This is a genomic window from Terriglobia bacterium (assembly GCA_035712365.1).
GTDB lineage: Bacteria > Acidobacteriota > Terriglobia > UBA7540 > UBA7540 > SCRD01.
The window spans coordinates 57672-225559 of the sequence record DASTAW010000015.1 but is presented as its reverse complement, the minus strand read 5'-3'; the positions used below and the strand labels follow the sequence as shown (position 1 = coordinate 225559).

General features: G+C 58.6%; 136 protein-coding genes and 1 tRNA gene (1 of these 137 only partly in view). 56 read left to right on the top strand and 81 right to left on the bottom strand.

Annotation, left to right across the window (positions count from 1 at the left end):
* The 3 genes from VFQ24_04650 to VFQ24_04640 all read right to left on the bottom strand — a co-directional run.
* A partial coding sequence (locus tag VFQ24_04650; GenBank protein HET9177630.1) for an AMP-binding protein occupies positions 1–1885 on the bottom strand: 1885 nt, incomplete at its 3' end.
* A 28-nt stretch (positions 1886–1913) separates the two neighbouring features.
* Positions 1914–3491 (bottom strand): SDR family oxidoreductase, encoded by a 1578-nt coding sequence (locus VFQ24_04645; protein HET9177629.1) that lies wholly within the window; start codon positions 3489–3491, stop codon positions 1914–1916.
* Between the two features lie 78 nt (positions 3492–3569).
* Positions 3570–4223, bottom strand: a complete 654-nt coding sequence (locus tag VFQ24_04640) for a CDP-alcohol phosphatidyltransferase family protein (protein ID HET9177628.1) — start codon at positions 4221–4223, stop codon at positions 3570–3572.
* A 429-nt stretch (positions 4224–4652) separates the two neighbouring features.
* Between VFQ24_04640 and VFQ24_04635 the strand changes: the two genes are divergently transcribed.
* Positions 4653–6095 (top strand): aldehyde dehydrogenase family protein, encoded by a 1443-nt coding sequence (locus tag VFQ24_04635; GenBank protein ID HET9177627.1) that lies wholly within the window; start codon positions 4653–4655, stop codon positions 6093–6095.
* A 26-nt stretch (positions 6096–6121) separates the two neighbouring features.
* Here VFQ24_04635 and VFQ24_04630 read toward each other — a convergent pair whose 3' ends face one another.
* Positions 6122–7918, bottom strand: a complete 1797-nt coding sequence (locus VFQ24_04630) for a PQQ-binding-like beta-propeller repeat protein (protein HET9177626.1) — start codon at positions 7916–7918, stop codon at positions 6122–6124.
* Between the two features lie 185 nt (positions 7919–8103).
* On the opposite strand from VFQ24_04630, the gene VFQ24_04625 reads away from it, so the two are divergent.
* Positions 8104–8352, top strand: a complete 249-nt coding sequence (locus VFQ24_04625) for a hypothetical protein (GenBank protein ID HET9177625.1) — start codon at positions 8104–8106, stop codon at positions 8350–8352.
* A gap of 54 nt (positions 8353–8406) precedes the next feature.
* On the opposite strand, the gene VFQ24_04620 is transcribed toward VFQ24_04625, so the two are convergent.
* Positions 8407–8910, bottom strand: coding sequence for a DinB family protein (locus tag VFQ24_04620; GenBank protein ID HET9177624.1), 504 nt, complete (start codon positions 8908–8910; stop codon positions 8407–8409).
* Between the two features lie 951 nt (positions 8911–9861).
* Here VFQ24_04620 and VFQ24_04615 point away from each other — a divergent pair.
* Positions 9862–14829: an Ig-like domain repeat protein gene (locus tag VFQ24_04615; GenBank protein ID HET9177623.1), complete on the top strand. Its 4968-nt coding sequence runs from the start codon at positions 9862–9864 to the stop codon at positions 14827–14829.
* 300 nt (positions 14830–15129) lie between these two features.
* Here the strand turns inward: VFQ24_04615 and VFQ24_04610 are convergent, their stop codons facing one another.
* From VFQ24_04610 to VFQ24_04545, 14 genes are all read right to left on the bottom strand, one after another.
* Positions 15130–16233, bottom strand: a complete 1104-nt coding sequence (locus tag VFQ24_04610) for an aminomethyltransferase family protein (protein HET9177622.1) — start codon at positions 16231–16233, stop codon at positions 15130–15132.
* A gap of 76 nt (positions 16234–16309) precedes the next feature.
* Entirely contained in the window at positions 16310–16807 is a 498-nt protein-coding gene (locus VFQ24_04605) for an Rrf2 family transcriptional regulator (protein HET9177621.1), read from the bottom strand.
* A 52-nt stretch (positions 16808–16859) separates the two neighbouring features.
* Complete coding sequence (locus VFQ24_04600) at positions 16860–17282, bottom strand: DUF59 domain-containing protein (protein ID HET9177620.1); 423 nt, start codon at positions 17280–17282, stop codon at positions 16860–16862.
* Positions 17283–17295: 13 nt separating this feature from the next.
* The gene (locus VFQ24_04595) at positions 17296–17751 is read right to left on the bottom strand and encodes an SUF system NifU family Fe-S cluster assembly protein (GenBank protein ID HET9177619.1); all 456 of its coding nucleotides are present in this window, start codon (positions 17749–17751) and stop codon (positions 17296–17298) included.
* The gene (locus VFQ24_04590) at positions 17751–19022 is read right to left on the bottom strand and encodes a cysteine desulfurase (GenBank protein HET9177618.1); all 1272 of its coding nucleotides are present in this window, start codon (positions 19020–19022) and stop codon (positions 17751–17753) included. Before VFQ24_04590 ends, VFQ24_04595 begins: the two co-directional genes overlap by 1 nt.
* Before the next feature lie 33 nt (positions 19023–19055).
* On the bottom strand, positions 19056–20375 hold the full coding sequence (gene sufD / locus VFQ24_04585; GenBank protein ID HET9177617.1) for a Fe-S cluster assembly protein SufD: 1320 nt from the start codon (positions 20373–20375) through the stop codon (positions 19056–19058).
* 29 nt (positions 20376–20404) lie between these two features.
* Positions 20405–21172 carry a Fe-S cluster assembly ATPase SufC gene (gene sufC / locus VFQ24_04580; protein ID HET9177616.1) on the bottom strand — a complete coding sequence of 256 codons (768 nt, stop codon included), beginning with the start codon at positions 21170–21172 and terminating at the stop codon, positions 20405–20407.
* Between the two features lie 72 nt (positions 21173–21244).
* A complete protein-coding gene (locus VFQ24_04575) occupies positions 21245–21457 on the bottom strand; it encodes a DUF2283 domain-containing protein (GenBank protein HET9177615.1) in 213 nt (70 codons plus the stop codon).
* Complete coding sequence (locus VFQ24_04570) at positions 21454–21699, bottom strand: hypothetical protein (protein ID HET9177614.1); 246 nt, start codon at positions 21697–21699, stop codon at positions 21454–21456. Before VFQ24_04570 ends, VFQ24_04575 begins: the two co-directional genes overlap by 4 nt.
* Positions 21700–21786: 87 nt before the next feature.
* Positions 21787–23235 (bottom strand): Fe-S cluster assembly protein SufB, encoded by a 1449-nt coding sequence (gene sufB, locus VFQ24_04565; GenBank protein ID HET9177613.1) that lies wholly within the window; start codon positions 23233–23235, stop codon positions 21787–21789.
* Between the two features lie 293 nt (positions 23236–23528).
* Positions 23529–25472: a TonB-dependent receptor gene (locus VFQ24_04560; protein ID HET9177612.1), complete on the bottom strand. Its 1944-nt coding sequence runs from the start codon at positions 25470–25472 to the stop codon at positions 23529–23531.
* A 143-nt stretch (positions 25473–25615) separates the two neighbouring features.
* On the bottom strand, positions 25616–25738 hold the full coding sequence (locus VFQ24_04555; protein HET9177611.1) for a hypothetical protein: 123 nt from the start codon (positions 25736–25738) through the stop codon (positions 25616–25618).
* Between the two features lie 334 nt (positions 25739–26072).
* The gene (egtD, locus tag VFQ24_04550; protein ID HET9177610.1) at positions 26073–27050 is read right to left on the bottom strand and encodes an L-histidine N(alpha)-methyltransferase; all 978 of its coding nucleotides are present in this window, start codon (positions 27048–27050) and stop codon (positions 26073–26075) included.
* 20 nt (positions 27051–27070) lie between these two features.
* The gene (locus VFQ24_04545) at positions 27071–28399 is read right to left on the bottom strand and encodes an SUMF1/EgtB/PvdO family nonheme iron enzyme (protein HET9177609.1); all 1329 of its coding nucleotides are present in this window, start codon (positions 28397–28399) and stop codon (positions 27071–27073) included.
* A gap of 174 nt (positions 28400–28573) precedes the next feature.
* On the opposite strand from VFQ24_04545, the gene VFQ24_04540 reads away from it, so the two are divergent.
* The 3 genes from VFQ24_04540 to VFQ24_04530 are packed head-to-tail and all read left to right on the top strand — an operon-like array spanning position 28574 to position 30894.
* Positions 28574–29341 (top strand): ATP-binding cassette domain-containing protein, encoded by a 768-nt coding sequence (locus VFQ24_04540; GenBank protein HET9177608.1) that lies wholly within the window; start codon positions 28574–28576, stop codon positions 29339–29341.
* Positions 29342–29374: 33 nt separating this feature from the next.
* Complete coding sequence (locus VFQ24_04535) at positions 29375–30016, top strand: ABC transporter permease (protein ID HET9177607.1); 642 nt, start codon at positions 29375–29377, stop codon at positions 30014–30016.
* Entirely contained in the window at positions 30013–30894 is an 882-nt protein-coding gene (locus tag VFQ24_04530; GenBank protein HET9177606.1) for a glycine betaine ABC transporter substrate-binding protein, read from the top strand. The genes VFQ24_04535 and VFQ24_04530 overlap by 4 nt, the downstream gene beginning before the upstream one ends.
* Positions 30895–30947: 53 nt before the next feature.
* Here VFQ24_04530 and VFQ24_04525 read toward each other — a convergent pair whose 3' ends face one another.
* The 3 genes from VFQ24_04525 to VFQ24_04515 form a co-directional block, all read right to left on the bottom strand.
* Positions 30948–32300 carry an NAD(P)/FAD-dependent oxidoreductase gene (locus VFQ24_04525; protein HET9177605.1) on the bottom strand — a complete coding sequence of 451 codons (1353 nt, stop codon included), beginning with the start codon at positions 32298–32300 and terminating at the stop codon, positions 30948–30950.
* A 125-nt stretch (positions 32301–32425) separates the two neighbouring features.
* Positions 32426–33733, bottom strand: coding sequence for a 2-oxoglutarate dehydrogenase complex dihydrolipoyllysine-residue succinyltransferase (odhB, locus tag VFQ24_04520; protein ID HET9177604.1), 1308 nt, complete (start codon positions 33731–33733; stop codon positions 32426–32428).
* Positions 33699–36560, bottom strand: a complete 2862-nt coding sequence (locus VFQ24_04515) for a 2-oxoglutarate dehydrogenase E1 component (protein ID HET9177603.1) — start codon at positions 36558–36560, stop codon at positions 33699–33701. Before VFQ24_04515 ends, odhB begins: the two co-directional genes overlap by 35 nt.
* 290 nt (positions 36561–36850) lie before the next feature.
* Between VFQ24_04515 and VFQ24_04510 the strand changes: the two genes are divergently transcribed.
* Positions 36851–38170 (top strand): L-fuconate dehydratase, encoded by a 1320-nt coding sequence (locus tag VFQ24_04510; GenBank protein ID HET9177602.1) that lies wholly within the window; start codon positions 36851–36853, stop codon positions 38168–38170.
* 856 nt (positions 38171–39026) lie between these two features.
* Here VFQ24_04510 and VFQ24_04505 read toward each other — a convergent pair.
* The 5 genes from VFQ24_04505 to VFQ24_04485 all read right to left on the bottom strand — a co-directional run bounded on the left by VFQ24_04505 (position 39027) and on the right by VFQ24_04485 (position 50011).
* Positions 39027–41786, bottom strand: coding sequence for an ABC transporter permease (locus tag VFQ24_04505; protein ID HET9177601.1), 2760 nt, complete (start codon positions 41784–41786; stop codon positions 39027–39029).
* Positions 41787–42007: 221 nt separating this feature from the next.
* Positions 42008–44806, bottom strand: a complete 2799-nt coding sequence (locus VFQ24_04500; protein ID HET9177600.1) for an ABC transporter permease — start codon at positions 44804–44806, stop codon at positions 42008–42010.
* 558 nt (positions 44807–45364) lie between these two features.
* Positions 45365–48040, bottom strand: a complete 2676-nt coding sequence (locus VFQ24_04495) for an ABC transporter permease (protein HET9177599.1) — start codon at positions 48038–48040, stop codon at positions 45365–45367.
* 359 nt (positions 48041–48399) lie between these two features.
* Positions 48400–48756 (bottom strand): PadR family transcriptional regulator, encoded by a 357-nt coding sequence (locus VFQ24_04490; GenBank protein ID HET9177598.1) that lies wholly within the window; start codon positions 48754–48756, stop codon positions 48400–48402.
* Positions 48757–48955: 199 nt separating this feature from the next.
* Positions 48956–50011: a PDZ domain-containing protein gene (locus VFQ24_04485; GenBank protein ID HET9177597.1), complete on the bottom strand. Its 1056-nt coding sequence runs from the start codon at positions 50009–50011 to the stop codon at positions 48956–48958.
* A gap of 291 nt (positions 50012–50302) precedes the next feature.
* Between VFQ24_04485 and VFQ24_04480 the strand changes: the two genes are divergently transcribed.
* The 3 genes from VFQ24_04480 to VFQ24_04470 all read left to right on the top strand — a co-directional run bounded on the left by VFQ24_04480 (position 50303) and on the right by VFQ24_04470 (position 51201).
* A complete protein-coding gene (locus VFQ24_04480) occupies positions 50303–50563 on the top strand; it encodes a hypothetical protein (GenBank protein HET9177596.1) in 261 nt (86 codons plus the stop codon).
* Positions 50560–50949, top strand: coding sequence for a type II toxin-antitoxin system VapC family toxin (locus VFQ24_04475; GenBank protein ID HET9177595.1), 390 nt, complete (start codon positions 50560–50562; stop codon positions 50947–50949). The genes VFQ24_04480 and VFQ24_04475 overlap by 4 nt, the downstream gene beginning before the upstream one ends.
* A gap of 90 nt (positions 50950–51039) precedes the next feature.
* Positions 51040–51201, top strand: a complete 162-nt coding sequence (locus VFQ24_04470; GenBank protein HET9177594.1) for a hypothetical protein — start codon at positions 51040–51042, stop codon at positions 51199–51201.
* A gap of 230 nt (positions 51202–51431) precedes the next feature.
* Here the strand turns inward: VFQ24_04470 and VFQ24_04465 are convergent, their stop codons facing one another.
* The 3 genes from VFQ24_04465 to VFQ24_04455 all read right to left on the bottom strand — a co-directional run bounded on the left by VFQ24_04465 (position 51432) and on the right by VFQ24_04455 (position 55243).
* Positions 51432–52388 carry a ferritin family protein gene (locus VFQ24_04465; GenBank protein ID HET9177593.1) on the bottom strand — a complete coding sequence of 319 codons (957 nt, stop codon included), beginning with the start codon at positions 52386–52388 and terminating at the stop codon, positions 51432–51434.
* 196 nt (positions 52389–52584) lie between these two features.
* Complete coding sequence (locus VFQ24_04460) at positions 52585–53850, bottom strand: TIM barrel protein (GenBank protein HET9177592.1); 1266 nt, start codon at positions 53848–53850, stop codon at positions 52585–52587.
* Between the two features lie 358 nt (positions 53851–54208).
* Positions 54209–55243, bottom strand: a complete 1035-nt coding sequence (locus tag VFQ24_04455; protein HET9177591.1) for a methyltransferase — start codon at positions 55241–55243, stop codon at positions 54209–54211.
* Positions 55244–55517: 274 nt separating this feature from the next.
* Here VFQ24_04455 and sdhC point away from each other — a divergent pair, with 274 nt between their 5' ends.
* The 10 genes from sdhC (at position 55518) to tmk (VFQ24_04405) (ending at position 65822) form a co-directional block, all read left to right on the top strand.
* Complete coding sequence (sdhC, locus tag VFQ24_04450) at positions 55518–55964, top strand: succinate dehydrogenase, cytochrome b556 subunit (GenBank protein ID HET9177590.1); 447 nt, start codon at positions 55518–55520, stop codon at positions 55962–55964.
* A 9-nt stretch (positions 55965–55973) separates the two neighbouring features.
* Entirely contained in the window at positions 55974–56354 is a 381-nt protein-coding gene (locus VFQ24_04445; protein ID HET9177589.1) for a succinate dehydrogenase, read from the top strand.
* 126 nt (positions 56355–56480) lie between these two features.
* Positions 56481–58205, top strand: a complete 1725-nt coding sequence (sdhA, locus tag VFQ24_04440) for a succinate dehydrogenase flavoprotein subunit (GenBank protein ID HET9177588.1) — start codon at positions 56481–56483, stop codon at positions 58203–58205.
* 18 nt (positions 58206–58223) lie between these two features.
* Entirely contained in the window at positions 58224–58697 is a 474-nt protein-coding gene (locus tag VFQ24_04435) for a hypothetical protein (GenBank protein ID HET9177587.1), read from the top strand.
* 37 nt (positions 58698–58734) lie between these two features.
* Positions 58735–59433, top strand: coding sequence for a succinate dehydrogenase iron-sulfur subunit (locus VFQ24_04430; protein ID HET9177586.1), 699 nt, complete (start codon positions 58735–58737; stop codon positions 59431–59433).
* A gap of 49 nt (positions 59434–59482) precedes the next feature.
* Positions 59483–60766: an amidohydrolase/deacetylase family metallohydrolase gene (locus VFQ24_04425; protein ID HET9177585.1), complete on the top strand. Its 1284-nt coding sequence runs from the start codon at positions 59483–59485 to the stop codon at positions 60764–60766.
* A 436-nt stretch (positions 60767–61202) separates the two neighbouring features.
* Positions 61203–62987, top strand: a complete 1785-nt coding sequence (locus VFQ24_04420; protein HET9177584.1) for a CRTAC1 family protein — start codon at positions 61203–61205, stop codon at positions 62985–62987.
* A gap of 11 nt (positions 62988–62998) precedes the next feature.
* The gene (locus VFQ24_04415) at positions 62999–64135 is read left to right on the top strand and encodes a hypothetical protein (protein ID HET9177583.1); all 1137 of its coding nucleotides are present in this window, start codon (positions 62999–63001) and stop codon (positions 64133–64135) included.
* Between the two features lie 230 nt (positions 64136–64365).
* Entirely contained in the window at positions 64366–65049 is a 684-nt protein-coding gene (tmk, locus tag VFQ24_04410) for a dTMP kinase (GenBank protein HET9177582.1), read from the top strand.
* Positions 65046–65822 carry a dTMP kinase gene (gene tmk / locus VFQ24_04405; GenBank protein ID HET9177581.1) on the top strand — a complete coding sequence of 259 codons (777 nt, stop codon included), beginning with the start codon at positions 65046–65048 and terminating at the stop codon, positions 65820–65822. The genes tmk (VFQ24_04410) and tmk (VFQ24_04405) overlap by 4 nt, the downstream gene beginning before the upstream one ends.
* A 10-nt stretch (positions 65823–65832) precedes the next feature.
* Here tmk (VFQ24_04405) and VFQ24_04400 read toward each other — a convergent pair whose 3' ends face one another.
* The 5 genes from VFQ24_04400 to VFQ24_04380 form a co-directional block, all read right to left on the bottom strand.
* The gene (locus VFQ24_04400; GenBank protein ID HET9177580.1) at positions 65833–66957 is read right to left on the bottom strand and encodes a CHAD domain-containing protein; all 1125 of its coding nucleotides are present in this window, start codon (positions 66955–66957) and stop codon (positions 65833–65835) included.
* Between the two features lie 193 nt (positions 66958–67150).
* A complete protein-coding gene (gene sixA / locus VFQ24_04395) occupies positions 67151–67693 on the bottom strand; it encodes a phosphohistidine phosphatase SixA (protein HET9177579.1) in 543 nt (180 codons plus the stop codon).
* 134 nt (positions 67694–67827) lie between these two features.
* Positions 67828–68646 (bottom strand): hypothetical protein, encoded by an 819-nt coding sequence (locus VFQ24_04390; protein HET9177578.1) that lies wholly within the window; start codon positions 68644–68646, stop codon positions 67828–67830.
* 657 nt (positions 68647–69303) lie between these two features.
* Positions 69304–70233 carry a sugar phosphate isomerase/epimerase family protein gene (locus tag VFQ24_04385; GenBank protein ID HET9177577.1) on the bottom strand — a complete coding sequence of 310 codons (930 nt, stop codon included), beginning with the start codon at positions 70231–70233 and terminating at the stop codon, positions 69304–69306.
* 22 nt (positions 70234–70255) lie between these two features.
* The gene (locus tag VFQ24_04380) at positions 70256–70915 is read right to left on the bottom strand and encodes a DUF1080 domain-containing protein (GenBank protein ID HET9177576.1); all 660 of its coding nucleotides are present in this window, start codon (positions 70913–70915) and stop codon (positions 70256–70258) included.
* A gap of 515 nt (positions 70916–71430) precedes the next feature.
* Between VFQ24_04380 and VFQ24_04375 the strand changes: the two genes are divergently transcribed.
* Together VFQ24_04375 and VFQ24_04370 are read left to right on the top strand one after the other, a co-directional pair.
* Positions 71431–72756 carry a hypothetical protein gene (locus VFQ24_04375; GenBank protein HET9177575.1) on the top strand — a complete coding sequence of 442 codons (1326 nt, stop codon included), beginning with the start codon at positions 71431–71433 and terminating at the stop codon, positions 72754–72756.
* A gap of 59 nt (positions 72757–72815) precedes the next feature.
* Positions 72816–73577 (top strand): TrmH family RNA methyltransferase, encoded by a 762-nt coding sequence (locus VFQ24_04370; GenBank protein ID HET9177574.1) that lies wholly within the window; start codon positions 72816–72818, stop codon positions 73575–73577.
* Here VFQ24_04370 and VFQ24_04365 read toward each other — a convergent pair.
* The 14 genes from VFQ24_04365 to VFQ24_04300 all read right to left on the bottom strand — a co-directional run bounded on the left by VFQ24_04365 (position 73574) and on the right by VFQ24_04300 (position 88285).
* A complete protein-coding gene (locus VFQ24_04365) occupies positions 73574–74605 on the bottom strand; it encodes a radical SAM protein (GenBank protein ID HET9177573.1) in 1032 nt (343 codons plus the stop codon). The two genes, VFQ24_04370 and VFQ24_04365, sit on opposite strands and share 4 nt — an antisense overlap.
* Positions 74606–74864: 259 nt before the next feature.
* The gene (locus tag VFQ24_04360; GenBank protein ID HET9177572.1) at positions 74865–75473 is read right to left on the bottom strand and encodes an outer membrane lipoprotein carrier protein LolA; all 609 of its coding nucleotides are present in this window, start codon (positions 75471–75473) and stop codon (positions 74865–74867) included.
* 160 nt (positions 75474–75633) lie between these two features.
* The gene (locus VFQ24_04355; GenBank protein ID HET9177571.1) at positions 75634–76095 is read right to left on the bottom strand and encodes a hypothetical protein; all 462 of its coding nucleotides are present in this window, start codon (positions 76093–76095) and stop codon (positions 75634–75636) included.
* Between the two features lie 40 nt (positions 76096–76135).
* Positions 76136–76864: an ABC transporter ATP-binding protein gene (locus VFQ24_04350; GenBank protein HET9177570.1), complete on the bottom strand. Its 729-nt coding sequence runs from the start codon at positions 76862–76864 to the stop codon at positions 76136–76138.
* Positions 76865–76881: 17 nt separating this feature from the next.
* A complete protein-coding gene (locus VFQ24_04345; GenBank protein HET9177569.1) occupies positions 76882–77982 on the bottom strand; it encodes an ABC transporter permease in 1101 nt (366 codons plus the stop codon).
* Positions 77983–77995: 13 nt separating this feature from the next.
* Positions 77996–78688: an outer membrane lipoprotein-sorting protein gene (locus VFQ24_04340; GenBank protein HET9177568.1), complete on the bottom strand. Its 693-nt coding sequence runs from the start codon at positions 78686–78688 to the stop codon at positions 77996–77998.
* A gap of 386 nt (positions 78689–79074) precedes the next feature.
* Positions 79075–80172 (bottom strand): glycosyltransferase family 1 protein, encoded by a 1098-nt coding sequence (locus tag VFQ24_04335; protein ID HET9177567.1) that lies wholly within the window; start codon positions 80170–80172, stop codon positions 79075–79077.
* Positions 80173–80238: 66 nt separating this feature from the next.
* Positions 80239–81261: a glycosyltransferase gene (locus tag VFQ24_04330; GenBank protein HET9177566.1), complete on the bottom strand. Its 1023-nt coding sequence runs from the start codon at positions 81259–81261 to the stop codon at positions 80239–80241.
* Positions 81262–81296: 35 nt separating this feature from the next.
* Positions 81297–82469: a glycosyltransferase gene (locus tag VFQ24_04325; GenBank protein HET9177565.1), complete on the bottom strand. Its 1173-nt coding sequence runs from the start codon at positions 82467–82469 to the stop codon at positions 81297–81299.
* A 42-nt stretch (positions 82470–82511) separates the two neighbouring features.
* On the bottom strand, positions 82512–83924 hold the full coding sequence (locus tag VFQ24_04320; GenBank protein ID HET9177564.1) for an O-antigen polymerase: 1413 nt from the start codon (positions 83922–83924) through the stop codon (positions 82512–82514).
* Between the two features lie 308 nt (positions 83925–84232).
* On the bottom strand, positions 84233–84940 hold the full coding sequence (locus VFQ24_04315; protein HET9177563.1) for a class I SAM-dependent methyltransferase: 708 nt from the start codon (positions 84938–84940) through the stop codon (positions 84233–84235).
* A 101-nt stretch (positions 84941–85041) separates the two neighbouring features.
* Entirely contained in the window at positions 85042–85884 is an 843-nt protein-coding gene (locus VFQ24_04310) for an FkbM family methyltransferase (protein HET9177562.1), read from the bottom strand.
* A gap of 63 nt (positions 85885–85947) precedes the next feature.
* Positions 85948–86898, bottom strand: a complete 951-nt coding sequence (locus VFQ24_04305) for a glycosyltransferase family 2 protein (protein ID HET9177561.1) — start codon at positions 86896–86898, stop codon at positions 85948–85950.
* Complete coding sequence (locus tag VFQ24_04300; protein ID HET9177560.1) at positions 86885–88285, bottom strand: FAD-dependent oxidoreductase; 1401 nt, start codon at positions 88283–88285, stop codon at positions 86885–86887. The genes VFQ24_04305 and VFQ24_04300 overlap by 14 nt, the downstream gene beginning before the upstream one ends.
* Before the next feature lie 299 nt (positions 88286–88584).
* Here VFQ24_04300 and VFQ24_04295 point away from each other — a divergent pair, with 299 nt between their 5' ends.
* Entirely contained in the window at positions 88585–89922 is a 1338-nt protein-coding gene (locus VFQ24_04295; protein ID HET9177559.1) for a flippase, read from the top strand.
* 18 nt (positions 89923–89940) lie between these two features.
* Positions 89941–90750 (top strand): class I SAM-dependent methyltransferase, encoded by an 810-nt coding sequence (locus tag VFQ24_04290; GenBank protein ID HET9177558.1) that lies wholly within the window; start codon positions 89941–89943, stop codon positions 90748–90750.
* A 46-nt stretch (positions 90751–90796) separates the two neighbouring features.
* Here VFQ24_04290 and VFQ24_04285 read toward each other — a convergent pair whose 3' ends face one another.
* The 3 genes from VFQ24_04285 to VFQ24_04275 all read right to left on the bottom strand — a co-directional run bounded on the left by VFQ24_04285 (position 90797) and on the right by VFQ24_04275 (position 94601).
* Entirely contained in the window at positions 90797–91771 is a 975-nt protein-coding gene (locus VFQ24_04285; GenBank protein ID HET9177557.1) for a UDP-glucuronic acid decarboxylase family protein, read from the bottom strand.
* Between the two features lie 230 nt (positions 91772–92001).
* A complete protein-coding gene (locus tag VFQ24_04280) occupies positions 92002–94308 on the bottom strand; it encodes a polysaccharide biosynthesis tyrosine autokinase (protein HET9177556.1) in 2307 nt (768 codons plus the stop codon).
* Positions 94309–94388: 80 nt separating this feature from the next.
* Positions 94389–94601: a hypothetical protein gene (locus VFQ24_04275; GenBank protein HET9177555.1), complete on the bottom strand. Its 213-nt coding sequence runs from the start codon at positions 94599–94601 to the stop codon at positions 94389–94391.
* 705 nt (positions 94602–95306) lie between these two features.
* Here VFQ24_04275 and VFQ24_04270 point away from each other — a divergent pair.
* The 3 genes from VFQ24_04270 (at position 95307) to VFQ24_04260 (ending at position 98797) form a co-directional block, all read left to right on the top strand.
* A complete protein-coding gene (locus tag VFQ24_04270) occupies positions 95307–96317 on the top strand; it encodes a PmoA family protein (protein ID HET9177554.1) in 1011 nt (336 codons plus the stop codon).
* Between the two features lie 108 nt (positions 96318–96425).
* Positions 96426–97241: a 5-deoxy-glucuronate isomerase gene (gene iolB, locus VFQ24_04265; protein ID HET9177553.1), complete on the top strand. Its 816-nt coding sequence runs from the start codon at positions 96426–96428 to the stop codon at positions 97239–97241.
* Between the two features lie 236 nt (positions 97242–97477).
* A complete protein-coding gene (locus VFQ24_04260) occupies positions 97478–98797 on the top strand; it encodes an MFS transporter (protein ID HET9177552.1) in 1320 nt (439 codons plus the stop codon).
* A 151-nt stretch (positions 98798–98948) separates the two neighbouring features.
* On the opposite strand, the gene VFQ24_04255 is transcribed toward VFQ24_04260, so the two are convergent.
* Positions 98949–101468 carry a M1 family aminopeptidase gene (locus VFQ24_04255; protein HET9177551.1) on the bottom strand — a complete coding sequence of 840 codons (2520 nt, stop codon included), beginning with the start codon at positions 101466–101468 and terminating at the stop codon, positions 98949–98951.
* Positions 101469–102026: 558 nt separating this feature from the next.
* Entirely contained in the window at positions 102027–103163 is a 1137-nt protein-coding gene (locus VFQ24_04250) for an ISNCY family transposase (protein HET9177550.1), read from the bottom strand.
* Between the two features lie 501 nt (positions 103164–103664).
* Between VFQ24_04250 and VFQ24_04245 the strand changes: the two genes are divergently transcribed.
* From VFQ24_04245 to VFQ24_04215, 7 genes are all read left to right on the top strand, one after another.
* Positions 103665–104087, top strand: coding sequence for a hypothetical protein (locus VFQ24_04245; GenBank protein ID HET9177549.1), 423 nt, complete (start codon positions 103665–103667; stop codon positions 104085–104087).
* Positions 104088–104104: 17 nt separating this feature from the next.
* Positions 104105–105247 (top strand): AAA family ATPase, encoded by a 1143-nt coding sequence (locus VFQ24_04240; protein ID HET9177548.1) that lies wholly within the window; start codon positions 104105–104107, stop codon positions 105245–105247.
* Between the two features lie 189 nt (positions 105248–105436).
* A tRNA-Phe gene (locus VFQ24_04235) sits at positions 105437–105512 on the top strand.
* Between the two features lie 216 nt (positions 105513–105728).
* Positions 105729–106820: an AI-2E family transporter gene (locus tag VFQ24_04230; GenBank protein HET9177547.1), complete on the top strand. Its 1092-nt coding sequence runs from the start codon at positions 105729–105731 to the stop codon at positions 106818–106820.
* A gap of 159 nt (positions 106821–106979) precedes the next feature.
* On the top strand, positions 106980–107699 hold the full coding sequence (locus VFQ24_04225) for a tetratricopeptide repeat protein (GenBank protein HET9177546.1): 720 nt from the start codon (positions 106980–106982) through the stop codon (positions 107697–107699).
* Between the two features lie 153 nt (positions 107700–107852).
* Complete coding sequence (locus VFQ24_04220; GenBank protein HET9177545.1) at positions 107853–109532, top strand: electron transfer flavoprotein-ubiquinone oxidoreductase; 1680 nt, start codon at positions 107853–107855, stop codon at positions 109530–109532.
* A gap of 69 nt (positions 109533–109601) precedes the next feature.
* Complete coding sequence (locus VFQ24_04215; protein HET9177544.1) at positions 109602–110360, top strand: lysophospholipid acyltransferase family protein; 759 nt, start codon at positions 109602–109604, stop codon at positions 110358–110360.
* A gap of 22 nt (positions 110361–110382) precedes the next feature.
* Here the strand turns inward: VFQ24_04215 and VFQ24_04210 are convergent, their stop codons facing one another.
* The 3 genes from VFQ24_04210 to tcmP form a co-directional block, all read right to left on the bottom strand.
* The gene (locus VFQ24_04210; GenBank protein ID HET9177543.1) at positions 110383–110703 is read right to left on the bottom strand and encodes a hypothetical protein; all 321 of its coding nucleotides are present in this window, start codon (positions 110701–110703) and stop codon (positions 110383–110385) included.
* A gap of 186 nt (positions 110704–110889) precedes the next feature.
* On the bottom strand, positions 110890–111726 hold the full coding sequence (locus tag VFQ24_04205) for a phage Gp37/Gp68 family protein (protein HET9177542.1): 837 nt from the start codon (positions 111724–111726) through the stop codon (positions 110890–110892).
* A gap of 164 nt (positions 111727–111890) precedes the next feature.
* Entirely contained in the window at positions 111891–112712 is an 822-nt protein-coding gene (gene tcmP, locus VFQ24_04200; GenBank protein HET9177541.1) for a three-Cys-motif partner protein TcmP, read from the bottom strand.
* A 266-nt stretch (positions 112713–112978) separates the two neighbouring features.
* Between tcmP and VFQ24_04195 the strand changes: the two genes are divergently transcribed.
* Positions 112979–113800: a carbohydrate-binding family 9-like protein gene (locus tag VFQ24_04195; protein HET9177540.1), complete on the top strand. Its 822-nt coding sequence runs from the start codon at positions 112979–112981 to the stop codon at positions 113798–113800.
* 106 nt (positions 113801–113906) lie between these two features.
* On the opposite strand, the gene VFQ24_04190 is transcribed toward VFQ24_04195, so the two are convergent.
* The 3 genes from VFQ24_04190 to folD all read right to left on the bottom strand — a co-directional run bounded on the left by VFQ24_04190 (position 113907) and on the right by folD (position 116570).
* Positions 113907–114737, bottom strand: a complete 831-nt coding sequence (locus VFQ24_04190) for a DUF1080 domain-containing protein (protein HET9177539.1) — start codon at positions 114735–114737, stop codon at positions 113907–113909.
* A 153-nt stretch (positions 114738–114890) separates the two neighbouring features.
* Positions 114891–115514, bottom strand: a complete 624-nt coding sequence (gene coaE / locus VFQ24_04185) for a dephospho-CoA kinase (GenBank protein ID HET9177538.1) — start codon at positions 115512–115514, stop codon at positions 114891–114893.
* Positions 115515–115631: 117 nt separating this feature from the next.
* Positions 115632–116570, bottom strand: coding sequence for a bifunctional methylenetetrahydrofolate dehydrogenase/methenyltetrahydrofolate cyclohydrolase FolD (folD, locus tag VFQ24_04180; GenBank protein ID HET9177537.1), 939 nt, complete (start codon positions 116568–116570; stop codon positions 115632–115634).
* 206 nt (positions 116571–116776) lie between these two features.
* Here folD and fabZ point away from each other — a divergent pair, with 206 nt between their 5' ends.
* The 12 genes from fabZ (at position 116777) to VFQ24_04120 (ending at position 128040) form a co-directional block, all read left to right on the top strand.
* Positions 116777–117277 carry a 3-hydroxyacyl-ACP dehydratase FabZ gene (gene fabZ / locus VFQ24_04175; protein ID HET9177536.1) on the top strand — a complete coding sequence of 167 codons (501 nt, stop codon included), beginning with the start codon at positions 116777–116779 and terminating at the stop codon, positions 117275–117277.
* The gene (gene lpxA / locus VFQ24_04170; protein ID HET9177535.1) at positions 117274–118050 is read left to right on the top strand and encodes an acyl-ACP--UDP-N-acetylglucosamine O-acyltransferase; all 777 of its coding nucleotides are present in this window, start codon (positions 117274–117276) and stop codon (positions 118048–118050) included. Before fabZ ends, lpxA begins: the two co-directional genes overlap by 4 nt.
* A complete protein-coding gene (lpxI, locus tag VFQ24_04165) occupies positions 118047–118934 on the top strand; it encodes a UDP-2,3-diacylglucosamine diphosphatase LpxI (GenBank protein HET9177534.1) in 888 nt (295 codons plus the stop codon). Before lpxA ends, lpxI begins: the two co-directional genes overlap by 4 nt.
* Positions 118935–119003: 69 nt before the next feature.
* Positions 119004–119978: a Gfo/Idh/MocA family oxidoreductase gene (locus tag VFQ24_04160; protein HET9177533.1), complete on the top strand. Its 975-nt coding sequence runs from the start codon at positions 119004–119006 to the stop codon at positions 119976–119978.
* A 44-nt stretch (positions 119979–120022) separates the two neighbouring features.
* Complete coding sequence (locus VFQ24_04155; GenBank protein HET9177532.1) at positions 120023–121051, top strand: TonB family protein; 1029 nt, start codon at positions 120023–120025, stop codon at positions 121049–121051.
* A 215-nt stretch (positions 121052–121266) separates the two neighbouring features.
* Entirely contained in the window at positions 121267–122259 is a 993-nt protein-coding gene (miaA, locus tag VFQ24_04150) for a tRNA (adenosine(37)-N6)-dimethylallyltransferase MiaA (GenBank protein HET9177531.1), read from the top strand.
* Positions 122260–122301: 42 nt separating this feature from the next.
* Positions 122302–122544, top strand: a complete 243-nt coding sequence (gene hfq / locus VFQ24_04145) for an RNA chaperone Hfq (GenBank protein ID HET9177530.1) — start codon at positions 122302–122304, stop codon at positions 122542–122544.
* On the top strand, positions 122545–123846 hold the full coding sequence (gene hflX / locus VFQ24_04140) for a GTPase HflX (GenBank protein HET9177529.1): 1302 nt from the start codon (positions 122545–122547) through the stop codon (positions 123844–123846). It begins immediately after the preceding gene.
* A 764-nt stretch (positions 123847–124610) separates the two neighbouring features.
* A complete protein-coding gene (gene pgsA / locus VFQ24_04135; GenBank protein HET9177528.1) occupies positions 124611–125225 on the top strand; it encodes a CDP-diacylglycerol--glycerol-3-phosphate 3-phosphatidyltransferase in 615 nt (204 codons plus the stop codon).
* Positions 125209–125811 carry an AmmeMemoRadiSam system protein A gene (gene amrA, locus VFQ24_04130; protein HET9177527.1) on the top strand — a complete coding sequence of 201 codons (603 nt, stop codon included), beginning with the start codon at positions 125209–125211 and terminating at the stop codon, positions 125809–125811. Before pgsA ends, amrA begins: the two co-directional genes overlap by 17 nt.
* A 142-nt stretch (positions 125812–125953) precedes the next feature.
* Complete coding sequence (locus VFQ24_04125; GenBank protein ID HET9177526.1) at positions 125954–126346, top strand: BlaI/MecI/CopY family transcriptional regulator; 393 nt, start codon at positions 125954–125956, stop codon at positions 126344–126346.
* Positions 126343–128040 carry a M56 family metallopeptidase gene (locus VFQ24_04120; GenBank protein ID HET9177525.1) on the top strand — a complete coding sequence of 566 codons (1698 nt, stop codon included), beginning with the start codon at positions 126343–126345 and terminating at the stop codon, positions 128038–128040. Before VFQ24_04125 ends, VFQ24_04120 begins: the two co-directional genes overlap by 4 nt.
* A gap of 92 nt (positions 128041–128132) precedes the next feature.
* Here the strand turns inward: VFQ24_04120 and VFQ24_04115 are convergent, their stop codons facing one another.
* Positions 128133–128495, bottom strand: a complete 363-nt coding sequence (locus tag VFQ24_04115; GenBank protein HET9177524.1) for a hypothetical protein — start codon at positions 128493–128495, stop codon at positions 128133–128135.
* 167 nt (positions 128496–128662) lie between these two features.
* On the opposite strand from VFQ24_04115, the gene VFQ24_04110 reads away from it, so the two are divergent.
* The 3 genes from VFQ24_04110 (at position 128663) to VFQ24_04100 (ending at position 134177) form a co-directional block, all read left to right on the top strand.
* Entirely contained in the window at positions 128663–130888 is a 2226-nt protein-coding gene (locus VFQ24_04110; protein HET9177523.1) for a TonB-dependent receptor, read from the top strand.
* Between the two features lie 506 nt (positions 130889–131394).
* A complete protein-coding gene (locus VFQ24_04105; protein HET9177522.1) occupies positions 131395–133482 on the top strand; it encodes a sulfatase in 2088 nt (695 codons plus the stop codon).
* A gap of 260 nt (positions 133483–133742) precedes the next feature.
* A complete protein-coding gene (locus VFQ24_04100; GenBank protein HET9177521.1) occupies positions 133743–134177 on the top strand; it encodes a GtrA family protein in 435 nt (144 codons plus the stop codon).
* A gap of 92 nt (positions 134178–134269) precedes the next feature.
* On the opposite strand, the gene VFQ24_04095 is transcribed toward VFQ24_04100, so the two are convergent.
* The 5 genes from VFQ24_04095 to VFQ24_04075 are packed head-to-tail and all read right to left on the bottom strand — an operon-like array spanning position 134270 to position 139572.
* Entirely contained in the window at positions 134270–135271 is a 1002-nt protein-coding gene (locus tag VFQ24_04095) for an NAD-dependent epimerase/dehydratase family protein (protein HET9177520.1), read from the bottom strand.
* 29 nt (positions 135272–135300) lie between these two features.
* Positions 135301–136353: a glycosyltransferase family 87 protein gene (locus VFQ24_04090; protein HET9177519.1), complete on the bottom strand. Its 1053-nt coding sequence runs from the start codon at positions 136351–136353 to the stop codon at positions 135301–135303.
* Between the two features lie 50 nt (positions 136354–136403).
* Entirely contained in the window at positions 136404–137534 is a 1131-nt protein-coding gene (locus VFQ24_04085) for a hypothetical protein (GenBank protein ID HET9177518.1), read from the bottom strand.
* Positions 137534–138307, bottom strand: a complete 774-nt coding sequence (locus tag VFQ24_04080) for a glycosyltransferase (protein HET9177517.1) — start codon at positions 138305–138307, stop codon at positions 137534–137536. The genes VFQ24_04085 and VFQ24_04080 overlap by 1 nt, the downstream gene beginning before the upstream one ends.
* Before the next feature lie 5 nt (positions 138308–138312).
* Positions 138313–139572, bottom strand: coding sequence for a glycosyltransferase family 87 protein (locus VFQ24_04075; protein HET9177516.1), 1260 nt, complete (start codon positions 139570–139572; stop codon positions 138313–138315).
* 313 nt (positions 139573–139885) lie between these two features.
* On the opposite strand from VFQ24_04075, the gene VFQ24_04070 reads away from it, so the two are divergent.
* Positions 139886–141361: an NAD(P)/FAD-dependent oxidoreductase gene (locus tag VFQ24_04070; GenBank protein HET9177515.1), complete on the top strand. Its 1476-nt coding sequence runs from the start codon at positions 139886–139888 to the stop codon at positions 141359–141361.
* A gap of 46 nt (positions 141362–141407) precedes the next feature.
* Here the strand turns inward: VFQ24_04070 and VFQ24_04065 are convergent, their stop codons facing one another.
* Complete coding sequence (locus VFQ24_04065; GenBank protein HET9177514.1) at positions 141408–143018, bottom strand: hypothetical protein; 1611 nt, start codon at positions 143016–143018, stop codon at positions 141408–141410.
* 402 nt (positions 143019–143420) lie between these two features.
* Here VFQ24_04065 and VFQ24_04060 point away from each other — a divergent pair, with 402 nt between their 5' ends.
* Together VFQ24_04060 and VFQ24_04055 are read left to right on the top strand one after the other, a co-directional pair.
* The gene (locus VFQ24_04060) at positions 143421–144230 is read left to right on the top strand and encodes a class I SAM-dependent methyltransferase (protein ID HET9177513.1); all 810 of its coding nucleotides are present in this window, start codon (positions 143421–143423) and stop codon (positions 144228–144230) included.
* Between the two features lie 38 nt (positions 144231–144268).
* The gene (locus VFQ24_04055; GenBank protein ID HET9177512.1) at positions 144269–146011 is read left to right on the top strand and encodes a hypothetical protein; all 1743 of its coding nucleotides are present in this window, start codon (positions 144269–144271) and stop codon (positions 146009–146011) included.
* A gap of 124 nt (positions 146012–146135) precedes the next feature.
* On the opposite strand, the gene VFQ24_04050 is transcribed toward VFQ24_04055, so the two are convergent.
* A complete protein-coding gene (locus tag VFQ24_04050; protein ID HET9177511.1) occupies positions 146136–147812 on the bottom strand; it encodes a M48 family metalloprotease in 1677 nt (558 codons plus the stop codon).
* 10 nt (positions 147813–147822) lie between these two features.
* Positions 147823–148878 carry an energy transducer TonB gene (locus tag VFQ24_04045; GenBank protein HET9177510.1) on the bottom strand — a complete coding sequence of 352 codons (1056 nt, stop codon included), beginning with the start codon at positions 148876–148878 and terminating at the stop codon, positions 147823–147825.
* Positions 148879–149724: 846 nt separating this feature from the next.
* Between VFQ24_04045 and VFQ24_04040 the strand changes: the two genes are divergently transcribed.
* The 3 genes from VFQ24_04040 to VFQ24_04030 all read left to right on the top strand — a co-directional run bounded on the left by VFQ24_04040 (position 149725) and on the right by VFQ24_04030 (position 153432).
* A complete protein-coding gene (locus VFQ24_04040) occupies positions 149725–150414 on the top strand; it encodes a response regulator transcription factor (GenBank protein HET9177509.1) in 690 nt (229 codons plus the stop codon).
* Between the two features lie 204 nt (positions 150415–150618).
* Entirely contained in the window at positions 150619–151746 is a 1128-nt protein-coding gene (locus tag VFQ24_04035; protein HET9177508.1) for a sigma 54-interacting transcriptional regulator, read from the top strand.
* A gap of 375 nt (positions 151747–152121) precedes the next feature.
* Positions 152122–153432 carry a hypothetical protein gene (locus tag VFQ24_04030; protein ID HET9177507.1) on the top strand — a complete coding sequence of 437 codons (1311 nt, stop codon included), beginning with the start codon at positions 152122–152124 and terminating at the stop codon, positions 153430–153432.
* A 63-nt stretch (positions 153433–153495) separates the two neighbouring features.
* Here VFQ24_04030 and VFQ24_04025 read toward each other — a convergent pair whose 3' ends face one another.
* The 12 genes from VFQ24_04025 to VFQ24_03970 all read right to left on the bottom strand — a co-directional run.
* Positions 153496–154236 carry a hypothetical protein gene (locus VFQ24_04025; protein HET9177506.1) on the bottom strand — a complete coding sequence of 247 codons (741 nt, stop codon included), beginning with the start codon at positions 154234–154236 and terminating at the stop codon, positions 153496–153498.
* Positions 154237–154254: 18 nt separating this feature from the next.
* Complete coding sequence (locus VFQ24_04020) at positions 154255–155862, bottom strand: hypothetical protein (GenBank protein HET9177505.1); 1608 nt, start codon at positions 155860–155862, stop codon at positions 154255–154257.
* Positions 155863–156004: 142 nt separating this feature from the next.
* Entirely contained in the window at positions 156005–157057 is a 1053-nt protein-coding gene (locus VFQ24_04015; GenBank protein HET9177504.1) for a radical SAM protein, read from the bottom strand.
* Positions 157054–158334 (bottom strand): amidohydrolase family protein, encoded by a 1281-nt coding sequence (locus tag VFQ24_04010; GenBank protein HET9177503.1) that lies wholly within the window; start codon positions 158332–158334, stop codon positions 157054–157056. The genes VFQ24_04015 and VFQ24_04010 overlap by 4 nt, the downstream gene beginning before the upstream one ends.
* Positions 158331–159086: a class I SAM-dependent methyltransferase gene (locus VFQ24_04005; protein ID HET9177502.1), complete on the bottom strand. Its 756-nt coding sequence runs from the start codon at positions 159084–159086 to the stop codon at positions 158331–158333. The genes VFQ24_04010 and VFQ24_04005 overlap by 4 nt, the downstream gene beginning before the upstream one ends.
* Before the next feature lie 8 nt (positions 159087–159094).
* Positions 159095–160558 (bottom strand): radical SAM protein, encoded by a 1464-nt coding sequence (locus VFQ24_04000; GenBank protein HET9177501.1) that lies wholly within the window; start codon positions 160556–160558, stop codon positions 159095–159097.
* On the bottom strand, positions 160555–161574 hold the full coding sequence (locus VFQ24_03995) for a class I SAM-dependent methyltransferase (protein HET9177500.1): 1020 nt from the start codon (positions 161572–161574) through the stop codon (positions 160555–160557). Before VFQ24_03995 ends, VFQ24_04000 begins: the two co-directional genes overlap by 4 nt.
* A complete protein-coding gene (locus VFQ24_03990; GenBank protein ID HET9177499.1) occupies positions 161571–162395 on the bottom strand; it encodes a class I SAM-dependent methyltransferase in 825 nt (274 codons plus the stop codon). The genes VFQ24_03995 and VFQ24_03990 overlap by 4 nt, the downstream gene beginning before the upstream one ends.
* 5 nt (positions 162396–162400) lie before the next feature.
* The gene (locus tag VFQ24_03985) at positions 162401–163798 is read right to left on the bottom strand and encodes a radical SAM protein (GenBank protein HET9177498.1); all 1398 of its coding nucleotides are present in this window, start codon (positions 163796–163798) and stop codon (positions 162401–162403) included.
* An 82-nt stretch (positions 163799–163880) separates the two neighbouring features.
* On the bottom strand, positions 163881–165383 hold the full coding sequence (locus tag VFQ24_03980; protein ID HET9177497.1) for a radical SAM protein: 1503 nt from the start codon (positions 165381–165383) through the stop codon (positions 163881–163883).
* 55 nt (positions 165384–165438) lie between these two features.
* Positions 165439–166935: a radical SAM protein gene (locus VFQ24_03975; protein ID HET9177496.1), complete on the bottom strand. Its 1497-nt coding sequence runs from the start codon at positions 166933–166935 to the stop codon at positions 165439–165441.
* Positions 166932–167888, bottom strand: the 3' portion of a protein-coding gene (locus VFQ24_03970; GenBank protein HET9177495.1) for a radical SAM protein. The gene runs 555 nt beyond the window's last position; only the last 957 of its 1512 coding nucleotides appear in the window; its start codon lies beyond the right edge, outside the window — the gene reads right to left on this strand; it ends in the stop codon at positions 166932–166934. Before VFQ24_03970 ends, VFQ24_03975 begins: the two co-directional genes overlap by 4 nt.

Sequence of the window (167888 nt, the reverse complement as noted above, 5' to 3'; positions counted from 1 at the left end):
CGCGCTCGATAACTTCCGCCTCAATGCGGTCCAGGTCTTCTTTATTGGCCACGCGGGTTTCCGCCACCACCACCAGTTGCTCGGTGCCGAGTTCGGGATCGCGCCTGCCGAATGCCGCTACGCAGCCCCGGCGCACTTCCGGAACTTCCGCCGCCGCAAGCTCCACTTCCTGCGGGACGATGTTGCGCCCGGACTTGATGATGAGGTCCTTGGCGCGGCCCGTGATGTGGATTTCACCGCCGGCCCAGTAGCCGAGATCGCCCGAATCCATCCAGCCGTCTTCGGTGGTGACGGCCGTCGTCGCGTTGGGATTGCGGAAGTATCCTGCGGTTTTTGACGGGCCGCGGAAAAGCACTTTGCCCTGGATGCGTTCGCCGAGCGGGTTGCCTTCGGGACCGATCACTTTGATTTCGTGTCCCGGCAAGGCCCTGCCATTGGCCACAAAGCGCAGAGCGCTGGAATCCTCCGGCTCAGCGGGAACGGCCCTGCCCTCAGACTCAAAAATGTCGCGGCGGATGCAGTCAATCACCGGGCGGCGGTTCATGGGCGGAAAGGCCAGGGCCACAGAGGATTCGGCCAGGCCGTAACAGGGTACAAAACTTTCAGCCCGGAAACCGTAGGGCTTGAAGCGCTTTTCAAAACGGTCCAGCGTATCAGGCAGCACGGCTTCGCCCGCGTTGATGGCCACGCGCCAGGCGCTGAGGTCAAGGCCTTCGATGGCGCTGTCCGGAATCTTGCGCGCGCACAGTTCGTAGGAAAAATTCGGGGCGGGGCAGAGCGTTCCGCCGGAGTCGTGCATCGCCCACAGCCACTTTTCCGGGCGGCTGAGAAAGGCCAGGGGCGAGAGGATGGTGATGGGCAGCGCGTAATAGACGCTGTAGAGCCACGAGCCGATCAGGCCCATGTCATGATAAAGCGGCAGCCAGCTCACCACAATGTCCGAGGGTTGCACGTTCACGGCCCAGCCGATGCCGCGAATGTTGGCCAGCAGATTGAACTGCGTGAGCACCACGCCCTTGGGTTCGCCGGTGCTGCCGGAAGTGTATTGGATAAACGCGGCGTCGGCCGCTTCAATGGCCCCGGGCTGCAAGCGCGCGCCGCTCGCTGCAAGGTCCTCGACGGTGGTCACGCCCAGAATGCCGGGCAGGTTGAGGCGCAGCAATTCGGACACCCGCCGGGCGGGTTCAAAGCTGATCAGAAACCGCACTTCCGCGTTGCGGAGAATGCCGACCTGCCGGCGAACGTATTCCTCAATCTTGTCGGGCCGCGCCGGGGGGTAAATGGGAACGGCGATTCCGCCGGCCAGCATGACACCGAAGAAGGCATAGAAAAATTGCGGGCAGGTGGGCAGCATGATCGCCACGGTTTCATTCCGGCGCAGGCCCGCGGAAACGAGGCCAGCCGCCACGTCGGAGGCTGTGGCCAGCAGTTTGCCATAGCCGATGTCTTCTCCGGAATTGCCTTCCAGCATGTGGGCCTGGACGCGGTCCGGGTCCACCTCGGCATGCTTGCGCAAAACTTCGATCAGCGTGCGGGCGGATTCCGGCGGCGGCGGCGCAACGCGCCCCGGCTGCCGGATGGTGTAGCGCTGCGAGGCGGCAGGAGCTTCTTCCTCGCCGCCTGCCACGGCGCGCACCCAGTCGCCGGGCGTGTCAGCCTCTTCGGCGATGCGGTCGGGCAATCGCACGTTGAAGTGCGCTTCCGTGCGCACCAGCAGTTCCACCATCTCCAGGCTACCCAGGCCCAGGTCGCGCTCCAGCGAAGAACGCAAGGTGACGGATTCCGCCGCGCGAAGCGATCCCAGCTCGGTGAGAAGCTCGCGCACAATCTGGAGCATCTGCTCTTCAAGCTGGGCCGCGTCAATTTGTCGGGGCGTGGTTGGCATTTTCGATGGATGCTTCCAACTCGTTCCTCTAAATTTTAAATGACCAGTCCTTTACGGCCTCGGGCTGGATCCATTTTTCGATCCCTTCGATCTGATGGTGGACCCAGTATTTTTTCCAGTGAATCCGCTCCGGGTCCCACGGCAGAAGCATTCTGTCTTTCTGCGAAAGTTTCTGGTAGGCGGTCCGGATGTTTTCCGATTCGAAGACGTAGTGATTGTGAAGGATGAACGGCAGATACTGGTCAAGGGTCTGCTCGCGGAACCGCGCCTGCAAACCCAGGGTGCGCAGGGCGCTCTGCCAGGCGGCGAGGGACTGCTTCCCCGGCAACCCGGCCCTGTGTACAGCGCTGTGCATGCGGTCGAGTATAACTTGCGCCCGCTGGATGCGCCTCTCGGTCCTTTGCCGGCGCGCCCGAGCCTGTTCAAGGGAAATAAACCGCGCTCGTCCGCGCGAAGCAGCGATGCGCAGCGGCAGCCTTGCCTTGCCGTTCCGGCTGGACCTTTTTCGCGCTTCCTGCCGCAGCAGGTCCACCAGAGCTCCCAGCTTGATGGGATTTACATCCGCAGTGCCTAGTTGATAAACCTTGTCCGCGCGACCTTTCAGCAGCAGCGCGCCCACAGCCAGGACTGCCGCCGCCACCAGGTCTACGGGAACTACTTCCAGCGGAGTGTTGCGGCTCACGGGCCAGTGTTTAAGCCCGCCCATGGCCATCAGCACCAGCGGGGCGGCGGTCCTTCCGCCTTCGATCCAGCCGGGGAAAGGAAACCGCAAGGCGCTTTCCACGATGGCCGGCCGCACGATGGACCATGGCAGGTCTTTCTCGCGAGCGATCAGTTGTTCGCCCAGGCTCTTCGAGTAGGTGTAGGTGTTGACCCAGCCCCAATGTTCAGCGCGCCGCTTGCCCAGGGCCACCAGCTTCTGCGCCGCCTCTTTTGAGGGCGCCTGCGGTTTCTCCGTTTCGTCGGAGACCGCGGATGCAGTGATCAACCGGACCTGCTCACGGCAATAGGCGAGTTCGGTGAGCGCGTCGAAGGCACTATCTTCGGCGCCCTTGCGATGAGGGTAGAAACCGAGGATGGGCTCGGTTTCTTCGATCAGGCCATTGGCTTCGCCAGAAACAAAGCAGGTGGAAACGTGCAGGAGCCGCGCGCCAGCGCTCCTGGCCAGTGCTATGGCGTTCTCCACGCCGTCCACGTTTGCCCGCAGTGATTCATCGACCGGCGGAAAAAACTCCACCTTTCCGGCGCAATTGATGATGAGCTTCACCCGGGACGTAACCGTGCTGAGGGCCTGCTGGTCGAGCCCGCAGGCGGGCTGGCTGAGTTCTCCGGGCCAGATGCTGATCCTTTCCTCGACGAATTTCTCGCCGCGCGTCGCCAGCAGCGCCGCCATGACGGGCGATTCCATGATCTCCCTCTTGAAGCGTTCTTCTGCGGAAAGGCCTTTGCCCGGTCGAAGCAACAAATGGACGTGCTTCACCTGAGGATAACGCTCAAGCAGCATCGCCAGGATCACTTTGCCCAGGAACCCGTTCCCTCCTGTCAGAAGGATTTCGTTTTCCTGGAACGTTGGTCCAGCGTCCGTTAATGGTGATTGCTGTGCCATCTGCAGGCGGGAACCAGGCCCGCATCAAGCCCTCTGTGCCCTGAGTTGTTTCATGTTATCGACCGACGTAAGTTACTGTCAAGGCTGGGCTACCGGAGTGGCGGGATCTCTGGAAAGCTCTTTGTCCTGGGCCGCTCCGTTGGCTCCGGCTCCCATAGGCTGTGCCTCGCGGTAGGTGTGGATCACGCGATGAATCACGGTCATATTTGAAAAGAATACGATCACCCACAGCACGGGCGCCATGCGGTCAAAAAGCGCTCCGATAATGATCAACACCATGCGCTCCGGGCGTTCCAGAAAACCCACCTTGCAGGACCGGATCAGGTTTTCCGCCCGCGCCCTCGAATAACTGGTCATCACCGAGCCGATCATGGCCAGGGCTACAACTACGACGTACACAAAGCGATTCACGCGGCCATAATAGACCAGCAGGCCCGTGAGGAGAAAGAGGTCGGAATAGCGGTCCAGCACCGAGTCGAAAAAGCCCCCAAACGGCGTCACGCGGCGCGTCCGGCGGGCCACCGGACCGTCCGTCAGGTCAAACACCCCACCCACAATGATCGTCACGCCCGCCCAGCGGAAATATCCGTAAGCAAACAAATACGCCGCGACAAGATTGATAGTGAAACCGATAGATGTCAGAAAATTGGGATTAATGCCAATCCTTGAGAACGAGCGTATAATGGCGTCGTAGGCGTACCAGCAAACATCGCCAATTTTTCGGGTAATCATTCCGCTGATTCAGGAATTCATCTGTGCAGGCGGGGTTTTCCGCTCAATAGCTCAGAGAAAAGGCCCGCGCCCCCGCCGCCTTCTCGTGGCTGCGCCTCGCTTCGGCAGTACGTAGCCAGCACTTTTTTCCTCGTGAAACGTATCTTAGCGGAAATACCTTTGTTCTGCAACCGTGGGCCCATGCAATGATCGGGATTCCCAAGCCCTTCCAGGCTGCCGTACACGCGGCCCCGAGGGCTTTGGGCGCAGCGTTTGTGCGATCGTTAATGCGATCGGCGCTGCACAATTTCGTCCTGGAAGTCCTGCCCAGCCTGATGATTTCATTGGGAAAAATTACGAGGGCTCACGCTAAGGATTCGGGCCCGCGGCATCCTTCCTGATACCATAGAAGAAAACGCCGGGCGCCGGAGACAGAAAGGATGCATGCCAATGGGAATATCAATCATTGAAAAACAGACTTTTCCGATGTTGATTGGCGGCGACTGGATCAAAACGCCGCAGGCGCGAACTATATACCTTCCCTACGATGGTACGCCCGTTGCGGAAGTTTACGACGCAGATGCCGCCACAGTCGAGCGGGCCGTTGCGGCAGCGCAGAAGGGCGCCAAAGCGATGGCCGGGCTCACCCAATACGAACGGGCGGAACTACTCCAGCGCATGAGAAACCTGTTGGAACGCGATGCGGAAGAGTTTGCGCGGCTGGTCACTCTGGAAACCGGGAAAACCATTCGCGAAGCGCGTACCGAGGTGGGCAGAGCGCAGCAGACGCTAGCGGCTTCCGCAGATGCGGCGCGCAATCTTCACGGCGAGGTGGTGCCCATGGAAGGGGCCCCGGGCGGCAAGGGCCGCTGGGCAATGACGGTGCGCGAGCCGCTAGGAGTGATCGCCGCCATTACCCCATTCAACTTTCCCCTGAATCTCGCGCTCCACAAGATCGGGCCGGCGCTCGCGGCCGGCAACAGCGTGGTCCACAAACCCTCGGAGAACACGCCGCTCAGCGCGCTGCGCCTGGCGCAGTTGGCCATCGAAGCCGGTGTGCCTGAGGGTGCATACAACGTGGTGACCGGCCTGGGAGAAGAAACGGGTCGCAAGATTGTCAGTGATTCGCGCATCGCCATGATCACTTTTACGGGCAGTCCCGAGGTGGGCCGGGAAATCCGTGCCGCAGCCAGACTCCGGCGGGTGACGCTCGAAATGGGCTCAAACTCGTCCGTGATTCTGGAGCCGGATTGCGATGTGGAAATGCTGGTGCCGCGCTGTGTCGCAGGTGGCTACGCGATCGCGGGCCAGGTCTGCATTTCCGTTCAGAACATCTTCGTACATGAGTCGATCGCCGGAGATTTTACGGAAAGATTTGTGGCCGGAGTGCGGGCGCTGAAGATCGGCCATCCGCTGGAAGAAAGCACCGACATGGCTTCCCTGATCAGCACGGCGGCCGCCGAGCGGGTGGAAAGCTGGATTAAGGCGGCGGTCACCCGGGGAGCGCGGCTGCTGACCGGAGGAACTCGCCATGGTACGGTCATGGAGCCGGCCGTGATAACAGATGTTGCGCCGGACGATGCCGTCTGCTGCAAGGAAGTGTTCGGGCCGCTGGTCGTTCTTCACCGGTATCGCAGGCTTGAAGAAGCCATTGATGCCGTCAACGCAAGCGAATATGGCCTGCAGGCGGGCATCTGCACGCGCGATGTTGGCAGGGCTTTCGATGCGGCCCGGAAGCTTCGCGTGGGCGGAGTGATGGTGAATGACGTCCCCGCCTTCCGGGTTGACCTGATGCCTTACGGCGGCACCAAGCTGAGCGGCGTAGGCCGCGAAGGCCCCCGTTACGCCGTTGAGGAAATGACCGAGTTGAAGCTGATCTGCTGGCGAGGATAATCTGGCGGACTATCGGAGTCGCTGGATCATTTGCCGTCCACGGAGAAGGCTAAAAGCACGTTCCCAGCGATGTTGTTTGTGTAGCCAGCCTGAACATAAAGCATTCCGCCAAAGACGGCGGGGCCGGTTGCGGTCATCGAACCTCCATGCGCGTCAATCCCGTTCACGGTATGGTAGGCTTGCAGAGAGTTGAAGTCCCAAAGGACGCTGCCATCCTTCGTGTCATAGGCGCGAAGGTGCCCGTCTTCGGAGCCGGAGAAGACGACTCCTGGGACCAGGGTTGGCGGCGCGCTCTGCGCTGCGCTGCAACCCACATCTTTCAGGCACGCCGGTGAGGGCGCTGGCGAATGCCAGATTTCCTTCCCAGTGGAAGCTCGCAGAGCAAACATTCCTCCCCCCGCTGCCGGATTGTTCGGGTCCCAGTCCGAGAGGGGAAAGTAAACAGCGTTTCCGCCTGCCGCGCCACCCCACTCGATTCCTCCGAGCGGGCCGCCCTTGCCAATCCGCGACTCCCAGATGATTTCGCCTTTTCGGTCGGGATTGAGCGCGTAAACCACCCCCGATTTCTGGCCAACGATCAGTTCCCGCTGCCCGTTTGGCATCGTCACAAGAATGGGAGGCGATCCAAAATCAAAATCGTTTCCAGGCTGGTCGGGACAGTTCTCCCTGCCAGGGGCTACGCAAGCAATGTTCCAACGATCATCCGGAGTCAGTTGCCGATGCCAGAGCAACTTTCCGTCACTCATGCGAAAGGCGATCACGGCATCCGTATAGGGTGTTGGTGGGTCCGAATAACTGTTTCCCGTTGCGACGTAAATTTCATTCGCCTTGGGGTCGATCGTGGGTGGTGACCACACCGCGGCCCCGGACGGGCCCCACATTGCTGTTCCGGCGGAATTTTTGCGCTCAGTAGGATGAGGAGTATCAGGGATTGTGTAAGACTTCCAAATCTGTTTGCCCGTTTGGGCATCGAGTGCCACAATGCTTCCGCGAAAGGAACAGCACGGGTATTTGGGATCGATCGCCGCGCCCTCTTCGCCGGAAGAAACGGGAACATACAGGCGAGTACCGAAGAACACGGGCGAACCGGTGATTCGGGCTTCGGGATGGGAGTCGGCATGGGCCTTCCACAGCAGTTTCCCGGTTGTGGAATTCACAGCGTATACGTCGCCTTTGACGTCTCCAAAGTAGACGAGTCGCCCGCCAAATCCGGGAGACACGGCCGTCTTTACGGTGGTTGGGGCCCTAAATGTCCAGTAGAGGCAGCCGGTATCCGCATCCACCGAATAGACCGTGCCATCCTCGCTGCCCGCATAAACCCTTCCGCCGAAGATGGTGGGCTGGCCATAGGTCGCGTAAGCGCCGGGGAACCCTAATGCCCACTTCAGCTTCAGCCTGGGAACCTCGGCCCGGGTGAGCCTGGAAATGGCGCCTGGCGCATAGCGGCTGTTTGCAGCATCGTATCCCCAGGAAGTCCAGCCGGGGTCGTCCAGTACGGGCTTCTGCTCTACGGAGCAATAACCCGAATGTGATACCTGCGCTACCGTCTTGGTAGTCGAAAGAAAGGCCGCCACGGCAAGCCGCTGGCTCCGGGTAAGCTCCTTGCCCACGGACTCCATCCTGCCTGTTTCAAGGGAGCGCAGAATGTAGCTGCGCGAGAGCTGGCCGAGGACTTCCTGGGTCGGCGCAATCGAGCCGTTTCGGTGGCAGACTGCGCACTTCTCCTGGAAGACTGCGGTTCCACTGGTTTGGCTGGAGGCCGCCGGGAGTTGAAGGGCAAGAGAGAACAGCAACACTGCAGGAAGGATTGGCAAGGATTTCATGTCGTCCGATCTTCGTAAATCAGCACCGTGATCTAAGAAATGCCGGCCTCCCTGTTTTTCTTAGATGGCCCTGCGCGGTCAGCAGTTGTGTCCGACCGGCCCCTAAGAGAGTTCACAATTCTATGCTACCATCAATGCCAAAATGCCTGGCTAGTTCCGACATCTAAAGCGCGGAGGGAACAAGCATGCGTTCTACTCTTTCTTCCATCCCACGGATCTCATTTTGTGGCGTCTGCCTGGCGCAATCGCCCAATGGCGAGAATCCTATCAGCGACGGCAAGGTGAACGGCGACCACATTTCATTCAAGACGCATTTCGACGTCAACGACCATGAATGCGCCATTCACGGCGATGCCATTGACTTGAAAGTTGCGGGGCCGTGGGGCGAGAATGAGGTCACGCTCAAGCGCGCCGCAGAGCGGAAGTCTCCCTGAGGGGGCATAGCGCGCATCTTGGACTTCTATCACCGCCTGCTCGCCGTCGCTGCTTCACGCCATAAATGGCTCGTCTGCCGATGGGCCGTAGATGCCCGGCACCGCAATGCCGTTCAGGCGCAGGTAGACGCCAAGCTGTGCGCGATGGTGGACCACATGATTCAGAAACATCGCTCGGTAGGCGGCAAACCGGGTCCCTTCGAAAATCGTTTTGCCCTGGAACGACAGTTTCCACTCCTGTTGCCACGCATCGTCCGTGGTGCCCGCCAGAGCTGCTCGGACCTTAGGCGACTCCTCGTCCAGCACTTTGACCAGTTGCTCCGCTGACTCAAACGGCAGCGGTTTGTAACTGCCTGTGGAGAAATCCAAATCCGGTGCGGTCAGCACAGTGAGCCCGAAGCTGGTCAACTGAGCAATGTGCGGGGCCAGCTTGCCCAACGGCATGGATTTCTCGTGCGGCCGGTAGTCAGACTTGTCAGCCGGAACGCGCTCTAACGTCCTGCGTGTATTCGCCATCTCCTGGTCGAACTCGGATAACAGTGCCTTGCTGATTGTCATGGAACTCTCCTGGCAGAAATTGAGTCGCACAGACTGAGTCATTATAGGCGAATAAATGGCGAACATGCAACGGAAAACCGCGAGGGCTCATTAACGTCCTGCTGGCGTGCGGCCAGCTCATTAGCAGCTTCGGCGGCGCGCCGCCACAGCCACGCTTCCCGCTAGTGAAGAGGACCCGGAGTAAGTTGCGAACTTCAGCGATGCGTCATTTTTGACACATAGGACCGACCGCTTGCTGGAGGGAATTTTCGAAAAAGTTTAGCAGCCACTTAATGCTCCTCTTTGTAACGGGAAATTACCTAGTTCAGCGTTCGGGTACGAAACCCCATGGCTTAGAGTTAAGCCCTGATTGAATGCCGCTTGAAACTGTTTAGAATCCGCTTCATGAAGGGGACGGCTTTGGTCATGGATGGTCGGAAACTGAATCTTTCCGCTGGGGACGCGGGCTCACACAGCCCTTTCTCACCTGTCCCGCGGATTCGCCTACCGCTGAGGTATATGACTCTCACTTTTTCACAAACATGCCTATGGCGAGCGCAGTGACGAAACAACGAACGAAGGCCGATACGCACACTTGTTATTCCCCCCGGTGGGTCCTTGCATGCGGCGCAGAAGTGTCCGGGACTCTGGGCACGATGAGGAGGTGGACTGGTGATCCGACGGGGAGAATGCTAGATGGAAACGACGGTGCGGTTATCGATCGTTTGAGCTAAACCTCGCCACATCGGGAGAGTCAAAGAACCAACAAACGCAAGGCTGCGGATCCGGTCGAATCCAGCAAGATCGCCGCAAGGGAAGGCTCCACTTGGCTTGCCTTTCGTCGAATATAGCTCAAGCGCTTTTTATACATACCGGCCTGATTAGGTAAGGCAACTGGACAGCAGTCAGAAAGTGGGTTTGAGGGGATCTGGCTGAGATGCGCCCGGGCAACCAGGCGCCAAGGAGACTCCGATGCAGCGTGCAATAAAGTGGGCCACCGGCCTGTTGTGTGCAATAGCATTTTTTTGCGGCGGGTTTGTAATCCTCCATGGTTTTTTGCCGCCGGCTTCCATTAACGCCTGGCTTCCCGCCGGCGATTTGACAGCAGCCCGTTCAGGCGCCGCCAGCGTCTTGTTGCAGGACGGACGACTTCTCATCACTGGTGGCAACGGCGCATCCGGCGCATTGGCTACCACCGAGATCCTTGACCCTGCGAACGGTTTCACGGCGGGTCCGCCAATGAATCTCGCGCGCAGTAACCACGTCGCCGTGCTTTTGCAGGACGGCAGGGTACTCGTGGCCGGCGGCACGGATGCCTCCGGCCGCGCTTCGCAAAGCGCCGAGCTCTTTGATGCTGCTGCCAATTCCTGGAGCGCCGCCGGTCCACTCATGGTTGGCCGCTCGGGCGCAACCGCTACTCTGCTACCATCGGGCCAGGTGCTCATCGCCGGAGGTGCTGGCAATGGGGCGGCTCTCGCCAGCCTTGAGCTTTTTGATCCGAGCTCGAACACTTTTTCCCTTGTCGCAGGCGCCCTGTCCTCGCCGCGCGAAAATCATGCCGCTGCGATGCTGCCTGACGGTCGCGTGCTCATCACCGGCGGCTGGGACGGCACCACGCTTGCGCCTGTGCCTCCGGCCACCGCCGGGACGGCCAACGTCCTTGCTTCTACCGACATTTTCGATCCCTCGACCGGCGCTGTCGCTCCCGGGCCGGCGCTAACCAGCCCTCGCATGAACTTCACCGCCACCACGGCCCTTGATGGCAGCATCATCGCCATCGGCGGGACTGACGGCCAGAACGATCTTGCTTCGATTGAAGTCCTCGCTCCTGGCGCCGGCGCTTTTGCGCTTTCGGGCGCCAAACTCGCCACCGCCCGTCAGGGACATCAGGCATTCCTGCTTCCGCACAACAGCAACGTTCTGGTTGTTGGTGGGACGTCCAGCGGCGCCGCCATCTCGTCCGCGGAGCTCTACACGCCTTGGACAGGCGCCACCAGCGTCACTAGTGCGATGGCATCGGCGCGTTCGGGCGCTACGGGCAGCCCGCTGTTTCAAAACGTGCTCGGCGCACCTGTCGGGATCGACGGGGCCTTGCTGGTCGCGGGTGGCTTGGACGCATCTTCGCCCCCCAGCACGCTGCAAAGCGCTGAGGTCTACGGCTTCGCAACCATTACCACCGACAAGTCTGACTATCCTCCCGGCGTTCCCGTCACCATCACGGGCAAGGGCTGGCAGCCTGGCGAAGTTGTCCAGATGAGCCTCGTAGAGGTCCCCGACCTCGACGGCGACAGCCCCATACCGCTCTCGGCCACCGCCGACGCCAGCGGGAATATCATTAACAACTCATTTTCAACCAACATCGAAGACGCCAACATCCATTTCACCCTCACTGCCATCGGAGGGGCCTCCCAGGCACAGACAACGTTTACCGACAAGAACGTGTCCGTGAGTTGCAGTCCAAACCCGGTGGCAAACAATACCGGAAGCACTTGCACGGTTTCTGTCCAGGGCGGGGCTGTAGGGGCAACGGTCAACTGGACGACCAGTGGCACCGGCACCTTCACGCCGTCGGCGAGTTGCACCGTCAATAATGCCAATCCTAACCAGTGCTCCGTCACCTACACTCCGACTGCGGTTGGTACGGGGACTCACACGATAACCGCAACCTACACAGGCAGTGGCGGCGGGTCTGGTTCCACTGGCCTCGGTGTCTTTGGCCCAGCGGTGAAGCTGGCATTGAGCGGCGCTACGACTGACTTGCCGGCGGGCAGCACGCGGATGCTGACCGCGACAATTCAGGACGCAAGCGGCAACACCGTTGCTGCGGGAGCGGATAGCACTCTGAGCGTGTCCTTCGCAAAGACAGGGGGCGCCGGTACGGTTTCCGGCCTGGGATCGAGCTCAGCGGTTGCCGGTGTGGCAACCATAACGGTGACAGGTAATCTCGCTGGCTCGGTGACGATCACGGCTTCGGCGACAGGTTCTGGTGGTGCTTTGTTGGCTGGCACAGGGAACCCGATTACCTTCAATGTCGTTCCCGCCGCAACTCCGGACCACTTCGTCTTTGCTGCGATTAGCAGCCCTCAGACTGCGGGGACAGCGTTCAACGTCACCATTACAGCTCAAGACGCGTTCAACAATACGGTAACCAGCTTCAGCGGTGGTGGCAATAAGGTGAGCATCAGCTCAACCGGAACGCTCTCCGGAGGCACGTTCACAAGCAATGCATTCACCAACGGTGTCCTTACCCAAAGCGTGACGATAACCAATACTGGAAACTTCACTATTACCGCGACCGGTACAGGGAGCCCCAAGCCGATTGGTACAAGCAACAGTTTTACGGTTAACCCTGGACCGGTCAGTGCCAGCACGTCAACGGTCGCGGCCAGTCCCGCTTCGGTGCCGGCTGACAACTCCACGACCTCGACCATCACTGTCACCTTGAAGGATGCGAATAACAACCCAGTGAGTGGCAAGACGGTCTCTTTGACCGCAGGCAGCGGCAACTCGACAATCTCTGCGCCCAGCGGAGTCTCCGATGCCAACGGTGTAGTGACCTTCACGGTCAAGGATGGGACGGCCGAAACCGTTACCTATAGTGCAAAGGACACGACAGACAACACTACCATCACGCAGACGGCCACGGTGACGTTCACCAGCGTGACTGTCGGGACCTCGACCACAGTGGTCTCTTCGGTCAACCCTTCGGTCTTTGGCCAAAGCGTCACGTTCACGGCGGACGTGCACGCCGCCTCGGGGTCGACGGCTCCCACCGGGACGGTGCAGTTCGTAATTGACGGTTCGAACTACGGCAGCCCGGTCACCCTGGGTGCGTGCATTCCCTCGAGCATGACCGATGCCTGCGCCAGCACCAGCACGGCGGCTCTCACTGTAAATGGTGGAGTTGCCCACACGGTCACAGCCAACTACACGCATACAGGCAGCTTCAGTGACAGCAGCGGGTCCCTCAGTGGCGGTCAGACCGTCAACAAAGCGGACACGACAACCACGGTGGGAACGATCACTCCTGAGCCTTCACTAGTGGGACAATCCTATACGGTCAATTACACGGTCGTTGCCAAGTCTCCGGGTAGCGGCACGCCAACGGGCAACGTCACGGTAGACGACGGCAACGGCAACCAATGCACCGCAACAGTAGCCGCTGCTTCCTGCTCACTTGCCTCCACTTCAACCGGCACCAAGACCATTACAGCTACCTACGCGGGTGACACGAGCTTTAACGGCAGCAACGGCACCGGCTCCCACGTTGTCAGCAAGCGCCCGACATCCACCACGGTGACCAGCATTTCGCCCGGCTCTGTCGCGCTGGGAGTAGGCGCCACGGTGACCGTCACGGTTGTGGACACCGGGGCAGGGGCCGCTTCTAATCCCACCGGTACCGCGGCCCTCTCAAGCACAGACACGAATGGCAGCTTCAGCACCTGCACGTTGTCACAGGGAGTGAACCCCGCTGGAACTGTCAGTTGCACCGCCACGTATACACCCGGAGGGACGATCACCGGAACCACCCGGACCGACACCATTACGGCCAGCTTTACGGCTAGTGACAATGTCCACCAGGACAGCAGCGACACAACCGGCAAGCCCGTTACGGTGACTAAGCGTTTAACCTCGACCACCGTGACCAGTCTCACGCCCTCATCGGTGGTCGTCGCGCAATCAACCACCGTGAGAGTGACTGTGGTTGACACAGACAGCGGGACGGTGTCAAATCCGTCAGGCACGGTGAGCCTCGGGACCACTGGCGCAGGCGCTTTTGGGAGCTGCACACTGGCACAGGGGGCCAACCCGGCCGGGACGGTCAGTTGCGACGCGACGTACACGCCTTCGAGCGCGGCAGCCAGCCCACAAACCATCACCGCCAGCTTCACGGCCACGGACAATGTCCACCAAAGCAGCGCCGACAACACGGGAAAGAGCTTGACCGTTACCAGGCGCTCAACCAGCACTACAGTTGGGTTAAGCCCGGCGAGTGTCGTGACAGGGCAGTCGAGCAGCGTAACAGTCACCGTTGCGGATACTGAAAGTGCCGGAACCAAGCAGTTCCCAACCGGCACGGTAACCGTGACTTCGTCCGATGCCAATGATGTTTTCACGGGAACCTGCACCCTGGCAAGTACGCTCACAAGCGGACAGTCCACTTGCTCGGTGTCGGTGAAGCCGCCTCACGTTGGGACGGGATCACATACCATCACGGCAACTTTCGCCCAAACAGATGTCCATTTGGGGAGCAACGGGGGCACTGGTTTGACCGTCACAAAGGCCAACACCACAACCACCGTTGCTGCCTCCACCAACCCCATTATCCTTGGTCAATCTGTGTCCTTCACTGCGACCGTGGCGGTTGTCTCTCCTGGCAGCGGCACTCCGACGGGCAATGTCCAGTTCTATATTGATGGTGTTGCTTTCGGATCATCTGTGGCCCTTTCAGGTGGATCGGCCGCCAGCGGTTCGACCACTACTCTGACCGCTGGTCCACACAACATCACGGCCGTCTACAGCGGCGATGACGATTTCTTCGGCAGCAACAATAACTCATCGCCACTCGTCGAAAATGTTAACTACAACTTCCTGGGATTGTTTGATCCATACGCGCCGCCACCGAGGGGATATAAAGTCAAGAGCGCCGTCCCGCTGGTATGGCAATATGCGGATATCAACGGGACAGTGGTGAACAGTTCCAACGCAAATCCCGCAGTGCAAATTTACGTGGCGGGTGCGTGCGGTGGGACTGACACGGGAGATATCCTCAACATCCAGGCGTCGGGGAACAGCGGTTATCAGTACGACTCTACAACCAACACCTGGCAATTCAACTGGAAGACGACAGGGATGAACCCCGGTTGCTACAACGTGTACATCCACAGCAACCTGACGGGCCAGACCAGTCAGGCGTTTCCAATCCAGTTGGTGAGGTAGCGCTGGTCAACGCTCCACGGCAGGGTCCACTCCCGATGGAGTGTCTAGAGTTCGGCAAAGTTACTGAAACATCCGGGCTTGGGAGAGCAAGCTCGGAGGTCTGATAGACGAACTGTTCGGAAATTCCCTTGGGGTTGCTCAAAGCGTGCAACGCCCAGGTCTGCGGGAGGGGTGGGGCGGGTCCGAATCTTTTTCTGACCCGCCCCTGCTGGATTGGGAATCATCCCCATCCTGGGTTCGCAAGAGGGGCAGGACCATCAATGACGGTGAAGCTCCCGGGTGCCCTGGAAGCTTCGGCGTTTATTCTCCCGGGTTTTGAGCCGCCGCGCTGTGATAGAAGGGCAAGGTTGTAATCTCCGCCGCCGCACCGGAAGAAGTCTGGAGCTGCGTGCCTGCCTCCAGATGCTCCCTGCGGATGTATGCAAGGGCGATGGTTTTTTGAAGCGACGGCGAAACGCAGGCGCTCGTGACTTCGCCGACTACATCCCCGTCAAATGTCAGTTTTTCGCCGGGAGCGGGTGGCTGGGCATTTTCGATGATTACTCCCGCCAGCTTCCAGTTCACGTGGCCGCGGCTTCGAGCCCGTTCAACAATTTCCTGGCCAATGTAGCAGCCCTTGTCAAAGCTAAGGGCATTCATCAGGTTTGCTTCGAGCGGCAGCGTGTCTTCACCCAGTTCCGAGCCGTAGCGTGGAATCCCGGCCTCAATCCGCAGCGATTCCAACGCTTCAGTCCCGCAAGACAGCATGTTGTAACTCGGCGCCTGCCCGCAGGCCGCACCCCACAGACCCATTATGGCTTTGGGCGCCGCCCACACTTCGTAGCCTTCCTCGCCTGTGTTGCTGATACGGACCACGCGGACCGGAAAGCCCGCGAAGTTGGTCGCAAAATGATCGAATTCTTTCATTGCCGGGAGGTCTTCGTGCAGCGTTTTTTCCAACAACCCTCGGGCATTCGGTCCCTCAAAGGCCAGAGCAGAGGTGTCCAGCGGGTCCGTCTGGACCTGGTCTCCGATAATGTACCGGCCAAGGGTATCCATCGCTTTGGTGCGCAGGTCTGCGTCTGTATCCATCAGTAGTCGGTCGTGGCCGGCGTATACTCGCAAGTCAGCCAGAATCTGCCCTTGTGGATTCAGCAGGGTGGCATAAGTGCCCTCGCCGGCTGAGAGACGCTTGATGTCATTCGAGACAATGCGGTGCAGGAACTTTGAGGCGTCCCGCCCCGTCAACGCAAACTTTGCCCGAAAGGAAAAATCGAAAAGGCCAGCGGCCGTGCGCACGGCCAGGTGTTCCTGAACGGGACCGGTAAACCGGGAAGGAACAAGACCTCCATGATACTCGGCGAACGTTGCGCCTTGCGAGAGGTGGAAATCGGCCAAAGGACTCCGGATCAGGTCTCGATTCATCGCTTGGTTTCCTCGAAAAATGGAGTCAAAAGAGAGGGAGGCTTTCAGGATTTCCTATGGGCAAGCTCTCAAAAGCCTACTTATCGATAGGGATGGGCGTCGGAGATGGACCGATAGGAGCGGAAGTTACTTTGACCAGGTGTCCGGTCCATGACGTCATCTCCTGTTCGTTCGAGAGCAGGTCCTTCAGCGTGGTCTTGCTCAGGACCTGGTCAATCACCAACTGCACGGCCCTCCACAACGAACGCACCGAGCAGTCCACCGAATTCGCGCAGGAAATCTCGCTGCCGGAATGCTCCTGGCAAAATGTTGGGTCGTAAAGCCGGCCGCCCAGAATCGCCAGCGCCTCTCCCACCACAATCTTGTCCGGTGGGCGCGCCAGTTCGTACCCGCCGGCCTGCCCACGGACGCTTTTCACCAGGTCGCCGCGCCGCAGGATGCGCATCAGCTTGGCAACATAAAAATTGGAGATACCTTCCTTTTGGCTGATCTTGGGAATCGTCAGGCTCTCGCCTTCCCGCGCCAGCCTCAGCAGGCACCGCAGTCCGTATTCTTCCTGGGATGTCAGTTTCATGCTGATTCTCCCGGTCAGGTACTCCGGCGCAACCGGACTCCGTGACTCAATATTACATCATGCCCAGTTGCAGCCTGGCTGCCTCCGACATCATCTCTGGGGTCCACGGGGGATCCCACACCACTTCCACTTTCACATCTTTGGGTTTGGCCATCACGCGAATCTTGTCCTCCACTTCACCGGGCAACGACTGGGCGGCGGGGCACGCGGGGCTGGTCAGCGTCATCTTCACCGTAACCTCTGAGGCGGGGTTGATGCTGATGTCGTAGATCAATCCCAGTTCGTAGATGTTAACAGGAATCTCCGGGTCATAGCAGGTGCTCACCGCTTCCACCACCTTCTCCTTGAGGGCGATGGCCTCATCGCCACCGGAAAGTGCCGGTTTCTGCTCGTCCGGCTGTTCCGTTCTGGTCTCCGGCGTGAAGACGGTCTCTTCCGCAGTCCGTTGTTCGCCGCTCTTGTTGTTATCTTCCATCGTTAATCCGTTCTTATTCGGTGGTCACTGTTTCTTTTTCGCCCTTTAGCGCCGATCTTAAAGTGTGCCAGGCCAGCGTTGCGCATTTCACGCGGATGGGAAATTCCGCCACCCCGGAAAAGACCGCCAGCTTGCCCAGCGAATCGTCGTCCGCCAGCTTGCCGTCAGCTTCGCCGGTCACAAGGGCGTGGAACTTCTCGAACAGCGCATCGGCCTCGTCGATCGTCTTGCCCTTAAGAGTTTCCGTCAGCAGCGAGGCGGATGATGTGGAAATCGCGCATCCCGAACCCTGAAAGCTGAGGTCATTGATCTTGCCGTTCTCGACCTTCAGATAAATGGTGACCCGGTCGCCGCATAGCGGATTGTAACCCTCAGCGCGATGGGCGGACCCTTCCAGAACGCGATAGTTTCGCGGCCTCTTGCTGTGGTCGAGGATTACTTCCTGATATAGCCCGCGCAGATCTGGCATTAACCCAGCAACTCCTTTACCTTGTGAATCCCTGCGACCAGCGCATCAATCTCTCTCTTTGTATTATAAAACGCCAGCGAGGCGCGGGTGGTGGCCGGAATCCCAAAGCGATCCATCAACGGCTGCGCGCAATGGTGGCCGGTGCGCACTGCGATGCCTTCCTGGTCAAGAATAGTCCCTACGTCGTGTGGGTGAATTCCATCCATTACAAACGAAATCACCCCGGCTTTCTTTTCTGCGGTGCCGATAATCTTCAGCCCCGGAATGCCGCTGACGGCCTCCGTGGCATAGGACAGCAATTCGTCTTCATAGGCCGCGACATTTTCCAACCCAAGCCCTTTCACATAATTGATGGCCGCGCCCAGGGCGATGCCAGCCGCGATGTTTGGGGTCCCGGCTTCAAACTTGTAAGGCAGGGAATTGTAAATCGTCTTTTCAAAAGTGACCGAACTAATCATGTCGCCGCCGCCCTGGTAAGGGGGCATGGCGTCCAGCAGATCGGCCTTGCCGTAGAGCACGCCGACGCCTGTGGGGCCGTAAAGCTTGTGTCCTGAGAAGGTGTAAAAATCGCAGTCAAGCTCCTGAACATCCACGGAGAGGTGCGGTGCGGCCTGCGCGCCATCCAACAGCACCGGGATGCTCCTGCTGTGCGCCGCTTCTATCATTTCGCGGACGGGATTGATTGTGCCCAGTACGTTCGAGACATGCACCACAGTCGCCAGCCGCGTCTTGGGCCCCAGCAGCTTTACAAATTCGTCGAAGCGCAGTTCGCCGCGGTCGCTGATGGGGGCCACCCGCAACGTCGCCCCCTTTTCCTCGCACAGCATCTGCCACGGGACGATGTTCGAGTGGTGCTCCATGGCGGTGATCAGGATTTCGTTGCCTGCGGCCACGTTCTTCCGCCCGAAGCTGCTGGCCACCAGATTGATGGCTTCCGTGGCGCCACGAACAAAGATGATTTCCCTGCTGTCGCCGGCGTTGAGGAACCGTTGAGCCGTCACGCGGGCGTCTTCATAGGACCGGGTGGCGCGCTCACTGAGCTCGTGGACCCCGCGATGGATGTTGGAACAGTCATGGCGGTAGAAGCGCTCTTCCGCTTCGATCACCGCCAGCGGTTTCTGGCTTGTGGCGGCGTTGTCCAGATAGATGAGCGGCTTTCCGTGGACCGTCTGGTCGAGAACGGGGAAGTCTTTCCGCACCTGCTCGACATCAAAGGTTGCGGGTGATCTCCGATCGTTGCCTCCGGTGAGGGGATGATGAGTGGTCGCCATAGCCTTTTCAGGATCGGGCGGTTGCCCGTCCTTTCAACCTTTCATCTTGGCCAGCAGGGCCGCCTTGAGCCGTCCTCGGAGAGGCTCGAACTTCACGTGGTGGATGATTTCGGCTGCAAACGCTTCGATCAGAAGGCTGCGAGCTTGTTCCAGCCCGAGGCCGCGCGAACGAAGGTAAAAGATGGATTCGGGATCAATCTGGCCGACCGTTGCGCCGTGTGTGCATTTCACGTCGTCGGCAAAAATTTCAAGCTGCGGTTTGGTGTAAATAACAGCGGACTCTGAGAGCAGCAGGTTCTTGTCGCTTTGCTTCGAGTCTGTTTTCTGCGCGTCTTTCCGCACCAGAATTTTGCCGTTGAAAACCGCCGTCGATTTCCCGTCCAGAATTCCCTTATAGAATTCCCGGCTGGAGCAGTGAGGCTGTGCGTGGTCGATGGCCGTGTGGTTGTCGATCAGTTGCTGGCCGTTGGTAACGTAGAGACCGTAGAGATATGCTTCCGCTCCTTCACCGTCAAGCACCGTGGTCAGTTCCTCGCGGCCCAGGCGCGCGCCAAACTGGATGGAATTGGTTACCACCCCCGAATTGCGCGCCACATAAGCGAGCACCGTGGCCACGTGGAACGCCTCGGCGCTTTCCTCCTGAAGCTTGATGTAATCAACGTGGGCGTTATCTTCCGCCACGATTTCCGTGACCGCGTTGTTGAAATAGGCGCCGTCGCCGGCCGCCACGTAAGTTTCCATTACCGTCAACTGGCTTCCCTGGGCTGCGATCACCAGGTTGCGTGGATGCGCCACCCAGGGCGTCTCGCTGCCCGTCGAGACATAGAGGACCTCGACGGGTTTTTCCAGCACCACGCCTCTGGGAACGTCGATGAACGCGCCGTCCTGCACAAAAGCGGTGTTGAGCGCCACAAAGGGATGCGTCTTATATCCCGCATACCGGCCCATGTGCGCCGAGACGGCTTCCTCCTGTTTGATTGCTTTGGCCAGGCTTGTGACCGTTGCGCCTTTCGGCAGCTCTCCGACCGCGGAAAGCTCTTCCACGTAATGTCCATTCAGAAAAACCAGTCGCGTGCGGTCGGGGCCGGCGACGGAAACCTCGTTCACCTTCCTTCGGATACCATCGCTTAGTTCGTAATCCGCCGGCTGGAAGTGAACGCCCGCGATGGGCGCGACATTGCAGTATTTCCAGTCTTCAAGGCGCGTGGTGGGAAATCCCATTTCGGCAAACGCCTGCATACCTTCACTGCGAAGATCGCTCAGCCACTCCGGAGCAGCCGCAGCCTGTCGCTCTTCAAAATCTCGAAAGTGCTGCAGATAAAGCTCTTCGCTTTCTTTCAGTGCAATAGCCATCAATCTCTGGTTCCTTTTTCGCTTGCCTGCTACGCTCTTTCGCTGGCCGGGACCGTCTCGTCCAGCCAGCTATATCCCTTTTCTTCCAGTTCCAGCGCCAGTTCCTTGCCGCCGGATTTAACTATCCGCCCGTTGGACAGCACGTGGACGAAATCCGGGACGATGTAATTCAGCAGGCGCTGATAGTGGGTCACCACAATAATGGAACGCTGGTTGCTGCGCAAAGAATTCACGCCGTTCGCGACAACCTTCAGCGCGTCAATATCCAGCCCGGAATCCGTCTCGTCCATGATGGCCAGTCTCGGCTCGAGCACCGCCATCTGGAAAATTTCGTTCCGCTTCTTCTCGCCGCCGGAAAAGCCTTCGTTCACCGGGCGGTTCAGCAGCGTGTCGTCCATCTCCAGCAGCTTGATCCTCTGGCGGATGTAGGCGAGAAAGTCCATGGCGTCCAGTTCTTCCTGGCCGCGGTATTTGCGCCCGGCATTCAGCGCCGCCCGCAGAAAGTAGGTGTTGTTAACGCCAGGAATTTCCACCGGATACTGAAAAGCGAGAAAAACGCCCTCCCGAGCGCGTGTCTCAGGGTCCATTTCCAGCAGGTCCTTGCCGTCATAAAGCACTTCGCCCTCAGTCACCTTGTACAAATCGCGGCCGGCAAGCACCTGCGCCAGCGTCGATTTGCCGGACCCGTTCGGCCCCATGATGGCATGCACTTCACCCAGACCGACTTCCAGATGGACCCCTTTCAGAATTTCATTGCCGCCCACGCTGGCGTGAAGGTTCTTGATCTCAAGTAACATTCGCTTTCAGTCCTTTTTCAGTTGTTAATGCACCCGATTCATCGGATTCGCGCAACAAGTCCGAGCCACAAATTAAGCGACCGACCTGACGGCCGACACTTGCTGAAAAGAGAAATTCGCAAGATCGGCCCGCTCTCGCGCATGCTCAATGGTCATGCTGACCAGGTTTCCCTGAGCGTCAAACTCCATCAAGGTGTTTTCGTCCAGGTCTCGGGTTTCAGCGACTGCATCCTTCTTCAGGACAATATAGAGCGTATCCGTGTCCTCGAAATATTGGACAGTCATTTTGTGGCCTCTCGGAACGTCCGGTCAAAAAATGCGTTGTGGACAGTCTCGCCATCCGCTAACAGCACGACCCGAAGAACTCGGTTGTCCATTTCAGGAATGCGACCCCATCGGCGGATTCTGCCATCCTTCTGCACTGTTTGTGAGATGGGATTCGCCATCACTAGTTCAATCCATGCATTCGTAATTATTCTTCGATCGAGCCTGCTTCGGATTGCCTTGAAGTATTCCGTACTTTTCACTTGGCAGCCGGAACCCCTCGACTCGGACGCCGGCACGCGCTGAAAAGCCGCGACTTGAAGAACAAGTTTGCGCTACCCGGCTCAGAATTACCCCACGCTTCCTTCCAGGCTGATGCCGAGCAGTTTCTGGGCCTCGACGGCGAATTCCATGGGCAGCTCGCGGAAGACTTCCTTGCAGAAGCCGTTGACGATCATGCCGATAGCGTCCTCGGTTGAAAGGCCGCGCTGGCGGCAGTAGAACATCTGGTCTTCACCGATCTTGGAGGTCGAGGCTTCGTGCTCCACCTGTGCGGTCGAGTTCTTAACTTCCAGATAAGGGAACGTATGCGCGCCGCACTTATCCCCCATCAGCAACGAGTCGCATTGCGAGTAGTTGCGCGCTCCCGCTGCGTTCTTCAGAATCTTGACCATGCCGCGATAGCTGTTCTGGCCGTGTCCGGCGCTGATACCCTTGGAAACGATGGTGCTGCGGGTGTTCTTGCCCAGATGGATCATCTTGGTGCCGGTGTCAGCCTGCTGATAGTTGTTGGTGACGGCGACGGAATAGAACTCGCCGACGGAGTTGTCGCCCTGCAGGATGCAGCCGGGATACTTCCAGGTGATGGCTGATCCCGTCTCCACCTGCGTCCAGGAAATCTTGGAGTTTACGCCCAGGCACTTGCCGCGCTTGGTCACGAAATTGTAAATCCCGCCCTTACCCTCCTTATCGCCCGGATACCAGTTCTGAACGGTTGAATACTTCACCGTGGCGTTGTCAAGCGCCACGAGTTCCACTACCGCGGCGTGCAACTGGTTTTCATCCCGCATGGGGGCCGTACAGCCTTCCAGATAGCTGACGTAAGCGCCCGCGTCGGCCACAATCAACGTACGCTCAAACTGCCCGGTCTCTTTGGCGTTAATGCGGAAGTAAGTGGAAAGCTCCATCGGGCAGCGCACGCCCTTGGGAATGTAGGCGAATGAACCATCGCTGAATACCGCTGAGTTCAGCGTGGCAAAGAAGTTATCGGTGTAGGGAACCACTGAGCCCAGCCATTTGCGGACCAAATCGGGGTGCTCCTGCACGGCCTCCGAAAACGAACAGAAGATGATGCCCAGTTTGGCCAGCTTTTCCTTGAAAGTCGTGGCCACCGAGACGCTGTCAAAAACCGCGTCCACAGCCACGCCGGAAAGCAGTTCCTGCTCTCGCAGGGGAATACCCAGCTTTTCATAGGTTTTGAGGATCTCAGGGTCAATTTCTTCCAGGCTCTTGGGCTTATTGGTTTTCGCTTTCGGGGCCGCATAGTAATAGGCTGCCTGATAGTCGATCGGACCATACTTGATATTGGCCCACTTCGGCTCCTTCATCGTCAGCCAGTGGCGGTAGGCCTTCAGCCGCCACTCCAGAAGCCATTCCGGCTCGTTTTTCTTGGCGGAAATCAGGCGAACCACGTCTTCGTTCAATCCACGAGGGACGGTCTCCTGCTCCACCTCCGTTACGAAGCCGTACTTGTACTCTTGCGTGGCGAGTTCTTCAACATTGTTCACTGGCGTACCCATAGCACTACTCCTGACTCAATATCCGAATCCTCAATTTTTGAGGGGGGCGCTCCAAACTCTGGCGGCGCCCTCAAGCTGTTCATCGCTCACTCCAATGCTATCGAATCTATACACGGGAGTCAAGATTATTGCCATACAATTTGGTCAAGATTGATGTTTGGCTGCACGGCCAGGGTCGGAACTGATGGAGTAGTTTACTAAGCCTTTTAACTACAATAATTTACTTAAAAAGAGTCGCCCAGAAAATGGCAAAATTGGCGGGAAGGGTCTTCATGGCCTGTGGCCAGGCCGATCTAGCGTTGTCCGAAGTTCATCCGGAAACCGACGCGGAACAGCAAGGGGTAACCGAGCTGTGGAACCGGGGTGCGCTGGACAGCATAACGTTCATCAAAGATGTTCTCGACGGCAACGTAGGCTTCCGTATCATGCCAGATGCGGCGCGAAAGTGAGCCATCCAGCGTGAAGAAGTTGCCTAGCGGAAGCAGATTCTGGTCGTCATCGAACTGGTTCCCCACGTACCGTCCTTGAAGCCCCAGCGTCACGCGCCGCCACTGGCTCGATGCCGTCGGATTGGAATAGAGCGCCTGGAAGGTGAACACGTTGCGCGGGACCTGCGGGATATCAAGCCCCACCAGTGACGGATCGGCCGCGAAGCTCAGCACGGTAGCGTTTACAAACTCGTACCCGCTGGTGATCTGGAAGGTGGGGGTTACGTGCAGGCTTGCATCCAGATCAAAGCCACGCGAGCGGGTCCGGCCCAGGTTCTGCCGTTGACGGGTGATCAGACTGGGAGTGACACTCAACGTGACGTTCGCAATCGGATCGGCCACGTCGCTCCAGAAAAAGGCGCCTCGTCCTGTCAGCCTGCTGCGGAAGGCGTTGAATTCGGCTCCGGCTTCCGCGCCGGTCAGGCGCTCGGCTGTAAGCTCTGAATTGGCGCCGGTGACAACGTTGCCGACGCGAAAACCGCGATAGAGCTCGTTTAGCGTCGGGGCTCGAAAAGCCCGATAGGCGGAACCGACCAGGGAGACATTGCTTGTCAGGCGGTAAAGCATTCCGAGGCGCGGGCTAACTGCGGACTCAGTACGCTCCGGAAAATTCGTGACTGTCGAGGGGCGCGGAGAAGTAAGAGGCTTCAGGGTTGAGAGCGCGTCGTAGTTGCGCCAGCGGTCAAACCTTAATGCGGCGGTCACTTGCCAGCGCGCCGTCAGCCTGATGACGTCTTCGCCGTAGACGCCTGCCGTCCTCTGGCGTCCGCCGGCGCCGAGCGCTGACGTCATGCGCCCGCCGAAGAACCCCAGCTCGTTGCTCGCCCCCCGCACTTCCCGCCCATCAAAGCCAGCCGCGAGGGTCTGTTTCATCCCCACGGGCCGGTACCACTGGATCCCGACGCCTGTCTGCTGCGCGGGCACGCGCTGGGACCTGACCAGCGATTCGCTGTTGCGATCGTCGGCCACCGAGGAGAAGGTTTGATCAAAAACTTCCGGCCCGCCATAGCCGCGGAAGCTGAATGCGCCGGCGCGCGCGGATACCCAGTCTGCGCCAATGGCAAGCTGCCGCGTGTGGGTGCGGTTGTAGGTCAGCGGCGTTCCATTGGCCCGTACCTCCCGGAAATAGGTGGCGGTGGCGAATACTCTTCCGTTTTCACCCAGTTTTCTTTCGAGCGTTGCATCGCCCACTTCATGTTCGGAGTTGGCCGGCGTGTCAACCGCGCCTCGATCCTGCTGGTTGATGAGAATGTAGCCATCGGTGTTAAACGCCTCGCCGTCAAGATCCAGGGCCCAAGGGCCGTGACGAATGCTCGACCAGAATGAGCCGGTTGGAGTGTTTTCGTTTCCGTACGAGGTGTCGAGCGAAAACTCGGACGTGGTTGCTTTGCGTGTCAGAATATTGATGACGCCGCCCATCGCTTGCGAGCCGTAAAGGTCTGAGACGCCTCCCCGCACGACTTCCAGCCGTCCCACTGCCTCGCGGGGAACGCGGTCCCAGTAGACCCAGCCGCCAAAGGGATCGTTCAGCGGTATGCCGTCCTCGAGGACGAGAGCGCGGCTGGCTCCGCTGGCTCCGACGCCACGAAGTGAGACGCCCTGCGCAGTTGGATTGGCCACGCGGCTCCCTGTGCGGCGGAAGAGGGTGAAGCCCGGCACCTGCTGGAGCACGCCGTCCAGGGTGAGGGCAGGCGTGGCGGCGACTTCCTGGCGCGTCAGGACGCGAACGTCGGCGGTGGTTTGGCTCAAGGGGGTCTGCATCCTCGTTGCCGTTACGGTCACCTCCTGGGCCAGGGGAGCCGGGCTGAGAACGATTTCCAGGGAAACAACTTGCTCGCCTCTCCCCGTTTTCCATTCTTTTTCTATTGGGGCAAACCCGTTCGCGCTTACTGTCAGCCGGCCGCCTGGAGCCGGAACGCCAGCGAAATCGAATCGCCCATCGGTCCCAGTTGGTTGGTCTGCCTCGTAACCGCCTGTACGTAGAACAACTTGTGCTCCCGCGACGACCGCTCCACTCGGGTCTCTAACTATACCCTCGACTTGATAGAGACGACCCGCCGTTTGCGGGCGTGGCGCTGCTGCCGTCGGCGCTGCAAATGTGATCAGAGCAAGGCAGGCGATGCAGGAGTATCGGTGTGCAATTTTCATCGTGTTGCCCATTCGTTCGCGAACCTGCATTTAGAAAAGAGGCCTCGGACTTATGGCCTTCGCCCGAAAGCAATCTTCCAACTCACGTCGGCAGAAGTTCAAATTAACTAGACTAATGCGGCTGCGGTCCGGGGGCAAGCTATTATCGTGCGCTCGAAGGAAGGGAACGAGGGAGGGCGCTACAGAGAAGCCTTGCTTTCGTCAGGCGGGTACGAGCAGATTTTCGGCAAATGGCCATTCGCGGTCAAACCACTGCCCGGCGCAGTGGAAACCGGCGCGACGGCCCATCTCGATGACTTCCTCGGCGGCGTATTTGTGTGAGCTTTCGGTCCAGATGGTTTCATCATTTTCAATGACTACGGTAAGCCCGGCTTTTGCAACGGCAGCCGTCTGTCGAGTGGTGGAGCGGAGATGCATCTCAATGCGGCGCTCCTGTTGATTCCACCGCGCAAGGTGGCGGAAATTCGCCAGGTTGAAATCACCGTCAAGCTCTCGATTGATTCGTGCCAGCAGATTGAGATTGAAGGCCGCGGTCACGCCGAGCGGATCGTCATATGCCTCGAGCAACTGCTCCGTAGGTTTTTCCAGATCGGTGCCCAGCAGAAGCGCATCGCCTGTAATCAGGGTTTCGCGGATTTTCTCAAGAAATTCTTCCCCCGGCTTCCGGTCGAAATTGCCGATGGAGCTTCCCAGGAAAAGCACTAGCAGGTGCTGGCCGGGTTCGCGCAGGGCGGCGGCACGACGGAGTCCATCCAGATAGCCGGTTTCAAACCCCAGCACGCTGACCGAATCCAGTTGATTCATTTCCCGTTCGCACATTGCGAGAGCGGTGTGGGAAAGCTCAATGGGGTGGTAGAGAGTGGGCTGGCGGCGGGCGAGAGTTTCCAGAATCAAGCGGGTCTTTCTGCCGCTGCCGCTGCCTAATTCCGCCACAACCACTGGACCGGGGACCTGGGCCGTGATTTCTTCCGCATGCCGGCGCAGGATGCGCTCGCCCGCCCGCGTCAGGCCGTACTCAGGCAGCAGGCTGATGACTTCAAACAGAGCAGAACCGATCGCGTCGTAAAAGTATTTGGAAGGAAGCTCCTTCTGCCCCGCCCTTTCGAGACCCGCGCGGACATCTTCCGCAAACTGGCGCGTAAAGTCGAGTGCGGGCTGATCAATCGCGGCCTGTGGCATGTCGGACCCCTTATCCGATTTCACGAGCTGACGCAGCGGAACCCGGAATAGACGTATTGGTAATGCGGCTGAAACCAGTTGCGGAATGAGCGGCGCAGCATGCAGGCGGCCGTCCGGGACGAGCCGCCCTTCATCACATAATGTTTGCCGTCAAAAAAATTGGCGGAATAACCGCGGTAAAAAGGAAAAGGTTCAAAACCTTCGAACGGTTCAAAGATCGTAGAAGTCCATTCCCAACCGTTGCCGATCAGGCCTGCCACGCCAAAAGAACTGCGGCCGGCGGGATGCGCCTGCACCGGCGTCGGGTCCCAGTTCCAAAAATCAAAATTCCCGCGATTCTTCTCCGGCGTGCTGGATCCCCAGGGGTAGTCTGCTTCGTCTCCGTGCCGGGTGCCATATGCCGCGCGATGGAACTGTGCTTCCGTGGGCAATTGTTTACCTGCCCAGCGCGCATAGGCCCGGGCTTCCTCATGGCTAACGTAGACAGGCCAGTCGAGAGGGAGCGGAACTTCGTAGAACATTGTGCGACAATTCCACGATCGCCTGTAAGGGACCCAGAAGCTGGGATGGGTTATGCCCTCGCGTTGGATCCATTCCCAGCCGGAATCGCTCCACAGGCTTCTGGTTTCGTAACCGCCTTCGCGATGGAACTTCAAAAACTCTCCGTTAGTCACCTTATATTCATCGATCGAGAATGCCGGAACTTTGACCGCATTCAATTCGAACTCATTGTCCCATCCAAAGCCGCTGCCTGATCTGGGCAAGCCTAACGTTGCTGTCCCTGGAGGGATTTCAATCATCCTGCCGGCATTAATCGGCGCCGCGGGAACGTTGGCGGCAGGCCGGCTCACCGTGCGGCGGAGGGGTAACTGGTGAAGCATGTAGGCAAGCGTCTCGGCGTGCATCAAGCGATGCTCGATCGCGACACTGACATAGACACCAAATTGTGAGAGCCCGTTGTGGTTGTCCATCAGGCGTTCATTTTTTAGCCGTGAGTCCAATTCCTGGCGAACGCGGCTGTTGTATTCATGAACTTCTTCAAGCGACGGCCAGTCTGATGGCTGGTCATTGGGCAGGCCGCCACCAACCGGATCAATGCCGAAGGCGAACAACCTATCGAATTCAGGATGAAACGCCTTCAGCCCATAACCATAGCTGCCAAGGAGGTTCCAATCGAAGGCTTCGATATGCCCCACGTAGAAAACGATGCGATGCCGTTCGGGAATCGGACGGTCGTAGATCGCATCTGGCAAAGGTATTTCGAAGAGCTTATCGGTCGCGGACCGGGCTTCAGCAAGCCTGGCAAGAAGCCGCGGGGATGAAGATACGTTCTGTTGAGTTTCGACCAATGTCGCTTGCGCCCCTTGCCTAACGTTAGATGAAACTCTGCCTCTCAGGTTGCAAATTTATTATCTTTGGGAAACCGTCCGGCACTCCTATGATAATAACCGGATGAAACTCAGGAATGAGCATTTTGTAAAATCGCCGGCTCGGCAACTTCCCCCTGAGTGGAGTTTTCTTCCATGCAGCAGCAGGTATCCCCGATGATCGAGTTCCGCAACGTACGCTACCAGAGGGACGGGCAGCGCGATGTGCTCTCCGATTTGAACCTGAAAGTTGAGGCCGGGGAGACGATGGTACTGCTCGGCCGCAGTGGATGCGGCAAGACAACCACGCTGAAGATGATCAACCGCCTGCTGGTCCCTTCCGGCGGCGAGGTCCTGGTCGAGGGAAGGTCCGTATTGGACTGGGACCCCATCCGGCTGCGGCGGGGAATCGGATACGTCATACAGGAAGTCGGCCTGCTTCCCCATTTCACCGTCGAACGCAACATCGGCCTTATACCGCAATTGGAAGGCTGGGCCGAGGAAAAAAGGCTACGGCGTGTAGAAGAGCTTCTCGAAATGGTTGCGCTCGATCCCGGCACATTCCGCGGTCGTTATCCCCGCGAACTTTCCGGGGGCCAGCGGCAGCGCGTGGGAGTTGCAAGGGCTCTAGCTGCGGACCCGCCGATTCTTCTGATGGACGAGCCGTTCGGCGCGCTCGATCCTCTCACTCGGGCCGAGATTCAGAAGGAGTTTCTTGCCTTGCAGGAACGCTTGCGCAAGACCATCGTTTTTGTAACGCACGACATTCATGAGGCGCTGACGGTAGGCACGCGCATCGCTCTGCTTGAGGCCGGCAAACTGGCGGGAATCTACTCACGAACCGACTTCCTCCATTCTGAGGATCCCACGGCCAAGGCCTATCTCAGCGTATTACACGTCGCAGGGGCTGCAGTCCGCACGTGAATCCCAAACAGCCGGAACGAAGGGGAGTTCATCATGAGCCTGTTGGAATTTTTCATTAGGAATCGCGCTGAAATCTGGACGCTGACGCTCGAGCACTGCTGGCTGGTTGGAATTTCGATGCTGCTGGCAGTTGCGATTGGCGTTCCATTGGGAATCCTCATCACCCGACGCGCGTCGTTCAACAAGCCTGTATTGGGAGGCGCCAACATCATTCAGACGATTCCCAGTCTGGCATTGTTCGGCTTTCTGCTGCCGGTGCCGTGGCTGGGCGCGCGAGCTGACCGGCTGGCCATCGCCGCCCTCGCCGGGTACGCGCTGCTGCCGGTCATTCGCAACACTTACACCGGCATCCTGGGAGTCGATCCGAGTGTGCGCGAGGCTGCACGCGGCATGGGCTTGACGGACCGGCAACTGCTGTGGCACGTTGAACTGCCCCTCGCCCTGGGCGTGATCCTTGCCGGAATCCGCGTGGCCACGGTGATCACGGTGGGTATAGCGACCATTGCCGCGGCAATCGGCGCCGGCGGACTGGGCGAGTTCATCTTCCGGGGACTGGCGATGGTGGATAATCGCGTGATTCTGGCTGGGGCCATTCCGGCGGCGCTGATGGCCCTTGCGGCTGATTTCCTGCTGGGCTGGGCTGGGCGTCGCCTGGTTCCGGGGGCGAGCTCGTGAAAAAAGTATTGTGGACAATCCCGCTGGTCGCAATTCTCTGCGCCTGCGGACCCTCGCGCAGCCAGGTGATCGTGGTCGGCTCCAAGAACTTCACCGAGCAGGTTATCCTGGGCGAGATGCTGGCGCAGTACCTCCAAAAGCAAACGGGGCTTCAGGTGGAACGCCGCTTCTACCTGGGCGGGACCTACATCTGCCAGCAGGCCCTGCTCGCCGGGCGTATTGATGTTTATGTTGAGTACACCGGGACCGCGCTGACCGCTATTCTGAAGCAGCCTGTCGAGCACAATGCGGAGAACGTTTACAACACAGTCAGACAGTTGTACGCCTCGCGTTTTAATCTCAGCGTGACGCCCCCTCTGGGATTTGACGACACGTTCGTCCTGGTGGTCAGGGGCGAGACGGCGAGAAACGATCGTATCCGGACCATTTCAGGGGCCGTGCCGTATGCCCGCCATTGGCGGCCGGGATTCGGGTATGAGTTTATGGAAAGAGAGGATGGCTATGCAGGTCTGGTCAAAGCCTATGGCCTGAAGTTTGGAGCGCCGCCCAGAATCATGGACCTGGGATTATTGTACCGCGCTCTTCTCGACCGGCAGGTGGATGTGGTGGCGGGGAACTCCACCGACGCCCAGCTTGAAGCACGCGACTTCGTCGTGCTGCAAGACAACAAGCACTATTTCCCGCCCTATCAGGCTGTCCCGATAGTTCGTACCCAGACGCTGTCCCTGCACCCTGCCGTTTACGGCGCGCTGCAGCAACTGGCCGGCAAAATTTCAGATGCTGATATGCGGCAGTTGAACTACCAAGTCACCGCAGAACATCGCGACGTTGGGCAAGCCGTGCAGGAGTTTCTGCGCGGCAGGCATCTGGATGAATGATGGAATTCGTTCCGGCTTCCGATTTTGTCCTGGACCGAGGGATCCCTTCGTTGCTAAAGCATGTACTGAACGTCTGAAGTTTGGGTAGGGTAGGAGAAAATTGCCTCCTTCAGGGCAGTCGCCTTCATCTGTTCCCTGATTGCCAGGGCAAAAAAATTGATGGTTTCCTCCGCGTGCGGGCCGAGCAGGTGCGCGCCCAGGATGCGGTCGGTCGACTCTTCAACCAGCACCTTGAAGCCGGAACAGGTTTCTGCAATCCGCCGGGAAGAAAACCAGCCACTGGTGTCGGCATGGTGGACCTTGAATTTCAATCCCTGCTCGCGCGCGGCCTTTTCGGAAAGCCCCACGGACGCAATGGGCGGCGTCGTGAACGCGACTGTCGGTATCCCGCGATAGTCCGGCGTAAGATGATTGCCCTCCAGCAGATTCACGGCAACAATGCCGCCCTCGTAGCCAGCCACCGGGGTCAATGGCAGCCCGCCGCTTGCTGCGGCATCGCCCGCCGCGTAGACCTTTGGGTGCGAGACACTCTGCAAATACTCGTTAACCATGACCCCTTTTGCTCCGGTCTCCACGCCGGCCGCCGCAAGATTCAGGTCATCAATTTCCGGTATGCGTCCCGCCCCGTGAACCACCATATCTGTCTCGAAGACCAGCCGTTTCTTCTGCTGCCTGGCCATCACCTTGAGGCCCCCGCCTGAGGTCTCGACCGCCTCCGCAGCGGTTTGGAAATAAAGCTCGACGCCAATGCTGCGCGTTCTCTCAGTCAGTTGAGCGGTGAGCTCCGGATCAAATCCAGGAAGAATCCGTTCACCCTTGTGCAGGATTGTGGTGCGCACCCCGGCGCGCGCCAGCACATGGGCGAATTCCATGGAAATATAGCCACCGCCGATCAGCACAGCGCGCTGGGGAAGCCCGTCGAGGTTGAGAAACTGATCGCTGGTGGTCAGATGTTCTTCGCCTGGAATTCCCAGCGTCATCGGCTTCGAGCCGGCGGCAACCAGAGCATACCTCCCCTCGAGATTTTCGTTTCCCACCTGAACTTTCAAGGGGCCTGTGAATCGAGCGCGGCCGTGGAACGTTTTGATGCCCTCTTTTGAGAAGCCCTTTTCGCGCTCTTCGGGCACCGGGTCCGTAAAGGTCCGTTTGAACCGCATCAGGGCGGGCCAGTCGATCCGGGATTCACCTTGCAGTATCCCTTTGCCTTTCAGCCTCTCGAGCGAATCGATTGCCTCCGCTGCGCCAACAAGGACCTTTTTGGGATTGCAGCCTCGCAAAGCGCAAGTCCCGCCGAAAGGGCGCGAATCGATGACGGCCACCTCCCAGCCTTTCGCACGGCAGGCCGAGGCCACAGTCGAGGCGGCAGTTCCGGTCCCAATCACGATCAGGTCGAAACGTTGAGCCATAGCCCGCCTCCTGCTTGGTTGATTTCTCTGCTTCGTACTGATGCCTGGCAGCCCTAAAGGATTCGAGCCGGGGCGGCAGCACGGCCACCCGGCGATTCGGCCTCGGACGAGAAACCCAGCGTTCCTTACAGGGCAAACAGCAGGCTGGCGGGATCTTCAACCAGCCCCTTCACGCGGACGAGGAACTGCACCGCTTCCATGCCATCGACGATGCGGTGATCGTAACTGAGAGCAATGTACATCATGGGCCGGATTTCAACCTTGCCTTCGACAGGCACGGCCCGGTTTTCGATCTTGTGAAGCCCCAGGATTCCCACCTGCGGCGGGTTCAGGATGGGGGTACTCAGCAGCGAGCCATACACACCGCCGTTTGAGATAGTGAATGTTCCGCCGCGCAGTTCTTCGAGCGTCATCTCGCCGGAAGAGGCTTTGCGGGCGAATTCCTTAATGGCCGTTTCGATTTCGGCGAAACTCAGTTGGTCCGCATCGCGAAGCACGGGAACCACCAACCCCTCAGATGCGCCGACAGCCACGCCGATGTCGTAGTAACGCTTGAGGACCATTTCGGTCCCCTGGACCTCGGCGTTTAGGTGGGGAAACTGACGAAGGGCGCCGATGGAGGCTTTGACGAAGAACGACGCAATCCCCAGGCTGACTCCGTGCTGGCGTTTGAAGTTTTCCTTCCAGCGCCCCCGCAGTTGCATGACTTCCGTCATGTCCACTTCATTGAATGTCGTCAGCATGGCGGCGGAGTGCTGCGCTTCCACCAGGCGGCGCGCAATCGTCTGCCTGCGGCGTGACATTCGGACGCGTTCTTCCAACCGTGGCCGTCCTGCCGGCGCTTCAGGAACAAGCTGGGGTGCGGGCCCGCTGGCCGAGGCAGGCGTTTCCGCCTTCGGCGCCGTCGCGGTCCCGGTGTCGCGGGCCTGAAGGAAACTTTCGACATCGCGCTTTTGGATGCGGCCTGCCGCATCGATGGGGCGCACCCGCGAGAGGTCCACTCCGTGCTCTTCGGCAATGCGCCGGGCCAGAGGTGTCACGACTCTTTTGGGTGCGGCTTGCGCCGCTTCTTCTTGGGCTTCCCGCCTGGAGGCGACGGCTGTGCCGGCTTCTGGCCTGTCTTCCACTGCTTTGGAAGTTACCTTTTCGGAAGGCTGGGCTTCATCAACCTTTGCGGGAGCGGCTTCTTCAGCGGGGGCTTCCTCGATCACTCCCAGCAGGTCGCCGATCTTAACGTCCTCGCCTTCTTTTCTTTCGATACGCGCCAGGACGCCGGCCCGCTCGGCCCCGACTTCCAGGTCAACTTTCTCGGTCTCGAGCTCGACCAGGACATCGCCGACGGCCACGTGGTCTCCCTGCTTCTTTCTCCACTGTCCAACCGTGGCTTCCACAACGGATTCACCCAGTTCGGGCACGACTATTTTGGTCGGCACGATCTCTCCTTCCTGAATCTTCTGCGATGTCTTCCACAAGGACCATGTCTTCTTCCTGTTCGGCCAGTTGAATACTGAAGGCCTTCTGCACGATGGCCTCCTGATTCAGCGCATGCCGGGCCGTGGAGCCTTCCGCCGGGCTGGAACTTCGCGAGCGGCCAATATAGCGCAGCCGCCACCGGTTGCGGACCAGTTCACTGAGCATCGGCCGCACGAACTCCCACGCTCCCATGTTCTCAGGCTCTTCCTGGACCCACACAACCTCCTGAAGTTTCGGGTAGCGGTCGAGCACCTGCCGGACTTCGTTCGCGCGGAATGGGTAGAGCTGTTCAATCCGGCAGATCACGACGTTGGTCCGCCTTTGCCGGTACTCGCTGGTCACCAGATCGACATAAATCTTGCCGCTGCACAGCAGGAGCCGCTGGACCTCGTCCTGCCGCCCGCCAACCTCGGCGTCATCAATCACCGCCTGCCAGCTTCCTTCGGCCAGGTCGCGCGGCGAGGAAGCTACCATCGGATGGCGCAGCAGGCTTTTGGGGGTCAGGATGATGAGGGGCAGGGGATCGACTTTCAGCAGCGAAGCCTGCCGCCGCAGCAGGTGAAAATACTGGGCCGCCGTGGTGCAGTTGGCGACTCGAAGGTTTGTTTCTGCCGCGAGTTGCAGAAAGCGTTCGGGGCGGCCGCTCGAATGGTCGGGCCCCTGGCCTTCAAATCCATGGGGGAGCAGCATGACGAGAGAGGGCGTCAGCCCCCACTTCGCTCTCGCTGTCAGCAGGAATTCGTCGATCATCACCTGTGCGCCATTGATGAAGTCGCCGTATTGCGCTTCCCAGATGACCATGCGGCTGGGTTCCTGCAGGCTGTATCCGTACTCGAACCCCACCACGGCGTTTTCGGTGAGCGGGCTGTTGTGGATTTCAAAGGCAGCCCGCGCCTGCGGCAGGGCCTGCAAAGGAGTATGCTGCCGCCCGGTCTTGACGTCGTGAAGGACGGCGTGCCGCTGGCTGAATGTCCCACGCTCAACGTCTTCGCCGGTCATGCGGATGGCCGTTCCGTCTGCGAGAATGGAGGCCAGCGCCAGTTCCTCTGCCGTCGTCCAGTCAATCGATTTTGCGTCAGGATCGTCGAGGACCTTCGCGCGGCGGCTGTGGGCGCGTTCCAGCTTGCGGTGAAGGTTGAAGCCTTCCGGCAGTTGCAGAAGACTGTCATTGAGTTCCCGCAATTTCTCAATTGATACCGCCGTTTTTGCGCGAAGGGCCGCGCCGGCGGGAGGCGGCTCCGGCGGCTCTTCGGCCAGCTCATCCGCGGGCTTCAGCGACTCCAGGGCCTTCTGGAGGTTTTCCATGCAACATTGGACGAGTTCCTCCGGCCGTCCTTTGCCTACGATTCCGCGTTGGACAAGGGTCGCCGCCCACTTTTCGCGGACCGTAGGCTGCGCGGCAATTTTTTCATACAGGAGCGGCTGAGTGAAGCCCGGCTCATCACCTTCGTTATGCCCGAAGCGCCGGTAGCCGACCAGATCGATCACAATATCCTTGCCGAATTTTGCGCGATAGGCGAAAGCCAGTCGCGCTACCTCAATGCACGCCAAGGGATCGTCAGCGTTCACGTGCACCAGCGGGATCTTGAAGCCGCGAGCCAGGCCGCTGGCATAATACGAGCTGCGATAATCTACCACCGCCGTGGTGTATCCCAACTGGTTGTCCGCAATAACATGGATGGTGCCGCCGGTGCTGTATCCCGGCAACCGATAGAAGTTGAGAGTTTCGGCCACTACACCCTGTCCGGAAAACGCCGCGTCGCCGTGGATCAGGATCGGCAGGGTCCGCGTGGGATCAAATTGAGGCGGACCTTTTCTATCGACCACGGTTCCGGCAGCCCGCGCCATCCCCTCGACGACTGGATTCACCGCCTCCAGGTGGCTGGGATTGGGCGGCATGGTGATGACGAGGCCCACTTCCTGCCCGCCCTTGATTGCGCGCTGTGCGCCCAAATGGTATTTCACGTCGCCGGTCCAGCCGAGGTCTTCACGGAAGTTTCGCGCCTGCACCGGGTCCTTGAAGATGGCCAGGATTTCCGGATAAGGTTTTTTAAGGATGTGAGCCAGCACGTTCAGCCGAGCGCGGTGAGCCATGCCGATCAGGACATTGCGAACGTTGGCCTCAGCCGCGCCCCCTACCAGCTCATCCAGGATCGGAATCAGCATATCCAGGCCTTCCATCGAAAAGCGGGTCTTGCCCGGAAAGGTGCGGTGCAGAAAATGCTCAAAGACTTCCACCTGCGTCAATCGCTCCAGCAGCGATTCGGCGTCCACAGGATCGTTGGGATCACGGAAACGGCGCGACTCGGCGGCCTCATGGAGCCAATGCCTCTCCTCCGGGTCGCGCAGGTGTCCATAGTCGTATCCGGTGGAGGAACTGTACACTTCGCGCAACGCCTGGATCACTTCCAATGCATTGTCTTTCCCCGCGGCGATGGGACCCACAATCAGGCCGGCGGGAAGTCTGCGCAAATCGTCCTCGCTGACTCCGTGCGACTGCGGGAGCAGGGAATAATCGCCACGAGGTCCACTGCCCAGCGGATCGAGGGCCGCGTCCATGTGCCCGAACTTCCTGATGGATTCCGCCAGGTTGACCGTGCCGACGATTTTTTCAATCTGGCTGGCTGGGAGCGCTTCTGGAGCCACCTGGAATTCTTCAGGCGGATGCCAGTTCTCAAAAAATGCTCGCGTGGCTGCATCAACTGAATTGGGATTGGAAAGGTATCTTTCGTATAACTCCAGAACGTATCCGAGATTAACTCCCTGAAAATCAGTTCGACTGTTCATCGCGCCACCCTGGACCAGAACCGCCCCGCCAGGTTGCCCCGCGTTCAGACGTTCTCGGCAAACTTGACCACACGCTGCAGAGACGCCGTGTTGGAGTAGCCAAGCGGCGCTGGCCGGCAACCAATAGATTAACACTGCAAGTCACGGACTGCACAGCAACAGGAGCCGACACTGCACGGTGCAGAATTTCGGGACCGGCGCAGTCTTGCATTGCGCTGCCTGACGCGAAGGTTTACATTCCTTAAACTGGACTCCTGGTTTCGAACCCTTCAGAATGAGGTGATTTTCGAATGACCATTACTGAAGTTGTTGCCCGCGACATCCGCTTTCCGACCTCGCGGAACCTTGACGGATCAGACGCTATGCACAAGGCTCCGGACTATTCCGCCGCCTATGTAGTGCTGAAAACCGACGGTCCCGAAGGACTGGAGGGGCATGGCCTGACCTTCACCTGCGGAAGAGGAACGGAGATCGTGGTGGCAGCGATCAATGCGCTCAAGCCATTTGTCGAGGGCAGGGAACTGGAGTCGATTACTCTTGATATGAAAACGCTGTGGCGACAGATTACCAGCGATGGCCAGTTGCGATGGATTGGGCCTGAGAAGGGCGCCATCCACCTGGCCACGGGTGCCTTGGTCAACGCGGTGTGGGACCTCTACGCCAAAGCGGAACGGAAACCCATCTGGAAACTGCTGCTCGACATGACGCCGGAGCAGCTTATCTCCACCATCGATTTCCGCTACATCACCGACGCGCTCACCCCGGAAGAATCGCTCGACATACTCCGTAGGAACCTGCCCACGCGCGCCGAGCGCGAAGCCGAAATGCTGGCGCGAGGTTTCCCGGCTTACACCACGTCAGTGGCCTGGCTTGGCTATACGGAAGATAAGCTGCGCCGGCTTTGCCGCGAGGCCGTCGCGCAGGGATGGACGCACTTCAAGATGAAAGTAGGCGCCAACCTCGATGATGACGTCCGCCGCGCCACGCTCATCCGCGAGGAAATCGGCTGGGACCGCAAGCTGATGATGGACGCCAACCAGGTTTGGGGCGTGGATGAAGCCATCGCCAACATGAAGGTGCTGGCGCAGTTCAATCCCTGGTGGATTGAAGAGCCCACCAGTCCTGACGACGTGCTGGGCCACGCCAGCATCGCCCGCGCCGTTGCTCCCATCGGCGTGGCAACCGGCGAGCAGTGCCAGAACCGCGTGATCTTCAAGCAGCTTTTCCAGAGCAAGGCGATCAGCTTCTGCCAGATTGACAGTTGCCGCGTTGGCAGCATCAATGAGATCCTGGCCATACTTCTGATGGCGGCAAAATTCGGAGTGCCGGTGTGCCCGCACGCGGGCGGCGTGGGCTTGTGCGAGTACGTGCAACACCTGGCGATCTTCGACTACATCGCCGTCGGAGCGTCGATCGAGAACCGAATCCTGGAATACGTCGATCACCTGCATGACCACTTCCTCGATCCCGTGGTGATCAAGAACGGGCGCTACATGCCGCCGGCCATTCCGGGCTACAGCATCACCATGAAGGCGGAGTCTCTTGACGAATACGAGTTCCCGAGCGGGCCTGCCTGGCGGTCGCAACGACGGGAGAACGGGAGCCGCTAATTATGAGTTCAGATCCGAGGGTGTAGTTATTACCCGCTGTGCGGGAATTGAACACAATTTCGCAAAGCCGCAGTTTTTGGAAGCTGGAATAATATATAAGTTATTGATATTAATATATTTACAAAATTCATTAATTTTTTAACAAAAGTCCCAAACGTCTCATTTTTGTGGTTGGGGCCGGTTAGTAGGCTACTAATTGAGCCTAGATCATGCACTGTCGGTTGCCGGCAGGGCCGGCGCGACCGGCCCGCTGGCGCGATTTGAAATCTCAAATTTCAGATTCCAAAGTTCAGATCTCAAACCCATGACTCATAACCCTGAACTCAGAATCATCAGAACCAGTGGTCAGTGGCCTCGCAATCTGTAACTGCGATTTCCGCCTGCTTTCATCCTTCATCCTTCCCACTTCATACTTCCTTTCGGTCGCTCAATCGAAAATCACAAATGGCGCGGTAAACGCGCCGTTACAGATTCAGGGGCTAAAGAGTCTGTGTGCGAACTCGGTTTTGCGTTGGTGCTTTGCCATTCGCGTAATGTGCGAGATGGATTTATGATTCTGGATTCAGCCCGAGATGGTCACTTGCGACTCTGGGCCGGTTCTCCGCCGGGGCTAGCCCGCTGCCTTCGGGGCCGCTCGCCACATCCGCGTGAGGTTATAAGCTGTGGTGGCCAGCGACCCTTCGGCCTGAACTTTCTCCAAGCCTCGACACCGGAATTGCCGCATCCCCCTTGCAGATGCGGCCCGACTCTGTAGCGGCGGCTTTACGCCGCCAATTCGAGAGGTGGCGAGGTAAACTCGCCGCTACAGCGTGCCCTCGTTCCCGCTCTTGGTTGCCACTAACCACTGATCACTGCCTCACTCATATCTCAGCGCCACCATGGGATCGACTTTGGCGGCGCGGCGGGCGGGGATGTAGCAGCCCGCGAGCGCCACGGCGATCAGGATGAGCGAGACGGCGGCAAACGTGAGCGGGTCGGTGGGCTTGACGCCGTAAAGCAGGCTCGACAAAAAGCGCGTCAGCGCCAGCGCGCCGGCAATGCCGACGGCAACACCGACCAGCGTCAATGCGACGCCCTGGGAGATGATGAGCCTCGTTGCATCGCGCCGCGCGGCTCCGAGCGCCATGCGAATGCCGATTTCATGGGTTCTTCTGTTGACGGAGTGGGCGACCGTGCCGTACAGCCCGATGCATGCCAGCAAGAGGGCGAATGCACCAGCAAAGGAGGAAAGACCGGCAAATAGCCGTTCCTGCAAAACTGACTCATCGATCTGTTCCCTTTCAGTCTTCACGTCCAAGATTGGCAGATGAGAATCAAGCTCACGCACGAGGCCCCGAACCGAGGGAACCAGGGCGGCTGCGCTTATATTTGTGCGTATCTCGAATTGAATGCTGCCGAGCGGTCCGGGCATTTGCGCATAGGGAATGTAAATGGTCCGGGGAGGGCTCTCATGCAGATCTGAGTCTTTGACGTCCTTGGCGATGCCCACGATCTCGAGCGTATCGTTCTGCTGCTGGTTGGCTCCAATTCTGATTCGTCGACCAATCGGATTCGCATCGCCAAAAAAGTACCGCGCCAAGCTTTCATTCACTACTGCCACTTTCGATGATCCCTCCGTATCATGTGAGTTAATGCCCCGCCCGATCAAAAGCGGAATCTCCATCGTCTCAAAGAAGCCAGGACCGACAGCGTTCCAAAAGATTTCGGGAGTCTGGCCTCGGTCCATCTTGTATCCGTCGATCGAGATCTGGTCTGTGTTGACTGCGCCGGAGGCCAAGCCCAATAGCGATAATGTGGCTGCCCTTACGCCCGGAAGCGTCTCAAGCCCTTGCTGCAATTGATCGTATAAATGGAGCAAATGTGGTCGATCGTAATTGAGCGCAGTTGGATCGACGCTGAAGAGGAGCAGGTTGTGCGTGTCAAAGCCAAGATTTTGGCTTTTGAGATTACGCAGCGTGCTCACCAGAAGACCTGCAGCTACCAACAGGACGAGAGAAACAGCAACTTGACCGATCACCATGACATTCCCAAGCCTGAGGGTTCGTTGGCCGCCGCCGATGATGCGGTCCTCAGTTTCCTTCAAACGCGGCGTCACGCTCAACTCCGTCGCACGCAGCGAAGGTGCGAGGCCAAATAGGATGCCGGTCAAAAGAGCCACCGCAACCGTAAACCCCAATACGGTTGGATCGAGCCCAACATTATGAGGAACCTGTTCTCCATTGCCGGAAAGCATCAGCAGAAGAACGCGGAGGATCCAGATCCCGAACAGCAAGCCCATGGTTCCGCCAATGCCCGCCAGCAGAACACTTTCCGTGAGTAGCTGACGGACCAAGCGTGACCGCGATGCTCCGACCGCCAAGCGGATACCGATTTCCCTCCGTCGTGTCACAGCCCGGACCAGTAACAGACTGGCCACATTAGCGCAGGCAATCAGCAGTACGAGGCCCGTCATGATTCCTAACATCAGAAGTGGCACCGAAAGCTGCTGCCTCAGACCTGCCAACCCATTCCTGGCAGGTAAGAGTATTACTTGAGGGAGGCTTTCCACCTTAGGGCTTGACTTTGGGAGAACTGCAAGCCTCTGTCCGAAGAGCAGGTTCAACCGCGCAGTTGCCTGAGGACTTGTAACTGCAGGCCGCAGCCGGCCCATGACGATCAGCCAGTACTGATCTTCGGAAGTAAACAGCGAGCGGCCAGCAGTGGGTGGTTTTCCCCAGGGCGCCAAACCAAGCCGGGGTGCGGCGGGGACCCAAACGTCCGTCAGACTCTCAGAGTCAAGGCCAAAGAAATCAGACGGCATTACGCCGATGATGGTAAAAGGCATTCCATTTAGGGCAATGGTTTTGCCAATGACGCCAGGGTTGCGGTTCAACTCGCCGGCCCAATATCGGTAGCTGATAATTGCCGTTGCTGGGGCATTGGGTTTCTCATCTTCCGCGGTAATTGGCCGGCCGAGAATGGGCGTGACACCGAGGCCTGAAAAATAGCCGCCCGTCACCATCTCCCCCGCAATCGTGCCGACGTGACCTTCAACGCTGACATTTAAATTCGGCTTCCCAGAACCCAGGGGCGCATATCCGAAGACGCTCGAGAAAGTGTCGGTTTGAGTTTGGAATTGCTCAAACAATGGGTACGAAAATGATGAGCACACCTGACCGCCGGCCGAGTCCCGAAACTTGTAGCCAACATTGCTGGCGAGGGGAAGGGTGTTCGAGCCACATGTCCAGGTGAGCACTTGAAGCTGCTCCGGGTTTTTCACTGGCAAGCCTTTCAAGGCCACGGCGTCGATCAAACTGAAAATCGCCGTGTTGGCTCCAATGCCGAGCGCCAGAGTAAGAGCCGCGACGATGGTGAATCCCGGGTTGCGGCGAAGCTGGCGAAGGCCGTAGCGGACGTCCTGGAGCAGGGTTTCGAGCCACTGGAATCCCCAGGCCGTGCGCACGTCTTCCTTGATCTGAGTGGTGTTGCCCAGGGCGCGCCGGGCGGCGTAGGCGGCTTCTTCCGGAGAGACGCCCGCGGCCTGTTGCTCTTCCGATTCCAATTCCAGATGGCTGCGCAACTCGCGCTCGAGCTCTGCCTCGCGTTGCCGCCGCTTACCCCATCGCCAGAATTTCATCTTGCACCTCGTTTGGCAGCTTTCATCTCTCAGCTATCAGCGTTCGGCAGTCAGCTCTCAGCATTCAGCACAAGCAAATCGCGAATGGCGCGGTAAACGCGCCGCTACAGCAAAGGCCGCAGGCCAGGGGCCTGCGCCACCAGAACCAAAGGCAAGAACCGCAGGCCGCAAGGGCCTGCGCTACCCGGCTACTCACTAACCACTAATCCCTAACCGCTGCCTCACTCGTACCTCAGCGCCACCATGGGATCGACTTTGGCGGCGCGGCGGGCGGGAATGTAGCAGGCCGCGAGCGCCACGGCGATCAGAATCATCGAGACGGCGACGAACGTCAGCGGGTCGGTGGGCTTGACGCCGTAGAGCAAGCTCGTCAGGAATCGCGTCAGCGCCAGCGCTCCGGCGATGCCGACGGCAATGCCGATCACCGCCAGCTTGAGTCCATGTCCGATCACCATCCTCAACACTTGACCCTTCTGCGCTCCGAGGGCCATGCGAATGCCGATCTCGTGGGTACGCTGGGTCACCGAGAACGCCATCACACCGTAGATCCCAACCGTTGCCAGCGCAAGGGCAATGAGGGCGAAAATCCCCAGCAGAAGCAGGTTAAAGCGCCGCGGGGCCAGCGACTCCGACAGGACCTGTTGGAGCGCGGCCACGTGATAGAGCGGCTGGTCGGGATCGATGTCCCTGACCTGGGCGCGCACCGCGGAGACGATGCTGTCCGGCTCAGCGGTGGTGCGGACGGCGAGTTGCATGGAGTCGTCCGGCGATTGGAGATAGGGCACGTAAAACTCGGCCTCGGTGTCCTGGCTCAAGCCTTCGTGGCGGGTGTTGCCTACTACGCCGACCACGATCAGATTATCGCCGAAGAGCGGGAACTGTTTGCCGATGGGGTCCTCTGACGGCCAAAGGTGGCGCGCCAAGGTCTCGTTCACCACCGCAACTTTCAGCGCCTGCTCGTTGTCGTGGCCGGTGAAGGTGCGGCCTTTAAGCACCGGAATGCCAAGCGTGTAGAAGTACCCCGGGCTCACCTTGAGCCGCGATATCATCACCCTTGTGGAACTCGAGAGCGCCACCCTCGGCAGAAGACGGTTGAGGGGCATCATCAGGAAGGTTTGATATGGACTGAGCGGCAGAGAATCAGCGAGGGCCGCAGAGCGAACGCCCGGCAAAGACTCGACGCGGCGCAGGACTTGCGAGAAGAACTCCGATTTCTGCCGGGGCGCCGGGTATTGCGCGTCCGTAAGGCTGAGGTCCATGGTCAGAACGTGTTCCGGCACGAAGCCTGGGCTGACCTGGAGGACGCGATAGAAGCTCTTGATGAGCAGGCCGGCGCCGATCAGTAGTACCAGCGCGAGGGAAAGTTCAGCCACGGCCAGTGCTCCTCGAAGCCACCCGCGGCGGCCGCCGGAGCTTGCCACCTGAGCGCTTTCCTTGAGCCCTTCGGCAAGGTCAGAACGCGTGAGGGTAACGGCAGGCGCAAGACCGAAAAGGATTCCAGTGAAAATCGAGGCGGCCAGCGCAAAAAGCAGAACGTTGCCATCCACTTTGGGCGCCGCCACCGCCAGGATGCCGCCTCCGGGGCCCGCCGGGATGAGGCGCGCCATGGCATCGACGCTCCAGGCCGCAAGCAGCAATCCCGCCACGCCACCGGCCACCGCCAGTGTCACACTCTCCACCAGGAGCTGCCGGACCAGGCGCCAGCGCCCCGCGCCGAGGGCGGCCCGCATCGCCACTTCCCGCGTCCGGGCTGAGGCGCGCGTCAGCATCAAGTTGGCGACGTTGGCGCAAGCGATCAGCAAGACCAGGCCGACTGCCCCGAGCAAGGTCAGCATGGCCGGGCGCAGGTTCCCCGCCAGGTGTTCGGCGAGTGGCACCACTTTGAGCTCGCTGGCCGGCGGGGCCGTGCGGCCACTCGCAGCCGCCTCCGGGCGACCTGAAGTGTCGTAGCGCAATCGGCCACCGGGACCGCCGGGCCCTGGATTCCGCATTGCGCGATCCCGCCGAGCGGGACCGCCTTCGCCCCCGGCCAGCATGGGTTCGCCGGACGGCTGCGCTCGTTGCCGGATTTCATCCAGGTCGGCCCGGGCGGCAGCGAGCGAGACGCCGGGCTTCAACCGGCCGATAATCCGAACCAGTCTTTGGGACTGAGTGCGAAGCCGCTCACCGGCCTGATTGAGAGCCAGCGGCAGCAGGATCTGGGCATCCGAATCCCCCGGGAAACGGAAGCTCGCCGGCATCACGCCCACCACGGTGTAGGGTGCGGTGTCGAGGTTGACCGTCTGGCCCAGCACGTGAGCGTCGGAGCCAAAATACTGCTGCCAGAAGGAGTGCATCAGGACCACCACGTGAGGCCCGTTCGGCTGGTCCTCATTCCCGGTGAAGGCCCGCCCGAGTTGTGGCTCCACGCCCAGAGTGGCGAAGAAGCTGGCGCTTACCTCCGCGCCCTGGACCCGTGCTGGCGTGCCACGGCCGGTGAGATTGAAGTCGGCGGACCCGCCGCCCCCGGAGCCCTCCGCCCTGGCTCCCCTGTCGTAGGCGGCGATCCGGTCCAAAGTGTGGCTCTGATCTTTCCAATCGACGAAGTCTCCGCCAGTCGCGATTTCGGCCTTAAACGCCGGAATCGATTCGGCAATCCACACCAGCCGGTCGCTGTGCGGATAGGGCAGCGGCCGCAGCACCACGGCGTTCACAACACTAAATATGGCAGTGTTTGCGCCGATGCCGAGCGCCAGAGTAAGAACCGCGACGATCGTGAAGCCCGGGTTGCGGCGGAGCTGGCGGAGGCCGTAGCGAAGGTCCTGGAGCAGGGTTTCGAGCCACTGGAAGCCCCAGGCCGAGCGCACGTCTTCCTTGATCTGCGTGGTATTGCCCAGGGCGCGGCGGGCGGCGTAGGCGGCTTCTTCGGGAGAGACGCCGGCTTCCTGCTGCTCTTCCGCTTCCAGATCCAGATGGCCGCGCAGCTCGCGCTCAAGCTCCGCCTCGCGCTGCCGCCGCTCGCCCCATCGCCAGAATTTCATGTCGCACCTCGTTTGCTGCCGCTTCCGGTGTAGCGCGGACCTGCGATTTTGAGGTCCGCGGTTCGTTCGTCAGCTATCAGCATTCAGCCTTCAGCAAAACTCGCAGACCGCAACCCCGGCGGTCGCGCTACGGGCTCGCTGGCGCGATTTGAAATCTCAAATTTCAGATTCCAAATTTCAGACCCGAAGCCCATAACTCAGGACCCTGACCTCAGAACCATGAGAACCATGAGAACCATGAGAACCAGTGGTCAGTGGCTAGTGCTTCGTGACCAGCCGGGCCGCGAAATCTCAAATTTCAGATTGCAGATCCCATAACCCAGAACTCAGAACCCAAAAACACAAAAGCCATTCGTAACTCGTAATTTGTAATTGTGGTTTCCGCCTGCTTTCATCCTTTACACTTCATACTTCCTTTCGGTCGCTCAATCACCCAATCGCTCAATCGAAAATCACAAATGGCGCGGTAAACGCGCCGCTACAGCAAAGCCCGCAGGCCAGGGGCCTGCGCCACCGAAACCCAAAGGCAAGAACCGCAGGCCACAAGGGCCTGCGCTACTACTCATATCGCAGCGCCACCATGGGATCGACCTTGGCGGCGCGGCGGGCGGGGATGTAACAGGCCGCGAGCGCAATGGCAATCAGAATCAGCGAGACGGCGATGAACGTGAGGGGGTCGGTGGGCTTGATGCCATAGAGCATGCCCGACAGGAAACGCGTCAATGCGAGCGCGCCTGCAACGCCGAAAACCAAACCGATCAGTATCAGCCTAAGCCCCTGCGCAACGACCATTACGAACACATCTTTTTTCTGGGCGCCCAGTGCCATCCGAACACCGATCTCTCCGGTTCGCCCCGCTACGGTATACGCAAGCAAACCATAAACCCCAAGGGCTGCAAGGAGGAGGGCTACCCCGCCGAAAAATCCCGCGAGTTTCGCCATCAAGATTTCGGTGCGGATGGAGTCTTCCACCTGAGCAGTGAACGGCCGGGCCTTTACCGGAGCTCCCGGCAACAATCTGCGGGCGACACCCTCGACAGCGGCGGAAACCGCGCTGAGAGACCCGCGCGCGTGAATCTCGAAAGTTCCAAACGCCACGCGGCCCGGCGGTTGCTGGAAGAACGGAACAAAGACGCACGGCCTCGTCGGCTGGCTCAACAGGTAGGGTACGAAATTTGCCGTCACGCCGACGATTTCCATATTCTGCCAAAACGGCGACTCGGCCACGGAGACGCGACGGCCAAGAGGTAGCCCGTTCGGCATGAACCGTCGCACAAATTCCTGATTGACGATCGCCACCGGCGGGGCGCCAACGTCGTCGCGAAGCTTGAAGTCGCGGCCGGCGACGAACGGAATTCGTAAAGCTTCAAAAAATCCGGGAGAAACGGCAAAGAATGCGGGGTTCTCGCCACTCTCTGGCCGCCCGTCTACGAGCACGTCTTGCGACCAGTATCCTCCGGAGATGGGCGTGTAGTTCGAGACACTCACTGCCTCCACTCCATTTAATTGGGAAATCTCTTCCAGGCCATCGCGGAGGACAGAGTAGACCGCTTTGTCACCTTGCGGGCCGACGGCCCGAAGAGCATTACGAGCGTTTACATCCAACAACAGTACTCCTTCGTCCTGGAAACCGGGATCGATCGCCTGAAGTTTTTGTAGGGTGCGAATGAAGAGTCCGGCGCCGATGAGGAGCAGAAGGGACCACGCCACCTGGACGGCGACGAGCATGGGAACAAGCCCGGCACCTTTTTGGGGAGACGACTGCCCGCCGCCTTTCAAGGCCAGCGCCGGAGCAATCGAGCCCGCCCGAAGCGCCGGCGCCACCGCAAACAATAACCCCGTGAGAATCGTGACACCCATCATGAAAACCAACACCTGCCCGTCCAGACCCACGGGAAGAAGGATAGGATAGGACGCGTTCGATGCGAGCCGCAACAGGAGCGCGCCGCCGATTCGCGCGACCAGTAATCCAGCGGCCGCGCCCATCACCGCTAAAAGAAGGCCCTCAGAGAGAAACTGGCGAATGATGCGTCCTCGGCCGGCTCCCACGGCGTGTCGCACTGCAATTTCATGGCGGCGCGCCGTCGAGCGAGCCAGCAACAGGTTGGCGACATTGGCGCAGGCCACCAGCAACACCAGGCCGGACAGCGCCATGAGGACGTAGAGTGGCTTCGCATACTGATTTCTGAGGGGCGTCCAACCTGTGCCGCCTGGCTCAACGTCGAGGGATGACGCGAGCATGGCCTGGAGGCGCTTAGGCGGCGTCTTCGGAGTGACAGAGACCGCGGCCATTGGCGGCCAGATAACATGGAGGCGGGCGCGAATCTGATCAGGCGTGAGATCATGCGCGGGCCGTGCCACAACGCGGATGAAGTAGTTGCCCGCTTCAAGCAATCCTGCGTCGTAGGGATTCAGTTGCCTTTTGGCCTCAAAGGCCATCGTCAGATCGGCAACCGCGCCAACATCCGCACCAGTAAATCCTGGCGGCTCTACACCCACGATGGTCACCGGATGGCGTTCCACGATCAATGTCGAACCAACTGCTCGCGGGTCGCGATGAAAATTTCGTTCCCAATAGCCGCTGCTGATGACGGCGACGAGCGGAGCTCCGGGCTGGTCGTCTGCAGGGGCCAGCAACCGCCCCGCGGCAGGCTTCAACTCCAGCGCAGGAAAGAAGCCTCCGCTTACCCATTCGCCGGGAGTCTGGACGGTCATGCCGCGCAGCCCGACGTTAAAGGGGTTGGCGCAGAATCCGCCCAGATTTCGAAAAACGTCCTTCCGTTCCGAAAGCGCCCGAATGATGGGATAAGAGAAGCTATCGCTCTTTATGCCGTTTACCGTAATGTCAACTTGCAACAGTTCCTGTGGATTCGGCACGGGAAGCGAGCGCAGTAGTAGCGCCTGGATGACGCTGAAAATGGCGGCGTTCGCTCCAATGCCGAAGGCAAGAGTGATGACAGCGACGGCCGTAAAGCCCGGATTGCGGCGAAGCTGGCGGAGGCCGTAGCGCAAGTCCTGGAGCAGGGTTTCGAACCACTGGAACCCCCAGGCCGTGCGCACGTCCTCCTTGATCTGCGTGGTGTTGCCCAGGGCGCGGCGAGCGGCGTAGGCGGCTTCTTGGGGAGACACGCCCGCGGACTGCTGCTCTTCGGCTTCGAGCTCCAGATGGCCGCGCAGCTCGCGCTCAAGGTCTGACTCGCGTTGCCGCCGTCCTCCCCGTCGCCAGAATTTCATATTGCACCTCGTTTACCGCGGCTTTCGGAGTTCGTTCGTCAGCCATCAGCATTCAGCCTTCAGTAAAACTACTCGCTCGCTACTCGCTCAGAACCCAGAATTCATAATTGATTTCAATCGCTCAGTCATCAATCGCAAATCACCAATCGCAAATGGCGCGGTAAACGCGCCGCTACAGCAAAGGCCGCAGGCCAGGGGCCTGCGCCGCCAGAACCAAAAGCAAGAACCGCAGGCCGCAAGGGCCTGCGCTACCGCCTCACGAAAGAAAGCAGATTCCTCGGGCCGATCAAAAACATCAGCCCTCGGAAAGACGCTATGCTTTGCGCCCCCATTTCATCCTTATAATTCAGAATTCATAATTATTCTTGCGCCGTTTCCATCACCCGGCCAATGGAGGCCACGAGCCGCCTCCACTTTGAGTGCTCGGTGGCAAGCTGCTTTTTGCCGGCGGGCGTGAGCCGGTAATATTTGAACTCGCGCTTGCGGCCCCGGGGCATTTCCCACCGTGCCGTCACCCAGCCTTTGCGCTCGAGGCGATGGAGCGCGGGATAAAGCGATCCGTGCTCGACCTGCAACACGTCATCGGTGGTGCGCTGGATGTGTTTGGCGATTTCGTGCCCGTGCGCGGGGCCGAGCACCAGCGTGCGCAGGATCAGCATGTCGAGCGTGCCTTGCATCAGCTCAAGCCGGTTGGCAGGTTCTCTCGTCTCTGGCATGGTAGATATCCTACCCTAACGAGGGTAGACATTCAACCATTATTTTTTTATGGGCGGATTTCAGTCGGTGAGTCGGTGAGTAGCGTGGACCTCCGATTCTGAGGTCGGCGGTCCTTCTCCCAGGAAAACCCGCAGACCGCAAACGCGGCGGTCTGCGCTACAGTGGCAATCGCGCCACCGGACACTAACCACTAACCACTTACCACTGCTGTACTCTCCGCGCCATGATGGGTTCGGGCCTGATGCCGTTGTTGCGCGGAGCTAGAAGGATGCTCATTTCATGCTCGTGGTGGTCCCGGACGATCGCGAGCGTCACCTTGTGCTGCTGGTTCGCCTGGGACTGGAGCGCCCATTCGAGTTCCGCCATCGATCCGATCTGTTGCGAGCCCACGCGGACGATCACGTCTCCCGCCTTCAATCCTGCCGCGCTTGCGGGGCTCGACGGGTCCACGCGGCTCACCAGCACTCCCTTGCCCTGCTTCACTCCAAAGAAGCGGGCGAGCTGCGGCGTGAGATCGTCGCCGGAAATCCCCAGGGAGTTTTCGGGCGCCGGGAACGGATTGCTAAAGGGCTTGGATGGCGACGGCATTTCACCCTGCGGCCCCGGCTCGATGAAGGGTTCCACTTCACTCGGCGGTTGCGGGTTGTGGTTGGGCAGCGGGCCCAGATAGAAATGGAATTTGGGTATCACCGGCGGCACCGGAATGATCTTTCCCTTCGGCACAGGCTCCACAAACGGCTCCGGCGTTTGCGGCTCTTGCAATTCCGGCCCTATCCAGGTCTTGAATTCGGGGATCTCCGGCGTTTCGAGCAGCGCGCTCGGCCCGCGCGCGCCGATTTTCACCTCCAGCGTTTGCAGCTTTCCCTGGCGGCTGATCTGGACGCTGACGGTACGGTCGGGCGGCGTTTCTTCGATCAGCCGTTGCAGTTGCGCCGCGCTGCGCACGCGCTGGCCGTCAAATTCCATAATGACGTCATTTTTCTGGAAGCCGGCTTTTTCGGCGGGGCTGCCGGCGATCACTGAAATCACAATCGCTCCGGTGATGTGCGGAAGTTTCAGCTCCTTTGCGGTTGCCTCGTTGGTGTCCGTGACAACGAGTCCCAGCCAGCTTTCGTGGCCGGGGTTGAGTAGGGAGTGGATCGATTGCGACGGCTCGTCGGATTTCCCGCTGGCCGCATAGGCCGCAACGCAAGCCGTCAGCACGCTGAGCGCGATCAAAAAGCCCGCCCAGGGCCAGATTCTATTTTTCGTCATTTCTGCCTCCAGCCGGCGGGACAGGCGTTTGGGGCGAGGGTGAGGAGCGCGAACCTCCGATTTTGAGGTCCGCGGTTTGGTTCGTCGAAGCTCCGGCGCCAGAGTCCGCCGTTGTTCCGGTGATGACTTTCCGGTGTCCTATTATATCGCCGCCCCGCGCCGGCGGCGCGGAAGAATTATGAAGGATGAAGGATGAAGGATGAAGGATGAAGGATGAAACAAACCCCGCCCGCGCCTCGTTTCGGCGCACTTGCCACTTATTGCTAACCGCTACCCACTGTTTTCCTTGACATGCGTTTTGCATGGAAGTATGCTGAGTACATGGAAAGCATGGTCCAGATTCGCAACGTGCCGTCCGAGCTCCACCGCGAGCTGAAGGCGCGTGCGGCGCTTGAAGGGATGTCGCTCTCTGAGTACCTCCTGCGCGAGATCCGCCACCTGCTGGAGCGCCCGAGGCTGGAAGACCTCCAGCGGCGGCTGGCGGCCCGGCGGGCGGTGCGGCCGCGGCCCTCTACCGCAGCCGCCGTGCGGGCCGAGAGGAACAGCCGTTGATCGTCGTTGACGCCTCGGCAGTGCTGGAGGTTTTGCTGCAAACCCCGGCGGCTGCGAGAGTGGGCGGGCGGATCTTTGCAGCGGGCGAGACGCTGCACGCGCCGCACCTGCTCGATCTGGAGGTGGCGCAGGTCCTGCGCCGCTACGCTCGCTCCGGCGTGTTTTCAGCGAAACGGGCCAGCGAGGCGCTCGCCGATCTTGCTGACCTGCCGCTCAATCGCTATCCACATTTGATCCTGCTGCAGCGCATCTGGCAGCTCCGCCATAACGTAACGGCGTACGACGCGGCCTATCTGGCTCTCGCCGAAGCGCTGGACGCCCCGCTGGTAACTCGTGACAGGGCGCTGGCTTCGGCTGGCGCCAGGGTGCGGGTCGAAATTATCTGAAAAGGCTTTGCGCTTGCCGCGAGAGCAATTTCAAATCTGAAATTTCAGATTGCAGAGTCCCGCAAAACGTTTTATTCAGGCAAGGTTTCCTTGAGAATTCTTGAGCGGCGTGATCTCCTGGACGTGGATCGTCTTGCCATTCAGGGCCAGCGTGCCCTTCGCCTGGGCCCGTTGATTGTTGAAACTCGCAGCCCTGGACTGCTTGTCGAGCCTGAGGTGGAACGTTACGGCGGCGGAAATTATGAACGATGAAGGATGAAGGCTGAAACAAACCCCACCCGTGCCTCGTTTCGGCGGGATTGTCACTTATCGCTAACCACTAATCACTAACCACTGCCTTGGCAACAACCGCAGGCCACGAGGTCCTGCACCGCTGACGGCGTAGCGGCGGCTTGATGCCGCCAGTCCGAAAGAACCGCGGCGGTCGGCGCTGCTGGCTTATTACAGAGACTCCCCGGCGGAACGTCCGGGAGATCCAATCCTTACGACTTACCGATCAGGACGCCGGCGACGAAGACGAGCGCGCCGCCCAGCAGCACCTGAACGGCGGCGGAGATTGCCGGGGTATCCATGTAGCGATGGCGGACCCAGGAGATGGTGACGAGTTCCACCAGCACCACCAGGATGGCGACGGTGATCGCCAACTGAAAATTTCCAATCAGGAAGGGCAAGGTGTGGCCGATGCCGCCGAGGGTGGTCATCAGCCCGCACACGCCGCCTCGGAGCCACGGATGGCCGCGCCCGGTGAGGTTGCCGTCGTCTGAAAGCGCTTCGGCGAAACCCATGCTGATGCCCGCGCCCACCGAGGCAGCCAGGCCCACCGCAAAAGCGTCGTGGGTGCTCATGGTGGCAAAGGCGGCTGCAAAGATGGGCGCCAGCGTGGAAACGGAACCATCCATCAACCCGGCAAGTCCCGGCTGGACGATTTGGAGAAGAAACAGCCGCCGCTGCGCTTCTTCCTCCCGCTCCTTTTGCCCGCCGCCCAGAAATTGGCGCTCCAGCGCCTGGGCGCGCTTCGAGTGCGCGCGCTCCACCTGCGCGAGGTCATCGAGCAGTTGCCGGATGCTGACGTCGGTGGCGCGCCGGGCGGCGCACTCGTAGAAGCGGCGCGTTTCCACTTCCATGGCGCTGATCTGGTTTCGAATTTTCTGCAGGTTGAGCGGCTGGACCAGCCAAACGGGCCGCCGCTGCACAAAGCCCTTCACGTCCTGACGGCGAACCAGCGGAATGTGTTCGCCAAATTTCCGCCGATAGAGTTCGAGGAGACGGTGGCGATGGCCGGATTCTTCCAGCCGCATGCCTTCGAACACCTTTGCGGAGGCGGGGAAATTCTCCCGCAATCCTTCGGCGAGGTCGGCGTAGACACGTTCGTCCTCTTCTTCCAGAGAAATGGCCAGCGCCAGGATTTCGCGCTCGGAAAGGCTTTTGAAGTCTCTCATGAGAGATTCTCCTCCAGAACAACGGCAAGAGCCGTAAATCTCGCGATGAATGCGCCTGCGGCACGGCAATTTGCAATCTGAGATCTCAGATTTCAGATCGCAAGAGCCACAGGCCGAGGGCCTGTGCCACCAAAACCAAAGCCGGCCTGTGCCAGCAAATCCAAAGCCGGCCTGTGCCACGCACAACTGCACATCCTCAGATCACCGGGGTGGGCGTCGAAAGCGCGGTCAGCACCTCTTTCATCTCATGCCGGCAGCCCTCCACCTGGTCCCAGGGCCCGGTCTCATACTCGAGCGCAAAAGTGCCCTTGAATCCGTTCGCCAGCATGATTCTGACCGACCGCTGCAAATCATTCTTATCGCCCCAGCGGTCCCAATATTTGGCGTGAACGTTGGTGTGCGAGTAGGGCGCCAGCGCCTTGAGTCCGTTGAACAACATGTATTCCTGCTCCCAGTTGGCGAAGTCGGGAGAAGCCTCGCAATAAGGATGGTTCACTTCATCCACGATCGTGCGAATGTTCATGGGGTCCGCGGCAAGGCCCCAATGGTTTTCGAGCGTCACCCGGACTCCGTAGTTCCCGCCGAAATCGGCCATCTCCTTAAACGACTCGATGGCCGCCGCCATCATCGGCACGATGTCGATATTTCTCGGATAGCCGTCGCCCGGCCCGCGCGGAACGGCGTTGGGCCGAATGCTCGGACCCAGCGCCCTCGGGGAGTTCATCCGCATCGATTTCATGCCCAGGACGGACAATCCCTCGATCCATCGCTTCCCCATCGCCACTCCCGCCTTGCGAAGCGCGTCCTTTTCGGGCGTGCCGTATTCCGCCAGGTTCGTCGGCGCATTGTTGGAAATATGCTGCACCTTTACGCCCGCCTTCGCGCAGACCGTCGCCAGCTTGTCCAGCCATTTTCGCCCGGAAGGACTCAGAGGATCGAATCCGCTATCCGCCGATCCCTCAGGAAAGTACATGCTGTCGTCGGCAACATCGCCGAAGAAGCCCGAAAACAGATCCATATGCGTCACGCCCGGAAAAGTGTCCCTGGTAAACTGGGGGAAATCCAGCAGCGTGATTTCGCCGTACTTCGCTCTTTGCTCTGCCGGCGTCGGGACCTTTGCCCGCGCCGCGGCGGCAGCCTTGGCCACGGCGAGAGGTCCGGCGGCATTGGGATTGTTCGCCAGGTCCTCCTCCGACTCCGCGGCATGGGCGCGCCTCGCCCCACGGGCCGCTCCGCCACGTACGGCTCGTCTATAGGGCCGGGTCTTAAACAAGTTGCGCACTCCAAAAGAGTTGGAGGCAATGCGCTCCAGGTTGAACTTTTCCACATCCACGTTCGCCTGCGCCCTGACAGCTTGCTCCGGACTCAAGATCATGCCGGCCGCGGCCAGGCCCGCCCCAGAAGCTTTAAAAAAATTGCGGCGGTCGAGGGTCAATCGCTCAATTACATTTTTGTCGCCCATAGAGTTGTCCTCTCCTCCCGAAAATGCCCACGGCTTCCGCTCGGACATAAACCGGAAATAACGTTTTGGCCTCAGGCGATTGAGAATATACATCGGCGTGGGCGGAGACCAGCACATTTTTTCTGCCGGCGGTCACATCCACTGCCCGCAGGCCCTCCGCAAGCCCCGAAAAATCGCCGCCGGGGCTTCCAGGCGCCCTATTCGTTTGCGCAACTGTGGTTATTGATGTTGGAAACGGTCAACGGTTTCTGCGGCGCTTGCAAAAAAATGTAGGCTGAATGGAACGCGGCCAAATAGCGATTGGCTGTGCCTGATGACGCAGCTCAGAAACAGGGAGGGAAGATGGTGGTTCGTCGTGCTACTTGTAAGCGATGGCGGCGCTCGAAGGGCCTGCGAGGTGCATCACTTCAAAGCGGCGGAAACCAACTTCCGAGCACCAGCCACGGAAGTCCGCCCCGGAATAGTCAAACGCGTCGCCGAATTCGATGAGCATGTTCAAAGACATCAGCAGACCAAACAGATTCTCGCGACGGGCATCATCGATGAGGGCCTCAATGGCCACCAGCGCACCGCCCGGAGGAAGCGCTTCGTAAGCTGAGCGGATAAGCTGCATCTTCTTATCGAGGTTCCAATCGTGGAGGATCATGCCCATGGTGATGATGTCCGCCTTGGGCAGCGGGTCCTTAAAAAAATCGCCCGCCGCGGTGCCGACACGCCCGCTGAGCCCGGCAGCCGCGATGTGTTTCTGCGCGATCGGCTCGACCACCGGCAAATCGAAAGAAGTGCAGCGGAGGTGCGGGTGCTTTTTCGCAACTTCGATGCTGAGCAGGCCCGTCGCTCCGCCGACGTCGCACAGGGTCCTGAACTTCGAGAAATCGAATTTGGCGGCGAAGGCTTCAAAGTTGATGCGTGAAAGGCCGGTCATGGCGCCCATGAATTGTTCTAGCCGCGGCAGGTCCTGATAGAGTTCCTCGAACATCCCCTTCTGGCTGTGCTTGATTTCATTCTGCGGCAGCCCGGTGCGCAAGGCCTCGGGAAGGTCGTGCCAGAACCTGAAAAGCCGGTTGTTCAGCATCACCAGCCAGCCGCCGACGTATCGGGGGCTGCTGCGGTCGAGAAAAAGTGCGCCCGCAGGAGTGTTGAAGTACATCGCCGATGGGCCATCGCCCTCGCGATGGAGAAACTGCATCGCCACCAGCGCGTCGAAGAAATCACGGATACCCCGTTCGTGCAATCCTATCTCTGCGCCCAGTTTCGCTCCGGTCATGCGGCGATCGCCGAGCGTGGTGAAGACGTCCAACTCGACAGCGGTGAGGAGGACCTTGGAAGTCCAGAAAGCGAATGCCGCCTGGAGAATTGGACCAGGGTCAAGTTGTTGCGTCGAGTCTGCCATGGACCAGCAAGCCTCCGGATTTAGCGATGGGTTACGCCCGTCGGGCAATTCTACTACTTTTCTCAGGGTCTGTTGCAATCACGCAGTGGAACGTGGTGACTCAGTTTGCATCCCCTTTAGTGGTACGGCCATCTTGGCCGTGTTTTTTTGACCGAAGCACGGGCGAGACGCCCGTGCCACATTTCAAATCAAACTGAGTCACTACCATTGGAGCAGCAGAATAAACAATCCACCCCTCTCCGGAACTTACACCCATTTGCCAACCGCTGGACGTTTGCCATACAATGAACAGTCAACCGGAAAGACCCATCACCAACTCGTCTTCCCCAGGGAGCGCCGCACCACCATGGGCAAAATCACAAAGTACATCAGCTATCGCGGGGGCGAAGGCCAATGGTCGTGGCTGCTGCACCGCATCACGGGGATCGGCGTGTTTGTCTTCCTGCTGGCGCACATCATCGACACCGCGATGATCGGTTGGGGTCCCAAGGTTTATAACGAGACGATTGCGATCTACCGGCTCCCGGCGTTCCGGGTGGGGGAAGTGGTCCTGGCCGGGGCCGTGCTTTACCACGCGCTGAACGGCATTCGAATCATCATCATGGACTTCCGGCCGGAAACGATGACGGCGCAGAAGAAAATCTTCTACGCCGTGGTGGCGATTTTTATCGTGATCTTCGTGCCCGCCGCGATTTACATGCTGGCGTGGGTGGTGAAATAGGAGCAAGGGATGAATGGAGCGGGACGGCCAAGGCCGCACGGCGGCGTCGAACTTCTGGCATGGATTTTCATGCGCGTATCGGGCGTCGTTTTATTGTTCATGGTCCTCATACACCTTGCCATCATGCACATCATCAACAACGTTGAAGTGATTAATTACCATTTTGTTGCCATGCGCTATGCCACGCCGTTCTGGCGTACCTACGACGTGGTGATGCTTTGGCTGGCTTTCATCCACGGGCTGAACGGCGTGCGCGTGATGATTGTTGATTACGTGAATCCGGGCGGCTGGCGGGTGTTTTCTCTGGCTTCGCTGTACGTGCTGGGATTCATGTTCCTGGCGCTGGGTTCCCTGGTGATTTTGACTTTCAATCCCGCGAAGCCTTTTTAGGAGGCCCCACGGCAAGTCTGCAAGTCATGAAAAGGCAAAAGCAGATTCCTCTCCCGCTTTGCGGGATCGGAATGACATGATAGGACTAATACTCAGAGGCGGAGAGCAGAGATCTGAGGATTACGGATGGTCCATAGCTATGATGCGCTGATCATCGGAGCAGGCGGCGCCGGCCTGATGGCCGCGCTGCAGCTCTCTTCGCACGGCCGCGTGGCCGTCATCAGCAAGCTCTATCCCACCCGATCGCACACGGGCGCCGCGCAGGGCGGCATTGGGGCCGCGCTGGGGAACCACGAGGAAGACCACTGGGAATGGCACATGTTTGACACCGTGAAAGGCGGCGATTACCTGGCCGACCAGGACGCGGTGGAAATCCTGTGCCGCGAAGCCATCGAAACGGTTTACGACCTGGAACACTGGGGACTGCCCTTCAGCCGCACGCCGGAAGGCAAGATTGCGCAACGGCCGTTTGGCGGCCACACGCGCGAGTTTGGCAAGGCGCCGGTCAGGCGGTCGTGCTACGCGGCGGACCGCACCGGGCACATGATTCTGCAGACGATGTATCAGCAGTGCCTCAAGAACCAGGTGCACTTCTACGACGAATACCACGTGCTGGACCTGCTGGTCGAACAGGGACGGTGCGCGGGCGTGGTGGCGCTGTGCCTGGCCACCGGCGAACTGCACACCTTCCGCGCCAAGGCTGTGGTGTTTGCCACCGGCGGCTGCGGAAGAATGTTCAGCGTAACCTCCAACGCCCACGCGCTCACAGGCGACGGCATGGGAGTGGCGCTGCGCCGCGGAATTCCGCTGGAGGACATGGAATTTTTCCAGTTCCACCCGACCGGCATCTACAGGATGGGCATTCTGCTCAGCGAGGCCGCGCGCGGCGAAGGTTCGGTGCTGCGGAACAAGGACGGCGAGCGATTCATGGAGCGCTACGCGCCCACGCTGCTGGACCTGGCCCCGCGTGATATGGTGTCGCGCGCCATGTACCGTGAAATGCGCGAAGGGCGGGGCATTGGCGGAAAGAATTATTTGCACCTCGACATGACGCACCTGGGACGCGAAGTGCTGGACATGAAGCTGCCCGACATCACCGATTTCGTCCGGACCTATCTCGGCATCGAGCCTGCAAAGGAACTGGTTCCCGTGCAGCCGACCGCGCATTATTCCATGGGCGGCATCCCCACCGACCTGGATGGCCGGGTGGTAGTGGACGAAAAGAACACTCCGCTGCCGGGTCTTTATGCGGCGGGTGAAACGGCCTGCGTCTCCGTACACGGCGCCAACCGGCTGGGCACGAATTCGCTGGTGGACATTCTGGTGTTTGGGCGGCGCAGCGGGCGCCACGCCGCGCGGTTTATCACAGAGAACGATCTGCCGCCGCTCCGTGAGAAGCCGGAAGAACGCTCGCGGGAAATGCTCTCCCGCCTGCTTTCGAGCCAGGGCCAGGAGCGCGGGGCCGACATCCGGGATACGCTCCAGAACGAAATGATGGAGAAGGCTTCGGTTTTCCGCGACGCTGGAACTTTGACCGCCATGCGCGAAAAGCTGAAGGAAATTCGCAGCCGCTACGCCAACGTCAAGATCGAGGACCGGGGCAGGAAATACAATACACAGCTTCTGGAAATTTTCGAACTTGGAATATTGATCGATCTGGCGGACGTGCTGGTGGAAGGGGCGCTGGCCCGGCAGGAGAGCCGCGGGGCGCACTCCCGCGAAGACTTCCCGAAGCGCGACGACGCAAATTTCCTGAAGCACACCCTGGCTTATCTTGGCCCGAAGGGAATCGATCTGGCGTATAAGCCAGTAACGATCACCCGGTTCGAGCCCATGGAAAGAAAATACTAAGGTCTTGTTCGAGGATCGATGAACTGGGAAATCACCAACTTCGCTCGTTGGCAAGTTCAGTGTGATCCTGCGGCGACCAGGGAAGCCTACGCAGGAATTACGATCGGAAGCCCTGAGAAGTGTTCTTGCAGTCCCTGCCGGAACTTTGCCGCGCTTCGGGATCATATTTACCCGCCGCGGGCGCGTGAGATTTTTGAGCAGCTGGGAATTCGATATGATCGTGAGGCTGAAATTTATCACGCTCGAATGAATGCCGGCGTCCATAGCTATGGAGGCTGGTTTCACTTTGTTGGCCAAATTCTGAGTGGAGGGGACCTGATGACGGAAGGCGATCCGCTCTTCCATCCGGAAAGGGTCGATGAGAACTTTGCTATGGGATTCACGGCAAGAATCGCCTTACTTGAGAAGCCTTTCGCGGACTTGCCGGTTGCGCAGCTTGAATTCTTTGCCGAGTCTGTCCCGTGGGTTCTCGAAGAGCCGGAGGCGATGTAAGAGCTTATTGCAGCCGAAGGAAAGGAAGTATTAGTCCATGCAGGTGACGCTGAAAATCCGGCGCTTTAATCCGGAGAAGGACAAGGAACCGTGGTGGGGCGAGTACCAGATTGAGGCCGACCCCACCGACCGCCTGCTCGACGCCCTGAATCACGTGAAGTGGTATCTCGACGGCACTCTCACCTATCGGCGCTCCTGCGCGCACGGCGTTTGCGGGTCCGATGCCATGCTGATCAACGGCCGCAACGCCCTGGCCTGCAAATTACTCCTGAAAAACCTGGGCAGCAGGATTACCGTCGAGCCCATGCGCAGCTTTCGCGTGATCAAGGACCTCCTGGTCGATATGGATGTGTTTTTTGACAAGTACAAGGCCATGAAGCCGTACCTCATGACAGACTTGCCGGAGCCTGACCGGGAACGGTTGCAATCACCGGAAGACCGCGAAAAATTTGACGACACCACCAAATGCATCCTGTGCGCCGCCTGCACAACCTCCTGCCCTTCGTTCTGGGCCAACCCCGATTACGTGGGGCCGGCGGCCATCGTCAACGCGCACCGTTTTATTTTTGACAGCCGCGACGAGGGCAAGGAAGAACGGCTGGACATCTTGAACACTGCGGAAGGCGTGTGGCGCTGCCGCACGATTTTCAACTGCGTTGAGGCCTGCCCGCGCGGCATCAACGTGACCCGCGCCATCGGGGAAGTCAAGAAGGCCTTGCTGTTCCGTAAGGCTTGAGCGCGATTCGATTTTTTCCTGTCTCACAAACTTCACCGGGAGGATTTCGATGCCCTTCGAGAGTTCCAACTCATTTACCCGGCGTGAACTGCTGGCCGGCATGGGCGCTTCTTTTGCGCTGGCCGGCGGACCTCGCAATCCAGGAAGCAAGCCAATGAGCACCAGCGGGATGCAGGAAGGCGCCGCTGGCAAACGCTACGACCTGCTGGTTCGCGGCGGCAGGGTGATTGATCCCTCTCAGGACATCGACGCCGTGCGCGACGTGGCGATTGCGAGCGGGAAGATTGCAAAGGTGGCACCGAACATTCCCTCGGGCCAGGCGCGGGAAGTGATCGAAGCTGGCGGAAAAATTGTGACGCCGGGATTGATTGACATCCATACTCACGTTTTTCCTTACGTGGGTCCCTACGGGATTGAGCCTGACCCAGCCTGCCTCCGCCGCGGCGTCACCACGGTGGTGGACGCGGGAACTTCCGGATCGCTGACCATTCCAGCCTTCCGCAAGTTCATTATCGAGCGGGCCGCCACGCGCATCCGGCCGCTGCTTCACGTGGTTGCGATTGGCCTGGTTGCGGGAGGTACGCCGAATATGGGCGAGCTGGAGGACCTGAGATATTGCGTTCCGAAACTGGCCGTCGAGGCTGCCAACAAGAACCGCGATCTTGTGGTGGGTTTCAAGATCCGTTTTTCCAGGGACTACACCGGCCCGAACGATTATGAGGGCATGAAGCGCGCCCGCGAGGCTGCGGACGAAGCCCATCTTCCCCTGATGATCCACATTGGCGGATCGTATTCGCCTCTGCCCAAACTCCTGGCCCTGATGAAAAAGGGAGACGTGGTGACGCACTCCTTCAACGGACATCCGAATGGCATTGTGGACAGCAGCGGAAAGCTGTTGCCGGAGGTGGTTGAAGCCCGGCGGCGCGGCGTGCTGTTTGACGTGGGACACGGCGCGGGCAGTTTTTCGTTTGATGTAATGGAGGAATGCCTGAAGCAGGAATTCCTGCCGGACACGATTTCGACCGACCTCTATTCCGCCAACATCAACGGTCCGGTGTTTGACATGGTTACTACGCTTTCAAAATTCCTTCTGCTGGGCTTGAGCCTCCGCCAGGTGGTGGAACGCGCCACGGTGAACCCAACCCGGGTGTTCAATTTTGGGGCTGAAATCGGCACTCTGCGTTCGGGCGCCGAGGCTGACGTCAGCGTGCTGGAATTGCGGGAAGGGAATTTTGTTTTCGTCGATTCCGCCAGGAAAACGCGGACCGGCCGGCAGAAGATAGAGCCGGTGGTAACCATCCGCGGCGGGAAAGCCTACTACCCGGCAGCGTAGGCGAGCGTTGAAGGATGAAGTGTGAAGGATGAAGGATCAAGGATGAAACGGAGGTTCTGGGTGTTGGGTTCTGAGGTATGAAATCTGTGATATCAAGTTTGCAATAGCCAGCGGCGGCTCTTGCTGTAGCGGCGCGCCATCTCTGCACTGGCGGTTGTGGGCGAGCTCCTCTCGCCACGCCGTCGCGGGATCGCCATGCAGGGACCCGGATGGCGGCGTAAAGCCGCCGCTACGAGGTTTGCGTTGCGCCAGCGCCCGGTGGGATCCGGGGCGCTGTAGTATAATTGGGTTTTTGTTGCGGGCTGACGGGTGAGCGAAGCTTGGGAAGCTGCGTAGCGGCGAATTTATTTCGCCATGTCGGGGCGCCAATTACGCCGCCGTGGAAGTTCCCTGGCCGAGGCATCGCTTGCCGGAGGGCCGGCATCCAAATTTCCGCATGAAACTTTCTCGCCGCCAGATTCTGGGCTCGGGAGCAGCCCTGCTCGGTTCCACGCTGATGGAAGTTGTGACCACGCCCATCTGGAAGTGGCGAGGGATTCCTGTGCTCGAGGCGGCGCAAATTGCGAATCCCGAGACCTCAATCCCGGTGACTTACGTTAACGTGGCGAAAGAGGCCGGCCTCAACGCGGTGAACGTGTGGGGCGGGGTCGAGCACAAGAACTACATTATTGAAGCCAAGGGAAACGGGATCGCCTTTTTTGACTACGACAATGACGGCTGGATTGACATCTATCTGACCAATGGCAGCCGGCTGGACACAAAGTGGCCCGCCGGCCAGGCCCCCACCACTCATCTTTACAAAAACAACCGCGATGGAACCTTCACCGACGTGACGGAACACTCCGGTCTCGCGCGCACCGGCTGGCAAACGGGAGTTTGCGTCGGCGACTACGACAACGACGGCTGGGACGATCTCTTCCTGACCTTCTGGGGACAGAACGTTCTGTTCCACAACAACGGCGACGGCACGTTTACCGATGTCACCCGGAAGGCCGGCCTGTATCAGGATGGCGTGCGATGGGGCTCCGGCTGCACGTGGATCGATTACGACCGCGATGGCCACCTGGACCTGTTTGTCTGCAATTACATTGTGCTGGACATCGACAAGGTGCCCGTCCCGGGAAAGTCCGGCTCCTGCCAGTGGAAAGGCCTTCCCGTGATGTGCGGGCCGCGCGGGCTGCCGGGCGGGTCAAACCTTCTGTTCCACAACAACGGCGACGGGAGCTTCACGGACGTGTCGGAGAAATCGGGAATCCTGAAGCCGGGTCCGCGATATTCGATCACAGCCGTGGCGTATGATTTTGACAACGACGGCTGGCCGGACATCTACGTGGCTGTCGATTCCGAGCCGAGCATATTTTTCCAAAACAAACACGACGGAACGTTTGAAGATATTGGCGTGATGGCCGGCTGCGCCTACAACGAAGACGGCCAGGAGCAGGCCGGGATGGGCGTGGGCGTTGCCGATTACGATTGCGACGGCTGGTTCGACATCTTCAAAACCAATTTCTCCGATGACACGTCAGACCTTTACCGCAACAACGGCGATGGCACGTTCACCGACGTCACGTTTATGGCCGGGGTAGGCGGAGACACCCAGGACGTGAAGTGGGGATGCGGCTTTGTGGATTATGACAACGACGGCTGGCCGGATATTGTCCAGGTGAATGGCCACGTCTATCCCGAGGTGGACCAGCACCACCTGAGCCAGACGTTCAAGGAGCCCCGGATTGTCTATCGGAACCTGGGGAATGGCCGGTTCAAAAACGTCTCTGCGGACATGGGGCCGGGAATCAACGAACGCTTTTCCAGCCGCGGGGCCGCCTTTGGAGATTACGACAACGACGGCGACATTGACATCGTGATCAACAACATGAATGATGCGCCGTCGCTGCTTCGGAACGACGGTGGGGACAAGAACAACTGGATCAAGATCAAGCTGATCGGGACCGTGTGCAACCGCACGGCAATCGGCGCCCGGGCTTACGTGACAACCGGGAAACACCGCCAGATGAATGAAGTCCACAGCGGAACCAGCGTGATGTCGCAGAGCGATCTCCGGCTGCACTTTGGCGTGGGCAAAGCTGGCAAAATCGATCTGATAGAAGTGAAGTGGCCCACCACCCAGAAAATCGAGAAGTTCACGGACGTTGAGGTCAACCAGATTCTGACCATCCGCGAAGGTCAAGGGATCGTTAAGAAGTCGAAGCTGGGCGCCTGACAGGTGATTGAATGGCAGGTCCATTTCGGATTGCGGTTGTTGCGGGCGCATTCGCGCTGATCAGCGTGGTTGCTGTGGGCGGCCCTCGCCTGACGCATGCCGGGCCACTGGCTCCCGCCGCGGCGGACGCGGTCCCGGCGATTGCCAGCGTCCAGCCCTCCGCCGCGCAGGCAGGCAGCCGGACCACCGTGAAGATCGCGGGTGAAAACTTCCTGGCTGGAGCATACGTCTCGTTTTCGGACCCGGCCATCCATGTGCTCGCAACGCGCCGCACCAGCGAGACGGAGTTGGAAGTGGACATTGCTATCGGCGAGATGGCGAAACAGCAATCAACGGTCCTCTACGTTTCAAACCCCTCGGGCGCCTCGGCCCAAACCGGCTTCGCTATCACAACGGCTGCGCCTGCCACAAGCGCTCCGCAGCAAAGCCAGACCGCCTCCGCAAACGGGCCGGTGGTGACTAAAGTTGATCCATCACGGGCGGCGGCTGGCAGCACACAAAGCGTGAAAGTGACGGGCAAGAACTTCAAGGAGGGCGCCAAGGTCGCGTTTGCCAACCCCGGCATTCGTGTTATGGCGACCGAGTTCAAGAAATCGACGCAACTGGTGGCCCAGATCGAACTCGCGCCCAATGCTCCCGCAGGCAAGACCAGCCTGTTTATTATCAATCCGGACGGCAGCGAAGTTGAGGTGGGCTTTGAGGTCGCCGGAAGCAGTGCGACGAATTCGGGAACACAGGCAAGTTCCGGAACCGCGCAAGGTCCGGGAACCGCGCCGAGTTCAGGAACCACGGCCAGTTCGGGGGGGACCGCGGCGGAAAAACCTTCAACTTCATCGAACGCGGCCGCGCAGCAATTCAGCGTCTACAATCTTGGCGAGGCCACCAGCATTCTCCAAAGTCCGGACAAAGCCAAGGGCGAGCTGGGGATTAAAGGCGGGAAGCTGCAATACGAGCAGGACGGGAAAGTGGTATTTACAGCCAAGGCCGCTGATATACAGGAGATTGCTCCAAACGTGTTTTTTGGGTTGAACACCGGGACTTTCCACATCATCCTGACTTCAGGAAAGAGGTACAATTTTGTAGCCTCGTCACTGGCTCCCGCCGATACTAATTCCATCGTCGAATCCCTGCGCAGCGCATTAAAGTGAGCCTTTGTCCGCATGCCAGGCGGGCTACCGCTGCTTCGTAACCGCCCTGTGCCGGTCCCATCGAAAGAAAGACCGTCCCCGGCAGGTTTGCCGTGCCGGGGTCAGCATAGCCTACAGGCTGCTTCAAGGCAGCCCATCTGTCCATAGGCCACGCGCTTCAACGGACGCGGTTGATATGCTATAGTTAAGTTCTTCAGGACGGTTTTCCACACCCGCGTGGGCTTTTTCCCATGAAACGTTACGGTGAGCATCGCTTTCCGGGGAAGTTGTTTGTCGTCGAGGGCATCGACGGTTCCGGCAAATCAACGCAACTGAACCTTCTCCATCAGTGGCTTCGGGCCGAAGGGTATGGGACGGTGTTCAGTGAATGGAACTCTTCGCCTCTGGTGCGTGACACCACGCGCCGGGGCAAGAAGAAGAAGATGCTAAGCCCCGCCAGTTTCTGCCTGATTCACGCCACGGACTTTGCGGACCGCATGGAGCACAACATCCTCCCGCTGCTGAAGGCGGGCGCGGTTGTGCTTTGCGACCGCTACATCTACACGGCCTTTGCGCGGGACGTGGCGCGCGGGATGGACCCTGGGTGGGTTCGAGAGCTCTATGCGTTTGCCGTAAAGCCAACGCTGGCTTTTTATTTCCGCGTACCTCTGGAGGTGGCCATGAAGCGGTTGCTGAACGGCCGCAGCGGATTCAAATTTTACGAGGCTGGCATGGATATGGAACTGAGCGCCGATCCAGTGGAGAGCTTTGAGATGTTCCAGGGGCAGATCCTTGCAGAGTACGACAAGATGATTCCGGAATTCGACCTGACCATGGTGGACGCCACCCAGCCCATCGAAGAGCAGCAAACCCGCATGCGTCAGCTTGTAAAGGCGAAACTCGCGCAGGCCAAACGACTGAGGGTGGCGCCATGAGATCAACCTACGGCGTGATTTTGCCGGAGATGAGGCTGGAAAACCTGCCCGGCAAGCTGATTGTGATCGAAGGCACCGACGGCGTTGGGCGCTCAACCCAGATCCAGTTGCTGAAGCCGTGGCTCGAGCAACAGGGACGGGCGGTTGTGGATACCGGAATGACGCGGTCCAAGCTGGCCGGGAAGGGAATCAAACAGGCCAAGCAGGGCCATACGATGGGCCGGGTGACGCTCAGCCTGTTTTACGCCACGGACTTTGCCGACCGCCTGGAAAATGAAATCGTTCCGGCATTGCGCGCGGGCTTTGTGGTGCTGACAGACCGCTACATCTACTCGCTCATTGCGCGGGCCTCCATCCGGGGAATAGAACCGTCATGGATTCGGAACGTTTACCGCTTTGCGCTGGTTCCCGACGCCGTGTTTTACCTCAGGATTGGCGTGGATGAACTGATTCCGCGCGTGGTTTTCTCGACGGGATTTGATTACTGGGAATCCGGTATGGACCTGCATCCAAGCGAAGACATGTATGAGAGCTTCCAGAAGTACCAGAGCGCCCTGCTGGCGCAGTTCGAAAATCTCGTGGAAGAATACCAATTCAAGGTGATTGACGCCACTCGGGACGTCCCTGAAGTCTTTGAGGCCCTGCGAGCGGGGATCAGCGATGTGCTGACGCAGGGCGAGCACCTATCCCCCGAGGCAACAGCAGCGGCAGGGGACCATGAAACGCCGGCTGAAACGCCCCTCCCGGCAAACACCAACGGCGCCGGAAACTGAATGGCCCGTTTCAGGACCCGGCAAACAGAGTGGCCGGCGAATCCACCATCTGGCGCACCCACTCCCGAGCTTTCAGGAAGCCCGTCCTGTCGCGGACCAATTCAACGTACTTCTTCTCTAATTTTGATTTCGCAGCACGGTTCGCCATCATCAAGCGTTCAATCTGAATCGCCATTTCCAGATGGTCGCGCAGAAAGTCACGGTCAGCGAGCATTCCGAGAACGTACTCCTCAAACACCACCCGATCGTGCCAGTGGCCCAGTTGGGACTGCAAGCTTCGCAGCCAGATCAGGACTTCTCTGCTTCCGGGCGCCTCGCAAGCTTGGACCGCTTCAATCAGGTACCGCGCTCGCTTGGCGGCAACGCGCGTGTGGTGCAGCACCGAGGCGTCGCGTTCATGACGCGAACGGGCGATTTGCTGTTCAAGCTCGGCCCAGACGGTCTTCAGGGCATCGGCGACGCGCTCGTAGAATTGCTCTGCCTCAAGATGCCGCTCTGCGCCGTTGCCGGAGGAATTGCCCGGCACATCGCCGGAGGTCCCGTTCGAGGGAAGGAATTCTTTCAGGCGCACGTAGATGGAGGAAAGATTGGCCTTTGCCAGTTTGCGCAAAGACTTTTCCATCCGGACCGAACGCAAGCCTCGTAGATATTCCCCAATTGCTTCCCAGGCTTCCCGGCGGGCAGTGCGCTTCCGGCCAAGCGCCGCATCAACCTTTGCAAGCAAAACGTCATAATTCCGGATTTCCGACAGCGAACTTCGGCAGCGCTTGAGGCCACGGTACAGTTTACGGATGTCGCCCGAATGAGGCGAAGGATGTATCAGGTCAATCACCTGCTGAAGACGCCGCGTAGCCACGCGCAAATCATGGATGGCGTCCGGATCATCGCCGTGGAGGACTTTCGGTTCAAGAGCGACGCAGCGGTCGAGGTGCTTGCGGGCCAGCTCGAAGACCTGCGCCCACTCACCCGGCCGGGCGCCGTTGTCTTCCCCGCCTGGAGCTTTCCGCCGGGCGTCCCGGTCCTGTGCCTGGGCGCTTTGCGCGCCGTCTTCCTCCACCGGCGCTTTCGGCAGGAATACGGATGGCGGAGCGTCCGGAAAGGCATTGGATGTGGCGTGTCCGTTTAAGTGAGCCATGCATGCCGCCTGAAGCGGGCGGCTCTGGCGCCGGCGGCGCCGCTGTCGGTCGAAGATGCCGCCAGCAGTTGGCGCACGGTCCAAAACCAACCTGATGTTTCTATATCAACAGTCTACAAGCAAACCAGGGTTGAACACAACACGGTGGTTGTTCGAAGAGTGAATCATGAGGAAAAACAAAGGTGAAGGATCCTTATCCGATCTTCCGCATTACTCGCGGTGTGAGCCACCAGATGAGTTTTCCCGGAGGACGAGGCGGAAACTTGTCGAAATCAATACGGCAACATCCGCCTTTCTTGAACTGAAAACTGGCCCGGGTGTTTCCGATCAATTTTGCCACGCCCTCGCTCAAGTCTGGTTCGTGCCCGACCACCAGAACGCTGCGGTGGTCATTCCGCTTGCCGAGAGAAGTCAGCAATGCCTGCAATGACCCGCCGGGACGGAGGAAATCCGAGGACTCGATTTTGATGCCTCTATCGAGAATCTCTGCCACAACTGCGGCCGTTTCCGAAGCCCGGACCAGCGGGCTGGTGATAATGGAATCCACTCGAAGCCCAAGGCGGAACAGGCCCTTTGCGATGGTCCTCAACTTCTTCTTGCCCTCTGGCGTCAACGGGCGCTGGGCGTCATCAGGGAAATTCGGGTCGCCCCGCGCAACCGCAATTCCATGGCGCATGACATAAAGTTGATAACCCTTTCCGTCCGTGTTTTCGCTCTTATCGTCGATAGAAGCCATTTTTTCCTTTTTGAACCCGGCGCTGAAATTCCGAAGCCATCTCTATTGTATTTTGGGCGCCCGGACGGATTCAAGGACACCCGTCGCAATTCTTCCTCGACCTGCCGGCACCGTGCAAAACGAGTGCCTGAAGCTCATTTGCGGACAAGCAGATAAAAACAACGCGGCCTGACGGTGTTCTGGCCTTCCGTGAGGAAGTTGCGCACCGAATAACCCTTCGAAAGGTATTCCAGGAATATCTCGCGTGTTTGAGTCCGCCAGCGTTTTGCGTGCCCCAGCGCTTTCGCGCGCATAAGGTCCGTATCCGCAGGAATCTCAACCAGCAGTCTGTGCTCGCGAAGGTTAAAATCAACCTTCCGATTCACTAGAAATCCGCTGTTGTTCATGGCGGTCAGATTGATCCTGGGTACGTCCGGAATTGCCGCCGTTTTCCTGCCTTCAGCAAGCAGCCGCCCTATGGGCCTTGAAGCAATCGGCCAATTCACCACAAAGCGATCGCTCGAAAGACCCTGCTCAATTATGCTGTGAAACTGGCCGTAATAATTGACGACATACTCTTCAACGCGGGCGCCCAGCTTGCTCAGGTTCAGGGTGGCGTTGGGGGATTGGAGGGGATCATAGGTCCAGCGGATGGACTTGATGCCCTGCGAGAGTGCGAGCTTCCGGTGCGCCAGTTTCAGTTGAAGGCCGAGCCCCTGGCTGCGGTACTGAGGCAGTATGCCCATCATGTGGGACCAGTGGCTGAGTTGCCCATTGCGCCGGGCGAGGAGGGCATAAATGAAGCCGGCCAGCTTCCCCTTGATAAACGCTCCCAGCACGGCCCCGCCGGCCTTTTGTGTCACCAGCATGACTTCTGACGCTACGCTCAGGCCGCCCCAGATAGCCTTCTGGGCGTTTTCACATTCTTTGAATTCTTCATGCTTCTCAAGGGATCTTATTTCAGGCCTCAGCATCGACCCTCATCATGGCTTCGCGCCGGCAGTGAGCGGACGGGCAGCCGCTATTCCTGCCTTGGGTGAGGACACTCGGCGCACCGCCTCCTGTTGCGAGCTGTGAGTCTCGGCCCTGGCGGGCAGATTCCACGGACGGCTTCGGGGACCGAAACGGCGGAGTAAATCTCCCATCGTTCCCAAGGGTATAACAAAAGATCGGAACTGGAAATCTGCGGGCTTGGGGATCCGTTATTCACCGCACATACCGCGGCGAGGAGCCCCGCACGGGCAGGGGCCGGGTTCGCTCGACACTCCCTGGCGGGAAGCGCCCGCAACGGCAAACACCGACAAAAGCTTCTCGACCTTGGGGCTTGAGCAATGCTTGCACAGGATTTCTGCGCCTGACGCGTACGAAATCTTCTCAAATCTGGAGCCGCAGTTCCGGCATTGATACTCGAAAATAGGCATATCAGCCAATATAGCGAAGACCGCAGCGTTTTTCAATTACCAATGGGCCGCGGTGGTGACTCGATTTGGCCGCCATGTTGTGCCACGGCCATCCTGGCCGTGATTTTTTGACCGAAGCACGGGCGAGGACGCCCGTGCCACCCGCGAGCAAAAGGGGCGAACGGCTCGGAATAACAGGAATGGGAATTGCCTCTTGGCGACCTACCGGGCTTATGCGCTGGAGTACTTTTGGCAGAGTTCCCTGACCCTGCTCATCATTTTGGGAATGCCGGTCATGGGATCTTCTCCCCTGCCTTCGTATTCAAGGGACATGTAGCCTTTGTAGCCGCCTTCCTGGAACATCTTCCACACACGATCCAGATCGATGGGCGTGCCGTCATCGAAATGATCGCGAATGTGGGTTTGGGTGGCGTACGGAATGCAGGCTTTGATCTGGGCATACTGGTCCTCGGAGCCTGTTGGGGTGAAGTGAGTGATATCGAGGTTGATGCCTGCGTAAGGCGAGTCTACCCGGTGCATGATTTCCAGGCAAACGTCAGAATTCTGCGTGACGCCGGAGTGGTCCTCGATGCCGAGCGTGATGCCCTTATTGCCGGCATAATCGCAGGCAGGCTTCATGGTTTCCACCACCCAATCGGTCCCCTGCTTCACAGTTGCGCCGCTGGGAAGCTTGCCTCCGAAAATCCGCAGGTGTGGAACTCCCAGTCCCTGTGAAACGTCCACCCACTTCTTGATATCTGCCAGCACTTCGCGGCGCTTGTCAGCGCTGGCCTGGACCATGCTGGACCTGCAACCCGCCCCGGAAAGCGGCACGCCGTTCTTGAAGGCGAGATGCCGAAGCTCAGCGAGGTAAGCAGGATCAGTGGATTTAAACCAGTAAACCGTCATGTCTGCGCCCACTGAGCCGATCTTTACGATCTCGTGAATGAAGTCCTGCATACTCATCTGCCCGCTCGCCAGATATTTGCGGTAAGAATATGCGCAACACCCCGGGAACATTCTGGCCTTGCCTGCCACGCTGCTGGTATCCGCGCCGCTGTCGGCCGCTTGCGCCTGCCCGGGCATGGCAAGCCCGGCCCCCACGTAGGCTGCTGCCCCCGCCGATTGCAGGAAACGTCTGCGTGTGAACTTGTCGTCCATTTTCGCCTCCGAAAGTTGAAGTTTATTTTTGCAAGGGCCGAACGGCAACTTCCTTGAAGAACACAATGTCGTTGTTGCTGTGGTTCTGGAGTCCGAAGTAGCCTTCATTGGGGCGCGGTCCGCGATAGGGTTCAAAGTTGAACTTGCGAGGCGGCGCCGCCTGGCCTTCGGTGTAATCCGTCACCTTGACGCCGTTCACCGTAACGATCGTGTGCGGACCGTCGAGCGTGATCACCATGGTGTTCCACTGTCCCGATCCCTTCCCAGGATAGGCAAGGGCCTTCGAGATGGAGTAAAGGCATCCGGTGGAATGATACTCCTTGGTCTCCCCTTTCGGGTCATTGTCGATTTGAACTTCATAGCCGTAATAGACGGGCATCCAGGGTTCGCGCGGTTCGATCGGAATTCGGATGAAGACGCCGGAATTGTCATTCTTGTCGCGCATTTTGTAGACGACACGAATCTGGTAATCGCCGAATTTCCGGCCCGTGTACCACAGCAGTCCCATGCCTCCGTATGATTCCAGCAGGCCGTCGGCAATCTTGAAGCCGCCGGGCCCCACGTGCTCCCAGCCCTCCATATTCTTCCCGTTGAAAAGCTGCTTCCAGCCGCCACTCTGGGCCATTCCGGGCGCCGTGACGAATCCAAGAATGGCACAGCACAGCAACAAGTGTTTCACCATTTTGCACCTCGATCAGATAAGAAAGAAGCGTCCTGGGCTCTTGAGCGAATCCGCGATTTCGAGGGACGCCACGCCGCCAGTGGTAGCAACGCCCTACGCAAATTCAGAGGCACTCAGAGAATAACGATGCTCTTGCGACTCGGTAGTGTAGCATATTTGGCATTTCAGGCAAGCAAATGCGCAGGAGTTATTCCCTCTCCGCATATGCCCGCCAGTCCTTTTTCCTGGCTGCAGCTCCTTATTCGACCGGCCAGCTTCCGCAGCCGCGGATTTTGCGAGCGGCCTCCGCCACGGTCTGGTTCGCGGGTTCGTTGGCCACTTCCGACGCGCCGGCGCCCGATGCTATAATTAAAGTAGCCGCAAAAGCGCCGAACCGCCTGGAGGGGGCAGAAGGGAGACCTTGGGGCCCCACCGGGAGCAGGTTCCCGGGGACCGCCGAGCAACCTTTTTATCCCAAGGCGACTTCTACATCATTAGGCCCCAGGGGAGGCGGTTGAGGGCAGTGCATTAATTAAATGGGCATCAAAACAATTCCTCAAACAAGGTCATATCTCAAGTCGCTGGCACTCCTGGTGGCGCTGGCCGGAATTTTTGTGCTTCCGCTGCGCGGCGCTCAACCCTTGAGCCAGGACGACATTACTCTGCTCCTGATTGGCGGCGCTTCCGAGTCGAAGATGATCACGCTGGTGGAGCAGCGGGGCGTGGACTTTCAGTTGACTCCGGAGCTGATTCAAAAATTCCAGAAGCAGGGCGCTACGCAGGCGCTGATTGACGCGATGGTTAGCAGCAATCGCCAAAGCGCGGCGAAAAAGTCGGGCCCTGCCACGGAAGCCTCCCAGAGAGCTCCTGGTTCGAGTTCGGGCATAAACCCTGAACTCCCCGGCTCCGGTCCCCAGGTCACGAATATATCCAATCCGCCCGCATCGACCGCCTCGTCGCAAAGCTCCAGGACTTCGGCGGTCAATCAAAAGATTAACGATGCGATCGCCCGTCCTTCCAGCAGTTCTGCACAGTCTGCCGGGGGCGAGGCTCCGCCTCCCCTGACGGCAGGGTCAAAGCAGGCGACGGAGGCTCCTTCGCCGAACCTGAGCGATCCCAGCCCCGCCCAGATCCAGAACATCATTCACGCCTTTGCAGCTAAAGAACTGACGTTCAAGCAGGCCAGGGATAATTACACCTATCGTCAGATCAACAAAGTTGAAACGCTGGACGCTGACGGCAGGGTCAACGGCATGTGGCAGCAGAATTGGGACATTCTTTTTGACGACCAGGGACACCGGATCGAAAAGGTTACGTATGCGCCTACGAGCTCGCTGACGGAGGTGACGATGACCGAGCAGGACCTGGATGCGATGCGCAGCATCCAGCCTTTCGTTCTCACCACCGACGAGCTTAATGAATATGAGATCAAGTATCTCGGTCACGTGAAAGTGGATTACATTACGGCCTATGTCTTCTCCATCCGCCCAATAGAAATCAAGAAACATAAGCAATACTTTAAGGGTGTGGTTTGGGTGGACGATCGCGATCTGCAGATTGTCAAGGCCCAGGGACGCCAGGTGCCAGAGGTGAACACCAGCAAGGAGCAAAACTTTTTCCCATCCTTCACGACCTGGCGGCAGCAGATCGACGGCAAATTCTGGTTTCCCACTTTTACGCTGGCGGACGACACCCTCTATTTCGCATCGGGCCCGGTGCACATCAAAGAGATCATCCGCTACACGGATTACAAACAGTTCAAGGCAAGTTCCGTGATTAAGGCTGTCGAGTCGATCGACCCGGCCAAGCCGGCCCCGCCGGATGCCAATACTCCTCCTTCCAGTTCCACGCCCAAAAAATAGCCTGGCCCTCCGGGACAGGTGTTTCCGCTGGTAAAATCTTGTGCATGAAAGTGGCTGGAGTGAATTGGCGCATGGTGCTGGTGCGGCCCCGCAATCCCCTCAACATCGGCGCCGCTGCACGCGCCATGGCCAATTTCGGTTTTGATGACCTGGTGATTGTGGCCCCATATGACCCTGTCTGGAGGGAGGCCCGTTCGGCCGTCGGCGCTGGGCATGTCCTGAAATCGGCGCGCATGGCAGACCGGCTTCCCGAAGCAATTGGCGACTGCAACTTCGTGGTGGGGACCACGACGGGCTCGCGACGAAACCTGGATCGTGGTCCCGTTCTGCTCACCGACTTCGCCTCAACCGCAGTGAAGCTTCCCGCCCGGGCGCGCGCTGCGGTCTTGTTTGGTTCTGAAAAGACCGGCTTATTGAATGATCATTTGAGTTACTGCCACATGCTGGTGCGGATTCCTACAACCGGCGAGTGCCCCTCGATGAACCTGGGACAATCCGTAGCGGTTGTCTGCTTTGAGCTGGCGCGAGCCGCTGGATTTCCCCACGCTGCCGCCAGCGGGCGCGCGCATTCGTCATTGCCGGCCAACCTTCAATCGCTCGACCACATCCTCGATCGTGCCGCCAGGCTCCTGGACCACGCCGGCTATTTCAAGCCCAAGGGAAAGCAGGCGCAGGTTTTGAAACTCCGCCGGCTGTTGATCGACCTGCGCTTGAGCAACCACGATGTGCGCGTGCTCGGCGGTGTGCTCGCACAATTGGAATGGAAATTGAATACAGGCCGGGCGTTCGGCAAAGAAGACTGCCCGGATGAGCAGGTTTAGTTGTCGGGAACGGTCGGCTGGAGTTCTCCCACCGGCTCGACGGGCCGCTCAAATCCGGGCTGGGTCTGGGGATCGCGCCAGTTATCAAGCAGCGCGATGTGCTGCACGCACTGGATGGTACAGCGCGAGGCGCACGATTTGATGGTGCGGTACTCGTGGTAAAGGTGCTGCGGTGTGTAGTTTTCCAGAGGGATGCCGGGATAACCCCGCTGCTGCGAGCAGTAATGGACCAGGCCGTCCTCGCAGACATAGAGATAGCGGCTTCCGGCGCGGCATCGCCAATCGCGCGGAATCCCCTGGGCCACATACTTCTGATGGCGATTAAATCGTGAGTATGAGCGCTTGCCCATGCCCATGATGGTGCTGAATATCTTTTGTTGCTGCGCGCTGAGCGGACGAAACTGCCCTTCATGATCGTGGATGACGCCAACCGTGGACGTAAAACCGAGTTCGATGGCGCGGCGTGCAACGGTGAGCGCGTCCTCGGGATCATTGACGGCGCTGCCCAGAACCGAATTGATATTGACCTGAAACACCGCATGCCCGGCAAGCAGTTGCAACTTCTGGTCAAGCACTTTCAGGCTTTTCTTTGAGATGTCGTCGGGCTTGACGTTGTCGATGCTGATCTGGAGATGTTCGAGCCCCGCATCGTTCAGGGAGTTGATTCGCGCCTGCGTCAGCAGATAGCCGTTGGTGATCATGCCGGCCATCATGCCGCGCCACCGAATATGCCTGATGATAGCTTCGAGCTGCGGATGGAGCAACGGCTCGCCCCCGCTGATGGTTATGATGCTCGTCCCCAGATCGGACAGGCGGTCAAGCCGGCGATACATCGTTTCAAGCGGCAACGGCTTGGAAAAATTGTCGTACTCGTTGCAGTAGGCACAGGAAAGGTTGCAGCGGCGAATAGGGATGATGTGGGCAAGGACGGGATGCCGAGAGGAGAGCAAGGCTTTGGAGATCATCCGAAGCTCTCGCACTCTCGTGCGAACAAATCGGGATTTTCGCTTCAGAGCGACTTTGTTCATCAAGATCAAGTCACCACTAAACCCGCGAACGCGGAATGCAATGCTCCCAAACAGCCCCGACGGTGCATGCGAAATATGATCCTGGGAAGCTGGGATTCCTCAAACTTGCCCATTATCGCCTGCTAAATTATAGATATACGACAAGATTGACGCAATCTGCAACCATTTCACTCTCAAATGTGGAAAGGGACGGTCGAAGCGTAAGAACCGGCTCTCAATCGGCGAGACCGTTCACGGCAAGTCGCTTTGCAGGAAGCGCTTACCTCCTGACCCGCTTGGCATCCTTTGCAACGTGGATCTGAAAGGTGGAGGATGGCAGATTGCGATTAACCTTGACAGAACTGTAACGGGCCACTAAGTAATCGCCGCCCGCCTCAAAAAACTTCTGCTGCACCGGAAGCCAGGATTCCTCGCTGATCCAAAGTTGGACCTTTGAAAGCTGAGACGCCACGCTCTCCTCCCGGGGAGTCAGTTCCAGAAGGGCAGTCGTATCCCCGCCCAACCCTTCTTCTCTCAGGTATTTCACCGCATAGACTTTTTGCATGTCGTCCGACTGGGTGCCGAATCCCAGCAGCAGAAACTGCTGGATCAGTTGAGAATGCTTGCTGGGATCAAATTCCTGGATCTGATTGATTTTTGGCTGGTAGATCTCCGCCTTGTTCTTCCTGAAAAGGATGATCTTAGGTACCGGCGCCGTAAACTTGATAAGGATATCGGGTGTTTTCGAATTTCGAAAATACAGCTCGCCGGATTCTGTGGAAAAGTCATTGACCAGGACCGTCACTTTAGTGTACTCGAGGTCCGCGGAGAGCGTCTTGAGGCGTTTGGCAGTCTGGTCCATATGGGAAAGGACTTGAGTGAGGTCCAACCGCTCCTTCCGGGCTTTTGAAAAAACCGGCAGGGCGTTTATCGCCAGCAAAACGCAAGATAGGCAGATGCAAACACCCTTTGATTTGATTCCGGACATGCTCATGTCACGCAATAGCCCTGTTCCATAAGAGTCCCCTCGGCGGCCGAGGGATGCCTTCTCAGCGTTTGAGCTCGACCGTGTAGCCGAGAATTACGTCCCCTGTTCCGAGGATCGGGCTGATGGACCTTATCTCGAAGGGCGGCGTAACGCGTTGCAGGAGCAACTGATGTACAGCGTCGTTGACGGGAACTTTCCCGAGCGATTCCACAAGCCTGGCATCCAGTTGATAGACCCACACCTGGTCTGTGTGACTGACTTCAACAATTCCCTGGACGTGTCGTAAGTCACTCAACTGGAGGCGAGGGCGATCGTGGAACCACTCGGTGGGAGAGAGAAAAATGAAGGCCAGAATCAGCAGGCAGATGACGTCATATTGCCAGCTTCCCCGCTCGTAAGACCAGAAAATCGCCCGCTTGATCACCAGCCTGATCTTGAAGCCGAGAGACGGGCGCCTGGCGCCCGCCGCGTGTACGTTGGGGCGCTGAACGGTTTCTTCGCCGAACTCGGTGCCAGGTGCCATACAAGTGTTATTGGTAAGATATCGAGAAAAGCTTGTGGAATCAATCGGAAACGACTCGGCCGTCACGCATGCGAATAATCCGGTCGCCCACTGAAGCCGCCTCCGGGTTGTGCGTGATCATCAGGATGGTCTGGCGAAAGTCCCGGTTCAGGTTTCGCAGCATGTTCAGCACAACCTGGGAGTTTTCAGTGTCCAGGTTGCCAGTGGGCTCATCGGCCAGCAGGAGCTTAGGCTCGCAGATAACCGCGCGCGCAATCGCCACGCGTTGCTGCTCGCCACCTGAGAGCGCATAAGGTTTACGGTCCAGCTTGTCTCTAATGCCCAGCATCTCCGCCACTGAGCCGAACCGATGCGGATTGAATCCGTCACCCTGAATGTGTTGTGCAATCGCGATGTTGTGCCTGGCAGTCAGGGTGGGCAGCAGATTGTACCGCTGGAATACAAAACCGATCTTGTGGCGGCGAAATTTTGTGCGTTCCCCGTCGTTCATCTCGAGGAAGTTGTTGCCATCCACCAGCACGCGGCCGCCGCTGGGCCGGGTTAAACCTCCCAGGACGTGCAGCAGGGTTGATTTGCCACATCCGGAGGGCCCCACAACAGCGAGAAATTCTCCTTCCTGGACGACAAGGTCCACCCCGCGCAGCGCCGGAACGTCAACTTTCCCGACTCGATAGGTTTTTGTCAGGTTCTCCGTTGAGATAATGGGTTCCATACAACCAAATCTGTTCCGGCTTTCCTCCGCAGCGGTCTCCAGAAATATAGATCCCATCGTGCTCCAACGTTCTCCTACTCGTACGCCAGCGAGTCCACTGGGTCGAGGCGGGCCGCACGTATTGCCGGGTAGAAGGCGCCCATCAATGAACCTCCCAGGGCCAGCAGTCCCGCCCAGAGCGCCCAATGTAAGGTCAATTCAACGGTTAAAGTAGGGAACGCCGCCACAATGCCTTTTCTTGCCAGCCACGTTCCTCCATATCCTGCAAGGATGCCGATGATGCTGAGCAGTCCGGCTTCCTGCAGTATCACACCTATGATATACCTTTTGCCTGCCCCCAGTGACTTTAAAATACCGATTTCGCGCGTTCTTTCAGTAATTGTCGTGTACATCGAAAGAAAAATGACCATAAAGCCGATTCCCACCGCTACCGCAATCATGGCCGTAATAAAGGCGTCCAACGCGGGAAGATCATTCGACGTCATCAGCGAGACATATTCCTTGACGGCGAGGATCTGGTGCGTCGGCAGCAGGTTGCGAATCGCCGTGGAAACAGACGGAATGTATCCGGGGTCGGTGCACTTGATATAAAAGATCGAAGCTTTATCATGCGCCCCGGTAAGGTCCTGGGCGGTCGATAAGGGAATGAAAATCCGCGCTCCCATGCCGTGCTCAACAATACCGGAGACGCGGAAGTTGTTATTCAGCAGATTCAGCGTTTGCCCAACTTTTACGTCATTCGAACGGGCATACCAGTCGTCCACAAGCATGTCATACGGATGCTCGAAGGGACCGCCTTTCAGGTAGACAAATCCGCCGCTCACCCGCTTGAAGCTCGGCATATCAACGCCATAAATCAGATTGATGCCGCCACGCGTGTTGAGAAACAACAGCACGGGGGTTACCGCCAGCACATGCGGGATTTCCGCAAGACGATCACCCACCTGGACCGGCATTGGGGCCTGGGTCAGCCCGAGGAACAACGAGGCGCCGGGAGGCTGCACCATGATGTCCGCTCCCACGCCCTGGACCCTTTTTGCCGTTTCATTCACCATGCCGTGGGTCATTCCGACGACGAGCATCACCATCCCCACCTCAATGGCCACGGCCAGAACGCTCACCAGCGTGCGGATCGGCCGGTGAAGAATATTCTCGAAGATCATCCTGTTGACCACGGTCCTCCCCCGGCTACTTTTCTCCGCCCAATTCGACCAGGGTTGAGTTTGGCGGCTGTTTCAACACAAATTTGTCCGGCGGAATCGGTTGATTGAACGTGGCCTTTTCCACCGTAATGGAAAGCGTGTAGCCTTCTTCCGGACGATTCAAGGTGATCTGGGCAGGATAACGGATCCCCTGGAAGTCGCGATAATCGGTGTATTCAACACCTTCCACGAGCGTTCCTCCGGGCCCGTAAAGCTGAAGGCCGGTAATACTCATATCGGAGCGATCGATCCACACTTTCCGTTTCAGGGCCAACTCACCCGAGCCGTTCGGTTCAACGACATTGATGACGTAATAGTACTTGTCATTGGACGCGTGGACCTCCTCATTGAAGAACTTCTCTTTTGTTTCATCGACGGGAGGAATGAGCAGGGCATCCAGAATATGAGAGGGCCTGAGATTTTCCAGAGGCTGATTGGCCGATCCTCGGTAGTCGACCCTTCCCTCGATGAACTTGTTTTTTGGAGGGATGGAAACTCGAAATTGCCGTCCGTCGGAAACCATGTCAAAAATTTCTGTCTTAACCACCGGCGCCTGGCCAAGAATGCGGATCGTGGCTGGTTTCTTCAGGAGGATAAAGCCGCCGACGGTCTGGTACTCGTTGATGACTCCTGTATAGACCGAGCCGGTGGTCGGCTTAAACTCGACGGTTGCGGTCATGGTGCTAATGCGCTGGCTCCACGCATCAACCTCTCTGGCAAGCTCCGCAACGGTGGCTTGCCTGGGAGGGGCTGAAACTGGCGGTGGGGAAAGACGGATCTTATGCTTAACAGCGCAGCTCCACCCTCCAATCATCACTGCCAGGAGGAGTGGGACAGCGGCCAAACGCCCGGTCAAAATCGGGAACTTGGGGCATGGTTCACACAAGTTCTTAGACTAGCACAGGCGGTATCTGTCGTCAATTCGCGCCTTTTGTTTTGTTGCGGATGCGGGGGATGCTGCCCGACCTGACCGCGTGGCACGGCACCGTTTGGCTCACTAAGCTGTCAGCCCCGGACAGGAGTGGCCAGCGTGCAGCCCGAGCTTGGGTTTCGTGGATCCAGTCATCAGGCATTCAGACAGTACCGGTAGGCATCAATGTGCGTTCGGGCCAGGTTCTTCCAACTGAATTTTTCAGACCGTTGCTTACCGCTCAGGCCCAATCCCCGCCTGACTTCAGAACTGTTTAGAACTTCACTGATCTTGCCAGCCAATGCTTCATGGTCTGGCGGGCTATCATAGTAGACGGCTGCCTCGGCCGCAACTTCCTCTGTGGAAGGGATGCGCGAGGCGACAATCGGCAGCCCGAAACACATTGCCTCCACCAATGGAGTGCCAAATCCTTCATACCAGGAAGGGAATGCAAAAAGTTCAGCGTGCGTATAAAGCCAGGCAAGCTCTTCGTCGGTCACGAACCCGGCCAGGATATACCGTTCGCGACAACTCTGGTGCTCAATTGAACTCCTGATTTCCGGAAACCCGAAGCCGGGTTTGCCCACCATCACGCACTGCAGGTCAAACTCCTCGGCGACGCGGGCAAACGCCTCCACCAGTGTGGTCACATTCTTCCGCCGTTCGAGCGTACCAACGAAAAGGATGTAGGGCTTATGGAGGCGCAACCGACTGGCAAGCTGACGGCGAAGTTCTTCGCACCTTCCGGCCGGTACTTCGGGCAGACGCGAGTCCCCGTTCCAGGCGCTCCGAACCTTTTCTTTGGCCAGGCCGAAGCGTTCGATGACCTCTTTCCTTATTGAGGCCGAAGGGCAAAGAATGAGATCGGCAACATTGACTGCCCGCGAAATAGCTTTGCGGATATAACTTACATAGGTCCGAGGAAGGGATTCAGGCATTTTCCAGGCAGTCAAGTCGTGGACGGACGCCACAAACCTGGCCTTGGATTTGCGATTACGCGGTACAAGGTAGTTTGTAAAATGGACGACGTCGGCATCAAGTCTGAGAATCTGAGCCTGGAAAGCTGTTTCGAGCCATGCTGCGTAGGCGAGGCGCCGGGCGATCGAGGGGCGGATTTTCCGGACCAGGTTCCTCGCTGGCGGAAGAACCTCGATTTCAGGATACTTTCCCAGTTCTCGCGCGAGGTTCACGGTATACCTGCCCACGCCCGTTCCTTTCTCCACCGAGAACCCGTCTTCGAGCAGAAGTTTCACCTGATACCTCGATCTGGTGCGCAGCCGGAGCAGTCCATTTCCCGTAAAGCGAGTCACTCCGTAATTTCAGAAACGATTCGTTTCTCCTTTGCCAGCCCCGCTTCCGACAGCACGCCGGGATAACGCCGCTCCGATGCTGTCCGCCAGCAGTTCGCTCCAGCGCTCGCGAAAAGCACTCACCGAAAAATCACGCTCGACCGTGTCTTGGGCGCACCTTCCCAGGCTTCTGGCGAGTTCGTCATTGCCCAGGAGCTGCTTCGCGCGCTCGACAGCCTGCGACACGTTTTCCACCAGGAAACCGTTTTCGCCGTCCCGGATGGGAGTAAACGGATGCTTCAGCGCAATCGCCGGCATACCGGAGGCCATCGCCTCCAGCAAGGCCAGGTTGTGGCCGGCCTCGGGCTCACGTGTAAGGTTCAGATACGCTCGGTGGCGTGAGTAGAGCGACCTCAAGTCATCCCAGTTTTTCGAAGGGCGGGAACCAGGAACGTGCGGATTCTCGCCGACGACGGTGACAGGAACCTGTTTCCGGATTTCCATCAGCTCATCGAAGGCAAAATGCTCCCTGTGCAGGGTGTTGCCGACAACCAGGAGAGACCGCTCCGTGCCCTGATAGGCCTCCATTTCATCCAGAGGTATGCCCTGGTCGATTGTCGTCCCATCGAATCCCCAATCGGACCGCGCGTAGGGAGAGATGAACACGACCCTCATCAGTCCCAGAACAACCAGAGGGCGCAGCACGGCACTGGAGTAGAGCTGCTTCGCAAATCTGCGAATCCTGCTGCGGCTGAATCCGCTGCGCGCTCTTCGGCCATGGATGACCTGAATGTAAGGCTTATGGTAGCGCAGGCAGTAAGGAAGAAGCCTTCCCAGGTCGTGCCGAACATCGTGCCCGATCACAGCGTCAAACCGTGCGAAATCCCGCCGCGCGGTGTCCCATGTTCCCAGCTTGTAATTTGCCGGCATGGGACGGTTCCACTCCTGCCATTCGCCCATGACGAGCCACTGATGCCCGATTTTCGACAGGTTGTAGAGATAGCCCGTGTGCCAGTTGCAGGTAAGGAGGTTAAGGCTTGGAACTTTTCCCATATCAGGATTATCCCGGCCGATGCCGGATGATTCTATCAACTTGCGGCAGGAACGGGATCTTGAATCCGGTGATCATTGCACAATTCCAGAAATAGCCGCTCATATGAGGCGATCACTTTAGCCGGTTCGAAATCGGTTACCCGTTCCATCGCAGCCGAGATCAGTCGCTCACGGAGGGCCGTATCGGTCAGCAGCGAAACGATCCCTCGCGCCAGGGCCTCCTCATCGGCCACCGGAACCAGGATTCCACATTTGCCGTTCAGAAGGACTTCCGACGGCCCGGCCACGCAGTCCGTCGCTACCACGGGCAGCCCGCACGCCATGGCCTCTACAAGAACCATTCCAAATCCCTCGCTAAGGGACGGAAACGCGAACACGGAGCTCCGGGACATGTAGCGATAGGGGTTGCTCTGAAAACCTGCGAAGCGGACCTTTTCCTGCAGTCCTTTCTGTCTGACCAGTTCACGAATCGCATTCTCCAGTGAGCCTTCACCGACCAGGACCAGCCGGGCATCGATTTCCTTGATCACGCGCTCGAAGGCGCCAACCAGGTATTCCAGTCCCTTCACGGTTGCCATTCTGCCGACCCAAAGTACCACAGGCCTGTCTCTGTCATGCAACCATGGATCGTCGACCTGTTCCCGAGACAGCTTCTGGATTCTTTTGATGTCGACCGGGTTGTGAATAAGAACTATTTCCCCCTCCGCAACCTTCATTTCTCTCACAAGATATTGCCGCACGCCGTCGGAGATTGCGACAATCCGGTCGGCAAGCGGATACAGGAACCAGTTGAGGAGACGCATCATCAGTGACGTCACCCGATCTGCGCGATACTTCAATGCCCCCGCTCCATGCTCCCCAATGATGACGCTCGTGTTCTTCCTCGCCAGCCTAGCCGCCAGAATCAGTCCCCAATTGGTCATTCCACCCATCCCGACGGCGATCTCAGGCTCTTCCAGACGAATTATCCGCCGCAGTCGGAATACCGCTGTCAGGTTGGCTTTCAGCTTCTGAAACAGGCTGCCGCCCCCATGGATGTGGAGAGTGTATTCGGTGGTTCCTTCAGGGACTGGAAAAACTCTCGCTTCCGAATAGGTGACCAAGACCGGATTAAACACATCCCGGTTCAGGTGATTGAGAATGCCCGACGCCACCTGTGGAGATCCGCCGTCTTTCAGGTCATAACAGAAAAATAGAACCTTGCGCATCGGCAGTGTAGCTCCCGATCTAGCTGCTGAGCACGGGTGACGTCACCTTGCTGCTCCGCGGCCAGGCTGGATGGGCAACGCGGGAAGCCTGGGAATTCTTCGGCCGGCGGTATTGCGATACTTCCGGGCCATCGGCAGCAGGAAGAAAATGCAAAAGGGGAGGAGCAGCACCAGAGGGGGAAGTATCGACAATGCAACGCCCTCAAGGCCGACTAAGATGATTCCGGTGCTGCTGAGCTGGATGCCGTAACTGACAATCCCGCCCCACACGACCAGCGAAACAAGGTTCATTGTTTCCTGGCGATAAAGATACCTGTGGACCAGGCCGAATCCCAACCCCTGAAGGAACGAATACAACAACAAGCCCGCCATTCCCCACTCGATGTATCCTGTCCCTTCCGGTGTCAAGGTGACCGACAAATCCACGCTGTCGGGCGGCAAACCCTGCATGAGGTTGTACACATATTCTGATATCACCGGCGTTTTGGGCGCGCCTGTCAATTGCTCGTTGATCCGCTTCATTTCAAGACGGAGCGCACGGCCGTGCATGGGGCCTCCGAAGCGTTCCATGTACTTGAACGTAAAATCGAGGGGATCCGCAGCCATGGTGGTAAGCCGATCCGCGTAGGTTTGATAGATGCCTTCCGCCTGCCAGTACCCTTGATAGGACACCATGCGAACCGCTACGATGATTGCCGATACTGGAACGACGATGATAATCAGGGGCAACACAGTTTTCCAGAATTCCCGTTTCTTGTTCATGTAAAAAAGCAAAATGTTAAACCAGACAAACACCATGATGGCTGCGCTCTTGGTAGCAAGCAACCCGTTGGCAAGGATTGCAAGCCCTAGTCCCAGATACATCATTCCCTTGGCCATGGGGGAACCGGTTTCGCGATAAACGGCCCATGCCATAAGCCCAAGGACCGCATAGCAGCCAGGGCCGAAAACCGTCATCAGCCGATTGACCACGCCGCTGGTCGATTGGACCCAGGCGAGCGCAGGATTACTGGCAAGGATTGGGAATCCCTGATTAGCAAAAAAGATGATCGTCACGAAAGTCGCGGCAAGAAGCGATACAAACAAGCCGACACTCAAAGGCAAAGCTGGAAACAGCAGCTTGATCCGCGTCAGCCCGGGTTGATTGCCGGGCTTTGGATCAGCGCTTGACGAGTTGCGCTTAACCCGCAGATTTCGAGTCTTAATTCTAGATTTACCGCCCCGAAGGGAAAAAAGGAAATCGGCTACGAGAAGGCCCAGAAAAAACATTGCGAAGCCGGCGGCTGCATATTCATAGGAAGGGCCCCCGAACTGGGCATGAATTTGCAGAAGCCCCACGAATATGAACGCGAACAGCGCCGCCCAAAAAACAGGGAGGCAGAAAACGGTTTTATACCGCCAGATGATCGCGGCGATGATTCCGGCAACAGCAAGAGAAACTGCGATTTCAGTCAAGTTTGCTTCCTGGAAACCCGACCATCGTACAACCACCGATTATAGAACACGCACGACCTTCGGGGTAGATGCGCGCGGGTTCCTGAAGGATAAAGTGTCTCCGAAGCGTCTGCCAGGCCCAATGAGGATTGCATAATAGAGTGACGGACTTCCGTAGCGCTGGTCCCGCCAAGCGGGACCGGCCCTGAAATTGCCGCCAGGACGACGGCGCTACAAACTATCTTGTCACCATATTTTGTAATCCTCAGTAGATTGGTCGCCCTGGCATGCCGGGACAGCGAGATTAGATTCTAAAGCCTCTCATCTGTTCAATGGGTCAGATCGCCCACAACTCTGGCTGCATCGACAGAACTTGCGCCGCAGCTCTCCGGCTGCTTCTGCGCGATCACCGTGAAAGTTTCACACAGGTTCCGTTGGTTCAAGCGTGAAGTGAAAATTTGCCAGGCCAGTTCGGAAGCGTGCAAAGGCAAGAGGAAGTTGCAATATTCAGAACGATATGCAGGATAGATTTGCACATCTCTGAATCCCACACCCAACAAGAGAGCTTCCAAACGAGAGGGATAGCAATGGCGGTAATGGGCGGGGAAGCCCGTCTCCCCCTTGCTTTCCCAGTGGAGAAAACTCAACAGAACTTTCGAAAGTTGGTTCGGCAAGGCCGCGTTGAGCAGCGCGTACGGCGCGAACTTGTTGGGGACGTAGCTGATCAGGGAACCGCCTGGGCGGAGGGCGCGCAGTATATGAAGGTACATTGCGCTCGGGTTAGTAACGTGCTCCGTGACGCTGCGAGCGATGGCCAAATCTGCTGCGGGCAGAGCAGTTCCCTCTGTAATGTCACCACAGATCGTCTGATCGTAACAGCCTGGCGGCGCCGCCTCGAGTTCTTCCTGTGAAATATCGACACCGATCACGCGCAGATCTAGCGAGGCCTTCAGGTCAGGGGCGATGGCTGGCCTCTTTCCTCCCCCAACGTCCAGCACCACCATGCCGGGGTGAAGGGCAGACCGTATCGCAGCCATGAAGTCAACGGAGCCATCGCCTCTGCGACCGTGAGGGTCAAGGAGCGCGTCCAGCTTCCGTGACCAACCACGATTCAGCGTTATGAGGCGCCTGGCAATCGCTATTGATGCTGACACAGCGCGCTATTCTCGAAATATAGAATGTGTGAAAGCACCGGCCCGGGATTTTGCAGCAAGCGGAAGCCCTTGCGCTGCAGTGTCTCTGTGACCTCGTTCGCAAGGGTTGGGGAGTGATACTCCAAAACAATTCTCCGAATCGATCCCAGCCGTCCGTCCGCTCCGGAAAGTACCCTGGTTTCGAAACCCTCGACATCGATTTTGAGCAAGTCGATCTTCGGGAGCTGGTAGGCCGTCATCATTTCCTCCAGCGTGATCTGGTCCACTTCCGTAAACCCGGGCCCCTGTTCACTCACATCGACGACGCACCCCGTTCCGCTCGAATCGCCTTTCCTGAAGCAGGCCTTGCCGGTTCGATCCCCGACGCACTTGGGGATTACGGTTGCGTTGGAAATACCGTTCAAGTCCAGATGGGCCTTAAGCCACGTCAGGTTTTCGGCATCTGGTTCAACCGCATACACCCAGCCGTGCGGGACCCGCATCGCAGCATAACACGTGAATATCCCCTGGTTGGCGCCCAGGTCCACCACGATATCGCCCCCCTGAGGAACAAAAGCGGGGAAAAAGCTGTATGCTGCCGCCCCGAAAATTTCGTAGTACATGGACACGGTGTGGTTGTCACAATAAAAAGATATATCAAAATTCACGATGATATGTTTCCGCGCCCCAATTCTTCTCGGCCGTCCCAATCTCTCCACGAGCACTTCATCTTCCAGCTTGACCAGAAGGGCCCGGTAAAGGCTCGTCGCATCTCTGGCGGTCAGCAGGGTCTTCGCATAGAGCAGCGAGCGCTCCGCGAGTATACGGGGGTGGCTACTGGTTCTCATGTCTCACGTCCAGGAAGCCATCCTTTGTACAGGCGGGATGGCCCAAATCCCTGGTGCTTTTTTTCAGGGGCTGATCCGTTTCCCGAGCCGGCCAAGGACACCGTCGATAGCTGCCTGGCAAAGGACCTTGCAACGGGCAATCTTGTGATCGTAGAAGACGAGCGCGGCTCCAAGCGGCCTTGTAACAGCCAGCACAGGAACCAAAGGAGCCAGCCAGGGCTTCACATATCGGGTTCTGATGAAAATCGAGTTGCGAAGATTGTAATAGAACCTCCAGCTTTCACTCAGCGGTGCTGCCGGGCCCCTCGACTTTTTCACCAGGGTACTGCTTCGAGGAGACGGCACCCAAACGTATTTGTGAATGACTTTGCTGGCGGGAACCAGGAAGACCTTAAACCGCCTCGAAATGCGATAGATAAACTCCGTGTCATCCCAGTAAATGAATAGATCTTTGACTGGCAGCCCGACAGCGTCGATGGCCTCTCGCCGAATCATCCCGCCCAGAAAGCCCGCAGCTTCGATGGGGACAAGCGATTGACCGAGAGATCCCTCGCTGATGGCCGGGCAGGCTGCCATCAGCCAATTGAACCGTCTGTAAGGGAAAACCTGGGCTTTCCCGTTGGAGTCAAGCACAAGAGATGCCAGGTACCCCACAGAAAGATCGTTAAAGGCTGGAGATTCGACGAGCGTCATCAATGCGTCAGGCATCGGCTCCACGTCGTCGTCCATCACCCAGATCCAGTCGTGTCCTTTTTCATGCGCCAGGCGAATGCCTTCGTAAAAGCCGCCTGCTCCACCCACATTCTCCTCCAGCCGAACGTGGGTCATCATGCCATCGTATTTTTCGCTTAACATTTCTGCGGTGCCGTCAGTGGATGCGTTGTCGATGACCAGAATTTCATCGAGCGGGCGCTCCTGGGCGATGAGGGCATCAAGACAACCCGCCAGCAGAACACGACGGTTGTAGGTGACCACCACGGCGGCAATACGAGGATGGCTCTTAGCAGTCGTCATGGACCACCTTCTCCCGCTTGCCTTCCAGGATGTGATCAACGGCTTCCACTCCCATCATCACGGAGTGGTCCATGTTCCCCACTTCGTAGCGCCAGGCCCCGAACCTGCCACGCGAATAAATCTTCATCTGCAAAAGTCCGGGCAGGATGATCTCCAGCGCGGCATCACGGTCCAGCGTGGGGATAGGGTAAGAATACGGCACTTCCCGAACATAGCGTGAAACCACCCGCTCACGGTCGCCAGGTTCCAGCAGGCCTTCGCGGATGAGCCCCGCTACGGCGCGTTCCATCAGGTCATTGCGGTCAATCGACGAGCCATCCCGCAAAGAGACCTCACACATCAAAGAGCTGTAATGTTCCACGTCGCCGCGCGGGACGTTAAAGGGTGAGTAATTGGAAAAGTATGTCGCCCGATAAAATGGAATCTCAGGTGACGGGAAATAGACCCAGCACTTCGTTGTATCGAGTTTCTTTTTCAGCCCTACTCCGAGCACGACCAGATTGTTGTGCTTCAACTGGCTCGCAGCTTCGATGAGCCGATTTTCAGCAGGTTTCAGGAGATTGACCAGCCGATCAACCGGGACCGTGCTGATGAGCGAATCGAATCGTTCGCCGGTCCCATCGGCGAACGATACGGTGCGCCGTTGCATATCGACTTCCACCAGGTCCTTTCCATATGTGATGTGGTCGCCAAGATGCGTGCTGACCCGGCGATAGAGTTCACCCGTTCCGCCATGCAAAGGGAACTTGAATTTGCTGTTGGGACCCCAGCCCAGGTCATCCTGGCCGCAAACAACGTTGTGGAGCAGGCGTTTGAAGTCCACCACAGAGACGCGGTCCGCAATCCAGTCCTTTGACATCTCCTCCAGCGGCGTCGTCCAAACCTTGGTATTGTAAGGAAACATGAACTGGGCGGCAATTCCATCCCCGAACGTTGCCACGATCCAATCCCGAAAATTGCAAGCGCGGTTCGCGCTTGAATTTCCCCATGCCCTGGCCGCGCCCAGCAGGCACTCGACCTGAGCTTCTTTGGGAAGATAGCGGAGGTTGTTCTGGAAAGGATACGGTACCCAATTGCGGCCGTTGACAATCCAGCTTTCGCGGATGCGCTCATGGACCTCATCTCCGAGGAACCTGTCGATCAACTGATCGAAGTAGGGGAAATGGGAAAAGATGACATGCCCGCCTTCGTCCCAGGTAAACCCGTGTTCGTCAACAAAAGACGCCGCATGCCCGCCCGGGTAATCTTGACGCTCATACAAGGCCCAGTTTTCGTGACCGAGGTCGGCTAATCTCAAGCCTGCGCCCATGCCCGTCGGTCCTGCCCCAATAATCACAATTCGCTGCATCATTCTCTGTTTGCCATCACCGTATGTTTCTCGGGCCATTCCTGGTGAATCATGGAGGCCTGCCCTGCCAGGCTGGGCCACACTCGGGTCTATAGGAAAGCACGCCCCGTCCCCGGCGGAGCATTCATTGTATATCAGGAACTTTACAGCAAATGATCGAGGTGCTGGTATCCTGAGACGGTATAAGGGTGAAGCGTAGTGTTGAGTAGCGGATCAATCGGGGCAAGTTTCGGTTGACACGGAGAGGGAGGCATGGGAAAGTTCATCGCTCAAAAAAGGGAGCGGCTGCTCAGGTTTGATACACGGAACGTAAGGGCGACAGACGCATACGGACGTTCATGAAAGATTCCCTCGAAGCAACAGGATTGAACTCCCTCGGGAATTTTCGGCTGCTAGTCCGGCGGGTCCTCCAAAGCGCGGTCGCGCGAAACGCTTTTTCCCTCTACTCGTTCCGCTTTTCCAACTATCTCCTCCAATTAATCACTATTCCTTATCTGGTCCGTGTATTGGGCGCTGAATCTTTCGGCCTCCTTGGGTTCGCCCAGGGTCTGGTCAACAGTTTTGCCGTCGTCGTTGATTATGGATTTGACTGGTCCGCCACGCGGGAGATATCGACCCGGAGGGAGAACATTGCGTCGGTCAGCCGTGTCGCAATGAGCATCTGGGGAGCGAAACTTTGCCTTTGCCTGCTTTGCCTCATGGCGTTGCTTCCTGTCACCTTGCTGGTTGCCAAAGTAAGGATGGCCGCATTGCTTGTTTTGGCCCTGACGGGCATCATGTTTGGGAGGGTACTCTTCCCGACCTGGCTCTTTCAGGGCCTCGAAAGAATGGGAGCTATCGCCGCTATCAACGTTTCGATCAGAGCGATCGGATTGCTGGCCTTGATTCTTCTTGTGCGTGGTCCCAATGACCTCCTGGCTTGCGCCATCATTCTGTCCGGGCAAGCGTTTCTTACAGGGGCTTGTGGCGCGGTCTTTGCTTTTTTGAAGTTCCAAATTCGGCTTGTCTCGCCGAGCTGGCGCGACATCATGACGAGTTTGAAGGACGGCTGGGCCCTGTTTCTGTCTTCTGGGGCGTCAATACTTTATCTTTCAGGGAACGCCTTCATATTGGGAATGCTGGTTCCGGACATTTCAGTGGTGGGCTATTATGATGCCGCGGAACGTCTCGTTAGAGTGGCAATGGATCCGCTGGGTCCGATCTACCAGGCGTTCTTTCCCAGGATCAATAAGCTGGCCCACGCTTCGAAGGAGCTTACCCTTCGCGAAGGTAGAAAGGTCCTTGCTCTACTGGTCCCGCTTGGAATCGCAATCTTTGCAGTGATGATGGTTGGCTCGCCCATCATCGTGAGACTGGTGTTTGGAGCGAAGTTCATGGCCTCGGCAGGCATTTTGCGAATCCTTTCTTTCAATGTCCTGAACCTGGCGCTGGCTGCGGTCTGGTCAACGCTGATGATGATGTCCTTCAAGCGGGACTATGCCGTGGTTAAGATACTACTTGGCGCTGGACTGGTGAACGTGGGGCTCGCCTTTCTGCTGGTTCCTGCTTACGGAGCAAAGGGCATGGCCGCATGTGTCGTGGCTGCTGAAACCTTTGTTAACGTAAGCTCTTTCCTTTACACGCTGAAGCACGGTTTGAATCCGCTCCGACTCAAGGTCGGGCAACAGGGGGACTGAAATGAGGCAGGCTTAGCTATGGCAATTGGCGAAGAACAGGCGGCCTTGTGCTGCGATCCAGAGTTGAAGCGCGGTTTGCTAAAGAAGCTTCTGATGCTGGGCTACTGCCGTGCTTACGGACATCCCGATCTTCATACTCATATCCGGTGGCGGGCCTTGAAGCCGATTCTTTCCGGCGGCGCCTTTCGCGGCCGTCCCATCGTACTGGAAATCGGCTGCTCTTCCGGGATCATATCATTTGCAGTAGCGCGGCAGCACCGGAATGTCAGCATCGTCGCAGTCGATGCTGACGGTGCAGCGATCCGAACCGCGGAAAGCGCAAGAAGCCTGAACGAAGTGTCGAACATTGATTTCCGGGTTCTGCGGGTTCCAGGCCTGGAAAGCTTTGCTGATGGAACGTTCGATGTGGTCTTGCTGATTGATGTTATTGAGCATGTGGTTGAGGATGTGATCCTGATGAAGGAGATTGGCCGGATTCTGAAACCGGGAGGGAAAGTGATCATCTCGACGCCAACGCCCAACTATCCCCGGATCTTCGGCCGGCGGTTTCATGAACTAGTTGGCCATGTTCGCGACGGATACTGGAAAGGAAGTCTGCAGGTCGTGCTGGGTGATGCAGGATTCGGTGAGATGCAATGCAAGCCGTACACCTATCCCCCCAGCGCACTGGTCTGTTTTGCCTTCTATCGCTGGCTTATCAATCTGCAACCCTTATCTTCGTGCTTCTCACCTCTGCTCAACCTGTTTTCCTATCTTGACTTCCTCTGGCCGGTTCGAAAAGAAAGGTTGGCGTGTTCACTTGCGATGGTCGCTGTCAAGCAAGGTTGATTGTTGCACTCAGAGCTCGGAGTAATCGGATTTCGTTGCTGTCGGGTCAGTTGGTGTGTTCCCGGAAGTACTCGATTGTGGCTTGCAGTCCCTCTTCCAACGACACTTTTGGTTCCCATCCAAGCAGGCGGCGGGCGCGGGAGATGTCTGGACAGCGCACCTTGGGGTCGTCGGTCGGCAAAGGATGGAAACCTACCGGGCTTGGACTGCCTGTCATTTCCGTGATGATTCGAGCGATAGCAACGATTTTCTCTTCCCTCGGATTGCCAAGGTTAACCGGATAATGAATTCCCCAGTCTTCTGCTTGTGCGCCCGCCGCCCGGGAATCAGAGCCAGCCAGCAAGAGGCGCATCAGGCCGTCGATCAGGTCACTGACGTAGCAGAAACTTCTTGTCTGGCTTCCATCGCCGTAAATTGTCAGTTCCTTTCCCTCGAGGGCCTGAACAATAAAATTGGAAACTACCCGGCCATCGCTGGCGCGCATCCAGGGGCCGTAAGTATTGAATATTCTTGCGATCCGAGTGTCCAGGCCGTGGCGCCGATGATAGGCCATAGTCAGGGCCTCAGAGGCTCGCTTGGCTTCGTCATAGACACTCCGGGGACCGATGGGATTCACGTGGCCCCAGTAGCGTTCGGTTTGAGGGCTCACATTCGGGTCGCCGTAAACTTCCGAAGTGCTGGTGAGCAGAAAGCGCGCTTTCTTGGCCAGGGTCAAGGCGAGCAAGTTGCGGGTTCCGATGGTCCCCACTTCCAGGGTCTCAATCGGGAACCGGAGATAATCAGGTGGGCTTGCCGGACACGCCATGTGAACGACAGCGTCCAGTGGCCCCTCGATTTCAAAGGGTTTCGTGACGTCCTGAATGATGAACCGGAATGACGGGCCTTGCTCAAATTCTCCTATGTTTTCGCGGCGTCCTGTCATGAGATTGTCCATGCAAAGGACTTCATTCCCCTGCGTAAGCATCGCCGCGCAAAAATGCCTGCCGAGAAAGCCTGCTCCCCCACTGATTAAAATTCGCATTTGTCCTCTAAGTGCCCGGGTGAACCGCGCATATCACGTTATCTGCCCCATGCTTCTGGAACATTATAGCCCCGCGACCCCGGTTATGGCGGCGCCCGTCTGCCACACGGGTGCAAGGACCGCGATGCTCAGCCGCAAACCTGCCCAGGATCTCGGCGCCGGTTTTGAAAGGTGTGATTAATGAAGGGTTCGTCTGGCAGAGTCTAATCCCGGATCAGTAATACGTGCCCCTACGTCGCCTGGCCGTCCGCGCGGTAATCGCTGCCATATCCGTAACCGTATTGCTGGTAGGCGCCGTACTTGCCGCCATAATTCGACTTGTGGATCTGAACATCGTTCAGTGCCACCCCGAGAATGCGCGCCCCGGACCCATAGAGCAATGTCCTGGCCCTGCGAACAACGTCGTAGGGAGTTTCATAGGCACGGGTGACCAGGACCACCGCGTCCGTAATCGTGGCAAGGATGCGGCTGTCGGCGACCGTCAGAATAGGTGGAGAATCGACGAGCACGTACTCGAATTCCGCGTGGAGCCTCTTCAGCAGCTCCGCCGTCAGCGAAGACGACAGAACTTCCGCGGGGTTGGGAGGGATGGGTCCGCAGGGGATGATGGAAAGATTGGGAACTCCATTGACCGGCAAAATGGCCTCTGAGAGCTGGACCCGCCTCGTCAGGCATTGGACAAAGCCCGGACTGTTTTTTACTCCTGCTGCCCGATGGCAGGCAGGCCGCCGCATGTCACAATCCACAATCAAGACCTTGCTGCCCAGGCTGGATAGGGTGGCGCCCAGGTTCACCGTGGTGGTGGTCTTGCCTTCACCCGGCAGCGCGCTGGTTACCAGCAATAATTTGGGCACGGGGTTGGCTGAAAGCAGAATCGACGTTCGCAGGGACCTGAAAGCCTCCACAGCCATAGGGTCTTTCTGCAAAGCCAGGCCGTAGGAACCATTCGAGCCATTCCCGATGGTGGTGATTCCCTGTTCCAATAATTTTGAGGAACCATTCAGATGGACCGAGGGAATAAGGCCCAGAGAAGGAAGACGAAGCAGAGACTCCACTTCATCAGGGGTCTTGAGCGTATTGTCCAGATATTCCTGGAAGAATGCCAGTCCCACACCCATGCTCAGGCCCAGAATTAAACCGAAGGCAAGGTTGAGCATCACCCGGGGCTTGGCCGGTCCTTTCGGTACCTGCGCCGGATCAACCACCCTGATATTACTGGCGTTCAATCCAGCGGCTACCTGAGCTTCCTTCATCCGCTGCAGAACGCCGTCATAAAGCGAGCGGTTCGTGTCCACCTCGCGCTTCAGGAGGTTGTACTGAATGGTTTTTTGAGAGACAACGTCCACCAGCCCTTCCTGCTGGCTAATCAGCTTGTTCAGATATGTCTCCCGCACAACGGCGGCGTCATACTGTTGCGCAATGTTTTGAGTCAGGGCCTGCTTCTGGTGGTCGAGATTAGCCTGGAGCGTGTCAATCTGTTTCTTGAGGGCCATCGCTTTCGGATATCCAGGTTTCACGGTAGCCGTCAGTTCGGAATACTGGCGCTTCAGGTCAGAAAGAGTTTGCTCGAGTGTTTGAATGAGCCTGTTGTCAAGAATTCCTGGGAGGTCCTGCACCTTGCCTGCCTGGACCAGGCTGTACTGGGCTTGCTTCTGGGCCCGGTCCCCCTGGGCCCTGGTGTACTCCTCCTCAAGCTGTTCCAGGCGGGCATTGGCCATGCTCTGAGCCTGCGCGTTTACAGCGTTCTGAATAAATAGGATGGAATTCTTAGCCGCATAGGCCTGCAGGGCATCTTCAGAAGATTTGAGCTTTGCCTTCAGCTCAACCAGCCGCCCAGAAAGCCATTCCGACGCCTTCAAGGCTTCATTCCACTTCACCTGGAGATTTTGGTCGATATAGTCTTCGCTTAGCTGATTGGCAATCCGCGACGCCAAGGCCGCATTTTGAGAGTAGAAGGTGACTTCAACAAGATTGCTGCGTTCAATGGGACTGACCGCGACAGCCCTCATGAAATTGCCCACGCTGTTGCCGTACGCTTCCGAGTTGGGGTCCGGAGGGTTCGGGTCTGAGGAGGAAGGGATTTTGTCGGGGTCCTTCGTGACCAGCCCCAAAAAACTGCGGCTTCGATAAAACTCTGGATACTGGTAAAGGCGCAGGTCCCGCACCACCCGTTCTGAAAGCGAGCGGCTCTTTAGAATTTTATACTGCGTTTCACGGTAACTCTGAAGGTCCCATGCAGGCCCCGCCTGGGCAATCTGCTGGAAGCTCAGCACCTGGGGCTCTTCGGGATTGATTTCGATCAGCACCCTGCCGGCGTAAATGGGTTCTTGCTTGAAGGTCCCGATGGCCACGGTGGTGAACACGATCAGGAGGGAAGTCAGCACTGCCCATCGCCGCTTCAGGATCACATGCCAATAATCCAGCAGCCGTGGCGACTCTTCGGGCGAGACATCCAGAATGTCAGCTTCGCGCAAGTAATGCCCGTTGAGGCGCTCGACGCTTTGCGTCCGATTGATCGGCGTTATTTCATTTTCCATACCATTCCTTCACTACCGGGCGAGCCGCCTCGAATTTATTGGGTGTAACTTCTCCATGCCCTGGATCACGAAGGCGTAACTCATCCTCCCAATCCTGTGTGGTCGAGCTGTGCATGAAACTCTGAATTGATGGTGAGAATGGCTGCCAGCTTCAGGTCAGTTGAGGGCACGAATTTGAACCAAGTATCCCCCGCAAGCCTGGCCTTCCAGCAGAGCGCCGGCAAGGTCCTCCCGTGTCCCACTTGATCGTTTCCTATGGCAGGACGACAGGCGACCCCTTCAGCGGCCTCCATTCCTCGCTCCAAGATTTGTTGCAGACGCCGGTCCACCACTCTCATTGCAGGAACGCTCTCAGTTCTGCAGGCCAAAATACCAAATTCACGCTGGGCAGACTTCCCGTGGCCGCTCCCGGCCTTTGTTCGGAATGGGTTGAACTCAATTTGGGCCAACTACTTCCTGAACACTTACGCTCCAGGTCCCGCGTCTCTTCTGCCGCCATCGGCGATCATTAGAAACTACTAATCATCAACGAGACTAACAGAGGCATCCAACTCTGTCAATCTGTGTACCGGATTGAAATTAAAACCCTTGCAAAAATTTTCGAAGACGGCTGTCAGCTCCAGCGAGTCGGCTTGAAGAAGGTGGCTCCTTTGATATTGACCCTGGAATTCGCCTCTGAGCGGCTTCGCCAAAACCCGACGGCAAACTAGAGTTGCATTTCGGCGCGTGGGGCGTTAGGGGGAATCTTACAAGTTAAGCAAATCCAGCGAATTTCCGTTTCTGAAAAACGACGCCAGCGCGCTTGACGGTTCGGCTTAGTCCCTGCAAATTGCGTAAACTGCAAAATTCGCGTGTTTGAACTCGCTCTTTTTTGATGTTAGAATTCGCAGTTTCCAGAAAAGGCGATCGGCGAAAAACCTCGGAAGGTTTCCAAACATCATGCTGAACCCCCAACTTATCGCCAGAAGGATCTTTTCAAAACCAACCAGGACGGATCCATGACAAATAGGAAGTTGGCCCCCTTGGCGGCTGCAACCGGGGCTATGCTCCTGTTGAGCAGCGCGCTGCTTCAGGGGCAGGGACCCGTAGAAATCACTCGGACCGGAGACACGATTTCCGTTAGAATTGCCGGCGCTCCGTTCACCACTTACCACTTCGGCACGGAATCTCCCAAGCCCTATCTCTCGCCGCTGCGGAGCGCGCAGGGGACTATTGTGACGCGCGGTTGGCCCATGGTGACTGACCTGCCTGGCGAGGACCACGATCACCCTCACCAGCGTGCCATGTATTTCGGGCACGGCGACATCAACAAGATCGACTTCTGGGCGGAGAAGAACCTGACACGGGAGGAGCAGACCGTGAACGGCGTCTTCTATCCAAGCCAAGATCTGCCCAAGGGGCGTACGGTGATTCGCCGGATTGAAGAAATGCAGGGAGGCCCTAACTCAGGCGTGCTCCGTGCGGCTTTCGACCTTGTCAAGCCGGCTGGAGAAGTCATGGGCGAAGAAGTTCAGGCCTATACTTTTTCCGGGGACAAGAATAATCGCGTCATCGATTGCGCCTTCACGCTGCGTGCCAATCACGGGCCCCTGAAAATTGCCGACACCAAGGAAGGGACGTTCGCCATCCGCGTAGTCCATGCGCTTGACTCGCCGCCAGGCCGGATGGTCAATTCAAACGGTGGGGCAGGTGAAAAGGAAATCTGGGGGAAGAAGGCGAATTGGGTGGATTACAATGGCAAGGTGGATGGCGAAGAGGTTGGCATTGCCATTTTCGATAGTCCTCGCAATTTCCGGCATCCTACTACCTGGACGGCGAGAGGCTACGGCCTGTTTGGCGTCAATCCTTTCGGCCTGAGCGTGTTCTTCAACAATCCCAAACTCGACGGCAGTTACACGATCGCTGCGGGCGGCAGCCTAACCCTGCGCTATCGCGTGCTGATTCATCATGGCGATGAGAAGCAGGCCGATGTTGCGGCAGCATGGGAGCAGTATGCCGCAGGGCACTAACCATCCAGTGCAACACCAGGAGACCGGTCGCGGTCACATGACGGCCCGTCGGAGTCCCCGGGTTTTCCAGGTCATTGTGTCCCCGACGATCCTGAAAGGAGAGAGTCTATGGAACGCCACATTAAAGCCAAGGCCGATGGAAAGTACCGGCAGATTGTCGCGCCCGGAACCATGAAGTTTCTGGATTTCGCCCGCGTGCAATTGAAAAACGGAGAGACGCACTCCGGCACGTCAGGCAATCGCGAGTACGTGTTGGACATCTTTTCCGGCACCGCATCAGTTTCGATCAAAAGCGGCAAGGGCGAGCGGCAGGTCTATGAAAACGCCGGCGGCCGTGCCGATGTCTTTTCCGGCCCGCCCGTGATGGTTTACATTCCCATGCAATCCACTTTTGACATCAAGGCAACTTCGGACGCCGTGGACATCGGTATTTTCTCCGCCCCTTCGGGCGCCGCCACGGTGCCGCGCCTGCTGCAGGGTTCAGACGTCACCCTCAATCGCGCGGGGCGCGACAACTGGCAGCGGAACGTCTATTCCGCGCTCGACCTGGACACTCAGGCCGAGCGGTTGCTCGCCGGCGAAACTCTGAACCCTTCGGGCAACTGGTCCAGCTATCCTCCGCACAAACACGACCGCAAAAATCCTCCAAACGAGGCGGTGCTGGAGGAAGTCTACTTTTTCCGCGTCAAGCCTTCGCAGGGCTACGGGTTCATCTGGACTTACACCGCGCCGGACGATCCCGATGGTTTTTCAACCGTTTTTGTGGTTCGCGACGGCGATACAGTGCTGTTGCCCAAGGGTTACCATCCGGTGGTGGCTGCGCCGGGCTACGAGTTGCATTACACCTGGGTGCTGGCCGGAGAAGAGCGCCGCTATGGCGCCTGGAGCGACGACCCGCAACACGCCTGGGTGAAACAGCAATAACTGCGGGCGTAAATTGTGCGAACGCCCGCTGGTGCCGGCAGAACCAGGTCCGGGAGCATGCCTGGAAAGAACCTTCCCATTTGTGTCAGGATTGTTTGTCAGGATTGTTTTGACACACACACTCTGCGGTCGTAGAATGCCTTCCGCCACGGGCCAAGGCGTCCCGGCGTAGCTGATCGTCAGTTGCTGCTTTCAAACGCGCGTCCTGCCCCGGCGTTCGGCGCTACGGATTCCCTATGGCCGACACGACTCAAGTGACGAAATCTCAAGTCTCCGGACAGCGGCTCCGCAGCCTTCCGCATCTGCGATGGTGGATTTGCGCTCTGCTTTTCTGTGGTTCCACCGTCAATTATATTGACCGCGGCACCATCGCCATTCTGGCGCCGCACCTTCAGCAGCTTTTCCATATTACTGAAGCTGATTACGGCTGGATCATCGCCGCCTTCATGTGGGCCTATGCCATCTTCATGCTGATCTCGGGCGGCATCGTTGACTGGCTGGGCACCAGAGTGGGTTATGCGATCTCCATGGGATGGTGGGGATTGGCTACCATCGGGCACGCGTTGGCGCGCGGTGTGTTTTCCTTCGGCGCTGCGAGGTTTATGCTGGGCGCGGGCGAAGCGGGCAACTTCCCGGCCTCCATCAAGGCCGTTGCGGAATGGTTCCCGAAGCGAGAGCGTGCGCTGGCCACCGGTATTTTCAATTCCGGAACCAATATCGGCAACGTCATTGCCTATCCGGTGGTGGGCGCCATCCTGCTGCGCTGGGGATGGCAAGCGGCCTTCATTGTCACCGGGATTTTCGCGCTGATCATCATGGTGGTATGGCTGGCGGTTTATCGAACGCCCAGGCTGCATCGCTGGCTGTCGCTGGAGGAACTGAAGAAGATCGAACTGCGGGAGCCGGACGAAGAAGAAGAACCCGAGGCAAAAATCGAGTGGCGCCGGCTGCTGGCGTATCGTGAGGCGTGGGGCTTTACAGTGGCCAAGTTCCTCACCGATCCCATCTGGTGGTTCTACGTTTTCTGGCTGCCCAAGTACCTGGTGCAGGCGCGAGGCTTCAGCATTCAACAGCTTGAGTGGTTCGGCACCATCCCATTTGTTGCCGCGATTATCGGCAGTGTAGGCGGCGGCTGGCTATCCGGCTTCCTTATACGGAGAGGCTGGAGCGTGAATGCCGGCCGCAAGACCGCCATGGCCGTGTGCGCCTTCTCCATGCCCGCCGGCATTGCTGCGGTCTTGACCGGGAACATCTGGCTGGCGCTGGCGCTGATCTCGGTTTCTACTTCCGCCCACCAGGGTTGGTCGGCGAACCTTTTTACGCTGTCTTCCGACATCTTTCCCAAGCGCGACGTTGCCTCGGTGGTGGGAATCGGCGGGGCAGCGGGCGCCGTGGGCGGCATGATCATTGCTCCGCTGGCGGGCTATGTTCTGCAGTTCACCCACTCCTACGTTCCGCTGTTTATCATCTGCGGCACTATGCACCCCATCGCGCTGGGGCTGGTGCACCTGATTATTCCCAAAATCAAGCCCATCACGCATCCTGCTCGAGCCTGAATCCAACACTGCCTGGGGTGTCACGCTCGTGTACGCGCACACGCTTACAACGCCTGCGCATGTTGAGCGGATGGACCAGGACTGAAGATTTGGATCGGGGGTTAGTCGTCGAGATTGATACGGTCTCCGTCTGCTTTCACAGCGTGTTGTTCTATTCATGGACCACGGCCAGCAGGTCCCGTTCCGCATCAATGCTGATGTTGCTGGGGTGAAAAGGCAGTTGAAACTGTGCATTGCGTGTCGAAGGTCCCTTCATCTGTATGAAGCCGATGCGCCCCGTTTTACCCTGATAGGTGACGTAGAGCGGAACTCCCATCTGGAAGGAACCCGAGACACCCGACTGCGTGAGTGTGAATGAGACTGTCGTTTTGCCGCTCCCCCCACCCTGTAGCTGATAACGGAAATCGTAAGAGGGAGTTTCGTTGCCGTAGACCCATTCATTGAAGAACCAGTCCATCGGCTGCCCTACGTGCTTCTCCACGATGTGTTGGAAATCGGCGGTGCTCGCGTTCTTTCCAGCATAAGTGCTCGTGAAGTCGCGCATAATGTTGATGAAAGCAGCATCGGGGCTTTTGGATTTCGCATCAGCCAGGACCATCCGCAACATTTCCAGTACGTAAGCGCCTTTTTCATAAATCAGATGCTGGGAAGCAGAGGGTTCGAGATAAGAATCCAACTGATCATTGAGGACGATAGGGCCGACGTCCACCGGCCGCACGCCCGCGCGGTCTTTACCCAGCAGCCACTTCCGCTTAAGGTCCCAGAAATCGTCCCATTTTTTTGGTTCCGTAGCCTGGAGGTATAGGGCGGAGGAAAATTCCGCAAAACCTTCTGAAAGCCACTGGTCCCGGTAGGTCTTCCATCCGACCAGATGCCCCCACCATTGATGGGACATTTCATGCGCCGCCACCAGATTGTAGAACTCGCGCGCCTCGCCCGTGTCTTGCAAGTGCAGGTTGTTACGCGTGGTGGAGTCCAGCAGGGAGTCGTAAGGCAGAAAGATCAAAGTGGGCCAGCTCTGGCCGTAACCGAGGACCGGTTGCTCGGTGACGGAGATGGTTTTGAACGGCAGCGGCCCGAAATAGTCCTCATAAAGTCGCATGGCTGCAAGGCTGACCTTGGCTGCGTACAGCGTGTTTGACGCCGTGTTAAAGCCGCCAGTCAGGATTCCATACTCGGCGGCGGCATCGCCTCGGGTAACGAGTCCGGCAACGTCGAGTGTGTTCTGGACCTGCTTCAACTCGTTGGGCACCTCCTTGCCGGCATAAGCATTGACGGTCAGATTGGAGTCGGACGCCGACTTGGTGACGAAGTCGCCGTAGTTAAAGCCGGCGACGGGAAAGGGAAGCTGTGATTCCCACTCCGTGGTCAGGGTATCGTGGTCTTTCTGGGTTTTCACCAGCCGCCCGGTGGCAGCCAGTTCGTATCTCTTCGGTGAAGTGATGCGCAGATGGAATTCTGTACGGTCATTGAAGCCACCGAAGTTCGGGTACCAGGATTCGCGCGAGGTTACGTAATAAAGCCCGCTGCCTCTCTGTTGGATGATATGGCTGTCGGATGTGGAGTCTTCGGCATAGATAATCTTGAGAGTGAAAGCTTGCCCGGGTTCGGCAGGCGCCGCTAGGACCACCCAGGGATCGCTGTCGAGCTTGCGACCTTCCTGAATGAACGCAAGCTTGTTGCCGGACCCATCCGTCACGGCTTGAATCCGCAACACCCCGCGAAGGTTGAGGGGGAGCAGCCGCAACCGGGCCGAGGGAACTTCAGCCAGCATTTCGGCTGTGGCGGAAAGCCGGGCGTGATCGTTGATCACCGCTTCAATCGTTTCCTTGCCGCAGTGCGCGAGCTGGGTTAGATGCTCAGGCCAGGGCGCCTTGGCGTACTCCGAGACAAGATGAAATCCGGCCCACCACTCCCAGTAACTGCCTCGATCATAGTGGATCAGAATTTCTTCTTCGTCGTTACCGAGAGAAGGCAGGACGAGCGTCGGACGGTTCCAACTAATCACGAACAGCAGATTCCCTGAATGCCCTCCTTTGAAGTCTGCGAGGAAAAATCCCCGGCTGGTCGGGTCGGTGAGGTCGGCGAGCATGCGTGCCGGGATATTTTGCATCTGGAAATTGCCATTGCGAACATTGTCCGTCCAGTCGTTGAAGCTTTCCGAAAATTTCTTTTGCGCGTCATCCAGGGCCTTGCCTGCCGCTGCGGCGTCGCCGCGAGGCTGGAAAACCATGAGTTTCTGAAGTTCTTGGAGGGAATCATCCGTGAAGAGAAAGATGGCCTGGTGAAAAGTGTCGTTCAGCTTGGGGGCCTTGGCAAACCGCGCAATCTGGTGCTGCTCGGCAGGCGTGGGCGGGTCGAGTTCGAAGTTCCCATTACCGGTAAACACAGCTCCGAGCACCCGGCCTGCCACCGGAGCCGCCAGCGTCATCTGTCCGTTCGTAAGATGGAAAGTGGCGGCGTCCTTTTTCCAGTCTGCGTTTTCGGCGGCAGCCGCCTGATTGCTGCCGGCCAGTTGACGAATTTGTGCGTAAACCTTCATCAACGTGTCGGAGGGTTGGTGCGTCAGGTCGAGAGGTCCAGGAAGCGGGGCCTGTCCTTTCACGCTGCTGACCGCAGTGAAGAACACGAACCCCGCCAGGATTAGAAAACATAGGAAGTGCTTACGCATGGAAATTCCTCCCATGACCCATAACAGCCGGTTGAATTTTGTCGTGCATCGAAATGGCCGCGTCTTGGGCGCCGGTGGCAGTTTCAGCAGGCACGGCGGAAGATCGGCCCGGTTGGCCAATATTCTGGCTTGGTCACCGTCGAACAGTGCTCCAGAAACAAATCCGTCCACGACTTGCGCCTCGCCTCAGACCGGTGGTTCAGCTCGGAGGCAGCCCACAAAAATCGTGGTGCGAGATTACTACGGTTGCACCGCCCGATCAAGCACTTCTTGGCCAGCCTGTCAAGGCAAAGTAAGAAGTTCCTGTTCTTAGCAAAGTAAGTAGTTCCTGTGGGCGCCAACCGAAGGAGCCCGTAGGGCGACTGAGGTTGGCGCCCACGGCGCGGCTCAGGGGGTACTTCTTCCTGCTTTTACCACTCCCTGTTCCTGCCTCATAATTTTCCAGAGCGGGGGACTCTGACGCAGATGGAAGTCTTTCATCCAAGGGCTACCCGGTGTTCCCCGCCGAGGGGTCGAGATGGAGCGGGCCGAGGCGGACCTGGTCCGTTGGGAACCGGCTCACACCGGCTCACCTTCAGGTAGCGATCCCGGAAGCGTGCCCACAGCGTCTGGTCTCGCCGCTCCTCCACCCGCACCGTCGCGCCTCGTAATCCCGGACGGATATCCGCCCGAGGGATCTGGTATTTCTGCGTGTTGTACCGAATCGTGTAATCGTTGGCCACCACGCGCTCCTCGACGTGGCTCAGGATCGCCGCCAGGTTCTGCTTCGCCCGCAGCGGCCGGTGTGCATCGGGGGACTTTCTCCGCCTCCACGGTGAAGCGCCGATTCCACATCGGCAAGTACTCCTGCTCCCAATAAGCGTTGGCTTCTTTCAGGGTCTGCGCCCCCGCCTGGCGCAGTCCCTTCACCAGCCGGTCCTGGGCGGTGCCGAAGAAGCGCTCGATGCGCCCCTTCGCCTGCGGTGAGTGGGCCGCAATCCATCCTATCCCCAACTCCTTCAACGCCCGCCCGATTTGCGTCCAAGCCTCTGGCCAAGCCTCGTCGTCGGCCTCTCGCACCGGACGGTTCACCGTAAACAGGCTGTCCTTGTCGGTGTAAAATTCTCCCGGTCGCCCCCATCGCTTCAGGTAACTCTCCAGCAAGCGGAAATTCTCTTCCGTGGTGTCGTGCTCGGCAAAGCGCGCCTGGGCGCGGCTGGTCGCGTCGTCGAGCATCGCCAGCAGAGAGAGCTTCGGCCCTCGCCCCTCCAGCCAGTCGTGCTCCGATGAATCCCACTGCACCATCTCGCCGCAACAGGGCCGCCGCGCCCGCCACACGTGCACCGGTTCCACCCGTCGCCGCTTCCGCTTCCACACTCCCGCCTCCATCAGGATTTGCCGTACGCTCTCCTTGCTCATCACCACCCCGTGCTTCTCCCCCAGATACTCGGCCGCCAGCGTCGGCCCAAAGCCGGCATACTCTCGTTTCACCAGACGCACCACTTTCGCCCGTACCGCCGCGCTCAGCTTCCGCTTCGACGCCCGCCCCCGCAGCCGGTGCAGGATCCCCCCATCCCCCTCCTTCCTCAGCCGCCCCACCAACTCCCGTACCCATCGCTCGCTCAGCTTCAATTGCACCCCCGCCTGCTTCTGCGTCAGGTGTCCCTTTTCTGCTTCGTGCAACACCTTCAATCGATCCCGCTCTTTTTGATTCATCCACAGCCCCTGTTGTTTTTTCATCCCCACAGTTTGCCGGTTTCCAACAGGAACTTCTTACTTTGCTGGAATAGGATCTTTTCACTTTGCTGCGACAGCACTTCTTGGCCAGCCGAAGCGCCGCGGGGCTCAATCGGCCAGTGACCGTCGCCGTGGACGTTATTCGATGACAGCCGGTCGCCGGGGCTTAACCGGCCAGAGTTTTGTCCAGGTAGAGGAGTGCGTTGCCATCCCCGCGCGTGAGTGAATGTGAACCGACCCAATAGGGCGGAAGTTGTGGAACCAAAGTATCATCGCCACGGCAAAGATGCCCGTGGCACGCGTTGTAGACCGGAGGGCTTAACCGGCTGGCCTACAAGGAATTACGGCCGCTGCGTCAATCCTGCCGACCAAGCCGTTCGACTACAAAAATTTCTTATAGGTGTAACCATAATTTTTTGCTTGCGTCTAAGATAGTGCGTAGTGGTAGAGTGTCCACTACGGCGCGTGTGGAGATACGCCATGGCCTTTATTAGAAAGAGAGGACGCTCGTATTATCTGGTTCATAATGTGCGGGAAGCCGGTCGTGTCCGCCAGATCCATCTCGCCAACCTGGGCCGCCGTCCGCACATCAGTGATGAAGTGATCCGGGGAGTGAATTCCCAGCATCCTTTTGTAGAAATTGATTGGAAGGAGATCAGGAAGAAGGCCTCCCAGGAGTTGGTGCAACCTTTTGAAAACGACTCGCGCCAGTTGCACGAGCTGCTCGCCAGCATTCACAGTCTCCATCTCGATATCGGTGACCTCCATTTGCCAGTTCTGGCTATGACGCATGACCGCGAACTGGTCGGACAATTGACTTCAAGTCTGAAGCTTCTTCGCACCACACTGGACGTTAAGTTGAATCAACTGCGCCGGGGAAAGGTACAGCTCTACCCCATGTAGAGCAGGAGGACAAGGGAATGTCTCAAGTTCAGACGCTTCTGGATCCAACACTTCACAGCCCAGAGGTAAAAGACTTTGAGCGGGCGCTGATCAAGCGCGTTGTCGGCCAGGACCGCGCCATCCGGCGGCTGGCCAGAATCTATCAGGTGTATAAGGCCGGCCTGGCGGTGGCCGGACGGCCGCTGGCGAACCTGCTGTTCCTGGGGCCGACCGGTTCGGGAAAAACGCGGCTGGTGGAGGCCACCGGCGAGGTGTTGTTTGGGACTCAGCAATCGATTCTGAAGATCGACTGCGCTGAATTCCAGCACAGCCACGAGATCGCCAAGCTGATCGGCTCGCCGCCGGGCTATCTGGGGCACCGCGAGACGCAGCCGCTGATCACCCAGGAAGCGCTGGAGGCACACTACACAGATACTCTGAAGCTCTCGTTTGTCCTTTTTGACGAGATTGAAAAGGCCTCGGACGCCCTGTGGCATTTGCTGCTGGGCATCCTGGACAGGGCTACGCTTACACTGGGTGACAATCGCCGCGTTGACTTTTCGCACTCGATCATCTTTCTCACCTCCAACCTGGGCTCGCAGGAGGTATCGAAGCTCATGCGGGGCGGAATGGGATTCTCGGCTGATTCCCGGATTGACGATGAAGAGTTGGACCATAAGATCTATCGCGTGGCAGTAGAAGCCGCCCGGCGAAAGTTTTCTCCTGAGTTCATGAACCGCATTGACAAAGTCATTGTCTTCCGGTCGCTGCGGAAGGAACATCTGGAGGATATCCTCGATATCGAGCTGGCCAAAGTGCAGGAACGGATCATCACCGCTGCCCCGGGCAACCAGTTTGTCTTCAAGTGCACGCGCTCGGCGCGCGACCTCCTGTTGCTCGAGGGTACAGATCCCAAGAGCGGCGCCCGCCACTTGAAGCGGGCCATCGAGCGCCACCTGGTATTCCCGCTTTCGAACCTGATGGCCACCAAGCAGGTATGCCTGGGCGATGTCATAACGGTTGATGCGGACCCCGGCCTGTCAAAGCTGGTTTTTATGCGGGAGGAGCAAGGAGCGCTTGTCGGCACTGCCTCCGCTTCCGTCAAGCAGACGGCGCTTGTTGCGGTCTCCACAGAGCGCGCCGCCAGCCAGGCTCTGGCACTCAAGGTATCTGTGGATTGAAGCCTCTTCGCTGAAACTATGCAAGAGACATTTTGGCGAAAGCACATTACCGCCGGGCGCATGAGAGTCTCCGTCTTTCCGTTACCTTGGGGCTTGGCCATTGTTCACCCATAGCATTGAAGATGCCGCAGCCAGGCCCGCTCCGTTTCTTGACAGAACTCCGAATCCATCTGAAAATGTCTCTTGCTTGCCGCGGTAGCTCAGGTGGTAGAGCGCAGCCCTGAAAAGGCTGGCGTCGGCGGTTCAACTCCGTCCCGCGGCACCATTCTTGTCAACAACTTACCGGATTGAGATATTTCAGAACAACGGACGAGGTGCGCCGAGTGGCCACTATAAAACCTGTTGGAACCTGAATCTTCCCGAACAGCAGATTCGAGCAATGGGACGAGTGTTTCCGCTATCACGGAGATAGGCACGGCCCTCGGGATGCCGAAGGCTGGGGTACAATTTTCACAAGCTCTGGGAGCCGGAGAGTCTGCCCATGGATAAAGGCCTGTGGACCGGGCAAAGTGGTTTCGCGCGAGTCTTCCTCCTGGTTGTTCTTGGCACCGTCCTTTACTTCGTAGGACGCATCCTCCAACCTTTCTTCCCGGCGCTTGCCTGGGCGGCCATTCTGGCAACCGTTTTTTATCCCGTTTACGAACGGGTCCGGCGCTTTCTGCACCGGCGGGAACTGGCCAGCGCGGTATGTTGCGTGCTGCTGACGGTGGCCATTATTCTTCCCGTCCTGTCGCTGCTGTTCCTGATGGCGAGCGAGTCTGTAAAGGCATACAAATCCCTGGAAAGCGTGATCGGCAGCGGCGTTCCGGCAAAGATTGCCGCCATCCACAACTCCTCCGCGTACCAACACCTGGAGGACTATCTCCGGGGATTGGGCCTGCCGGAGCCCGACCTCGGGGCTACCGCGATGCGGGCCGTCCAGGCAGCGAGCAAGTTTCTGGTGGAGCACAGCGCCGCGGTGCTTTCCGGCTTTATGAATTTCCTTGTGCAACTTTTTGTGATGCTCTTCGGCCTCTACTACCTGTTTCTGCGCGGACCGCAGATCCTGCGCGAGTTGCGCGGCCTGGTTCCTTTCCGGCCGGAGTATGAGGAGCGCATCATCCAGAAGTTCACGGGCGTGGTTCATGCGACGTTCACCGGAAGCCTTGCGGTCGCCCTGATCCAGGGAGCGCTGGGCGGGCTGGGATTTCTGGTGTTTGGAATCTCCTCGCCGCTGCTCTGGGGAGCCACCATGGCGCTGATGTCGCTGGTGCCGGTGGTGGGAACAGCGCTGATTTGGGGGCCGGTGGTCATCTTTTATCTGGTGACAGGGTCGTTCGTAAAAGGGCTGCTGATGCTGGTGGTGTTTGGCGTCGCAATCGGCTCGGTAGATAACATTCTGAAGCCCATTCTGATCCAGCGGGGAATGGAAATTCACACGTTTTGGGTTTTCGTCAGCGTCATCGGCGGGCTCAGCGTTTTCGGCTTTCTGGGCCTGGTGTTGGGACCATTCCTTTTCACCATTCTGGTTTCTCTGCTCGAAATTTATAAAGTTGAATTCGGGAGCGTGGCCATCGAGAAATCCCCCTCCTGAGCTCCGCCTCGAGAAAGTCGCAGGACCTGCCGTGGGGCTTGTCCAGCCGCGCCTGCTTGCGCCCAGCGTCCGAACGGCGCTTCGAGAGTCTGCCTCTGATTGACCTTTTCTGAATCCAGTTGATAAGATGACGTTGGTTAGAGCGACGGAGGGACCACCGTGGACCGATATACGCGCCATCAACTGAAGCAGGATGATTTCTCGGAAAAGATGGAGGCGCTCCAGATTTTTGCCGAGGAGCACCTGAAGGAGATCATTGCCGTTACCGTGGCGGTGCTCGTTGTGGCCGGCGCGGTGTGGTTGATCAAGAGTTATTACGCGCGACGGGAGGCTGCTGCAAACACGGAATTGCAGGCCGCCATTGGCACCTTCCATGCGTATGTAGGCAACAGTCAGCAGGGTGCTCTGACGGGCGCCGGAGAGAGTTATCCCACCGCCGATGCGAAATATCAAAAGGCCCTCGCACAGTTTTCTGAAGTCGTCAGAAAATATCCCCGCACCAAAGCGGGAGGATATGCCCTGATCCAGATGGGCGTCTGCCAGTCCCAACTGGGCAATGACGCAACCGCCATCAAGACCCTGCAGAACGCCAGCAAGAACTCCAACAAGGAGATCGCCTCCCAGGCCAGGTTTGCGCTGGCCGGCGTGCTGGGCAAGACCGGCAAGGCGGAAGAGGCCGCCAAAATTTATCAGGACCTTGCGGACCATCCCACAACCATCGTTCCCAGGGCCACCGCGCTGCTCGCCATGGCCGACGTTTACCGGGCTTCGCAGCCGAAGCGCGCTCGCGAGATTTATGAACAGGTCCAGCAGGAATACGGCTCTGACACCGTGGTCGCCGACTCCCTCAAGCAACAGCTCGCTACCTTGCCTCAATAGCCCGTGTGGCCCCCAGGGGCCGCTCCGTCTGGATCTGGCCACACCCTTCCCGACACTTCCAATCGAGGATGGTCATGGTAAATTCTGATTGGGAACCTGAGACGCCGCCCGGCAGGCGCGCCGTGTTTCCACGCGGTTCGAGGACCGCCGCTGATGGCTGAAACCGAAAGGGAAACCCTCGAAACTGACATCGTGATTGTGGGCGCGGGGCCTGCCGGACTCAGTTGCGCCTTGCGCCTGGCGCAGTTGATCGAGCGTCGCAACGCCAATCCTTCTCCCGGCCCGGCCTTGTCGCCGGAGAACATCTATGTCCTGGAAAAAGCGGCCGAGATTGGCGCCCACTGCCTTTCAGGAGCAGTGCTGGATCCGCGCTCACTGCGCGAACTGGTTCCGGGATTCGAAACGAAGGGCGCGCCCATCGAATCGCCGGTGACGGGCGACGCCGTCTATTTCCTGACAGGTTCAGGCCGGTGGAAGCTGCCAGTCAATCCTCCTTTCTTGCGGAACCATGGAAACTATATCGTTTCCCTTAACAGGCTGACCAAATGGCTCGGAAGCCTGGTTGAAGCCGCTGGGATAAGCCTGTTTCCGGGCTTTGCGGGTTCTGAAATCCTCTACGACGGCCGCCGGGTGGCGGGGGTCCGCACCGATGACAAGGGAATCGACAGGAACGGTAATCCTAAATCGAATTTCCAGCCGGGATATGAGTTGCGAGCGAAGGTGACCGTGTTTGCAGAAGGCCCGCGCGGCTCGCTGGCCAAGCAGCTTGTCCGCGAAGCGGGACTCGACCGTGCAGCCAATCCCCAGGCCTACTCGCTGGGCGTCAAGGAACTCTGGCAGGTCCCAGCCGGGCGCGTCCGGCGCGGGCAGGTGATCCACACTGCCGGCTGGCCGCTCCGCGCGCGGCAGTTTGGCGGCGGTTTCATATACGCGCTCGAAGAGACAGTGCTTTCTCTCGGCCTGGTGGCGGGGCTCGATTATGAGGACCCGCGCTTTGACGTTCACAACAGCTTCCAGCAATACAAGACACACCCCTTTGTGAAAAGCTTGCTCGAAGGCGGCGAGTTGCTTCGCTACGGAGCCAAAACCATTCCCGAAGGCGGATATTTTTCGATCCCCATCACCGCCACCGACGGCGCGCTGGTGATCGGGGACGCCGCAGGCTTCATGAATGCCCAGCGGCTGAAGGGAATCCACCTGGCGATCAAGACGGGCATGCTGGCTGCGGAGACCATTTTCGAAGCCCTCGTGCGGCAAGACTGCTCGCAGGCCGCGCTCAGCAAGTTTGAAACAAAGTGGCGCGAAAGCTGGGTGCACGATGAGCTCTGGAAGGTCCGCAATTATCGTCAGGGATTTGAGCACGGATTCTGGCCCGGAGTGCTGCATGCGGGCTTGCAGATGATGATGGGCGGGCGCGGCGTCCAGGCGCGCCACCCGCTTCGAAAAGACCACGAACATATGAAGCGCCTGGACCAGCTTCCGCCCAACGGGCCTGAGAAAATCAGGCCGGACGGCAGGCTCACGTCCGACAAGCTGTCGGACGTCTACCGCAGTGGAACGCAGCACGAGGAAGACCAGCCTTGCCACCTGAAGATTGCCGATTTCAACATCTGCAACAACCGCTGCACGAAGGAATACGGAAATCCCTGTCAGTACTTCTGCCCGGCGGCGGTGTACGAGATGGAAGAGAACGCCGACGGGTCCGGGCGACATCTGAAGATCAACGCCTCGAACTGCGTTCACTGCAAAACCTGCGACATCGCAGATCCCTATGAGATCATTACCTGGGTTGCCCCGGAAGGCGGCGGAGGCCCGCGTTATGATCGAATGTGAGCGAGGTTTGGAGCCTGCGCAGCGGCAAGGGCCCGGCGCGGCAAAATCGGCCGATTCGGTACTGACACTATGGCGGATGCATCGGAGAAATTCGTAACCGCTGTGGACGGCGCGGAAGGGAGCGAAGCCCGCGAGCAGGGAGATCTCGCGGAAAATCCCCGCGAGTTCACCCGCTGGCAACGATTTGAAATCTTTATCGCAAGCTGGGTTGGTTTTCTTGCAGTCCTGCTGATTGGCCGCACGCTGCGCTGGCACGTCGAGGGCTGGGAACACTGGGAAGCGGCGAAGCGCGCAGGGAAGGGCATCATCTACACTTTCTGGCACCGCGAGATATTCTCCGCCTGCTGGTTCTGGCGGCGGCGCGGCATCGTGGTGATGACCAGCCAGAATTTTGACGGTGAATACATCGCGCGCATCATCGGGATGCACGGCTACGGAGCGTCGCGCGGATCGAGCAGCCGGGGCGCCGGTCGCGCGCTGGCGGAGATGGCGCACTGCCTGCGCTCGGGGCGCGATGCGGCGTTCACCATCGACGGGCCGCGCGGTCCAAGGTTTGTGGCCAAGCGAGGCTCGGTGATTTTGTCGCATTCGACCGGCGCATCCATTCTCTGCTTTCATATCGCACTCAAAAGCGCCTACGTGTTCCGCAAGACCTGGGACCAGACCCAGTTCCCGCATCCCTTCAGCCGCGCCGCCATCTTTATCGCTCCGCCCATTGTGGTGGCCGAGGATGCCGGCGAAGCGGAACAGAACCGCAAACAGCAGGAAGTCCAAATTGCGCTGGACGATTTGCGACGGCGCGGAATGGCGTGGTCAGCGGCGGATTAACTAGCCGCGCGCGACCTGCTATTTAGAAGCGGGCCAGGGTAGTAAAAGGCCAGTGGCGAGTTTCCCGATTTCGCGCCAGAGGAGTGACGTTTCCGCGCTCTGGTCCGCCTCTTGATGCGATCACCGGATTTTGAAGGCGATTTGTTTTCAACGAGATCGGTAGCTTTGTTTTCCGGTTTGTTTCCGGTTTGTTTTTTCCGCAGCTACGTGTTTTCAACAACTTCTCCGCTTTGTTTTCCGGTTTGTTCCGCTTTGTTTTTGGGACATTTGCCTTTGTTTTCAGTAACTTCTCCGGTTTGTTTTTCAAAATAACATCTTTTTTGTCCCACAATTTTAATGCCAAACTCTCCCTGCAACCGTTTCCGGCGGTTCGAGAGCAAGTACAAGGCCTGTCCATGGTTGCTTGCGCTGCACACGCTCCTCCGCGTCATCAGTAAGGCTACCATAGTAGCCGACAAAAGTCAAGCAAAATCAGCCGGAATTCGGCCGCTGAAAAGGCAAAGCTGCTGAGGTTCCGGGTGCCGTGTTTTCACATACTCACACGGCGCAGAGTGGGACTGAGCCTGGAGGTGTCCGTATAAGCAGACTCGATCGCCCGGGCAAGGGTGATGCACTCGTGAGTTTCAGGAACCGGACGTACGACTCTCCCAGGAAATTCATCGTAGATTTTTCCTTGCAGCAGACGCCCGGCGGCCGATTTTCTCACTCCGCCCCACTGCTTGAAGAAGAACGGAACACGCGCTGCGTGGCACTGATCTCTGACCGACAAAACCCATTCCTTTTTCATCAGGCGGGCTCCCGGGCCGCTTTCCCCACCCACAATCACCCAGTGGATGTCCAGTAGATTAAGCTGCCCAAGGTCTTCGAGCAGCGGCTCGACCGAGAGAAAGCGAACAGCAGCCGGCGCGGAGCGAAGATGGTCGATTCGCGGGAGTCCGTATTTACGGTTTTCGACGCTGACGCCCCACCAGATGTGAGGTTCGGAGGCGAAAGGCCGGAGCTTTGTCGAGAGAAGTTCGCGGAGGCGGTCGGCGCGCTTGGTGAGGACCTGAAACGTATGCCAATTGGCGTGAGCCATCACCTTGGCAACGGCAACAATGTATTCGTCGCAGACACCATCCTGAAAGAGGTCGCTCATGGAATTCACAAAGACCATCTTCGGAGAGCGCCAGCGCAGCGGTTCGCCCAATTTTTCCGGCACCAGGCGAAGATCAAAGCCTTGCTCGTAAGGATGCCCCTTAACTCCCCGAAACCGCTCCGCGAAGGTCTCGGCATAGCAATGCTTGCAGCCGGGGCTGATCTTGGTGCACCCGCGAACGGGATTCCAGGTCGCGTCCGTCCATTCAATTGAGGATTCAAATGACACTGCTATCCTCCTCGCCTTCGATGCTACTCGAAAATATGCTCGGGCATTAGATGCTCTCCACTCTCACGGAAAGAGCTTACGCTGGCCGTGCAGGTTAATCCGAGTGATTTTGTGCCAGAAGTCGTTGCCCCTTGGATGCTTGCTAGCGTACAGCAGGTAGTAGATCAATGCATTTGGTCTGTTCGTACCGGTATCCAATCACTGTCCAACGAACGATATCCCAACGATTCCAGATTTGCCAAGTATTCCTTTGCTATTTCTGAACAAACCTGGTCGAACGATGTTGTCGATTGTGGGTAGCGGGTTTTCCACCTCTCGCTGCCCACGAAGCGGGTTAAGGCGTTCATCTCCGTGTCTGTGTACTGATGGAGATTCATGCGAATTCCCATGCCTTCGGGGAAATTTATTATCAGGTCGATCTTACGGTCAACGGTTAGCTTCCGGACCGTTTCGAAAGGGATTTGTGAAATCCCAGTGGGGTCTATGAAGGCCACTCCCAAGCCTTCCGAGGGAAGCTTCACCTCTTCAATCTTGTCGTTGCAATCTCCGGGAATTATCCGCCACTTATCCAATTTGTTCGGTGCTCGTGTCTTGGCCCTCGCATCAAGGGCGCCAACGCAAGCCGGCTCGGACTCAAAGAAGTAATAATTCGCGAAATCAAAATCGTTCAGGGCAATGAGTGGGGATCCGTCAAACTCCTTATCTGATCCTCGAACACGGCACCGGCCCGGACCGGCGAACAGGTCGACGTAATACAGCTTGTCGCCCCACTTTTTCTTCATGCCATTTGAAAAGATGTCCATGTATCGGCGAAGATAGTAGAGCTTTTCCTCCGCCCAAACTCCGCTGCTCCGAACCGGCAAGCCGTCAGCGGCCGAAATTTCCTGTCCATTCATTTTGCCCGCCACCCTCCTCGATTTCTTCTCACTTGTCATACTCCTTCCAAAGGATGTATATTCGCTTTTTATTCGCCTTATGTCAAGCATTGAGCGGCACCAGCTTAACTCTGATTGTGGAATCCGCAAAGCTTCAAACCACGGCTGGAAAGAAGAGTTCTTCGGAATTGTAGCGTGCGACGCGCTTTCCTCCGAATTGGGGATCGACCGGCGTTCTGCGGCACTCGCCAAACTGATAGAATCTTCGGTTGCAATGGAGTGCGGGAAGTGAGGCACTTGCGCGTCAGCAAGGCGACGCAAGTGCAGATGGGCTAGGCTGCGAGGGATCGTCAATCAGCCAACGGAGGAAAACGGGAATGGGAAGTGAATCAGGAGAAAAGCTGGCGCATTATACGGCTTATCGGGCGGCGGGGGCGATCACGGTGGATGGCAGGCTTGATGAGCCTTCGTGGGCGATGGCGCCGCGTTCGAGCGCTTTTGTGGACATTGTGACGGGCCAGCCGGCATGGTTTGAGACGCGCGTCTCGATCCTGTGGGATGACGAGAATATCTTTTTCGGTTTCAGGGCCGATGAGCCGAACGTATGGGCCACGCTCACCGAGCGCGACTCAAAGATATACGAAGACAATGATGTGGAAGTCTTCATCGCCGGGCAGGATGCTTACTATGAATTTGAGATCAACGCGCTCAACACGATTTATGAAGTTTTCTGGATCTGGAAAGACCAGTTGAAGCCGGGCGGAAAATTTCATGGCAAGCCGGACTGGGACCCAGCGCGGCACAAAATCATGGAGATTGAGGGGATCGGCGGGCACATTCATCCGCGCGGCTGGCGCTACGGATTTCTCGACTGGGATTATCCCGGCCTCAGGCACGCCGTGCACGTGGACGGCACGCTCAACCGGCGCGATGACGTGGACAAAGGCTGGACGGTGGAACTGGCCTTTCCGTGGAAAGGGCTTGAGCTGCTTGCCGACGGCCGCTCGCTGCCGCCCAAGGACGGTGACATCTGGCGCATTGACTGCTCACGCTTCCAGCAGGTGAACAGAAAAGGCGAGCGGCTGGAAGTGAGCCCCGGCTGGACGTGGAACAAGCACGGCTACTATGATTCGCACATCCCGGAGGTTTTCACCTACGTACACTTTTCAGACCAGGTGGTACAGGAAGGACTGAAGTAGAGTTCTTCCCCGCCGAGAAATGAAGGGGAGCTCTGTGCCGCCCTCAAAGAACGGCAGAGTCTCGTCATGCGAGACCCTGTGCTGCCCCTTCAACTGAACGCACCTTTCATGCCACGGGCTTGATTTCCCGAATCCAGATGTTGCGGTAGCGCACGGGATTGTGGTGGTCCTGGAGGATTAGCGGGCCGGTGCTGCCCACGTCGGGCTTGTAATGCGGGAAGATGCGATGCCCGGTGGAACCCCAGATTTCCGTGTGGTCCTGCACCAGCACGCCGTTCTGGAAGACGGTGACATAAGCGGGCATCGCAACTTCGCCGCCCTGGAAGATGGCTGGCGTGAAGGCTATGTCGTAGGTCTGCCACTCACCGGGCGGCCGGCAGGCATTCGCGAGCGGCGGATGCTGGCCGTAGACGGCGCCGGTCTGGCCATCCGCATAGGTGATGTTGTTGTAGCTGTCGAGCACCTGGATTTCATACTGTCCCTGCAGGTAGACGCCGCTGTTACCTCGAGATTGGCTCTCTCCGTGCGGAGGATTGGGCTCGCTCCACTCGAGGTGGAGTTGAATGGGGCCGAATTTATCTTCGGTTTCAATGTCGCCCTTACCCAGGGCTACTTCGAAATATCCGTTCTCGACCGTCCATTGGGCAGGCCCGCCCTTTGCCGACTGCCACTTGGACAGATCTTTGCCGTCAAACAGAATGATAGCGTCGGAGGGCGGTTGGTCTGGAGTCTGCTGGCTGCTGAAGCTTCCCGGCGTGACGATCGGCGGATGCGGACGGCGGCCGTCATGAACATGCCACTTGCCTCCCGGCAGCATGGGAGTGTCTTCATAACCAATCGGCTCCTTGTGCTGCTGGCCGCTGGCGCGGAGCTCGAAACCAATCAGAACCGCAATGGTGGCAAAAAAAGCAACGAGAACGATGGAACTCTTTTTCATCGCAGAGCGCTCCTTTGGACGGAGATCGTAAAAACTGAGCGAGGTAGTTTTATCACGATTGGGGAAGAAAATCAGGTGGTTTTGACTGCGGGTGGAAGCTGTACTTGATTAGCGTGTTGCCAGCAGGGAAGAATTGCCCGTGTGCCGGTCGCGTCACTCGCTTCGGACGAGTTGTTGCAGCACGGGATACAGATCTTTGACCTGGCGGCGCGTTTCTTCGAGGCCGCCGGAGCAATCGATCACAAAATCGGCGCGGCGGCATTTTTCATCCGCAGGCATCTGGCTGGCGATGCGTTTCTCCGCGTCTTCGGGGCTGAGGCCGGATTTGGCGATCACCCGCTCGACCTGCTGTTCAGGCCGGCACCAGGCGACAATCGTCTTCAAAAACCGCCCGGGGATGCCGGTCTCGTAGATCAGCGCGGCATCAACGACCACCACGGCCCCAGGATGCTGTTGGCAATGCTCCGCGGCCAGCCGGCCGATGCGTTCAATGATGCGCGGATGCACGATGCGGTTCAACTGCTGCAACTGTTCGGGGTCTGCGAAAACGAGCGGGCCGAGCTTCCTGCGGTCGATGCGCCCCGCGGAGTCAAGAATCCCGCGCCCGAACGCCGCTATGAGTTCAGGAAAAGCGGGCGAGGTTGAGAGCAGCATTTCGTGGCCTATCTTGTCAGCATCGATGATGTACGCACCGAGGTCGCGCAGCAGTGCGGCGACGGCGGTTTTCCCGCAGGCAATACCGCCAGTCAATCCAAAATAACGCGCAGAAACGCTCATGGGCTTTCAACGAATAAAACCGCGAACGATGGACTTCGCGGCACCATTCTCCGCTTGTGTGCCAGGGCAAAGCAGATTCCTCTCCCGCTTCGCAGGATCGGAATGACGGGCGCCGCGTTAAGCTTTTGCCGCGGCCCTGACTCCGCGGCGAAGTTTTGCTGCCTTGACGGTGTTGGACATCAGCATGGCGATGGTGAGCGGACCCACGCCTCCCGGCACGGGCGTATACGCTCCTGCCATCTCGCGAGCGTCTTCCGGCTGAACGTCGCCGACCAGCACCGAGCCTTTCTCACGCAGCTTTTCCAGCGGCCCTGCCGGATCGTGATAAATCTTCCGGACTTCTTCCTCGGTTGTCAGGCGGTTGATTCCCACGTCGATGACGGCGGCGCCGGGCCTGATGAAGTCGCCCGTGACGAACGCGGGCCTGCCCATGGCGGCCACCAGGATGTCCGCTTCGCGCGCCACGGCAGGGAGATCGTGCGTTCTGGAATGGCAGATGGTGACGGTGGCGTGATTGTGCAGCAGCAGCATGGCGACAGGCTTCCCCACAATGTCGCTGCGTCCAATCACCACTGCGCGCGCGCCTTTCATGGTGATGCCGCTGCGGCGCAGGATTTCTATGATGCCTGCCGGGGTGCAGGGAACCAGGCCGGGGCGGTTGCGGACGAGGTTGCCCACGCTCACCGGGTGGAAGCCGTCAACGTCCTTGGCCGGATCAACGGATTCCAGCACCCGTTGGGAGTCAACCTGCGGCGGCAGAGGAAGCTGGATGAGAATGCCGTCAATGTCATCGCGGGAGTTGAGATCGTGTACGAGCTTCAGCAGGCGGTCCGTGGTGGTGTCGGCCGGCCACTCGATTTTCTCGCTGTAAAGCCCCAGTGATTCGCAGGTCTTCACCTTGCTGCGCACGTAGATCTGGGAAGCGGGGTCCTCACCCACCAGCACCGCCGCTAGCCCGGGCGTGATGCCGGCCGCTTTCAACTGCCGGATCTCGTCCCCGAGTTCCTGCTTGATTTCGTCACGGATCCTGTTGCCATCGAGAATGCGCGCGGCCACGGTGATTGCCTCCCTGGGTTGGAATAACCTGCCAGTTTAGCATAACCGGAAGGGGCCGCCCGCCGGGCCACGGCGAGCGCGCATTTGGAACGCGTTAACCTTTCGACTATAATGCTCTTACGGTATTCGCCGTCTCCTGCTCGCATGCTTCCGGACCCTGGCGAGTCCGGCGCGAACCTATCAGGATAACTGTCGGATGGTGCATTGTGGACAACCCAACTGTGACTTCAGAAACGGAAAATCGCTCGCCGCAAGGAGCAAGGCCGGTATATGGCATCGCGGAGATCATGAAATTTCTCCCGCACCGGTACCCCTTCCTGCTGGTAGACAAAATCCTTGAGCTCGAACCCGACAAGCGAATTGTCGGGCTGAAGAACGTAACCATCAACGAGCAGTTCTTTCAGGGGCACTTCCCCGGGGCTCCGGTGATGCCAGGCGTGCTGATCATCGAATCGATGGCCCAGGTGGCCGGCGTACTGATTTACCGTGACTTGCCAGACAAGAACAAGAAGCTCATTTATTTCAGCGGGATCGAGAACGCCAAATTTCGCCGCCCTGTCCTGCCGGGCGACCAGCTTCACGTGGAAATGCAGCTTCTCAGCCGCCGCAACAACTTCGGCAAAATGCAGGGACGCGCCACCGTGGATGGCAAGCTGGTGGCGGAGGCCGTGGTCCTGTTCGCCATCGTGGAGAAGCCCGGTTCATGAAAGCCCACCCTACTGCGGTGATTCATCCCAAGGCCCAGCCAGCATGCAGCGTCACGGTCGGCCCCTACACCGTGATCGGCGAGGAGGTGGAGCTGGGCGAAGACTGCGAGGTCATGTCGCACGTGGTCCTCAAGGGGCCCACGAAATTCGGCAAAGGGAATCGGATCTTTCCGTACGCTTCCATCGGGCAGGACCCGCAGGACCTCAAATATCGCGGCGAGCGGACCTTTCTGGAAATCGGCGAGGGTAATGTTTTCAGGGAATTCGTCACCGTCCATCGTGGAACATCGGCGGACGTCGGAGTCACCCGCATCGGAAGCCATAACCTGCTGATGGCTTACGTTCACATCGCCCACGACTGCCAGCTTGGAAACCACATCATCATGTCCAATGGGGCGTCACTGGCGGGGCACGTCGAGATTGGCGACCACGCCATCGTGGGGGCGTTTTGCGGAATTCACCAGTTCTGCCGGATTGGATCCTACAGCTTTCTGGGCAGCTACACGATTGTGAATAAGGACATCCTTCCATACTCAAAGACGTCGGCTGACAGGCCCGCCGAAGTTTACGGGGCCAACCGGCTGGGGCTCGAGCGCGTGGGCCTGCCGGAGGCGGATATCGACGAGTTGCAGGCCGCCTTCCGAATCCTCTGCCGTTCCAAACTGAATACGACTCAGGCGCTAGAAAAGCTCGAGGCCGGCGGGATCAAGTCCTCTCACGTGCGGACGCTGGTTGATTTTGTCAGGACCTCCGCTCGCGGTGTGGTCAAGTGACGGAAGAATCCACAAAGACAGGAATTCACGCAGCGGGTGGTGCTGCGCTCGAACCCTCAACCGCGACGGCCGCCAGCGACCGCTATGCCATCATTGCGGGCAATGGGCGTTTCCCGTTTCTGGTGCTCGATGCTGCGCATGACCGCCGTGTTGAGCCGCTGGTTGTTGCCATCAAGGAAGAAGCCTTTCCGGAACTGGGCAAGAAGGCGCGTGAGATTGAATGGCTGAGCCTGGGCGAAGTCGCCCGACTGCTGGAGCTGCTCACCGAGCGCGGAGTCAACAAGGTGGTGCTGGCGGGGCAGGTGAAACACGTGCAGCTTTTCAGTTCCATCAAGCCCGACGGCGTGGTTGAGCGGACCTTGAACGGGATGGAGCGCAAGAATACTGACGCGCTGATCGGCGCCTTTGTCGGCATGCTGGAGGCGCGAGGTATCCAAGTGGTGGATTCGACTCTGTTTCTGAAGCCCCTGCTGGCTGACGCTGGCGTGATGACCGAGCGGGCACCCGACGAAAGCGAGCTTGCCGACATTGCTTACGGAAGGGAAATCGCCAAAACGATTGCCGGACTCGACATTGGGCAGACGATTGTCGTAGCGGACCGTGCCTGCGTGGCAATTGAGGCCATGGAGGGGACCGACGCGGCCATCGAGCGCGCCGCAAGTTTGGGTAACGGAAAGCGGCTGGTGGTCGTCAAAGTCAGTAAGCCGCAACAGGATATGCGGTTCGATGTTCCGGTGGCAGGCGTCAGGACCATCCGGGTGATGAAGCGCGCAAATGCCCAGGTGCTGGCCGTCGATGCAGGCAGGACGCTGCTGTTTGAGCGGCAGCAGTTGATCCGTGAAGCAAACGAGGCGGGAATCGCCGTGGTTGGAATGAACGATTGACAGAACTTTTGCCGCAGCGTGGGGCCGCTTCTGCGGCGGACCGAGGGGCTTATTTCAGAGTTGCAGAAAGTGCCCGTTGCCGTCATCGGCGTGGGAGAGCACGGTAAGAGGCATGCACATGCCCTCAAACGCGTTCAGGGCGCGGAGCTGGCAGGGGTTTACGACCGGGTGCACGACCGCGCGGGCGACCTGGCCGCCGAACTGGGCGTCAAGGCATTCAAGAGTCTGAGCGGGACTCTGGAAGCCGTGGAAGCCGTCAGCATCGTGATCCCGACCACAGAGCATGCAGCCGTGGCGCGCCTGGCGATGGAAGCCGGCAAGGATGTTTTGCTTGAAAAGCCGATTACGCGTACATTAGAAGAAGCCGATGAACTGATTGAAATCGCAGACCGCACGGGGCGGATCCTTCAGGTAGGTCATCTGGAGCGCTTCAACCCGGGAGCGCTAGCCGCCAAAGCCGTGACGCACCAGCCCCTGTTCTTTGAAATCCATCGGCTGGGAGTCTTCAGTCCCCGCAGCCTCGACGTGGACGTGGTGTTTGATCTCATGATCCATGATCTCGATCTGGTTCTGTGGCTGGCCAGTGCGCAGGTGCGCGACGTGCGCGCCGTCGGCTTGCCCGTGCTCACGGACCGTGTTGATATTGCCAACGCGCGGGTCGAGTTTGAAAATGGGGCGGTGGCAAACTTCACCGCCAGCCGCGTCAGCACCGAAAAAGTCAGGAAATTCCGGTATTTCCAGCCCCACGAATATATTTCCATCGATTTCTCCAGGCGGGACGCCCTGCTTCTCAGCGTGGGGAATGACAGTCAAAATCCGCAGATAGCGTTCCGGAAACTCGAAGTGCAAAACAAGGACCCGCTGGAAGCTGAACTTGAATCATTTGCCGATTGCGTTCGAAGCAGGCGGCCGCCGCTGGTGGGAGGCCGGGAGGGCCGATCTGCATTGGCATTGGCCGAGAAGGTCATGTTTTGCATCGAAGAACATGCGAGCCGCGTGAAGGTCCCCTTGACAAGGCCAGCAGGTCACAGTGGCGAGTTATAGGTCCGGCCGGGTACCTCGCGGACCCGGCAGGGTTTTCACACGTTATGAGCCTTCAACCCGAGTTTCGGCTCCTGGTTGACCTCGAGACTGAGGTCGCCCGCTGGCGCCGCCGGACTTATTTCCTGCTTGCTGTCTTTCTGCAAATTGCGGTTGGCCTGATCGTCATGTTTACCCCGGGACTCTTCAGCCGCCTGATCGGGGTGGCAGCCATTCCGGTTCAGCTAAAACAAGAGAGGCCCCAGCAGCAGACGATGCTCTACTTTCCGCCGGACCTCCTGCGTTCGCTCAAAAAACCTCCTCCTACCAATACCCTGTCTGACAAGAATCGGAGGGCCCAGGGTGAATCACCCAAGGTGGACGACAAAGGCTTGAAAATGCCCTACATGCGGGGCAACACACGCCTGCCCGAGGTAGCAGGAGGCCATCGACCTCCGGCGCCGCCGCCCAAGCCTCCGGCCGAAAAGCCCGCGCCCCAGGAGACCGCCCAGGCGCCCAAGCCAACTCCTCCTGCCCCGACGGCGCCTAAGAAGGAACCGCCGGAGGAGGCCCAGCTTCATCTGAATACCGTCAAGCCCTCTGCAGGCGGAAGCCCGCGCATCAGGATTCCATCGGACACCGCCGGCCAGGCCATTCAGCAGTCGCTCCAGGCCGCCATACAAAACCCGGCCAGTCCTGGGCCGGTCGGCCCGGGGGATTCGCCCGACCAGTTCCAGAATATCCAGCCTAATTTTTCGACCTCCGGACCGATCATTCTATCCGATACGCGGGGAGTAAACTTCGGACCCTACCTGGCGCGGGTAGTGTACATTGTCCGGCGCAACTGGTACGCCGTTATTCCGGAATCGGCACGCCTCGGAGAAAAAGGCCGCGTAGCGCTGGTGTTTGAGATCATTAAGGACGGGTCCGTGCCTCAGCTACGACTCCTGGCGGGTTCAGGATCAACCGCCCTGGACCAGGCTGCGCTCGCATCCATACGCGCGTCCAACCCTTTTCCCCCTTTGCCTCAAGAATTTACGGGCAATCACCTGGTGCTGGAATTCATCTACTTCTACAATATGGGCACGAACTATTGAACGGTTCGGGATGGTCGGCTAGAATCAAAGTCGGCGGACGCTCAGGGACCGGCAAGAGTTCAGTTGTGGCATTACGTCTCTGAATTCCGCGATACTCGAAACCATTGGTCCTTTCATCTCGTCATGGAGCGCCCTTCAAGGTTGCAATTGCTTGGTGCTTTCCTGCTGCTTGCCGTGGTCCTTTGCATCCTTCTTGGCGGTTATCTGCATCTGGTATGGTTGATGAGGTAGCACGGGACTATCCGTTGATCGCCATTGCCGGCCCTACGGCGTCTGGCAAGTCGGAGCTTGCGGTTTTCCTGGCAGCGCGGCTGGGCGGTGAAGTCGTCAGTTATGACTCGGTCCAATTCTACCGAGGATTCGATATCGGAACGGGCAAGCTGACGCCTGAAGAGCGCAGGGGAATACCGCACCACCTCCTGGATTGCCTCGATCCCGCGGAGCCTTTTACGGCGGGTGACTTTCGACGGGAAGCCGCCAAGGTAATCGAGGGAATTCGCAAGCGCGGAAATCTACCCATCCTGGCTGGAGGGACAGGACTTTACCTGCGAGCGCTGCTGATGGGCCTGTTTGAAGGGCCTCCACGGTCAGAAAAGTTGCGGTCTCGGCTGCGCGCCCTGGCCGACCGTCGCGGACGGGAGTTTGTCCATCGGCTGCTGGCGAGACTCGACCCGGTGGCGGCGCGCCGCGTTGATCCGCGCGACCTGCAAAAAGTGGTCCGCGCAGTAGAAGTTTGTGTGGTTGCCCGACGCGCGATGTCTGCGCTGCAGGCGCGTGGCCGGGAGCCGCTGGCCGGTTATCGGTGCTTCAAAATCGGCCTTAATCCGGACAGGGAGGACCTCTACGCGCGCATCAACCAGCGAGTGGAAAGGATGTTTGCTGCGGGGCTGGAAGAAGAAACACGCCGCATGCTACTGCGGCCGGATGCTGAGGCGATCAAATGCCTGGGCTCGATCGGCTACCGCCAGGCTGCCGCGGCTTTGCGCGGGGAAATCTCGCTGGATGACGCCATCCGCCAAACTCAAACCGCAACCCGGCAATATGCCAAGCGCCAGATGACCTGGTTCCGGCGGGAGGCGGAGATCAAGGGATTCTCAGGTTTTGGGGACGATATCGCGCTCCAGCTTCAGGTGATGGATGCGCTGGACCTTTGGTTTGCATCAAAATATAGAGGGGCCTCCTGCTCGTCGAAGGTTGTATCCTTGTAAGGGATGAAGCGCTGTGAATGCGCTGGCGGAAACAGGATCATTATGGAAAAACAACAGAACATTCAGGATGGTTTTTTGAATTCCCTGCGTAAAGAAAAGTCGCTGGTCACGGTTTATCTGATGAGCGGCGTCAAGCTGACCGGAAGAATTCGCAGCTTTGACAAGTTTGCCGTCATTCTGGACAGCAACGGCATGGAACAACTGATTTTCAAGCACGCGATTTCAACTGTGTTGTTGAACCGCACAAACAGCACCGCAGCTTCGCCGGCGCCCCCGGGAGGATAGTTGGAAATTCGCCAGCAGCAGACTTCTGAGAAAGCGTACCTGGTAGGCTGGGTCCAGACGCGGCGGGGAAAGATCGTTGCCGACTATGACCCGGAAGAAAGCCTGGAGGAACTTCACGAACTGGCTGCCAGCGCCGGCGCCCACGTCGTGGGTTCCGTGCTGCAGAAGTCACCGCAACCTGATGCAGCCACGCTTGTAGGCCGCGGCAAGACCCATGAGATTTACGGGGCCGCCCGCGCGGCGCATGCGGACGTCATTCTCTTCGACCACGACCTGACCCCGACACAGCTTCGCAATCTCGAGTCGGCGCTCCATTCGAAGGTGGTCGATCGCACCCAGCTCATTCTGGACATTTTCGCCCGGCGCGCTCGCAGCCGCGAAGGCCAGCTCCAGGTGGAACTGGCCCAGCTTACGTATCTTTTGCCTCGCCTTTCCGGCCACGGCACACGCCTTTCAAGGCTGGGCGGCGGCATCGGGACCCGAGGTCCTGGCGAACAGCAACTGGAATTTGACCGGCGGCGAATTCGCGCCCGCATCCAGCGGCTGACCCGCGGAATCGCCAAGGTGCGCGGGGAGCGGTCTCTGCACCGGGCCCATCGCCGCGACCAGCAGTTCCTGACCGTGTCCCTGGTGGGCTATACCAACGCCGGAAAATCAACGCTGTTTAACGCCCTCACCCGCGCCCGCACCTCCACTTCAAGCCGGCTGTTCGCAACCCTTGACCCGACGGTCCGGGCCATTCAGCTTCCCTCACGCCGGCGGGTGTTGCTTTCTGACACGGTGGGATTCATCCGCAAGCTGCCTCCGCACGTGGTCGCGGCCTTCCGCGCCACGCTGGAGGAACTGGAGGAAGCAAGCCTGCTTCTGCACGTGATGGACGCTTCTCATTCCCACCAGCATCAGCATGAGGCCACCGTCGAGGGTCTGCTGGAAAAAATAGGCCTGGCAGGTACGCCTCGCCTCCTGATCTGGAATAAGATTGACCTATTAGACGAAACAGCCCGGTCGCGCCTGCCGAAAAGCCCCAGGCACGTGGAAATGTCAGCCCGCACCGGAGAAGGCTTCGAGAGATTGCGGAACGCCATCGACTCCGCCCTCGAAGACGACCCGATCGTTGAGACAGAGTTTGAGTTTTCAGCCGGGGATGGCGAGCGCCTGGCCCTCCTGCACCGGACCGGGGACGTCCTTTCCACCCGATACGAAGACAACCGTGTCCACGTCCGCGCGCGATTGGCGCGGTCCCTGAGACAAAAGCTGGAACCTCGGAGCGACCCACCCACCGGCGTTTTGGCGTCCCCATAAACCCCTGTATTTTCGCGGCTTGGAACCTGTGGAAAAAACTGTGGAAAAGAGTTCGGCAGCCGCGCATTTAGCGGCCCTCGAAAATCCCACTCAAAATCCAGTTTTTTGCCGGACTGTGATATCGGCTTGTGTTTTCAATAACTTAAACGTCCACTAATGAGAACTGTCTTAAGAAGCGCCGCGGATTTGTGGTCTGGTGAGGCCAGAAACCGTGGCTGGAGTTTTGCACAAATACGAGGCCAGAAGGTCCCTTGAAGTTGTAGCCTGCCAACCCCTCATTTTGCCGTTAAATCGGTTCTTCAGCAGTATAGGCTCTGCGGGTAGCCGTAGCCTGCTTGCCACCGCCTGGCACGGCAATGGCTCTGGACGCGGGGACGGGCCATACCCTCCGGTGAAGAGGTGTACTGGCCGTCCCGATTGGGTCTGCGCCGCAGCGGCTTTGACGGGCGCGTGGCCTGGGAATTGCAACCTCTGAACGCGGCTGCGTCGAACTTCGAAGGGCAGCGTGGCCGGGCGCGGGGCGACTGAATCAGAATTTGCGGGCGCGGTGCAGCGGAGGCGAATTCAGCTTCAGCCTGCAGACGATTTGCGATACGATGGGCTTCCAAAAAATGTTTGCGCGGGATTAGTTAGTTCCGTTGACACTCCGCATCGCCTTGGCTATAGTGGGGGTGTCAGTCCGGCTCCCTGCTGAAATCCATGGAATACCTTGGCGAGAGAGCCTATTCTCCTTAGAATTCCGCCGGGATGCAACTCCAATTGATATGAATTTGCCCCTCTCACTGACGGTCCTGAGGATCTTTTTCGTTCCTCTCATTGTCGTCCTGTTGTTGACGAAGGGGAACAACATGGACATCTGGGCCGTGGTGGTATTCCTGCTGGCGTCAGCCACCGACCTGCTGGACGGATACCTGGCACGGAAGCGGGGGCAGGTGACGGCAATGGGAATCCTGCTGGATCCGCTGGCCGACAAGCTGCTGACGGCATCCGCGTTTATTTCACTGGTATGGCTGCACCTGGTCCCGGCCTGGATGGTGGTCATCATCGTGGGGCGCGAACTGGCGGTTACCGGGCTCCGGTCAATCGCCTCCGTCCAGGGAATTCTGCTCCAGGCTTCGGAGCTTGGCAAAACGAAAATGGTCCTGCAGGTGGCGGCCATCAGTGTGATAACCCTTGAACCCCGGTTCCCATCCACCTTCCTCGCGGGCATGCTCCTGCTCTGGGCGGTTGTAGTGTTCGCGCTTATTTCAGGCACGCAATATTTCTGGGATTTTCGCAGGAAGATGGAAGCCCGCCTGAAGCACCAGAGTCCCGGACAACTGGTTGTTATTCCGGGCGGCAAGGATAAAGAGGGTGAGAAAGATGTCGCCGCTCATTGAAGAGGACCGGAAAACTCTGCTCCGGCTGGCCCGGCAGGCCCTGGAAGACGGCGTTGGCGGGGTCACGGAGCCCAAAGAACTTCCGCAACCTGCGCCGGCCCTCCTGGAATGTCGCGGAGCTTTTGTTACTCTGCGCAAGCACGGAGAACTTCGAGGTTGCATCGGGCATGTACAGACTTCTGCGCCCCTCTACAAAACCGTCCAGGAATGCGCCGTAGCCGCTGCACTGACTGATCCCCGGTTCCGGCCCGTCACGCCTGATGAAACGCCCTTGCTGCACCTGGAAATTTCCATCCTCAGTATGCCAGAACAAATGGCTCCCGATCAGATTGTGATCGGAGAGCACGGGCTGATTGTCAGCCGGGGCTCCCGGCGCGGCCTGCTTCTGCCACAGGTTCCTGTTACCTGGAACTGGGACCGTGAGCAGTTTCTGGAACAAACCTGCCTGAAGGCGGGACTGCCCGCCGATGCCTGGAAACAAAGCGCTCGAATCGAGGCGTTCACGGCGGAGGTGTTTGAAGAACCGCCTGGTCCCGCCGTCCAGTCACCCTCTCAGGACAAAATCCGGCACATTACGGCCAACTGAGCACGGTTGCCTTGCAAGCGGTTTCTCCCGTTGTTCCTAGAGATCATCCTCCAGGAAGGCGGCCGGAAAAAGAGCTTGACATCCACCCTGGGAATGCTAATATTTTAGCACGTTGCTAATAGATTAGCAGAAAGAGGGGCGGATGACCCAAAACGAACATCACAAACTCAGCCGCCGCGAACGCCAGATCATGGATGTCCTTTATCAGCGCCAACGGGCCTCCGCGGCTGAAATCCGCGAGTCCCTTCCCAATGCTCCCAGCTATTCGGCAGTGCGGGCGCTGCTGCGTATTCTGGAGGAGAAGGGGCACGTGCGGCACGAAGAAAAGGACCTGCGCTACGTCTACATCCCCACCGCGCCGCGCGGTCGCGTACGGCGCAGGGCTTTGCGGCACGTGGTGGATACATTCTTCGACGGCTCAGCCGCGCAGGCCGTGGCGGCCCTGCTGGATTCTTCCGCGGCGGGCCTTTCCGAGGAAGAACTTGACCGAATTGCAGGCCTGATCGAGCAGGCTCGAAAGAATGGTGGCTCATGACAGCGGTGGTTCATTTAGCTGTGCGAGTGCTTCAGCTTTTCTCGGGCTGGTCTGGATGGTCCTGGGCGCCTGTTTCGGAAGTTCTCGTCAAAGTGACAATCCTGTTGCTCACGGCGTTTGCGTTGGTTCTGGTACTGCGACGCGCCTCGGCGGCGGGCCGTCATCTCGTCTGGACCCTCTCGCTGTGTGCGGTGCTGGCTTTGCCGATTTTTGCGCTGGCGTTTCCGGCGTGGGAAGTCCCTGTCTTTCCGTCGGCTCAATCTGGCATCGCCAGCGAGGTAACGAGTATTTATCGCGAGCGATCGGCGGAGCCGCCGGAGGACCACCTCGTTCCAGTTGCTGTGGTGCCAAGTCCGGCCAAGCCGGTATGGCCCGGCGTGCTTCTGGTCGTATGGGCGCTTGGGTCATTGTTCTGTATGGCGCGAATGGTGGTCGGGCAGTCGTGTGTCCGCAGTCTTGCCGGGCGGTCGCGACTATGTCAATCCAGCCAGGCGCTTTCAGCTCTGAAGAGCGACCTCCAGCGTCTGCGTATTTCACGTGCTGTTGAGCTTCGGACCGGTGCGGAAATTGGAATTCCGTTTACCAGGGGATTCTTCCGACCGGCCATCTTCCTGCCGGAGGAAGCCGGTGAGTGGAAGGGCGAGCGGCTCGAGTTCGTGCTGGCGCACGAGCTGGCCCACGTCGCTCGACATGATTGTCTGACGCAGATTCCGGCACAGGTTGCCTGCGCATTGTTCTGGTTTCATCCTCTGGTCTGGCTTGCGGCTTTTCAGATGCGCAAGGAGCGAGAACGAGCGTGTGATGACATGGTCCTGAATCTGGGTCATCCGGCGGCAGATTACGCCGAATTTCTCGTAATGTTGTGCCGCAGCCTGCGGAACATCACTCCAGCGTGGTCAACAGGTATCGCCATGGCCGAATCCTCTCAATTGGAGGTCCGTATGAAGGCGTTGCTTGATCCCAAAATTAATCACAAGCCCTTGGCTGCAAGCCGGGTTCTTTTTGCCGCAGTTCTCACAATGGCGTTGCTTGTGCCGGCGGCGGTGATCCATGCCACGGCTAAGAACGACACCGGAAGTATTTCAGGAACCGTGCACGACCCCAGTGGAGCTGTTGTTCCAGACGCGGGAGTCACCCTCACCAACACTCAATCACATGAGCAGGTCGAAATCCAGACAGGAGAAGATGGGACGTTCAGCTTCCCAGGAGTTCAGCCCGGAAGCTATCAGCTTGAAATTTCCAAGCCTGGCTTCGTCCGTAAAAGAATCCCGATTCTGGAACTGGCGTCCTCACGTCGGTTTAACGAAAACATCTCTCTGGACATCGGAGAAGTGACACAGACGGTCCTCGTGACCGGGCATAGGCCGGCAGGGACTGCGTCCAAGCCGCAGCACGCGCCACGACGCATCCGGGTCGGCGGCTTGGTTCAGGCGCCCAAGCTAATAAAGAAGACTCATCCTGTTTATCCCCCCAGCGCCGAGGAGCAGGGAATTGAAGGCAGCGTCATTATGCGGGCTGTGATCGGGACAAGCGGCCAGATCCTTTCGCTTTCTCCCTACAATGGCGCTGATCCTGCCCTGATTAAATCTGCCATGGATGCTGTCCGCCAGTGGCATTACCAGCCGACGCTCTTGAACGGGGAGCCAGTGGAAGTTGCGACCACCATCACGGTGGTTTTTCGGCTGGATCAGTAGGCTGCCCTGGCCAGAAGAATACTTCTCCGAGGCCTGGCTGCGGTGGACGGCCGCGCACGGACTTCGGGATGGCCTTCCCGGTGTTATACTGATCAAATCGTGATCAGGGGATTCTTCGGGACATTGCTCGTGGCGATGGGCATGTGGGGTTCCTTCCATATGTTACTCCCGGTGAAGGGAACCGCTGCGCCCTGCCAGTCTGCCTGCACGTGCCATTGCTGCATGGACAGCGGAATGTGCTCGATGATGAAGCATGGCGCCCCAATGCGCATGGGACCGGAGTCGAACAGCGCCTCAAATGCAAGCCCGGTCCGGCGCGCTGTAGCTTGCTCCTGTTCACTGTCGCCGCCTGCGGCATCATTGATGCTGGCCTCGCACGCCGATCTGCTCTTCAGTCTGCCGCAAGCGAAGCTCCACTTCGTGCTGCCGGCCTCGCTCAATTGGGGCGGCGGCAACTTTATCTTTTGGCCTGCTCCTGATAGCCGGGTTCCTGATCCGCCTCCCAGACCTTTCTCCAGCTAACCGAAAAAACCAATTCCAAAAGCGAAGGTTTAGGTGCGCTGGCGCATCTTTACGCGCGTTCACGCGGGAGTCCATCTGTTTTCGGGAGGGAGTGTTTTACATGAGGTTTATCAGGTCCCTGGCTTTGCCGGCTTTGGCCTTGAGCTTGAGCCTTGCATGGCCCGCATATGCGGCAATTTTTGGGAACGTTCGCGGAATCGTCCACGATCCGCAGCACCGTCCCATTCCAAACGCCCAGGTCGTCATTCGGGCCGGCGGCGCGGCATGGTCGAAGACCGCCCATACGAACCCCGATGGCGAATTCGAGTTCAGTGCGGTACCGGCGGGTGTGTACGCCCTGTCAGTGCAGGCGCAAGGATTTCAGTCCAGGGAACAGTCCATAACGGTGAGTTCCGGCGCCGCCCCGATTTTCCATTTCGCGCTGGAGATCGCGGCGGCGAAGGAGAGTGTCAGCGTTTCCGCCGCGCCCGAGAATATAAATACCCAGGCGGCGTCCACAGAGACAACTGTTGACCGCGAGAGGATCGCTCGCACTCCCGGCGCAGACCGCACCAACAGTCTGGCGATGGTTACGGACTATGTTCCCGGAGCCTATATGGTCCACGATCAGCTCCACGTGCGCGGCGGGCATCAGGTGAGCTGGGAAGTGGACGGCGTTCCCGTCCCCAACACCAACATCGCCAGCAACGTGGGTCCGCAGTTTGACCCGAAAGATGCCGACTACGTCGAAATCAAGACGGGTGGATATTCCTCCGAATACGGCGACCGCACCTACGGCGTATTCAATGTGGTCCCGCGCACGGGATTCGAGTACAACAGCGAGGGTGAACTCGTAGCCAGCTACGGAAGCTTTAACCAGACGAACAACCAGCTTAGCCTGGGCAGCCACACTGATCGCCTGGCCTGGTTCGGGAGCCTGACCGGCAGCCGCTCTGACCTCGGGCTGATGACGCCGGTCCCGCAGGCGATCCACGCCATGAACAGCGGCGTGGGAGGGTTTGGCACATTCATTTTCAATGCCACACCCGAGGACCAGTTGCGGCTGGTGGCTTCTGCGCGCGGAGACCACTACCAGATTCCCAATACTCCCGAGCAGCAAAGCGCGGGAGTGCGTGATCTTGACCTGGAGCGCGACGCCTTCGTCAACTTCTCATGGGTGCATACTTTTGGTCCTGGAATGCTGCTGACCCTCTCCCCTTTCTATCACTTCAACCGGGCGAATTTCGTGGGCGGCCCCGATGACACGCCCTTCATTCTGAACAACAATCGCAGTTCTCAATACGTCGGTGGCCTGGCGACATTGGGAGTAGTGAAGGGAAAGCACAACGCGCAGTTTGGAGTTGAAGGCTTTGGCCAGCGTGATGACACCTTTTTCGGTCTCGCTCCTGCCGAGGCGACCGGGCGGCCGCCCATCCGGCAGCGCTACAAGCCTTTTGGCAATATGGAAGCTGCATTCTTGCAGGACCAGTTTCAACTGACATCCTGGCTGTCGCTCAACGGCGGCCTCCGGCTGACGCACTATTCAGGTCTGCTGCAGGAGAATGGGATTGACCCGCGCGTAGGGGCCGCCATCCGTGTGCCTCGACTTGGCTGGATCCTGCGAGGCTTCTACGGGCGGTATCTTCAGCCTCCGCCGCTCGACACCTTCTCCGGGCCGCTCGAGCAGTTCGCGCTCGAGGAGGGCGTCGCCTTTCTCCCTCTGCACGCCGAGCGCGATGAGCAGTATCAGGCCGGCATTACCATTCCGCTGCGCAAGTGGACGCTCGACGCGGACATTTTCCGCACGCGCGCCCGCAACTTTTTTGATCACGATGAGATTGGCAGCTCCAACATTTTTCTGCCGCTCACCATTCAGGGAGCGCGCATCCAGGGCTGGGAGTCCACGTTGCGCTCGCCCGAAATTCTTGGCCGCGCGAGAGTTCACGTGGCCTGGTCGCACCAGTTTGTGCAGGGCTTTGGCGCCGTCACTGGAGGTCTTACTGACTTCGAACCGCCGGAAGAAGGCTTCTTTTTTCTTGATCATGATCAGCGCAATACTTTGAGTATTGTGGGGAGCAGCGGGCTGCCGGGGCGGGCCTGGGCGACGGCGGTGATAGCCTACGGTTCTGGTTTCCTGAACGGCGACGGCCCCGCCCACCTGCCCAGCCACGCCACCCTCGGGCTCTCCCTCGGCAAGCGGTTCGGGAAGGACTGGTCCCTGGCTGTGAACGCCCTCAACCTCGCCGACCGCCGCTACCTGATCGACAACAGCAACACCTTTGGCGGAACGCACTACGCCTACCCGCGCGAGGTCTACGTGGAAGTGCGCTACCGTTTTCATTTCTAAGCACTTGACTAACACGCTGCGGCGCTGTAGCGACCGGGCGTCACGCTGCTCCGGCGGACTTCGGAGCCCCGCTGGCCGACCCGCCTGAAGCCACGCGCGCCAGCCTGGGCGCATTCCGGCTCCAGGAGTAGAATGGCGGCCGGTTTTGGCGGTCTCGCCTTTCCCTTCCGGATGCCTGGCGCGGCCAAACAGGCTACATGAAAGCCCACCCGGCCGTTCCGGAGGCCCCCGTTTATGCTTCGTCTCCGGCTGGTTGTTCAGTGGGCGATTTTCGGGGCCGCGTTGAACAAAGAAAAACAGCCCTTTGCAAGGGGGGTGTAAGGACACAGGCAAGGGTGCCTGTGCCACTACCAGAGCTAAGGAGAGAAACACAGGCAAGAGTGCCTGTGCTACTGCCAGACTTTAGGCCTAGAACCCAGGTTCCATTGAACGCGCAGGCGCGGGATGCCACTCTAATTCGAGATTTGCTTTGATGGTTATTAGCTGGACAGGGCAAGATCGGCTGAATGAAGCGTCAACAGAACCAACCCGAAGAGATTGTGGGCCGCCGCGCCGGGACCGTTTCCCGATTTCTCGTCGTCAGCGCCTTTCTGGGACTGCTGATCGGGCTTGTGGAAGCGGCGCTTCTGTGGACGACGCCTCGCGTCATCCCGCTGCTGGCGCCGGACGTTGGATGGGTGATCTGGTTCCTGGCGCCGCTGGTGGACATGCTCTTCTTTGCTCTGGTGGGTCTCGGCCTGGGCTTCCTGGCCAGCCGCACCGCGCACAAGGAAGTGTTTGCGGCCGCCGGCGCAGGCATTACGGTCACGTTTGTAACGCTCATGCTGGCGTGGTTCCACCGGGAGATTGGCCTCCATCCCTTCGATCTCCAGATGGAGATCGTTTCTCCGTTGGCAGTGTTCGTTCCTGTGACGGTGGTGTCGTTTGTGGTCCTTGCGGTCGTCTGGCACCGGCTTGCTGCGTTTGGGGACCGCTGGCTGAACAAGATGCTGAAGCCGCTGGCCCGCGTGCTTGCCGCTTTCGCGATGATTGCAACTGCTGCGATCGGGGCTTTTGTAGATCGACCGACTTTCTCAGGAACTCCGGTGCAGGCGGTCGCGCCGCCACAAGGCGCGCCCAACATCGTCTTTATCACGCTCGATACGGTCCGCGCCGACCATCTATCGTCCTACGGCTATTCGCGGCCCACCACGCCGAACATTGACCGCTTTGCGCGCAGCGGCGTGCTGTTTGAGAACGCCATCGCACCGACTTCCTGGACGCTCGCATCGCACTCCTCCATGTTCACCGGCCTGCTGCCCCAGCAGCAGGGGGCAGACTGGGCCGTTCCTTTGGCATCGAACCCCTGGACCCTTGCAGAAATCCTGCGGTCGCGGGGTTACGAGACGGCGGGCTTTGCGGCGAACGAGTATTACTTACAGAAGGGTTGGGGAATTGCCCAGGGGTTCGAGACTTATGACGACAACAGTTCGTTTCTCCGCCATAACCTTGCCCAGGCATTTCTAGGAAACGTCATTCTGCAGCCCCTGTACCAAACCTTCTGGCGTTACGACTCATTCGATCGCCGCGGCGCGCATGAGATTAATCGGAGCGTCTATCGCTGGCATCGGCGTCGTTCAGACCGTCCGTACTTTCTTTTCATCAATTATATTGACACCCACGACCCTTACTTCACGACGGGGCCTTATGAGGGCCGCTTTGGCAGAGTATCGAGGGACGTCGCTCGCAAAGTGCGTTTTGCCGGAGAGACGGGCGCGTCATATGAGTTCAGCCCGAGTGAGCGGGAGTCCATGATTGCAGGTTACGACAATTGCCTTGCCTACCTGGACAGCCAGGTGGGTGAACTTCTGGCATTCCTGCGCAATTCGCCCCAATGGACGAACACCATCGTGATTATCACCTCAGACCACGGCGAGGCATTTGGCGGCCATGGGAGCTATGAGCATGGTTTTGACCTTTACCGCCAACTGCTCCACGTTCCTTTGGCCATCGCGGGGCCGGGAGTTCCGCAGGATATGCGCACCAGCCACGTGGTGGGGACTCGCCAGTTGTTTTCCACTGTGTTGGATCTGGCTGGCCGTGGGAACACGCCTTTCAGCCGCACCAGCCTGGCAAGGTTCTGGAAGCCTGATTTCAAGCCATCGCCGTTCGACGACGCGGTTGTTTCAGAATTGGTTCCCGTTTTCGATTCGGGCGCACTGCGCCCATCGGTCAGCCTGACCACGCCCCAGTGGCAATACATCGAACATCGCGATGGCCGCCAGGAGCTTTACAACTGGAAAGCTGATCCAAGAGAACAACAAAACCTATCCGCTGCTGCCGGCGAACAGGCCACGCTGGAGGAGATTCGCTCGCGCCTCGTCGATCTGGTCAGCGATGCCGTCGGTCCCTGGCGCGGCCCGCAGTATCTCGACGCCCTGGATTCGGTGTCGGGGCCGGCCCGGCTCAGCCTTCTTCGTCCTCAACCGTTCGAGCCGGGTGCCGCGAAATATCGCATCGGCATGGCGCAGGCATTTTTCAAACCCGAGGAATCCGCGCCCACCCGTCCCACGCAGGCTGAGCGTGAACTGATGCGGAGCCTGCCTTATCAATAGCCAAAGCGGGCTTTTGAATCTCCTTTATTGAAGATTGACTGACAGAAGTGCGTGTGGACGCCTCTCGCCTGGCGGAAGGTGGCGGAAGGTGATTGCGCTGCAGAGAAAGTGAGGTTAGCTTAATGAGGATTGCATAATAGAGTGACGGATTTCCGTAGCGCCGGTCCCGCCCAGCGGGACCGGCCCTGAAAATTGCCGCCGGGACGGCGCTACAAGTGATCTTGTCACCATATTTTGTAATCCTCAGTAGGACGATGCGGATGACCCCTGAACGGCGAATTGCCGGTGGTCCAATGCTGCCCGTGGGCGCGACGAGCGGGGTCCGGGGCGAATTCTACCGCTACGTCCTGGTCGGAGGGTTCTCGACCGTCTGTGATGCCTCAACTCTGTTTTCGCTGACACGCTTTGCGGGCGTCCACTATCTGATTTCGGCGCCCATCGGGTTCTGTCTCGGAACGATTGTGAATTACTTCCTAAGCGGCAGTTGGGTATTTGAGCGCCGTACGATGAACAACAGGTCGGCGGAATTGACGATTTTCACTCTCATCGGAGTGGTCGGATTAATTCTAAACGAACTCATCCTGTGGTTCTTTCAATCCAAACTGGGCATTTATTATCTGATTGCCAAAGGTGTGAGCGCCGCCGTGGTCCTGGCGTGGAACTTTGGCGCACGAAAACTCGTTCTGTATCGCTAGCTTTTGACAGGAACATTGCCTGGCTCCTCCGAAGCCGGCCTTAATCGTTTCCCGGACACGGAGGAGCAGAAGCGGCAGATGGGCGGGTTTTCTTAGCGCGCCGTGTTTCCGGCAGGAACCAGCCGTTGAGCTTCCACTTGTGCAAGTATCCAGCCGTAGGTTTTTTCCAGCCCGTTCCTAAGTGGCTGAGAAGGTGCCCAGCCGAGCTTCTCACGGATCAACCGATTGTCAGAGTTCCGGCCGCGCACGCCGAGAGGGCCGGAAATGTGCTTGATGCTGAGCTTCTTGCCGGTGATCTCCATAACCATCTGAGCCATCGCGTTGATGGTTACCATCTCGTCGGAGCCGATATTTACCGGTCCGCAAAAAGTATCTGACTGCATCAGGCGGGATATTCCCTCAAGACACTCGTCGATGTATAGAAATGAACGGGTCTGCCGGCCGTCGCCCCATATTTCAATCTCACCGCCTTTGGGTTGTTCTGCGACCTTCCGGCAGAGAGCGGCGGGGGCTTTTTCGCGCCCGCCGCACCAGGTTCCTTCAGGGCCGAATATGTTGTGGAAGCGCGCCACGCGCACATTCAGCCCATGGTTCCTGGCAAATGCGAAGTAAATCCGCTCGCTGAATAGTTTCTCCCATCCATACTCGCTGTCCGGGGCCGCCGGGTAGGCGCTGGACTCCGCGCAGTTGGGGTTGTCAGGGTCTTCCTGGTTGTAGGCGGGATACATGCACGCGGAAGAGGAATAGAAAATCTTCTTCACCTTGCGCTCGACGCCGAAGCTGGCCATGTGGAGGTTGATCATGCAGGAATTGTGCATGATTTCAGCGTCATTCGCGCCGCTGAAGACAAAACCGGCGCCGCCCATATCGGCCGCGAGCTGGTAGGCCTCGTCAAAGGGACGGTCCAGAATCTCCTGCCAGGTTGAGGCGTCACGAAGATCGCCCTGGACAAAACTGTCGGCTGCCGTCGGGCTGAATTCAGGCCGCTTAATATCCACGCCGCGGACCCAATATCCTTCCCGCTTGAGCCGCCTCACCAGATGGCTGCCGATAAAGCCTCCTGCTCCACATACCAATGCTTGCTTCGCTGCCATAGATCCTCCTTTTACAAATAAGGGTCGCCTCATACATATCCTTCGAAATGATCGACTGACGTTTCATGGACAAATTGCTGACACGGCTGCGGGAGCGCCGGGCGCCGCCCTCTCCCCGCAAGCCAAGGAAGCATGCGGCGCGGTGCCGGCCAGCGCAAGCCGGCGAAGGCGCGCGGATGAATGAGCGCCGGCAGCGCCGCCAGGTAATCGTAGGCAAAGGCGTGCCAGTTGAAAATCACTGCTCCAACCACCAGCCACGCCACAGCCCGGTCGTCGCGCAATCCGCGAACTGCGGCGAACGCGAACACGAGACCAGCGGCAAGCACAGGCGCGGCCCAGTGCGCCGCACCCAGGGCAGTCAGAAGCCCGTGCACGGTCAGCGGGCCGTAATAAACCGCGCCTGCAACGGTTTGGGCCCGCCAGCAAGCTTCAGGCCAGCCTGGCCCGGCAATGGCGGTGGAGAGCGCAAACAGAAACGTTCCGGTTACCACGACGGACCACAGCACCCGCCAGCGCCGCCGCCAAGCCAGGAAAAGCAGCGCTGGCAAGAGCAGATGAAGGCCCATCGAGGCAAGGCCAAGCAAAATGCCGGCCCGTTCGTCACGCCCTCTCCTGATCGCGGACAGCGCCAGGGTTATGAGGAGAACAAACACGCCAATGTCGTGGCCGGATTTAACCATCCAGGCCAGGGGAAGAGCCAGGAACGACGCTGTCGCGAGCCATGCTGATGCGCTCATCGCCGCCAGGCGCGTACGCAGCGTCCAGAAGGCCGCCATCACCAGCGCCAGATTCAGCGCTGACCAGAGCAGGAAAGCGGCCGAAAATGGAAGCCATGTGAGCGGCAAAAATTCCAACGCCTGCCACGGGGCGCGCAGAAATGGCAAGTGCGGCGGATAGACGCGCGAATCATAGAGCGCAAGCGCGAGCGCGTGGCCGGTGCGCAGGCGCATCCCCGCCTCGTAGGACACCGCAAAGTCGGAGCCGGTGGGGATGCGTGCGGATGGAACCACCAGCAGCGCCGCCGTCGCGCCCGCAATGATTGCCCCAGCCGCCGTCCAGCGCATCCCGTTTTTCGTTTTCATTCTCCTCTCCACCAGGCTCGGGCGCCGCACTTGCGGCTCCCACAGCCGGGTCAAGAAATCATTCGGCAGGCGGCAATCCACCTGCGCATCAGGTAAGCCGTCTGATGGAAATATCCGCGTGTGGCCTGGTTCCAAATCGTGCCTGAGAAACCTTCAACCGCATCTTCAAGCTTGTCCGCGAGGGACGCGTAAGCGTCCCCGTAATTGCTCCCTTCGAGCTTTGTATCGACGAGCCACTGGGTGATATCTTCCAGCGCCCAGATACAGGCGAATTCGTTTGCGGCGTCGCGCATGTAGTTGTGGGAGTTTCTTCGGTGCTCGGCAAGCGGACTGCCGACTCTTAACTTGTATCCCAGATGGCGGACGCAAGCCTGGCTGAAGTAACCGCTGAAGATGTCGCCGTAGCGGTCAATCGGCGTGCCTGCAAGCGGGTATCCCATTCGCAGGAAATAGTAGGAAATGATGACATCGCGATGGACGGCTGTGTTTTGGGTATTGATGGGCGACCATGCCGAATCACTGAGCAGTACAGAGCTGCCACGCATGGCCGACGCCCGCACCGGCGCAATCAGCCACGTCATGGCGTCCATATCCGGCTCGCTGAGCCAAAGGCCGGCGTTCATGTGGACCCGCCCTTTCTCGACGGCCCGCGAAATCCTGGGCTGTTGATGGCGCGCAAAATAGGGAAAGCCTCGTGGATAAACGGTGACGTGGGGTTCAGTTTCCAGCATGTCGCAGATGTTGAACCAGCGATTTTCGCTCGAGACTTCGCATTCCGCGGTTGGCTCCCCAAGGACGATGCTGTGGGCCTTCACAAAATCTTCGTCCGGAAGGCACCAATTATCGTCATCGATCGACAGCATGACCGGGGCCCCTGACTCGAGGGCGAACAGGAAACCGACGTTGCGGCGATTGTCGGAATTGTAGGGGATCAGCTTGCCCAGCCCATTGAATTTGTTCAGGTAGATTTCCTGTTCGTCGAGGGTAGGGCAGAATGTCTTTAATCCCCTTCGGGTGAGGTCCCTGCAACGGTCGTAGGCGGCGGCAGGAGTTTTGCGGTCGGGAATGACAATGGCAACGGTGCGGTCCAGATACCCGAAGCGCTCGAAATTGCGAAAGTAATCTTCCAGGATCACAGGGTCGGCGATGGTGGACATCACCAGAACTGCCTCAGGTTGCATCAAAGGACTCCCTCTTGAGGATTGCCGGAAACGTCGGTGGCACGCAGCCGGTACAGGCGCCACAACTGCGCAAGCGCCTCTCTGACCGCGCTGCCGTGCAGCCGGGGACTGGCCGCCTGGTATTGAATGGGGACTTCCGTAATCTTGAGATCGCGGCAATAAACTTTGATTTCAGTCTGGAAGAAATGCGCCCGCGAACGGATGCCGTGTTCCAAAACGAGTTGGAGCGCGGGGCGCGAGAACATCTCGAATCCGCTGGTCATGTCATTCAGGCGCGTGCCCATCATCAGGTTCGTCAGGGTTGTTCCGCAGCGGCTGATGAGATAGCGCTTCCATGAACTTTTGCGGATGCCGCCGCCCGGCATGAAACGACTGCCAAAAACGCAGTCATATCCCTGCTGCATGGCGGCGAAAAACTGCGGGATGTCAGCAGGCCTGTGGCTGAATCCGGCGTCGATTTCAAGGATCCAGTCGGAGCCGGCTGCGAGCGCCTCGCGATAGCCGCGGACATACGCATCCACAACACATCGGTTTTCCGGGGACCAGACAACCTGCAGACGGGGCTCGGTGATGGCATACTCGCGCAGAAGTTCGAGAGTATTATCTGTGGTTGCCTTGTCCAGCACGGCAAAAAATCTGACGCTGCGGAAACCGTGGCATTGCTCCAATACTTCACGAACGAAGCGCACAGCTTCTGTGCCCTCATTGGCCATGGGGCAGGCGACGCCGAGGCTTATGTCCGCCAGCTTGTTCAGTGACACATCAGATGACATCGGGTCTACTCCCACGACGCCTCCAGTGCTGTTTCGTTTAACGGCACAGAACGACACGGCACCGGCGCTTCGGCTGGGGAAAGAACCAGCCTCTCCTGTTGCTTCTCGTACAGCTCGTAAATCAGAGAGGCGCCTATGAGCGCCAGGCCGTAAAAGTAAGGGGAACCGGCAATCGCGAACTGCGCGGGAGAACTCAGTGCGATCCAGGCAAGCACGTGCAAAGGGATGCAAAGGATGATCCAGCCGATCCTCATGAGCGCATTCAGTTGCCTTTCGTACAACATGGGAATCAGCACCACCGTATAACCCAGCCAACTGACTGGCCCGGCCAGCAATGAAACAATCAAAGCAATTTCCGATATCCTGTAAATGTCCGGCGCCTTGCTGAAAGCAATCCATGCAACCGCCAGCAGCATAATAATTGTCAAAGCGTAACCCAGGTCTCTGTAGTAGTGGGTAATTCCGGTGTAGGGATCAAGCCGCGCGAACATTGCGACGATGGCGGAATTGGTCGGCAGTGGAATTCCCCGGAAGCCCTTGCAGGCCGCTGCCCAGAGCCGGTAGAGTTCTACGCCGTCGCCCGAAGCCAGCGGAAGCACTGAAGCAGTTGCAAACGTCAGGAGGGCCGAAATACCAGCTTTTCTGTGCCGGGACAGAATCAGCAAGACCGGCCAGACCAGGAAGGTGGGCTTGAGCGCACAAAGGACACCAATCGCCAGCCCGGCGGTGACGAAGGCGTTTCTCCTGAATGCCAGCCACGCGACGACGGTGAGCAGAAGCAGTACCATATACATCTGGCCCAGTTCAAACGTATACCAGACCCCACCCATTCCCAGGACCAGCAGGATTCGGGTCCTAAGGGCCGGATTGGGATTTGCCCGGATGATGAGGGCCACGGAAACAATAAAGAGGCAGACCGAGATCAGGGCCCACAACTCGGCGCTGGCAATGGGCCCGACGGCAATAATGGGCCGAAACAGATAGAGGCTGACCGGCGGATTCAAATTAACCGCCGGAACGAACATGCCTCTAACGTCAAGCGCAGGGTGATAAGTTAGAGGGTAGTCGAGGTATGGGTTCAGGTGATGGACCCAGGCGTACACGGAAGCGTACAGCGAACCGTAGTCATATAGAGGCAAAGCGCTTTTGAAACTTGCCAGAGTCTGGAGGATGATCGTGAAGTAGTAAACCAGCAAACAGAAAGCCGCTCCCAGGAGCGGCAGGGTGCGCGGCCAGTCGTTTGAGCGATTCGCCAAATCGCGCAAATTGCTTATGCTGATCTCCGACCGAAGCCCTGAACGCATCCTTTTTGTCTCGCCGTTAAAGCTGTACCCGAACTCTGTGCCGCTGGACGCCCAGTGCAACCCAAAGAGGCAATAGGCAATTCGTAGGCCACTTTGCCGGTTATTGCTAACCCAGTTATTATCAGCGATTTGAATCCAGAGCGAGGCCGCAGGTGTCATCAAAAGGTATCACTTGTTCCAGGGCTGGATTTTCAATAGGTTACAGAGCTTCAGGCACTGGCGCAGGCAATTGACATATGGGTCGCCAGTGTGGGACATTCGCTTAGGAGATGCGGTGAAACAGGGTGAGGCGGCAAAGGGGAAGTCGGTTGTCATTATTGGGGCGGGGCCGGCGGGGCTGACGGCTGCGCTGGAATTGTCGAGGCATAACGTCCCGGCAATGGTCCTGGAAGCGGACAAGCAGGTGGGCGGCATTTCGCGCACGGTGAACTACAAGGGATATCTGTTTGACATCGGCGGGCACCGCTTCTTTACCAAATGGGACGAAGTAAACCAGATCTGGAAGGAGACGCTGGGAGACAAGTTCCTGCAGCGGCCGCGTCTGTCGCGCATCTATTACCGCAGAAAATTCTTTCTTTATCCCCTGGTGGCGAAAAACGCCTTGCTGGGGCTCGGGCCAGTCGAAAGCGTTCGGATTCTGCTCAGCTACTTTCGCTCCGCGCTCTTTCCGACGCCGAAGGAAGACAACCTGGAGGAGTGGGTCTCGAACCGGTTTGGAAAGCGCCTTTATCAGATCTTCTTCAAGACCTATACCGAGAAAGTGTGGGGCGTGCCTTGCACGTCGATCCAGGCAGAGTGGGCGGCCCAGCGGATCAAAGGCCTCTCGTTGATGGGGGCGGTGAAGAATGCGCTGTTCCCCTCAAAAACGCCCAAGGCAAAGACGCTGATCGACAAATTCAATTACCCCGAGCGGGGTCCGGGGCAGATGTGGGAGACGCTGACGGAGCAGCTTGGGCGAGAAGGCTACCCAGTGATGATGGAGCGGCCGGTGGTCCGCATCTGCCACGAGGCGGGGACCGTGAAGCGCGTGGTAACGCGCGGCGCGCACGGCGAGGAGAACTTTGAGGGCACGGACTTCGTGAGCTCGATGCCCATCCGCGACCTGATGAACGCGCTCGATCCGCGCCCGCCGGAGGAAGTGATGCGGGCGGCAAACGACCTTCGCTATAGAGACTTCCTGATCGTCAGCCTGGTGGTCAACCGGAAGGAAGTCTCGCCTGACAACTGGATCTACGTCCACGAACCGGGAGTGAAGGTGGGGCGCATCCAGAATTTCAAGAACTGGTCGCCCGCCATGGTTCCAGACCCGGGCAAAACCTGCCTGGGAATGGAGTATTTCGTTTTTGAAAATGATGAGCTGTGGTCAAGCCCTGACCAGAAGCTGATCGAGATGGCGCGAAATGAGATTGCGCAGCTTGGGCTGGTGCGGCGGGAGGAAATTGAAGATGGCACTGTGGTGCGAATGCGAAAGGCCTACCCGATGTACGATCCAGGCTGGGCAGAACGCATTGAGACCATCCGCGCCTATGCGCGCGCCAGCCTGAGAAATCTGCAATTCGTCGGCAGAAACGGGATGCACAAGTACAACAACCAGGACCATTCCATGATGACCGCGCTGTGCGCCGCTCGGAATATCTGCGGCGCCGGGCACGACATCTGGGCCATCAACAGCGAGCCCGATTATCACGAGGAAGTGAAAGAATCCGAATCCCGCCCCAAGCAAGCCCAGGTGGAGAGCGTGGCTACCTGAGGCGCGGCCCGCCCCGCAAGCGGCCCACGATGGCGACCGGGACGCTTTACACGCTGCCTTTCGTCTTCGTAATGTTGCACGGATCAGCAGCTCTTGTTCTGGTGGGTACCGGCCCCTGTGTCTTAACGAAGATAACGCTGAGGCGGTCGTGGTAAACCTCCTTCCACTGGGGCGAGGCGCTCAACAAAGACGCTTGCATAGTGCCTTGGGGGACCAGGCAGGAGTCAATGTCGTACTTTCGCAGCAGGGTCCATAATCCGTTTTCCGTCGATAAGGCGTTCAGATAATCGCTGAAAACCGTGTCCCGCTCATAAAGGTTGAGCCGCCCGTCGATGAAGACCTTGCGAGCGGGTCCGAGGTCGAACAGCAGAAAGCTTCCCCAATCGTAGTAAGTGTATGTCCGTTCGATGTCCGGGCGAGAGCCCAGGAAGCTGGCCGCGCCAACCGGCGCTATGAGCTTCCTGACCTCCTGCAAGTTCGATTTCGAGGGAAAGAACCCCACGATACCGGCCAAAATGCAAGCCATGAGCAGAGCATTTACCAGAGTTCGCTCTTTCTGAGCCTGGCGCCCCGGCAGCCAACGGACAAAAAGCTCCGCCAAAAAAGGCGCAAAGACCGGGACGAACAGCACAATGAGCCGCGCGTGAAGTAATGTTCCTCCGGCGGCCACGGCCAGGAGAAGAAAGTCAGGCAACTGGCAATACAGCCGGCGGGTCAGGATTGCGCCGCAAAAAAACAATAAACAGGCAACAAAGAGCACTCCCTGGAAGCTGGAAAGCGGCAAAGGCTGGAACTCCGTCACAATCCTGGTGCTGATGGGCTGCAGGGACATGAACTGCACCGGAAAAATGGCCAGACGAATTCCGTAAGGCGTCACCAGCGAGGCCAGCCCGCAGAGTAAGATGGTCAGTCCCAATTGGCGGCGCTGCGCGGGCGTCCAGGGCTTAGACCAGACCCCTGCGGCACGAAAAGACAAGCTGCCGCCCACCAGATAGATGGCGAGCGCGCCAAAACCCAGGATGAATGTGCCGTGAGAGTTGACCCAGATCAGGAACAGCAGGGGAAGCGCCCACAAGGGCCTTGGACGGCCCTGCCGAAATCGCTCCAGGATGATGAGCGTGGCCAGCAGAAGCGCCTCACCCAGCAATTGAGGCTGGACACTGAATGACAGTGCAGCCAGCGGCAAGAGCAACGCACAAGCTACAAATGACGCGGTAAGGTCCCGGCTGCGCTGGTAACAATAATAGAAGAGCAGTATTAATATTGCGCCGGCGAAAGCCGTAAGCAAGATCATCAGGCCCCGCAGGCCTCCGGCTTTCCACGCGGCGGCCATGACGACCTCTCCCAGCCACTCGTAGGCGATCCATGGCTTGCCGGGCATCGTGAAGGAATACACATCCGCATGAGGCCAGGCGTGAGTAGCGAGGATCTGCCTGCCTATCGCAAGGTGCCACCAGGCGTCGCCCCGTATCCAGAATTGTGAAGCTGCTGACGGGTCCGAGGATACGTTTCCCACACCTGCCCCGATGGACATGAAGGCCCCGGCCAGTAACAAAGTGGCGAGGACCGCGGGAAAGGAGAAGGCCTTTCGGGCCAGGTTAACGAGCAGGCCGCCCGCTGCGGGTCTGTCGCTTTGTCCAGTTCGAGAAGCAAGCATGCGGATGCCCCAATCAATACGTTTCCGTCCGTCTTATGTCCACCGGAGCGTTCCTAACCAAAACGTTTTTCGGTGTCTCGCGGTCTCAGCCATGTTACGCTACGACGGATGAGTTTCAAAACGGGAATTGGGCTTGCGGAAGTGTGAACGAGGCGCTCAATGGGCAGCAATCACGGAGGACCTGGTCCCGCGGAAAACAGGAAGCCAGTTTTCGGGATGTAGTTGAACGGACGGTGCGCCACCGCTGCCCGCTCCACGGTAGGTAGTCCCCAGCGCGGCGGCTGGGAGTACTGATCCGGTCCTTTGGACGGACCCAAATTGACACGGGAAAAGAGGCATGGGACATTAACCACTCGCCATGCTTTTTGAACCTGCAAAGCGGAGTAGAACGGTTTTCGTACGATGAAAAGCTCCCTGACGGAAGCCGAACACGGGCTGGAAGACACGTATTGGTGGTTTGTGGGCCGCCGCGCGATTATCGATCGCGTTCTGCGCCGGTTCGCGCCCGGAGGCAGAGTTGCGGTGGATGTTGGCTGCGGTACGGGCCGCAATCTGTCGATATTGGCCCAATATGCGGACTGGGTCGCCGGGCTTGACCGTTCGCTGGCGGCGCTCTCGATCGCTGTCTCGCGCGGGCTGGCTGCAGGCTGCGTTGATGGCCATTCGCTTCCGCTGGCTGATGGCTCCGTGGACTTGCTGACGGCCTTTGACGTATTGGAGCACATGGATGACGATGTACGCACGCTCGAAGAATTCAGCCGCGTGCTTCGGCCGGGTGGACTGCTCCTGGTTACGGTCCCGGCGTACCGGTTTCTGTGGAGCGAGCACGATGAGGCACTGATGCATCGCAGGCGGTATGTCGCCTCGGAATTGCACATGAAGCTCAACCGCACGGGACATGAGGTCATTTTTCGGAGCTATGCTGTTTTCTTTGTCTTTTTCCCCATCCTGTTCTATCGACTTTTCCGTGGTTTATTCCCCAAGGATGCAATGTCACCCAAGGCCTCGCACGTGGTCCTGCCACCCTTGTTGAACAGGTTTTTCACGCGGATGTTGCAGACGGAAGGGCTTTTGATGAGGTTCGTCCGTTTGCCCTGGGGAACGTCCATCCTCATGCTATGCCAAAAGCGGCCTGTCGCCGCCCAGATGCCCCCAGTCGGCTGCACAGAAGCGACCGAAAGGCTCGAGAATCGACACGCCGAACTGGTCTGATCAGGCGACCAGCCGCACGTCAGGCGCCCTGTACACGAATGTTTCTTGCGATCGAAGCCGGATTGATTGTGCTTGCGCTGGCACTAGCTCTTACGGTTCCGAACCTTGGCTCACGCTGGTTTGACGCTCTGGAGCGGACCTTCGGCAATCTGGCGCGGCAGCACAGGCTTTCGATTATTACGGTTGGGCTTTCGGCGATGTCATTGCGGGCGGCGCTGCTCCCCATCCTGCCGATTCCTGCGCCCAGTGTCCATGATGAGTTTTGCTACCTCTTGCTGTCGGACACTTTTGCTCATGGTCGGCTGACGAATCCCACCAGTCCTATGTGGGTCCATTTTGAAACCCCATTCATACTCTGGCACCCGACTTATACGGCCAAGTACTGGCCTGTCCAGGGACTTTTTATGGCCGCGGGGCAGGTGCTGATGGGGCATCCTTTCTGGGGCATCTGGCTGAGCGTCGGACTCATGTGCGCCGCCATCACCTGGATGCTGCAAGGCTGGCTGACGCCCGGCTGGGCCTTGCTGGGGGGATTCCTGGCCGTCATCCGCTTTGGGAGTTTTAACTACTGGGCCAACAGTTATTGGGGCGGAGCAGTGGCGGCGATGGGCGGGGCGCTGGTGTTGGGAGCTCTTCCGCGGCTGAAGCAGGAACATCGGGTGCGGAACGTCCTGCTGATGGGCCTCGGCTTTGCCATTCTGGCCAACAGCCGCCCCTATGAAGGCCTGTTCTTCAGCATTCCCATCGCCGTAGCGTTGCTGGCCTGGCTTTGGAAACTGAAACGGCCGGAATTCGGGTATGCGCTGAAGAGCGTCGTTGTCCCGCTGCTGGCTGTGCTGGCCCTGACCGTAGTTGGCATGGGCTATTATTTCTGGCGCACAACTGGCAACCCGCTTAGTCCACCGTATGTGGTTTACGAGCGCACGTACAATCCCGTACCCAATTTCCCCTGGCAGCCGCTTAGGCATACTCCCGCATATCATCATCCCGAATTGAAGCGATTCTTTCTTCATATGAAGACGGCCTTTTACGACACTTCACGAACTCCAGCAGCCCTGACCCTAAAGATCCTGGCAAAGCTGGCCCTGTTCTGGAGTTTCTACCTTGGGGTTGCCTTCACACTTCCATTGGTCCTCGTGCTGGGGGGCCTGCCATATGGGTTTTCATGGAAGGACGTCAGTCCGGAAGCCTATCTGCTGCTGGCCGTGAGTGCGGCCGTCGTCCTGGCAAACATGCTGCCCATTACTTATCAGGAGCACTATACCGCCCCGGCTACAAGCTCGATTCTCGCTCTCGTGCTGCTCGCTATGCGCTCCATACGTCCGTTAGACTGGTACGGAAAAACGGCAGGCCGCTTCATAACGCGGGCTATTCCACTGGTGTGCGTGCTGCTGCTAGGTCTGCGCGCGGCGGCCGGCCCGCTGCACATTTCCGCAATTCCGTCGTGGTGCGCGCCGGCACACTCGAATACTGAACGCGAGGAGATACTCGACGGGCTCATGAAGCGTCCCGGTGGTCAGTTGGTCATCGTCCAATATAGCCCTGATGACGACATCACAGGGCCGGGATGGGTTTACAACCGGGCTGATATTGACTCGGCCAAAGTCGTTTGGGCCGACAACATGGGTTCGGCGAAGAACAAGGAACTCATCGGCTATTTCAAGGACCGGCAAGTCTGGCTTCTTAATGTTGACGACAACCCGCCAAAACTGATGCCTTACCCGGAGGCTGCGGACGGTGAATCAAGCACGCGGCGGCAGAACGGCTCCATGGCCAAGTAGAGGATTCGCGAGCAGGGGGCCAGAAGGGTTATGGCAGCGTCCTCATTTTGCGGGAAGGCCGGCGGTTGGTCAAGAACCACCGGCGTTGGGATCCATCCTCGCGATTGAGCAGAGTCGGCAAACGCTATCGCTGGGCCTGCTGTTGCTGGTCGGGCCTGTCGTTATACCGAGTGAGGAACGGGATGAGCGGTGTCACCTCGAACGGCATTTTATCTTTGGCCGAAATCAGGTTGACCGGTTTGGACTTCATCAGGCTGATGCTGTCGTCCCAAGAGTCCACCTTGACGCGGGCGCCGAGCGGCAAGGCGGCGATCTGGTCAATCGAACCGGGCTCAAGTTTTGGTGCGCTCTGCAGCAACTGGGCCATCCTGAGCTGCTGGTGTTTATCAATCAGGCGGGTGCCGAGATGCGCGCCGAAAAGGCCGGGCGTGTCCGGGGCGATGTCAGCCAGGGCTTTCAGGAACAATCCTGCGTTGCCCAGCTTGTCCTTGTAGGGAGAGTTTTGGAGCAATTTTACGGCTTCCTGGTCGGCGGCTTCCTCGGACTTGGTGCTGTGGGCAAAGTCGAATGTCTTCAGGAGATCTTCATCGGAGATCATCATGCGGTCATAAAACGCGTATTTGGTATCGACGGTATCGCCCAAGGCGATGTGGGCCAGTTCGTGGCCCAGGACCATGGCCAGGCTGGCTTCGTCGGGCAGCACGTCGATGAGGCCGCGGCTCAGAACAATGGTGTCTCCGATGGTAAAGGACTCCAGCGGATAGGTCATCATGACGCGGCAATGGACCGCGGGCAGATTGTCCAGATGGTTTGTCACAATCAGATTGTTCACCACCGTTTCCAGCACCTTATCCACGGGTCCGGGCGGCGCCATCAGACCGCCCTTCTGCAGGCGGTTCAGCGCGTTGTTTTCCGCCTCGCGCCGCCAATCGCGCTCGCTCTGGAGCGGGGAATTGTCGTGCGACGTGGTGCTGGCGTCTTCGATCGGCGTCTTGGAATCCACCAGGATTTGGGTCAATTCCTGGTCCGGGGTAGTGGCCTTCAGGATGTAACCCCACAGGCGCGTCTGTGCCCGGAAGCCCAGGTGAGGAACCCCGTATCGGGAAAGGTCGGTCTCCTCGCTGTAAACGTAAACCGGAAGCCAGAGCCCCGGCTGGAGGTTCTCTCTCCAACTGTCGAAGTGGTATGGGAAATCCTTGCTCTTTTGGTAATCTCCGTTGAAGCGAACGATGTGGTAGCCCTGATCCTCCACCCACATGCGGCCCTCGAACATGCCGTTCCCGGCATTGGCGCGGGGCCTGACGTTAAACACCAGGCAACGGACCTGGCCCAGAAATTCGCGTCCCGCAAACTCAAAGTCGTAGTGGGCCAGGTCGAAATTCTGGGGATCGATGAAAATGGGATCAGCGAAGGAGCCCGGCTGAATCTGAAAAGAAAAGATATTGGCGATCGGCCTGTAAAGCAGCGCCTTTTGCGCCACGCCCTTCAGCGTCAGGCCGGGTGAGGGCAGGAAGGTGCGTTCGGTCACACTGTTTTTTGCATCCAGCCGGCCCAGGAAGTAGTCGTCGCCGACAATCTGCTTTGTCCTGTCTTTGTTGGTGTGGATTTCCTGGACGTAGGTTTCGACGCGCGGGCTGTAGTTGCCGTACGACTTCACCAGATCGCGCTCTTCTTTCACAATCTTTTCGAGTGTCTGCCGGACAAGGCTCGACTGCGCCGCCGGTTGCTGCGCGCGCAGCGGTACGATTCCCGTAAGTGCCGCCGTGAGCACGGCCAATGAGACATGCCTGAATAGCTTCATGATGTACCTCTTAATAAGCGAGCTGAAAGATGATGTGGACCATGGCGGTGGAATCGACTGGATGGCCATCACGCTCAGCGGGTTTGAACCTGATGCGCTCCGCCGCCTCGACCGCAGCCTGGTCCATGCCGTGGCCGAGCCCCTGCTCAACTTTCAGCACGCGCAGATTTCCGGAGGACCCGAAAAGAACGCTCAAGACAACCTCACCCTCAATGCGCAACCGCCGCGCCTCCGGCGGATAAACCGGGTCCGGTTTGGAAAGGATAACCACTGGCTTGAAGGCGGCCGCCTGGTCGGTGGTTTGAGGCTTGGCTGCCTTGCCAGCGACAACGCTGCCAAAGCCGCCCTGTTGCACGGTCCCGGAACCACCGCCCGGCCTGGCGCCCGTCCCGGACCCAATGCCATTGCCGAATCCGGCGCTGCCCACCGTGCCCCGAACGCCGTGCGCGCCGCCGGTCCCGTTTCCCTGCCCGGGACCGGAGGGCAGGTCAAACGACCCCAACTGCGCAATGTGATTATGACTGTCGGACGCCGGGTCGTTGGGAATGCCGTTGTCGGCCCCAAAACCTCCCGTCTGGACCTCGTTCAACGGCCGCTTGACGGTGGCCTTGGCCAGGCTGCCGGGATTGAAGGCGCCCACGCGGGGCATTACCGGCTGCCGCGTCACCGGGCGGGCAACTTCCGGAGAATTGAAATTGTTAAGTTTTGGCGCAGGGGGTTTTGGCGCCGGTGGCGTCTCTGGCAGCTCAATCTTTGGCTGAGAGATTTCAGGCATCTTCAGGCGCGCTGTCTCTGGCGGCTTTTGAACTTCTTGCCGTTGCAGCTTGGGCAGGACCGCCTGCTTCGGCAAGACCGGCTGTTTCAGCAGTTGGGGAGGATGTTTGACAACCTCTGGCGAAACCGGGTGGAAATATACGACGTCGTGCTTCGCGATGTTGACCACGGGCGTGGGCGGAAGGCTCATCAGCGCCCAGAGCATCACAGCAACGGCTGCGGCCTCCGCAAACGGGGTGACGCCCATTACCAGGCGCCGGCGCTTGCGTTCTTCCTCTGACAGGCCCAGCAAGCCGAAGCGGGGCGCCGAGGACGCTGTCCCGCCCTGCTGGCCGCTATTTCCGCCACCAGGGGTCGGACCTTCAGTGTGGGCGAAAGCCCCCCCTTGGCCTAAGGGTCGTCTCTTAAGCGCTACTTTTGCTCCCAATTACTGTGACCTCGTAGACCCGAATATTCCCCAGCGAGGTCTCGCCCCTTTTCCCCACAACAATTAAATTTTTATCATAATCCAGACCTGGTCGCAAGCATTACTCGGTTGAGAGTTTATCCAGCACGATTGGAATGGGTATTAAGCGGCTACTCCATTTTCGGAGCCTGGGGTGAATCCGAGATATCATTTACGAAAAGAGGCAGACTGAGCGCGGGCGGCGCCCGAAGAGTTGGGCTGGTCCACGGTCTTGCGGTCACAGCACCGAAAGTGGTTTGCTTCGGGGCCAGCCCACCTGATCAGGTACCGGTCAAATCAGGAGCCGATACTGGGAATTTACATGGCATCACGCTACGATCTTCCTGTAACGACACTTAGTCTCGCATCCTAAGCTTTCTAACAGACTTCCTGCCAACGAGAGGCGCACAGACAACCCTCCTTTTCCCTCTGCTCCGGCCCTTTCCCATCAGTGTTTGCAAAGCTTTGCAGCATTATCTGCAAAGTTTTATCACTGGCGCCTGATGTGGCTGGGATAACCATCTGGTTATCATCGGGTGATTTACCTAACGATATTTGAGGATTTCAATGGATTGTACTACCCCAACTTTAGTTCTATTCTCGATTCGCTAGTCAGGGACAAATTCCGATTCTACTGCGGGTTCTTAACTCAAGTTGCCGGAAAACCACACCGTCCCTCAGCCGGAGGCCCTGGTGATCGGTACCACTCAATCAAGCGACTTCTCAACCCAACTTTCCAAAGCCGTCGTCCACCCCATCCGCGTACTGGTGGCGGATGACCACCAAATTGTATTGCAGGGCCTGAAGACCCTTCTGAATCGGGAAGGGTTTGAAATTGTCGGAGAAGCTTCCGATGGCGCCCAGGCCGTTGCGCAGGCGCTGGATCTGCAGCCTGATCTGGTGGTGATGGACGTCAGCATGCCGGTGATGACCGGCATCGAAGCAGCGGCACAGATTCGAAGGGCCGTACCTTCCGCCAAGCTGCTCCTGCTGACGGTGCACACGGAGCACCGATACATTCTGGAAGCCCTGCGGTCGGGCGCCCGCGGTTACGTCCTCAAGTCACGGGCGACGAGCGAGTTGGTGGAGGCGGTGCGGGAGATCCTCAACGGCAGGATTTATCTTAGTCCTGGAATTTCCCAGACGGTGGTCGAGGCCTACCTTCAGCAAAACATGGGGGAAACCGAATCGCTGACGCGCCGTGAGATCCAGGTCCTCCAACTCGTGGCGGAGGGAAAGACAACCAAAGAAATTGCGGTGACGCTGGCCGTCAGCGCCAAGACCGCGGATTCGCACCGCAGCAACATCATGCACAAGCTCAATTTGCACAGCGTAGCGGACCTGGTCCGCTACGCCATACGGCGCGGGCTGGCGCAACCCTGAGATATTAACTCTGTGATTTACAGGTCATTTCCTGAGTCCTTTCCATTGTTTCCCCGCATCAATTCCTGTGATCGCCCAATTGTGAATGTACTTGTGTGCACATACCATGATGATTGCACAGCGGTTCTTGGCATTCTATAGCCGGAGGGCGATGGGAGCTTTGAGCCAATTGCAGGCCAGGAAAGACCCAACAGGAGGCTGACGGTGACCAACGTAGTGAGATCGATTGATGGACTGACATACCGCGCAAAACAGTATGAATCGCGACCGCAAACCGTGACCGGAAACGTTAAATCAGGTTTTGTTGCTGAGAGCTCGGTGATGAAGGACATCCTCGGCCAGATCCGCCAGATCGCTGAATTTGACATTCCGGTGCTGCTTTTGGGCGAGAGCGGTACCGGCAAAGGCATCGTGGCGAACATGATCCACGAATTGTCCAGCCGTTCCGCCGAATGCTTCATGAAAATCAACTGCGCGGCGCTGCCTTCGGAGCTTCTTGAGAGCGAACTTTTCGGCTATGAGGCCGGGGCCTTCACGGGAGCCAGCAAGGCTAAGACCGGCAAGTTTGAGGCCTGCCATCGAGGGACGATCTTCCTGGACGAAATTGCCGAGATGCCGATCGGCCTTCAGGCAAAACTCCTCCATGTGCTCCAGGACGGAGAATTTTGCAGGCTGGGCAGCTACACGTCAACCCAGGTGGACGTGAGGGTTATCGCTGCCACTAACACCACGATTTCCCAGGCGATTGCCGCTGGGACCTTCCGCCGCGATCTTTACTACCGGCTGAACGTCTACACCATCTGCCTGCCGCCCCTGAGGGAACGGCGGGAAGACATCCCGGCGCTGCTCGAGCACTTTATTGAGTACTGGTCCAACCAGATTGACCGTCCGCCCCTGCCGGTGTCGAACACGCTGCTCGCCGCTTGCATGGAATATCCTTGGCCGGGCAACATCCGCGAACTTGAGAACTTTGTACGCCGCTATCTGATTATCGGCGATGAGACGCAGGCCTTGCGGCAGTTGCAGCAGGATGTCACGGCCTACAGCGCCGGACCTGTGCCCGTCGCTCAGCCCGTTGCCACCCAACCCGCGTCCCAGCCAGGCGACCTGAAAGAAGAAGTCCGCCGCCTGAAAGAGGGAGCGGAGAAAATGGCCATTACCCGCGCCCTGGCAATGACGGGCGGGAACCGTACTGAAGCCGCCCGCATCTTGCACATCAGTGTCCGGGCTTTGCAGTATAAGATCCGCAACTTCGGCGTCGATAATGCAGGTTTCCGCGGAAAGCCGGCGCCGGTAGAAGAAATGGCTGCAAGCTTCGGCCAGTCGGCTTGAAAGATCCCCTCAGCAACCTGACACCCAACATTCCCAGACCTTGCCCAGGCAGGGTTTGGGAATGGCGGAACCCGCACCTGACGAACTTCAATGCCGGGTTGGCATCGGCGTTTTAGGCCACACGAGTGGGGTTGAGCAGGCGCCCTTTGGCGCCGTCTGATGGTCCTTCGCACACCCGATACGGATTTTTGCAGAAGGGCTGCACGCCGGGTAATACTTGCCTCCAATACAGCCTTCGGCTACTGCGCTTGCTTTTGATCCTCGGGCGGGTTATATCCTTATTCTGTCTTCACGGTGGCTGCGCGCGCGGCCGGCCACCGGGGCGGGCTGCGACGAAGCTACGGCCCCCGGGAGATCCGGTCCGCCAAGGATCCCATGCAGAGTGACTCAGAGGTTGCAGGCTCTCTTCTGAAAGCCCTTGCGGTGGTGGCCGCGTTGGCGGCCCTTTACGTGGGTTGGAAGGTTTTCCCGTTTTACCTTTCAAACTCTGTATTCGAGGGAGACGTAAGATCGCAGACGCGCATCCTGGGCGAGGATGAGAGATATGTGGGAGGTCTGCAGGAGGCAATCTATCGGGATGCGCAGGCGAGGGGTCTGCCGGTCCAACGCGACGATATCCAGGTGGAATACGATCCGTCCGGCACTCGAGTTGACGTGAACTACACGGTGACCGCTGACCTTGGGTTCATGCAGTTTCCCCTGCACTTCCATCCACACTGCTATCCAGAGTCGAAGCAGACTTTTCCACCCGCCCAACGAGGATTGTTCGGCATCATCGGGTTCATTCTGGGGCTCTACTGGTTTTTCAAAGGGTTCGGCATCTTCCGTGAGTACAAGGTGATCGCGGATACTCCGCTGGTGCCTATTCGCAGTGTTGCCATGGGCCGCGTGCAGATCCATGGCAGGGCAGTTGGCGAGAAGACGCTGCTGAGCCCTGTTTCCAACCAGACTTGCTTTCTTTACAAGGTGGACATTGATCGGTTTCAGGCCGGGCGGCAGGGCCAGGGTCGCTGGGGTCATTACTTGACGGACGCGGGCTCGGTTGGTTTTTACCTGGAGGACGAGACCGGCAAGGTGTTGGTCAACCCCCAGGGTGCAGAATTTGATCTGGAGCAATCCTATCAATGCGAGATCAGCAATCTCGACATCGTCCCGCTGGACGCTCCGTGGCGCTCCGATGCGCCGGCAGCCAGGCCTCCGGGGGTGCCCACGCCGGATTCGGAACTGCGAAGATACGTCGCGCGAGTGTCGGAAGGAATCAATTCGGCGGCCTTTCAGGGCACGGACCTGGCTTCGTCGCTCGAGGCGGGCTCGCGGCAGCGGGAGCGCCACCGTCCCGGCAGAACGCTCGGGTTCCTCCGTGGTCTGCTTCCCCTTGGCCAGCTTGACCAGATGGCGACCGACGCCGCACCGGGCGACTATCGCCTCACTGAGTATTGCGTAGTTCCCGATAGCGAGTACGACATCACAGGGAACTGCGCCATCAATCGCGATGCCAGCAATGAGTTCGACCGGCAGCTGATCACGCAGGGCCAGAACGATTCGACCTTCTTGATTTCGGACAAGTCGGAGAACTCCCTCGAACAGAACCTGCGGTCCAGGGCGTGGCAGCACACGATTGGAGGAGGCATGCTGGCCGTTGCTGGCGCCGCGGTGCTTCTGGAAGCCCTTGGGCTGCTTGTTTAATTCAATCCAGTTGAATCGAGCGGCTGCTCCGCTAGTTGAAAGACGCGCCCGCCTATAGTGGCATCAGGGCTGGGAGTAAACCGGGCTGGAAAACACTTGCGGATCGTACTTTCTGCCGTACTTATTGGGGTGGACCATCACCAACTCCCTGGACCGTTGCAGCCGGATTGTTCCGAGAGAGGAAGTGTCTTTCCCAACCGTGACCTTGCGAGAGGCCTCTTTCAGGTCCTCCGGCGTGCAATGGTCATCCCACAGGCCCATCTTGTATTCGCCGGGAGGAACATTAGAAATCGCGACGTCACCCAGCTTGTTCGTGACGGCAAAATACGGCGTATCAACCACCACCACGATCGCGCTCATTTGAGGGTGAATGTTGCAGAAGATGTAGCAAATGCCGGCACGGTCAAAGTGCACGCTGCGGGTTGAGCCTGCCTCGTAGAGCCCCAGGTCAAACCGTTTGCCGTTGAACAGGGAAAAGACGTTGTGAAAAAAGGGGTCATGGTTCGGAAAGTCCACAACAGAGCCGACTTCCACCGCCGTCACGTGGGGAGTGAATTGCTTGTTCTTCTGAACAAGCTGAGGCCGGGGCCCGGCATTTACCGCCCGTGGCAGTGAATCCGTCCAGCCATCTGCCGGGGTAAGCCACACGACCGCGTTTGAATCCTGCGGAGGAGCCTGCGAGGCATGCTTATGACTCTCGATTACGACATGCGCTTTGACAGTGGCACTCTGCGCAAATGCTCCTCCAATTCCACAGAGCATGGCCGCTGCCAGTAAAAGGCATCCTTGTTTTATACCCGACATAAAACTGCTCCCCATGTTCTAAAACAAGACCCCGACTCCCAGGTTCAAGTGTCCCGCATCATACTTGTCACCATCGATCTCCGACGTATAAATGTGGCGATATTCCAGGGAGAAAATCAAGTCCGTGCGAGGCCGGAAAATCACGTTGAACATCTCACTCTGGTTCCTCGAAACTGTCGAATAGGCATAGCCGTATAGCACGTTAAAGTGCCGCAGGTCGCTGTTGAAGGGGTCGTCTTCTCCATAAGCGGCGTTGAATTCCACCGCCTCTGAGGCCTTGAACTTCAACTGTGTCCACCCGCCAATGCTATTCAGGCCCACCAGCGATGCCGTCGGGTCCGTAACAGGTCCGCTGAAAAGAACGCTGCGTCCTGCCGCCCCACCCAGCCCGCCGAGCGCCCTTCCGCGGTAAAACTCGCCGGTAAGACCCAGCCGATTGCCCATCGGAACACGCCAGTCCGCAGTCCCCGCCCAGGCGTCCATGGTCCGTCCGGCGCCGTAATTCTGGCGGCTATAATAGCCGCCCAATCCAAGCGCCACAGCGCGATCGTCAGGGCCGTGGATCCAGGCGACGCGCGACGCATAGGCCGGTTGGCGCGACCTTTCCCCCGCCTGGGGGATGAGATAAGTTTCCGACGCCGGAGGCTCACCCGAGAGCGGGTCAAGAAATCCCCCCTGGATTGTGATGCCATTCGAGTTCGAAAGGCCAAAACGATGCTCCACTCTGGCCTGCGGGGTCCATGTCCAAAGATTGCCCGCATAGGAAAATTCGGGGTAGCCAAGCGAAGCAATCGAAGTTGGAGAGAGAGGAGAGAAGAAGGGGGCATCCTGGCCCACGACGATGGACGTCCGGTCCCAATCCATGCGCACCGTAGCCGTTCGCAGGCGCATCAGCCCTTCCGTCCCTCCGTTGGAGGTATTCGGGAATCCCCCGAAGAGGTCCAGGCGCAGATCAGCGCTGGTTCTGGCGCCGGCAAATGTCGGGCCGTACAGTTCGAAACCCAGTTCCGACTGCCGAGCCGTCGCGCCAAAGCTGCCGGTCGTATCCAGCGTGCCACGTCCGCGGGCGAGGTTGGGAACGTCCTGATTATCGACTCGGCCGCTATTTTCAAAAGCGTTCAACAGAGCAATGCCGGAAAGCCTCAATCGATACTTTGATGCGCTTTCCACTTTGGTTTGATACTGGTCGTCGACTTTAGCCCGGAGGAGTTCCTGGTTGTCCTCGAGCCTCGACACTCGCTCATTCAAAGCCGGCTGCCCGGACGACGGATTCGCCGCGGACGTTGCCGGGGACTCCTCGGCCCTCTCTCCCGCAATCGGAGCGGTTTCCTTCTGTGAGGCAGTGCCTTCAGCCGTTGCCAGCCTGTCGAGAACGCCCTCAAGCTCATGGCGCAGCTCGTGCGTTTCCTGGCGGGAGCGGGAAACTTCAGTCTGCAACTGCGAGATTGTGGCGTTGAGCTGCCGGACCTGCTGGGCCAGCGCCGTTACAGATTGTTCAAGGGATTGGGTGGAACCCTCGTTTCCGCTGGCAGAGACTACCTGGGCAGCAGCGGGACTGCCTGCCAGGAATAACACCAGGACTGCGCCTCCGCCGATTCTGCACAGTCCTGCTTTACGCCATACCATAAGGACCCCCTCCGTATGCTATTCCCTGCCGCCCTCTCGGGAGTGCGGCGGGATCTTGGTTGAGAGGATGTCAGCTGAAGCCCGTTTCTCCCCTTTCCGTAAATTTTACGCCTCAATCCTGCGGTGTCCATCAGGTTTTTTGTCAGGGATCAGGTCCCTCCCCTGCCAGGTAAAGCGAACAGACGCACTTTTGACAAATGGGATTTTCGGCCACATCGAGTTCCCGGCGGAACTGCATGGCCGGCTTGCCATTCAGCACGTCACGCAGAGTGGCCTCGCGGATGTTTCCGATCGGACGGTGAAAAAAGCACGGACGCACCGTGCCATCCGCTTCGATCACTGCTGAGACCCAGGGCGCATTGCAGCGAGGGGATATATTCTGGGTGTGTCCGAGACTTGCCCGGTAATATAGGGCTATTCGGCGCAGTTTATCGGGGTCTTCACAAATAAACCCCGTTTCGATTTCCCTTTGGCAATCCCTTATCAAGGCGCTGATCTCAAGCTCGAGACCTCCAACTTCTGATGCATCCAGGGCAATGCTTTCCTGGCGCTCTGGCGACCAGCCGCGCGGACGGTTGAAAGCCTCAGAAGTTGTATCGGCCGCAAGAAATGAAATCGAGTTCAGCCCCAGCGTGTGGGCCGCCCGGACGGTGTCACGGAGATATCGGAAATTGCTTTTTTGGACCGTGCAGCGGCCATGGATTGGCATTTGGGGGCGCCAACGCCTGAGTTCGCGGACCCCTGCTGAGAGCCGCGGGAAGGCCCCTGGGACACATCGAACAGCATCGTGGATGCCTGGCGGGCCGTCGATGGAGACGATCACGTCATCCATCCACCGGGACACGTTTTCCGCTTGCCTTTCGAGCAGCAAACCCGCCGTGAGCAGCGTCAGACGTATCCCTTCGTCCCTGCACATCCTGGCAAGTGAAGACAGGTCCGAATGCATCAAAGGTTCACCGCCCGAAAACACAATCCACCGGACCCTGAGCTCCCGCAAGCTTTCCAGGTGCGGCTTGAGGTCCTCCACCGTGATCTCTCGCACCTGCCGAATCTTCCAGATGTCGCACATCAGGCAGCGGCAGTTGCAGCGATTGTGAGGAAAGAGGACCAGAATAGGCAGGTTGCGGATACGATGGTCGCGGGCGTTGCCTGATGACATGCCGTCGGTGGTGAAGGCCCTGTCGTGTTCGCTCATGCGCTTACCCGCTTTCCAGCCAGTCGTACATTCGCGCCCAGGTGCGCGACAGTGTCTCTCAAAAGCTGCCGAACCGGAGCGCGCACAAAGCAGGAGGTCCCCTCGACGTCGATGTCCTCAAATCCGTTCAAGAGATCAGGCGGACACCTGACGGCCATGCTCGCCGAAACCAGGCGGGGTTTGCCGGAAACCATCACCATCTCGATCGAGTCGAGGCGCGTGCCGAGCAATGTTTCCGCCGGGCTCGAGTCCATCCGCTTCACAACCAGCAGATCGGCGTTCGAACCGGGCCCGGCTTTCCCCTCGCCATTTTGAAGTCGCAGAACGCCGGCGGCCGATCCGGTGACCATGGAATAAATCTGCCCGAGGTCCATGCCTTCGCTGTGCGCCGCCCTGATCTCATCAAGTAAATCTCCCTCGGCGGTGAGGGCCGAATCGCTCCCTAATGAAATGCGATCCTGCCCGCCCAATACGGCCGCCTCAAGCGTGGTTCCAAGTGTGAAGCGATTGGAAGTTGGGCACCACACCAACGCCGCGCCGCGCTGCCGCCTAAGTTCATGCCCGCGCTCTGTGAGCCCGACTCCGTGGACGATGACCGTCCGCGAGTCGAGCGCTCCGAGGCGATCGAGCTCAAAAATTTCGTCTCCACTCCGCCGGTCCGAACCCTCCGCGAGATGAATCATGAACGGCGCACCCGGTGGCGTTGAAAGGAATGCTTCTCTGACATTCTTTCCAAACCGCAGCGAATGGGCCCAGCCGTACCGCTGGACAACACGGACCGGGAAATCAGCGCCAAAAACGCCCTTTTCGTATTCGTTGTGGTGGCAGACGGTGGCGACCCCGGAGAGCAGGTTCTTAAGCCCTCCCCACCAAAGCCTCACCGGCTTGGGAACCGCAAGATGCTCGCAAACGGGCGGGCTTTCCGGGTGAAAGATGTCGTCCGCCCATTTTTCGAAATTAGGATAAGGACCGCGGCCCAATCTCGGGAACAGGTTGAATTCCAGATGATCGTGCGAATTGATCAGGCCTGGCAGAACCAGGCAACCCACAACGGAAATCTCCGTGCGCCGGGCGTTTGGACCTGCTTGCTCCGGGGCGTGTTCCTTTCGGCCGCGGTCGATCAGCCGCACGATGCGCCCGTTGGAGATTTCCAGGTCGGCTCGGATACTGGCCAGAGCATTAAGCGCCAGCCACCCTCCCGAAAGCAGCAGAGAAGATGAATCGCCGGGGTCTGATGCCTGCCGGGAACGAACTGAATTCTTGACAGTCCACATCATCTGTTACCGGGAAGGTCAGTGCTGCCAAGCCTGAAAGAGCCGATAAAAATTGCCGGTTCCGACCGCGACTGCTCAAACAGGTGTTCTTTTCCGCAGCTCCTGAAAATGGGCCGTTCTGCTTCGCCAAAGCATGGGCTGATCAGTCGTTCAAGCTTGAGGCCGTGTTCCCTGAAGGTGTTGCAGAGGTGATCGAGTGAGAGCCTGAAGTTCGAGATCTCGACCACTTCCGCGCCATGGCGGAAGGTGCGCCGCCAGCCCTTCTCCAGGCCCGCGGGATGCAGGTCTGACAGGATCACGCGCCCTCCTTTTCGCAGAACGCGCGAAAGCTCAGAACCCAGAAGACGGAGGTCCGCCACGTAACTTGCCGCGAAGGAGCAGACCGCCAGGTCCGCAATGCCGGCTGCAATTGGAATGGCCGTGCAGTCGGCGCGGACAATTCCGTTTTGCAGAGCGCGCTTTCGCCGGGCCTGCCCGAGCATCTCGAGGGACAAGTCAAACCCGATCCCTTGCCGCGCTCCTCGAGCCAGCAATAAGTTGAGCCACCGGCCCGTTCCGCAAGCTACGTCCAGTACAAACGCTCCCTGAAGATTGGGAAGCAGGGGAGGCATCTCCCGTTCTTCCAGCGCCAGGAGCGGGTTGGGACCGCGGTCGTACGTTTGTGCCCAAAGCGCATACGCGTCGGCGGGCGGCAGAGTGCGGTCGGGGTGATTGAGGTCCACGCCGGACTGCACCGTTTCCTTTCCTCCCGGCATGACGTTCCTTAAAGACTCTCTGCCTCCGGCTTTCGAAGGTTGATCAGCCTCTGCGTCGCTCGCAGTTCGTAAGGGAAAGAATAGAAACTCAGTCGGTATCGCCACGCGCTCAGAAACCGCAACAGACGGCGTCCCCAGTTCGGAAGCCGGGGGTCCTGGACCGTCGGCCATCGGGAGCTTACAACCAGGCGGAAGTTATCAATCCGGCGTTTTGTGGTGGGTTTCATCCAGGGCGTGGCGGGGTCCTTCCGAATGGTGAAGTTGTACCAGCGCTCGGTGGCCCACTCGTCCGGCGTGGCCGGGAAGGCAATCTGGTCCTCGACATGGCCGTACATTCGTTCGCGCTGCGGGACCGGCGTGTAGTGATAAATGATAATTTCCGAAGCGGGATTCAATTGCTTGATCCTGCGGATGAAGCGAAGGCATTCGCGCGTGTCGCGTTCCGGGTCTTTCGGATTGCCGATGACGAACGAGAATTCCGGAATAATGCCGAACTGGCGGATGCGCCGGGCAAGTTCTATTGTCTGCTCCGACTTCAGCTTCTTGTTCATCTCTTTCAGGACCCAGTCCGACCCCGACTCAGCCCCAAAGAAAATCATCCGACACCCTGATCTGCGAATCGCCTCAAATGTCGCATCCGAGTAACGGAGCATAATGTCGATTCGGGCTTCACACCACCAGCCAAGATTGAGCGGAGTCATGCGGTCCGCAAGCTCCCGGGCATGGTCTTCCCGCAGGAAAAAATTCATATCATAAAACTGCACCGAGTCCACGTCGTAGTCGCGTGCGAGATGGCGCAGGATGGCTTCCGTCCGCTCTGGAGACTCCATCTTCTCGATGGCCCCGTAAGCCGGAACAACCCCGCAGAAGCTGCAGTTGAACGGACACCCGATGCTCGCGTGGTGCGCTGCCGTTCGGCGGCCGAAAAAAGAAGGCCGAATGTAGTCCCTGGCTGGAAGGCGGTGATAGGGATACCACGGAAATGCATCCGGGCCCTTCATCCGCCGCTCGGGGTTGTGGTGATGCTTCCCGGAGGCATCCTTGTATGAAAGGCCGCGAATATCTTCCAGCGACCTCTTTTCCCGCAGCGCGTCCAGCAATTCAAGCAGAGTTTCCTCGCCCTGGCCGCGGACCGCAAAATCAACATAGTCCGCGTTCAAAGCTGCATCGGTGTATATGGACGGGAAATAACCGCCCCAGACGATGGGAACGCGTGGAAATGCCAGGCGGGCCTCACGGCACGCTCTTATTGCAGGAGAAAGCTGCGGGCCCGGCATCACCGTGACCGCCAGAAGATCGACGCGGTTCCGGGCCAGGAGACCCATCAACGTCTGCACAGGGGAAGGGTCGAGGTTTCCGTCCACAATGGCGTACTCTTCACGCCCTTCCAGCACGGCCGCGAGCGCCAGAATCGATAGGGGGAACCGCCGGTTCCTCGGTCTTGTCGCGCGTGGATTGTAAAAGACGATCATGAGTCACCTAACCTGGCCCACAAAACGTAATACTTTGCAGGTTCGCGCCGCCGCAGCAAGCGGGCCTTTAACGGCCGGAGGGCCCACGCCGCGCCGTACCACGGTTCAAACTGTTTCCACTCGATGCCATGCGCCCGCGCGAGCTCATCGAGCGTGTCCGGGGTCAGATATTCGCGGCTGCGCACGCTATCGGAAGGAAAGCCATACTCGCTCTGAAATTTCAGGTGTTTCTCTTCGAGCATCTTTTGTCCGCTCTCCTCATCCCGGTAGAAACGAGAATCGAGGACCAGCAGGTGGCCGGGCCGGCGCAGGCAGCGCAAAGCTTCCTGCAAAGTACGGGCATAGTTTTCCGAATAATGGAATGATGCATTAAACACGGCGAGGTCAAATTGTCCGTCATCAAAAGGCAGCCGATCCATCTCCGCCTGGAACAAGTCGAAAGGCTTGGGCAGGAAATCAAGGTAATGGTGGGCCGCGCCCAGGCCATCCAGCGCATTGGTGAGTAAATCGACCGCAGTGGGGCGGTGTCCTCGAAGGGCAAGCCGATAACTCAGCCAGCAGTTTCCGGCGCCGATATCCAATACGTCCAGGCCGGCCTTGTATCGATACTCAAGCCACGGCAGGATGCGCTGATAAAAGAACCGGAAACTTCGGGAGCGGATCTTCCATTGCCACGTGTTGCGGCCGGTGACGTCCCTGTAGGGCAGTTCTAAATAATAGTGCGCGCCTGCCGGTCCCCGCCCTTGGCGGGGCCTGACCGTTTCATATTCAATCATGAACTGCTGGAAACGCTCTTCGCGCGCCGGCGTGAGTGCCTTCCATATCCCGCCTTCCTGCGCGAACGTGAATCCGCAGTAAGAACACGAACGTTCCTGCAACGCCCCCCGTGTGAGCACCAACGAAGGGTCCGAATGGCCGCAGACAGGACAGCGAAGGCGAAGGGAAGGTCCAGTCGCAGTCCGGACCTTTGCAGGTTCATCCAGCGATTCGACGGATGATAGAGTTTTTGCGTTCATCGTTCGGTCCTCTCAAAAACAAGGAGCATGTGGTCAGCCATCGCACGAAAGCCGGGGCATTCGCCAAGCCAGGGATCGATTTCGGATGCGAAGCGAAACAAGCGTGGGTAGCCGGCCGCAAGAAAATCCAGATACGAAGGCGGGACCGTCACTCCCACACCTTTCCATGCCAGCAGCCGAAAGTGAGGGATAAAGGCTTTCTTCAACTGCCGTACAGAGTGGTACCAGACCTTGATTTCGGAGCCGGCAGAAAGAGCAGCGGACTGTCTTCCTGGCATCAACCGCCGTACTGCCTTGCGGATGTTGCCTCGCGAGAGATACCAGAAAACTTCCCAGGCGCAGAAACGCCCGAACAGGCACAGGACCATCTTGCTCCGTACTTTTACCATCTGGGCCAGGTCGCCGGCCAGGACGGATGGATCGGGAATGCAGTTCAGCCCTGAGAAGTTTGAGAGGATTCCATCAAAAGGCCCTTCGCACTTCAGAATTCCGATCTGCTCGTTGGCCAGCACTCTGAAATTGATTGTGGCTGACATCGCGCCAGGGTCCGCCCGCCGCCGCGCAACCGCAATCATCCGTGGCGCCGAATCGCATGCCGTCACGTGAACGCCTCGCGCTGCCAGGTGCAATGCGTCTATCCCGGTTCCACAGTTGATTTCCAGCACCTGCTGCCCGGCTGTGAAAGTCCGGTCAATTTCCTTCCAAACCGCCTTACGCTGCGCGGACCCGATGGGTGAATTTGTGAAGCTGGCATCATACGTCTCAGCAACTTCGTCGAAAGCTGTTGACCCGGTCATGGTGGTTCCAGAAGACGAAGTCATGTTCCCTACGCCTCGACTTCCGCGAATGAAAGCTTCATTTCCTCGCGTGCTCTATCGATTTGTTGCCGAAGAGCAACCAGCTCAGAAGGCGTTCCGACGGCATTGGGTCCGGCCATCCTCTGTACCCCGACTTCAGCCCGCAAGAGCTGGTTCACGCTCTGATAAAAGCGACGGGAATGCCGCCCGTGGATTCTGAAATCCCGGTCAGACCCTTCCGCCCACGCCGTGAGCGCAGTTACCCGGTCTGCCACTTTTTCAAAATAGGGAGTACCACGAATCGGGTAGGCAATCGTTGTGAGAAAAACGTCAGGATCGCTGCGCTTGACATGATCTATGGTGGCTTCAATATCGGTCAGTTCCTCGCCTTCGTAGCCCCACATCAGGAACATGCCCGTCTGGATGCCATTGGCCTTGCACAGTTGCACGGCAGACTGCACCTGCTCGACTGAAACGCCCCGGCGCATCGCGTCCAGGATCCTCTGCGACCCGCTCTCCGAGCCGATCCAGATGCGGAAACAGCCAAGTTCCGAAAGAAGCCCCACGACCTGCGGGTTCAGCCGGTCAGCGCGCGAGATACATTCGAAGGGAACCCTGAGACCGCGACGCTTCATCTCCGCCGCGTATTGAAACAGCCAGCCGTGATGGATGGTGAAAACGTCATCGGCCATCCAGATCATGTCCGGGCTGTAACGGTCGAGGACCCATTCGAGTTCATCCACCACCGAAGCGGGCTTTCGCCGGCGGTGCGTGCGGCCATACACCGCATGGCTGCACCACTGGCACTCATAGGGGCAACCGCGGGCCGTGATCAGGGACACGGAGCCTGTGCCATGATTTTCGCGCCAGGTTCTAAGGTAACGCTCGATCTCCACCGACTCACGGCTGGGCCATGGTTGGGCATCGATGTTCGGAATCTGCGGTCGGGGCAGCGTACGGTGGACCCTGCCGTCATCTCCTCGAAAAGCGATGCCGCTCACGCCGCTCAGAAGATGGAATGACCCGCTCCGCAGGATCGGCACGAGTTCCTCAAGAGTGATCTCACCTTCTCCGATGACAACCACGTCGGCGCCGGCCGCGAGATACTCATCTACGTAGGAAGCAGGTTCCGGCCCTCCGACAATGGTTTTCCAGCCGGCTTCCCTGGCCGCCTGGAGAATCCGGACCACGCTTGGCCGCGTCATAAGGTTTGCGTAAACACCCACGACGGACGGTCCGCTGCTGCGCAGAATTTCCAGCAAATCGTTTCGGGAGGCAAACGTCGTGTCAAAGACTTCGACGTCGAACTTTCGTGAGCGCAGGTGCGAAGCCAGGTAAAGGATGCCCAGAGGAACGTAGGGCTTCATGATCGCCTGCTCTTTGGCGTCTTCCTCCAGGAAGTATCCGTGGGTTAAAAGCAAATCCATAAGGGCCATCTGTCAAACAGCTATGAGCTTTGCCTCCCAAGTGGCGGACAAACACCGGCCCGCAGCCGTTGCGTGCTGCGGGTCAATCGCATCCCATGGCGGAGCAGGCCAGAACAGGCAGCAGGGTGGCGTCGGAATTCCTGCACGCCGGTTCGAGTTGCTCGACCCTGTTCCAGAGTTCCGCAACCTGATTGGTGCCCAAGCGGGCCGCGGGCGTCGATCGGTCCCGCAGGCTGAACTTCCATTCATCCGGCGAACCCCAGGACTCCACCTCTGCGTGAAGCGCATCCCGAAGCTCACGATAGAATTCACTCGTATAAGCACCCTTGAACATCATGGAGAGGTCATCGCTATCCACCCAGTTGCTCTTGGTCCCCAGCTCTTCGCGAACGCGCTGGTAAAACCTGGTCCCTGGCAACGGGTAGGAAACCGAGACGCCGATATCATCCGGGCGGACTTCGCGGACCACGTTTATGGTTTTCTGAATGTCGGTCCAGGTCTCGCCGGGATAACCGAACTGAAGGAAGAAGCCGGCGCGAATGCCGTGCTGTTTCAAATTGTGGCGTGCACGAAGGACCTGCTCGAGGCGAATCCCCTTATCCATGGCATCCAGGACCTTCTGTGATCCGGACTCCACTCCCATCCAAACCTCCGCGCAGCCGGACCTTGCAAGGGCCGCAACTGTCTCTTCCTTTCGCATCAAGTCTGCTCTTGCCTGCACCTTGAAAGGAATGGCGGAACTCCGCTGCCGGACGTGGCTGGCAAAATTCTGGATCCAGCGGTTGTTGATCCCGAACAAGTCGTCTGCGAACCAGAGATGATCGGCCCCAAACCTCTCGCGGAGTTGCCACATTTCTTCGGCCACAGCCTCGGGGGTCCGGGCATGGAAAGAATCGCCGTAGATCGGCTTCGCGCACCAGTTGCAGCGGTAGGGGCAGCCACGGCTAGACACCAGATTGAGCGAAAAGAAGCCATGCGCTTCGCGCCAGGCGTGACGGTAGCGGTCCATATCGACCAGGTCTCGCGCCGGAAAAGGAAGCTGGTCCAGGTCCCGCATCAGCGGCCTGCGCGACGAGCGAACCACTCGCCCGTCGCCGCTCGGCGCGAACACGACGCCAGGAATACTCATCGCGTCCCGCTTCAAACCTCTGGCCAGAGACTCGACGACTTCGAGCAACGTCCACTCGGCCTCGCCCGCGAGGACGTAATCCGCGCCTCTGGCCAGGTACTCAGAGCAGTGGTCCGAGGAATCCGATCCATGCACCACAATCGTTGCGCCGGCCATGCGGGCAGCGTCGATCATTTCGAAGGCAACTTCTCTCATGCGGCTCAGGCACATCTTGGAAAGAAAATTGAAATTGTCCTCGTAGATCACTACGACCTTCGCACGATGCTTTCGCAGCGCCTCTGGAAATCCCTCTGCTGGATCGTTGAGCATGCTGTCAAACAGAGCGACGGAGAATCCCTTCTGCCTGAGCAGAGCGGCCGCATAGAGCGTGCCCAGGGGAGGGTACGGCTGCATTTTGCGGACCTGCTTGCGGTCGTAATAGAGGTGATAGGAGTGGGTCAGTAAGACGTCAGCCAAAGCATTCTCCTCGCCGCCAATGATCGCTCGCAGCCTAAACGCGTTGCAGGCGCAATCAACAGACCTCCTGCATCCCGTGGCCGAGTGATTGCCCGGTCAGCAGCGACCGGCGAGTCACCAGGCGTTCGGTGGTCCTGGCCACCCAAAGCTCCCACGGGAAACCGTAGTGGTTGTTTTGCAGCCGCCACCGCAAGGGCGCCCCCAGTGCTCTTCGGATTCCTCCTCGCATCCAGGGGACCTTCACCGCCGTCCGGCGGATGTGGTTGTTGAGCAGAAAATACTCAAGCATTCGTTTCAGGCGGCGGAGTTCCTCTCCCTGGAGCCACGGCAGGTGATTGCTTCCAAGGTCCACATCGGCCCACTCTTCGAGCGACTGCGGCTCATGCACCCCTTTGGCCCGGAGTTCCGGCCAGATCGGAATTCCGGGATAAGGCGTAAAAATGTTTGGAGAAAAACTGACGTTGGAATGTCTCCGGGCAATGTCGCTCATAACACGGAAGGTTTCCACCCGGTCGGTCTCCGTTTCTCCCGGGTATCCGAGTATCAGGTTGAAGGTCACCCGGATGCCTGCCAACTCCGATTTGCGGGCGGTTTCGTACATCTCATCGATCTTCTGATGCTTCTTGTTCATCAGGAGAAGTACTTCGGGCGACGCGGACTCCGTACCGAAGCCCATGTGCGTCACGCCCGACTTGCCCAGCAGCCGGACCTCATCGTCGCTCATGCGGCACAACAGGTCCGTTGATGCCTGGAAGGTCCAGCGGAACCTGGCTTTGGATTCGAGAAAGCCCTGTGCGATTTCGACCGCCCGCTTTATATTGACCGGGAGGTTTGAGTCCAGGAATGCAACCTCGCTGAGGCGGTAACGCGAAACCAGCTCGGTGACTTCCTGGACCACGCGGCCGGCGCTGTAGGCGTTGAAGCGCCGTTTGTAGAAGACCTGGTCGGTGCAATAGTTGCACGCGTAGGGACACCCGACGCTCGATGCATAGGGCAGCTTACGACCGCCCGTTATCTTTTCGTACGCATCAAAGTTTCCCAGGTGGAACGCGGGCGCAGGAAGGTTGTTGACGTTTTCAACCGGACGCTCGGGGTTGTGATGAATCCCATCTGGGAGCTTGCGAGAAATTCCCTGGACATTATCGAGAGATTTCCCTTCACTCAGAAGGCGGGCAATTTCAACGATGGTGCGTTCGCCCTGTGCCCTTACTACAACATCCACGAAAGGTTCGCTGAGAGTTTGTGCCGGCAGAAGGCTGGGGTGCCATCCTCCGAAAATGATGGGAAGTCCCGGGCGAAGCTCGCGGACCAACCGCGCGACCTCGGCAGCCGAGCGGATCATCTGGCCGGTCAGCAGGGAAACCCCAAGGCAGACGGCATCCTTGATTTCCCGAGCCACGATGCGTTTGAAATCGGGCTCGACTGACCCGTCCACAATCGAGACCTGGAACCCATCCTCAAGCAATGGCGATGCCAGGCTGAGGAGACTCAGCGGCGGCCCAAGCGGCAGGCCTGCGTAGGGGGGGAAAAAAAGGACTACTTTGTTGCTCATGGGCAATTTGCCCCCACCGCAGGCTCCAGTTGCTTCGCGTCAACTTTGGGTTTGGCAATGGAGACAAATCTCTTGATCTTTTGGTTGAGCCAAAGCTCGATCGGCAGTCCGTAAAAGTCGTGGTCCAGACGCCACCGCGCCGGATAGGCCAGGCTGTGTTGGAAAGCTCGAACGGCCGTCCCCGCGTCCAATTTGGCGATGGGAATACGATCGAAGGCAATGCGGAGATAGTCCCTCATGACCTGGACGCGCCGATGGGACCGCCCTTTCAGCCAGGGGAGCACGGTGTATCGCGGGAAGTAGTCAGCCCATCCTTCGAAAGAATCCGGCACCACGATGCCAAGTTCCTTGACGCGATCCATGATGGGCGACCCCGGATACGGCGTAAAAATGTTGGTCCAGAACTCGGCGCCGGGGAACCGCCGGCAGACATCCATAATGAAACGAATGGTCTGCTTCTGCTCCTGCGCGCCTTCTCCCGGATACCCGAAAATGATGTTGAAACTGGGTCGAATGCCGGCCTCCAGGCAACGCTCGGCGGATTGGTAGATCGAGTCGAAATCCTGGAACGTCTTGTTCATCAACTTCAGGATTTTGGGCGATGCGGAATCCACACCCTGGCAAATCTGATGGAGGCCGGCCCGTCCCAGCAGGCGCAGCTCCTCCGTGGTCAGGCGAGCTGTGAGGTTCGTTGTGGCCTGAATGCTCCACCGGAATCTGGAGCCGACCCGGACCAGTCCCTCTGCGATTTTGAGCGCACGCTCCAGGTCCACGAGGAAGTTGTCATCGACAATCCAGAGCATCTCCAGGCGATAGCGAACGGAGAGGTCGAAAGTCTCTTCGACCACTTGCTCCGCAGGCAGGCCGTTCCACTGCCGGCCGTAGACGCCGGCGTTGGTGCAATAGGAGCAGTTGAAGGGGCAGGCCAGACTGGATGTGTACATGGCCCAGCG

What these genes read in the sequence shown, in the direction of transcription:
- VFQ24_04515 (HET9177603.1), bottom strand. Translation starts at nt 36,560, where the DNA reads ATGAACAGTCGAACTGATTTTCAGGGAGTTAATCTCGGATACGTTCTG.
- VFQ24_04540 (HET9177608.1), top strand. Translation starts at nt 28,574, where the DNA reads ATGCAGCAGCAGGTATCCCCGATGATCGAGTTCCGCAACGTACGCTAC.
- VFQ24_04215 (HET9177544.1), top strand. Translation starts at nt 109,602, where the DNA reads ATGGCGGATGCATCGGAGAAATTCGTAACCGCTGTGGACGGCGCGGAA.
- sixA (HET9177579.1), bottom strand. Translation starts at nt 67,693, where the DNA reads ATGGCTTCTATCGACGATAAGAGCGAAAACACGGACGGAAAGGGTTAT.
- VFQ24_04485 (HET9177597.1), bottom strand. Translation starts at nt 50,011, where the DNA reads ATGACGAAAAATAGAATCTGGCCCTGGGCGGGCTTTTTGATCGCGCTC.
- VFQ24_04250 (HET9177550.1), bottom strand. Translation starts at nt 103,163, where the DNA reads ATGAATCAAAAAGAGCGGGATCGATTGAAGGTGTTGCACGAAGCAGAA.
- VFQ24_04310 (HET9177562.1), bottom strand. Translation starts at nt 85,884, where the DNA reads ATGAGAACCAGTAGCCACCCCCGTATACTCGCGGAGCGCTCGCTGCTC.
- VFQ24_04640 (HET9177628.1), bottom strand. Translation starts at nt 4,223, where the DNA reads ATGATTACCCGAAAAATTGGCGATGTTTGCTGGTACGCCTACGACGCC.
- tcmP (HET9177541.1), bottom strand. Translation starts at nt 112,712, where the DNA reads ATGCTTGACATAAGGCGAATAAAAAGCGAATATACATCCTTTGGAAGG.
- VFQ24_04305 (HET9177561.1), bottom strand. Translation starts at nt 86,898, where the DNA reads ATGACGACTGCTAAGAGCCATCCTCGTATTGCCGCCGTGGTGGTCACC.
- pgsA (HET9177528.1), top strand. Translation starts at nt 124,611, where the DNA reads ATGAATTTGCCCCTCTCACTGACGGTCCTGAGGATCTTTTTCGTTCCT.
- VFQ24_04120 (HET9177525.1), top strand. Translation starts at nt 126,343, where the DNA reads ATGACAGCGGTGGTTCATTTAGCTGTGCGAGTGCTTCAGCTTTTCTCG.
- egtD (HET9177610.1), bottom strand. Translation starts at nt 27,050, where the DNA reads ATGCCACAGGCCGCGATTGATCAGCCCGCACTCGACTTTACGCGCCAG.
- VFQ24_04445 (HET9177589.1), top strand. Translation starts at nt 55,974, where the DNA reads ATGAATGGAGCGGGACGGCCAAGGCCGCACGGCGGCGTCGAACTTCTG.
- VFQ24_04630 (HET9177626.1), bottom strand. Translation starts at nt 7,918, where the DNA reads ATGAAATCCTTGCCAATCCTTCCTGCAGTGTTGCTGTTCTCTCTTGCC.
- VFQ24_04510 (HET9177602.1), top strand. Translation starts at nt 36,851, where the DNA reads ATGACCATTACTGAAGTTGTTGCCCGCGACATCCGCTTTCCGACCTCG.
- VFQ24_04340 (HET9177568.1), bottom strand. Translation starts at nt 78,688, where the DNA reads ATGACCGCAACCGTCGAGTTTAAGCCGACCACCGGCTCGGTCTATACA.
- VFQ24_04380 (HET9177576.1), bottom strand. Translation starts at nt 70,915, where the DNA reads ATGGTGAAACACTTGTTGCTGTGCTGTGCCATTCTTGGATTCGTCACG.
- VFQ24_04240 (HET9177548.1), top strand. Translation starts at nt 104,105, where the DNA reads ATGTCTCAAGTTCAGACGCTTCTGGATCCAACACTTCACAGCCCAGAG.
- VFQ24_04105 (HET9177522.1), top strand. Translation starts at nt 131,395, where the DNA reads ATGAAGCGTCAACAGAACCAACCCGAAGAGATTGTGGGCCGCCGCGCC.
- VFQ24_04055 (HET9177512.1), top strand. Translation starts at nt 144,269, where the DNA reads ATGTTTCTTGCGATCGAAGCCGGATTGATTGTGCTTGCGCTGGCACTA.
- VFQ24_03995 (HET9177500.1), bottom strand. Translation starts at nt 161,574, where the DNA reads ATGAACGCAAAAACTCTATCATCCGTCGAATCGCTGGATGAACCTGCA.
- hfq (HET9177530.1), top strand. Translation starts at nt 122,302, where the DNA reads ATGGAAAAACAACAGAACATTCAGGATGGTTTTTTGAATTCCCTGCGT.
- VFQ24_04020 (HET9177505.1), bottom strand. Translation starts at nt 155,862, where the DNA reads ATGGTATGGCGTAAAGCAGGACTGTGCAGAATCGGCGGAGGCGCAGTC.
- VFQ24_04435 (HET9177587.1), top strand. Translation starts at nt 58,224, where the DNA reads ATGAACTGGGAAATCACCAACTTCGCTCGTTGGCAAGTTCAGTGTGAT.
- VFQ24_04255 (HET9177551.1), bottom strand. Translation starts at nt 101,468, where the DNA reads ATGCGTAAGCACTTCCTATGTTTTCTAATCCTGGCGGGGTTCGTGTTC.
- VFQ24_04460 (HET9177592.1), bottom strand. Translation starts at nt 53,850, where the DNA reads ATGGGCGACAAAAATGTAATTGAGCGATTGACCCTCGACCGCCGCAAT.
- VFQ24_04270 (HET9177554.1), top strand. Translation starts at nt 95,307, where the DNA reads ATGACAAATAGGAAGTTGGCCCCCTTGGCGGCTGCAACCGGGGCTATG.
- VFQ24_03985 (HET9177498.1), bottom strand. Translation starts at nt 163,798, where the DNA reads ATGGATTTGCTTTTAACCCACGGATACTTCCTGGAGGAAGACGCCAAA.
- tmk (HET9177582.1), top strand. Translation starts at nt 64,366, where the DNA reads ATGAAACGTTACGGTGAGCATCGCTTTCCGGGGAAGTTGTTTGTCGTC.
- VFQ24_04400 (HET9177580.1), bottom strand. Translation starts at nt 66,957, where the DNA reads ATGGCTCACTTAAACGGACACGCCACATCCAATGCCTTTCCGGACGCT.
- VFQ24_04385 (HET9177577.1), bottom strand. Translation starts at nt 70,233, where the DNA reads ATGGACGACAAGTTCACACGCAGACGTTTCCTGCAATCGGCGGGGGCA.
- VFQ24_04610 (HET9177622.1), bottom strand. Translation starts at nt 16,233, where the DNA reads ATGAATCGAGACCTGATCCGGAGTCCTTTGGCCGATTTCCACCTCTCG.
- tmk (HET9177581.1), top strand. Translation starts at nt 65,046, where the DNA reads ATGAGATCAACCTACGGCGTGATTTTGCCGGAGATGAGGCTGGAAAAC.
- VFQ24_04480 (HET9177596.1), top strand. Translation starts at nt 50,303, where the DNA reads ATGCGTTTTGCATGGAAGTATGCTGAGTACATGGAAAGCATGGTCCAG.
- VFQ24_04195 (HET9177540.1), top strand. Translation starts at nt 112,979, where the DNA reads ATGGGAAGTGAATCAGGAGAAAAGCTGGCGCATTATACGGCTTATCGG.
- VFQ24_04190 (HET9177539.1), bottom strand. Translation starts at nt 114,737, where the DNA reads ATGAAAAAGAGTTCCATCGTTCTCGTTGCTTTTTTTGCCACCATTGCG.
- VFQ24_04490 (HET9177598.1), bottom strand. Translation starts at nt 48,756, where the DNA reads ATGCCAGAGACGAGAGAACCTGCCAACCGGCTTGAGCTGATGCAAGGC.
- sufC (HET9177616.1), bottom strand. Translation starts at nt 21,172, where the DNA reads ATGTTACTTGAGATCAAGAACCTTCACGCCAGCGTGGGCGGCAATGAA.
- VFQ24_04275 (HET9177555.1), bottom strand. Translation starts at nt 94,601, where the DNA reads ATGGAGGCCGCTGAAGGGGTCGCCTGTCGTCCTGCCATAGGAAACGAT.
- VFQ24_04625 (HET9177625.1), top strand. Translation starts at nt 8,104, where the DNA reads ATGCGTTCTACTCTTTCTTCCATCCCACGGATCTCATTTTGTGGCGTC.
- VFQ24_04390 (HET9177578.1), bottom strand. Translation starts at nt 68,646, where the DNA reads ATGCTGAGGCCTGAAATAAGATCCCTTGAGAAGCATGAAGAATTCAAA.
- VFQ24_04030 (HET9177507.1), top strand. Translation starts at nt 152,122, where the DNA reads ATGCAGAGTGACTCAGAGGTTGCAGGCTCTCTTCTGAAAGCCCTTGCG.
- VFQ24_04155 (HET9177532.1), top strand. Translation starts at nt 120,023, where the DNA reads ATGAGCCTTCAACCCGAGTTTCGGCTCCTGGTTGACCTCGAGACTGAG.
- VFQ24_04230 (HET9177547.1), top strand. Translation starts at nt 105,729, where the DNA reads ATGGATAAAGGCCTGTGGACCGGGCAAAGTGGTTTCGCGCGAGTCTTC.
- coaE (HET9177538.1), bottom strand. Translation starts at nt 115,514, where the DNA reads ATGAGCGTTTCTGCGCGTTATTTTGGATTGACTGGCGGTATTGCCTGC.
- VFQ24_04615 (HET9177623.1), top strand. Translation starts at nt 9,862, where the DNA reads ATGCAGCGTGCAATAAAGTGGGCCACCGGCCTGTTGTGTGCAATAGCA.
- VFQ24_04495 (HET9177599.1), bottom strand. Translation starts at nt 48,040, where the DNA reads ATGAAATTCTGGCGACGGGGAGGACGGCGGCAACGCGAGTCAGACCTT.
- VFQ24_04220 (HET9177545.1), top strand. Translation starts at nt 107,853, where the DNA reads ATGGCTGAAACCGAAAGGGAAACCCTCGAAACTGACATCGTGATTGTG.
- VFQ24_04605 (HET9177621.1), bottom strand. Translation starts at nt 16,807, where the DNA reads ATGAAACTGACATCCCAGGAAGAATACGGACTGCGGTGCCTGCTGAGG.
- VFQ24_04330 (HET9177566.1), bottom strand. Translation starts at nt 81,261, where the DNA reads ATGGGAAAAGTTCCAAGCCTTAACCTCCTTACCTGCAACTGGCACACG.
- VFQ24_04090 (HET9177519.1), bottom strand. Translation starts at nt 136,353, where the DNA reads ATGAAAACGAAAAACGGGATGCGCTGGACGGCGGCTGGGGCAATCATT.
- VFQ24_04365 (HET9177573.1), bottom strand. Translation starts at nt 74,605, where the DNA reads ATGAACAAAGTCGCTCTGAAGCGAAAATCCCGATTTGTTCGCACGAGA.
- VFQ24_04355 (HET9177571.1), bottom strand. Translation starts at nt 76,095, where the DNA reads ATGGCACCTGGCACCGAGTTCGGCGAAGAAACCGTTCAGCGCCCCAAC.
- VFQ24_04100 (HET9177521.1), top strand. Translation starts at nt 133,743, where the DNA reads ATGACCCCTGAACGGCGAATTGCCGGTGGTCCAATGCTGCCCGTGGGC.
- VFQ24_04595 (HET9177619.1), bottom strand. Translation starts at nt 17,751, where the DNA reads ATGCCAGATCTGCGCGGGCTATATCAGGAAGTAATCCTCGACCACAGC.
- VFQ24_04110 (HET9177523.1), top strand. Translation starts at nt 128,663, where the DNA reads ATGAGGTTTATCAGGTCCCTGGCTTTGCCGGCTTTGGCCTTGAGCTTG.
- VFQ24_04245 (HET9177549.1), top strand. Translation starts at nt 103,665, where the DNA reads ATGGCCTTTATTAGAAAGAGAGGACGCTCGTATTATCTGGTTCATAAT.
- VFQ24_04600 (HET9177620.1), bottom strand. Translation starts at nt 17,282, where the DNA reads ATGGAAGATAACAACAAGAGCGGCGAACAACGGACTGCGGAAGAGACC.
- VFQ24_03990 (HET9177499.1), bottom strand. Translation starts at nt 162,395, where the DNA reads ATGACTTCGTCTTCTGGAACCACCATGACCGGGTCAACAGCTTTCGAC.
- VFQ24_04295 (HET9177559.1), top strand. Translation starts at nt 88,585, where the DNA reads ATGAAAGATTCCCTCGAAGCAACAGGATTGAACTCCCTCGGGAATTTT.
- VFQ24_04290 (HET9177558.1), top strand. Translation starts at nt 89,941, where the DNA reads ATGGCAATTGGCGAAGAACAGGCGGCCTTGTGCTGCGATCCAGAGTTG.
- VFQ24_04050 (HET9177511.1), bottom strand. Translation starts at nt 147,812, where the DNA reads ATGAAGCTATTCAGGCATGTCTCATTGGCCGTGCTCACGGCGGCACTT.
- lpxA (HET9177535.1), top strand. Translation starts at nt 117,274, where the DNA reads ATGAAAGCCCACCCTACTGCGGTGATTCATCCCAAGGCCCAGCCAGCA.
- VFQ24_04350 (HET9177570.1), bottom strand. Translation starts at nt 76,864, where the DNA reads ATGGGATCTATATTTCTGGAGACCGCTGCGGAGGAAAGCCGGAACAGA.
- iolB (HET9177553.1), top strand. Translation starts at nt 96,426, where the DNA reads ATGGAACGCCACATTAAAGCCAAGGCCGATGGAAAGTACCGGCAGATT.
- VFQ24_04060 (HET9177513.1), top strand. Translation starts at nt 143,421, where the DNA reads ATGAAAAGCTCCCTGACGGAAGCCGAACACGGGCTGGAAGACACGTAT.
- VFQ24_04285 (HET9177557.1), bottom strand. Translation starts at nt 91,771, where the DNA reads ATGCGAATTTTAATCAGTGGGGGAGCAGGCTTTCTCGGCAGGCATTTT.
- VFQ24_04085 (HET9177518.1), bottom strand. Translation starts at nt 137,534, where the DNA reads ATGCAACCTGAGGCAGTTCTGGTGATGTCCACCATCGCCGACCCTGTG.
- VFQ24_04500 (HET9177600.1), bottom strand. Translation starts at nt 44,806, where the DNA reads ATGAAATTCTGGCGATGGGGCGAGCGGCGGCAGCGCGAGGCGGAGCTT.
- VFQ24_04095 (HET9177520.1), bottom strand. Translation starts at nt 135,271, where the DNA reads ATGGCAGCGAAGCAAGCATTGGTATGTGGAGCAGGAGGCTTTATCGGC.
- VFQ24_04590 (HET9177618.1), bottom strand. Translation starts at nt 19,022, where the DNA reads ATGGCGACCACTCATCATCCCCTCACCGGAGGCAACGATCGGAGATCA.
- sufB (HET9177613.1), bottom strand. Translation starts at nt 23,235, where the DNA reads ATGGGTACGCCAGTGAACAATGTTGAAGAACTCGCCACGCAAGAGTAC.
- VFQ24_04430 (HET9177586.1), top strand. Translation starts at nt 58,735, where the DNA reads ATGCAGGTGACGCTGAAAATCCGGCGCTTTAATCCGGAGAAGGACAAG.
- miaA (HET9177531.1), top strand. Translation starts at nt 121,267, where the DNA reads ATGGTTGATGAGGTAGCACGGGACTATCCGTTGATCGCCATTGCCGGC.
- VFQ24_04535 (HET9177607.1), top strand. Translation starts at nt 29,375, where the DNA reads ATGAGCCTGTTGGAATTTTTCATTAGGAATCGCGCTGAAATCTGGACG.
- VFQ24_04280 (HET9177556.1), bottom strand. Translation starts at nt 94,308, where the DNA reads ATGGAAAATGAAATAACGCCGATCAATCGGACGCAAAGCGTCGAGCGC.
- VFQ24_04425 (HET9177585.1), top strand. Translation starts at nt 59,483, where the DNA reads ATGCCCTTCGAGAGTTCCAACTCATTTACCCGGCGTGAACTGCTGGCC.
- VFQ24_04025 (HET9177506.1), bottom strand. Translation starts at nt 154,236, where the DNA reads ATGTCGGGTATAAAACAAGGATGCCTTTTACTGGCAGCGGCCATGCTC.
- VFQ24_04325 (HET9177565.1), bottom strand. Translation starts at nt 82,469, where the DNA reads ATGCGCAAGGTTCTATTTTTCTGTTATGACCTGAAAGACGGCGGATCT.
- VFQ24_04455 (HET9177591.1), bottom strand. Translation starts at nt 55,243, where the DNA reads ATGGCAGACTCGACGCAACAACTTGACCCTGGTCCAATTCTCCAGGCG.
- VFQ24_04315 (HET9177563.1), bottom strand. Translation starts at nt 84,940, where the DNA reads ATGGCTGCGATACGGTCTGCCCTTCACCCCGGCATGGTGGTGCTGGAC.
- VFQ24_04465 (HET9177593.1), bottom strand. Translation starts at nt 52,388, where the DNA reads ATGAGAGACTTCAAAAGCCTTTCCGAGCGCGAAATCCTGGCGCTGGCC.
- VFQ24_03975 (HET9177496.1), bottom strand. Translation starts at nt 166,935, where the DNA reads ATGAGCAACAAAGTAGTCCTTTTTTTCCCCCCCTACGCAGGCCTGCCG.
- VFQ24_04080 (HET9177517.1), bottom strand. Translation starts at nt 138,307, where the DNA reads ATGTCATCTGATGTGTCACTGAACAAGCTGGCGGACATAAGCCTCGGC.
- VFQ24_04505 (HET9177601.1), bottom strand. Translation starts at nt 41,786, where the DNA reads ATGAAATTCTGGCGATGGGGTAAGCGGCGGCAACGCGAGGCAGAGCTC.
- VFQ24_04645 (HET9177629.1), bottom strand. Translation starts at nt 3,491, where the DNA reads ATGGCACAGCAATCACCATTAACGGACGCTGGACCAACGTTCCAGGAA.
- VFQ24_04005 (HET9177502.1), bottom strand. Translation starts at nt 159,086, where the DNA reads ATGCCGGGAGGAAAGGAAACGGTGCAGTCCGGCGTGGACCTCAATCAC.
- sufD (HET9177617.1), bottom strand. Translation starts at nt 20,375, where the DNA reads ATGGCTATTGCACTGAAAGAAAGCGAAGAGCTTTATCTGCAGCACTTT.
- VFQ24_04010 (HET9177503.1), bottom strand. Translation starts at nt 158,334, where the DNA reads ATGATGTGGACTGTCAAGAATTCAGTTCGTTCCCGGCAGGCATCAGAC.
- amrA (HET9177527.1), top strand. Translation starts at nt 125,209, where the DNA reads ATGTCGCCGCTCATTGAAGAGGACCGGAAAACTCTGCTCCGGCTGGCC.
- VFQ24_04420 (HET9177584.1), top strand. Translation starts at nt 61,203, where the DNA reads ATGAAACTTTCTCGCCGCCAGATTCTGGGCTCGGGAGCAGCCCTGCTC.
- VFQ24_04300 (HET9177560.1), bottom strand. Translation starts at nt 88,285, where the DNA reads ATGGCCCGAGAAACATACGGTGATGGCAAACAGAGAATGATGCAGCGA.
- VFQ24_04065 (HET9177514.1), bottom strand. Translation starts at nt 143,018, where the DNA reads ATGCTTGCTTCTCGAACTGGACAAAGCGACAGACCCGCAGCGGGCGGC.
- VFQ24_04635 (HET9177627.1), top strand. Translation starts at nt 4,653, where the DNA reads ATGGGAATATCAATCATTGAAAAACAGACTTTTCCGATGTTGATTGGC.
- VFQ24_04015 (HET9177504.1), bottom strand. Translation starts at nt 157,057, where the DNA reads ATGAGCGAACACGACAGGGCCTTCACCACCGACGGCATGTCATCAGGC.
- VFQ24_04415 (HET9177583.1), top strand. Translation starts at nt 62,999, where the DNA reads ATGGCAGGTCCATTTCGGATTGCGGTTGTTGCGGGCGCATTCGCGCTG.
- VFQ24_04000 (HET9177501.1), bottom strand. Translation starts at nt 160,558, where the DNA reads ATGATCGTCTTTTACAATCCACGCGCGACAAGACCGAGGAACCGGCGG.
- VFQ24_04620 (HET9177624.1), bottom strand. Translation starts at nt 8,910, where the DNA reads ATGACAATCAGCAAGGCACTGTTATCCGAGTTCGACCAGGAGATGGCG.
- sdhA (HET9177588.1), top strand. Translation starts at nt 56,481, where the DNA reads ATGGTCCATAGCTATGATGCGCTGATCATCGGAGCAGGCGGCGCCGGC.
- VFQ24_04575 (HET9177615.1), bottom strand. Translation starts at nt 21,457, where the DNA reads ATGACTGTCCAATATTTCGAGGACACGGATACGCTCTATATTGTCCTG.
- VFQ24_04375 (HET9177575.1), top strand. Translation starts at nt 71,431, where the DNA reads ATGGGCATCAAAACAATTCCTCAAACAAGGTCATATCTCAAGTCGCTG.
- VFQ24_04260 (HET9177552.1), top strand. Translation starts at nt 97,478, where the DNA reads ATGGCCGACACGACTCAAGTGACGAAATCTCAAGTCTCCGGACAGCGG.
- VFQ24_04125 (HET9177526.1), top strand. Translation starts at nt 125,954, where the DNA reads ATGACCCAAAACGAACATCACAAACTCAGCCGCCGCGAACGCCAGATC.
- VFQ24_04525 (HET9177605.1), bottom strand. Translation starts at nt 32,300, where the DNA reads ATGGCTCAACGTTTCGACCTGATCGTGATTGGGACCGGAACTGCCGCC.